This window comes from Myxococcus sp. RHSTA-1-4 (assembly GCF_020037125.1).
Classification (GTDB): Bacteria; Myxococcota; Myxococcia; order Myxococcales; family Myxococcaceae; genus Myxococcus.
This window is the reverse complement of the sequence record NZ_JAIQDG010000021.1, coordinates 1-200,799: the sequence shown is the minus strand read 5'-3', so window position 1 is coordinate 200,799 and position 200,799 is coordinate 1. Positions and strand designations below refer to the sequence as shown.

Sequence of the window (200,799 nt, the reverse complement as noted above, 5' to 3'; positions counted from 1 at the left end):
TGACGGCCCGCCTGCTCCTGACGGATGCCCATCAACCAGCCGGCTTGCTCGCCCATCAGCAGACGTGCGCGTCAACAGCGTGAAGCCCGCGCCTACTTCTTCTTGCGGTTCTTCTTCTTGTTTTCCTTCTCCCGCTTGCGGCGCTCCTTGATGGCGTCGCGGTCCTCGGCCTTCGCGCCGGCGGAAGGAGGCGCGTAGCCCATGAGTCGGGCCTTGGCCATGGCGGCCTGGCCCATGGGCGGGGTGTAGCCGGGAGCCACCTGGGGCATCTGCATGGGCATGCCCATGCCGGGCATCCCGCCGCCCATCATCTTCTCCATCATCTTCGCGTCGCCGCCGAACATGCTGGAGAGGTCCATGTTCTTCATCTGCGACAGCTGACCGAGCTGCTTGAAGCCGGGGATGCGGCCCAGCAGGCCCGGATTCTGGCCGATGGTGCCCATCACCTGCTGCATCATCCCGAACTTCTGCAGGAGCTCGCGGACGTCCTCCACCTTGCGGCCGCTGCCCTTGGCGATGCGCTGGATGCGGCTGTTGTTGATGAGGTCCGGCCGCAGGCGCTCCTTCGCCGTCATCGAGTCGTACATCGCCTCGATCTTCGTGAGCTCCTTCTCGTCCGGGTTGAGGTGCTCGGTGAGGTCGCCGAAGAGGGGGAACTTCTCCAGCAGGTCCTTGAGCGGGCCCATCTTCCGGACCATGCGGATCTGCTCGACGAAGTCCTTCATCGAGAACTGGCCGGACAGGAGCTTCTTCGCATCCTCCTCGGCCTTCTTCTCGTCGACGACCTTCTCGAAGTCCTTCATCAGGCCGACGATGTCGCCGAACCCGAGGATGCGGCCCGCGAGGCCGTCCGGGCGGAACTCCTCCAGCTTGTCCATCGACTCGCCCATGCCGAGGAACTTGATGGGCTTGCCGGTGACTTCCTTGATGGACAGCGCCGCGCCGCCGCGGGCGTCACCGTCCAGCTTGGTGAGGATGAAGCCGTCCAGGCCCAGGCGCCGGTCGAACTCGGCGGCGGTGCGCACCGCGTCCTGACCAATCATCGCGTCGCACACCAGGAGGATGGTGTCCGGGTGGACGTTGGACTTGATGGACTCCAGCTCCGTCATCAGCGCCTCGTCGATGGCGAGGCGGCCGGCGGTGTCGATGAGCACCACGTCGCACTTCTGCTCACGGGCGGCGGCGTAGCCGCGCTTCGCCAGCTCGGGAGGCTGGAGGCCGGGCTCGTGGTAGACGGGGACCTTGAGGCGCTCGCCGAGCACCTTGAGCTGGTCCACGGCGGCGGGGCGGTAGATGTCCGCGGCGACGAGCAGCGGCTTGCGCCCCTCCTTGAGGAGCCGGTTGGCGAGCTTGCCGGTGGTCGTCGTCTTACCGGAACCCTGGAGGCCCACCATCATGATGCCGGACAGCTGGCCCTTGGGCTTGAGCGCGAGGCTGGTGTCCACCGGTCCCATGAGGGACTCCAGCTCGTCGTGGCAGATCTTGATGAAGTGGTCCATGGGGCTGACCTTGCGCTTCTGGCCAGCCTTGTCGGTGAGGGTCGTCTGCACGACCTCGCCGACGGCCTTCTCGCGGACGCGGGCAACGAACTTCTTCACCACGTCGAAGGCCACGTCGGCCTCGAGGAGGGACACACGGATGTCGCGGAGCGACTCGTCGACCAGCTCCGGGGTGAGCTCGCTCTTGCCGGCGAGGCGGTTCTTGGCGGAACGGAAGCCCTTGGTGACGGTCTCGAGCATGGGGGGCGCTTTATAACAGGGGAGAGCGGGATGCGACGGTGGAGCGCATCCAGGCCGTCGAAGAGTGGAGAGAAGGGCCCCGACAGCCCCGCCGCGAGGGGAGGCCTGGGCCGGAGGGCCTGAAAACATCAACACTCCTGGGGGGTTGGCGCATCCCTCGGGGGAGGGCGACTCAACCCTGGAATGAGCCGTGGCCACCCCGGGTACTGGGAGGCCCCGGGCGGGAGCCGGGCCTGGCCGCAAGCCCTCCGGGCGCGGAGAGGGGCAGGCCCGTGCTCGGGACCTTTGCCGGGAGCGGGACAGGCCCTATAGGGTGTCGGGCCCAGCGGCACGAGTGGCGGAACTGGCAGACGCAGCGGACTTAAAATCCGCTGGCCCGCAAGGGCCGTCCGGGTTCGATCCCCGGCTCGTGCACTTCCTCCCGGCCAGCGACCTGGGCGAGTCCGGCGGACTCCGAGCGCACGCTCGAGCTCGAAGAAACTCCGCACTGCCCCTGGGGCCGTAGCGGCAGGGCCCACAGCTTCCGAGCGCCGGTGCCGTCCTCGGCGATGAAGAAGACATCCGAGCCGGCGCGAACGAACCTTCTCGGGCTCGAGGAGCCGGCTCCCGGCACCAGCTCGTCGAGCGGCACCGTGCCCTCGGCGGTGCCGTTGCTCACCCACGGCTCACGGCCACGCTGCGAGGCCTCGGCGCTGAAGAACAGGTTGCCCTGGGTGACCATCAGCCCCTCGGGAGCCGCGCTGGCCGCCCCCGGCTCGAGGTCCACGACGAGGCGGGTCCCCACGTCCGTGCCATCACTCACCCACAGCTCGCGCCCGTGCGTGCCATCGTCCGCGGCGAAGAAGAGGCGGGCCCCCATGACGGTGAGGCCACTCGGGAACGAACCCGCCTCGCCGGCCCGGAGGTCCTTCACCCGCTGCGTCCCCTCCGGCGTGCCGTCGCTGCGCCACAGCTCCGCATCCGTGCCCGCGTCCCCCGTGGTGGCGCTGAAGTACAGCCGTCCACCCATGGCCACCAGTCCGCGGACCTCCGAGAACTCGCTCACCGGCTTCGGGGCGCCTCCGTCCGTCACCATCAGGTGGACCTTCGCGTCGTGCACGTGCCCCATGACGAAGAACAGGCGCGGGCCCGCCGCGGTCAGCGACTCCAGGATGCCGCCCTCGCTCGGGACACGGGCCAGCTCGACGGCGCCCGGGCCGCCTCCCTCGCTGCGCATCAGCACCGTGGAGAGCCCCTGGAAGTGCGCGAGGAAATAAAGCGCGCCATCACCCCCTCGCGTCATGCGGTCGGGGGACGTTCCCTCGGGGCCCGGGTCGAGGTCCTGTACCAGGACGGTGCCCTCGGGCGTCCCATCACTGCGCCACAGCTCGCGGCCGTGCTCCGGGTCGCTCGCGGCGAAGTAGAGCAGGCCGTTGTACTCGAACAACGACTGGGGCTCCGAACCCGTGGCTCCGGGCCAGAGGTCCTTCACCCGCCGGGTGCCACCCGCGCTGCCGTCGCTCACCCACAGCTCGCGCCCGTGCTCCGAATCCTCGGCGGCGAAGAAGACCTTGTCCCCCACCCGGGTGGGCTCCGAGGGCATCCGCCCGGTCGGCCCGGGAGCGAAGTCCCGCACGAGGCAGGCCCCCGGCCCTCGGGTGCCGCTGCTCGTCCACACGCCGGGCCCCGCCGCGCCAGCCTCCGCGACGAAGAAGAGGGCGCGCTCGCCGCCCACCATCTCCGGCACGCCCCTGTCCCCTTCTTTTGGAGCAGGCCCCATCGGGAGGGCGGTGCGCCCGCAGGGGGCCCAGGGCAGGGTGTCATCGGGAGGCGGCGGGCCTCCTCCTGGCGGGGGCTTGCCGCCCTGGGATGTCGAGCAGCCGGAAAGCAGCGCGAGCACCAGGGAGAGCTGACGCCAGCACCTCATGAGAGCCTCCTGCGCGGGGACCCTCGTCTATCCGCGCGGAGGTGCGATGTCTGTCTCCCCCGGGAGCAGTCGCGCCTCTGGAACATGACGCTTCCCCAGACCCGGGGTCGATTGGCGCGCGAGCGCTCCCACGTAGGTTCCGCCCTCCACCCGCCAGGAGCTGACTCGGAGGCCGCCATGTCGTGGAGACCCGTCTTTGCCCCGCCGAGGGGGCTCGCGGCCTGGCTCGTCGGATTCGCGGTGCTGGCCTTGCCAGCCCGGGCCCAGGGCCCCGCGCAGGTAGGGCAGTGGTCGAGCGTCATGTCCTGGCCCATCACCGCCACCCACACGCATCTGCAACCTGATGGCAAGGTGATGTTCTTCGGGGAGTTCGACGAGGGGAACCTGCCTCCACGGCGCTGGGACCCCGTCACCAACGCCGTCACCGCGTTGCCGCACCCGGGTTACAACATCTTCTGCGCCGGCCACTCGTACCTCGCGGACGGCAAGCTGCTCGTCACCGGTGGGCACGTGAGGAGCAACGTCGGACTCAACGACGCGAGCCTCTTCGACCCGTTCACGTCCTCGTGGAGCCGCCTGCCGGACATGAATGCCGGGCGCTGGTACCCCACCAACACCACGCTCTCCAACGGGGACGTGATGGTGCTCTCCGGCGACATGAACGGCAGCGGCGACGTCAACACGCTCCCGCAGCGCTTCCTGGCCGGCAGCCGGACCTGGCGGAACATGACCACGGCCCGTCTGGCGCTGCCGCTCTATCCGAAGATGTTCCTCGCCCCCAGTGGCCGGCTCTTCTACGCCGGGCCGTCGCGGGGAAGCCGCTGGCTGCGCACGGCGAGCACCGGCACCTGGAGCTCGGGGCCTTCCAGCAACTTCGGCACCCGGAGCTACGGGCCCGCCGTCTACCTGGATGCCCGGGTGTACGTCATCGGTGGAGGGGACCCGCCGACAGCCACCACCGAGGTCATCGACCTCAACGTGGATGCACCGAGCTGGCGATACGTGTCCTCGATGACCATCCGCCGGCGCCAGCACAACGCGACCCTGCTCCCCGACGGCACGGTGCTCGTCACGGGGGGCAGCTCGGGCAGCGGCTTCGACAACTCGGGCTCCCCGGTCTTCCATGCCGAGGTGTACGACCCCGCCGCCAACCGGTGGACCCGGCTCGCGAGCAACACCGTGTACCGGGGATACCACGCCACCGCGCTGCTGCTCCCGGACGGACGTGTCCTGAGCGCGGGAGGCCGCAACAGGCGCTCCGCGGAGGTCTTCTCGCCGCCCTACCTCTTCAAGGGGGCGCGACCGGCCGTCAGCTCGGCTCCGGACACGGTGATGCCCGGGACGACCTTCACCGTCACGACGCCGGATGCCGCACGAATCACGAAGGTGACGCTCATCGCGCTCGGCTCGGTGACGCACACGTTCGATGAGAACCAGCGGCTCCTCACCTTGAAGTTCACCCCCGGCACCGACTCGCTCACCGTCACCGCGCCGTCCTTCAACAGCCGGGCGCCGCCGGGCTACTACCACCTCTTCCTCGTGAACGACGCGGGAGTCCCCTCGGTGGGGCGGAGGGTGAGGGTGCTGCGGAGGCCGACCACCGCGGCCGGTGCCCTCCAGGATGAGGAGGAGTAGTCCGTTGGCTTCCGAATCCCAGAGCAATACACGGCCTGCTGCTGGCACGTGCGGCCAGGGCTGGGGCACTGTCATGCCCATGACCGGTCCGCGACCCAAGACCTGTGCGGCCTGCGGGCGCGCCATTGCCGCCCACGAGGTGTACTACCGCTTCAAGCTCGTCCTCGAAGGCGAGCAGGACGTGCTCGACATACCTGGAGGCGGAGAGGGAGACGACCTCGCCTCGCTCGTCCGGCGGCTGGAGGAGGGCCCCGAAGACCCGCGCGAGCTGGAGGAGCAGGTGCACTGGGAGCGCACCGGGGTGGTGTGTGCGGGATGCCGCTCGGTGGTGGTGCGGACGCTTGCCCCCGCGCCGGTGACCGCCGGGCCGCATTGAGGGCCATGGCGCGCGGAGGAGGGGACCTCAACCCAGGTGCGCCCCCGCGCTCAGCGCCTCCCGTGTCCGCTCACGCAGTCTCACCATCTCCGGCCAGCCCGCGCCCTCGGGCACCATCGGCTCGCCGATGACGACCGTGATGCGCCCGGGCCGCAGCAGGTGCATCCCCGTCGGCCAGATGCGTCGAGTCCCCTCGATGTGCACCGGTACCAGGGGCCTTCGTGCCTCCACCGCCGCCTTGAAGGCCCCCAGCTTCAACGGCAGCATCCCCGGCCCCCGGGCCCGTGCGCCTTCGGGGAAGACGAGCAGCGAGGTCCCCTCCTGGAGCAGCCGTGACGCCCGCTTCGCGGCCTCGGCCGCTGGCCCCGCGTGGAAGCGGTCCACGAGCAGGTGCCCCGACTGTCTCATCGCCCTTCCCACCACCGGCCAGCTTCCCGCCTCCCGCTGTGCCACCGCCCGGAAGTCCACCGGCAGCACCGCGAGCAGAACGACCGAGTCCAGGTAGCTCACGTGCCTCGCCACCAGCACCCACGGCCCCTCGCCCCGCAGGTGCTCCTCGCCCTCCACTCGAACCGGACAGCCCGCCGCCCTCAGCAGCCAGCGCGAGCCCCTCCGCACCCGCCGGTCCGTTCTCGGCCCCGCCGGCGTCGCCCACAGCGCCACCTCCAGGAGCGGCGCCGCCAGCGACACCAGCGCCGTGAAGTACCCCGTGTACGCCGCCGCGCCCAACGTGCCCAGCAGCCGTCCCGCCCGTGCCTTCAAGGTGCTCACCGCGAGGCGCGCGTACTGCGTCCACACCCCGCGCCGGCCCCGGGACAGCGCGCCTTCCTCCCAGGCTTCTCGCGTGGCGCCCCGGCGGAGCTTGCCGCTCGACGTCTTGCGCACCGCCCCCGGCGGCGCCAGCTCCACCTCGTCCGGCGGCAGCTCCAGCACCTCCGCCACCCGCCGCACGATGGCGGCTCGCAGCCGCTCACGTGCCTCGCGCGAGCGCTCCCGCGTCTCCGCCACCACCACCAGCCGCTCCGTCCCCCCCCTCGGGTCCGGCTGCCCGAAGGCCACCACGCACCCCTTGCGCACGCCGTCCACCTCTCCCACCAGCTCCTCGATTTCAGACGGGTACAGGTTGCGGCCCGCCTTGATGATGAGCTCCTTGCTCCGTCCCGTCACGTACAGCTCCCCATCCGCCAGGTAGCCCAGGTCCCCCGAGTCCATCCACCCGTCGTGCAGCACCCGCCGCGTCGCCATCGCATTGCGGTAGTACCCTGGTGTCACCGACGGCCCGCGGAACTCGATGTGGCCTCGAATCCGCTCACCCACCGGGTGGCCGCTCTCGTCGACGATTCGCACCGTGTAGCCGGGCAGGGGGCTCCCGCATGAGACGAAGCGCAGCGCCCTCGTGACTTCCGCCGGGGTGGGGCGCGCCTCTCCCTCCCGCTCGAAGGGCCCACGTTCAATCGCGTCGACGCGCGGCGGCCGGCCCGGTGGAGGGAAGGTGAGCGCCACCGCCACCTCGGCCAGCCCGTACGCGGGGAAGAGCGCCCCCGCCTTCAGCCCGTATGAAGAGAAGCGCCGCGTGAAGCGCTCCAGCGTCTCCGGGCTCACCGCCTCCGAGCCGTTCAGCGCCACCCGCCAGGCGCTCAGGTCCAGCCCCGAAAGCTCCTCGTCACGCACCTTCTTCACACACAGGTCGAAGGCGAAGTTCGGTGCCGCCGAGAGCGTCCCCCGGTGCGCGTGCAGCGCGTGCAGCCAGCGCACCGGGCGCGTGAGGAAGGCCAGCGGCGAGAGGAACGTGACTGGCACTCCATACGTCAACGGCATCAGCCACGAGCCGATGAGCCCCATGTCGTGGTACAGCGGCAGCCAGCTCACCGCCACGTCCTCGGGGCCCACCCGCATTGCCCGGCCGATGGCCCGGATGTTGGCCAGCAGGTTGCCGTGCGTGAGCAGCACCCCCTTCGGCGCCCCCGTGCTGCCCGAGGTGTACTGGAGGAGCGCCCCGTCCGCCGCCTCCACGTGCACCGCCGGCGCGCTCGCGTCCGTCCACTGGAGCTCCCCGGACGTCAGCGTGCGCCGCAGCGAGGGCGCGCGGGCCTTCAGCATCGCGCCCACCCTGCGCGCCTCGTCGAAGGTGACGAGCACCCGCGGGCTCGCGTTGCGCAGAATCCCCACCTGCCGTCCCACGTACTCCTCCAGCCTGTCCAGCCGGAAGGGTGGGTAGAGGGGCGTCGGAAGGCCTCCCGCCAGCAGCGCGCCGAAGAAGCACGAGAAGAAGTCCGCCTCCGTGCGCAGCATGAGGGCCACCGGCTCGCCGCGCTCCACGCCCGCGTCCACCAGCGCCGCCGCCACTCCCGAGGCCCTCGCCCACAGCGTGCCGTATGTCAGCGGGTGCTCCGTGCCGTCCTCCTGGCGCAGGAAGAGGTGGGTGCGCTCGGGGTGGGCCTCCGCGTGCCAGCGCAGCACGTCCGTCAGGAGCCTCGCGGTGCCGGGGGCCGCCCTCGCGGGAGGCAGTGTGGCTCGCGGGACGGGGAGCGCCTCCGCGACGGCCGGGTGTGCCTCGGAGATGAGCCGGGCCAGCTCTCGTGCGCACGTGGCCCGGGCCACTGCTTCGTCCGGCAGCGTGACGCCGAACGCCTGCTGCAGCCTCAGCAGCAGCTCCACCCGCTCCAGGCTGCCGAGTCCGAGCTCCGTGTCCAGGGGGGCCTCCGCGCTCAGGTCCTCCACCGCGCGCGGCTGGCCGAGCTCGGACAAGAGACCTCCCAAGACGTCGAGCACCCCGTGCTCAACGGCCTGCCATGCACCGGGAGGGCCCTGCGCGGCCATGGCTACACCCCCTCTCCATGGAGTTGAGGCGCGCCGCGCGCGTGGCACCCCGCTGCCTTTCGAGCGCCCCCGCATCAGCCCGGCCCAACGGGCATCGGCCGGGGCCGTGCCTGCTCCTCCCAGGGCAGCCGAGCTTGCGCGCGTCGAGCACCTCCAACCGGTTGTTGGCGGGTGTACGGCATCCCTGACCCGGGGAATGGCACCAGGGGTGTCCACCGAAGCGTGAGTGCCCCACCCGGACAGGTCAGTCCATTGGCTGGGGAGAGAAAGTTCCAGAAGGGACTCTGTTGCGTCGATAACGAGAGCGCCGCTCCGGACGGTGCGCCCCCTCGCGATGACTATGTTCCCCGTGCTGAATCGGAACGGAGTCGCTCAGGAGGGCCAAGAGACGATGCCCAGGTCCACCGGTAATGCCCAGGTTGGAGGCACGCCGTGACGGCCGTCGTCATCATTGGCGCTGGCTCCTATGGAGTCGTCTACAAGGAGTACCTCGAGGCGGACGGCCGCTGGGACGTGCGGGCCTTCCTCGACGATGACCCCGCGATGCAGGGCACGACGGTCGCCGGTCTGCCCGTGCTGGGGACGACCGCGGAGCTCCCCCACCTCCGCGAGCGCGGCATCGAGGGGGCTTTCGCCCCCATCGGAAACAACTCCGTGCGGGTGCAGCTCCTCGCGCGAGTACGCGCCGCGGGAATGCGGACCCCCAACTTCGTGCACGCGTCCGTCATCACGGCCTCGACGCCGCAACCGGACTCGGGGGTCTACATCCTGGCGGGGACGGTCATCATGCCCCTCGTCCAGATTGGCGAGTTCGTCATGATCAGCATGGGCGTCAAGATTGCCCACCACACCACCCTGGAGCGGGGTGTCTTCCTGTCCACGGGAGTGAATGTCGGCGCCGGCATCCACGTGGGGGAGCGCGCCTTCCTGGGCATTGGCAGCACGGTGGTGACCAAGGTCCGCTCGGTGGGCGCGGACTCGTTGATTGGCGCCGGAGCGGTGGTCCTCAAGGACGTCCCCGCGGGAATCACGGTCGTGGGTGTGCCGGCGCGGCCGCTCCAACGCGGCGCCGCGAAGCCTCCGCAAGACGTCGAATGACTCCCAGGGAGGCCACCCGCCGCTCGTGCTGCCCCGGAGGGCAGGGGGCTGTTGCCTGGACGGGGCGTCGTATTGCCTGCCAGACATCGGGACACTCCCGCGATTGCTCATGCGCGCCCCGCCCGGATGATGCGTGACCGGGGGAGCCTCGGGGGAGGCTCACGACATCTCGGAGAACTTCAATGAGGCGCGTCCTGCTATGGGTCGGGATGCTGTGCATGAGCGCATGCGCGTGGGGACCCGGCATGCACATGGACGAGGACGCGTTCCGGGAACGGTACGCGGGGAGGGCGGACGCAGGCGCCGATGACGCGTATGAGATTGTCCCCATCACCGCCGAGCTGCTGGGCAGGCAGCTCGAGGCGCGCCGCAAGGCCCCGCCCGCGCGGGTGGAGGACCCGCTGGCGAAGGCCGCGGAGGACTACGAGTACCGGGTGGCTCCCTACGACGTGCTGAACGTCATCGTGTATGACCACCCCGAGCTCACGATTCCAGCGGGCGAGTTCCGCTCCCCCGAGGCCAGCGGCCACCCGGTGGCGGCCGACGGGACGATGTTCTTCCCCCATGCCGGAATCATCCACGTCGCCGGCAAGACGTTGCCGGAGATTCGCGAGCTGCTGACGCGGCGGCTGACCGCCGTCATCGAGCAGCCGCAGCTCGACGTGCGCGTGGCGGGCTTCCGGGGGCAGCGGGTCCAGGTCACCGGGGAGGTTGCTTCTCCCACCACCGTCCCCATCACCGACGTGCCCCTGCGGGTGCAGGACGCCATCAGCCAGGCGAAGGGCTTCACCCAGGAGGCGGACCTGCGCGCCCTCGTGCTCACCCGGGATGGCAAGACCTACACCCTCGACCTGCAGGCACTCTACGAGGAGGGCGACACCCGCCAGAACTGGCTCCTCCAGGATGGGGACGTCCTCCATGTCCCCGACCGGAGCCGGAACAAGGTCTTCGTCCTCGGCGAGGTTCGCAGGCCCTCCTCGCGCGTCATGGTGAAGGGCCGCATGTCGCTCGCGGAGGCGATTGGCGACAGCGAGGGCTTCGACCCCGTGACGTCGAACCCCTCCAAGGTCTACGTCATCCGCGGCAGCTTCGACCGGCCTTCCATCTACAAGCTCGATGCCGGCTCGCCGGACGCTCTCCTGCTCGCCACGCAGTTCCAACTTCAACCACGTGACGTGGTGTTCGTCTCGGCGCACGACTTGACGCGCTGGAACCGCATCATCAGTCAAATCGAGCCAACAGTCCGGCTGCTCTGGGAGGCGGTGCGGATCGGCGACGACACCATCATCTTCCGGTCTCAATGAGGAGCCACTCCAACCGAGACAGGGCCACCGCCCGCTCCAGCAAGGGTGCGACACCGGACGACGAGCTCGACCTCGGAGCCCACCTGGGCATCCTGCTCGAGCACCGCTGGCCGATTGCCGCGACCCTCGTCATCTCGCTGCTGGTGGGGGCCACCTACATGGCCGTCGCCACGCCCATCTACCGCGCCAACGCCGTCCTCCAGATAGAGCAGGAGGGCGGCGGAGTGGACGGGCTCGAGGAGCTGTTCGGGGACCTCTCCGGGCAGGTCTCCACGGAGATGGAGGTCCTCAGCTCGCGGGAGCTGCTGGGCCGGGTGGTCGACGAGCTGCGGCTGGATGTGTCCGCCAAGCCGCTGCGCTTCCCATTCATGGGCGCGATGCTCGCCCTCGCCCACCAGGGGCCGGGCCTCGCCGAGCCCCCGTGGGCCTACCTGGGTGAGTACGCCTGGGGCGGAGAGCGCATCCGCGTGGACAAGCTCGTCGTGCCCGGGGAACTGGAGGACGTTCCGCTCACGCTGGTGGCGGGGGAGGCGGGCGCGTACACGCTGCTCGGCCCGGACTCCACCCCGCTGCTCAGCGGGCGCGTGGGCACACCCGCCACGACGCCGCCGGGCTCGCCCCAGCGGGTGGAGCTCCAGGTCTCCGAGCTCCAGGCCCGCCCGGGAACACGGTTCCAGGTGAGGCGGCGCTCCCGTCTCCAGGTGGTGGAGTCGCTCCAGCGCTCACTGCGCCTGAGCGAGAAGGGCGTCAGCACCGGCGTGCTCATCGCGGTGCTCGAGGGGCCGGACCCGGAGGGCATCTCCGCCACGCTCCAGGCCATCGTGAAGCACTATGTCCACCAGAACGTCCAGCGCAGGAACGAGGAGGCCGAGCGGGCCCTGGCGTTCCTCGACAGCCAGCTTCCCGGCCTGCGCCAGGAGCTGGAGCGCGCGGAGGCGGCCCTCAGCGCCCACCGCGCGGGGAAGGGGACGGTCGACCTCGACCTGGAGACCAAGGCCCTCCTGGACCGCGGCATCGAAATCGATGCGTCCCTCTCGCAGCTCGAGCTCCAGCGCACCGAGCTTCAGCAGCGCTTCACCGGCAGGCATCCGATGATGCGGACCGCGAACCGGAAGCTGGCGCGGCTGAGGGCCGAGCGCGACGCCCTCAACGCCCGTCTCAAGGCCCTGCCGGCCGTGGACGTCGAGGCGGCCAGGCTCCAGCGGGACGTGGAGGTCGCCAACGCGCTGTACCGCCAGCTCAACAACAAGGCCCAGGAGTACCGGGTGCTGAAGTCGAGCACCGTCGGCACCGCGCGCATCCTCGATGAGGCCGTGGTGACGCGTGAGCCCGTGCGCCCCTCCCAGGCGGGGGTCCTCACGGTCAGCATCGTGATGGGGCTGACGCTGGGTGTCGCGCTCGCCTTCACCCGGCAGGCGCTCCAGCGGGGAGTGTCGGACCCCGCCGCGCTCGAGGCGCGGCTCGGGCTCCCCGTCTATGCCTCCATTCCCCTCATGAAGAGTCCCTCGCTCCGGGCCCGCGGCATGCACACCGTCGTGGCCAGGACGCACCCTCGCGACGTGGTCGTCGAGAGCCTCCGCGGACTGCGGACCAGCCTCCAGTTCGCGATGAAGGACGCGCCCAACAACGTGGTCGCCATCACCGGGCCGAGCCCGGGTGTCGGCAAGTCCTTCATCGCCGTCAACCTCGCCTGGGTGCTGGCGGATTCCGGCAAGCGCATCCTGCTCGTGGACGCCAACCTGCGCGGGGGCTGGCTCCACCGCTGCTTCGGTGTCGCGCGCTCCCAGGGCCTCTCCGAGCTCATCAGCGGCACGGCCGGGGTGGACGAGGTGATTCAGCCGGTCCACGAGCGGCGCCTGTCCTTCCTGTCCACGGGCGAGCTGCCCCCCAATCCCGCCGAGCTGCTGCTGAGCGACAGGTTCGCGGCGCTCGTGGCGTGGATGTCGGCCGAGTACGACCTGGTCCTCATCGACACGCCGCCCATCCTGGCGGTGACCGACGCGGCGCTCGTGGGCAGGCACGCGGGAGTCAGCCTGATGGTGGTGCGCGCGGGCGCCCACCCGATGCGGGAGGTGGTCGCGGCCGTCAAGCGGCTGGAGCTGAACGGCGTCCAGGCCCGGGGCGTCATCTTCAACGGCGTGCCGCGCTCGCCGAGGGGACGCGCCGTGAGCGGCATCTACCAGTACGAGTACCCGGCGGCGGGCTGAGCAGGGGCGGGAGGATGCCGTGAGCGGGTTCCGATGCGCAGCGCTGGGCTTCATCGTCGCGCTTTACGTGCTCGCGGGCCGCTGGGGGTTCTACCGGCTGGGCTCCCGGTATGCCTACCAGGACCCGCTCCTGGAGCTGCGTCTGTGGGTCGTCATGGGAGGGCTCCTGCTCGCCACCGTGGGGGCGGCCCATGCCGCCCACCGCACGGCGAGGCAGGGAGAGGCGCGGCCCGACGTCCGGCTCATGGCGGCGCTGCTGATGTTCTTCGGGTACCTGGGCACCGCCGCCATCTGGGCACCCGACGCGCAGCGCGCCGTCTGGAAGCTCTACGAGGTCATCCTGGCCGCCGTGATGACCCTGGGCGTCGGGCTCGCCGCGCTCCGCCTGCCGGCGGACCGCGTGCTGAGCGCGTTCTGGTCCATCGTCGTCGCCGCCACGGGGCTGCTGGCGCTGGTCGGCGTGCGCCAGTTCCTGGGAGGAGGCGGCGGCGCGCGGCTGGCGGTGATGGGGGGCGGGCCGAACGTCTTCGCCCGGCTCATGGGGATGTTCGCGCTCGGCGCCCTGTATTTCTGGCGGCGGGGGGGACGCACGTGGCTCTGGGTTCCGATGGCGGCCACCGGCATCCTCCTCGCGGTCCTCACCGGCTCGCGCGGTGGAGCCCTCTCCATCATCGCGGCCTTCCTCGTCTTCCTCGCCGTGGGACGCATCCCGCTGCGCCGGCTCGTCCTCCTGTCGCTGCTCGCCACGGTCGCCAGCGTGGCCGTCGTCTCGTTCACGCCCCTGGGGAAGGCCCTGAGCCACTCCATGGAGGAGCGGTTCCTCAAGCTGACCCTGAAGTACAACGGGAGCGGCTCGGCGGAGAGCGGGGTGTACCTGTCGGGGCGTGAGATTCTGTACGCCCGGGCCATCTCGCTCGGGAGCACCGCCCCGGTGATGGGGGCCGGGCTCGCGGCCTTCCCCGCGCTCGGGCTGGGCCTCTATCCCCACAACCTCTTCCTCGAGGTGTTCTGCGAGAGCGGCCTGCTGGGGCTCATGTTCCTCGGCGCGGTCCTGCTCGCCTGGCTCCGCGCGGCACTCCGGCATCGCCGCGGCCTGGACGCGGCGACGGTCGGCGCGGTGGTGCTGGTGCTGGTGGGAAGCCAGGCCAGCGGCGACCTCTACGACGCCCGCTCCCTCTTCCTGTTGATGGTGCTGTCCGCGTTCTGCACCACGGCCGCGGAGACGGCGCCGGCGCGTTTCCATCCAGAGGCCCGTGCCACTTCCGAAGGAGCGACCTGAAATGAAGATCATCTACCTCCACCAGTACTTCACCACGCCCGCGATGCAGGGCGGGACGCGGTCCTACGAGCTCGCCCGCCGCCTGGTCCGCATGGGCCACGAGGTGCACATGGTGACCTCGGACCGCCATCCCGATGGAGCCGCGCGGGGCTGGCGCGAAACGGACGAGAGCGGCATCCACGTGCACTGGCTGCCGGTGCCCTACTCCCAGAAGATGAGCTACCCGGACCGGATGCGTGCCTTCGGCAGCTTCGCCGTCAACGCCTCGCATCGGGCCGCGCAGCTCGGAGGCGACGTCGTCTTCGCCACGAGCACACCGCTGACCATCGCGGTGCCCGGCATCGTCGCCTCGCGCTGGAGGAACCGGCCCATGGTCTTCGAGGTGAGGGACCTCTGGCCCGCCATCCCCATCGCCGTGGGTGCCCTCAAGAGCCGCCCGGCCATCCTCGCCGCCCAGGCGCTGGAGCGGGCCGCGTACGCGGGCGCGGCGCACATCGTCGCGCTCTCGCCGGGGATGAAGGCCGGGGTGGAGGCGGCGGGCGTGGCCCCGGACAAAATCACCGTCATCCCCAACCTCTGCGACCCGGAGCGCTTCCTGGTCCCCGCGTCGGAGGGCGAGGCGTTCCGGCGGAAGTACCCGTGGCTCCAGGACCGGCCCATGGTGCTGTACGCGGGCACCCTGGGCCGGGTGAATGGCGTGGACTACCTCGTCCGGCTCGCGGCGGACATGCTGGCGAGAGACGCGGAGGTGCGCTTCGTCATCGTGGGGCGGGGAAACGAGGAGCCCGCCCTGCACGCGCTGGCGGAGCGGCTCGGGGTGAAGGACCGCAACCTCTTCTTCCTGCCCCCGGTGGTGAAGGCGGAGGTGCCCGCCGTGCTCTCCGCGGCCACCATCGCCACGTCCCTCTTCACCGACGTGCCGGGCATGGAGGACAACTCCGCCAACAAGGTCTTCGACGCGCTCGCCGCCAGCCGGCCGCTCGCGCTCAACTACGGGGGCTGGCAGGCGGAGTTGCTCGAGCAGGAGCGGTTCGGCCTGTACCTGCCTCCCAAGGACATTTCCGCCGCGGGGGCCCTGCTGGCGAGCCGGGTGCGTGACTCCCGGTGGCTCGCGGAGGCCGGCAGCCGGGCGGGACGGCTCGGCAGGGAGCGCTTCTCCGCGGACGCCGCGGCGCTCCGGCTCGCCGAGGTGCTCCAGCGCACGGTGGGCAGGGCATGACGCGGCGCCGGTCGGCGGGGAGGAACTTCGCGTGGACGCTCTCGGCGGGGCTCGTCTACGCGCTCGCCCAGTGGGGCGTGCTGGTCCTGCTCGCGCGGCTCGGCACGGTGGAGCGGGTCGGCGAGTTCGCGCTCGGGCTCGCCATCACCGCTCCGGTGATGCTCATGGCGCGGATGCAGTTGCGCTCGCTCCAGGCCACCGATGCGCGGGGCGCGTATGGCTTCGAGCACTACCTCGGGCTGATGGGGCTCAACGTGCTCGGAGGCGTGCTGCTGTGCGGCGGCATCGCCCTGGTGGGGGGATACTCCGCGAGCGCAGGCGTCGTCATCGCGCTGCTGGCGGTGGCCAAGGGCTTCGAGTGCCTCAGCGACGTGTTCTACGGCGCGCTTCAGCGGGCGGAGCGGATGGTCTTCATCGCCCGTTCCATCATCGCCAAGAGCGTGCTCTCCGTGGTGCTCGTGGCGCTCGCGCTCTGGACCACGGGCAGCTCGGTGGTGGCGGCGGCCGCGCTGGGGCTCTCCTGGGCGCTGGTGCTCTTCGTGCTCGACGTGCCCACCTACCGCCGTGAGTTCGGAGGCGCGAATCCCTGGCTCCAGCTGTGGCGGGCGCCCTGGCGTGAGCAGGGCACCCGCATGTGGAGCCTCTTGGGGCTCGCCTACGCGCTTGGCATCACCGCGCTGCTGGGCTCGTTGCGCCCCAACGTCCCCCGCTACCTGCTGGAGGCGCATGCCGGCCAGGCGGAGCTGGGCGTGTACGCCGCGCTCGCGTACTTCTCGGCGCTGGGCGGCCGGGTGGTCCATGCGCTCGGGCAGGTGCTGAGCCCCCGGCTGGGGCGCTATCACGCGGCGGGAGACCAGCGCCGCTATGGCCGCGCGCTCCTGGGCTTCGCGGGTGGAGCGGCGCTGGTGGGCCTCTGCGCCATCACCTGCGCGGTGCTGCTTGGACGCCAGGTGCTGACGCTCTTCTATGGGGCTCCGTACGCGCGCAACCTCGGCCTGTTCGTCTGGCTCATGGTGGCCGCCTCGCTGGAGTACGTCGGCGTGAGCCTCCAGTTCGCGCTCACGGCGGCGCGGGAGCTGAAGGCGCAGGTCGCGATGCTCGTCCTGTCCGTCGCGGTGGTGGCGCTGGGGAGCCTCTGGTGGGTGCCCTCCGCGGGCCCCGTGGGGGCGGCGTGGGCGCTGGCACTGGGCTGGCTCGCCGAGCTGAGCTGCAGCGGCTGGCTCGCCCTGCGTGCGTGGCGGCGCCTGGGGCGCAAGGAGGCGAGCCCGGCGCCCGGCGGTCCGGGGACGCAGGTGACACCTGGCGCGGATACGGTCGCCTGAGCCCCCCGGCGGGGGAGCCCCGGTGCCCGGGTCGCGACAGCGAGCACTGCTCATGGGCAGGTGGTGGGGACGCACGGTGGTACCCACGTTCGCGTGTGAAAGAGAATCGGAAGCGGGGGCGGGCGGATGCGACGACAGGCTGGGACGGCGCTCTTCTTCAAGAAATGCATCGACCGGCTGGCCGCGGCCGCGGGACTCCTCTGCTTCGCCCCGGTGATGGCCGCGACGGCACTGGCCGTCCGCGTCTCCATGGGCCGCCCGGTGCTCTTCCGCCAGCAGCGCCCGGGACGTGGGGGCAGGACGTTCCAGCTCGTGAAGTTCCGCACCATGCTCGACGCCCGGGGCGCGGACGGCCGTCCACTTCCGGACGCGCAGCGCCTCACGCGGCTCGGACGGTTCCTGCGCTCGGCCAGCCTGGACGAGCTTCCACAGCTCTGGAACGTGCTGCGCGGCGACATGAGCCTGGTGGGCCCGCGCCCGCTCCTGGTCGAGTACCTGCCGCGCTACTCCGCCGAGCAGGCGCGGCGCCACGAAGTGCTTCCGGGCATCACCGGCTGGGCGCAGGTGAACGGACGCAACGCGCTGGACTGGGAAGAGCGCTTCCGGCTCGACGTCTGGTACGTGGACCACTGGAGCCTGTGGCTCGACGCGAGGATTCTCGCGTTGACCTTCCTGCGCGTCGTGCAGCGCCAGGGCATCGCCCCGGAGGGGCGCATGACGATGTACCCCTTCCTGGGCAACAGTGAAGGGCCTCGGGCTCAGCGGGCCTGATGCACGGCCTTCACCACCTCCACCACCCGGGCCAGGTCGTCCGGAGTGAGGTTGGAGCCGGACGGCAGGCACAGGCCGTGCTGGAACAGCTCCTCCGCCACGTGGCCGCCCCGCCGCTCGAAGGTGGAGAACACCGGCTGCTGGTGCATGGGCTTCCACACCGGCCGCGCCTCGATGTCCTCCCGCTCCAGCGCGAGCCGCACCGCCTCGCGGTCCGCGCCGAAGCGCACCGGGTCGATGGTCAGCGTCGTCAGCCAGCGCGTGTGCCGCCCCCAGGGGGCCTCGGGCATGAAGGTGATGCCCGGCACGTCGGCGAGCTCGCGGACGTAACAGGCATGATTCCAGCGCCGCGCGGCGACACGCTCCTCCAGCACCCGGAGCTGCGCGCGGCCGATGGCCGCCAGCACGTTGCTGAGCCGGTAGTTGTAGCCCACCTCGGAGTGCTGGTAGTGCGGCGCGGCGTCGCGCGCCTGGGTGGCGAGCTTGAGCGCGTGGCGGATGAGCGCCTCGTCGGGTGACACCAGCATCCCTCCACCCGACGTGGTGATGATCTTGTTCCCGTTGAAGGAGTAGATGCCGGCGCGGCCCAGCGTGCCCGGGACACGCCCCTTGTACGTGCTGCCCAGGGCCTCCGCCGCGTCCTCGATGACCGGCACGCCGTGGCGGTCGCAGGCCGCGAGGATGGGGTCCAGGTCGGCGCTCTGTCCGTAGAGGTGGACCACGACCACCGCGCGAGGCAGCTTTCCGGAGCGGGCGCGGGCCTCCAGCTCCTCTTCCAGCAGGGCGGGGTCCATGTTCCAGGAGGCGCGCTCGCTGTCGATGAAGACGGGGGACGCCCCCAGGTAGCGGATGGGATTCACCGAGGCGGAGAAGGTGAGGGTGCTCACCAGCACGTCGTCTCCCGGGCCCACGCCGGCCAGCTGGAGCGCGAGGTGGAGCGCGGCCGTGCCGGAGCTCAGCGCGAGCGCGTGCGGCGCTCCGACGCAGCGGGCGAATTCCTCCTGGAAGGCGTCGACGTGGGGGCCCAGCGGGGCAATCCAGTTGCTCGCGAACGCCTCGTCCACGTAGCCACGCTCGAGTCCTCCCAGGTGCGGCGAGGACAGGTGGATGCGCTGGGGCATGGGCTTCACTCCTGGAAAGGGGCCGGGCGGCCGCGTCTCGGTCTGCCCGGAGCCTGCGCACCGCGGCCCTTCCGTGCCCTGGGCCGGAGAGGCGGGGAATCTGTCTGCTTCCGTGGCGCCGCTCATCCGGAGAGCGCGGTGAGCACCCTGGAGGCCACCGCATCCCACGAGCGCGCGACCGCCGCCGCGTGGATGCGCCGCTCCATGGCGGCGCGCCCGGCCTCGTCGAGGCGGGCGGCCTCGTCCAGCACCGCGGTGAGGCGGTCCACGCTCAAGGGGCTCACGGGCCAGCCCGCGCCCGTCTCGCGCACGTAGGCGTGGAGGTCGGGCGGCCCTCCCGCGATGACGGGACGGAGGAAGGACCGGGCGAGCTGCGCCGTGCCGCTCTCGTGGCGGATGTGTTCCTCGTAGAGGTTGAGCACCGCGTCCGCGGCCCCGAAGTACCGGGGGTGCTCGCCCAGGGGGACGAAGCCCGGGAACATCCGGACGCGCTGCTGGACGCCGGCCTGCTCGCAGAGCGTCTGGAGCTGCCGGAACGAGACGTCACCCTCCGGGCCGGCGACGAGCAACTCCCACTCCGGGCTTCGCGCCAGGGCCCCGAGGACCAGGCGGAAGCACTTGTCGGCCCGCAGGGTGCCAAAGGCGAGCAGCGCCTTGCGCCGCGTGCCGATACCCAGCGCGGCGCGGGCCTCCGCCCGGTCCAGGCGCGGCACCTTCTCGGGATGGGGTGCCCCATAGGGAATCACCTCGACCTTGTGGGTGTAGCGCCGCTCGGGGTCGACGTTCTCGAACAGGTTCTCCCGCATCCCGGGCGCGTGGACGAAGGCCCGGTCCATGCTGCGCAGGATGTGCCTCGCGAAGGGGCGCGCGAGGAGCTTGTAGGCGGCGGCGACGGGCGACGCGTGCCTCAAGTTGAAGTTCGTGTCGTGGAAGATGCACGCCTGCCGATGGGTGCGGCGCGCTTGCGCGACGTACGCCGCCAGCGAGAGGTACTCGAAGCCCTCGAACAGGAGCGGTGGCCCGCCCAGGTGGTGGTGCACGCGCCGCAATTCGTTGAGCAGGTGGACCTGGTGCGTGAGGCGGCCCGTTCCCCAGACGACATCTCCCAGGGGCCCCAGGCGCTCACGGTATGCCGAGCGTGATTCGACGGCCGTGTCCTTTCCGACCGCGTGCGAGACGATGGGGGCGGGATAGCTCCCGCGCCCCCTCAGCCCGAGGACGTGGACGTCCACGCCGAGCCGTCCGAGCGCCTCGCCCAGCCCGGTGAGATAGGACTGCTGGTGCCCCGAGAGCTGGAAGGCGGCCGGGCTGAAGATGAGCATGCGATTCGGCGGCATGTGGGAGGCCCTCGCGCCACGCATCTCCGCATGGCGTCCGGACTTCATAGGGACTTCCTGGTGCCAGCAAGCGCCCCACGGGGCAGGACCGGGTCCTGTGCAGGCCAGTCCGTGACGAAAGGCGGGGGAAACGAAAACGCGAATCGCCGGGCGACGCGGTGAAGCGCCGCCCGGCGACCCGGGAACAACCGATTGTGAATGCTGCCTACGGCGTGGCGAGCCCGGACAGGATTCGCGCGTTGAGCGCGCCGTTCGCGTAGAACATGATGTTGTTGCCGACGCGATGCGCCTCCAGCCGGCGCTGCAGGTTGGCGTCGTAGCGGCCGAGCTTCATCAGGCCGTCGTTGAACCAGCCATTGCCGGTGCCCGAGCCGTCGACGTAGGTGGCGTACCGCGTGGCCGAGGGCCAGATGACGGAGTTGAGCGTCGCGGTGAACTTGCGGATGTCGTCGTCCGTCCACTCCATGCCGGCGTCATGCGCCTCGACGATGTAGGCAAGCATGCCATTCGCGTGAGCCACGTCCTGGCCGGGGCGGGCGGTGGAGCCCCACACGTCGCTCCAGTAGTAGGTCGGCGTGGAGACGAAGCCCGGGCGCAGCTGCTGGCGCAGGGACGACGTGGAGTTCGGCAGGTCACGGTTGATGTTGTTGAAAACAGTCAGGTAGGTGGCCTTGCGCGTGGCGTCCGTGGTCATGCGCGACAGGTCCATCGCGATGTAGGCCCAGTGCGAGGCCATGTGCGTGCGGTTGCGGTAGATGAAGGAGTTCGCCCCGCGCCGGTGCCACTTCTCGAAGATGTTCTTCTCCGAGAAGGCCAGCAGCCGGTCGTACTGCGCGCGGTAGGTGGCATTACCATACAGCGTGGGCGTCTCGCGGATGACGCGCAGCATGCGCGTCACGTAGCGCCAGCAATAGCTCTCGAACAGGGGAACTTCCTTCCCCAGGGTGTCGGAGCGCTGCGAGGCCCAGCCCAGGTACGAGTCCTTGAACTGGCTCTGGGGCAGCGACGACGACAGCTTCGCGTTGCGGACCATGTTGTTGACGTAGAGGAGCGCACGGTCCAGGTACTGCGTCTTGCCCGTGGCCCGGTACATCGCGGTGTTCGCGTCGATGCCATAGGCCAGGTTGTAGAACTGCCAGCTGTCCAGCGAGTTGCTCCGGGGCAGGTAGTCCGCGTTGTGCTCGGTGTTCCAGCGCCCGAGGAACAGCGACTCCCAGGCCGCCACGGTGCGGAGCGGAGTGGTCGCCGCGGCCGTCGCGGTCGGCGAGTCGGAGGAGGGCGCCGGGGCCGGCTGCGCGGCAACCGGCTCGGAGCCGTCCGCGGCGGGCGCGTCGGCGTCCGCATCGGGAACCGCGGCAATCAGCTCGGGGGCGGTGGGCGCATCGCCCCCCTCGTCGGGGGCAGCGGCAACCGGCTCGGAGTCGTCCACGGCGGGCGCTTCAGCCCCCTCGTCGGGGGCGGCGGCAACCGGCTCGGAGTCGTTCGCGGCGGGCACATCAGCGCCCATGTCGGGGGCCGCGGCGACCTGCTCGCCGTCGGGGGTCACGACCTGACCGGAGTCAGGGTCCACCATTTCGGCGTTGGGGTCGCAGGCCATTCCAAACAGAACGGCGAGGGCCAGGATTGAGGACATGGCAAGGCCACGGGTGCTTCGACGACGGAAGTCCAACATCAATTGTGTCCTTGGGGGAGTAGGCCTCCGCTCGCGCGGATGACTACTCTGCAATGGGAACGCCGGAATGCGTTCGTTGGCGACTGGAACGTGTGCAGACAAACCAAATTCCGACGAAGGCTCGTACCGCGAGGCATGGGCCGCCCGCTCGGAGGTGGTGCGAGCCGATGACGAAGACGCAGTTGCGGGCCATGCTGGTCCCCGACGCGGGTGCGTCGGCACGGTCCGCGGACTACTTCCGCTCTCCGCACCACCTGCGCGCCGAGGGCGTCACGCACTCCCTCGTCATCGACGGAGGCGAGGGCAGGTCGTTGCTGCTCCCACTCATCGTACGGCCCATCGAGGGGACGCCCCACCGCGACGCGGTCTCTCCGTATGGGTATCCAGGCGGGTTGGTGAACGGACTGAGCGAGGTGCCCAAGGAGTCGGTGGACTGGCGGGCCACCGGGCTTGTCTGCATCTTCGTGAGAGACCGCGTCTCCGGGCCGCGCTGCTTCGGGGGGGCAACCGAGCGCAACGAAGTGTTCTTCATCGACCCTCGCCTGCCCGTCGAGTTCCGGGAGATGCACCGGCGGCACGTGAAGCGCAACGTCCGGGACGGCTTCGTCACCCACCGTGAGCCTGCCCGCGAGGCGGCGAGCGAGGTGCGAGAGGGGTTCAAGCAGGCGTACCGGCAGACCATGGTCCGCGACCGGGCGAGCGCGCGGTACTTCTTCTCGGATGCATACTTCGAGGAGCTGTTCGCTTCACCCGTCGCATGGCTCCTGACGACGCGGGCTCCGGACGGGCAGGTCGCCGCCGCGGCGGTCTGTGTCAGCAGCGACGGGGTGCTGCACTACTACCTCGGGGGGACGGCGGACGCGTACCGGGCCCGCTCGCCGTCCAAGAACCTCTTCGTCGCCATGGCCGAGCTCTGTTCGGAACTCGGCTTGCCGCTCCACCTGGGGGGAGGCATCCAGCCGGGCGACGGCCTCGAGGAGTTCAAGCGGGGCCTGGCGAACTCGAGCTCCCGGCTCCGCACCCACGAAATCGTCTGCGAGCCGGAGCTGTACGCCCACCTGGTGGGAGGCCGCGCGGAGGGGGGGTACTTCCCGGCCTACCGCTTCCCGGGGCCCGGGGCCTTCGACGGGGCGTAGGTCGGGATGAGGGTGAGAAGGGTGTTCGTCACGCCGGGCGTGTCGCCGGTCCGCGCCGCCCGCCACAGCCGCCGGAGCCGGGCGTGGAAGTCCGCGGGAGGCGCGGGGCTGCGCGCCACCTTGATGCGGTTGCGGACCTGCTGGGTGCGCTCCTCCTCCTCGCTCAGCAGCGTCTCCTCGAGCTTCTCGCCCGGGCGCAGCCCCGTGTAGACGATGGGGATGTCCTTGCCCGGCACCAGGCCCGCCAGGGTGATGGTGTTGGCGGCGAGCTCGGAGATGCGCACGGGGTTCCCCATGTCGAGGATGCACAGGTCTCCATAGCCTCCCAGCCCCGCGAGCACCACGAGCCCGACGGCCTCGGGAATGGTCATGAAGTAACGGGTGCAGTCCGGATGCGTCACGGTGACGGGCCCGCCGCGCTGAATCTGCCGCTTGAAGAGGGGCACCACGCTGCCCGCGGAGCCGAGCACGTTGCCGAAGCGGACGGCGGTGAACGCGGTGCGCGAGCGGGCCGCGAGGTCGCGGACGACCATCTCCGCGAGCCGCTTGGAGGCCCCCATGATGGACGTGGGGTGGACCGCCTTGTCGGTGGAGATGAGCACGAAGCGCTCCACGCCACAGGCGTCCGCCATGCGCGCGACGTTGCGGGTTCCGAAGACGTTGTTCTTGATGGCCTCCTCGGGCGAGTCCTCCATCAGGGGCACGTGCTTGTGCGCGGCCGCGTGGAAGACGTACTGCGGCGCATGCTCCGCGCCGATGCGCATCATCCGGGGCTGGTCCCGGATGTCCGCCACCAGGGCCGTCACCGGAAGCCGTGGGTAGCGCTCCTGGAGCTCGCGCACGAGCAGGTAGAGCTCGTTCTCGTTGATGTCGAGCAGCACGAGCGAGGCGGGCGCGTGCTCGGCGACCTGACGCGCGATTTCGCTGCCGATGGAGCCCGCGCCTCCGGTGACGAGGATGCGGCGGCCGGTGACGAGCCGGTGGACCTCCTCGCGGTCGAACGCGACGGCGTCCCGGGGCAGCAGGTGCTCCGGGCTGAGGTCATGCAGCATCGCGGAGGTAATCTTCTTGTCGAGATAGACGAATGAGGCGGGGAGGATCTTGAACCCGACGTCCAGGTCCCTGCACAGGTTCAGGATGTGCTGGATGCGCTCGGGGGCCAGGGTGGGAATGGCGATGAGCACCTGGCTCACGCGGTGCTTCTTCACCAGCTCCGGTAGCGAGTCGATGGGGCCGAACACCCGCCTGCCATTGAGGCGGGTGCCGTGCTTGGCGGGGTCGTCGTCCACCAGCCCGATGACGTGCCAGGGGCTGCCGGGGGTGCGCCGGAGGTCTCGCAGCAGCAGGTCTCCGGCGCCGCCCGCGCCGACGATGATGGCGCGCCGGGTGCCCCTCCGGCGCGCGCGCTGCCGGTCGAGGTACCACTGCCGCGCCATCCGCGGTGCGAACCGGTGCCCCCCCATCAGCGCCGTGGAGACGAAGAACTCGATGCCCACCACCGAGAGCGGCAGGCGCTCGAGGGTGAGGGAGGACCGGAGCACCTCGAAGGCAATGGTGGCGAGCGCATTGGCGAGGATGAGCCGTCCCGCCTCGCTGAGGCCCGGGCTGCGGAAGGACCAGCGGTGCAGCTTGAACCAGACCAGGGTCCCCAGGCGCAGCGCGAGCAGCAGGGGCAGCCCATGCAGGAACGCCATCTGCCACCGCGCGGGCATCCGCCCGTCGAAGCGCAGCAGCACCGCGAAGAAGAGTGCACCGCCCGTGATGACCGCGTCGAGCAGGAGCACGAGAAGCGGGCGCAGACGTGGCGAGCGGCGTGGACCGCCGGCCAGTCGCGCCGGAGAATGTCCGGCTACGGCAAGAGTGCCTTCCCGCGTCCCTTGCGCCATTCTCCCCTTCCCCTCCTCTGCTTCTCAATCGATGAGGGTGGCGTGCGAGGGCGCCTGCTCCAAGTTGCCCCGGAGCGCCTGAGCTTCCAATGCGAGTCATTGCACGGAAGCAGACGTGGGAACCTCCCCCGGTCCCGGTCCAGACTGGGAATGCGGCCTGCCCGTTGCCTGCGCGCCTCCTCCGTCCAGGCCGTGGGCCCTCCTCCCGGCTGACAGATTCCTGCCTTGCTGGCCAGTCGCACCGGGGTGCTCTAGCAACCCTATTGCAGGGGGGAGCCGGGCTCGCCAGCACCGGCCGTGGCTCGTGGAAAGGTCGGGATGGTCATGTCCAATCCTCACGTGCGTGATGCCTCGGAGGCGGTTTTCTCGGTACTCACGGAAGCTGAGCTCGCGAAGCGCCGGAGCGAGGAGGGGGTGCGCGTCATCCAGCACGGTGGGCACTTCTGGGAGGAGGCGGGGGCGCCCGGGTTCTTCCAGCCCGTGCACCTTCTGGCGCGGCTGAGGCCGGACGAGGCAACCCGCCCCACGCCGCTGAGCTGGGGCTACCGGGCGGCGCTGACGCCGGAGAGCGCGGGGGCGGCGAATGGCAGCGTCCCCATCGAACGGCTGAAGGACCTCGCGAGCTATGACGTCAGCAGCCTCTCCGCGAACCGGAGGAACAAGCTCCGGAAGTGCCAGCGGCTCGTGAGGGTCGTGCAGCTCACCGGCCCCGAGCTTCTGCTGGAGCAGGGGCATGAGATTGCCGTCGAGGCGCTCTCTCGGACCCGTCACCGGAAGCCGCCCTCGCGTGAGGACTACGTGGCGGAGGTGAAGCGGTACTTCCAGGGCAACCACTGGTGCGTGCTCGCGGGCCTGGTGGACGGCAGGCTCGGGGGATTCCTCACGGGCTACGCGGTGGATGGCATCGCGTACGGGAGCAGTGCGTACTACGCCACCTGGGCGCTACCGACCAACATCTCCACGGGGCTGGTCTTCGAGTTCGCGCAACTCTGCCGCAGGAGTGGGAAGGTCCAGATGCTCGTGGGCGGCCTTCACTCCCGCGAGGTGCCCCAGCTGAGCCAGTTCAAGGACGACCTGGGGTTCGTCGTGGACCCCATTCCCATCCGGTGGGACATGAACGTGCTCGCGCAGGCGTTCATCCGCTGGCGCCGTCCCCACGCGTACTACCGGCTGACGGGCACGGCTTGAGGTCATCCCACCGCCACGCGGCTCCGGACTGTCGGCGTGCGGGCAGCGGGCCGGTCCCCACGGGGAGGTAAGCCGCGGGCGGGGCCGTGACTAGCCTCCACGGCACGGGGGCGGGGAGTCCCTGGGAGGGGAAGGCACATGCGTCGTGTACGCGAGGTCGTCGCCATGGCCGTGGGCATGGCGGTGCTTCTGGCGGTGTCACCCGCCGCGCAAGCTGGCGGTGGAGGAGCGCCCCAGAGCCGCCGGGTCCGGTGCGGCGACACCATCACCCGGAACACCCGGCTCACCCACGACCTCGCATGTCCGGGCACGAACGGCCCCGCGCTCCGCATCACCCGCGCGGGCGTCGTCCTCGACCTGGGCGGTCACACCGTGCGCCGGTCCGGCCCGGATACGGGCGGGTCCGAGGGCATCGTGGTCGAGGCCGACAGCACGGTGAGGAACGGCACCATCCGGGGGTTCTCCTGGGGGTACATCGTCGACTCCGGCCAGGACGTGCGGCTGTCCCGGCTCACCTTCATCGACAACTGGGCCGCCGTCTACAACCGCTACGGCAGCTTCACGAACATCCACGTGACGGACTGCCGGCTGCTCCGCAACCGCGTGGGGCTGGGCAGTGAGCAGGATGCGGGCAACGGAACCTTCAAGGTGAAGTCGTCGCTCTTCTCCGGCAACGGGCTCGCTTTCTCCGCGAACTTCCACTCCGTCGATGTGGACCGCTCGACCTTCAGCTCCAACGAGCTCGTGTTCTGGTGCCCCGACGGCAGCGTCACCTTCAGGTCGAGCCTGCTCTTCCGGAACCAGGTCGTGGGCTGGGTTCCACTCGGGGAGTTCGGCTACGGCACCTGTTACGAGGCGAGGTTCTTCAACACGGTCATCGCGGGCAACGGCGCCCTCGCCCCCGCCGTGGAGCCGGCCTGGGAGCCATTCGACCTCGTGCTGCGTGACTCCTATGTCGCCGGCAACGACACGGGCCTGGAGGCCCGGGCCAGGACGCTCGACGTCAGGGGCAACACCTGGTGGGAGAACGGGAGCGGATTGACGGTGGCCGAGCCGCCGGAGCTCCTGCAGCCCTCGGTCACCGGCACGGTCAGCGGCAATCGCTTCCTCCGCAACCGGGGTGACGGGCTCCGCGTGACGTTCCCCGGCACCCTCACGGTGTCCGGCAACGTGGCCATCGGCAACACGGGCTGGGGCATCCACGCGCCGGGCGTCATCGACGGGGGCGGCAACGTCGCGCGAGGCAACGGGGCGGGCGACTGCTTCGGTGTCGTCTGCGCCTCCACGGGTGTGCGCCCCGGTGCCCCGGACCTCGCCGTCGAGCCCGACACCGGGGCCGTCCCGTTCATCCCCGCGGGGACGTGGAACCCGGCGGAGAGGAGTGGCCTCGAAGACGCCCGGTGAGTCCGGCTCCCTGAAGGGCCGGGCAACTGCTTCTCCGTGGGGGACTCCGACGGGCGGAAGCCCGCAGGAGTCCCGCCGCTTCACGCGCCCTGGAGAGGGCCCCGGAACCCGCTCGGCTCCGCGCGCACCGTGGTGTTGCCCGCGAGCATCCCCCGCGTGAAGAAGGGGTTCTCGAAGAACACGTACGGGTGGACCAGCTCGGGGCGGCTGGCGGCCTCCAGCCTCGCGGAGAGCGCGGGCGGCAGCGTGAAGTCGAGCGCGCGCAGGTTGTCCTCGAGCTGCTCCAGCCGGCTCGCGCCGATGACGGTGGAGACCACGCCCGGACGCGTCGCCACCCAGTTGAGCGCCACCTGCGCGGGCGAGCGCTCCACCTCCTTCGCCACCGCGACCAGCTCCTGGACGATGGCCCAGGGACGCTCTTGCAGGAACTTGTCCGCCACGGGGTTGCCGCTGGCCAGGAGCGCATGGGCGCGCCCTTCTCCCTTCGGCTTCGTGCCCTCGCGGGTGTACCTGCCCGTGAGGAGCCCACCGGCCAGCGGGCTCCACGGGGTGATGGCGGCGCCCAGCGCGAGCGCGGCGGGGATGTGCTCGCGCTCGATGTTGCGCTCGGCGAGCGAGTACTCCAGCTGCAGCGCCGCCACCCTCTCCCAGCCGTTCCGCTCCGCCAGCGTCTGGGCGCGGGCGAAGTACCACGCCGGCACGTCGGACAGGCCGATGTACCGGACCTTGCCCTCGCGCACGAGGCCGGTCAGCGTCTGCATCACCTCCTCCACGGGCGTCAGGCCGTCCCAGACGTGGAGCCAGTACACGTCCACGTAGTCCGTCTTCAGGCGGCGCAGCGAGCCCTCGAGCGCGCGGAGGATGTTCTTGCGCCCGTTTCCACCCGCGTTGGGGTCTCCGGGCGAGGTGTTCACGGAGAACTTGGTGGCGAGGACCGCCCGCTCCCTCCCGCCGTGCTTCGCGAAGAAGTCGCCGATGATGCGCTCACTGGAGCCGGAGGTGTAGCCGTCCGCCGTGTCGATGAAGTTGCCGCCCGCCTCCAGGTAGCGCGCCAGGATGCGGTGGGAGTCCTCCTCGGTATTCCCCCAGCCCCAGTCGGGGCCGAAGGTCATGGTGCCCAGCGCCAGCGGGCTCACCCGCAGGCCCGTCTGGCCGAGCAGGTGGTACTTCGTCAGGGAGTCGATGCGCTGCGTCGTCATGTGTGGGCCCTCTCCAGCCGTACCGGCGGGCACCGAGCGCCCGTCGCGTTGCTACGGATAGGGGAGGGCTCCCACGCGCGCAGCCCGGTTCTTGCGCCTGTTTGAAGGCGGAGCGCCGCGCGCCAGCGGAAGCGTTAGGCTGTGGAGACAATGACCTACCAACGCAATCCCGTGAAGGCGCCCCGGGTCTCCGGCATGGCGCTCAAGGCCTTCGTCAACGCACTGGAGAGCGGAGTCGGCTCCGTGATGCTGGAGAAGCTGGTGCGCGACAGCGGCATCGAGCACTGGCGCGAGCTGCCCGCGGGGGATGCGCCTCCCGTCCAGCTCCCGTTTCCGCATGGCGCCCCCGCCGCGGAGCCCCAGTCTCCCGTCGAGCAGGCCGCGCGTGCCATCGCCGCGGCGCCCCAGCCCGGGGAGCGTGCGACGGTCGCCGCCTATGTGCGCGCCTACCGTGAGGGCGGGGTGGAGCCACTCTCGGTGGTGCGGCGCATCCACGAGGCCATCGAGCGGATTGACAGTGGGAAGGACCGCCTGGGCCTCTTCGTCGCCCGCAATCCGGACGAGGTGCTCCGGGCCGCGGAGGCGGCGGGAGAGCGCCTGCGCGCGGGCCGGCCCCTGAGCGTGCTCGACGGCGTCCCCGTCGTGCTGAAGGACGAGGTCGACCTGGCCGGCTTCCCCACGACGCTGGGGACGAAGTTCCGCAAGGAGGTGGCCGTCGCGGACTCGACGGTGGCCGCGCGCCTCAAGGCCGCCGGCGCCATCATCCTCGGCAAGGCCAACATGAACGAGATTGGCATCAACCCCATCGGGTTGAACCCGCACCACGGCGCCGCGCGCAACCCGTGGAACCGGGCCCACATCACCGGCGGCAGCTCCAGCGCGTCCGGCGCCGCCGTGGCCGTGGGGCTGTGCCCCTTGAGCATCGGCGCGGATGGCGGAGGCTCCATCCGCATCCCCGCCGCGCTGTGCGGCATCGTCGGCCTCAAGGCCACATGGGGCCGCATCCCCGAGACGGGCGTGCCGCCGCTGTGCTGGAACGTGGCCCACGTCGGGCCCATGGGCCTCACCGTCGACGACGTCGCCGCGATGTATGCGCTGCTGGCCGGGCCGGATGGCCACGACGTCGTCGCCCAGACGCAGCCGGCGCACCACCTGTCCGGCTACGAGAACGCGGACCTGTCCGGCGTGCGGCTCGGCATCTGCTGGCCCTACTTCGAGGATGCCGACGCCGACGTGGTGGCGCGCTGCAAGGACGCCGTGAAGGCGCTCACCGGCGCGGGGGCCACGGTGGTGGAGGTCCCCGCGCCCGACCTCAACACCATTCTATGGACGCATAGCTGCATCATCCTGAGCGAGATGGCGGAGGCGATGCTGGCGCACGTGAAGTCGCGCCCCTCGGACTTCGGCTTCGACTCACGCACCAACCTCGCCATCGGCCGGCACTTCCGGGCCACCGACCTGGTGCACGCGCTGCGGCACCGGCACCGGCTGACGCGCGAGCTGCTGGCGCTCATGGCGGACGTGGACGTCCTCGTCACGCCGACGACAGCCTCCACGGCCCCGGTGATTCCCGAGGAGACGCTGCCCCACGGAGAGTCGAACCTGCCCGTGGTGGACGCGCTGATGCGCTTCGTGCGCCTGGCCAACCTGACGGGCTTCCCCGCGCTGTCGGTGCCGGCCGGCTTCGACCGCGCGGGCCTGCCCGTGGGCGTCCAGCTCACGGGGCGTCCCTACGAGGAGCACCTGCTGTTGCGCCTGGGCCGCGTGGTGGAGCGGGCCACGGAGACGCGCCCGCCGCCCATCCACGTGAGCGTGCTGCGGTGATGCGGCCTCAGGACGCCGAGTCCTTCACGCGCGAGCGAAGCACCGCCGCCAGCACCTCCGCGGTCTCCGGAGGCAGGCGCGGAAGGTGGGTGTAGAGCGTCTCCTCGACCTGCGCGAGGGCCTCGGGCGGAGCCCCGGCCTCGCGCAGGCCCGCGAGCACGGTGTAGGCCGCCACGCCGAGCGGCCCGACGAAGCCTCGCGACTCCTCCCAGAACTCCTCGAAGCAGGGCGGCGCCTCCCCGGAGGCGACGCGGACCAGCCGCTTCAGGCAGGTGTCCCACCACGCCCGGTGGGCCTCCAGCGACTCCTGGCTGGAGAACGGGCCCTGGCGCACCTCCACCCGTGTGCCGCCCTCGGCGGGCCGCAGGGCAATGGAGGCGCGGGTCTCCTCGCGCCCGAGGCTCCCACCCTCCCACGCCATCTCCAGCTCCAGCCCTTCGCCCGGAGTCACCTGGACGATGCGGCCGAGCTGCGCGAAAGGGGTGCCCTCCGCGTCGAGCATGTCCACCCGGAAGGGCTCGCCGGACGCCACGTCGCCTGCGGCCCCGATACGGTGGCCTCCCCGCGGTGCCCCGTACCAGCGCCGCAGCCGGAAGGGGTCTCCGAAGGCCGTGAACACCTCCTCCGGCTCCCGCGCCAGCCACACGTCCATCACCAGCTCGCTCATGCCGCCGCTCCCGCCCGGGTCCGGGCCTCGAAGCGCGGGACGCCCGCCGTCAGGTGCCCCGGCACACGGTACTGCTCGACCACCAGGCTGATGCGCGCCTCCGAGAGCCCGGAGGCGCCCGTCTCCACCGCCGCCACCTCGTGCACGAGGTCGCCCCGGAACGTCACCAGCGAGCGGGGCATGGGCGCCAGCGCGGCGACCGGGTTGCCACGGTGATACAGCCGCAGCTCGCCGCCCGAGAGCCGCTCCGGCACCTGCACGTACAGGACGCTCACCGCGACCGGGCAGCCAATGCCCGCCCCGTAGTACTCCAGGCTGCGGTCGATGTGGGCCCCCACCCCGCGTCCCCGCTGGACCAGGAGCGGGTTGAGCAGGAAGGCATTGCACTCCGGCAGCAGCGCGGCCTGGAGGAAGGGCGCGAAGGCGGGGAAGAGCGCCTCCACGTCGGAGGTGGCCTCCCGCCGGAAGGTGATGGAGAAGCCGTAGGTGCCCGAGAATTGCCCCGACAGGTTGGTGTCGCTGAGCAGGGGGGAGTCGAGGATGGACTTCCGGATGCTCTCGACCGCGGTGGGCGGCAGGGCCTCGGGCGTCCGGTGCACGAAGGTCTGGAGGCGGAAGGCCCCACTCCAGGGAGGCTGGAAGCGCATGTGAGGAGTCTAGCCCAGCCCGGCGCCGGGCTGGCGCACGCGGGAGCCCGGCGAGCGGAAGGAACCCGTGTCTGCCTGCCGCTGGTGCGGACCCCGGGGGCCTGCTCATCTCTACGGGAAGGCGGGGGCCGCGCGTCGGGGTGGGCGCCGAGGGAAGAGGGGCGTCACGGGGGAACCATGGACGTAGCTGGCGACGTTCAGAGCATCTTGCGCTCTCCCGAGCGCCTGGCGGCCCTACGCCTCACGGCCCTCATGGATACAGAGGTCGAGGAGGAGTTCGACCGCCTCACCCGGCTGGCGTGCCGCTTCCTTCATACCCCCATGTGCCTGGTGGGCCTGCTGGATGAGCGGCGTCACTTCTGCAAGAGCTGCATCGGCCTGCCGGAGCCCTGGCTGAGCCGGCGCGAGATTCCGCTCACGCATTCGATCTGCAAGTACGTCATGAGGGGCAACGGGCCCCTCGTCGTCCCGGACACCCGCCAGGCCCCCCTGCTGCGTGACTGCCTCGGCGTGACGGAGCTGGGCGCGGTGGCCTACATGGGTATTCCGCTCGTCAGCGACGGCCAGGTCCTCGGGGCCTTGTGCGTCGTCGACACCGTCCCACGCCAGTGGACGAGCGAGGAGGTGGGCATCCTCCAGGACCTCGCGGCCTCGGTGATGACGGAGGTGGCGCTGAGGACCTCGCGCGCGCTCGAGCGGGCCGCCCAGGCGGAGCTCCTGAATGTGCGGGAGGGCGTCCGCGCGCGGGACGAGTTCATCTCCATCGCCGCGCACGAGCTGCGCACCCCCCTGACGCCGCTCAAGCTGCAACTGGAGACGCTCCGCCGCAGCGTGGTGGCCGCCTGCCTCGGGGACGCCCGGGTGATGCGCCACCTGGAGCGGGCAGGGGCCCAGGTGGAGCGGCTGAGCCAGCTGGTGGAGCGCCTGCTGGACGTGTCGCGCGTCGCGACGGGGCGGCTGGGGCTGGTGCTGGAGGACGTGGACCTGTCCCGCCTGGCGGCCGAGGTGACGGACCGCTTCCGCGAGGAGGCCGAGGAGGCGGGGTGCCCCCTGGTGGTACACACCCCGGGCCCGGTGCGAGGGGCGTGGGACCAGCTTCGCATCGAGCAGGTGCTGTCCAGCCTCCTGTCGAACGCCATCAAGTACGGTGCGGGCCACCCCATCGACGTGAGCGTGGAGGGACACGGGGAGCTGGCACGCCTGTGCGTGCGGGACGAGGGCATCGGCCTCGCGCGCGAGGACGCGAGCCGCATCTTCGAGCGATTCGAGCGGGCGGTCTCTCCCACTCACTACAGGGGAATGGGGCTCGGGCTGTACGTCGCGAAGCAGATTGTCGAGGCCCATGGAGGGACCATCGTCGTGCGGAGCCAGCCGGGGAAGGGCTCGACCTTCACCGTGGTCCTCCCCACACACCAGCTGGACACCTCCGTCTCGTCAGCGCTGGAGGAGCGCGCTGGAGCCACCACGCGTCAGTGACAGCAGCTCCCCGGTGGAGTGGAGCACGGTCCACGCTCCCTCCTTGGCGGGCTCCAGCGATGCGGACGCGCGCCCGCCCACGATGAGCGGGATGTGGGGCGCCGTGTGGTGCACCAGCTCCAGCGCGTCCTTCGCGGCCGGGACGTTGTCGGGCAGGGTGACCGACAGCCCGGCGAAGACGGGCTGCTCGCGGGCGACGAACATGGCCAGGTCCCTGGCGGGGGTGTCCGCGCCCAGGAAGCGCACGCGCCAGCCGTCGAGCGCCAGGACCTGGGAGACGAGCCGGGCGCCGAGCACGTGGCGCTCGCCGGGCGCGCAGGCGACGATGGCCCGTGGGCCCCCCTGGTGCCACGCCAGGCCCGGCAGGGTTTGGGACATCAGCTCGCGCAGCAGCTCCGTGGCGGCGTGCTCCTCCGCCACGGACGCGCGGCCCCTGCACCAGCGCTCACCCACCGCCTCCATGACGGGGCGGGCCAGCGCGTCCACGAGGAACGGGGCCCCGCCGTGCTCCATGTAGCGGTGCACCGCGTCGAGGACCATCCCGCTGTTGCCGACGAGCAGCGCGTCCGCGATGGCATCGGGAGGAGGAAGCCACGGGGGAGTCACGACACCTACCTCCTGGAGACGAGGGCACCAGGAAAACCTTCGTACCGGCGGCCCCCGCTGCAAAGCGGGCCTCCCTCCAGCGGACAGCGGGCGGGTGCCGGGCGGCCCGGGCCCCTGTCACCCGCGGGCCCGCTCGCGCGCGGCGTGGGGCGTTCATCCATTATTCCCGCGAGAACATTCGGCTTGTGATGGGGCGGGACTTGCTGGAGCCTTGGCGCGATGCAGCCATCTCTCCAGGTCATGGCCTCGCTCGTCGTCCTCCTGGTGGCCGGAGGATGCAAGCGTGAGCCCGATGCGGGCGCGGCGCGGAAGGCCGCGCTGCCCGAGGTTGCTCCCAACGCGCTTCGCGCCCCCGAGGCCTTCGCGGCCATCGAGAATCCGGCGGAGCGCTCGAAGGCGCTCTTCCTCGAGGCCAGCCGCGTGTTCCTCCACCCGCGCTGCGCGAACTGCCACCCCAGCGGGGACGTGCCCCTCCAGGGAATGGACGGGCTGGCGCACGACCCTCCCGTGGCGCGGGGACCCGGGGACCGGGGCGCCGCCGGAATGGAGTGCACGAGCTGCCACCAGGAGCGGAACCTGGAGCACGCGCGCGTGCCCGGGGCGCCGGACTGGCACCTCGCGCCCATCGAGATGGCCTGGGTGGGCAAGAGCCCGCGCCACATCTGCGAGCAGCTCAAGGACCCGAAGCGGAACGGAGGCAAGACGTTGGCGCAGATTGTCGAGCACAACGCCCATGACGCGCTGGTGGGTTGGGGATGGGCTCCGGGCAGCGGGCGCGAGCCGGCTCCGGGGACCCAGGAGCAGTTCGGCGCCATCGTCGCCGCCTGGGTGGAGACGGGCGCCGCGTGCCCGGGCGAGGAGGCCCGGCCATGAACATCCGCGTGCGCGTCAACGGCGTGGAGAAGGAGCTGGAGGTCGACCCGGAGATGCCGCTGCTCTGGGCGCTGCGTGACGTGCTCGGCCTCACCGGCACGAAGTACGGCTGCGGCCAGGCGCTGTGCGGCGCGTGCACCGTCCACCTGGATGGGCAGGCGGTCCGCGCGTGCGTGACGCCGGTGCGCCGCGCGGAGGGGCGCTCGGTCACCACCATCGAGGGGTTGTCTCCGGATGGCAGCCACCCCTTGCAGAAGGCCTGGGTGGACCTGGGCGTCCCGCAGTGCGGCTTCTGCCAGGCGGGGCAGCTCATGACCGCGGCGGCGCTGCTGGCGAAGAAGCCCCAGCCGACGGACGCGGACATCGACCAGTCGCTGGCCGGCAACCTGTGCCGGTGCGGGACGTACACGCGCATCCGCGCGGCCGTGAAGAAGGCAGCGGGACTGTCCGAGGAATAGCGAGAACGCCATGACCGAGCGGCTCCAGAAAATCACCCGGCGCTCCTTCCTCGAGGGGCTGAACCTCGCGGTGGGCGGGCTCACCCTGGGCCTCTTCTCCGCCGAGGCGCTCGCGGCCGAGCCCTCCGGACGCACGGGGAAGAAGCCGAAGACGGGCTCCGAGGCCCAGGAGCGGAGCGCGCCCGGGCTGAACCCGAACGCCTTCGTGCACGTGGCCCCCGACGGCACCGTCACCATCGTCTGCCACCGCTCGGAGATGGGGCAGGGCATCCGCAGCTCGCTTCCGGTGCTCATCGCCGACGAGCTGGGCGCGGACATGGCCCGCGTGAGAATCGTCCAGGCCGACGGCGACAGGAAGTACGGCGACCAGAACACCGACGGCTCCAACAGCGTCCGCGGCATCTACGAGGACATGCGCCGCGCCGGTGCCACCGCGCGCACCATGCTGGTGGCCGCCGCCGCGCGGCGCTGGAAGGTGAAGCCCGAGGACTGCGAGGCCAGGGACCACGCCGTGTTCCACCGCGGCAGCCAGCGCACGCTGGGCTTCGGCGAGCTGGCGGGCGAGGCGGCGAAGCTGGCCGTCCCCAAGCCCGCGGACGTCCGGCTCCGGCCGAAGGAGGAGCTGCGCCGCGTCGGGAAGGACCTGCCGCTGCTGGACGGCCCGGCCTACGTCAATGGCTCCGCGCTCTTCGGCGCCGACATCCGGCTTCCGGGCATGCTCGTCGCGATGATTGCCCGCCCCGCCGTCGTCGGCGGCCGGGTGGCGCGGTACGACGCCACGCGCGCCCTCGCCGTGCCGGGCGTCAAGCGCGTCATCGAGCTGCCGGCGCCCAGGGCCCCGTACACCTTCCAGAGCTGGGGCGGCATCGCCGTGCTGGCGGAGAACACCTGGGCGGCGATGAAGGGCCGCGCGGCGCTGGACATCACCTGGGAGGACGGGCCGAACGCCGCGTACGACTCGCGCCAGTACCGCGAGACGCTGGGCGCGTCGGTGCGCGCGCCGGGCACGGCCGTGAGGAACGTGGGTGACGTGGACGCCGCGCTCGCGAAGGCCGCGCGCGTCATCGAGGCCGAGTACTACGTCCCCCACCTGCCGCACGTACCCATGGAGCCGCTCGCCGCGCTGGCCCGGGTGGAGGGCGGCGCGTGCGAAATCTGGGCGCCGACGCAGCACCCCCAGGCGGCGCGCTCGGTGGCCGCGGGCGTGCTCCAGCTCCCCGAGGACAAGGTCCAGGTGCACGTCACCTTCCTCGGCGGCGGCTTCGGGCGGAAGTCGAAGGCGGACTTCATCGCGGAGGTGGTGTGGCTCGCGCGCGAGGCGGGCGTCCCGGTCCGCGTGCAGTGGACGCGCGAGGACGACGTCCGGAACGACTACTACCACTCCGTCAGCACCCAGCGGCTCAGCGCCGGGCTGGACGAGGCGGGCAAGGTCGTCGCGTGGCGGCACCGCACGGCGTTTCCGCCCATCGGCTCCACCTTCGCCCCCGCCAACCGGCCGGCCCCGAGGGACCTCCAGCAGGGCGTGACGGACCTGGCGCTCGCCATCCCCAACGTCCGCGCCGAGGCCTGCGAGGCCAACGCCCACGTCCGCATTGGCTGGCTGCGGTCCGTCTACAACATCTTCCACGCCTTCGCGGTCAACTCGTTCGTGGACGAGCTGGCCCAGGCCCGGGCCGTGGACCCGCGCGACATGCTCCTGGAGGTGCTGGGGCCGCCGCGCGTGGTGTCGCTCGAGGAGCTGGGCGTCCCGAAGCTGGAGAACTACGGCCGCTCCCTGGACGAGCACCCCATCGACACCGGGCGCATGCGGCGTGTCATCGAGCGCGTCACCGCGCTGTCGCGCTGGGACGACCGGAAGAAGGACGGGCGGGCGCTGGGGCTCGCCGCGCACCGGAGCTTCCTCAGCTACGTGGCCGTCGTCGCGTCGGTGGTGAAGGACCTGGAGGGGAAGCTGCGCGTGGACGAGGCGTGGATCGTCGTGGACGCCGGCACGGTCATCAACACGGACCGCGTCCGGTCCCAGATGGAGGGCTCCATCATCTTCGGGATGAGCCTCGCGCTGTACGGTGAAATCTCGATGAAGGGCGGCGCCGTGGAGCAGTCCAACTTCCGCGACTTCAAGCTGGTGCGCATCGGCGAGGCGCCGCGGAAGCTCCACGTCGACATCATCGAGAGCGACGGCCGCCCGGGCGGCATCGGCGAGCCCGGGGTTCCGCCCGTCGCGCCGGCCATCGCCAACGCCGTCTTCGCGCTCACCGGCACCCGCGTCCGGGAGTTGCCCATCGCCCGGACCTTCCCGTCGCTCCAGGTCTGACCCCCGGGGCCTTCCCCGGGGCCCTCAGTGAACCGTGGCCTCGGAGGGCCGCCACGCCAGCGGCAGCTCCACCGTGAAGGTCGCGCCGTGGCCCCGCTGGCTCTCCGCGCGGATGGTGCCCTGGTGCGCCTCCACGATGCGCCGGGTGATGAACAGGCCCAGGCCCAGCCCTCCGTAGTTGCGGGTGGAGACGGCGCGGCCGAACTTCTCGAAGATGCGGGTGAGGTCCTGCGGGGCGATGCCGATGCCCTCGTCGCGCACGGTGAGGCGGGCCGTGTCGCTCAGGCGCTCCACCTGGAGCACCACGGGGCGGCCCGGGCCGTACTTGATGGCGTTGGACAGCAGGGCGCGGACCACCTGCTCCAGCCGGTGCCGGTCCCACCAGCCCGACACGGGCCCGGGGAGCTGGAGGACGATGTCACATGCGGCCTGGGCGGCCTGGGCCCTGAACTGCTCCGCCGCCTCGCGGGCGACGGCGGACAGGTCCACCCGCTCGCGGTGGAGGGGCAGCGTCTCCCCGGTGAGCTGCGTCCCGTCCAGCAGGTCGTTGATGAGGGCGGTGAGCTTGCGAAGCTGCACCGACGCGCTCTCCGCCGTGCGCAGCACGCTCTGCCGCAACTGCTCCACGCGGACGTCGGCCCGGGCCTCGCGGGCGAGCGCCTGGAGCTTTATCTGCAAGGGGGTGAGCGGCGTCTTCAGCTCATGGGAGGCGACGGTGAGGAACTCGTCGCGCAGCCGCACGGCCTCCTGGAGCCGGGCCTCGGTCTCCTTGAGCCGTGTCACGTCCTGGAGGGCGAGCACGACGGTGGCCGGGTGGCCGTGCATGGCCGGGAGCAGCTCCGAGTTGGTGAGGAGCGCGTACCTTCCGCCGGTGTCGGTCTGCCACACGATGGGGGCCTGGTGCAGGCGCTCTCCCCGCGCGGCGCGCACCCCGGGAATCTGGTCCTTGGGAAGGGGGGCCCCTGTTTCATCGAAGAGGCGGTACGCGTCGGTGTAGCCCTCCGAGGGAATGTTCAGGGGGATGTGGCCCCCGGCCAGCCGGTAGGTGGCCTGGTTCGCGAAGAGGACGCGTCCGGTGCCGGGCTCCATGAACACGAACGGGACGGGGAGGAGGTTGAGCACCGACTCCAGCCACTGCTGCTGGTTGGCGAGGTGCGCGGCCAGTTCCTCCACCTTCTGACGGGCCTGGACCTGAGCGGTCACGTCCATGACGAAGGAGAGGACGGAGTCCACCCTCCCGGCGGCGTCGCGCAGCGGCAGGAAGGCCATGTTGAAGACGCGCTTCTCCGGCAGCCTCTTGCCGTGGGGGCCCAGCGGGGCGGACTGCTCCGTCTTGAAGAGGGGTCTGCCGGATGCGTAGACCTGGCGCATCAACTGGGAGTAGCGCTCAACGTCCCGATCTCCCTTCGCGCCTTCCACCAGGGAGTGGCCGGTGAGGTCCACGCCGGCCGCGAGCTGCTGGTAGAGCGGATTGGCCAGTGTGTAGACCTGCTCCGGGCCGCTCAGGAGCGCGATGGAGGCCGGGATGTTCATCAACACGTCGTAGAGGCGCGCACGCTGGGCTTCCACCTCGGCCTCGGCCCGCTTGCGGTCGGTGATGTCATGGACGAGGGCGACGAAGCCCTTCACGTTGCCCCGAGCGTCCCGCGTGGGGACGTACGTGGACTGGACATGCAACCGCCGCCCGTCCCGGAGCCGCATCGCGCTCTCGTAGTTGACGGTTTCTCCCGAGAGCGCCTTGCGCATCCAGTCCCTCAGGTGGGCGTACCCCAGCTCCCCCGCCAGCCCGCGCACCCGCTGGCCCACCATCTTCTCCGGGTCCAGGCCGAACCACGTCTCGAAGGCCCGGTTGCAGAAGACGTAGCGCTCGTGCTGGTCGATATAGGCGACCAGGGCCGGGAGCGCGTCGGTGATGGCGCGGAGCTGGTGCTCCCGCATCCGGATGACCTCGCGGCTCAGCTCCAGCGCTTCCTTCGCATGCACCTGTTCCGTCACGTCCCGCTGTGTCCCCCACACGCGGACCAGCCGGTCCCGCTCCACCACGCCCATGAGGTTTGCCAGGCGTACGCGCTCCGTCCCGTCGGGACCTGGCTGGCGGCTCTCCATGCCCTCCAGGCGGTAGCCGTCGCGGATGAAGGACCGGGCCGCCTCGTCGGTGGAGGCCTCCCCATGCGTGAGCAGCGCCACCATCCTCCGCAGCGGAGTGCCCAGCAGCTCCGGCGCGGCCGCGAAGCCCGTCATGCGCGCCATGACGTCATTGGCCTCGGCGATGCGGCCGCGGCCCAGGATGGCCCGGACCTGCTCGTCCTCCGGCAGGTGCGTGTCGACGGGTGGCTCCATCTCCAGCCGGCAGATGCCCTCCGTGCTCTGGGCCACGAAGGTGCGGTAGCGCTCCTCGCTGGCCTGGAGTGCCCGCGTCGTGTGCCGCAGCCCGTCCTCGGCGCGCTTGCGCTCGGTGATGTCCTCGGCGGTGGAGATCCACTCGCGGACGGCGCCTCCGTCGTCGAACACCGGGACGCTCCGGACGACGACGTCCCGGTAGGAGCCGTCGTGGGACCTGAGGCGCAGCTCGCAGTTGTAGGGGTCTCGCGTCTCCAGGGACGCCGTCCACTCCGTCACGAAGCGAGCCCGGTCGCTCGGATGGATGGCATCGAGCCAGCCCAGCCCCAGATGGGCTCCGTGCGACTGCCCCGTGAAGGCCAGCCAGCGCGGAGCCGGGTCCACCAGCTCTCCCCGGTTGTTGGTGGTCCACACGGTCTGCGCCATGGATTCCACCAGTGAGCGGTAGCGCTGCTCGCTCATCTGGAGCGCCCGCTGCGCCCGCCGCCGCGCCGTCGCCTCCTCCACCATGACGCCAATGCCCCGCATGACACCGCCACCGTCCCGGACGGGGTAGTAGCTCACCTGGAACTGGCGCTCGGTGCTGGGAGCCCCTGGCGTGGTGCCGGTGACGTCCAGGTCGAGCACGGGCTGCCCGGTCTCCAGGACCTGTCGGTAGTGGGGTTCGAGCAGGGGCCACAGCTCGGGGACGACGTCCCGCACCTTGCGCCCCAGGTGGGCCTCCCGGGGCAGGCCATTGATGGCGGCGAGGGCTTCATTGATGTGGATGTACCGGAGGTCCAGGTCCACGAAGGCCAGGCCCACCGGAGCGCAGGCCACCATGGTCTCCAGGAACCACCGCGACTGCTCGGCGGTGACTCCCTCGATGGCCTCCCTGTCCGTCACGCCTGCGCTGTGTCCCAACACGCACGCCCCTCCAAGGATGTGCTCACCCTGGAAGGGCACGCAGGGCGGCGGTGCGCGTCCGGCACGGCCGTCCGTGGGGCACCGCCTCTGACGGTGCACATCCCGGCCGCCCGCCGGGAGCCAGGATGCGCGGGAGCCGGCGCCCGCTCCTTCATCCCCCAGGACTCACTTCCCAGCTTCCCGAGGTGTCGCGGGCGGCGGCGGCGCCAGCCCCGTCACCCGGGCCAGCGGAGACTCGCCGCTCAGCCCGCTCTGAAGCTCGGGGGCATGGGCGCGGGCAGGCTGGCATCCGGAGGCCCGGATCAGCGCACGCCCCGCTCGGCGAGCCACGTGCCGATGCGCTCCAGCATGCCGGCCGAGGAGGGGCCGTCCTTCATGGCCGCCGCCTTCGCTTCCCGGGCCAGCCGCACGGCCCGCTCGCGGTCCTGGCCCGAGTCCCACAGCGCGCGCGCCAGCAGGAAGAGCGTGTCGGTGCGCTGGCCCGGCATCGAGCGGGCGCGCTCCCAGCCGGCCAGCGCCCGCTCCAGGGGCGCGAGCGCCTCCGCGGGACGGCCCGCCTTGAGGTAGGTGGCGCCCAGGTCGTTGAGCGTGGCGGTCCACAGCCGCCGGGTGTCGTCCTGCTGCATGAGCACGATGTCGGCGGCGCGCTGGACGTACCGCACCGACTCCTCGAAGCGCTGCTGCTGGTTCAGCGCACGGCTGATGAACCGCAGCGGCATCACCAGTCCCTCCTCATGCGCGCCGAGCCGCTTCTCCCGGATGGCCACGGACATGTTGAAGTGCGCCTGGGCCTCGTCCCACTTCTTCTGCCGGAAGAACATGAGCCCCAGGTTGCTGTGGATGATGGCGGCGCCCATGCTCTCCGGCCCGTCCGACTTCCGGGCGACCTCCAGCGCGCGCTCGTAGACGGGCAGGGCCTCGTCCAACCGCTGCTGGACGAGGAGCGACGAAGCCACGTCATTGAGCGCGTCGTACACGCGGGGATGGTCGGGCCCCAGCGTCCGCTCGAAGACCGCCAGCGCGTCGCGCGACACGGCCTCCGCCTGGGTGAATTCGCCCTGGTCTCGGAGCACGGGCGCCAGCGCGAGCCGCACCCGCGCCACCTCCGGGTGCTCCGGCCCCAGGGCCTGCCGCGTCAGCTCCACCGCGCGCTCCACGTGTGAGCGCGCCTCCACCCATTCGCCCTGGTCCAACCGGGTGGCGCCCAGCTCCTGGTACACGTCCGCCGCCTCCAGGCTGTCCGGCCCGAAGGCGTGCTCCACCAGGGCCAGCGCCTGTTGCTGCTGGGCCAGGGCCTCGGCGTAGTGGGCCTGCTTGCGGAGCAGCGTGCCCGCATACGTCAGGAGGTTGACGCGCAGCAGCTCATTTCCACCGCCGAGCCGGTCGATGGCGGCGGCGGCGCGGTTCCTCCAGCGCGCGGCCTGCTCGTACTCGTCCAGGCCCACGGTGCACACACGCACCAGCAGCGTCCAGGCCCGCGCGGCCACCGCGTCCTGGCGCGTGGCCTCCGCCGCGTCCAGCGCCTCGAAGAGCGCCGCCTCCGCGCCCTTCCAGTCCCCGGCCCCCTCGCGCAGCTCGCCGAGGAGCAGGAAGGCCTCCGCGCCCTCGCGGCGGTCTCCCGCCTCGCGCGCCGCCTTCGCCACCGGCTCCACCCGTGCCACGCCTTCCTTGTAGCGCCCGGTGTTCTTCAGCGCGCGGCCCTGCGCCAGCGTCTCGCGGAGCACGTTCCGCCGCTCGAGGGCCGCCGGGTCCTCCGGCGCGGGAGCCCCTCCGGGCGCCAGGGCTTCCGAGCAGCCCGACAGCGGCGGCAGCGCCTTCACGGCGCGGTGCGCCTCGTCCACCATGCGCGCGTCCGCCTCGGAGAGCAGCCGGGACAGCGCTGACACGTCCGCGAGCCGGCCGTCGAGGCAGCGCATGCGCCACGCCAGCACCTCCTCGGACTGGCCGCCCCGCACGCGCGTGGCCTCGCACGCGGTGGTGCGCGTCGTCGCCCACGCGGCGGTGTACGCGTCCAGCTCGCGCCTCACGCGCTGCCATGCCGCGCCCGCGTAGGGACGGCCGGTGGCGCGGAAGGCGGACTCCACGGCCTGCTGCCGCTCCGGGCCCCAGATGGGGGCGAGCTCCGCCGTCGCGTCACAGGCCTGGGCGCGGCGCGTGTGCACCGTGTGGGTGAGGCCCACCGCGGCGGCCAGCAACGTCAGGCCCCCCGCCACCGAGAGCCCCCGGCGCCAGCGCGCGGCCGGGTCTCGCTGGAGCTCGGCCAGCAGGGCGTCCATCGACGGGTAGCGCTCCTCGGGGCGCACGGCCAGCCCGCGCAGCAGCACACGCCGCAGCCAGGGCGGCACGCGCGTGCCGGCGGGAGGAGGGCGCACCCGCCCCGCGCGCACCTCGGCGGTGAGCGTGGACAGCGAGGTGCCCTCGAAGGGGCGCTCGCCGTAGAGCGCCTCGTGGAGCGTGACGCAGAAGGCGAACTGGTCTCCCCCCGGGCCCGCGCGCACGCCGTCACAGAGCTGCTCCGGGGCCATGTAGGCCGGCGTGCCGCCCATGACCGACCGGGTCATCGTCTCCGCGGAGGCGGCTCGGACCGCGAGCGGAGGCAGGGGGCTTTCTCCGGCGGGGGCTCCCAGGTGCGCGAGGCCGAAGTCGGTGACGCGCACGCGGCCGTCGCGGCCCACCAGCAGGTTCTCCGGCTTGAAGTCGCCGTGCACCACGCCCGCGGCGTGCGCCGCCGCGAGCCCCCGGCCCGCGTCCAGGAAGAGGGCCAGCACCTGCCGCATCGGGCGCGGCGAGGCCTTCAGCCACTCGCCCAGGGTCTGCGCCTCCACCCGCTCCATGGCCAGGAAGACCTGCTGGCCGAAGGTGCCCACGTCATAGACGGACACCACGTGCGGGTGCGAGACACGGGCCATGGCCTGGGCCTCGCGCAGGAGGTGGGCGCGGCCCCGCTCCAGTCCGCCCAGTGCCTCCACGCGCAGCAGCTTGAGGGCCACGCGCCGGTCCAGCTCCGGGTCATACGCGCTGTAGACGACGCCCATGCCGCCCACGCCCAGCAGCTCCAGGATGAGGTAGCGCCCCACCGCGGTGCCCTTCTCCAGCGGCGCATCCGTCGCGCGGTCTCCGCGCTCGGGCGAGGACTCCCGCTCCCGCTCCGAGCCGGGCTCCTCCGGGTTCTGGGCGCGCAGGCCCCGGGCCACCAACTGGCGGCACCCGGCGCAGGTGTCGAGGTGGGCGTCCACCTCCGCGGTCTGCTCGGGCGACAGCTCGCCCAGCAGCAGCTTCATGAAGAGGGGCTCGTCGATGCAGCGCATGAGGTGCGCACCCTCCCTGGGGCGTCATGCGAGGGCCGTACGGTACCGGGGGGAGGAAGCGGGCAGACGATAGCACCGGCGTGTCGGCGCGACACGTCGGGCCCCCCGCGACACGTCGGTCCATGTGGCGCCGGGGCTGGCCCCAGAGGGGAGCCTCATGGGCATGTCGCTTGCTCCGAGGGCAGGCATTCCCAACCCACCGGAGGCACCATGGCGACCGAGGCGAAGGACCCCACGCGGCTGAAGCAGCTCCTGGAAGACGGCATCCGCGCCTATCTGGCCGGCAGCGACGAGATTGGCGTCTCGGCGGCCCTCGCCGTCGGCGACGCCCGCGCCTCGTATACGTCGGGGCTCGCGGACCGGGAGGCGAAGCGTCCGGTGAAGGACGACACGCTGTTCATCATCGCCTCCGTCCAGAAGACCTTCACCAACACGCTGGCCGCCGCGCGCATCGTCGAGGGGAAGATGTCGCTGGACGACCAGATCACCCGCTTCCTGCCCGAGGAGGTCCGCGAGGAGGGGAGCGTCATCCGGCAGGTCACCCCCGCCAACCTGGGCACGATGACGGCCGCCATGCCCGCGCCCAACGTGCCGGGCCAGCCCGCCCACGCGCTGTACATGGGCCAGCCCCCCACGCCGCAGCTCCTGGACTTCTGGAAGCGCTTCAACCCCGAGCGCCACATCGGCACGAGCTATCTCTATGCGAACGTGAGCGAGGTGACGCAGGGCTTCACCACCGTCGGCGCCGCGGGCCGCCCCTACCCGGAGATGTTCGCCCAGGACATCCAGGGGCCGCTCGGAATGGAGGACACGGTGGTGGACGTGAGCGGCCTCCCACCGGAGCGCATCGCCCAGGGCTATACCGCCGCGGGCAAGCGCATTCCCTTCCGGGGCGTGGGCTTCAACTCCACCGCCGCCGACATGCTGCGCTTCCTGGAGGGCAACCTCTTCCGCGTGCCGAGCATGCCGCTGCTGACGTACCGGGCCATGCAGCTGGCCCATGAGCCGCGCTTCCAGATTTCCCCCGGGCACTTCATCGGCATGGCCTGGTACACCACCGAGGTGGGGCAGGGCGCGCGAGTGGTGAGCAAGGCCGGCGGCAACGGGGGCTTCGCCGCGTGGATTGGCTTCATCCCCGAGCGCGCCGCCGCGGTGGTGCTGCTCACCAACGGGCACCCCGCTTCTTCGAAGGGCGGGCCGCTCCCCGCCACCGGCAGGAACATCCTGCTGAAGGCCGCCGGCATCGACCCCGCCTCCATCATCCCGCGCGAGGACGCGGACGGCGGCCTCCAGCCGGACAACCCGGAGGTGTAGCCCCCACTCACGCCGCCGCGTCGAGCAGCACCTTTCCCTCCGCTCCCACCCGCAGCATCACCTGGGCGGGTGGGGTGCTGGCATGGGCCGCCAGCCATTGGGCAAGGGGGGCCACCACGTGCTGCTCCACCGCGCGCTTGAGGGGGCGGGCCCCGTAGCGCGCGTCGAAGCCTGTGCGCGCCAGGTGCTCCACCACGTCGTCGCCGAAGGACACCTTCACGGCGCGGCGGGTGAGGCCCTCGCGGGACAGGGCCGCCTCCAGCGTGCGGCGGGCGAGCGCCCGGATGACCTCCGGCGTGAGGGCGCGGTAGGGCACCACCTGGTCCAGCCGGTTCAGCAGCTCCGGCCGGAAGAAGGCGGTGGCGGCGCCCAGGTAGTGCGCCTCCAAATCCCGCACGCTTCCGCCGCCGAAGCCCAGCGAGCGGCCCGCGCTGTCCGCGCCCAGGTTGCTGGTGAGCAGCACCACGGTGTTGCGGAAGCTGACGGTACGGCCGGTGCCGTCCGTGAGGCGTCCCTCGCCCAGGACCTGGAGGAGCAGGTCATGCACGCCCGCGTCCGCCTTCTCCACCTCGTCCAGCAGCACCACGCCGAAGGGCTGCTCGCGCACGCGCCGGGCGAGGCCGCCCTGCTGGCCGCCCACCTCGCCCACCAGCCGCGCGGCGCTGCCCGGGGCCGCGTACTCCGCCATGTCGAAGCGGGCCAGCCGGGCCGTGTCGCCGAAGAGGTACTCCGCCAGCGCGAGCGCGGACTCCGTCTTGCCCACGCCGGTGGGGCCCAGCAGCAGGAAGGCGCCCAGCGGGCGGGCCGGGTCCGCCAGCCCCGTCTTCAGGGTGACGATGAGGTTGCGCAGGAGCAGCGTGGCCTCGTCCTGGCCGACGATGCGCTCGCGGAAGCGCCGCAGCAGCGCCTCCGGGTCCAGGCGCACGGAGGGGTCCACCAGCTCGCGCGGGTAGCCGGTGCGCGTGCAGAAGGCCCGCGTCACGCCACCCGCGTCCACCTCGCCGCTGGCGGAGGGCTGGGCGCTGGCCGCGCGCAGCAGGGCCACCGCGCCGCCCGGGGGAGGGCCCTCGCCGAAGCGCTCCGTCAGCTCGGCGGCGCGGTCCAGGGAGTCCGGCGTGAAGCGCACCTTGCGCGCGCGGGCCACCCGCTGCGAGGCCTGCTGCACGGCGGCGCGAGCGGCCACCGGCGCGAGCGGCGGCACCGCCATATGCCGCAGGGCCTGCAGGAAGGCCCCATGCGTGCGCTCCGCGCGGGCCACGTCCTCCGGGGTGGCCTCCAGCACCAGCGCCACCTCGCCACTCTCCAGCGAGGGCAGCAGGTGGCGGGCCACGTCCAGGCCCGTGTCGCCTCCGCCCAGCGAGAGCAACTCCGACAGGCTGTCCAGGTGCAGCACCGCGCGGCGTACGCGCAGGTCCGCCACCATCCGCTGCACGCGCTCCTGCCACTGCCCCAGGTAGCGCATGCCGGCCATGATGCGGCCACCGGACGTGCTGTACACCTCCAGGCCCTTCAGCGGGCTTCCGGGCGCGGCCACCTCCGCGCGCTGCACCAGCTCGTGCACCAGCGCCGTCTTGCCCACCGAGGGTGGGCCCACCAGCAGCACGCTGGCGCGGGTGCTGGAGGTGACGGCCTCGGCCAGCCGGGACACCTCCGCGTCGCGCTCCCAGGCCCGCTCCAGCAGCCCGGCGCGCGCCTCCTCGTTGAGGCAGCGGCTCGCCTCCGCGAGACCGGGAGGCGGGGGCGGGCGCCGCTCCTTTCGAGGTTCATCCATGGCGGCGCGGGCGCGCGGCGACTGCCGGGCCCGTGCCGGCACGGAGAGCGTCTCCACCGACTCCTCGCCCACGTAGGCCAGCGACCGCAGCTGCTCCAGGGGCGTCATGTACAGCTCGTGGCGGACCAGCTCCTCCACGAAGGGCTCCAGGTCCGCCGGGTCGTGCAGCGTGTCCTGCACGCCCACCCGAGGCACCCAGACTCGCACCGGCCCCTTCGCTGCCTCACCCTTGCGAGCGGCCCGCTTCCTTCCGCCACGCTCGCCATGCGTCAGCACCGTGAGGCGCAGCGGCACGGGCAGCAGCCGCCCGTGCTGGACGGCGCGCACGGTGAGGAGCATACGCCGCTGGCGCAGGTCCTCCCAGTGCGTCTCCTCTTCCCAGAGCTCACCGCGCGCGAGGAGGCGGCCCAGCACCTGCACGAGGTCCAGCCGCGCGGCATTCACGTCCGCGGCGAACGAGGCCAGGTGCGGGTGCGTGAGCACATGGGCCGCCACGCCCACGCCCGGATAGCGGCGCACGAAGAGATGGAAGTTCTTGTCCATGTCAGCCCTCCTCCCGGGCCGCGTGCCGCAGCACGCGTCCCGCCCACGCGAGCGCCTCCGACGGCGGGCGCCGGCTCGCCAGGTGCACCAGCCCGCTCTCGCGGCCCTCCGTCACCACGCGGCCGGGCCCCTGTGCCGGCGCAGTCCCCGCCCGACGCGCCTCGCGCTCCTCCGCCCGCACCGCGTCCCGGGCAGCCACCGCCCGCGAGACGTCGTCCAGCAGGCCCGAGTCTCCCGTCAGCAGCTCCACGCGCACCGGAGCCGGACGCACGATGTCTCCGCGCAGGGTCTCCACCAACGCGTAGCCCTCCAGCGGGGCGAGCACCTCCGCCAGTCCGAAGGCCGTCAGGCTGACCACAATGCGCCGCACCCGCACGCCTGCCGGACGCTCCTCGAAACCGGGCCCCACCCATGCGACGCGGCCATCCGGCTCCACCCGCTCCTCGAATACCGCAGTGCGGCCCAGGTCATGGGGCAGCGCGCGCGCCACCGCGTCCAGCGCGGAGGCCGGCGCGTCGCCGAGCCCTTCAATCAGCACCGCCCGGACGTCGGGGCCGCGCTCCCGGCACGCGAGCTGGTGCGCCAGCCACTCCACCTCATCGCGCAGGGCCATTACCCGCGGCCGGCAGCGTCGCAGCCGCTCTTCTCGCGACACCGGCAGGGGCACGGAAGAGTAGCTGGGTTTGGCCCTCAGGCCACCGCGGCCGACGTTCCGGCTCCAGTCGTATCCGCGAGCAACCTCCTTGGGCACCGACGCTTCCGTCTCCAGGAAGTCCCGCTCCGCCAGCTCATTCTCGCGGATGTCCACCGCCTCCGCGGACAGGCGCTCCAGCCGCTCCACCAATTCCACGGCCTCCGGATGCACGTCTCCGGAGTGGGGCCTCGCCGCCTCCCGGGCCGACAGCGCGTCCAGCCGTGCCACCGTCTCCTCCAGCACACGGGACACGTCCGCCAGCGTCCAGCCCGTGGGGTCCGGCTCCGGCGCCCAGGCCGTCTCCCGCATCATCAGCTCCACGGACAGGCCCATGTCGTCGCCCCGGCGGAACAGCTCCACGCGGGCCAGGTCCTCGGCGCCGCGCCGCACCAGGTGGTGGGCCAGCGGCACCGTGAGGCGCCGCTCCAGGGCGCGCTTGAGGGGGCGCGCGCCGTAGCGCGGGTCGTAGGCCTGCTCCACCAGCAGGTCCAGCAGCGGCGACTCCACCTCCACCAGCACGTTGCCCCGGCGGATGCCCCGGCGTGACAGCAGCGACTCCAGCGCGTGCTCCACCACCACCCGCAGCGCGGCGGGCGTCAGGGGGCGGAAGGGCACCACGCGGTCCAGCCGGTTGAAGAACTCCGGGCGGAAGAAGGCACGCACCGCGGAGAGGTAGTGCGCCTCCGCGCTGTCGGCGGTGCGGTGGAAGCCGGTGCGGGCGGCGGCCTCGCGCACGCCCAGGTTGGAGGTCAGCACCACCACGGCCTGCCGCGCGTCCACCGTGCGGCAGGCGCCGTCCGTCAGCCGCCCCTCGCCGAGGAACTGGAGGAGGGCGTCGAAGATGCGCGGGTGGGCCTTCTCCACCTCGTCGAAGAGCACCACGCAGAAGGGCTGGGTGCGCAGCGCGGTGGTCAGCTCTCCGTCCGGCGCGCCCGGCTGGCCGAGCAGCCGGGTGATGCTGGCGGCGGAGACGAACTCGGACATGTCGAAGCGCACCAGCCGCCCCTCGCTGCCGAAGAGGGTGCGCGCGAGCGCCTTGGCCGTCTCCGTCTTGCCCACGCCGGTGGGGCCCACGAAGAGGTACGTGGCCAGCGGCTTGTCGGGCGGCTGCAGCGAGCGCTGGAGCGTGAGGATGGCGTCCACCACCGCGGACACCGCCTCCGGCTGGCCCGCCACCTGCGCGGCCATTTCGCGCTCCAGCGTGTCGCGCGTCTTCGGGGGCGCGCTGCCCAGTACGAAGTCAGGCAGGCCCGTCTGCTCACGCATGGCGGAGGTGACGTCCTCCTCCGTGAAGCGGCGCACGTTGCCGTCCTCCGTGCCGGGCCGCGCCACCACCCGGCGCAGCAGCCGGACGGCCTTGCCGGGGAAGGCCTCGTGCGCCACGAAGCGCTGCTGCAAATCGAGCAGCGTCTCCAGCGCCAGCGGGGACAGCCGCACCGCGCCGCGGTCGCTCGCGGCCTCCAGCTCGCGCAGCGTGCCCAGCAGCGCGGGCAGCGTGGCGCGCGCGTCCAGCGCGGGTACGTGCACCACGCGGAAGAGCGAGGCGAAGGTGGGGGCCTCCTCACGCACGCGCTCGAAGCGCTCCGGCGTGGACTCGGCCAGCACCGTCAGCTCGCCTCGCGCCAGGTGCGGCTCGATGTACTGCGCCACGTTGGTGCGCTCGCTGCGCGTGCGGCCCGCGTAGACGAGCGAGGCCAGGTCGTCCACGTAGAGGAGGTCTCCCACCTCCGTCAGCTCCTGCACCACGCCCCGCGCGCGGGCCTCCCACTGGCCCACGTACATCATGCCCGCGATGAACTGGTTGCCGTCCACGCGCCACACGTCGCGGCGGGTGCCGGCGGCGTCCTGCCGGGCGGTGAGGCGGCGGACCACCTCGTGGACCAGGGCCGTCTTGCCGGAACCCGGCGGGCCCACCAGCACCAGCGCCGCGCCCTCGCGCCCCTCCAGCGCATCCACCACCTCGCGCACCAGGGCCTCACGGCCGAAGCAGCGCTCCAGCGCGTCGTCCCGTGCGCCGTGGCTCAGGTTGCGCGCCACCGCGCGCAGCTCCACCAGGGACAGGCGGCGGCGGTTGCGGCGGGCCTCGCGCTGCTCGGGCGTCTCCGGGGGCTGCGCCTCCTCCTTCTTCTCGGCCGTCTTGCGGCGGCGCGGCGGGGTGGGGGGCTTGGGCGGAGTCCGCGGGAGGATGGTGGGCGCATAGGCATCCACCTCCAGCACCTCCAGCCGCTCGCGCCCCTGAGCCCAGCCGGTCCACTCCTTGTCCAGCGATTCGATGTCGCGCTCCATGCACCACGCGGCCAGCCGGCGCCCGAGCGCCTGGGGCAGCGCGTCCGGGTGGCCCAGCGCGAAGCGGGCCTCGGGCAGCCGGGTGGGCGTCACCACCCAGAAGTCGTCGCGGGGCCACTTCTCCAGGAGCACGGCCATGCGGCCCTCGAGGACCACGCGCCTGCCCTTCTCCCTGTCCCTGGCCTCCGTGCTCACCTTGACGTGGCGCAGGGCCACATGGGGGGGCCACTGGTACGCCGCCACGGACGAGGCGGACTCCTTCTCGAAGCGCTCCATGACGGCGAGCGCCAGCTCGTCGCGCAGCGCGGAGAAGCTGGGGCCCACCTTGTGGAGCGCGGGCCAGAAGGCGGGCACCCACGCCTCCACGAGACGTCCGCCGAGCGGGGAAACGACGATGGGAAGCTTGAGGTCCATGGCGTCAGTCCTCCTCCCGCGAGCCGAAGACGCGCCACTGCACCCAGGCCTCCAGCAGCGATTCGAGGTGCGGGCCCTCCGGTCCGTAGCGCTGCTTCGCGCCGGTGCGCAGGTCTTCCAGCGACCCGCCCCCCGTGCCGTTCGCGACGGGGCGGATGCGGCGCACCTCGTTCTTCGGCAGCGTCCTCTCCAGGTCGGCCATTGGCGGCAGCGAGTGCAGGGGATGGGGGGACGGCTCGAAGCGGGCGCGCACCAGCGCGGCCTGGCTGCCCTCGACGAAGCGGTGCACGCCGTGCTCGCCCGCCAGCAGCAGGGGGAGGGTGGCTCCGGTGAGCTGCAGGGCGTACCCGGCGGGCGCGGAGCGCACCTCGTCCAGGGGCGTCTTCTTCTCCCAGGCCCAGAAGAGCGGCGTGTCCTTGCGCTGCGGCCTGGGCTTCTCGCCCTGCTTGGGTTCCTCGGGCCTCAACAGTGCACGCTGGAAGGCCAGCGAGTTCGCCTCGGCCCAGGACTCATAGGCCTTCGCCAGGGTGCACAGGTGCGGCCACGCGCCGCGCCCGGGGACGAGGATGAGGGTGGCGCCACGGGAGGTGGGGAAGAGGCTGGCGTAGAGCCGCTCGCGCAGGGGGAGGAAGGTCCGCCGCAGCCCGGACACCTCACGGGCCAGCGACTCGGCCTGGCCCACCGAGCGGGACAGGTGCGCCTCGAAGAGGAGGTCCTCGATGGCCTCCGCCTGCTGGGCGACGTCGCGGAACGCCTTCTCCAGCTCGCGCGCCTCGGACGACTTGCGCGAGGACTCCTCGGCCAGCGCCCGTTCCTCCCAGTACGCAGGCTGCCGGGAGGCCTTGTCGAAGACGGCCAGCTCGCGCCGCAGCTCCACCATGGGGTTGGCGCGGCTCCAGCGCTGCACCTCGGCGCGCAGGCTGGCCGCGTCCTCCAGCACCTTCTCGATGGCCTGACGCCCCACGCCCTCGGCGGCGCCGCCCACCGCCTCCGCGCGCAGCGAGAGTCCCTCGCCGCCAGCGTCCACGTGCAGGTGTACCGGCCCGCCCTGCGGGTGCGCGGCGAGCCATGCCGCCACCGGCACCACCAGCTCCCGCTCCAGCGTTCGCTTGAGGGGGCGGGCGCCATACCGCGGGTCGAAGCCGCGGGCCGCGAGCCAGTCCAGCGCGGCCGGGGAGACCTCCAGCCGGGCATCGTGGAGCGACAGGCCGGGACGGCGGCACACGGCCTCCACCTCGCGCACCACGAGTCGGCGCAGCAGGTCCGCGGAGAGCGGGGAGAAGACGACGACGTCATCCAGCCGGTTGAACATCTCCGGGCGGAAGAAGCGCTGCACCTCGGTGAGGTAGTGGGCGCGCAGCACGGCGGCGTCCGGTATGCCCCCGGACGAGTCGAAGCCCACGCGGGCGCGCCAGGTGTCCGCGCCCAGGTTGCTGGTGAGGACGAGGACGGCGTTGCGGAAGTCGGTGAAGCGGCCGGCCGCGTCGGTGAGGCGTCCCTCGCCCAGCACGCCCAGCAGTGCGTCGTGCACGGCGGGGTGGGCCTTCTCCACCTCGTCCAGCAGCACCACGCAGAAGGGCTGGCGGCGCACCGCCGCGGAGAGGTGCCCGGGTGTCTCGCCGTCGCCGATGAGGCGCAGCAGCGCGTCCGGGCCGGCGTACTCGCCCATGTCCAGGCGCACCATGCGCTCCTTCGCGCCGAAGAGCAGCTCCGCCAGGGCCTTGGACAGCTCCGTCTTGCCCACGCCGGTGGGGCCCACGAAGAGGAGGACGCCCAGCGGGCGGCGCGTGTCGGCCAGTCCCGCCTTGAGCACGGACACCACTGCGGCGGCGCGCTCCACCGCCGCTTCCTGTCCCAGCACCCGCGCGGAGAGGAAGGTGCGCACCTGGCCCACTTCCATCGGGACGTCGTCGCGCAGGAGCGACTCGGGGATGCCGGACTCGGACGCGAACTGGCGGATGGCGTCCAGGCGGGCCACGCGTGGCTGCGCGGCATGCGTGCACGCGGCCAGCAGGCGGCGGAGGAAGGTCACCGCGTTGCCCACCTGCGCGCCGTAGGGCAGGAAGCGCCGGCAGAGGAAGCGCACCTCCTCGAGTGCTTCCGGGAGGACCTCCATGGGCCGGGGCCCCGCGTCGTCGGAGGCCACTCGCGCGAGGATTCGGGCGAGCGCATCCTGCGTGGGCTCCTCCACGCGCACCACGGAGAAGAGGCGGGCGAAGCTGGCGTTGCGGCGCTCCACCACGGCCCAGTCCTCGGGCGTGGCCTCGGCCACCACGGACACCTCGCGGGTGGCGAGCAGCGGGAGCAGGAGCTGCGCCACGTTCTGGTCGCTGTGGGCGCTCTTGCCCGCGTCCAGCAATTCCAGCGCATGGCCCAGCGAGAGGAGGGCCTGGGACTCGGCGGCCTCACGGAAGCAGCGTAGCACCTGCTGCTGCCAGTCGCCCCAGCCGCCCTCGCCCGCGATGAGGCGGCTGCCATCCAGGAAGAAGAAGGGGCGGGCGCGCTCGGACGCGGCGGCGCCCTTGGAGCGCAGGGCCTGGGCGAGCGCGTGGAGCACCGCCGTCTTGCCCACGCCGGATGGGCCCACCAGCACCACGGCCTCCGCGTCCTTCGCGGCCAGGCGGGCGCGCAGCAGCGTCACCAGTGCGTCCTGCTCGTAGGCGGGGTCGAGCTGCTCTTCCTGCGCGAGCTTGTGCCAGGGCACCGCGATGCGGTCCAGCGTGGGCGTGGGTGGCGGCTTCTCGGGCTTCGCGCTGGCGTCGCGGCGGGAGCGGCGGCGGCGCGGCTCCCACGAGTCCAGGTCCAGCGCGTCCTCGTCATCGTCGTCCGGGCCGGCGTCGCCCTTCTCCGCGGGCGCATCCGGTGGCCGCGGGGGCGGGCGGATGTCCAGGCGGATCTGCCGCGGCGTCAGGGCCGAGAGGGGCGGGGGCGTGACCTGGACTTCCAGCTCCAGCAGCGACTCGGGGCCGTCGGGGCGCAGCGCGAGCCTTCGCGCGTCGGAGAGGTCTTCCAGTTGCTCGCTGAGACGCTCCGATGCGTTCTCGGGAAGTGACTTGCCCTGGAACCACAGGTGCGTGCCGAGCCGCGGCGCGTGGAGCCCGATGAAGGACTGGTGCGTGGGGGCGACGACGGTGGTGAGGTGCAGCGCTGAGACGGTGTTCTCCTCCGCGCCCCAGACGGGAATGCCGGGGACTTCCACCGGTTGGAGTGTGCCGCCCTGGGCGGCGATGAACTCGGGCACGCGGCGGGGATGGACGCGGTTGAGCTGGTCATCCAGCGCGAGCGTCAGCTCCTCGGTGGCCTTCTCCAGGGTGTCCGCGTGAACCGCGAGGCGGGGCAGGGCCAGGGGCGTGAGCGTCACCCGGCCGCTGGCATGTCGCTGCACCCAGCATTGGAAACGGAAGTTCATGGAGAGGGCTCACGCTAGCACGGTGCCGCGCAGTGACGCGGCGGGGGCACGGGAGCTGACGAGGGGCGCGTCCTCGCGAGAAGCACTCGCGTTTCCGTGGGACGCGTTCATGCGTCCTTCGCGTGGGTCCTTCCTCCGTGCGGACCGGTGGGCCTCCCCTGGCCCGGTGACTGCAAGGGGAGGGCCCGGATTTTTCCGGAGGAATCCCCATGGAAGTCACCGCGCTGAAGGTCGAGAACCCGGCTTCCGAGCTGAGTGCCGAGGCGGATACGTCCCCGAAGCCCACCGCTGACACCACCACGGCTGAGAGCACCGCGAAGGCCATCCACCTCAGGCTGGTGAACGAGTCCAACGGAGGGAATCAGCAGATCGTCCTCTTCCAGAAGAACGTCGCGACGGGCTTCGATGAGCTGGCCGTCGCCTGGCGCGTCATCCAGAACCTGTCACCCGGCTGGTCGAACTCCTTCACCTACTCGTCCCAGGTCCAGGTCCAGGTGACGGACTCCTGGGGCAACACGAGTCAGCCGCTCGACCTCGCGAATGGGCAGATGGCGGAGGTGGTCATGGGTTCGTGCGGCACGGAGCTTCGGCTGTCCTCCCGGTCCGCCGCCAACACGGAGGAGATCCAGATCGGCAACTACCTGCAGCAGGGGGCCATCCATGTCACGGTCCTGCGGGATGGGCTTCCCGCGGCTCGCAAGACGGACATCGCCCCGGGTCAGAAGGCGGTCTTCAGCTTCCGGCCCTCCATCTTCATCGGCGTGGTCTCCCAGGTCGAGGCGGGACAGGTCGTCGACTCGGCCATCATGACCGACGTCAACACGGAGATCTCGCTCCTGGGCATCCAGAGCGCGGACATCGTCATGTCAGGGGGTGGGGCGGGTCCGTCGGCGCGTCCGTTCACCTTCGCGCTTCAGAACGTCGTGCTGGCATAGCGCCGCAACAATCGAATGCGACTCGAGAGGGACTACTACCTCTCGCACCACGTTCGAGCCCGAAGCCCCGGCGGAGGAGTGCCGCAGGCGGCTGGAGGTGCTGTCACCTCCGCCGCCCGCGCCCCTCACGGAGTGAACTTCCAGGGCACCGTCACCGCCGGCTGGAAGCAGTGGATGTGCGCGGTGACGCCGTACGCCAGCTCCTGGATGACACCGGCCCCGTAGCCACGGGCCTGGCACCACCGGCTCACCTCCAGCTTGGAGTCCGCGGAGGTGAAGTTCCCCGCGTTGGACGCGGGCCCGAGCTGGTCCTTGGGGACATCCTGGATGAGCCCCGAGTTGAAGCAGCCCACCCACGGCCGGGTCGTCACCTCGAAGAGCTGGCCCGTCGTCCAGCCCAGGCTGTTGCACCAGCGGTGCACGGCCGCGCCGCAGTCCAGGCTCTGCGCGACGCGGTCGTCCCTGCACCCTTCGTGCTTGCGCGCCAGCTCCTCGAAGGTGACAGCGAGGCTCTGGTGCTGGATGGGCGCGCACGCCACGCTCACGTCCGTGGTCGTTGCGGCGGCCGGAACTCCCAGGAGCGAGATGGGCGGCCGGTTGCCAATGAGCTGCTGAATCGTCTCGTACACGTTGGTGCTGTTGGCCAGCGCGTCATGCGCCCCACGCTGCGCGCAGACCCGGTGCATGGAGGATGCGCAGGCCTGCGTGCCCAGGGCCGCGTAGCCATTGCAGCCCGGGTGCTGCTGGCTCATCCCGAACTGGCCACCCGACGGAGTCACCTGGATGGCCTCGTCCTTACAGTCCGCGCCGTACGTCGACATGCACACGCTGCGATTGGAGCGCGCGTGCGAGAAGAGGCGGACCTCGTCGATGGCGCCGCGGAACGAGCCTTCCCCCGTGGCGGGGCACGTCTGCGTGTTCATCGTCACGCCCGCGCCGATGGACAGCGTTCCCGTGCCCAGCCGGAAGGAGCCGGTGACGACGGGCAGGGCACGCCCCGTGGACACGCCGTTGATGTACTCGTTGAACTGCCCGGTGACGCCGTCCCACGTATAGGCGATGTGGCTCCACTGACCCACGGGCAGGGCGGGGCTCCGCCCCAGGCGCACCCGCTGGCCGTTGAGCTGGAAGGACATCTGCACCGTGTTGTCCGCCTCGTAGATGAGGTCCAGGCCGTTCACCTTCTGCAGGAGGTACCGGTAGGGATTCCCCGTGCAGCCCTGGTTGATGTTCGCGTCAGGGCGGATGGCGAGCTGCACGGTGAAGCCGCGCACAGAGGCCCCGACGCCGGGCACCGTGCTGTTGGCGTCCGTGAGGTTCACCGTGACGGCGCCTCCACCGGGAACGAGCAGGGCCTTGCCCTTGCCCTGCGGCTCCCAGACCGAGCCCGAGGCCGGCACCGTCACCGCGTTGCCCGGGGAGATCTGCGCCGTGCCCGTGAGCGTGCCCGTGTAGAAGCAGCCGGACAGGTCCGGCGTGCGGGTCAGGTCGTACGCCCCCGCTCGCGTCACCATTTCGTTCATGGGCAGGAAGAGCAGGTGAAAGGGATTCATCAGGTCCCCGACGTCCACCTCGCTGTAGTCCGCCGTGTTGCTGCCGAAGAGCGCGAGCACGTCGTGCGTCTTGGTGACGGGCAGGTAGCGCGTCTCATTGCTGGAGCCCGGCGGGAAGTTCTGCGAGGGCGCGCGCTCCTGCTCCAGGTTCCACATGGGCCCCGAGTAGAAGAGGTGCGCGATGTCGCTGCGGTCCGTGTTGATGGCCCCGTCGATGTGGTACGCGGTCCAGTTCGTGTCCGCGCCGATCAGGCTCACCGCCTCGCGGCGCGCGCCGTCGGTGAAGACGACGGCGGTGTAGACGACGTTGCGCCCCTCGTGGTCCACCCAGGCATAGGCGCCACGCACGAGCGCGCCCGAGGTGGTGGTGCCGAAGGCCTCACCCGTGGCGGCCTTCAGCGGCTGCCACGAGAGCGGGTAGCGCTTCACGCCCGCGTTCGTGTCGTTGGACATCATCGACAGGGGCCGAGGGTTGCTCCAGCCCGACGCCGCGCACGGCGTGGGGTTGTACGAGTACATCAGGTGGTCGATGGTGCCGTTGTTCGCCGGGCCGCCCTGGAAGATGAGGAGCCGGCCGTCGGAGGTCATCGTCGGCTCGATGCCCCGGATGACCGCGCCGCTGGTGGTGGTCAGCGTCTCCAGGTTGCCGGTGGTGAAGGACGAGACGTCCGCCTGGGCCGTGAAGGGCAGCGACACGCGGATGTCCACGGGGCGGCGGCGGAACACGTTGTCGCCGTTGAACATCCGCGAGTCGAAGAGGTACGGCTGGTAGATGGCGAGCCCGTTGGCGAGCGAGTAGGGCTGCGCCGGATTGGTGAAGCAGAAGGCCAGCGCATTCTCCCCGTTCCTCACGTCCACGGTGCGCCCGGGCGAGAAGGCATTCGCGAAGTCGGGCCGGCCCTGGGCGTCATACGTCATCGCCTCGGGCCGGAAGACGCGCGCAATCCACGTCGTGGTCGTGGTCGCGTGGTCCTCCCGGATGTTGCCCACGAAGATGCGCCCATCAATCGTCGACGAGTGGCCATTCGCTCCGAAGGGCGTGCGGATGCGGCTGTTCACCAGGGACGGGCGCCCCGCCGCGGCGGCTGCCGGAGAGGGGAGGGCGAGGACGAGCAGCGGAACGGCGAGCAGGAACAGCGGGGGTCGGAGGCTTCGGGTCACAATGGCTCCCTTCGTGAAAATCCGATTATGCACGTATTCCCAGGCCCAGCCCGGGGCCTCCGTTGACAACGCTTCCCGTGGCGGGCATCGTGCCTTCACTCATGACCGTCTCGCCCACCACCGCTTGTTGCTGCTGTGACGCATCCGCGGTGGGCGCCTGTCCGCCAGTGGCCTGAGAGCCCTGGTCGAGCCGGTCCGAAAAAGCCCACTGCCCGCGAGGGAGTGGGCTTTCGAGTTTCAGGACCCGAACCCGGCCCATCCCATCGCGACCCCCGTTTCACCGCATGAGGTCACGTATGGAAGTTCGCTCCTGGGTTCCCGTGCTCCTGCTGTCACTCGCCGCCTGCTCCAAGCCGGGTGGTGGCGACGCGTCCGCGAACAGCTCCGCCGTCACCCTGCTCAACGTCTCCTACGACCCCACGCGCGAGCTGTTCTCGGACGTCAACGCCGCCTTCTCGAAGCACTGGGAGGCGAAGCGCGGCCAGAAGGTCACCATCAAGCAGTCGCACGGCGGCTCCGGCAAGCAGGCGCGGGCCGTCATCGACGGGCTGGATGCGGACGTCGTCACGCTGGCGCTCGCGTACGACGTGGACATGCTCCACGACAAGGCCCAGCTCATCCCGGCCGACTGGCACACACGGCTGCCGGACAACAGCGCGCCGTACACGTCCACCATCGTCTTCGTGGTGCGCAAGGGCAACCCCAAGGGCATCAAGGACTGGGAGGACCTGGTGAAGGAGGGCGTCACCGTCATCACCCCCAACCCGAAGACGTCCGGCGGCGCGCGGTGGAACTACCTGGCCGCATGGGGGTACGCGCTCCGCAAGCCGGGCGGCAGCGAGGCCACTGCCCAGGCCTTCGTGGAGCAGCTCTTCCGCAACGTCCCCGTGCTGGACTCCGGCGCGCGCGGCTCCACCACCACCTTCGCCGAGCGCGGCCTCGGTGACGTGCTCATCGCCTGGGAGAACGAGGCCTTCCTGCTCACGCAGGAGGTGGGCAAGGACAGGTTCGAAATCGTCGTCCCGTCGGTGAGCATCCTCGCCGAGCCCCCCGTCACCGTCGTCGACAAGAACGTGGACAAGCGGGGCACCCGCGCCGCTGCGGAGGCCTATCTCCAGTTCCTCTATTCCGACGAGGGACAGGAGCTGGCGGCGAAGCACCACTACCGGCCCCGCTCCCAGGCCGTGGCCGCGAAGCACGCCTCGCGCTTCCCCAGCGTGAGCCTCTTCACCATCACCGACGTCTTCGGCGGCTGGAAGAAGGCCCAGGCCGCGCACTTCGATGAAGGGGGCGTCTTCGACCGCATCTACGTCCCCCGTGCCCGCTGAGGGAGCGCCGTCATGGCCGTGTCCTCCCGACGCCGCGTGCTGCCGGGCTTCCGGCTGTCCCTGGGCTTCGCCTGGTTCTACCTGGGGCTCATCGTCCTCCTCCCGCTCTCCGGGCTCTTTCTCCGCACCTTCACCCTGACGTGGGCGCAGTTCTGGGAGACGGTGACGGCGCCGCGCGCGCTCGCGGCGTACCAGCTCACCTTCGGCGCCTCGTTCGCCGCGGCGCTGGTCAACGTCGTCTTCGGGCTGCTGGTGGCCTGGGTGCTGGTGCGCTACCGCTTCCCCGGACGTGACCTGGTGGAGGCGCTGGTGGACCTGCCCTTCGCGCTGCCCACGGCGGTGGCGGGGCTGACACTGACGACGCTGTTCTCCGCCAATGGCTGGTACGGCCGGTACCTGGAGGCGCTGGGCCTCGAGGTGGCCTACACGTCCGTGGGCGTGGCCGTGGCGCTGACCTTCATCGGGCTGCCCTTCGTCGTGCGCACCGTGCAGCCCGTGCTGGAGGACATCGACGCGGACGTGGAGGAGGCCGCGGCGACGCTCGGCGCCACGCCGTGGCAGACGTTCACGCGCGTCCTCTTCCCCAGCATCCTTCCGGCGCTGCTCAGCGGCTTCACCCTGGCCTTCGCGCGGGCCCTGGGGGAGTACGGCTCCGTCGTCTTCATCTCCGGCAACATGCCGCTGCGCACCGAAATCGTCCCGCTGCTCATCATCACCCGGCTGGAGCAGTACGACTACGCGGGCGCCACCGCCATCGCCGTCGTCATGCTGGCGGCGTCCTTCTCGCTGCTGCTGGCCGTCAACCTGCTCCACCGCTGGAGCCACCGCCGGCTGGAAGCCCGGCCCGGACACTGAGGCGCCATGCACCCGTCCACCCTCGTCCTGCGCCGCCGCACGCGGACGCTCAGCGGGCCGGCGGTCATCCGCTGGGCGCTCATTGGCGCGGCCCTGCTCTTCCTGGCCGTGTTCCTCCTCGTCCCGTTGGTGGCGGTCTTCACGTTTGCCTTCCAGAAGGGCTGGGCCGCCTACGTCGCGGCCATCAGCGCCCCAGAGGCGCTGTCGGCCATGCGCCTGACGCTGACGGCGGCGGTCATCGCCGTGCCCCTCAACCTCGTGTTCGGGCTGGCCGCGGCGTGGCTCATCGCCCGGTTCCGGTTCCCGGGGCGCTCGCTGCTCATCACCCTCATCGACCTGCCCTTCAGCGTGTCCCCCGTCATCGCGGGGCTCATCTTCGTGCTGCTCTTCGGACGGCAGGGGTGGCTGGGGCCGTGGCTGGCGGAGCACGACCTGCAGGTCATCTTCGCCGTGCCTGGCATCGTGCTGGCCACCGTCTTCGTGACGTTCCCCTTCGTCGCGCGCGAGGTGCTGCCGGTGATGCAGGCCCAGGGCAGCGACGAGGAGGAGGCGGCCCTGACGCTGGGCGCGAGCGGGTGGCGGACGTTCTGGCGCGTCACCCTGCCCAAGGTGAAGTGGGGCGTGCTCTACGGCGTCATCCTCTGCAACGCACGGGCGATGGGCGAGTTCGGCGCCGTGTCCGTCGTCTCGGGCCACGTGCGCGGCATCACCACGACGCTGCCGCTGCACGCGGAGATTCTCTACAACGAGTACGACTTCGTCGGCGCGTTCGCCGTGGCCTCGCTGCTGACGTTGCTCGCGCTCGTCACGCTGGTGGTCAAGAAATACGTGGAGTGGAGGAGCGTGGCGCCATGAGCATCATCGTCGAGCAGGTCACCCGGCGCTTCACCGCGGGCGGGACTCCGGCCGTGTCGGAGGTGTCGTTCCAGGCGCCCCGGGGGGCCATCACCTCGCTGCTGGGCCCGTCCGGGGCGGGCAAGTCCACCCTGCTGCGTCTCATCGCGGGGCTGGAGGTGCCGGACGCGGGGCGCATCCTCATCGACGGCGTGGACTGCACGTCCATGCCCGTGCAGCAGCGAGGCGTGGGCGTCGTCTTCCAGAGCTATGCCCTGTTCCGGCATATGACGGTGCGGGAGAACATCGCCTTCGGGCTGGACGTGCGGGGCCGCCCCCGCGCGGAGACGGATGCCCGGGTGGACGAGATGCTGCGCCTGGTGCAGTTGGAAGCCCTGGGCGGCCGCTACCCCGGGCAGCTCTCCGGTGGGCAGCGGCAGCGCGTGGCCTTTGCCCGCGCGCTGGCCATCCGGCCCCGGGTGCTGCTGCTGGACGAGCCCTTCGGCGCGCTCGACACGCGGGTGCGCGAGGAGCTGCGGGAGTGGCTCCACTCGCTCCACGAGCAGACGGGGCTCACCACGCTGCTGGTGACGCATGACCAGCAGGAGGCGCTGGAAATCTCCCAGCACGTCGTCGTCATGAGCGAGGGCCGGGTGGCGCAGGCAGGCTCGCCGGAGGACATCTACAACCGGCCCGCGTCGCCGTTCGTCGCCTCCTTCATCGGTGGTGCCAGCGTGGTGCGCGGCCGAGTCCAGGCGGGGAGGGTGGCCATGGGCTCGCTCACGGTGGATGTCGCGGCGGCGGCCCGGGAAGGGGAGACGGTGCAGGCCTTCGTGCGCCCCCATGACATCAAGCTGGCGAAGTCTCCCGGCGGGCTGGTGAACGGGCATCCCCCCACTGGGAGGGTGGAGCGGCTCAAGCCCGTGGGCGGCTACGTGAAGGTGCTGCTGCGCCTGCCCACCGGGGATGAGGTCACGGTGGAGGTGCCACGCTCGGAGTTCGACACGCTCGGCGTGGCCGAGGGGGACTCGGTGCGCGCGGACGTGCGGTCCGCCACCGTCTTCGTCGGGGACTACGCCATCTGAGGTGCCACGGTCGTCTACATGGATGACGTGGAGCTGATTCGTCTCCAGGCGGGCTACAGCACCAGCCGCCATGACAGTCCGGCGAGCGTGGTGTAGCCCACCACCGCTCGCTGGATGCGTCCTTCCGGCGACAGGAAGAACACGGTGGGGAAGGTGTCCACGCGGAAGGCACTCTGGACGCCGTCGTCCCCGAGCAGCACCGGGTAGTCCACCTCGTGCTTCGTGACGAAGCGCCGCACGGCCTCCTCGTCGTCGTAGGCCACCGCCACGGACACCACGTGCGCGGAGCCGCCCGCGAGGCTCCGGAGCTGGGAGATGTTGGACGACTCCATCCCGCACACGCCGCACCACGGCGCCCAGAAGGCCAGCACCACGGGCTTGCCGCGCAGGGACTCCAGGCTCACCGTCTCACCGGACAGCGTGCGCAGCGTGAAGTCCGGCGCGGGCGTGCCGGCCCCCGGCAGGCGCCGCGCCTGCCACGCCGCCACGGCCGCGACCACCACCGCCAGCACCACCAGGTCCACGCCCCAGCGCACCCACCAGCGGCGGCGAGCGTGCTCCCACGCGGCCCTCATCCGTCCCAGCGCTCCGGCACCGCCCTGCATTCCAGTCCTCTCCGGAGGCCAGCGAACCCGGCCTCACCTCGACACCGGGGACGACCGCCCCAGAGGGCGGCCGTCCCTGGCTCACCACGTCACGTCACGACAGGGCCGGCTCGGCCTCGAAGTCCCAGGCCGCGGCGTTCCGGACGCTCTCTCCGGCCAGCCGCTGGGCGCGCCCCACCGCCTTGGTGACGGCGTTCCCCGCCCGGTCCAGTGCCTTGTCCACCGCCGCGACCAGGCTGGTGTCCTTCGACTCCAGCGTCAGCTCCTTCCCGTGCTCCAGGCGCAGCGTCACCTTGCAGGCCTTGTCCACGCCGCCGCGCGGGCCGTTGGTGTCCTCCAAGCGCAGCACCACTTCCTTCACGCGGTCCGACAGTCGGTCCAGCGCGAAGCGCACGCGGCGCTCGCAGTGGGTGCGAAGGGTCTCGGTGAGGGGGATGTGACGGGCTCGGATTTCGATACGCATCCAGGACGCTCCTTCTGGCCCCCCATTGGGCCTATCTCCTTTCTGTCCATGCGGAGCGTCTGTCGCAAATAGGAAAAGCCCCCGGGGCGCTTCGGAAAAACCGAAGGCTCACGGGGGCCGGGTGGGACGAAGGGGGAGGGTGCCCCACTTCGGAGCCGCGACTACGGAGGGGTGGTGGTGGCCGTGGCGGCGGGCTTCTGGGACGTCTTGCCCGGCGTGGCCGGCTTGGGGGCGTCCTTCGGCGCTTCCGGGGCGGCGGGGGCCGCGGGGGCCGCGGCGGTCGCCGTGTCGGCCTCGGGGGCCGGCTTCTTCTTCTCCGGCAGCGCGAGGACGGGCTTCTCCGGCACCGGGCGGGCGCCGATGCGCACCTGCTGCTCCACCATGCGGGACCAGAGCGACGCCTTGGGGCCCACCAGGGCGTTGTCCGCCAGCACCAGCGTCCGCACGTCCTGCGCGCGGCGGTACAGGCGCGGCGCCACGTCCGGCTGCTGCGGGTCCGAGTCGCTCACCTGCACCTGCTCCTGCACGCTGATGCCCTTCTCTTCGAAGGTGAGGGTGGACGTCAGCTCGAACTTGCGGCGCAGCCCGTTGGGCAGCTCGAAGGTCAGCTCGCGCGACAGCGGGAACCACGCGGCGCCCAGGCACGCGCGGGCCTTGTCGGACACGGACTCGGTGAAGAAGCGGTTGCGGCGCAGCGGCATGATGCGCGCGTGCCGGCGGCACACCTCCTCGCCTTCCGTGATGCAGGCGTCACCCTCGGCCACCAGCACCTGGGTGTCCTGCACCGTCTCCAGCCGCAGCTTCGCGTTCTTCGCCATGGCGCGCAGCGAGCCCAGCGCGTCCACGCGGAAGCCCTGCTCCGTCGTCTCCACCAGCGCCACCGGGCCCAGGGCCTCGCCGTTGGTGAAGCGCCGCGTCATCACCCACACCAGCCGCTTCCCGGCCGTGAGCGTCTCCAGCACCAGGTCCTCCTCGGCCAGCTTCTCCGGGGGCGGCAGGGGCAGCGCATCGGGGCCGGGCTCCACGCACTCGTCGGCGGCGGGGTCCTGGGACCAGACCGGCGCGCCCGTGCAGTCCACCGCCGGCCGCGGGGCGGCGCCGGTGTCCTTGTCGTAGCCGTGCAGGAGCAGGGCGAACCACGTGTCGGGCGTGGGGAAGGAGCGCGCGTTGTCGCCCGCCTCGGCGAAGCACATCGCCGGCTTGGGCACGCTGGCGCAACCGGCCAGCAGGGACAGCGCCACGGCGGAGACCTGGAGCGTTCGTTTCATGGGTTCTCTCAGGCGTTGGTGAACTGGAGGTCCCAGTCGCCATCCGCGGTCAGGGCCACGTGCAGCTTCGGGGGCACCGCGCCGCCCACCAGGTGCTGCAACAGCTCGCGGGAGAGCACCGGCATCAGCGAGCCCTGGAGGATCTGCTCCATGTTGCGCGCTCCCATCTCCGACTCGGTGCACCGGCGCGCCAGCTCGTCCAGCAGGTCCGGCGCCAGCGTCGTCTCCACGTTGTGCGCGGCCTTGAGCCGCCCCACGAGCTTCTCCAGCTTCATCTCGGCAATCTGCCGCATCACGTCGCGCTGCACCGGGCCGAAGGGCACAATCGTCATGCGCGCCAGCAGCGCCGGCTTGAAGTGCTGGCTGAGCACGGGGCGGATGGCCGCCACCACCTGCTCCGCGCCAGGCTGCGCGCCGTCCTCGTACATCCGCATCACCAGGTCCGAGCCCAGGTTGCTGGTGAGGATGATGACGGTGTTCTTGAAGTCCACCTGCCGGCCCTCGCCGTCCGTCAGCGAGCCCTTGTCGAAGACCTGGTAGAAGAGGTTCATCACCTCCAGGTCGGCCTTCTCGCACTCGTCCAGCAGCACCACCGAGTAGGGCCGCTGCCGCACCGCCTCCGTCAAGAGGCCGCCCTCGCCGTAGCCCACGTAGCCGGGCGGCGAGCCGATGAGCCGGCTCACCGTGTGCTTCTCCTGGAACTCGCTCATGTTGAGCGTGGTCATGAAGCGCTCGCCGCCGTAGAGCGTGTCCGCGAGCGCCAGCGCCGTCTCCGTCTTGCCCACGCCGCTGGGCCCCACGAAGAGCATCACGCCAATGGGGGTCTCCGGGTTGCGGATGCCCGCCTGGGAGATGCGGATGATTTCGGCCACCTTCTTGAGGCCGGACTCCTGGCCGCGCACGCGGGTCCGCAGCTTGTCCTCCAGGCTCAGCACGGAGGCCAGCATGTCGCTGCGCATCTTCCCGACGGGCACGCCCGTCCAGCCCGCCACCACCCGCGCGACGATGTCCGCGTCCACGTCCGCGTGCACCAGCGGCACCTCGCCGCGCACCTCGGCCAGCTTCTTCGTCGCCTCGTCCACCGCCGCCTTCAGCGCCGCGGTGTCCGCGTCCGGCTTCGCCTCGCGCAGCGCCTTGCGCGCCTCCATCAGCGCCGCCACCGCCGTGCGCTCCGTCTCCCAGCGCGCGTGCAGCGTGGCCCGCTCGTCCTGCGTGGCGCGCAGCTTCTCCTCGGCCGCGGCCAGGGCCTCCTCTTCCTCCTTGCCGCCCGTGCCCTCCGCCAGGTCGCGCTTGCGCGCGTCGCGCTCGCGCTCCAGCGCGGCAATCTCCTGGTCCAGCGCCACCAGCTCCTCGGGACGCGTGGACAATTCAATCTTCACGCGGGCCGCGGACGTGTCGAGCAGGTCCACCGCCTTGTCCGGGAGCTGCCGGCCGGAGATGTAGCGGCTGGACAGGCGCACCGCCGCGGACACGGCCTCGTCGCGGATGGTGACGCCGTGCGCCGCCTCGTAGGTGGGCCGCAGGCCGCGCAGCATCAGCTCCGCGTCCTCCACGCTCGGCTCCTCCACCTTCACCGGCTGGAAGCGCCGCTCCAGCGCCGCGTCCTTCTCGAAGTACTTCTTGTACTCGGCCCACGTCGTGGCCGCGAGGGTGCGCAGCTCGCCGCGCGCCAGCGCCGGCTTGAGCAGGTTGGACGCGTCCGTGCCGCCCTGCGAGCCGCCCGCGCCGATGATGGTGTGCGCCTCGTCGATGAACAGGATGATGGGCGTGGGTGACGCCTTCACCTCGGCGATGACGGCCTTGAGCCGGTTCTCGAACTCGCCGCGCACGCCCGCGCCCGCCTGGAGCAGGCCCAAATCCAGGCCCAGCAGCTCCACGTTCTTCAGCGCGTCCGGCACCTCGCCCCGGACAATCGCCCAGGCCAGGCCCTCCACGAGCGCCGTCTTGCCCACGCCCGGCTCGCCCACCAGGATGGGGTTGTTCTTCCGGCGGCGGGAGAGGATGTCCACCATCTGCCGGATTTCACGGTGCCGGCCGAAGATGGGGTCGATCTTCCCCTCGCGCACGCGGCCCGTGAAGGACGTGGCGAAGCGCTTGAGCGCCTCGTCTCCGCGCCCCCCCGGAGCCCCGGCCGCGCCCCCCGCGGAACCGCCGCTCGCCGCGGCGTCGGCGGAGGCCACCTCCACGTTCTCCGGAGAGGGCCGCAGCACCACCTCCAGCGAGGACATGAGCTCGTCCCGGCTGATGGCGTCCAGCTCCGGGAACAGCTCCGCGGTGTAGCGCGAGCGCCGGCTGACGAACTGGGCGAACAGCAGGCCCGAGCGCAGCCGCGTGGCGCCCTGCTCCACGGAGGCCAGGAGCCACGCCTCCTCGAACCACTGGAAGAGCGTCTCGGAGAAGACGGGCCGCCCCGCGTTGCCGGCGCGCAGCCCCTGCAGGGCCCGCTCCATGCTGGACAGCAGGTGACGGCGGTCCACCCCGAACTGCTGGAGGATGCGCGCGACGTCGGAGTCCTCGGCCTCCAGCATCTGCGCGAGCAGGTGCTCCGGGACGATTTCGTAGAACCGTCCCGCGCTCGCCCGGGCCACCGCGGCCTCGAGCAGACGGGTAGAGGTGGGCGTCAGACGACGGACCAACGCTTTCGGATCGACGCGAATGGGAGCCCCCAGAAAAGAACAGCGATGGTGGACGGTATACCGGGCAGCCCGAGCGCCGTAAATCCCCGGCCCTCAGGCATGCCCGCTCGGGATTTCATCTCGCCACGGGAACGCTGAGCTGCGTCTGCTGGCTGTTGCCCAGCCACGTGTCCCGGCCCAACTTGCTCGGTTCCTTCTTCGAGAGGCGGAACTGCTGTTGCACCCCCTCGGTGAGGCCGAGCTCCAAATCGTACTCCAGCGGGTCCTTCACGAAGAGGGCCACCACCTCGCGGACGAGGGGGAGCAAATCCCCCTCCGGCATCAGCCGCCTGTAGGCGCGCGGCGGCAGGGGGGCGACATGGATTTGAATCTTCCCCGTCCTGTCGAAGGCCTTGCCGCCCAGCAGCATGTTGCGCCCGAGCTGGTGGTTGGCCCGCCCGAGCTGCACCCGCGCGTCGATGTCCACCCACCGGCCCACGAACTGGCGCACCGACACCCGCGCCCCCTCCAGGTCGTCTCCCAGCACGTCCTGGAGGGCCACCTCGAGCTGCTCCGCCGTGCGGAAGCGTCCGGCCAGCAGCGGGGCGATGCGCAGCAGCCGCCAGGTCGGCAGCCTGCTCTCCAGTGGCTTCTCGTAGGTGTCGAAGCCGCCCAGCGCCAGCAGCCGCCTGGACCACTGGTCCTTGAAGGACGTGTCCGTCTCGCTGGTGACGCGGTACTTCGACTCGATGCGGTACAGCAGCGACAGCAGCCGGTGGTGGAAGAGGTCCAGGAACTCGCGCCGCACCGGGTGGTCCGGGTCCTCCTGCGCGACTTCCTCCGCGAGGTAGTGGGGGAGGGGGCTCACCGCGCCCGTCAGCCCGAGGAAGCTCGTCACCACCTCGAAGAGCGGCCGCCGCGAGTACGGGTCCTCCGCCCGCACCGGCACCCGGTGCAGCGCCACCGAATTCACATCCCCGGAAGGGAAGCCCAGCGACGGGTCGTGCCGGAAGCGGATCATCTCCTCGTTGACGGGGCCGGCCCCGCCCACGCGCACCGCCTGGGCCGTCAGCCGCTCCAGGAAGGCCACCAGCGGGAAGAAGCCCGCCCGTGGCGCCGCCTCGGCCAGCTCCCGGGCCGCTTCTACAAGAGCGTCTGCGTTCCGTTCCTCGGAAGCCACGTGTACTCCGTCTGCGAGGGGTGGAGGCGGATGCTCAGCTCGTTGAAGGAGTTGATGGTGACGTGGGACGCGAGCAGCTCCTCCAGGATGCAGCCGAAGAGGAACGAGTCACCCACGCCCATGAAGTTCTCCTCGTCCAGGTCCACGCGTGTCTTGTGGCCCCGCAGCGGCGCGCCCTCCAGGAAGCGCGTCACCGGCTTCGTCTCCACCTGGCGGATGGCGTTGATGCGCAGGCGGCTGGCGCGCGCCGCCAGGTTGTCCGTGAGGGAGTGGAAGTTGTAGAGGTCCATCAGCCGCCGCAGCGCCGCCGCGTCCGCCAGCGAGTGCTGGTTGATGGCCAGGTGCGACAGGAGGCGCCAGTGCAGCTCCGAGCCCAGCGGCGGGCGCGCCGGCCGGCTCACCGGGGAGATGTTCTTGAACTTCGCCTGCGTGGGGCTGGCCGCGGTGGAGGCCGTCAAGTCACCCACTTGAAGGCGCGAGGGCAGCGAGCGGTTGGTGCACGTCAGGTCGATGGACAGCGCCTCCTCCGAGCCCAGCACCGGCGCCACGTCCCGCGGCGTCTCCAGGGTGATGTACGTGTCGATGCAGTCATCCAGCGGTGAGTGCACCCGGCGCAGCCGGTAGAAGGACTGCTCCGCGGTGCCTCCGGCGGTGTGGCTGAACTCGAAGAAGGGCCGGTACAGGCGCCGCTCGTTGCGGCCGGCCTGCAGGCCCGTCACCGTGTCCACCGAGTACACCTCGGCGTGGTTGGGCGGCAGGTCCGACGCGCGCAAGAGGTGCTCCCTGTCCAGCGCGTGGTGGAGGACGGGGTCCGCCGGCACGCTGAAGAGGTTGACCACCGGCGCGCAGTGCAGCCGGAACATCTCCCGGTGGATGCGCGCGTCCAGGGGCGGCGGCCGCTCCAGGTGGAAGGCGATTTCGAACCGGTCTTCCTTCAGGGACGCCGCGGCGTCCAGCCCGCGCACCTCGAAGAACAGGAACTTCTCCGGCAGCGTCAGGTACTCCTGGAGCTGGCGGTAGCCCTCGCTGGCGCGCGGCCAGGGCAGCAGCTTGAAGTCCCGGTCGAAGCCCACCGGGTGGAGGGAGTTCGCCGGCAGCCGGATGCCGTCGCCTTCCGAGGACGCGCCGCGCACGCGCACCTGGCGGCAGTAGCGCATGAGCCACAGCAGCACCACGGACGCGGCGGACAGCTCGCCGTGGATGAACAGGCGCAGGCCCTGCGGGCGGAACACCTCCGCGCGGCCCTGCTCCGTCGTCTGGAAGAACAGCCGCAGCACCGGGGCCGTAATCGACGCGCGGTCCAGCAGCGCGTCCGTGAGCTGCAGCGGCAGCAGGTCCACGTCCGTCGTGGTGCGGAAGACGCAGGAGGTGCCGTCGATGGGATGCGAGGCGACCTCCGCCCCGGCCGGCACGCGCGAGCGGCCGCGCAGCGCGCGCAGGTGCGGGGAGAACTCGATGATGGTGGAGGCGGGCAGGGGCCGCAGGTAGTGCGGCAGCAGCAGCTCCGTCAGGCCGTGCACCAGCTCCGGCACGTCGTCGTCCACGCGCTCGCGGATGCGCGCCGTGAGGAAGGCGAAGCCCTCCAGGAGCCGCTCCACGTCCGGGTCCGCGCCGCGCTCCACCAGCAGGCCCGCGACGGAGGGGTTGGCCAGCCCGAAGGCGCGGCCCATCTCCCGCAGGTACGACAGCTCGCTCAGGTAGTACTTGCTGAACATCCTCGCCCTTTGCCTCTCACCGCGTGGCTCACCAGAGGTCCACTCGCCCGCCCGGATGCACCTGCGTGTGGAAGCGCACCATGCCCCGCCTGTCCCGGGTGGCCAGCTGGGCGGTGATGTCGAAGCGCAGCGCCGTGGGGTCGGCCGGGTCCTCGGCGTACTGCACCACCACGTTCTTCAGCCGCGGCTCGAAGTCCTGGATGGCCGTGCGGATGGACTGCGTCATCCGCGGAATGGCCGACGGGTACGAGTGGACGATGTCGTTCAGGTCCAGGATGCCGTACGTCGGAGCCGCCACGGATTCACCCCTGCGCGTGTTGAGCAGGTTGCGCAGGTGCTCGGCGATGGACTCCACCACGTCGCCCGGAGGCGCGAGCGTGCCGTTGCCTTCGGCGATGCGGGACAACAAGCCTCGGGAGCCCATGGGTGTCTTCTGTCTTCAGCGGGAAGGCCCACCTCCAGCCGCCCGCGTCCACGACTGCGCGGGCGGCCGGTGGGTGGAGCGCATGACTCAGCGCTGGGTGTCCCAGGTGTCCTCGTGCGTCACGCCACCGTTGGTGATGGTCCAGTTGATGGTGTGGAACACGAAGGTGATCTCCTCCATCGGCGGGAGGTTGGTGCTCGCCGGCACGAAGGAGTCCGGGACGTACTGCTTGATGCTGTTGACCCGGGCCTTCTTGATGGACGTCGTGTAGAACTGCTCGGTGGTGCCGTCGCCCGTCGGGTTCGGACGGAAGAACTTGAAGGTCGCCTCGATGACCTGGTTCTCGCAGAGGGCCTTCATCAGCAGCGGCGACGACTTGTCGATGCGCTTGCGGATGGTGATGCCCTCGTACTGGCGGCGGCCCGTCGCCAGGCCGGAGCCGGCCTCACGCGCGGTGAAGACCTTCTGGTCGTAGTAGACGCACTCGATGGAGTCGGCGCGGCCCAGGCTCGTCTGGGTGCTGTCGCCCTTGATGTCCGTGCCGTTCGCCTTCAGGTACAGGTGTACTGACTCAGCCATGCTTCAACCTCTTCGCAATGCGCCTTCGCGCGGGGTGGGTCCGGGCTCACGGTGAGCCCGGGTGATGGAGCCCTTACAAACTACCTGATCTGACCGACAGAGAGTGAACCGGGCTCACTCCTTGTCCAACTTGCCCACCAGGGACAAGGTGAACGACGCGCCCATGTACTTGAAGTGCGGGCGCACCTGCAGGCTGCAACGGTACCAGCCGGGCTGACCGTCCACGTCCTCCACCACCACGCGCGCGGCACGGAGCGGCCGGCGCGAGCGCACCGCGGGCGCCGGGTCGTCCATGTCCGAGATGTACTGGCTGAGCCAGTGGTTCAGCTCGCGCTCGAGGTCCGACTTCTCCTTCCAGCTGCCAATCTGCTCGCGCTGCAGCACCTTGATGTAGTGCGCCAGGCGGGTCATGATGAACATGTACGGCAGCTGCGTACCCAGGCGGTAGTTGGTCTCCGCGGCCTTGCCCTCGGGCGTGTTGCCGAAGAACTTGGGCTTCTGGGCGGAGTTGGCGCTGAAGAACGCGGCGTTGTCCGAGTCCTTGCGGAAGACGAGGCCGATGAAGCCCTCCTCGGCCAGCTCGTACTCACGGCGCTCGGTGAGCATGACCTCGGTGGGAATCTTGGTCTGGATCTCCCCCATGGCCTCGTACTGGTGCAGGGGCAGGTTCTCCACGGCGCCGCCGGACTGGGGACCGATGATGTTCGGGCTCCAGCGGAACTTGGCGAAGGAGTCCGCCACGCGGCTCGTCATGGCGACGGAGGCGTAGCCCCAGAGGTAGCGGTCATGGTGGCCGACGACGTCCTCGGTGAAGTTGAAGGCCTTCACGGGGACGGTCTTCTCACCGTAGGGCAGGCGCAGCAGGAAGCGCGGCATGGCCAGGCCCACGTAGCGCGCGTCCTCGCTCTCGCGGAACGAGTGCCACCGGGCGTACTGCGGGCCCTCGAAGAGGGACTTGAGGTCCTTGAGGTCCGGCAGCTTGAGGAAGCTCTGCTCACCGAACACCTCGGGAGAGGCGTTGGCGATGAAGGGCGCGTGGGCCATGGCGGCGACGGACGCGCACTTGCGCAGCAGGTCCATGTCCTGCGGGCCGACGTTGAAGTCGTAGTTGCCGCAGATGACGCCGTAGGGCTTGCCGCCGAAGACGCCGTACTCGTTGGAGTACACCAGCTTGTACAGGCCGCTCTTGACGACCTCGGGCGCGTCCTCGAAGTCCTTCTGCAGGTCCTCCTTGGAGACGTTGAGCATCTCCACGCGGGTGTTCTCGCGGAAGTCCACGCGGTCCACGAGGAACTTCAGCGAGCGCCACGAGGACTCCAGCTTCTGGAACTCGGAGGCGTGGAGGATTTCGTTGACCTGGGCGGACAGGCGCTTGTCGATTTCGGCGATCATCGCGTCGACGAGCGCCTTGTCCACGCGCTCCTCGGAGCGGTTGGGCGACAGCATCTCCGTGATGAAGGCCTGCACGCCGCGCTTGGCGACGTCATAGCCCTCGTCCTTGGGCTTGAGCTTCGCCTCGGAGAGAATCTCGTCGAGCAGGGACAGCGAGGCGTCGGCGGCGACGCCCGTGGACTTCTGGGTCTGGGTCTCGTTGGCCATGGTGTGTCAAATCCCCCGGAAGGAAAGGGCTACTTGGTCTCGTCCTTGAGGCCCAGCTCCTTGATGAGCGCCTTGCGGCCCTCCTCGTCGGCCAGCAGCGCCTGAAGCTTCTTGCGGAACGCGGGCAGGTTGCCCAGGGGGCCCTTGAGGGCGTTGAGCGCGCTGCGCAGCTCGAGCAGCTTCTTCAGCTCGGGCACCTGGTTGACGACGCTCTCCGGGGAGAAGTCGTTCAGGTTCTTGAACTGGAGCGTGACGTTCATGGTCGCGCCCGGGTCGGCGGACAGCTTGTCCGCGGCGGTGAGGGTGACCTTCAGGTTCTGCTGGGCCATCACCTCGTTGAAGTTGCCCTTGTCCACGTTGATGGGCGCGCGCTGCTCCAGCGGGCGGTCATCGGCCTGGCCCGTGAAGTCCCCCATCATCAGGACCTTCAGCGGCAGCTCCACCTGCTCCTGGGCATTGCCGGTGGCCGGCTTGTAGACGATGTTGACGCGCTCGGTAGGGGCGACAGAACTCTCTTTGCTCATCTGCGGCTTTCTCCTTGGTTGCTACGTTTTGAAGCGCGGGCGTCGCATAGGGGGGAGCTTCGCCGCGGTACAACGGGGGTTACGTACCGACGCGCAGCGCGGCGGAAGAATCCAGCCGCGCGAGACGACGATACCGGTTTCGCACTTTGACTGCCAACCGCCCCCCCTCCTTTTCCTCGGGGGTGCGGGTGGACAACCACCCTTCGAGGCACGCGGCCGCGAGCGCGGGCTCCCACGTGTCGAGCGAATGGGCAGACACCTCTTCGTCGAGCACGTCATAGACGGCACGCGCGAGCGGGAGTTGTCCCGCATTGGCACACAGCCGCGCCAAAGCCAGTCGTGAGAGGAATCGGGCGCGGCCGGTGGTGGCGGCGGCGACGGCGCCCTGCAACCGGGTGACGGCTTCGTGGACGCGGCCTTCCGCGAGCAGCGCGCGCGCCTCGTCCTCCAGGGCAGCGCCGCTTCCGGTGGTGGACACCTCGGGCGTGAGCTCGAGCGGCGGCAGGGACAGCGCCATGGGCGCCGCGCCTGGAGCGGAGGGCGCGGCGGTGCCCGGGGCGCTCGCGGTGAGCACCTCCGCGCGCAGCCAGGCCCGGGTGGCCTCGTCGGTGAGGGGCGTGCCGTTGGCGGCGAGCAGCTCCTCCACGCCGGGCATGCGGCGCAACTGATTGCCCAGTTCCTGCACCAGCGCGGCGCGGGCGGAGGCGTGCGAGTCCCCCAGGCCCTTCATCGCGGCGGCGCTGAAGCGGTGCAGGCCGAGCGCGAAACGGTGCTGGCCCAGCGCGGACTCGGACTCGTCCAGCAGGTCCGCCCAGCGCTGGTTCGTCTCCAGCGTCTCCAGCTTGGTGCGCAGCGCGTCCGGCAGCGGCTGCAGCGGGGTGCGGCCGTTGGCACCGGCGGCCGGAGGCCGGGACAGGTGCAGCCACAGCCCCAGGCGCAGCAACCGGTAGGGGAGCGGGTCCACGTCGCTCGCCTGGCGCAGCGCTCCGGCGGCGCCCAGCAGCGCGGTGCCCACGGTGCGCAGGAAGTCCGTGACGGCCTCCGCGCTGGACAGGTCCGGCGCCGAGGGAAGCGCGGGCAGGGGTGGCACCACGACGGGCGCCGCGGCCTGGGCGGGCGCGGCCGGGACGACCTGGGCGACGCGCATGGCCTGCGCGGCCCTCACGGGCGTGGCCTGCGCGGACGCGGGGGGCGCCCCGGCGCCCCGGGCCTGCGCGGCCTGTGCTCCGGGAGCGCTCGGGCTCTGCGCGGAAGCGGCCCGCGCGGCCTGGCCCCGTGCGCCGGACGCGGGTGCGTCAGCGGTGCCCGTGGCCTGGCCATGTGCGCCGGACGCGGGCGCGTCAGCGGTGCCCGTGGCCTGGCCCCGTGCGCCGGACGCGGGCGAGTCCGCTGTGCTCGTGGCCGAGGTGGGCTCGTGGGGCCCGCTCCCGGCGGCAGCGCCTTCCGGTGCCACTGCGTCCGGCTCGGGGGCGGGAGCGGGCTCGGGGAGCCCCGCGCGCAGGCGGGCGATGGCGTCCTGGAGCGGGCCGAAGGCGGGGGCCGCGTCCGCGAAGCGCTCGCGGGACAGCTGCGACAGCCGCTTCACCGCGAGGGCCAGTGCCTCCAGGGACTCGGCGCTGACGGAGGCCTGCTCCACCGAGGGGAGCATCTTCCCCAGCCGCTCCACGAACCAGCCCACGGCGTTGGCCCGGCCCCGCAGCCGCTTCAGCTCCGGGAAGAGGTCCGGCCAGTACCGCTCCGTCACCTCGGCGATGAGGGCGGCCCCGGTGGCCGCGCCGTCCACGCCCCGCGTGGCGTAGAGGCCATAGGCCATGTACGACGCCAGCCAGAGGTCCTTGGTGGTGCTCTTGAGCAGCTCGCCCGCGCCCTGGACGACGTCGTCCCAGCGCACGCCCGCGCTCGCGGGGGACTCCAGCTTGGCCACCTCGGTGGTGATGGCCTCGTAGGCGGGCTCGTGCTTCGCCTGCATGCCGGCCGGGGCGGCGCCGGGCACGGGCTCGGACCAGGGACGGGCACGTTCTCGGAGCTCTTCGAGGGTGGACGGCATAAGGCGGCAGGAAGGGTCAGGGAGCCAGCGCGCGCAGGAGCTGCTCGAGGGTGGTGGAGGGAGCGTCGATGACCTGTCGCGCGGCGGCCTTGAGGCCCTTGCGCGCGTTGTCGATGGCGGCGGGCCGGTCCGTGCGCAGCGGCCACACCTGGGCGCCCGGACGGCCGGGCTGGGCCAGGGCGAGGAAGGCGGCCGGGGTGGGCGCGCCCAGGCTGAGCAGCAGCCGGGGCTTGTCCCCCTCGGACCAGAAGAACGCGGGCGGCTGGTGGGGCCAGCGCAGCAGGCGCGCGGACAGCTCCAGCCACGCCACCGGGCCCACGCGCGAGTCCAGCGGGCAGTCCAGCGCCACGCCCGCCAGCGACTGCTCGCGGCCGCGCTCCCCCACGCACGCGGTGAGGAAGGTGTGCAGCGCGTAGTAGCGGCCGCCGTCCGGCGTGCCCTCCACCACCGGGCCCAGCAGGTCCTGGGTGCGGTAGTCCGCCAGCGCGGCGTCGCGCAGCCGCTGCGCCACGCTGAAGTCACCCGGGCCGGGCAGGGGAAGCACCGCGGCGCGCTCCAGCAGCTGTGGCACCTCCAGCTCCGCCGCGGAGCGCGCCAGCACGCCCGCCGCGCGCAGGAAGGGCTGGAAGGCCTCCGGCGTCAGCGCGTAGCGCGGCGCGGTGGCCGCCGAGGCCACCTCGGTGAAGACGGCCAGCGGGAAGGCCCGCCCCACGCTGTCATGGCTGGGCGTCATCAGCCCCACCAGCGCCTGCTTCTGTCCCGGGGCGGTGAAGACGAAGCTCACCGGCTCCGCGGGCAGGTCCACCCGGGCCCGCCTCGCGCGCTCCACCCCTTCCTCCATCCAGCCATAGAGCTGGCGGGCGAGGGGCGTGGCGGCGTTGAGCCGGATGAACTCGGCCTGACGGGGCGTCTTGCCCAGCAGGCCGATGCGCTGCGACTGCACCGTCATGTCACCGGACTCCGTCCGCCGCCACGGCCTGCGGGGCACAGCCGCGCCCCTTGCGGGAGATGCCCAGGGGCGGCTGCAGCCCCGGGTCCCGGAAGATGGCCAGCAGCTTCGAGGTGTTGCCCGACAGCCCGAAGAACGGGTTGGCGGTGCGCTCGGGCCGGAAGTCGATGGAGACCAGGGCCCCGTTCATCTCCTCGATTTCCCACGTCGCAGTGAAGTAGCGGCCGTCCGCGCTGGGCTCGATGCGCTTGACGCGCTCCAGCAGGCGGAACAGGCCCCACTCGCCCTCGGCCTCCAGCGCCGTCTCGGTGGAGCCATCCGCGCTCTGCACGAGGATGCGCGCGCCGAGCTTGCCGGCCTGGCCGGGCCAGATCATCGGCTTCCACACCGTGTCCGGGCCGTTGCGGTACGTCTCGTCCGTGCCGTCCAGCGTGAAGGTGATGGAGGAGATCTGCGACGCCGCGCCGTCCGCGGAGACGCCCGGGCGCAGGCGCACCTGGAAGCGCACCAGCGGGTCCACCGTGTCGCCACCCGGGAAGAGGGTGGTGGCCAGCGCGCCCTGCTTCTCCAGGAAGGTGAGCAGCTCCGGCCGGTACATGGCGCCACCCGACGAGGTGAACTCCCACTTGCGGCCCGTGGCCACCACGTCCTCCAAGAGCTGCTCCTTCACGAACTTGCGCACCATGCCGCCCTCGGGGCGCAGGAACTCGGCCACCTCGGGCAGCGGCGCGTCCTTCTGCGACGTCCGGTCGAACGGGTAGAGGCCCTTGAACGCCTGCTGGTACGGCTCCACCACCTGCTCGCACCACAGCTTGCTCTTGCCGTCGGCCACGCCCTCGAACACCACCGAGCGCATCTCCTGGAAGGGCGGCAAGAGCAGCCGCTCGAAGATGGCGACGTTGTCCGCCTGCTTGCGCACCATCAGGTCCACGTTGGTGCGGGTGGACTCGATCTTGTCCAGCAGCAGGCCCGACTCGGCGGGCTTGTCCTTCACCGCCAGCAGGGTGGTCTGCACCATGGAGAGCTGGTCCTCGTAGGACGTCAGCGCCGACAGCTCCTCCTGCCCGTCCTCCGTCTTGAACTTCTCCGTGGTGAAGCGGATGAGCGAGGCGAACTCCCGCGCCACGTCCCGCGCCGTCACCTCCTCCGCGCCGGAAGGCGAGCTCGGGTCCAGCATCTCGCGCTTGGGCTCCACGGCCTTCTCCGGGTCGGAGCCGAAGAACTTCTGGATGGGCTTGGGCAGCTTGCTGGCCACGGTCTCCGCCGCCTGCGCCTCGCGCCGCTCCAGTTGCAGGTTGTGGGCGAGCGCCTGGAAGAGGCGGCCGTAGGGCTTGGGCTTGCCGCGCGTCAGGTTGGTCAGCAGGCTCTCCATCTGCGTGAGGTTCTCCGGCGCCTGCACGCGGATGGACAGGAGGAAGTCCCGCCACTCCTGGATGTAGGCCTCGAAGTAGCGCGTGCGCAGCTCGCGGCGGGACTCCACCGCGTCCACCTTCTCGTCACGGTCCAGCACCCAGGACTGCTGGTCCTGGAAGGCCAGCTCCATGCGCTGGCGGATGATCTGCTCGTAGGCGTTGCGCGTGAAGGCGCCCCGCACGCGCAGGGGGGCGCTCATCTCCGGCACCGCGCCCACCAGCTGCTCCAGCGTCACGTCCGGGAACTCGTTGCTCACGTTGGCCACCAGTTGCGCCAGCTCCAGGCGCACCAGCGGCACGTTGTTGAGCGAGCGCCGCGCCGCGAGGATGACGCCCTTCTCGCGCGGGAAGGCGATGCGCTGCGCCCGCGCGGGCTTCTGCTCCTCCGGCAGCATCTGCTCGTTGGCGAGCATGCGCAGGTACGTGGACGCGTGGTTCTCCACCGCCCGCTCGTCCACCGCGTCGCCGCGCACCCGCTTCCAGTGGTTGACGATCTGCTGCACGAGCCACTTCTGCTGCGTCTCGTCCAGCTCCGGCTCGCGGGGGTCTCTCGGCGTCGTCACCAGCAGGTACAGCTTCAGGTCGTCGAAGTACTGGCGGTACGCGTCGAAGTGCTTGCTGTAGTCGGACTCGTTGCGCACCTCGAGCAGGTCCGGGTTCTTCCCGAAGGCGTCCAGCCGCTGCTGGATGAGCTCGAACTGCTTGCCCAGCAGCACCCGGCGCAGGGCGGCGTTGTAGAACTGGCGCGCCTGCGGCAGCAGCTTGTCGCCCTGGTACAGGCCGAAGCGCATGTACAGCGGCGCGCCGTCCTCCTCGTACTCGGTCAGCTCCTGGAGCCGGTTGCGCAGCGGAATCAGGTCCTCCACGCGGCGGATGTCGTCACGCGGGTCCAGATTCACGTCGGTGATGGCCTTGGTGACGGCCTCCGCCATGGCGCGGTTCTGGAAGAAGGAGAGGGTGGGCAGGGACAGCAGCAGCGCGGTGGCCACCATGGCGGCGCCCGCCAGTATCATCCGCTGCCGGCGCACCCTCGCTTCCTCGAGCGAGCTGCGCACCGCCATCTGCTGGTCCTGGAACATCACCTTGGTGAAGACGTCCCAGAGGAAGTAGCTGCGCCCTTCCGTGGCCCCTTCCGTCTGCGCCCGGCCGTTGGTGCTGCCGAACAGCTCCGCCGCGGACGGGGACACCTTGTCCACCGCGCGAACGTCCTGGGTGCCGCTGTTGAAGTACAGGCCGCGGAAGACGGGCGTGTCCTGGAACACGTTCTCCAGGAAGAGCGGCTGCAGGAACTCGGAGAGGTTCTTCCGGAGCGCGTCGAAGCGCTGCGGGAAGCCGTAGATGTTCTCGCGCGTCTCCAGCCGGCGCTCCTGGCCCAGCCGGCGCAGCGAGCGCTGCTCCAGCACGGAGAGCATCTCGTCGAAGCGCTCGCGGAACAGGTCCGTGCTGGCCTCGCGCTGCTGCTCCACCGGCACCGTGAAGCCCCATATCTGCCCGCGCTCCACGCGCGACAAATCCGAGAACATCTCCACGAAGCCTGGCAGCAGGTCGCACTTGGTGATCATCACGTAGACCGGCACCAGCATCTTCAGCCGGGTGGTGATTTCATCCAGGCGCTCGCGGATGGTCTGCCCCATCTCACCCACGGCCTGCGGGTCCGCGTTCATCAGCTCGCTGACGCTGATGGCCACGATGAGGCCGTTGATGGGACGGGAGGGGCGGTGCTTCGCCACCGTGTCGAGGAAGGCCAGCCACTCGGGGCGGTCCTCCTCGGCGCTGGTGTAGCGGCCCGCCGTGTCGAGGATGACGGCCTCGTTGGTGAGCCACCAGTCGCAGTTGCGGGTGCCGCCCACGCCGCGCACGCCGCCGCGCGCGGACAGGTAGGGGAACTTCAGCCCGGAGTTGCGCAGCGCCGTGCTCTTGCCCGCGCCCGGGGGACCGACGATGAGGTACCAGGGCAGCACCGCCAGCGCGTCCTTGCCGCCGCGCGCCAGCTTGGAGGTCTTCAGCGCCTCCACCGCCTTGGTGAACTCGGCCTGCATGGCCTTGATCTCGGGCTGCAGGTCCGGCCGCACGGTGGCGGCCTGCTCCTCCGCCTGCGTCGCCAGCGCGCCCTCCAGCTTCTTCGAGGCGGCGCGGGCGCGGATGCGCTTGACCAGCCACACCACGCCCATGGCCAGCAGGCCCGCCAGCACGCCGAAGAGGGCCGCCTGTTGGGGCGTGAAGCCCATGAAGCTCATCAGGGCGAAGGTGGGCGCGCCAATGCCCAAGAGCGGCAGCAGGTACGCCATCATGGCGTGCCTCCCGTGGAGGCCGTGCTTCCGGCCGGGCTGTTGGCCGAGCTGGCCGTGTTCTTGGCGGCGTGGACTTCGATGCGGCTCTGAAGCTCGCCCACCGTGTCATTGAGGAAGAACTGCAGCACCCCGTAGAAGAGCACCGCCACCCCGAGCGCCGCCGCGGAGATGCCCAGCACGGAGGCCTTCTTGCGCTTGGACAGCAGCGACTCGGTGGGGCGCTCGCCATGCGGCGACAGCACGTCGAAGTCGAAGGGGCGCGCGCGCTCCAGGTCCTTCTGCACCGTGTCGATGAGCGTCATCAGCTCCAGCTCGCCGCCGCGGATGCGGTAGCGGCCCTGGAAGCCGAAGAGCATGCACAGGTAGTAGACCTGGAGCACCTCGGCGCGGTGCGGGTCCTTGCGCACGGAGTTGAGCCGGTTGAAGAAGCCGTCACCCGCGACGTTCTCGTTGAAGTAGAAGAGCTGCAACGGGTTGGAGCTCCAGAACTGCCGGTACTCCTCCGGCCGTCCGAGGACCACCTCGTCGATGAGCGCCACCAGCGCGTACGCCATGTCCTGGGCGTCCTGGTGGCTGAAGCCCAGCACCGCGGCGCGCCGCAGCATCTCGTCCACCACGCCGCGCAGGCGGTGGTGCAGCGTCTCGGGCGGGGGAATGGCCGCTGCTTCCGAGCCGCGCAATTGAATGGCGGCGTCGAAGCAGTCCTTCGTGGCTTCCGTGACTCGATCCATGGGCAGGTCAGGGCGTCAGCGGTTGGCGGTGGGGACCGCGAGCAGCTCCACGGTCGTACGGCTGGCATCGAACGGCAGCGGCAGGTAGAGCGCGAGGTTCCTGTCCCTCATCACGTTCTTCCAGTAGCTGTCGTTCAGGCTGAGGCTGAAATAGACGGTGCCCGGCTGCACCGGCACCTCGGGCGGCGGGCGGTACGTGACGGCCAGCGGCACGCCGGGCGCGGCGGCCTGCAGGAGCGCGCGGATATCGTCCCCCGCGGCCAGCTTGGACAGCTTGGGGAGCTGCTCCGCCACCGTCTTCTCCGGCAGCTCGCTGCGCACGGCCAGCAGGAACTGGCCGCAGCGCTCCAGCCGCTCGTCCTCCAGCTGCCCGCGGAACATGCCGTCCCTTCCCACCGACAGGTCCACCCTCAGGCACTGCTCCAGCGCCACCGAGCGCATCAGCTCGGCGATGCGGCGGAACAGCTCCTCGAAGGTGGCGCGCAGGTTGGTGAACTGGAAGGGCGGCAGCGTGGACGGGTCCGCGTTCGCGGAGAAGGTGCACAGCTGCCCCGCCGTCTGTGACAGCGTGAGGTACACGTCCCGGGGGCGCAGGTTGCCCGCGTCCAGCGCGTGCTGGAGGTAGGGGATGGTGCCGTTGAGCGCGTTGAGCTCCAGGAAGAGCGTCACGTCGCCCGCGGTGAACTCCAGCGCGGACGCGTCCCGGTGCCGGCGGCGCGAGGAGAGCTGGCGCTGCTTGGACACCATCAGCCGCAACAGCGTGCGCAGCTCGCTCATGATGAACGGCGACGCGTCGATGCGCAGGCACGGGGGGATGTACGACTCGACGAGCGTCAGGCTCCCCGACTTGTCGCGGGTCAGCTCGCACAGCTTGATGGCCTCGAAGTCGTCGCGCGACTCGGTGCCGAACAGCAGCCGCACGTTGCGCTGGCCGAAGGCCACCTGGGAGATGGAGGTGGACGCCGTCAAATCACTGATGGGGCGCGCGGCGGGCGTGTAGCGGGGGCTGCCGCCCAGCCGCTCCCCGCTGCCGTAGCTCTCCACGCCGCTGCGCTCGCGCGGCACCCCCAGGTACACGTCCAGCGTGCGCTGGGCGGGCGGGAAGTAGCCCTCGGCGGGGCGCGCGGGCGGGGCCTCGGCGTCCCCGGACTCGAAGGACACGGGCAGCCCGTCCGGCAGCACGCCCATGAAGCGCGTGAGCTGCACCTGGCCGGCGCGCAGCGCCTCCATGTCCACCTCCAGGGACACCACGCCCCAGGGGTACGGCTCCAGCGCCGCCAGGCGCACGTCCAGGAGCTGCTCGTGGTAGAGGTCCTGCTGCTGGAGGTGGTGGGGGCTCATGAACATGCCCTCCGACCACACGACTCGCTGCACGGACTTCATGCGCCTCTCCGCGGCGACTCGCTGTCGCCCACTTGGGGTTGGGACTCCGGCGCCTGCGTGACGGGCCGGAGCATCAAGTCGATCTGGTAGCCCTGCAGCCGGTAGCGGAACACCTCGTCACCCGGCCTGGGCTCCCCCTGGTCTCCGGCGGGGCGCTCCACGCAGCGTGACTCCTCCACCGGCGGCAGCACCGCCACCGTGCGCCACGAGTAGCCCAGTGGCTGCCGGAAGTGCCCCATGGCCAGCACGAAGCGCGCCTTCGGATCACGCTGCACCCAGCGCTTCACCTGCCGGCCCGGCGGCACCACCACCTCCGCCACCTGCAGCAGGTCCTCCTTGAGGAGCTCCTCGGGCTTGCCCCACAAATCCTTGAAGCTCGCGCGCTCCAGCCGGACGCTGTCCTTGAGCTGGACGATCTGCACCACCGTGGGCAGGGAGCGCCCGCGAGAGTCGGGGTTGAGCTGCTCCGACGCGTCCACCACCACCTGGAAGGGCGGGGGCGTCTCACAGGCGTGAGGCACGCGCTTCGCGCAGCCGGCACTCCCGCCCAGGACCAGCGCGAGCGCGGCGACCACACCCCACCGAAGACCCCGGACGGCCTGCCCCCCCGTCACGGCGCCAGTGTGTCTTTGCGCCAACATCCACATTCCTTGGAAAGAGCGCCCGTAACGCCGAGCGGTTACGTGCGAGGCGTAAACTGCCAGACAGGACGGACCGGTTTCAAGCCACCCCCCCCCCATGGGCCGGCCTGGCGGGTCCTAGTTTTCGGAAATCTTCGAGCCCTTGATGACGACGTCACCACTGGCGTTGACCTCGATCTTCGCGCCCTTGATGACGACGTCTCCGTTCTTCTTCACCTGAAGGGTGGCGGAGCCGACCTTCAGGGTGAACTGCTCCTGCGCGACGAGGGAGATTTCCTTCGCGGACAGGGTGTAGGCGTCCTTGGCGGCATGGTTGACCTTGCCACCGACGCTGACGAGCATGTCCTTGTCCACCTTGAGGGTGCGGGACTTGCCAATCTCCTCCGAGAGGTCACCGCCGACCTGGAGGGTGCGCGCGCCCTTGACCGTCTCCGACTTCTTGGCGCCCACCACCTCCACCTTCGCCCCGCCGACCTGCTCCGACTTGAGCCCGCCGACGAGCTCGTTGAAGGCGGCGCCCACGGTGAGGGCGAGCGCGCCGCCGACGTTGACCATCTTCCCCAGGGCCACGGTCTCCGCGGAGGCCATGGCCACGGTGAGGCTCTGGTTGCCGCTGACGCTGATGGACTGGTCTCCCGCCACGGCCTCGGTGTGGTTGCCGGCCACGGTGGTGGAGCGGTTGCCGGTGACGGCCAGCGTCTGGTTGCCCTGGACGGTGCTGTCGTCGTTCTTCTTCACCTCGAGGGCCTGGTTGCCCTCGATGATGCGCGAGCGGTCCTTCTTCACGAGGAGCGTCTCGTTGCCGCGGACCTCCTGCGTCTTGTCGTTCTCGACGACGATGTTGAAGTCCCTCTGCGCGTGCAGATAGACGAGCTCGGAGCCGGCGGCGTCCTCGAAGCGCAGCTCGTTGGAGCCGTCACCGCCGGGGCTGGAGCTGGAGCGCAGGGTGCTCTGCGTCTTGTTGCCGGGCAGGTCGATGGGCGGCGGGTTCTGCCCGTTGTAGACGCTGCCGGTGACGAGGGGCCGGTCCGGGTCTCCCTCGAGGAACTCCACCACGACTTCATGGCCGATGCGCGGCAGGTACAGCGCGCCCCAGCCCGGGCCCGCCCAGGCCTGGCTGACGCGAATCCAGCAGGAGCTCTTGTCGTTCTGCTTGCCCTCGCGGTCCCAGTGGAACTGGACCTTGATGCGGCCGTGCTCGTCGGTATGGATTTCCTCGCCCGCGGGGCCCACCACCATGGCCGTCTGGGCGCCGGGAATCACCGGGCGGGGCGTCACCCGGGGAGGGCGGAAGGGCACCTCGGCCGGCTGGCAGAGGAACTCGTTGCGGTAGCCCTCGCGGCTTCGCAGCGAGCCCTGCTCGATGCTCAGCGCTTCCGACTGGTGGCCCACGTGCCGCACCGAGATGGGCAGGTACTTGCGGTTGAGGGCGTCGTCGGGGTGCTCGGCCAGCTCGAAGGTCTGGCCCACGCAGACGCGGCGGCTGTAGCTGGCGCCCGTCACCGTCTCCGTGCGGGCGCGCAGCTCCTCCAGGCGCACCTTCGAGAGATTGCGGCCGGTGCCCGACTCCTCGTAGCGGCCGGGGTAGTCGTAGATCTCCAGCGCCGTCTCGCCGCCCTCCGCCTCCGAGCTGGTGCCCAGGTCCTGCGAGGGGCGCAGGAAGTTGTAGTCGCGCAGCGCGACGGCGCCGGGCTGCACCTCCGTGCGCGCCACCAGCTCGTGCACGTACTCCTGCGCGGCAATCATGCCGCTGCGCTCGCGGAAGACGAGCTTCGCCTCGCCCTGCATGGCGGGGTTGGCGGAGGCGCCGTCACCCAGCACCATCGTGTGGGCGTCCTCGCCGTGCTCGAAGAAGTAGAAGATGCCTTCCTCCTCGAGGAGACGGGAGATGAAGTCCAGGTCGGACTCGCGGTACTGCACGCAGTAGTCGCGCGTGGGGTAGGAGCCGTTGAGGGCGAGCCGGTGCTCCACCTTCGCCTCGTCCAGCACCTTGTGGACGATTTGCGGGACGGTCATCTCCTGGAAGATGCGGCTCTTGCGGCGGTGGCGCAGCGTCCACAGCAGGGGCACCACGGTGGCGCGGTAGCGGCGGCGCTCCGGGCCGCTTCCTTCATCCCAGCGCGACATGCGCGACACGATTCCGGTGAAGAACCGCGCGGTGCCGTCGCCGAGCATGATGGTGAGACGGGCGTCCTTGCCCAGCAAGGACTTCTCGTCCACCTCCACGTCGGGCCGGGCGGCCAGGGCCACCTCCACCGTGTAGGGCTGGGACAACGTCTCCTCGGCCTCGAAGCCGAGCACCGCCAGCTCACCGGAGGTGAAGGGACCTGCCTGGAACTCGAACTCGGCCTGATTGGCGAGCAGGGCTGCGTTCGCGATCATCTTGAGTCCCCCGGCGCAAGGCCCCGCTTGGAAGGCGGGGTCCGTGAGTGGTGCAACAGCATGCCATGAATTGGCCTACCAGGGAGCCCTGACACGAAATTTTCATCGGGACTGAGAAGCATCCGGGCCATTTCGTGGGGGGCCTGACGGAAAGAGTCATGCTTCGGTGTAGAGTGGAAAAGGGGGGCCAGCTTGAAACCGCTGGCGACTCCGGGGTACCCAGACGGCTTCCACCCGGGAGAACCATGAAGAGAAGAGAGCTCCTGCACCGCGGGTTCGCGCTGGCACTGGCGCTGACGTCCTCGGCCGCCGTCGCGCAGAGCGCCTTCCCCAGCTTCGAGCTGGAGCGGCTGGAATTGAATCCCGGCGCGGAGGGCTCGCTGCTGGTGGGCATGGGCGAGCTGCTGCCGGTGGGCGACATGCGCTTCTCCGTGGTGGCGCACTACGCACACAACCCGCTGATGCTGGAGATGGACGGACAGTCCCTGAGCATCGTGGGGAGCCGCGCCACCGCGCATGTCGCCGCGGCCTACGCGCCGCTGGACTGGCTGCAGGTGGGCCTGCAGGTCCCGGCGCTGTACCAGGCAACGGGCACGGAGGTGGAGGCGGAGGGCTACCTGCGGCCGTCGTCCTTCGGGCTGGGGACGCCCGTGGTGTCGGTGCGGGCGGGGCTGCTCACGCAGGATGACCAGGGGGGGGTGGACCTGGCGGTGGAGCTGGGAGTGGGCATGCCCCTGGGGAACGCGTCCGCGCTGGCGAGCGACCCCGACCAGTGGCGCCTGGCGCCGAAGGTGATGGTAGGACGGCACTTCGGGTTCCTGCGCGCTGGCGTGGAGCTGGGCTTCCTGCAGCGGCCCACCCAGGCCCTGACGCCCCGGGTGGATCCGGATGACCAGATTGGCAACGAGCTGCGCCTGGGCGCGGCGCTCGCGACGACGGGCCGGCGGCTGCGCTGGGAGCTGAACGTCCGGGGCATGGTGCCGCTGACGAGCCAGCCGGGCGCGGCGGAGCTGCTGCCCGGGGTGCGCTACCTGGTGAACCCCACCTTCGAGATGTTCGCGATGGCGGGCGTGGGCGTGGGCTCGGCGCCGGGGACGCCGCTGTTCCGGGTGATGGCGGGTGGGGCCTTCGGTGACGCGACGCCGCGGCGCGGGCCGGGGGAGTCCTCGGTCAACTGCGAGCCCGGACTCCCGCACACGATTGAAGAGTGCCCCGACATGGACGAGGACCACGACGGCGTGCGCAACTCCGTGGACCGCTGTCCCTCCGAGCCGGGCGACATCGCGCGCAGCGGCTGCACGGCCAAGGACACGGACAGCGACGGCCTGGAGGACATGCTGGATGCCTGTCCGTTCGAGCCGGGCCTGGCGGCCAACCAGGGCTGCCCGCTGCGGGACGCGGACAAGGACGAGACGCCGGACGAGACCGACAGCTGCCCGAATGACGCGGGGCCCGCGGACAACCGCGGCTGCCCGGTGCGCGACGCGGACAAGGACGGCATCGACAACGACAAGGACGCGTGCCCGAACGAGGCCGGCCCGGTCGAGCGCAACGGCTGCCCGGAGTCCGACGCGGACAAGGACGGCGTGCCCAACCGCATCGACAGCTGCGCGAACGAGCCGGGTGACCCGAAGAACCAGGGCTGCCCCGGTCACGTGCAGCCGCTGGTGGAGATCCGGCCCGGCCGGCTGGTGCTGCTGGGCAAGGTCTTCTTCGAGCCCTCGCAGGCGCGGCTCCTGTCGCGCTCCCACGAGCTGCTGGACTGGGTGGCGCGCGTCATCAAGGAGCACCCGGAGATGCCGCTCATCGTGGTGGGCGCGCACACGGACGACCGCGGCTTCCCGGATGCGAACCGCCGCATGACGCAGGCGCGCGCCGAGGCGGTGCGCCAGTACCTCATCAGCAAGGGCGTTCCCGCCGAGCGCCTGCAGGCGCAGGGCTACGGGCAGGACCGCCCCATCGACACCAATGCGACCTCCATCGGCCGTGAGAACAACCGCCGCGTGGAGTTCATCATCGTGGACTCGCAGAGCGACAAGGCGGAGTCCCCCCGGTGAGGCCAGGAAAGAGACGACCTATGAGAACGTCGCTGCCCCATGCGTGGGTGCTGGGTACGTTGTTGCTGGCCGCCACCGCCGCGGCCGAGCCGGATGCCTTCGGTCTCGGAAGCGGGAGGGATGGCGCGCTGACCGTCACGGCTCCGGGCGTGAAGGTCAACGCCGCGGCGCGCGTGACGTCCGCCCTGGGGGCGGGAGCCACGGCCATCCCCGTGTCGTCCACCGCCGGTTTCGGCAACGGTGACCTGGTCCTGGTGCTCCAGGCCACCGGGACGGGCACCGCCGACACGGCGGGCGCCGGGCGCTGGGAGCTGGCCCGGGTGGCCACCGTGAGCAGCCGGACGCTGAATCTCACGCGGCCCCTGGTGGAGTTCTTCGACGCCCCGGGCACCCAGGTGCTTCGCGTCCCCGAGTACACCGACGTCACCATTGCTCGCGGCGGAAGCCTGGCCGCGGAGCCGTGGAATGGAGAGACGGGGGGCGTGGTGGCCTTCCTGGCCACGGGCATCGTGAAGAACCAGGGGCTCATCGACGCGCGCGGCGCGGGCTTCCGTGGCGGTGCGTATGTCCGGGACTGGACCAACGCCGCGGGGTGCGGCGCGCTGAGCCTGGAGGGCGCGGGTGGGGCGCAGCGCGGTGAGAGCGTGGCGCCTCCGACGACCGCCCTTCCGCTGCTGACGGGCCGTGGCAATGACGCCAATGGTGGCGGTGGTGGGGTGTGCCGGCAGTCGGGTGGCGGCGGTGGCGGGCATGGTGGCCAGGGAGGGCAGGGCGGCAGGACGGCGACGGATGATGGCGCGCGCGACGTGGGCGGCCTGGGAGGCGCCGTGGCGGGGCAGTCCCTGCTGGAGCGGCTCACCTTCGGCGGTGGTGGCGGCGCCGGACATGGGCTGGCGGACCCGCCGGGGCCGGATGGGGGCCGCGGTGGCGGCATCATCTTCGTGCGCGCGTCCCGGCTCGTCGGGAGCGGCCGCCTGGAGGCCTCGGGTGAGGCGGGCGGCAGCTCCGTGAATGATGGCGCGGGTGGCGGTGGCGCCGGTGGCAGTATCTCCCTGCGCGTCGCGGAGGCGGCCTCGTGCGCGGAGCTGCTGGCGCAGGGTGGCCGGGGTGGAGACAGCACCGGGCGGGCGCTCCGGGCGCCCGGCGGTGGTGGCGGTGGCGGGCGTGTCCTCTTCCAGGCCGAGGCGGGCTCGAGCTGTGCCGCGCGGGTGGAGCCGGGACGTGCGGGAGTGGCGGTGGATGGCGGTTCGAATGGGGCCTCGCCCACGGCGGTGGACGACGCGCGCTTCCAGGGCGTGGTGGAGCTGCTCGAGGGCGGCTTCCGCGCTCCTCCCGCGCCGGTGTTGCTCGTGCCCGTCGAGGGCGCGGTGCTGCCCGCCGCGCAGCCGCTGTTCTCCGGCACGGCGCGGTCCGGGGACGAGGTCATCGTCTTCGTGGATGGCGACGCGCTGGGCCGGACGCGCGCGGACGCCACCGGCGCGTGGGCCTTCGTACCCGAGGCCCGGCTCGCGGAGACGCCGCACCGGGTCTCCGTTGCGGCGGTGGCCGCCGGGGCCCAGGGCCCGCGCACCGCGGAGCGCATGTTCTCCGTGGACGTGACGCCCCCCGAGACGTCGATTGTCAGGGCCCCGGGACTGGCGGCCTCTGGAGAGGCCACGCTCGAGTTCGGCGCCACCGAGCCGGGCGTCGCGTACCAGTGCAGCCTGGACCGGGGGCCCTTCAATCCCTGCCGGTCTCCCTACCGGATGTCGGGGCTGGCCGACGGCAGGCACTCGCTGCGGGTCCGCGCCAGCGATAGCGCGGGGAACGTCGACCTGACTCCCGCGGTCATGGACTTCGACCCGACCGCGATGCCTGGCGTGCCCACCATCACCTCTCCGGCCGCGAACGCATACCTGTCGGACAACACGCCGACTTTCACCGGCACGGTCAGCGGCAATACCACCGCGTTGAGCATCCTCATCGATGGCAGCGAGGTGGATAGCGTGAACCCGTCTGGCACCTCGTGGACGTACACGGCCTCGACCCTGTCCGAGGGGACCCATTCCATCCGTGTCACGGCCTCCAATGGGGAGGGCAGCGCGTCGAGCCTCTTGCGCTTCTTCACGGTGGACACCTTTGTGCCGGCGGTTCCCGCCGTGGGCAGCCCGACCACGGGCCAGGTCCTGGCCACGGCCCGGCCGACTCTGCGAGGGACCGTTACCCTCACGGATGCCGACGTGGGACTCCAGGTGTTGGTGACCATCGACGGCATGCCCGAGGCACAGGCCCAGGTGAGCGACACGGGAAGCGGCACGGCTGACTGGACCTACACGCCCGACTCCCCTCTGAACCAGGGCACGCGCACCGTGACGGTCCGCTCCAGGGACCGAGCCGGGAACGTGAGCGCCGCGTCGGCGGCGCGCTCCTTCTCCGTGGACTCCGTCGCGCCCTCGGCGCCGACGCTGGCGACGCCCGCCAACGGGGCGCTGCTGACCACTGTGCGCCCCACCTACACGGGGACGGCGGAAGTGGGGGGAACGGTCGAGGTGTACGTGGATGACCAGTTGTTGCAGGGGACGGCCACGGCAGCCGCCGGCGGCTCCTGGACCCTGACGCAGCCGGCCGACCTGGGGCAGGGCCTCCATTGGTTCCGGGCGCTGGTGAAGGACGCCGCAGGCAACTCCAGCGGCTTCTCGGTGACGCGGACCTTCACCGTGGACAGCGTCGCGCCGTCGGCGCCCGTGGTGCTGGCTCCCGCCAACAACGATGCCCTCAATACCGACGTGGTGACGGTGCGTGGCACCGCGGAGGCGGGCACCATCGTCTCCATCAGCCTGGATACCCAGCACCAGGGAGAGGCGGTCGTCAACGCCGCGGGGAGCTGGAGCTTCGTGATTCCGCAGTCCGTCTCCGAGAACACCCATGCGCTCGTGGCGCAGGTACGCGACGCCGCCGGCAACTCCAGCGCGAACACCACGGTCAACTTCTCCGTGGACCTCACGCCGCCCGAGACCACCATCACCGGGTCGCCCACCAACCCGAGCAGCGACACGACGCCCACCTTCACGTTCACCTCGGTGGGGGGAAACCGGTTCGAGTGCAGCCTGGATGGGGCGGACTACTCTTCGTGCCCCGCCTCGCATACGCCCACGGTCGGAGCGGGGCCGCATACCCTGCTCGTACGCGCCCTGGACGCCGCGGACAACGCGGACCCCACGCCCGCCGTCCACTCGTGGCGGGTGGATACCGGCATCCCTCCGGTGCCGGTCATCAGCACTCCCGGGAATGCGTCCTTCGTGAGCACGGCGACGCCGCTCATCACCGGAACGGGAGAGGTCGGAGCGACCATCATCGTGCGGGTCGACGGCACTCCCCACGCGACGATGCCGCTGGTGGACTCCGCCGGCCGCTGGCAGTTGCAGTTGACGGCCACGCTGGCCGACGGCTCCCACAACGTCCGGGCGAGAGCCCGGGACGCAGCGGGAAATGAGAGCGTGGACTCCGATCCCGCCAACTCCTTCACCGTCGATACGTCGATACCCAACGCAACCATCGTCTCCGGGCCCACGGCCCAGACCAACCAGCTCCAGGCCACCTTCGACCTGAATGCCTCGGAGAGCCCCGTCGACTTCGAGTGCAGCCTGGACGGGGCAGCCTTCGAGGCCTGTAACGACCCCCACGTCATCACCGTGAGCGAGGGGGCCCACGTGCTGCGCGCCCGGGCGAAGGACCGCGCGGGGAACACGGACGCCACCCCAGCGGAGCACCGCTGGAGCGTGGACCAGTCCCCCGTCAGCACGTTCATCGAGTCCGGGCCGCCCTCCATCACCAACACCTCCACCGCCGCGTTCCAGTTCGCCTCCAACAAGTCCGGGGTGACGTTCCGCTGCCGGCTCGACAGCGGCAGCGAGGCCGTGTGCCCGGCGAGCCACTCGGTGACTGTCGCCGACGGCTCCCACCGACTGGAGGTGGTGGCGGTGGATGGGGCGGGCAACCGGGATGCCACCCCCGCCGTTTCCATCTGGGTGGTGGATACGGTCATTCCCGTGGCTCCGGTCATCACCGTGCCCGCGACGAATGGGACGAGGTCGATCACCAGCACCCCGACGATTCAGGGCACCGCCGAGGCGAACGCCACCATCACCGTCATGCTGGGGGTGGTGGCGCAGCCCGCGACGTCCGCGGACGGCAGTGGGAACTGGTCATTCACCTTCGCCCCGCTCGCGGACGGCGCCTACTCGGTGACGGCCACGGCGCGGGACGCCGCCGGAAACGTGGGCCCGGCGAGCAGCGCGCGGTCCTTCATCGTGGATACGGACTCTCCGGAGACGACCATCGTGAGCGGCCCGGCGGCGCTGACCCGGGAAACCAGCGCGACGTTCGAGTTCTCCTCCAATGACCCCGCCGCGGTGTTCGACGTCCGGCTCGATGGTGAGATGAGCTTCCGGAGGGTGACCAGCCCCTATACGTTCACCGTGGGGCAGGGGCAGCACTCGCTCACGGTTCGCGCCGCGGATGAGTCGGGCAACGTGGACCCCACTCCCGAGACCTACCCCTGGTTCGTGGACAGCATCGCGCCGGTCATCCAGTTCACCAGCACGCCCGTCAGGTTCCCGGGGGGGCGCACCAACAGCCAGACGGCGACCTTCGGCTTCGGCTCGAACGAGTCGGCGGTCACCTTCGAGTGCAGCCTGGACAATGCCGTGTTCGCCTCGTGCTCCAACCCGGCCACGTTCCCTGTCGTGGATGGCGAGCACACCCTGGTGGCCCGCGGCACCGATACGACGGGCAACGTCTCCGCGAACATCTCCTTCACCTGGACGGTCGATTCGAACCTGCCGGGGACGACGCTCGTCAGCACGCCCGGAAGTCTCACCAACTCCCCCAGCGCGACGTTCCGCTTCAGCACCAACAAGGACAACGTCACCTTCGAGTGCGACCTGGACGGCCGGGGCTTCTCGCGGTGCGGAACCGTGGTGGACGCGGTGAACCGCATCAGCGAGGCCCAGTTCTCGGGCCTCACCCATGGCGAGCACACCTTCCAGGTGCAGTCGGTGGACAACCTGGGCAACGCCGGCAGCCCGACGGAGCTGTTCCGCTGGACGGTGGACCTGCGGCCCCCCGAGACCACCCTGAGCAGCAAGCCGGACCCGCTCGTGTCCACGCCCCAGGTGTCATTCCAGGCGCAGACCGAGCCGGGAGCCTCGCTCTTCTGCAGCTTCGACAACGTGGACTACACGGCGTGTCCCGACCCGTTCCAGTACACGCTCCAGGACGGCGCCTACACGCTCTATGTGCGCGCCACGGACGCGGCCCTCAACGATGACCCCTCGCCCGCGGTGGCCCAGTGGACCATCGACACCCTCGCTCCCGCCGTGCCGGTGCTGGTGGAGCCCTCTGAAGGGCGGAGGATGAACGTGGCGCGGCCGACCTTCAGCGGGACGGCCGAGCCGGGCACCCGGGTGGTGCTCTTCGTGGACGGGACGGAGGTGCAGACGGTGGACGTGGACGCGGCGGGGAATTGGAGCCTCACGCCCGCGCTGGACCTGGGGAACGACGAGCACGAGGCGCACCTGCTGGGCGTGGATGCCGCGATGAACACCAGCACCGCCAGCGAGGCGCGGCGGTTCTCGGTGGACACGCTGGAGCCGCAGACGCGCGTGGACGAGAAGCCGGACGTGCGCATCCGCGTGCCACGCGCCTCGTTCCGCTTCTCGTCGAACGAGCCCGACGCCCAGTTCGAGTGCAGCCTCAACGGCGAGGACTACCTGCCGTGCTCCGCCACCCTCGTCTATGAGGAGCTGCTCGAGGGCACGTACACGCTCAAGGTCCGGGCGGTGGACGCCGCCCTGAACCGGGACTCCTCGCCCGAGCTCATCTCGTGGCGCGTCTACCTGGGCTCCGACGTCCGGACGAAGGGTGGCGGCCTGAGTTGCTCCAGCGGGGGAGGGGAGGCAAGCCCCATTCTGGCCCTGGTGGGGCTGGGCGGGCTTGCCCTGCTGGCGAGCCGGCGCCGTCGTCGCTGCTGAGCCATGAGGGCCCTGCCGGAGCGGAGTGATGTCGCTCCGCCAGCCGTTCAGGGAATGCGTGCTTGCGTCGGGAGGGGACTTCGGCTACTTGTCCCCTCCGCCGCACCCGACATGCGCGATTAGCTCAGCTGGATAGAGCGTTGGCCTCCGGAGCCAAAGGCCAGAGGTTCGAATCCTCTATCGCGCGTAGATAAGGGCCCGGAGTCAGGAGCTTGTTCCTCCTGACTCCGGGCCTTTGTTTTTCGCCCGGCCTGCCCGCCCCGCCTCCAGCCCACCGAGCCCCGGGTCGGGTATCCCGTCTGCCCTGCCGCCCGGTACCTGCCAGGTCGTCTCCAGGTGCGCTTGTCTGCCGAGCGGGGGTTCGCTATGCGGTGACGCTTCTTTCCGTGGCCCACTCGCGGGCGGGGATTGGAGCGGCATGAAGCGTCATCTTGGTGTCTATGTGTTGAGCCTGCTGGCGTTGTCTGGCGCGCTCGGCTGCGCTGGTGAATACGAGGAGCCCGCGGGCAACAAGGTTCCCGTGACCTTCGCCGCGCCCCGGGTGCCCCGGGACGTGGTGTTGAGCGCGGGGGATTCGCAGGTGACGGTGACCTGGACGGCTCCCGAGTTCAACGGCGGCCGGCGCATCCTCAACTACGCCGTACGCATGCTGCAGGGTGGAGCGGTGGTCAGGACGGAGACGCTCCGCGAGACGGCCGTCACCTTCCAGGGCCTGACGAATGGCGAGGAGTACGCATTCACCGTGGCCGCCATCAATGAAGTGGGAGAGGGCGTGCAGTCCGAGCCCTCGGCCACGAGGCCGCGCGTCATCCCCGGGGCGCCGCGCGAGGTCAGCGTGACGCCCGGCGACCGGCAGGTGACGGTGACCTGGGCGGCGCCGGAGGACACGGGCATGCCCATCACCGGCTATGTCGCCCAGGCCCTGCTGGGCGAGGAGGTGGTGGCGGCACAGACCGTGACCGAAACCACCGCCACGTTCACGGGGCTGACGAATGGGACCCGCTACATGGTCCGGGTGACCGCGAACAACACGGTCATCTCGGGGCCGTTCTCGGCGCCGGTGGCCGTCACTCCTCGCACGATACCGGGCGCGCCTCCCGTCACCGTTTTCAACGGCGATGGCCAGATTCGTGTGCTGTGGAAGATTGAAGACGACGGAGGCAGCCCGGTCGACAAGGTGCGCATCATGCTGTACTCCGGGGATGTCGAGAAGGGGCCGTTCGACGTCAACGTCGGGGTCCTGAATGGATTCACCGCGCAAGGGCTGACGAACGGCCAGACCTACTTCTTCACCGTCGCGGCCAGGAACGTCGTCGGGCACGGTCCGGTCACGCGCGTCTCGGGAGTCCCCCAGGTCCTGCCCAGCGTGCCCCTGGACCTGGAACTCATCCCGGGTGACGGTCAGATTGTCGTCAGGTGGAAGCCGCCAGCGAACTCCGACACCATTCCCGTTGCGAACTACCGGCTGTACATCGGTTCCTCCGTACCCGAATTGGAGCCGTATCGCATCATCGAGACTCCGGAAACGAGCTTCACGGTGACGGGGCTGACCAATGGCCGGCAGTATGTCTTCAGCCTGACTTCCAGGTGCGAGGGCTGCGACTACGGAGAGTCTACGCAGGGAAGCGCGTACGCACTCGCCGCTCCGTGAGCGCGTCCTCCTGAAGTGACAAAGGGCCGGATGCCACCAGGCTCCGGCCCTTTTCATTTCCAGAGGAGCGTGCCGCTCACGCCTCCGCGTGCTCGGGAGGCCGCGGCGGCAGGTGGAAGCGCACCGTCCGCACGCGCCGGGGTGACGACTCCAGCACCTCCAGCACCAGGCCGTCCTCGGCCTGGAGCTTCCGCCCCGGCTCCGGAATGGCACCACCGGCCAGGGCGATGCACAGGCCCGCCACCGTCGAGTAGTCCTGGTACTCGTCCAGGTCCAGCCCCAGCTCGCGGTTGACGTCGCGCAGGGCCGCGGAGGCCTGCACCACCGCGGTGGTGGGGCCCTCGCGCTTCACGAACTCCTCCGGCGTCTCGGACTCGCTGAGGATGTCTCCGACGAGCTCCTCCACCAGGTCCTCCACCGTCACCAGCCCCACCACGCCGCCGCGCTCGTCCACCACCACCGCGAGTTGCATCCGCCGCCGCTGCAGCTCCTTCATCGCGTCGATGGCCCGCATGGACTCCACCAGGAAGAAGGGCGGGCGCATCACGTCCTCGAGGACGATGAGGTTGCCCTCCCACGCCACGCCGAGCAGGTCCTTGGCGATGACGTAGCCGACGATGTTGTCCAGCGTCTCCTCGTACACCGGCATGCGCGAGTGGCCGTGCTCCAGCAGCACCTGGCGGATCTCCTCCGCGCCCGAGTGCCGCCGCAGGGCGACGATGTGCTCGCGCGGCACCATCAGCTCGCCCAGCGTCAGCTCGCTCATGTCGAAGGCCCGCGAGGCAATCTCCCCCGCGCGCGGGTCCAGCGTGCCCTGCTTCGCCGCCTCCTCCACCAGCTGCTGCAGCTCCTCCGCCGACAGCCGCCCCTCGCTGAAGTTCGTCCTGTCTCCGAACAGCCGCAGCACCACGTTGGAGCTGGCCGTGAGGAACCACACCACCGGCCGCATCAGCCAGGACAGCCCGTGCAGGGGCCGGCCGATGAACAGCGCGTAGCGCTCGCCAGCGCGCAGGGCGAGCGACTTGGGCACCAGCTCCCCCAGCACCAGCGACAGGTACGAGACGAACGCCACCACCGCCGCGAAGGCGATGCTCTCCGCCTGCTGCTCGGGAACGCCCAGGCCGGCCAGCACGCCGCCCAGCCGGGTGGAGATGCTCGCGCCGCCGAAGGCCGCCGCCGTGGCGCCGATGACGGTGATGCCAATCTGCACCGTGGCGAGGAAGCGCTCCGGGTCTCCCCTCAGCTTCTCCACCGCCTTCGCCGAGTGGCTGCCCTCGTCGATCAGCTCCCGCAGCCGCGTCCGGCGCAGGGAGAGCACCGCCAGTTCCGCCCCGGCGAAGACGCCGTTGGCCAGGACCAGCAGCAGGATGATGACGAGTTCGGTGACGATGATGGCCCTCCTCTCAGGGGCCCTCTACCCTAACCGCTGCCGTCCGGCCGCTCACTCCCCAAGTGACTGCAAGAGGAGCGACAGTTGGGCCCGGCTGGCACCCTTGGGCAGGTAGTAATGCGGCCCGGACAAGAGCGCGTTGCCCACGTCCTGCGCCGCCGCCGAGGTGAGGAACACGATGCGGGGATGGCGGCCGCGTGGCAGCTTCTCCACCACCTCCAGCCCGCTCATGCCCGGCATGTTGAGGTCCAGGAGCATGATGCCGTAGCGGTCGCCCCGCTTCAGCGTGTCCAGCGCCTCCTGTCCATCCGCGGCCTCGGTCGTCTCGTAGCCAAGGTCCTCCAGACTGAGCCGGAGAAACTCCCTCCAGTCCGCGTCGTCGTCCACGACCAGGACCCTTCGTTCGCCGCCGTCCGTTGCCTGTCTCGCCAATCAGTCTCCCCCGACAGGAGATGAACGCCGCCGGAGTCCTTCCTCATTCGCGGCAGGCGGTAGAACGGCGCCCGCCGGGACAGCGGACGGGCGGGCGCTAGAACAGCGCGATGCCGATCTGCGCGACCAGGTACTGCAATGCCGGGCGCACGTTGTGGCCCGCCGTGCGGGGCTGCTCGGGTACCGACGAGCGGCACCAGGACGGCTCGCCCTGCAGCCGGCCGGCCGAGTGGCGGAACATCCGGAAGCGGCCCAGCTCCGTGGAACTGCCCGCGTTGTAGATGCGCAGCGGCCGCCCTCCGGCCCCTTCCAGCACGCGCTCACGGGGCACGTGGCGGTGGCCGTGCAGCACCAGGTCGCACCGTCCCTGGAGGCGTGTCAGCCACTCCGCCCCCAGCGGCAGCTCCGCCGCGTGGGGCCAGCCCAGCAGCGTGGCCAGCCGCTCCGGGAAGCTCTCCTCGGGCAGCGGCAGCACGTGGTGGTGCACCAGCACCGCGGCCAGGGCACCGCGAGGCGCGGCCTCCAGCGCCGCGTCCACCGCGTCCAGCTCCGCGTGGGACAGCGCCCCGTGGCTGGCGAAGTAGTTGCGGTTGTGGGCGCCCGTGGAGTCCACGCACACCAGGAAGAGTCCTGGAGTCTCCACCGTGCGCACCTTGTTTCCCTCCATCCACGCACAGCCGGCATCGTCGCCGGGCCGGTCATGGTTGCCGGGGATGAAGGTGAGCCGCCCGGTGTCCAGCAGGGGCGCGAAGATGTCGCGGAAGCGGTGGTACTCCCCATGTCCGCCCTGGTGCGTCAGGTCCCCCGTCACCACCACATGGTCCACGGCCTCGGCCTGGAGCGCCTCCACCAGCGCGCGGGCCGAGGCGTCGCTCTGGGGGCTCAGGTCCAGGTGCAGGTCCGACAGGTGTGCCAGCGTCCGGATGGGCATGCCCATGGAGATAGGCATTCCTCGCGTCCGCATCAGGGCCGTCCGGTGAATGTGGCGCAAGACGTGTGAAACAGGGCTGCGTCAGCTCGCGAGGTCACCCGCGAACAGTTCGTCGCCCGCGTCCGGCGCGGAGGCCGTGACGCGCAGCGGCACCAGCCGGGTGCCCGGCGCCACGCGCAGCTTCGTGCCGCGCCAGTTCACGGTGCGGAAGAAGAGGCCGTGCCACCACGCGGCGAAGAGCAGCGCGTCCTTGACCAGCACGCCCGGCACCGCGTCCCAGGGCACGGACTCCGGGCGCAGCGCGCGGAAGGCGGCCAGGTCCACCGCCACCTTGCCCAGCACAATCAAGCTGGCCACGGTGCCCGTCGCCGGGGAGGGGAGAAGCAGCGCGCCGAGGAGGGCCAGCGGCACCGGGTTGAGCAGGGCCTGCGCCAGGTACGTGGACGGCGACACCGCCGTGCGGTGGATGACACTCCAGCGCAGGTAGCGCTGGAAGAAGGCGCTGACGCTCTTGCGCAGCGACACGTTGAATACCGGCGTGCGCGCCACCACCACCCGCCGGCCCAGCTTGCGCGTCACCCATTGTCCGATGACGTAGTCCTCCGCCAGCACGTTGCGCACGGAGTAGAAGCCCCCCAGCGCGTCCACGTCCTCGCGCCGCAGTGCCATGGACTTGCCCACCACGATGTCCTGGCCGGCGAAGCGCTTGGCGGCAATCATCCCCGCCGCGGCGCTCGCGGCCAGGTAGAGGTTGTCCAGCAGCGAGCCGAACGTCCGCTCTCCGATGCCCGCCACCGGGTGCGTCACGCACCCGACGGAGGGGTCCGCGAAGCCCGCGGCGATTTCCTCCAGGTAGCCCGGCGCCACGCGCGTGTTGCTGTCGCTGATGACGAGGATGTCGAAGCGCGCCCGGTCCGCCAGGGTGATGAGCTGGTTCACCTTTGGATTCAGCCCCGGCTCGCCCACCTGGAACTCCAGGCGCATGACGTGCGGCCAGCGGGCCACCGCCGCCCGCGCCACCGCGAAGGCGGCGTCCCGCGTGTCCTTCACGCCCAGCACCACCTCGTACTCACCCGCGTAGTCCAGCCGGGCGAATTGCTCCAGGTTGGCCTCCAGGTCGTCATCCACGCCGCACAGCGGCTTGAGGATGGAGATGCCGGGCCGGCGGGCGCCGGCGGGGAAGGGCCGGGGCGGCTCGCTCCGGTGGCGGAGCACGAGGACGTACTGGATGACGAGGGCGGTGAGACCGAAGAGGGCGGCGAGCAGCAAGAGGCCGGAGGCGAGCAGCATTCGCGGGCAGTCCCCAGGTGGGCGCGCGGTCATCGCGCGACCCGGGTGCCACGCTAGAGGTGCCTTGAGACAGGCCCGCGAAGCGCTCGCGGCGCCCGGGCCAATTCTCGGTGACGGCCCGGTGAAGCAGCGCCCGGCTACTCGGGGAGGTTGCGGCTGCGCGGGTGGCGGATGTCCTTGCCGCGCACCATGTAGACCACCATCTCCGCCACGTTCATCGCGTGGTCGCCGATGCGCTCCAGGTGCTTGGCGATGAACATCAGCGCGGTGGCCCGGCGGATGTTCTTCGAGTCCTCCATCATGTACGCGAGGAGCTCGTTGAAGATCTTCAGGAAGAGGGCATCCAGCAGGTCATCCCCCTGGAGCACCTCCTCCGCCTTGGCCACGTCGCCGGAGACGAAGGAGTCCAGCGCCTTCTTCACCTGCTGCTGCGCCAGCTCCGCCAGCCGGGGCGTGTCGATGTACGGGGCCAGCGGGGGGACCTGGTTGAGGTCCATGGAGCGCTCGGCGATGTTGACGGCCAGGTCGCCGATGCGCTCCAGGTCGGTGACGATCTTCAGCGCGGTGGTGATGAGGCGCAAGTCACTGGCGGCCGGCTGGCGCAGCGCGAGGATGCGCCGGCACAGCTCGTCAATCTCCACCTCCAGGCGGTTGACGTCCTTGTCCGCCGCGACGACCTTCTCCGCGAGCGGGCTGTCGCGCTCGGTGAGGGCCTTCACGCTCTGCGCGATGAGGTTCTCCACCTTCGCCCCCATCGCCAGGAGCTTCTCGCGCAAGTCCCGCAGGTCCTGCTCGAAGGCCTTGTCCGTATGCGTCGCCGGCATCTTCCGTGTCCCTTCGTCCGCTCGTCCGCTCACCCGAACTTCCCGGTGACGTAGTCCTCGGTGCGCTTCTCACGCGGGTTGGTGAAGATCTGCTCCGTGGGCCCGCATTCCACCAGCTCGCCCATGTAGAAGAAAGCCGTCCGGTCCGACACGCGGGCAGCCTGCTGCATGTTGTGGGTGACGATGGCGATGGTGTACTGCGCCTTCAGCTCGTGGATGAGCTCCTCGATTTTCGCGGTGGCGATGGGGTCCAGCGCGCTCGCCGGCTCGTCCATCAGCAGCACCTCGGGCTCCACGGCCATGGCGCGGGCGATGCACAGGCGCTGCTGCTGGCCGCCGGACAGGCCCAGCGCGCTCTCGTTGAGGCGGTCCTTCACCTCGTCCCAGAGGGCGGCGCCGCGCAGGGACTTCTCCACCCGGTTGGCCAGCTCCGCCTTGTCCTTCATCCCCCCCACGCGCAGGCCGTAGGCCACGTTCTCGAAGATGCTCTTGGGGAAGGGGTTGGACTTCTGGAACACCATGCCCACGCGGCGGCGCAGGTCCACCACGTCCACGCTGCGGTCGTGGATGTCCATGGAGTCCAGCAGGATGTGGCCGGTGTGGTGGGTGCCCGGAATGAGGTCGTTCATCCGGTTGAGCGAGCGCAGGAAGGTGGACTTCCCGCAGCCGGAGGGGCCGATGAGGGCCGTCACCTGACGGTCGAGGATGGCCAGGGAAATCCTGCTGATGGCCGTCTTGGTGCCGTAGCGGAGGGTCAGCTCCCGCGCCTCCATCTTCGCGCGCGGTGGGGAGTGCTGGAGGGTCATGGAAGGCGTACCGTCAGTGGGCGCCGGCGGCCTTGCGGCGCGTGCGCGTCCGGATGATGACCGCGACGAGGTTGAGGGCGAAGGTGAGCAGCAGCAGCACCAGCACCGTCGCATACAACAGCGGGCGGGTGGCCTCCACGTCCGGGGACTGGGTGGCCAGCACGTACGTGTGGTAGCCCAGGTGCATGAACTGGGAGTTGAGCCGGCTCGGCAGGTCCGGGAGGAAGTAGGCGGCCCCGGTGAAGAGGATGGGGGCCACCTCGCCCGCGCCGCGGGAGATGGCCAGCACGGTCCCGGTGAGGATGCCCGGCAGCGCGCCCGGCAGCACCACCCGCGCCAGCGTCTGGGACTGGGTGGCGCCCAGCGCGAGGCTGGCGGTGCGGTGGTCCAGCGGCACCGCGCGCAGGGCCTCCTCCGTGGAGACGATGACCACGGGCAGCGTCAGCACCGCCAGCGTGAGCGAGGCCCAGAGGATGCCCGGCTGGGCCCAGTACATCTCCTCGTGGCCGAGCATCCGGTCCATGCCCCGGCCGACGAAGAGGATGAAGAAGCCCAGGCCGAAGAGGCCGAAGACGATGGAGGGCACGCCCGCCAGGTTCACCACCGCCACGCGTACCCAGCGCGCGAGCCGGGAGCCCGGCGGGGCGTACTCGTGCAGGTAGACGGCCGTCAGCACCCCCACCGGCATCACCGCCAGCGTCATCAGCAGGGTGAGCGCCGCGGTGCCGACGATGGCGGGGAAGATGCCGCCGCCCATCATCCCGTCGGAGGGCGGCTGGGTGAGGAACTCCCAGGTGACGTGGCCGGCGCCGTTGGCGACGACGTCCAGGAGGATGAGGGCCAGCATGGCCACCATGATGAAGGCGGCCAGCCCGGTGAGCGTGGTGAGGGCCAGCCCCACCGCGCGGCGCGAGGTGTACGTCACGAGGCGCTCCCGGTCAGCCGCTTGATGACCCGCTTCGTCCAGGCCGAGGCCAGCATGTTGAGGACGAAGGTGAAGAGGAAGAGCTGCACGCCGATGAAGAAGAGGATGGAGTAGTGCGTGCTGCCCACCACGACCTCCCCCATCTCCGCGGCGATGGTGGCCGACAGCGAGCGCACCGAGTCGCCGAGGTTGGCGGAGACGATGGCCGCGTTCCCGGAGGCCATGAGGATGATCATCGTCTCGCCGATGGCGCGGCCGAAGCCCAGCACGCACGCGGCGAGGATGCCGGGGGCGGCGGCGGGGAGCACCACCTTCCAGGCCGTCTCCCACGGGGTGGCGCCCAGCGCGAGGGACGCCTCGCGGTAGCTGCGCGGCACCGCGGTGAGCGAGTCCTCGGCCACCGTGAAGATGACGGGGACGATGGCCAGCGCCAGCCCCAGGCCGGCCACCACCGCGTTGAGGCGGGTGTGCAGGCCGAAGGCGTCCTGGAGCACGGTGGCCATCACCATCAGCGCGAAGAAGCCCAGCACCACGGAGGGGATGCCGGCCAGCAGCTCGATGACGGGCTTGAGCAGCTCGCGCAGCCGGCGCGGCGCGAACTCCGCGGCGTACAGCGCGCCGAAGACGCCCACCGGCACGGCCACCAGCATGGAGACGGCGGTGGTCTTCAGCGTCCCGATGAACAGCGGAATCATGCTGACCTTGGGGACGTTGGAGACCGGCTGCCAGACGAAGGCGGGCGGGCGGCCCTGGCGGACCACCTGCGGCAGGAACATCTTGGAGAGGCTGGCCTCGTGGCGGGCCTCGGCCTCCGTGAAGAGCGCCAGCGCCTCCTTGGCCACGAAGACGAGGATGAGCACCAGAGCGGCGATGCCGGTGAAGGCCATCAGCGTGATGAAGCCCGCGATGGCCTTCTCCCGGAGCTGCCGCCGCCGCGCTTCCGGAGAAAGGCGCGGCACTGGAATGGTTTCCGCGAGACCCTGCTGCATGACCGCCTGTCTATCCATGGTGGGCCGGTGCCTCGCGTGACAATCGTGTGACGGAAGGACTACTTCACGGGGAAGTAGCCGACCTTGGTGACGACGGCCTGGCCCTCGGGGGACAGGGCGTAGTCGATGAAGGCCTTGACCTCGCCCGCCGGCTTGTTGCGCAGGTAGAAGTAGAGGTTGCGCGACAGGGGGTACTTGCCGGACTTGATGTTGTCGGCGGTGGGGGCGATCTCCTCGTTGCCCTGCTTGACCTTCAGCTCCTTGATGCCCTTGGCATAGGCGGAGCCGCCGTAGCCGATGCCGTGCTTCTCCTTGGCGACGGCGTTCACCACCGCGGCGGTGCCGGGCAGTGTCTGGGCGGAGGCGACGTAGTCCTCACCGTTGAGCACGTTGTCCTTCACGAAGACGTAGGTGCCGGAGGAGTTCTCGCGGGAGTAGACGACGATGGGCGCGTCCGGGCCGCCGACTTCCTTCCAGTTGGTGATGTCACCCAGGTAGATGCCGCGGAGCTGCTCCACGGAGAGGGCGTTCACCGGGTTGCCCTCGTTGACGTAGAAGGTGACGCCGTCCTTCGCCACCGGAATCTCCTCGGCGGCGGTGTTGTATTTCGCACGGAGCTTGTCGCTCTCCGCCTTCTTGATGTCCCGGCTGGACATGGCGATGTCCGTGGTGCCGTTCTGCAGCGCGGCCAGACCGGTGCCGGAGCCGCCACCGGTGACCTGCACCTTGGCGCCGGCGTTCTTCTTCATGAACTCCTCGGCCCAGCGCTGCCCGAGGATGACCATGGTGTCCGAGCCCTTGACGGTGACGGTGCCGGCCTGGGCGGCCACCGGAAGGGCCACCAGCAGCACCGCGACGAGCGACTTGAGGAAGGTCTTCATGAGTGGGGCTTCTCCGAGGTGGAGGGTGTGTGGCTGAAAGTAGGTCGCGCTTCTATTGAGCGTCTGTGACCATGTCGCGGCTTCCCCGTGACATCCGCGTAACGAAGTCACTCCGTGGCCGGACTCATGATGCGGTAGCCCACACCGCGCACCGTCTCGAGCAGCGCGCGGGCGGGGCCCAGCTTGTCGCGCAGGCGCATGACGTGGGTGTCGATGGTGCGCGTCTCCAGCGAGGAGGACAGCCCCCAGACCTCCTCGAGGAGCTGCTCGCGCGTCTGCACGCGCCCCAGCCTGGACATCAGGTGCTCGAGCAGGCGGAACTCGAGGGCCGTCAGCGCCACCTCCTTGTCCTCGACGTAGAAGCGGTGGGCGGACACATCCAGCTTGAGCGGGCCCAGCGCCAGCGGCGCGGCGCGGCCCTGGGGCGGGCCGCTGCGGCGGAGGATGGCCTTGAGGCGCAGCACCAGCTCCCTCACGCTGAAGGGCTTCACGACATAGTCGTCCGCGCCCACCTCGAAGCCGCGGATGCGGTCCGACTCCTCGCCCTTGGCGGTGAGCATGACGATGAGCACGCCGCGCGACTGCGCGCTCGCCCGCAGGTGGCGGCACACGTCGATGCCCGACATGTCCGGCAGCATCAGGTCCAGGAGGACGAGCTCCGGGGGGCGCTCGCGCGCCGCGGCCAGGGCCGCCTCTCCCGTGAAGGCCAGGTGGGTGGTGAAGCCAGCGCCCCGCAGGTTGAAGTCAATGAGCTCGGCGAGGTCGCGCTCGTCGTCGACGATGAGGACATGGGACATGGCGGGCCCGCACTCTGCGCGCCCGGGTTTTCACCCGGGTGACGCGTGTGAAACAACTTGGTGAGGTCCAGGGGGCAACGCGGCGGGCGGGAGGGCCGTGGGATGAGGCGTGAAGGTGCTCGCAGGTCCGTGTAGATCTCCCGACACGCACCCATGGAGCCCCCACAGCCACCCCCATCGCCCCCTCCCGTTCCCTCGCTGGCCCCCACGCCGGGAGAGCTGGCGCACGCGCAGCGGCGTGGAGGCCGCTCCGCGCTGCTCGGCCTCGGCCTCGTGGGGCTGGTCGCGCTGGTGAGCCCGGTGCTCGGCTACATCGAGGACGTGCGCAACGCGCGGGAGGAATTGCTGGCCCACCTGTCGAGCACGGCCCGGGTGCAGGCGGACGCCCTGAGCGTCCACCTCGGGGTGCTGGAGGCGGAGCTGGCCCGCGTGTCGGGACACCCCGCGCTCTTCCCGGAGGACGGCACCTCCGTGGCGGAGCAGGCGCTGCTCGACAGCGCCTTCTACCACTCGTCGCTCTTCTCCGAGGGGGTGGCGCTGCTCGGCCCCGATGGCGAGCGGCTGTGGAGCAATCCGCGCGACATGTCCCTGGGGGACTCGCCCCTGACGAGCCGGCCCTGGTTCCGCCGCATGATGGAGAAGCATGCGCCGGAGATTGACTTGCTGGAGCGCGAAGGCGGGCCGCTGGTCGTCGCGGTCCCCATGATGACGGGAGGCCGGCTGCGCGGGGTGCTGGTGGGGGAGGTGAGGGCGGGGGCCCTGCCCACGCGGACCACCGCCGGCACGACGCAGCTCCTGATGGACGCGCGCGGCCGGTTCCTGCTGCCGGCGTCCCAGGGGGGCACGCCGGAGACCCTGGAGCGGCTGCGGGAGCTCGCGCAGAGGCCGGGGCCGCTGTCGCTCTCCGGCACGCAGGTGCTGGGCGCGGTCGCCTGGGTGGGGGACAGCGGGCTGCGGCTGCTGGTGCTGGAGGCGGAGACCGCCACGGCGGACCTGCGCTCGCGGTTCCTCCGGCAGCTCGCCTTTCAAATCCTCCTGCTCAGCAGCACCCTGGTGGTGCTCGTCCTCCTGCTGCGCCACTCGTACCGCTCGCTGCTCGCGGCGGAGGAGCGGCTGCGCCGGCAGGAGACGATGGCGGCCCTGGGCACGGCCGCGGCGCTCATCGCCCACGAGGTGAAGAACGCCCTCAACGGCATCCAGGCGGCCCTCTCCGTGCTGCGCCACACGGCCGCGGGAAGCGAGCTGCCCGTCAAGGCGCTGCGCTCGCAGGTGGAGCGCCTGGGGCACCTGGCGCGCTCGCTGCTCTCCTTCGGCTCCCCCCGGGCCGCCCTTCGCCGTCCCTGCGAGGTGCGGCTGCTCGTGCAGGACGCGTTGCAGGCGGTGAGCCTGCTGCCCGAGTCCGAGGCCGTGGAGCTTCGCACGTCCCTGGAGGAGGGGCTCATGGTGCAGGGTGACGCGGCGCTGCTGGTGTCCGCCATCGACAACCTGGTGCGCAACGCGGTGGAGGCCGGCGCGGTGGCGCGCGACACGGGGCTGCGGCCCACGCCCTGGGTGTCCGTCACATTGACGCGGGAGGCCGACGAGGCCGTGCTGGTGGTCGAGGACAACGCGGGTGGCGTGGACCCCACGCTGGAGCCGCGGTTGTGGGAGCCCTTCGCCACGGGAAGGGCCAAGGGCATCGGACTGGGGTTGCCCATGGCCCGTGCCTCCGTGGAAGCTCACGGGGGCAGCCTGACCTATCTCCGTCGTCCGCAGGGGAGCCGCTTCACGTTGCGGCTGCCGCTGGAGCGAATCCCATGAGTACGCATCTGCTGCTGGTGGACGACGACCGCACCTTCGCCGCGCTGGCCGCGTCGGTGCTGCGCCAGGAGGGCTTCCGGGTGACGATGGCCCACTCGCTCCACGACGCGCGCGCGGCGCTCGCCCGCGAGGCGCCGGACGTAGTGGTGCTGGACCGCCGCCTGCCGGACGGAGACGGCATCGACTTCCTCCCCGAGCTGCGCACCCAGTTCCCGGACACCGCGGTGCTGCTGGTGACGGCGCACGGGGACATCGCCAGCGCGGTGGAGGCCATCAAGGCGGGCGCGCGCGACTACCTCTCCAAGCCGGTGGAGCTGGATGACCTGGTGCTGCGCGCGCGACGGGCCGCCGCGGACCTGCAGCTCCACGAGCGGCTGCGGCAGGCGGAGAGCGAGCTGGGCGGGCGGCACCGGCTCTTGCGTCCCCGTGCCCCGGCGATGGCCGCCGCGCTCCAGATGCTGGAGCGCATCGCGACCGCGCCGCGCAGCACGGTGCTGCTGCTGGGAGAGACGGGCGTGGGCAAGGAGGTGCTCGCGCGTCACCTGCATGCCAAGCAGGCGGGGCAGGGGCCCTTCGTCCACGTCAACTGCGCCGCGCTGCCGGCGACCATGGTGGAGAGCGAGCTGTTCGGGCACGAGCGCGGGGCCTTCACCGACGCGCGCGTGGCCCGGCGCGGCCTGGTGGAGGTGGCGAACGGGGGCGTGCTCTTCCTGGACGAGGTGGGCGAGCTGCCGCTGGGCCTCCAGGCGAAGCTGCTCACCTTCCTGGACCAGGGCGCCTTCCGCCGGCTGGGAGGCACCGCCGAGCTGCACAGCACCGCGCGCGTGGTGGCGGCCACCAACCGCGACCTCACCCGCGAGGTGGCGGAAGGGCGCTTCCGCGAGGACCTCTACTTCCGCCTGAGCGTCTTCCGCGTGGACATTCCCCCCCTGCGCGAGCGCCGCGAGGACGTGCTGCCGCTGGCGGAGTCCCTGGTGGCCGAGCTGTGCGCGGAGCTGGGGCGCCGGCCCGTGGGCTTCACCCCCGCCGCCCGCAAGCGGCTGGAGCACTACCCCTTCCCGGGCAACGTGCGCGAGCTGCGCAACGTGCTGGAGCGCGCGCTGGTGCTCGAGCCCGGGCCCGCCCTGGAGTTGCAGGCGCTCGAGCCGCGCGGAGGCACCGGGCCGGCCTCACCGGACCCGGACGCGTTCATGGTGCCGGGCCCGCCCCGCCCCCTGGAGGAGGTGGAGCGCCTCTACGCCCGTCACGTCCTCGCCCGGCTGGAGGGCCGGAGGATGGAGGCCGCGAAGGCGCTCGGCCTCTCGTACCCCACGTTCCTCCGCCGCCTGGGCGAGGAGTAGGCGGGCATTCAAGATTCTTTCAGCGCGGGCAGGGGCGGACTTCAAAAGGCTTTCATTCCACCCCGTCCGTCACAGCCTCCATCCCCCCTCCCCAGAGGGAGACGCGCCGCGGCACGCATGTTGCTCACCCCCGGGGCTCAGCGTGCGCCAGGTCATGGCGCCCTCTCGTGGAGGTGTGATGGAGAAGGTGAAGAATCCTGGGAAGGCGATGACTCCGTGGCAGGTGCTCGCCACGGACCTGCCTTCATCCCTGGTGGTCTTTCTGGTGGCACTGCCCCTGTGCATGGGCATCGCGCTGGCGTCGGGCGCGCCCATCATCTCCGGGCTGATTGCCGGCGTGGTGGGTGGCGTGGTGGTGGGCCTGTTCGGTGGCGCGCCGCTGCAGGTGAGCGGGCCGGCGGCCGGGCTGGCGGTGATGGTGTTCGGCTTCATCCAGCAGTTCGGGCTGGCCACGACATGCGCGGCGGTGGCGGCGGCCGGGCTCCTGCAGATGCTCTTCGGTGGGCTCAAGGTGGCGCGCGCGGCGCTGGCCATCTCTCCCGCCGTCATCCACGGCATGCTGGCGGGCATCGGCATCCTCATCGTCCTGGGCCAGCTCCACATCGTGCTGGGGGGCGCTCCCCAGTCCAGCGCGTGGCAGAACCTGCGTGAGCTGCCGGGGCAGGTCGCGGACCTCCATGGTCCGGCGACCCTGCTGGGCCTGCTGACCATCGGCCTGCTGGTGGTGTGGCAGGTGATTCCGGTGAAGCGCCTGAAGGCGGTGCCGGGGCCGCTGGTGGCCGTGCTGGGCGCCACGGTGGTGGCGACGCTGTGGGGCGCGGACGTGGCGCGGGTGAACCTGCCGGAGAACGTCTTCAGCAGCTTCCAGTTCCCGTCCCTGCCGGAGGGCAACTGGGGGCCGTTCGCGGCGGCGGTCATCTCACTGGCGCTGGTGGCCAGCGCCGAGTCGCTCCTGTGCGCGGTGGCCACGGACAAGATGCACACGGGGCCGCGGGCCAACCTGGACCGCGAGCTGTTCGCGCAGGGCATGGCGAACACGGTCTCCGGTCTCGCCGGCGGGCTGCCCATCACCGGCGTCATCGTGCGCAGCGCGGCGAACACCGCGGCCGGCGCGAAGACGCGGGTGTCGGCCATCCTCCACGGCGTCTGGCTGCTGCTCTTCGTCACGCTGCTGGGCTCCGTCGCGGGCCTGGTGCCCCTGACGGTGCTGGCGGGCCTGCTGGTCGTCGTCGGCGTGAAGCTGGTGAACGTGCACCACATCCGCGAGCTGCACCGCCGCGGCGAGCTGGCCGTCTACCTCGTCACGGTGGGAGGTGTCGTCGGCATCAACCTGCTGGCGGGCATCGGCCTGGGCCTGCTGGTGGCGATGCTGAGGCTGCTGTGGCACCTGGGCAGCGTCCACGTGGACGTGCGCCAGAAGGGCGAGGCGTACCAGGTCCACGTGTCGGGCGCGCTCACCTTCGTGGGCGTCCCCAAGCTGTCCGCGGCGCTGGCGCAGGTGCCCGCCGGCGCGAAGGTGGACGTGGACCTCGCGCTGGAGACGCTGGACCACTCCGGCCACGAGGCGCTGGAGAGCTGGGCCGACACCCACCGCAAGACGGGTGGAACGGTGTGGATGGAGTCGCTCGAGGACATCTGGACCCGCAGTGGCACGCGGAAGCCTTCCGGCTCCGCGCTGGCGGCGCAGGTCTCTTCCAACAATCTCGTTTCCGGAGGTGCGCAGTGAGGAAGCTCATCCGTGGTCTGCTGGACTTTCAGCTCAACGCCCGTCCGGGCTACCGCGACGTGTTCGCGAAGCTGGCCAATGGGCAGTCTCCCGACTGCCTCTTCGTCGGCTGCGCCGACAGCCGCGTGGTGCCCAACCTGCTGGTGTCGACGGACCCGGGCGACCTGTTCGTGGTCCGCAACGTGGGCAACATGGTGCCGCCCTCGGACGCGGACGGCCACTCCACGGGAGACCAGTCGGAGCCCGCGGCCCTGGAGTTCTCTCTGCACCACCTGTCGGTGGAGGACATCGTCGTCTGCGGCCACTCGAGCTGCGGCGCGATGAAGGCCGTGCTGGCCGGAGGCGTGGGGCCGGAGACGCCCAACCTCTCCCACTGGCTCGCGCACGGCCAGGCCGCCCTGCGCACCCTGCGCGCCGGCAGCCCCGTGGGTGAGGGGCTGCCCGAGTACGACCGGCTCTCGCAAATCAACGTCCTGCAGCAGCTCGAGCACATCAAGACGTACCCGATGGTGAAGGAGCGGCTGGAGGCGGGCACGGTTCGCCTGCACGCGTGGTGGTTCGACATCGGTCACGCCCAGGTCCACGCGTGGCGTCCGGCGCTGGGCCGCTTCGTGCCCATGGATGAGCTGGTGGGGGAGGCGCTGCTGAGGGAGCTGGGCGGGGGCGCGCACGCCCACAACGAGGAGCCTCTCCAGGGCGGCGCCGCGAGGACGCTGCGGCTGTCCGCGGCCAGCGGGCGCTGACCGGAGGAAGCGGGCAGGCAAGGGGGCGGCGCCGGAAGGGCGCCGTCCTCTTGTTGGAAAAAGGGCCAGGGAGAGGAAGGATGGCATCGGCGCTTCGATGACTCCCTTCCTCTTCACGCTGGCCGTCCTGTGCATCTCCCTGGGGGCGGGGCTGCTGGGCTCGTTGCTGGGCATCGGCGGCGGCCTCATCCTCATTCCCGTGCTCACGCTGTGGTTGAAGGTGGACATCCGCTACGCGGTGGGGGCGTCCATCATCTCCGTCATCGCCACCTCCAGCGGAGCGGCGGCGGCGTACGTGCGGGACAGGATGGCCAACATGCGGGTGGCCATGTTCCTGGAGCTGGCCACCACCGCGGGGGCGCTCAGCGGAGCATTCCTGTCCGGCCTGGTGGGCGGGCGCGGGGTGTACTTCGTCTTCGGCGCCGTCATGGCGTACTCGGCGCTGGCCATGCTGCGGCGGATGGGGGCGCGCGAGGAGGCGCCGGTGCCGGCGGACGCGCTGGCGGACCGGTTGGGGCTGCACGGCAGTTATTGGGACGAGGCCTCCGGGCGCGAGGTGCGCTACCGCGTCACCCGGCCGGTGGCGGGGCTCGGGCTCATGTACGTGGCGGGCACGGTGAGCGGGCTGCTGGGCATCGGCTCGGGGGCGCTGAAGGTGCCGGCCATGGACCTGGCCATGCGGCTGCCGCTGAAGGTGTCCACCGCCACCAGCAACTTCATGATTGGCGTGACGGCGGCGGCCAGCGCGGGCGTGTACTTCGCGCGGGGGCAGATAGACCCCTTCATCGCCGGCCCGGTGTGCGTGGGCGTCACGCTGGGCGCGTGGCTGGGCTCGCGCCACCTGATGGCGCGGGTGAACAGCACCTGGCTGCGCGGCCTCTTCGTGGCCGTGCTGCTGTGGGTGGCCTGGGAGATGCTGCACAAGGGATGGGTGTCATGAGCGGGGAGCGGGAGCCGGAGGCCGGGCCACGGAAGGAGGCCGCCGCGGCGGCGGTGCACGAGGACGCGGAGGCGGTGCCGCTCGTCCCGGAGCTGCTCATCAGCGACCTGTTGCGCTACGGCGTGGTGGCCAGCCTGTCCCTGGTGACGCTGGGCACGCTGATAACGTACCTGCGCCACCCGGACTACCTCGTCTCGTCGGAGGCGCTGCAGCGGCTCACCGCGCCGCACCCGGTGCCACACGGCCTGAGGGACGTGCTCACCGGTGCGCTGGCCGCGCGCGGGCAGTCCTTCGTCATGGTGGGGCTGCTGGTGATGATGGCGGTGCCGGTGCTGCGGGTGGCCCTGTCGCTGCTCATCTTCCGGCAGCAGCGGGACACCCTCTACGTGGCCATCACCACCGCGGTGCTGGGGCTGCTCTGCCTGTCCTTCCTCCTGGGCGCGGCGGAGGGCTGACGCCGGGCGCGCTTTTCAGCACCTGTCACCGGGGCGGCGGATGGGGCGGCCCGGGCTGCCCCACCACGTGAGCGTGAAGCCGCCATCCGCCAGGGGCTTCAGCGCCAGGGCCGTGCCTTTGCGCAGCTTGTCGGGCAGCTCCTCGCCCTGCAGCGCGAGCAGGGCGGCGCGCTCCAGGGAGGGGTTGTGGCCCACCAGCGCATGGCCCGGGCCCAGCTGACGGGCCAGCTTGAGGATGCGCTTGTGCGCGCCCCTTCCCGGCACCAGCGCCGGGTGGACCTCCACGCTGGACAGGCCGAAGGCCTCGGCCATCAGCTCCGCGGTCTGCACCGCGCGCACCAGCGGGCTGGTGACGATGCCCGTCAGCGGAGTGAGGCGCGCCAGCCTGCGCGCATGGTGCCGGAAGGCGGCGCGGCCCTCGGAGGTGAGGGCGCGGGCCTCGTCACCCAGGACGTGCGAGTCCTCGGCCACGGCATGGCGGACGAGCAGCAGCGGCAGTTCGCGGGGGGACATGGTGGCGGCGATGAATCACCGCCCGGGGCCGCGCGCAAGCAACGCCATGGCGACAACGCGACGCGTTCATCGAGTCCCGGACAACGCTACCCGTCCAGGTCGTTCATCGAGTCCAGCGGCAGCTGGGAGGCGTCCGCCACGGAGCCCTCCAGGTCCGCGGGAAGGCTTCCGGTGTCAATGCTTCCGGTGTCGGTGTCCACGTCCGGAGGCGGCCGGCCGCCGTCGAGCGGGGCGGCGAGGCTGTTGCGGGAGGCGGCGCCGGGCGGCGGGCGCAGCACGGGCCCCACCGGCGGGGGCAGGCCGGAGTGGCGGCGCGCGGCCTCCAGCAGCGCGGTGTGGTGGCGGTAGCGCGCCTCCACCAGCTTGTGGATGAGCAGGGGGCCACCGGGCACGCGGCGCGCGGTGAGCGCCTGGGTGGCCTTGCGCACCGGGTAGCGCACCCGGCGGATCTGCACCCGCCAGCCCTTGGGCGTGAAGGTGAAGACGCCGTAGGCGGGGCGCAAATCGCCGTCGCGGGGAATGCCGGCGCTGGCCACGTCGGCGATGAGCATGCGGCCCACGCGGCGGCGGTAGGGGAAGTGCAGGTGCCCGAAGGCGCACGCCGCCGCGTCCAGGTGGTTGAAGTAGCGGCGCACCGCCACGTCATCCAGCGTGGGGTCCAGCGACTCCTCGAGGTTGCGCGGGTTGGCGTGGCAGACGAAGAGGTCCTGCCCCTTGCGCGGCGTGTAGCGCACGGAGAAGGGCAGGGCGCCCAGCTTCGTCAGCAGCTCGCCGCCGAGCTGGTCTCTCGTCCACCGCAACAGCTCCGTCTTCCAGTGGTCCCGCTCCCGGTAGGCCCCACCCAGGTAGTTGCCCGCGAGGTAGCAGTCGGTGTTGCCCATCAGCACCGAGTCGCAGCGGTCGAAGAGCAGGTCCACCGTCTCGCGCGGGTGGGCGCCGCGCAGCGCCAGGTCTCCCGCGGCGACGATGTAGTCGGGCGCCACGGAACGCGCGATGTCCTCGAGGACGGCCTCGCAGGCAGGAAGATTGCCGTGGATGTCCGCGAGGATGGCGACCCGCATGGTCGGCCCATCCTATCCCGTCGCCGCCCTCGCCGCAGTGGCCTGGGGCAGAAAAATGGTGAAGGTGCTGCCCACGTTGGGCTGGCTCTCCACCTTGACCTCACCGTCCATGGCCTGGAGCAGGTGCTTGACGATGGACAGGCCCAGCCCGGTGCCGCCCATGTCGCGGCTGCGCCCCTTGTCCACCCGGTAGAAGCGCTCGAAGATCCGGGAAAGGTGCTTGGGCTCGATTCCCAGCCCGGTGTCCTTGACGCGCACCACGCACCGTCCGTCCTCGTACGCTCCGTAAACGTCCACCCGCCCACCGGCCGGCGTGTACTTCACCGCGTTGTCCAGCAGGTTGAGGAGCACCTGCTCCACGGCGCGTGTGTCCCCCTGGGCCCGAAGGTCCGGTGGAACGTGCAGTGAAACGACCTGGCCCTTGCCCTCCGCCTTGGGACGCACCGTGTCGGCGGCCCGGGCCGCGGCCACCGCCAGGGGGACCTCGGTGAACGCCAGGCGCACCTCGCGAGACTCCAGGCGGGACAGCTCCAGCAGGTCCTCCACCAGCTCGGACAGGCGCTCGGACTGGCGGTGGATGATGTCCACCATCTTCGGCGCCATGACGGGGTCGTTCAGGGCGCCGCCCTGGAGCGTCTCCGCGTAGCCGCGGATGGCGGTGATGGGGGTCCGCAGCTCGTGGGAGACGTTGGCCACGAAGTCCTTGCGCACCTTCTCCAGCCGCCTCAGCTCGGTGACGTCGTGGAAGACGGCGGCGCTGCCGGGCAAATCCCTGCCCAGCGGCGTCACCCGGATGGCGAGCGTGCGGGGAAACAGGCCCTCCAGCGTCAGCTCCAGCCGCGTGGAGGCGCCCTCGCGGCAGGCGCGCATGACGGCGTCATTGAGGACGTCGTCGCGGATGAGGGCCAGGGGGCGCTGGCCGATGATGCCGGCGGCGGCCGGCTGGAGCATCTCCCGGAGCGCGGTGTTGTGGCGCACCACGGTGCCCTCCGCGTCCGTCACCCAGATGCCCTCGGCCATGCCGTCCAGCACGGCGGAGAGGGTGCTCGCCTCCTGGGAGAGGACGGCGTTGCGCTCGGAGAGGCGGGAGTGGAGCGTGTCGATGGCCCCCTCGAGGCTGGCCACCTCCTCCAGCCGCTCCGGGTCCGGCGCGGGAGTGCCCAGCCCCCCCTCGGCGCGGCCGCGCGTATGGCGGGCCAGCGTGTCGAGCTGACGCTGCAAGGCACCACGGCTGACGCCCAGGGCCATGAGGGAGCCGGCGAGGGTGACGAGCGCCGCGGCCAGCGCGCCGCCGGGCGTGTCCAGCACGGCGACGAGCACCGCCACCACGGCGGCCGGCATCAGCAGGGGGAGCAGGGTCGAGCGCAGCGTCATGGGGCGGCCCTACTGCTGCGGACTGAGCTTGTAGCCCACGCCGCGCACCGTCTCGATGATGTCCCCGGCGGGGCCCAGCTTCTCGCGCAGCCGCTTGATGTGCGTGTCCACGGTGCGGGTGTGGATCTCCGCCTGGATGCCCCAGACGTCGGACAGGAGGACCTCACGCGTCTGCACGCGGTCGCTGCGCTCCAGCAGCGTGCGCAGCAGGCGGAACTCCAGGGCGGTGAGCACCACCTCCTCGCCCTTCACGCGCACCTGGTGGCGCGACGTGTCCAGGGAGATGTCCCCGGCGGACAGCACCGCCGCCGGCCCCTCTTCCGCGTCGGAGCGGCGCAGCACCGCCTTGACGCGCAGCAGGAGCTCGCGGACGGAGAAGGGCTTCACCACGTAGTCGTCCGCGCCCAGCTCCAGGCCCTGGACGCGGTCCGACTCCTGGCCCTTGGCGCTGACGATGATGACGGCCGTCTTGCGCAGCTCCGGGTCCTGCTTGAGCATGCGCAGCACCTCGCCACCCGCGATGTCCGGCAGCATCAGGTCCAGCAGCACCAGGTCCGGCGGCTGCGCCCGGGCCTTGGCCAGGCCTCCGGCGCCGGTGTTCGCCGTCTCCGTTTCGAAGCCCGCGGCCCGGAGGTTGTACTCGACGAGCCCGGCGAGGTCCTGCTCGTCCTCGATGATCAGGATGCGCGACATGGGGTCCTCTCGGTTTCCAGCCAATCTTCTTGGAGGTATTCGCGGGGCCCGCGCGCCCCCCAGTGCTGCCCGTGCATCAAATCGACCCCATCAAAGCGTTATTCGGAGGATCCACGAAGGGCTCATCGCCGCGGGTGACGGCGGCGTGACATCTTCGTGGCGACGTTGGACCCGCGGCGTGTTGACGCTGGAGGGCTCGCCCTCTATGTTGCCCGCCCCTTTGACTGGAAGTTGCGTAAATGCTCGTAAAGATTGAACAAATCAAGGAGACCGGGCTGCAGCTCAACGAGCCCATCGGTCTCGGCCTGCTCGGTGACGTGCTGGGCGGAGCGGCGTCCGGTGAGGACACCGGGTTCCGGGCCACGAAGCCGTCCACCCTGAAGGCGTCGCTGCGCAAGGTGAGCGGCGGGGTGCTGCTGGAGGGCCAGTTCACCGCGCACCTGGCCAGCGAGTGCAAGCGCTGCCTGGGCAACGTGGAGCTGAACCTGCCGGTGTCCTTCACCCTCAACCTGGTGCCGGAGTCGCTCGCCAAGGGGGAGGACTTCCAGGACGACGACGAGGGCTCCATGGAGAAGAAGGAGCGCGTCCAGGGAGAGTCCGGCGGCTCGTTCAGCATGGAGGACGCGGACGAGGAGGTCTTCGACGGGAAGACCATCGACCTGGACCCCATCGTGCGCGAGCAGCTCCTGCTGGCGCTGCCGATGAGCGCGGTCTGCCGCGAGGACTGCCAGGGCCTGTGCCCGCAGTGCGGCATCAACCGCAACGAGGCGAAGTGCAACTGCGAGCTGAAGCCCGTGGATCCGCGGCTGGCGCCGCTGAAGAACATCAAGCTCAGCAACTAGCCCGGGGCTTCAGACCGGCCGCGCGGAAGGCGGGCGGCCGGAAACGACGAGGGCCGCGACCTCCGGAAAGGGAGGCGCGGCCCTTGTGGTGCTACCGGTGCTGACGAGGCGTCAGGCCTCGGCCTGGGGCAGCACCTCGCGGCCCTTGTAGTGACCGCAAGCGGTGCAGGCGCGGTGAGGCATCACCGGCTCCTTGCAGTTGGGGCACTTGGTCACCTGCACGGCGCTGCGCAGGTTGTTGTTGCCCGCGCGGCGGCGGTCGCGACGCATCTTGGAAGTACGCTTCTTGGGGACACCCACGGCTCACCTCTATATCGACGCCGACCCGCGGCTTTGAAGCCGGCCCGGACCGGTTGAGTCCAATGTCTCAAGCGCTGTGCCGGGGTCCCCGGCGTCCTGCGCAACACTCTCTGAACCACACCGGGCCGGAGCGGTCGCACGAAGGCTCCCGTACTCCATGTCCGGCTTCGGAAGGCGGCGGACCCTAGCGGCTCGGCGCCCCCGAGTCAATGCACCTGCGCGGCACCTGGGAGATCTCCCCGTGCCCCGACCTCCAACCTCCCACCCACGGCCCTCCTACCTCCGCCCGGCGCCGGGTGACAACGCCCGGGAGGGGGGCCTCATTTCTCCTGCTTCTGGCAGATGTGCGCTCTCCTGGACGGACCTGACGCCGGCCAGGGCAGCCAGCCGTTGCCCGCCCGGGGGCTTCCTGGTGTGCTGCGCGGCCGCCGTGCCACCCCCTTTCGGGGCGGCCGGCCCCCCTTTATGGAGCGCCATCACACACGATGAGGCTGGTGCTGGATGCGATGGGAGGCGATCACGCCCCCGCGGCCCCGGTGGAGGGCGCGCTGCTCTTCGCCCGGGCGAACCCCGACCATCAGGTGCTGCTGGTGGGTGACCGGGAGCGGGTGGCCCCTCTGTTGGGGCGCGGCCGGCCGCCGTCCAACCTCCACGTCCACCACGCCTCGGAGGTGGTGGAGATGGACGACCACGCCTCCTCGGCCTTCCGCCGCAAGCGGGACTCCTCCCTGCGGGTGGGCTTCGAGCTGGTGCGGGATGGGAAGGCGGACGCGCTGGTCTCCGCGGGCAACTCCGGGGCCGTCATGGCGGGTGGGCTGCTGACGCTGGGGCGGCTGCCGGGGGTGGAGCGGCCGGCCATCGCCGCGCTCTTCCCCGCCCTCAAGGGAGGGGGCCGCTGTCTGCTACTGGACGCTGGGGCCAACGTGGACTGCCGCCCCTCGCACCTGGCCCAGTTCGCCGTCATGGGTGAGGCGTACGTGCGTGCCCGCCTGGGCGTGGCCCGGCCCCGGGTGGGGGTGCTCTCCAATGGAGAGGAGGCCTCGAAGGGCACGCCCCTCACCCGCGAGGCGAGCGAGCTGCTGCGCCGCTCGGACCTGGACTTCGTGGGCTACGTGGAGGGCAAGGACCTCTTCTCCGGCGACGTGCAGGTGGTCGTCACCGACGGCTTCACGGGCAACATCGTCCTCAAGACGTCCGAGGGCGTGGGCATGGGCGTCATCGGCCTGCTGCGGCAGGCGATTGAAAAGCGCGGCGGACTGCCGGAGAAGCTGGGAGCGATGCTGCTCCAGCCCGCGCTGGCGGGACTGCGCCGGGTGGTGGACTACGCGGAGTACGGCGGCGCCCCCCTGCTGGGCATCCAGGGTGTCGGCATCGTGGCGCATGGCCGCTCCACCCCTCGGGCCCTCTACAACGCGCTGGGCGCCGCCCTGGCCACGGCGCAGGGCGGCTTCCAGGAAGAGCTGACGCGTTGCATTGAGCGAGCAAGTGTCTGGCTCCCTACCCACCAGAAGGGAAAAAAGGCGACAGACGAGGTCGTTTCCGATTAGAGAGGCGGCCCCAGGCGTTGGGTTCCGACGGACGAATCTCCCTCTGGAGAACCCTCGTGGCATGTACGCAGATCATCGGAACCGGCGCCTACGCCCCCTCCCGGGTCATCACCAACCAGGAGCTGGAGCATCGCGTCGAGACATCGGATGCCTGGATTCGCGAGCGCACCGGCATCCAGGAGCGGCGGCAGGCGGCGCCGGAAGAAGTCACCAGCGACATGGCCGTCCAGGCCGCGCGGCGCGCGCTGGACATGGCGGGCGTGGCCCCTGAAGAACTGGAGCTCATCGTCGTGGGGACGATTACGCCGGACATGCCCATGCCTTCGTGCGCGGCCTTCGTGCAGGCGAAGCTGGGCGCGCGGCGGGCCTTCGCCTTCGACGTGGGCGCGGCGTGCGCCGGCTCGCTCTACGCCATGAGCGTGGCGGACCAGTTCGTGCGCTCCGGGCGGGTGCGGCGGGCGCTCGTCATCGGCGCGGAGATGCTCAGCCGGGTGGTGGACTGGGAGGACCGCAACACCTGCGTCCTCTTCGGTGACGGGGCGGGGGCCATGGTGCTGTCGCCGTCGCCCACGCCGGACGACGGGCGGGGCATCCTCTCCACGCACCTGCACACGGACGGGACGCTGGCGGAGCTGCTCACCATCCCCGGCGGCGGCTCGCGCACGCCCATGACGGAGGAGGCGGTGCGCTCGAAGCTGAACACGCTGCACATGAACGGGCGCGAGGTCTTCCGGGTCGCGGTGCGCTCGCTGGTGGAGGCCACCCAGGAGGCGCTGGCCGCCCACGGGCTGACGCCGGGGCAGGTGGACCACGTCATCGCCCACCAGGCCAACGCCCGCATCCTGGAGGCCGCGCTGGAGCGGCTGGAGATTCCCCGAGACAAGTGCTGGCTGAACCTGCACAAGTACGGCAACACGTCGTCGGCGTCGCTGCCCATGACGCTGGACGAGGCGCACCGCGCCGGAAGGCTGAAGCGCGGAGACGTCATCGCGATGATGGCCATCGGCGCGGGCATGACGTGGGGCAGCGCGGTGGTGCGCTGGTAGGGCAACAGGACTCAAGGATTCAGGAGGCGGAGACCGCACATGGCGAAGGTCGCGTTCGTGTTCCCCGGGCAGGGCAGTCAGGCCGTGGGGATGGGCAAGGACCTCTACGAGAAGTTCCCCGAGGCCCGGGCCGTCTTCGAGGCCGTGGACGAGGCGCTGGGGGAGAAGCTCTCCACCCTCTGCTTCGAGGGGCCGGAGGATGCGCTGAAGCTGACGGCCAACACCCAGCCGGCCATCCTCACCGTGTCGGCGGCGGCGCATGCCGTCTTCTCGAAGCGCGGGCCGGCGCCGGTCTTCGTGGCCGGGCACTCGCTGGGTGAGTACTCCGCGCTGGTGGCCGCGGGCGCCATGGACGTCCGCGACGCGGCCCGGGCGGTGCGGGCGCGCGGCACCTTCATGCAGGAGGCGGTGCCCGCGGGTGTGGGCGCCATGGCCGCGGTGCTGGGCCTGGCCCCCGAGAAGGTGAAGGCCGCCTGTGACGCGGCGGCCGAGGGGCAGGTGGTGGCCCCCGCCAACTACAACTCGCCGGAGCAGACGGTCATCGCCGGCCACGCCGAGGCGGTGGAGCGCGCCGGGGTGAAGTGCAAGGAGGCCGGGGCCAAGAAGGTCATGCCCCTGGCGGTGTCCGCCCCCTTCCACTGCGGGCTGATGGACCCGGTGAAGCCGCGGCTGGCGGAAGTGTTGAGTCGTGTGCAGATCCACGCGCCCCAGGTGCCGGTGGTGACGAACGTGGAGGCTCGCCCCAACGCGGACGCCTCGCGCGTGGTACCGCTGCTCCTGGAGCAGGTCAGCTCGCCGGTGCGCTGGATTGAATGCGTGGAAGCGCTGAAGGCCGGGGGCGTCACCCGCGTGGTGGAGCTGGGGCCGGGCAAGGTGCTGTGCGGCATGATGAAGCGCATCACCAAGGACATCGAGACGTTCAACGTGGAGGACGCCGCGAGCCTGGAGAAGGTCCTCGCGGCGCTGGGGTGAGCGGCATGAGCGGCTTCAAGGACAAGGTGGTGCTGGTGACCGGTGGCTCGCGCGGCATTGGCCGGGCGTGCGCGCTGGCGTTCGCGAAGGCGGGCGCGTCCACCGTGGTCATCAGCTACGCGGGCAACGAGGCTGCGGCCCAGGAGACGGTGGGCCTGCTCCAGGCGGCCGGCGCGAAGGCGGAGGCGGTGAAGTTCGACGTGGCGGACACCGCCGCGTGCGCCAGTGCCATCGACGGCATCGTCAAGACGCATGGCCGGCTGGACGTGCTGGTCAACAACGCCGGCGTGGCCGTGGACGGCCTGGTCATGCGGGTGAAGGACGAGGACTGGGACAAGCAGCTCGACACCAACCTGAAGGGCGCCTTCGCCCTCATCCGCGCGGCCAGCCGGCCGATGATGAAGCAGCGGGGCGGGGCCATCATCAACATCAGCTCCGTGGTGGGGGAGATGGGCAACGGCGGACAGGCGGCCTATTCGGCCTCCAAGGCGGGGCTCATCGGCCTGACCAAGTCCGTGGCCCGGGAGCTGGCCAGCCGGAACATCCGGGTCAACGTCGTGTCGCCCGGCTTCATCGGGACGGACATGACCTCCCACCTCAATGACGAGCTGCGCCAGAAGATGCTGGAGGGCATCCCCCTGGGCCGGCTCGGCAACCCGGAGGAGGTGGCGGGGGCCGTCGTCTTCCTGGCCAGTGACGCGGCGTCCTACATCACCGGGGAGTCCCTGAAGGTCAACGGCGGCATGTACATGTAACCCAAGGTTGGATTGCCGCCGGGCGTGGGATATACCGCGCCCGCTTTCGAATAGGACCCGGGAAGCCTCCGGGTCCCAATCTGGTTTCTGGAGGGTTCCGCACTTATGTCGACGTCAGCCATTGAGAACAAGGTCAAGTCCATCATCGCCGACCAGCTCGGGGTGGGAGAGGACGAGATCAAGCCCGAGTCCTCCTTCATCGAGGACCTTGGCGCGGACAGCCTCGACATCGTGGAGCTCGTGATGGCGATGGAGGAGGAGTTCGAGGTCGAGATTCCCGACGAGGAGGCCGAGAACATCAAGACCGTCGGCGACGCCATCAACTACATCAACACCCACAAGAAGTAGGCAGCACCAGGGCGTGCCGGGGTGCGGGGAGACGCCGCGTGAAACGTGGCGTCCCCGGTGTGCCTCAAGGCGCCAGCGGAGAGGATCGTGTCGAACCGTCGAGTCGTCGTCACCGGTACCGGGCTCATCTCGGCACTGGGCACTGGAACCGAGAAGAACTGGCAGGCGATGCTCGCCGGCAAGTCGGGTATTGCCCTGGTCTCGCGCTTCGACCCGGGGAAGATCGACGCGCGCATCGCTGGCGAGGTGAAGGACTTCGTGCCGGAGCAGTTCATCGACAAGCGCGAAGTGCGCCGGATGGACCTTTACGCCCAGTACGCCCTGGCCGCCGCGGAGATGGCGGTCAAGGAGTCGGGGCTGCCCATCGGCCCGGAGGTGCCTCACGGCTACGCGCCGGAGAAGGTGGGTGTCATCGTCGGCTCGGGTATCGGCGGTATCTCCTCGCTCGAGGAGCAGCACCGCAAGGGCCTGGAGAAGGGGTTCGACCGGCTGTCGCCCTTCTTCATCATCCAGATGATCGTCAACATGGCGCCCGGCCTCATCTCCATGCGGTACAACTGCAAGGGCCCCAACTGGGCCCCTGTGTCCGCCTGTGCCACCAGCGCCCACGCCATTGGCGAGGCTTATAAGTCCATCAAGCTGGGCGAAACGGACGCGGCCATCGCCGGCGGCGCCGAGGCGGCCATCACCCCGCTGGGGCTGGGTGGCTTCTCGGTGATGAAGGCGCTGTCCACGCGCAACGACGACCCGGCCGGCGCCAGCCGTCCCTTCGACAAGGACCGTGACGGCTTCGTCATGGGCGAGGGCGCGGGCATGCTGGTGCTGGAGGAGATGGAGGCCGCGAAGAAGCGCGGCGCTCCGATTCTCGCGGAGCTGGTGGGCTACGGCGCCAACTCGGACGCGTACCACGTCACCCAGCCGGCCCCGGAGGGCGAGGGCGCGGCGCGCTGCATGCGGCTGGCGCTCCAGTCCGCGGGGATGAAGCCGGAGGAGGTGGGCTACATCAACGCCCACGGCACCTCCACCCCGTTCAACGACGCGAACGAGACCAAGGCCATCAAGGCGGTGTTCGGCGACCACGCGCGCAAGCTGGCGGTGTCGTCCACCAAGTCCATGACGGGCCACATGCTCGGCGCGGCCGGTGGCGCGGAGGCCGTGGTGAGCGCGCTGGTGCTGTCGCGCAACATGCTGCCGCCCACCATCAACCAGCAGACGCCGGACCCGGACTGTGACCTGGACTACGTGCCGAACGTGGCGCGCGAGGCCCGGGTGAACGCGGTGATGAGCAACTCGTTCGGCTTCGGCGGCACCAACGCGGTGCTGCTGTTCAAGCGGTTCTAGGCCCAGGGGCCTGGCCGCTCCATCTGAGGAGACCCGCGTGAAGATCATCCTTGCGTCCGACCACGCGGGCCTGGAGCTTCGCCAGGAACTGGTGGCCGCGCTGAAGGAGCGTGGCGTGGCCCATGAAGACGTGGGCCCCGTCACGCGCGACTCGGTGGACTATCCGGACTTCGCCTCGCGGGTGTCCCGCGCGGTGGCGTCCGGGGAGTACACACTGGGCGTGCTGGTGTGTGGCACCGGCATTGGCATGAGCATCGTCGCCAACAAGCACCGGGGCGTGCGCGCGGCCCTGTGCACCACCGAGTTCGAGGCCCGTATGGCCCGCGCTCACAACGACGCCAACGTGCTGTGCCTGGGCCAGCGCGTGGTGGGGGCCGGCGTGGGCCGCGCCATCCTCGAGGCGTTCCTCAGCACCCCCTTCGAGGGCGGCCGCCATGAGCGGCGCGTCCAGAAGATCCGCGAGGCCGAGTCCCAGGGCTAGCGGCCCCGCCGTACCCGTTTTGTCGCGAGGGAGTCAGCCATGGAGAACACCCGCACGCTGTCCGACGTGGACCCCGAGATTGCCCGGGCCATCCACGAGGAGACGCAGCGCCAGGAGGAGGGGCTGGAGCTCATCGCCTCCGAGAACTTCGTCTCTCCGGCGGTGATGGAGGCGGTGGGCTCGGTGCTCACCAACAAGTACGCGGAGGGCTACCCCGGCAAGCGCTACTACGGTGGCTGCGAGGTGGTGGACGTCGCGGAGAACCTCGCCATCCAGCGCGCGAAGGAGCTCTTCGGCGCGGACGCGGCCAACGTGCAGCCGCACTCCGGCAGCCAGGCCAACATGGGCGCCTTCATGGCGCTGATGAAGCCGGGCGACACCATGCTGTCGCTGGACTTGAACTCCGGCGGCCACCTCACGCACGGCGCGGCCTTCAACTTCTCCGGCAAGCTCTACAAGGTCGTCCACTACGGCCTGACGCGCGACACGGAGACCATCGACTTCGCCCAGGTGGAGGCGCTGGCCAAGGAGCACAAGCCCAAGGTCATCGTCGTGGGCGCCAGCGCGTACCCGCGCACGCTCGACTTCGCGAAGTTCCGTGAGATTGCCGACGCGGTGGGCGCGGCGATGCTGGTGGACATGGCGCACATCGCCGGCCTGGTGGCCGCGGGCGTGCACCCGTCCCCGGTGCCCTACGCGGAAGTCGTCACCACCACCACGCACAAGACGCTGCGCGGCCCGCGTGGCGGCATGGTGCTGTGCCGCGAGGCGTTCGCGAAGAGCATCAACAGCCAGATCTTCCCCGGCATCCAGGGCGGCCCGCTGATGCACGTCATCGCCGGCAAGGCGGTGGCCTTCAAGGAGGCGCTGTCGCCGGAGTTCAAGGCGTACCAGCGGCAGATTGTCGCCAACGCGCAGGCGCTGGCGGAGGCGCTGAAGGGCGCGGGCCTGCGGCTGTGCTCGGGCGGCACGGACAACCACCTGATGCTGGTGGACCTGCGGCCCAAGAAGCTCACCGGCAAGGTGGCCGAGGAGGTGCTCGGCAAGGCCGGCATCACCGTGAACAAGAACATGATTCCGTTCGACCCGGAGAAGCCGATGGTGACGTCCGGCGTCCGGGTGGGCACGCCGGCGATGACGACGCGCGGCATGCGCGAGGCGGAGATGGCGGTGGTGGGGCGGCTCATCGGCGAGGCGCTGGACGCGGCGCAGGACGACGCGGCCCTGGCCCGCATCAAGGGCAAGGTGAAGGAGCTGTCGCAGGGCTTCCCGCTGTACGCCTCGCGGCTGAAGTAGCCGTCACGGAGCGCCTTTCTCCGCCTCTTCATGCGCTGCCCCTTCTGCCAGGACGCCGAGAACAAGGTCATCGACTCGCGCGAGTCACACGAGGGCTCCGTCATCCGGCGGCGCCGCGAGTGCCTGGCCTGCAAGCGGCGCTTCACCACGTATGAGCGGGTGGAGGAGCTCTACCCGCTCATCGTGAAGAAGGACGGGCGGCGCGAGGCGTTCGACCGCGAGAAGATTGTCAGCGGCCTGAAGAAGGCGTGCGAGAAGCGGCCCGTCTCCGCGGACCAGATTGAAGAGACGGTGGTGGCGATTGAGCGGCGGCTGCAGGGGATGGGCGAGAAGGAAGTGCCCTCGTCCGTCATCGGCGAGGAGGTCATGCGCCGCCTGCAGCAGCTCGACGAGGTGGCGTATGTTCGCTTCGCCTCGGTGTACAGGAGCTTCCGCGACATCTCGGAGTTCATGCACGAGCTGAAGGATTTGCTGGAAGCCGAGGAGCGGGAGCGCAGGGCGAAGCCTCCGGCTTCGCCGGGCAAGGACGGCTGAGAGGGAACATGCGGCTGCTGACGCGGGCACGGTTGGAGGCAACGAGGGCGCCCCGGGCGAAGCGGGCGGCGGACTTCGACCGCGCCGTGGCCGAGTTCTTCATGCGGATTGCCCTGGAGGAGGCCGCCAAGGGCCTGGGCCGCACCAGCCCGAACCCGGTGGTGGGCGCGGTGCTGGTGAAGGGCGGGCGCATCATCGCCCGGGGCTACCACAAGAAGGCGGGCACGGCGCACGCCGAGGTGGTGGCGCTGGAGGCGGCGGGCTCGAAGGCGAAGGGCGCGGACCTCTACACGACGCTGGAGCCGTGCGACCACTACGGGCGCACGCCGCCGTGCAGCCTCGCGGTGCTGGAGGCCGGGGTTCGCCGGGTCATCTGCGCGTCGTCGGACCCCAACCCGCAGGTGAGTGGCAAGGGCGTGGCGCGGCTGCGGCGCGCCGGGGTGCAGGTGCTCACCGGCGTCCTCCAGGAGGAGGCGGACACGCTCAACCGGCCCTTCTTCAAGGTGATGAGCACCGGCCTGCCGTGGGTGACGCTGAAGGCGGCGGCGACGCTGGACGGGAAGCTGGCCACGGCCACCGGGGACTCGCGCTGGGTGACGGGCGAGCCGGCGCGCGCGTGGGTGCACCGGCTGCGCGACGCGGTGGACGTCATCCTCGTGGGCGCCAACACGGTGCGCATGGACGACCCGAAGCTCACCACCCGGCTGCCGGGCGGCGGGGGCAAGGACCCGCTGCGCGTCGTGGTGGACAGCCACCTGCGCCTGTCCCCGGGCTACACCGTCTTCACGCAGCGCAGCCCCGCGCGGACGGTGGTGGCCACGCTGGAGGACCCGGAGGGCCGCAAGGCACGGCGCTTCCTCGCCCAGGGCGTGGAGGTGTGGCAGGTGCGGCAGAAGAATGGCCGGGTGGACCTGAAGGCCCTGCTGCGCCGCATCGCCAAGGGCGGCCTCAACCACGTGCTGGTGGAGGGTGGGGCGGAGATGTACGGCTCCTTCCTGCGCGAGCACCTGGCGGACGCGCTGGCGCTGTTCCTCGCGCCCAAGCTGATTGGCAGCCCCGGCCTGTCCTGGGCCGGTGATTTGGGCGTGAAGGAGATGGCCCAGGCCCTGGCCGTGAAGGACCTCACCTTCGAGCGGCACGGAGAGGACGTGCTGCTGCAGGCGCTGCTGTAGGTCCGTTATAAGGCGGACCATGTTCACTGGCCTCATTCAGGACCTGGGCAGGGTGGAGCGCGTCATCCCCGGCGGGATGACCGACCTCTGGATTCGCACGTCGCTCGGGGCGGAGAAGTTCGACCTGGGCGAGTCCATCGCCGTGGACGGCGCGTGCCTCACCGTGGTGGAGCGCGCCGGGGACACCTTCAAGGTGCAAGCCGCCCCGGAGACGCTCCGGCGCACCACCCTGGGCGCCGTGCGGCCGGGCGACCGCGTCAACCTGGAGCGCGCCCTCGCCCTGGGCGACCGGCTGGGCGGGCACCTGGTCTCCGGCCATGTGGACGCCGTCAGCGAAGTGCTGGAGACGTTCCCCGAGGGCGGCTCGTGGGTGATGGTCTTCCGGCTGCCGGAGGAGCTGGCCCCCTTCTTCATCGAGAAGGGCTCGGTGGCCATCGACGGCATCAGCCTCACCGTCAACGCCGTGGAGGCGGACCGGTTCCGCGTCCAGCTCATCCCCGAGACGCAGGAGCGCACCACCCTGCGGGGCAAGGCGGTGGGGGCCCGGGTCAACCTGGAGGCGGACCAGATTGGAAAGTACGTAGCCCGGCTGTTCGCGCTCCAGCGGGGGCAGGGGGCACCCGGGGGTGGCGGGCTGACGGCGGCGGCCGTCCGGGCGGCGGGCTTCGGGACACCGTAGTCCGCGACGCCGGGGCGCGGGTGGTGTAGGAAGCGCGGCATGCCTCGCTACATCGACGGTGACTTCCTTCCCCCCAAGGGGCGCTTCGCCATCTGCGTGGCCCGCTTCAACGGCTTCATCACCGAGGAGCTGGCCAAGGGGGCCGTGGACACGCTGGTGCGCCATGGTGTCGCGGACGCGGACATCGACGTGTACCGCTGCCCCGGCACCTATGAGCTGCCCGGCCTCACCCGGCGCGTGACGGAGTCCCGCCAGTACGTGGGTGTCATCACCCTGGGCGCCGTCATCCGCGGCGGCACGCCCCACTTCGACTACGTCGCCGGCGAGTGCGCCAAGGGCATCGGCTCGGTGGCCTTCAACGCGGCGGCGGGTACCCCGGCCACGGCCGTCACCTTCGGCGTGCTGACGTGCGATACGGTGGAGCAGGCCATCGACCGGGCGGGCGTGAAGGCGGGCAACAAGGGGGCCGAGGCCACCCTGGCCTGCATCGAGATGGTCAATCTGTACGCGAAGATGGCGGCGATGGAAGGAAGGAAGGGGTAGTCCATGGGCGCTCGGAGAACGGGACGCGAGCGGGCGCTGCAGGCGCTCTATCAACTGGAGATGGCGACCGTGTCGGTGGCCGAGGCACTGGAGTCCGCCTGGAGTGCCGCCGAGGAGCCCCGGAGGGACCCGGACGCGGTGAAGTTCGCCCGCGAGCTGGTGGAGGGCGTGCAGGCGCACCGGGAGGAAATCGACCAGCTCATCGAGCGGCACAGCCACAACTGGCGGCTGGACCGCATGTCCCGCATCGACCGGAACGTGCTGCGCCTGGGCATCTTCGAGCTGAAGTACCGCCCGGACATCCCCCGGAAGGTCACCATCAACGAGGCGGTGGAGCTGGGGAAGAACTTCGGGACGGAGGAGTCCAGCGCCTTCGTCAACGGCCTGCTGGACCGGGTGGCCGTGGCGCTCAACAAGCCCTGAGACGACTCCCCGACGCACCAGCGAGGGACGTGCCGTGAGCCAGACGACGACGCACGACATCGGGATGGAGGGGCTGGACTCGCTCGGCGGGGTGGATGCCCTCTGCCTCTTCGTGGCCGAGGACGACCGCCCCCTGCCGTCCTCCGCGGGCTACGTGGACTGGCGCCTGTGCGGCGCGCTGTCGCGGGTGCTGAAGAACGGCTTCTTCACCGGCGCCAAGGACGACTGGCTGCTCCTGCCCTCGGACGGGAAGCTGTCGGTGCCCCGCATCTTCGTGGTGGGGCTGGGCTCGCGGAAGGCCCTGAACGCGGGCGCGCTGAGCGAGGCACTGGCCAACGCGGGCCGGGTGCTGTCCCGGGCGAAGGTGGACGCGGTGGCGCTAGAAATACCTGGAGGCGCCGGGACGGAGGACCCGGCGCGGGCGGACGCCTTCCAGAAGGGCTTCCTCCCGGCGTTCAAGGGCGGACGGGTGGCCGTCCTCGCGGACAAGGGGCTCGTCCGGCTCCTGCCAGGGCGCAAGGGGTGACGCTCAGCGGCCGGGCGGGCGTTCTGTTAGCATGGTCCGTCCGGGGCGAGCGCACATGCGTGTCAAGGTGTTGATTGTCGAGGACTCCAAGGCGTCGCGCGAGTACATCGCCGCGACGGTGGAGGCCGTGGAGGGTATCGAAGCGGTGGTGACCTCGAGCGGCTTCGAGGCGCTGAAGCTGCTGCCCCGCCACCGGTTCGAGCTCATCATCACCGACATCAACATGCCCGACATCAACGGGCTGGAGCTCATCAACTTCGTCAAGAAGAACCCCAACTACCGGGACGTGCCGCTGTTCATCATCACCACCGAGGGCCGTGAGCAGGACCGCGACCGCGGCCTCGCGCTGGGCGCGGCGGAGTACCTGGTCAAACCCTTCGTGCCCGGCAGCCTGGAAGGGCTGCTGCGCCGGTACCTGAAGCTGCCGTGAGTCCCGGGAGCAAGGCCCTGGCCGAGTTCGTGGCCGAGGCGACCGAAATCCTCGACGCCCTGGGCAAGGACCTGCTCGTCCTGGACGAGCGGCGCGGCCAGGAGGCGGACCCGGAGCTGGTCAACGGCATCTTCCGCGCGGCGCACTCGCTCAAGGGGTTGTCCGGGCTGTTCGGCCAGGAGCGCCTCTCCCGGCTGGCGCATGGGACGGAGGACCTGCTGGACCGGCTGCGGCTGGGCAGGCTGCGGCTGGACGACACGGCGCTGGACTCGCTGATTGAAGTGCTGGACGCCTTCCAGGCGCTGCTGGCCGAGGCGGCCCGGGGCGCGGAGTCCGAGTCGCTCACCCGGCGCGTGGAGGACATGACGGCGCGGCTGGCGCGGCTGGGCTCGCCCTCGGTGTCGGCCGAAGAGGACCCGCTGGACCGGCTGGAGCTGGATCCGCAGGTGCGCTCCGTCTTCACCGAGTACGAGGAGCACCGGCTCCGGGAGAACGTGCGGCGCGGCGTGTCGCTGTGGCGCGTGCGCGCCGCGTTCGACCTGTCGGACTTCGACAAGGGCCTGGCGGACCTCAACGCGCGCCTCAAGCCCCTGGGCGAGGTCATCAGCACGCTGCCCTCCGCGCGGCCCGGTGGGGCGCACGGCATCGCCTTCGACCTCATCTTCGGCGCGCAGGCGTCCGGCGAGCAGCTCGAGGCCGGGCTGAAGGGCACGCCCGCGGAGCTGTCCCCGCTGGTGGTGCACCCGGCCACCCACGCCGCGGCCCAGGCGCTGGTCCGCGCCGCGGAGCCCGCGACGGTCCGCGCGTCGATGGGCCGGGTGGAGGCCCCCGAGGCTGCGCCCTCGGCTCCGGCGAAGCGGGGCGGGAAGAAGAAGGGCGCGCGCGCCGCCTCCCGGGGGGACGCGGCCCAGGCCCAGCAGCCGCTGCTGCCCGCGCCGGGGGAGACTGGGGCTTCCCACGGGGCGGATTCCACCAGCGCCGCCCCGGCCCCACATGACGCGCTGGTGCCGGTGGCCCTCCCCGAAATCCACCCGGTCGCGGACGGGGAGCATGTCGCTCCCGGAATCCTCCCGGTGGCGTACCTGCCGGTGGGGGGCGCGGCGCAGCGGGTCCGGGCCGTCATCTCTGATCCTCCAGCGGGCCCTGGCGCTCCTCCCACGGGCGTGGCACCGGGGCGTCCGGAAGGGGACACCTCGCTGCGCTCGCTGACGCAGACGGTGCGCGTGGACATCGGCCGGCTGGACGGCCTCATCAACATGGTGGGCGAGTTGCTGCTCATCAAGGCCAACCTCCAGCGGCTGGCGGAGTCCGCGCGGCAGGACGGGACGGTGGCGCTGTCCAAGCTGTTCGGACAGGAGCTGGCGCGCGAGACGCGGGGCCTGGAGCGCAAGCTGGAGGCGCTCCAGGAGGGGCTGCTGGAAGCGCGCATGGTGCCGGTGGGCCAGGTGTTCGACAAGCTGGCCCGGCTGGTGCGCCGCATCACCCGCGAGGCGGGCAAGGAAATCGAGTTCGTCATCGGCGGCGGCGAGGTGGAGCTGGACAAGCTCATCGTCGAGGAGCTGAGCGACCCGCTGATGCACCTCATCCGCAACGCCATCGACCATGGCGTGGAGTCGCCGGACGCGCGGCTGGCGGCGGGCAAGCCCCGGCGCGCGGTGGTGGCGCTGCGCGCGGAGCAGAAGGGCAACCACGTCCTCATCGAGGTGAGCGACGACGGAGCCGGCATCGATGAGCAACGCGTGCGCGAGGTGGCCCTCACCCGCGGCCTCATCACCTTCGCCCAGGCGCAGGAGATGAGCCGGCGCGAGATGCTCAACCTCATCTTCCTGCCCGGCTTCTCCACCGCGCGCAGCGTGTCCGAGCTGTCGGGCCGTGGAGTCGGGCTGGACGTGGTGAAGAACAACCTGGGCAACCTGTCCGGCATCATCGACGTGTGGAGCGAGCGCGGGAAGGGCACCGCCTTCAACCTCACGCTGCCCGTCACCCTGGCCATCATCCGCGCGCTGGTGGTGGGCGTGAGCGGCCGCACCTACGCGGTGCCGCTCAACAGCGTGCTGGAAATCCTCTCCGTGCAGCCCAAGGACATCCGCACCGTGGAGCGGCGCGAGGTGCTGGATTTGCGCGGGCAGACGCTGCCCTTCATGCGGCTGGCGCGGATGTTCGCCCTGCCGGAGCGGCCGGTGAGCCGCTACTTCGTGGTGGTGGTGGGGCTGGCGCAGGAGCGGCTGGGCATCGCCGTGGACGAGCTGCACGGCCAGCAGGACATCGTCACCAAGCCCCTGGGAGGCCGGTTGCAGTCCGTGCGGGGCATCTCCGGCGCCACGGACCTGGGCAACCGGCGCACCGTGCTGGTGCTGGACGTGGCGGCCCTCCTGGAGGAGGGCATGGCCCTGGAGCGGCGGAGGGCCTGAGCCGCGCCGCGTCCGGTGCTATCCTTGGCCACCGTGTCCAGGTTCGCTGAGCTGCTCGACGACTTCTTCTACCGCCCGGACGAGGACGTCGCCGGCCTGCAGGACTTCGCCGCCGGCAGCGACGGCACGCAGGCGTCCGCGCCGGAGGAGGTGCCCGAGGAGTACCTCGCCTTCCGTCTGGAGGGGGAGTGCTACGCGGTGCCCATCCGCGTCGTGCGCGAGATTTCCAAGGTGCCCCCGCTGACGGAGATTCCCCGGGCGGAAGGCCAGCTGCTGGGGGTGATGAACCTGCGCGGCGAGCTGCTGCCCGTCTACGACATCAAGGTCCGGCTGCGGCTGGCGGAGCGGCCCCCCGTGGTGGCCGGCCCCGAGGCACCTCCGCCTCCGCGCGACGCGCGCATCCTCGTCCTGCGCACGGAGTCCGGCCCGGCCGGGGTGTGGGTGGACAACGTCATGGGCGTGGTGAAGCTGAAGCCCTCCATGCTGGAGGTGGCGCCACCGGGCTTGCGCACGAGCGACCGGGACTGTGTGGTGGGCATCGGCCGGCGCGGGCCCACGCTGTACATCCTCCTCGACTCGGAACAGGCGCTCGCGTCATGAAGGACTCCGTCAACCTCCTGGCGCGCCGGCCGCGCGCGGTGCTGGACGCCCCCACCCAGGAGGCGGACACGCTGGTGCAGCTCTGCGCCTTCTTCGTGGGCAGGGAGGAGTACGTGCTGGACATCATGCGCGTGGAGGAAATCCTCCCGCCCCAGCGCGTCACGCCCATTCCCCATGCGCCGTCCTTCGTGGAGGGCGTGCTGCACCTGCGTGGCGTCATCCTGCCGGTGGTGGACCTGCGGCGCCGGTTGCAGGGGGAGGCGACTCCGGAGACGCCGAAGACGCGGCTGCTGGTGTGCCGGCTGGGGACACGGCGCGTGGCGGTACGGGTGGACCGGGTGGCGGAGGTGCTGCGGGTACGCCGAGGAGACATCAAGCCCGCGCCCGCGCTGGTGGTGGCGGGGCGCTCGCCCTACGTGGTGGGCGTGTGCGGGCCGCCGGACCGGCTGCGGCTGCTCCTGGACCTCAAGGCGCTCCTGCGCGCCGAGCTGGAGCGCGAGTCGTCACGCAAGCCGGAGTGAGCACGAAAGGGGTGCACGGGTGGAAGAGTCGCAGACGGAGAAGCACCGCCGCATCCTCGGCATCCTCTTCATCGTGGCGAGCGCGCTGACGCTGATTGGCGCCATGGTGGTGTTCGTGGGCATGGGCGTGGTGGCCCAGAACATGCCGAATCGCCATGATGAAGAGGCCGCGCGGCAGTTCTTCCTCGTGACGATGGGCATCACCGGCTTCCTGTTCCTGCTGTCGCTGCCGTGCCTCATCACCGGCATCGGCCTGCTCAAGCGCCAGCGCTGGGCGAAGACGTGGGCGCTGGTCGTGGGCATCCTCTCCCTCCCCAGCTTCCCGCTGGGGACGGTGCTCGGCATCTACGCCATCTGGTTCTACACGCAGCCGGGTGCCAACCAGGTCTTCGAATGAACCCCCTGCCCGAGTTCCCGGAGGAGGAGGCGCGCTATCGGGCGCTCCAGGAGCTGGACCCGCGGACGGCGGGGGCCCTGGAGGTGCTCGTCGCCGGCCTGCACGATGAGAGCTGGCGCGTGCGGCACGTGGCGGCGGAGGCCCTGAAGCGGCTGCCGTCCTCCCGAGATGTCGCCGAGCGTCTCATCTGTGTCCTGGGCGAGCGGGGCGAGACGGGCGCGCGCAACGCGGCGGCGGAGGCGCTGGCGGGCCTGGGCGGCGCCGCGCTGGGGCCGCTGGTGCGGCTGCTGTCGCACCCGGACCCGGACCAGCGGAAGTTCGCGGCGGACATCCTCGGGCAGCTCGGGCAGCGCGCCGCGGAGCCGGCGCTCGTCCTCGCGCTGGAGGACACGGACCTCAACGTGCGGGTGGCCGTGTCGGAGGCGCTGGGCCGGGTGGGCGGTGACAGGTCGGCCCGGGCCCTGGAGGAGCTGCTGGCGGACCCGGAGCCGCTGTTGAGGCTGTCCGCCCTGGAGGGCCTGGCGCTGCTGCGCCGCCCGCCACCGCTTCCGGTGGTGATGACCCTGCTGGAGGACTCGCGGCTGCAGCGCAGCGCCTTCCGGGTGCTGGGGCTCGTCCCGCAGGTGGTGGCCACGGAGCGCATCTGCCAGGGGCTGGCGTCTTCGGTGCGCTCGGTGCGCGAGGCCGCGCTGGGCGCGCTGGGCACGCAGACGTCGCTGGTGGAGCCGGTGCGGCGCGTGGAAATCGAGGCGGTGGTGCGGGCGGCGCTGCGGCGGCTGCCGGACGCGGCGGAGCGGCTGGCCCAGGCGCTGGAGTCCGAGGACGTGACGGTGCGCGCGGGCGCGCTGGTGGCGGTGGCGGCGCTGGGCGAGGCGTCGCTCGCGGTGCCGGTGGCGGAGGCGGCACGGGAGGACCGGCTGCTGCGCGAGGTGTTGAACACGCTGGGCCGGCTGGGGCCGGAGGGTGGGCAAGCGCTGCTCGCCAGCATGGCGGACCTGTCCCTGCCGGCGCGCTCGGCCGCCGTCGAGGCGCTGGGGGACCTGGTGGACCCCGGCTCGGTGACGGCGCTGTGCGCGCTGCTGGAGTGGGCCGAGGAGGACCTGCGGGCGCTGGTGGTGCGGGCGCTGGGGCGCACGCGGTCGCCGGAGGCGGTGCTCCCGCTGGTGGACCTGCTGGTGGACCGGACGCTGACGGGCGCCGCGACGCGCGCGCTGGGCGTGCTCGCGGTGAGCTGCCGGGCGGCGGTGCTGGAGGCGCTGGAGGACGCGGTGACGCGCCGGGCGACCCCCGCGGCGGTGGCGGCGCTGGCCCGGGTGGGCGGCGCGCCCGCGCTGCCGGTGCTGCGGCTGCTGGCGCGCGACGCGGAGGCCCCCTGGCGCGCGGCGGCGGTGGAGGCCGCGGGTGAGGTGGACGGGCTGGCGGGCCGGGAGCTGTCCCGCGCGGCGCTGGCGGACGAGGCGGCGCCGGTGCGCGTGGCCGGGGTGCGGGCCATGGGGCGGATGGGCGGCGCGGAGGCGGGGGCGCTCTTGCGGCCCGCGCTGCATGACGAGGACCCCAGCGTGCGCCGCGCCGCCGTGGAGGCGGTGGGCGAGTGCGGGGCGGTGGAGCGAGCGGCGGACCTGGAGGAGTTGGTGCGGCACCCGGACGGCGCGCTGGCGGCGGCGGCGGTGCGCGCGCTGGCGCGGCTGGGCGTGGCGGGGCCGCGTGTGCTGCGCGAGGCGGCGGGCCACCCGGACGCGGAGGTGGTGAAGGCGGCGCTGTCCGCGGGCGCGGTATCCGCGGACGGGGTGGCGCTGGCGCTGACGCTGCTGGGCCACCCGCGCTGGGACGTGCGCGCGGCGGCGGCCCGGGTGCTGGGAGATTCGGGCGGGCCGGAGTGCCTGGACGCCGCCCGCCGGGCGATGGAGGCGGAATCGGACGCCCTGGCCCGGCAGACCCTGTCCGACGCGGTGGAGCGCCTGTCCAGGCGCTGAAGGAGAGACCGCGTGCCTCGCTTCGACGACAGCCGGCCGGAGATGACGGTGGAGGAGTTCCGCCTCCTGAGGGACCACGTCTACTCCCACTGCGGCATCCTGGTTCACGAGGACATGAAGTTCGTCATGGAGCGCCGGTTGTGGCCGCGGCTGGAGGCGCTCGGCCTTCCGGACTTCGGCGCGTACCACCGCTACCTGCGCTACGACGTGCAGCGGCACGCGGAGCTGGAAGCGGCCGTCGAGTCGCTCACCACGCACGAGACGTACTTCTTCCGCGAGCCCTCGCAGCTCAAGGCCTTCTGCGAGGAGCTGGTGCCGCTGCTGGAGAAGCGCAACGCGCGCACGCGGCGGCTGCGGCTGTGGTCGGCGGGGTGCTCGTCCGGGGAGGAGGCCTACACGCTGGCCATGCTCCTCAAGGACAGCCGCCGCTTCGACGACTGGGACGTGGAGGTGTACGGCACGGACATCTCGCGGCGCGTGCTGGCCGTGGCGCGGCGCGCGGAGTACGGGCCGTCCGCGCTGCGCGCCACGTCCGCGGACCTGCTGGAGCGCTTCTTCGTGCCCGCGGGCAACAACCGCGTGCGGGTGCGCGACGAGGTGCGGACCTGGGTGTCCTTCGGCCACCACAACCTGCTGGACGAGACGGGGAGCCAGCTCGTGCCGCGCATGGACGTGGTGTTCTGCCGCAATGTGATGATCTACTTCGACCAGGCGGCGCGCCGCCGGGTGCTGCGAATCGTCCGGGACAGGCTGGTGCCCGGGGGCTACCTGCTGCTGGGCCATTCGGAGAACCTGTTGAACCTGGGCGCGGACTTCGAGCTGGTGCACCTGCGCGGGGATCTGGTGTACCGCCGGCCGGAGCTGCCGGGCCCGGCGGGAGGGGAGAGCCGATGAGCGCGCAGGACTCCATCTCCGTGCTGGTCATCGACGACTCGGCGCACAACCGCCACACCCTCAGCACGCTGCTGGAGTCGGCTCCGGACGTGCGGGTGCTGGACCGCGCGGCCGACGGCGAGGAGGGGCTGAAGAAGGTCCTGGAGCTGAAGCCGGACGTGGTGACGCTGGATTTGGAGATGCCGAAGCTGGGGGGCTACACCTTCCTCCGGCTGCTGATGCGCACGTCACCCACGCCCGTCATCGTCATCTCCAGCTACGCGCACAAGTCGGACGTCTTCAAGGCGCTGGAGCTGGGGGCGTTCGACTTCATCGCCAAGCCGCCGCGCGGCACGCGGGAGGCGCTGGAGGGGCTGCGCGGCGAGCTGCTGGAGAAGGTGCGGGCGGCGCGGCACGTGCGCCCGGGTCAGCGGCACGCGGCGCCGGGCGCGCGGGCCATGGCGGTGGCGGGCGAATTGCCGCTGGTGGTGGCGGTGGGCGCGTCCACGGGTGGCCCTCCGGCGGTGCAGCGGCTGCTGGAGGGGCTGGCCGCGGAGCCGACGCCGTGCGTGCTGGTGAGCCAGCACATGCCCTCGCAGTTCACCCGCGCCTTCGCGGAGCGGCTGGACCGGATTGGCCCCTTCACGGTGACGGAGGCGTGTGACGGGGACGTGGTGGAGCCGGGGCACGTCTACATCGCCCCGGGCGGGCGGCACATGGTGGTGTCGGAGCGGGGCACGCGGCTGGAGCTGCACACCCCGCCGCCCACGCCGCTGGACAAGTACGCACCGAGCGTGGACCGGCTCTTCACCAGCGTGGCGCAGGTGCTGGGGCCCCGGGCGCTGGCGGTGGTGCTGACGGGCATGGGCGCGGATGGCGCGGAAGGGGCGAGGGAGGTGCAACGCGCGGGCGGCGAGGTCTGGGCCGAGTCCGAAGAGACGGCGGTGGTGTTCGGCATGCCGGGGGAGGCCATCGCCACCGGCGCGGTGAAGCGGGTGCTGAAGCTGGGGGACATCGGCCCCGCGCTGGCGGCCCTGGCCCGCCGGAAGCGGTAGCGGCGGGCCCCGGCTCCGGCGCTCTGTCCGGAAGTCCCACCCTCCGAGTGTCATCCGGTAACCGTGTTGCCACACCGGACGTGCCGCTGCCGGACAGGACGGGCGGTGCTTCCCTCCGTGGCCGAATGGGCCGGATGGTAGTCTTCTGTGCCATGACGCAGCAGATCCGAGCCCTGGTGGTGGACGACTCGCAGGCGATGCGGCGCAGCATCATGTACGCCCTGCAGCGCATCAGCGGCGTGGTCTGCACCGAGGCCCAGGACGGGGCGGACGGGCTGAAGAAGCTCACGGAGGGCCGGTTCGACCTGGTGCTCACGGACATCAACATGCCGCTGATGGACGGGCTGAAGCTCATCAGCCACATCCGCAAGGCGACGGACCACCGGACCGTGCCCATAGTCGTCATCACCACGGAGAGCGCGGCGGCGGACCGCGAGCGGGCCCTGAAGCTGGGCGCGAGCGCCTACCTGGTGAAGCCCGTGCAGGCCCGGGTGGTGATGGACACGGTGAAGGGCCTGCTGAAGCTGGACTGAGGGCCCCGGCCCGCCGTCGAGCGCCCGGGTGTTGTCCGAGGAGCGGCGGGCGCGGGTCCGGTCCGTCGGCTCCTGGACGGCGCCCGTGTCTTTCGCTCGCGGCTCCCGGGCGTGGCGGTTATCCGAGCCGCCGGAGGAGGAGACCTCATGAAACTGGGATTCATCGGACTGGGGAACATGGGCCTGCCCATGGCGAAGAACCTGCTCGCGGCGGGGCATGAGCTGACGGTGTGGAACCGGACGCAGGCCAAGGCCGCGCCCCTGCGCGACAAGGGCGCGCGTGTGGCGGGCACTCCCGCGGAGGCGGCGAGGGGCGCGGAGGCCGTCTTCACCATGCTCTCCGACGACCACGCCGTGGAGGAGGCGGTGTTCGGGAGCGAGGGCCTGCACTCGGGGCTGGGGAAGGGCGCCGTCCACGTCTCGTCGAGCACCATCTCCGTGGCCCTCTCCGAGCGCCTGACGGAGGCGCACGCGAGCGCGGGGCAGGGCTATGTCTCCGCGCCGGTGTTCGGCCGTCCGGATGCGGCCGAGGCGAAGCAACTCTGGGTGGTGGCGGCGGGGGCGAAGGCGGAGGTGGAGCGCTGCCGGCCACTGCTGGAGGCCCTGGGGCGCGGGCTCACCGTGCTGGGTGAGCGGGCCTCCGCCGCCAACGTGGTGAAGCTGTCGGGCAACTTCCTCATCGCGTCGATGATGGAGGCGCTCGGCGAGGCCTTCGCCCTGACGCGCAAGTCCGGCGTCGAGCCGAAGGTGTTCCTGGAGGTCTTCCAGTCCGTCTTCGCGCGCTCGCCCATCTTCGAGCGGTATGCGCAGCTCATCGCCGCCGAGAAGTACTCGCCCGCGGGCTTCACGATGCGGCTGGGCCTCAAGGACGTGGGGCTGGCGCTGGACGCCGGGCGCGCGGCCGAGGTGCCCATGCCCCTGGCCAGCCTCCTGCGGGACAGCTTCCTCAGCGGCGTCGCGCAGGGCCACGGAGACCTGGACTGGTCCGCGCTCGGAGCGCTCGTGGCGGAGCGCGCGGGACTGAAGCGCGGCTCCTCCTGAGGCCCGGGCCCCCGCTCGATGTAAGCCCGGGGACGTCCAAGCGCGCGAGACATGAATCGATGTCTTGCGCGCCGGAGACCCCGTCGTGTTCTCCTGAACCGGGGGCTCGACGCGCGAGCCTCGGGGGAGGGGAGCGATGCTGACGGAGAACCGACTCAAGAAGGCCATCAACGACGGGAAGCTGGCGCTGGGGATTGTGAGCTCGCTGCCCCTGCCCGTCATGGTGGAGATGGTGGGGTACGCGGGCTATGACTTCGTCATCCTCGACCAGTTCCGCGTGGGCGTGGGCCCGGAGGCGCTGGAGAACCTCATCCGCGCCGCCGAGTGCGCCGGCATCACCCCGCTGGTCCGCGTGCCCTCGTCCGCGCCCGACGCCATCCTCCGCGCCCTGGACGCCGGAGCCCAGGGCCTCCTGGTGCCGCGCGTGCGCAGCCGCGAGGAGGCCCAGGCCGTGGTGCGCGCCGCGCGCTTCCACCCGCATGGCACCCGGAGCCTCGCCCACGGCCGCCTCACCGGCTTCGGCCGCATGCCGCTGCCGGAGTTCGCGGCGCGCGCCAACCGCCAGCTCCTGGTGGGCATCTGCCTCGAGGACCGGGAAGCGGTGGACGCCGCCGACGCCATCGTCACCGTCGAGGGGCTCGACCTGGTGATGGAGGACGCCCTCGGCCTGTCCCAGTCCTACCGAGTCCCGGGGAAGGTGGACCATCCGGAGGTGCAGGCGGCCATTCGCGAGGTGGCCTCGGCCTGCCAGCGCAACGGGGTCTGGTACTGCGCCACGCCCCGCCTGCCGGGGGAGGCGGAGCGGTGGCTGCGGGAAGGCGCCGCCGCGCTGCTCTTGGGCGACGACCGCGGCGTGGCCTTCCGCGCGCTCCAGGCGCACCTGGGAAACGTGCGCCTGGAGCTCACCAACGAGTGAAACGGTCTACTTCCGGCCGTCCGTCTCCACGGCGGGGATGGGGAAGCGCTCGTGCGGCGCGAAGCTGGGGTCCAGCTCGCGGGGGAGCGTGTCCAGCCGGTTGTAGCGGCGCAGGTCGATCCACCGGTGGCCGCCCTCGAACAGCAGCGAGTACCGCTTCTGCTTGAGCAGCTCGTCCAGGGCGTTCTCCGCGGTGATGTCGGTGCGGGCCGCGAGCCGGCCGGAGCGGGTGCGGATGTAGTTGATGTCATCCGCCGCCGCGCCGATGTTGCCCAGGCCGATGTTGGCCTCCGCCCTCAGGAGGATGAGCTCCTCGTTGCGGATGATGGGCACCTGCGAGTCGCCCTTCGGGTACAGGGTGAACTCGAGGTCCGTGGTCAGCTTCCCATCCGCCGCGCTGACGGCCTCCTCCATCTTCTGGGTCTTCCGCGTCACCCGCGCGTCCAGCGAGCCGTTCGCCCGCCGGTCCGCGTCCGTCTCGATGGACGGGTGCGCGAAGACGCCGCCGCTGGAGAGGAGGTTCTCCAGCTCTCCCGAGCCCGTGGAGAAGGTGTGGTACACGCCCCGGCTCAGCGACGTCAGGGCCGTGGTATGCGCGGCATCGTCGTCGGGGCCCTCGCCATCGCCCAGCGGCGCGGTGGCGTCGATGAACGACTCGCTCAGGGCGGTCAGTGCCCCCTGGTAGTCCGCCTGGTACACGGCCACCCGCGCCCGGATGGCGCGGTTGAACCGCAGGAACGTGGTGCGCGGGTTGTCGAAGTCATCGTCCCGGCTGCGTTCATCGGGGCCCATGAATCCGGTGCTCAGGCTGAACGGGAAGGTGCTCCCTCCGGCCCGCAGGTGGTTCGCGCCCTCGTCGAGCAACCGGCTGATGTGGGCGAACACCGCCTCCTTGCTCTCGATGGGAGCGAGCTCGCTGCCCAGCGGACGGTCCACGTCGATGGGCACGCCGTTCGTGTCACGCGTGTTGATGACGACCAGGAAGTCCAGCGCCTGCATCGTCTTCGCGAAGCCGCGGATGGCCTCCTTGTCCGCGTCGTCCACGCCCGGAACGATGTCCAGCGCGGCCAGCAGCGTGTTGGCGTTGCGGATGTTGGCGTAGGGAGACGACCAGAAGTTGCCGCCGAACGCGAGGGCCCCCGGGTCGAGCTGGGGACCGAGCAGCTCCTGCACGGTGCGGGGCTCCGCGCCGTCAAAGACGTACGCCTCGCGGCCGATGACGCCCAGCTCGGCCACGTAGCCGTTCCGGGCCGCCACGCCGACGCGGTGCCCCAGCAACAGGCCCGTCGAGGCGCTGTACACGCCCGACGGCGTGGGGCTGTTCCGGAAGTCGTCCAGGCTCGGGTTGTCCAGGTCGGGAACATCCAGGTCCCCGCACCCGCCCAGTCCCACCACGGCGCAGAGCGCCACCATTGCCTTCTTCGTACGATGGATGTTCATGGATTAGAACCCGACGTCGAGCGACGTCCAGAAGCTGCGGCTGGGGGGGAAGGGGGCCACGTCGATGTTGCGGGCAATGGCCTGGTTGCCGAAGTTGCTCACCTCCGGGTCCAACCCCGAGTAGCCCGTGAAGGTCAGCAGGTTGCGCCCGCTCAGGCTCAGCCGCGCCGACTGCACCTTCGGAATCGCGGACACCCAGTTCTTGGGCAGGTTGTAGGAGAGCGTCACCTCGCGCAGCTTCAGGAACGAGGCATCCTCCACGTACACGCCCGCGTTCAGGCGGCGGTCGATTTGGCGCTGGCGGCCGGCCGTCTCGTAGTCCGGCGACGTGCCCGCGGCGTCGTAGAGGAACCGGGTGAGGTTGATGACGTCACTGCCCTGCTGCCAGTGCCACAGGAAGGACAGGCTGAGGTCCTGGTACTTGAGGGTGTTGGCGAAGCCCATGACGAAGTCCGGCTCGGTGTCGCCGATCTTCTTCACGATGAAGTTGCCGTTCTCGTCCCGCCCCACGTTGCCGACAATCTGCGTCGCCGAGGACCCCTCCTCGATGCGGAAGGCGCCCAGGCCCGTGCCGAAGCCACCCGAGAAGAACCCGGGCACCGGCAGGTCCGTCACCTTGCTGCGGTTGAGCGCGAAGGTGGCCGAGCTCGTCCACTCGAACGCGCCCCGGAACGGCGTCACCTGCACCATGGCCTCGATGCCGCGGTTGCGCAGCGAGCCGCCGTTGAAGATCTGCGTGGTGAAGCCGGTGGAAGGCGGCAGGTTGCGCCGCAGGAGCAGGTCGTTGATGGTGCGCTGGTACAGCGTCAGCTCCGCCACGAGGTCGCCGCCGAGGAGCAGCGCGTCGACACCGGCCTCGAATTCCCGCTGCCGCTCGGGCCGGATGTTCGGGTCACCCGAGATACCGGTGCCCACCAGACCCGGGGCGCCCTGGATGTTGCCGGTGGCGTTCATGCCGTTGAACTTCATGCCGTACAGCGGCTGGTTGCCCGTCTCGCCGTAGGCCACGCGCACCTTGAACTCGTTCACGATGGGGTGGAACGAGGGGAGCCGGTAGGCGGACGCCAGCTTCGGGTAGAAGAACAGCTTGTTGTGGTCGCCGTTGGCGCTGCTCTGCTCGCCGCGGATGGCGCCGACCACCGTCAGCCGCTCGTCCAGCAGGAGGAGCTCCTCCTGGAGGTAGTAGCCGCGGTCGCGCACGAGCTGGCGGTCCTGCCGCACGCCAATCACCGTGCCGGAGTCCAGGTTCTGCATGCCGGCGTTGAGGTAGCGGCTGGTGACGTACACCGAGTCGATGTTTCGCTCCTCGAGCTGGACACCGCCGGAGGTGGTGGCCACCACGCTGCGCGACGCGGGCTTGTACGAGTGCACCAGGTTGAGGCCGCCGTTCAGGTTGCGCACCTGGCTGGTGCCGAACAGCGAGCGGCCCGGCAGGTCCTCCTGCAGCTCGAAGTTGACCTCGGGCGGGAAGAACAGCTTGTTCTCCTGCTGGAAGCGGTCCACGCCGGCGTTGGCGAGGATGCGCAGGTGGTGCGCGTCCGTCTTCCACAGGTGGACCGTCGCATCACCCGAACCGATGAAGCGCCACACATCCTCGTCGTTCTTCACGAGCGCGGCGGTCTGCAGCGGGTTCGTCTGGTTCACGTCGATGAACGGATTGCGCGGGTACACGCCCTGCGCGTCCGGCTGGAGGTTGAGGAACTCCGGCGCGGACGGCAGCGCCATGTAGGCGGTGATGCTCTGGTTGTCGTTGTTCGTCAGGCCGCGCTGACCCAGGGTGTGGATGAGGTTGGTCGCGACGTTGACCTCGACGGTGTCGCCCACCGTCTGGCCCAGGTTGAGCCGGAACGACTGCTTCTCATAGCCGGTGTTGGCCATGATGCCTTCGTCGTTCTTCACCATGGCCGAGGCGAAGTACTTCGTGTTGCCGGTCGCGCCGCTCACGCTCGCCAGCGTCTCCGAGGACAGGTCGCGGCGGCCCGAGAGCGCCTCCTCGTGGTCGTAGGTGCGGCCGGGCACGTAGTACTGGGCCGCGTCCTCACCGTACGTCTCGATGACCTCTTCCACCGTCTCGAAGCGGCGCTGGCCAATCTTGTTGGCCAGCGAGTAGAAGCCGAGCCGCTGGGTGATGTCGACCTTCGGCTCGCCCGCCCGTCCGCGCTTGGTGTTGATGATGACCACGCCGTTGGCGGCCTTGGAGCCGTAGATGGCGGCGGCGGATGCGCCCTTGAGGACCTCGATGCTCTCGATGTCGTTGGGGTTGATGTCCGCGATGCGGTTGACCTGGTTGTCCTGGGTGGGCGACGGGTTGGAGCCGCTCACCGAGTCCGTCACCGTGTACACGCCGGACGCAATCGCCACGTCGCTGACGAGCACGCCGTCGATGACGTACAGCGGCGCCGTGGAGCCGTTGATGGTGGACACGCCGCGCAGGCGCATCTGGATGCCGCCGCCCGGGGCGCCGGAGTTGGCCTGGATGTTGGCGCCCGCCACCTTGCCCTGCAGCGCCTGGTCCATGGTCTGCGCGGAGGCGCGGTTGAGCTCCTCGGCGTTCACCGAGGCCACCGAGTTGGCCAGGTTCTTACGGGCCACCTCGCTGGCGCGGCCCACCACCACCATCTCCTCGGAGAAGATGTTGTCGAGCTGGACGTTCAGGTTGTTCTGCGCGGCACCGACGCGAATCTCCCGCTCGCCGTAGTCCTGGCTGGAGAAGAGCAGCGTCACCGAACCCGGCGGCACGTTGGGCAGCGAGAAGGTGCCGTCCAGCTCCGTCTCCACGCCCTGGGTGGTGCCCTTGATGATGACACGCACCAGGGGCAGCCCCTCGTCCGTCAGGCGGTCGGCTACGCGTCCCTTGATGGTGCGCCCCATCACCGGAGCCGCGGCCGGCTGGGCCGCCGGAGCAGCCGCGGCCGGCTGGGCCGCCGGAGCAGCAGCCTCGGGCTGGGCCGCCGGCGCCGCGGGAGCCTGCGCCGCGGGAGCCTGGGTTTCGGGAGCCGGCGCGGCGCTACTCGCGTCCTGCGCCAGGGTTTCCAACGAGAAGAGTGCAATTACGCACCCCGGAATCAACGCCCTTCTCAGCGTCATTCGGTCCTCACTCCGCTGCGATTGAACGGCCCCCCCATGCAGGATGCCGTGGGTTGGAATCGTCCCTGGCTCAACGCTTCCGAGTCAACGGCATATCTGGTTTCCAAAACTTGCTCGCGAATACAGAGAGACGGGAATTGTCCGCCCCGGCGCAAGACAGGCGGGCATGTATCAACGGGCGTGTCTCGCGTGACCCGGATTGACACACGCCGTCGTGAGTGCCGCGCCGCGTTGCATCCCGCGCGCGCGGAAGTGGCAACCTGCCGCCCGTTGCGGGCGACAATCCAGGCCATTCCCGTCCGAAGCCGAGGAGCATCGCGCATGCAAGTCCGTCTCGCCCGTCCGTTGTGTCTCTGGAGTCTCGCGCTGGTGTTGAGCGCGTGTGGTGCCGAAGTCGCGGGGCCGGCCGTGGAGACGCCGCCTGCTTCCGTGGAGCAGCCCGCGCTCGCGGGGCCGTGCGCGGGCAACACGTCCTTCCAGGTGGGCGCGGGCCTCCATGACATCACCGGCCCCGCGGCGGAGCTGGGGATGATGGGCTACGCGATGGTGGGCCAGAAGACCGCGGGCATCCACCAGCGGCTGCGCTCGCGCGCGTTCGTCATCGCCTCGCCCTGTAACGGCCGGCGCGTGGCCTTCGTGAGCGCGGACCTGGGCCTCGTCTCCCAGGGCGTCAAGCAGCAGGTGGTGGAGCGGCTGAAGGCCACGTACGGCACGCTGTACTCGGACGAGAACGTGGTGCTGAGCGCCACGCACACGCACAGCGGGCCGGGGGGCTTCTCGCACTACGCGCTCTACAACCTGACCATCCTCGGCTTCGACAAGCAGAACTTCGACGCCATCGTCGACGGCATCTACCAGTCCATCGTCCGCGCCCACGGCAACCTCACGGCGGGCTCCATCCGGCTGGCCACGGGAGATCTGCTCAACGCCAGCATCAACCGCTCGCCGGAGGCGTATCTGCGCAACCCCGCCACGGAGCGGGCGCAGTCCGCCTACGACACGGACAAGCGGATGACGCTGCTGCGCCTGCAGGACGGCACCGGACGGGAGGTGGGCCTCATCAACTGGTTCGCCGTCCACGCCACGTCCATGGGCAATGACAACCTGCTCATCAGCGGCGACAACAAGGGCTACGCGTCCTACCTCTTCGAGAAGCTCAAGGGCACGAACTACACCGCCGCGAAGACCTTCGTCGCCGCCTTCGCGCAGAGCAACGAGGGTGACGTGACGCCCAACATCCACGGCGGAACGAACGGAGGCGGGGCCAACGACTTCGAGAGCACCGAGCTGTCCGGCCGCAAGCAGTACGACCTGGCCCGCGTGCTGTATGACGGCGCGGCGCAACCCCTGACAGGCGCCGTGGACTACCGGCACACCTACGTGAAGCTGGACGAGGCGCAGGTGGCCCCGGCGTATGCGGATGGTGTCGCCCGCACCACCTGCGAGGCGGGCATCGGCCAGTCCATGCTGGCCGGCGCCGAGGACGGCCCGGGCTTCGGCTACGAGGGCGCCTCCTGCGAGGCCATCAACGACGTGTGGGACGCCATCACCTGCGCGGCCATGAGCACGCCGTGCCAGGGGGAGAAGCCCGTCGTCCTGGAGATGGGCACCATGCAGCCCTACCCGTGGACGCCCGAGGTGCTGCCGCTCCAGGTGGTGACGATTGGCAACCTGGCGCTGGTGGCGGTGCCCTTCGAGATGACCACCATGGCGGGCCGCCGGCTGCGCAACACGGTGCAGGCGCAGCTCGCGCCGCTGGGGGTGGACCACGTCGTCATCGCGGGCCTCTCCAACGCGTATGCCGGCTATATGGTCACCCGGGAGGAGTACGCGAAGCAGGACTACGAGGCGGCCTCCACCCACTTCGGACCGTGGCAGCTCGCGGCGGTGCAACAGGAGGCGGCGAAGCTGGCCTCGGCGCTGCGCGACGGCGCCTCCGTGCCGGCGGGCCCCACGCCCCGGGACTTGCGCAACGAGCAGACGACGGTGCAGACGGGCGTGGTGTTCGACGACAAGCTGCTGTGGGTGGACTTCGGCTCGGTCGTCACCAACGCGAACGCCTCCTACGCGCGGGGCGCGACGGTGAGCGTGAAGTTCTGGGGAGGCCACCCGAAGAACAACCTGCGGCGCCAGGGCAGCTTCCTCCAGGTGCAGCGCAAGTCGGGGACGTCGTGGGTGACGGTGGCCAACGACTGGGACTGGGAGACGAAGTACCGGTGGGAGCGCAACAACTGCGTGCCCACGTTCGCGTGCTCGCACGTCACGGTGGAGTGGAAGATTCCGGCGGACGCCACGCCGGGCACGTACCGCATCCGCCATGACGGCGACTGGAAGTCCGGCTGGGACGGGCTCATCCGCCCGTACACGGGCTATTCGCGCGAGTTCACCGTCAACTGACGGCCTCCCGCGGCACCAGGAGGGCCCCCTCCCGCGAGGTCCGCCGCCCGCCGGGTGACGGGGCGGCCTCGCCGGGGAGGGGTGGGTGACACAAGTCCCCGTCACCAGGGGTTTTCCCAGGTCAGCCGGGGCTTTCCAGGCCCGCCCGCCACGTCAGGGGGCCCCCTCCGTCCGGCGGACGCGTCGGGAGGCCCCCATGACGCGGAAAGACGTGTTGCCCCGGGGCCCGGCCCTCCCATAAGAGACCGACGAACATGGCGATGAACGAGCGTTACGAGCCGCAGGCGATTGAAGGCAAGTGGCAGACCCGCTGGGACGAGGCGGGCATCTTCCGGGCGGGCAAGCGCCCGGGCGCACCCAAGAAGTACGTCCTCGAGATGCTGCCGTACCCCAGCGGGAAGATGCACATGGGGCACGTGCGCAACTACCTCATCGGGGACGTCTACTCGCGCTACTTCCTGATGCGCGGCTTCGACGTGCTGCACCCCATGGGCTGGGACGCCTTCGGCCTGCCGGCGGAGAACGCGGCCATCAAGGACGGCGTGCACCCGGCGGTGCGCACCGAGGAGAACATCGCCTCCTTCAAGAAGGAGATCAAAAGCCTCGGGTACGCGTACGACTGGGACCGCGAGGTCAACACCAGCAAGCCCGAGTACTACCGCTGGAACCAGTGGTTCTTCATCCAGATGCTGGAGCGCGGGCTCGTCTACCGCCGCTTCAGCAAGGTGAACTGGTGCACCGGCTGCCACACCGTCATCGCCAACGAGCAGGTGAAGGACGGTGTCTGCGAGCGCTGCGACTCGCCCGTGGTGGACAGGGAGATGCCCGAGTGGGCGTTCCGCATCACCCGCTACTCGCAGGACCTGCTGGACGCGCTGGACACGCTCAAGGAGTGGCCGGACCGCATCACCTCCATGCAGCGGAACTGGATTGGCCGCTCGGACGGCGCCGAGGCCGACTTCCGGGTGCAGGGGCATGACGCCTCGCTGCGCGTCTTCACCACCCGCATCGACACCATCTTCGGCTGCACCTACGTGGTGCTCGCGCCGGACCACAAGCTGGTGGCGAAGGTGACGACCCCGGAGCGCCGCGCGGACGTGGAGGCCTTCGCGAAGCGCATGGCCGCCCAGTCCAAGACGGAGCGCCTGGGCGAGGACGCGGAGAAGGAGGGGGTCTTCACCGGCGCGTACGCGGTGAACCCCTTCACCGGCCAGCCCGTGCCCATCTGGATCGCCAACTTCGTGGTGAGCGACTACGGCACCGGCGCGGTGATGAGCGTGCCCGCCCATGACGAGCGGGACTTCGCCTTCGCCCGCAAGTACGGCCTGCCCGTCAAGGTCGTCATCCAGCCGGCCACCGGCGACAAGCTCCCCGAGGGCGGCAAGCTGGAGGCGGCCTATACCGAGTACGGCGTGCTGGTGGACTCGGGTGAGTACACGGGCCAGACGTCCGAGGCGGCGCGCATGGCCATGGCCGCGAAGCTGGAGAAGGACGGCCAGGGCCGCGCCACGGTGACGTACCGCCAGAAGGACTGGGGCTTCAGCCGCCAGCGCTACTGGGGCACGCCCATCCCCATCGTCTACTGCGAGAAGTGCGACCCCGAGCGCCACGGCATCCCCGTGCCGGTGGACCAGCTCCCCGTGCGCCTGCCGGAAATCGACACCCAGGCGGTGCTCACCGGCAAGGGCGAGCCGCCGCTGGCCAAGGTGCCCGAGTGGGTGAACACCACCTGCCCGAAGTGCGGCGGCCCCGCCCGGCGCGAGGCGGAGACGATGGACACCTTCGTCGACTCCTGCTGGTACTTCGCGCGCTACCTGTCGCCGCGCTACGACGCCGCGCCGTTCGACCCGAAGGAGGCCCAGCGCTTCCTGCCCGTGGACATCTACGTGGGCGGACCCGAGCACGCGGTGATGCACCTGCTGTACTTCCGCTTCTGGACCCGCGTGATGAAGCTGCTGGGCCTCAGCCCGGTGGACGAGCCCGTCACGCGCCTGATTACCCAGGGCATCGTCAACGGCCCGGACGGCCGGAAGATGTCCAAGCGCTGGGGCAACGTGGTGGCGCCCGCCTCCATCGTCCAGAAGTACGGCGCGGACACCGCGCGCACCTACGTGCTCTTCGCCGGTCCGCCGGAGCGTGACTTCGACTGGTCCGACGACCAGGTGGAGGGCGTCTTCCGCTTCCTCAAGCGCGTGTGGACGCTGGCGGCCACGCACCACGCGGCGGTGGCCGGCGTCACCCACGACGGCGCCTACGAGGGCAAGGCGCTGGAGACGCGCCGCGCCGCGCACAAGTGCCTCAAGCGGGTGGGGGAGGCGATTGAGCGCCTGTCCTTCAACACCGCCATCGCCGGCATCATGGAGTGCGTGAATGCCCTCTACGCGGTGGGCACGCCGGAGACGCCCGCGGAGAAGGCGGCCATGGCCGAGGCCGTCCGCATGCTCGCGGTGGTGCTCACCCCGTTCGCGCCGCACATCGCGGACGAGGTGGCGGAGGCGTACGGCTCCAAGGCGCTCACCGTGGCCCAGCCGTGGCCGGACTTCGACCCGGCGCTGGTGGTGGACGACGTCATCCCCTACGCCGTGCAGGTGAACGGCAAGCTGCGCGCGGAGATTCGCGTGGCGGCGGACGCGGGGGAGGCGGACGTGCGCGCGGCGGCGGAGGCGGACGAGAAGGTGCAGGCCGCCATCACCGGCAAGACGGTGCGCAAGTTCGTCTTCGTCCCCAAGCGGCTGGTGAACTTCGTCGTCGGCTGAGCGGGGGCCCGGGTGCCGGTCGAGGTCCTTGTCATGTGTGGTGCGTGCGGGCGGCCCCAGCCGGCGGGCGGCCCGCGCTGCATCGCGTGTGGGGCCCCGCTACCGGACGCGCCGCTCCCCGCGCCGCCGGGTGCCAATGCGCCCTTCCTCAGCGCGGACCTGGGCGGTGGGCGCGCCCTCTCCTGCGAGGGGGAGCGCCTCTCCTACCGGGGCGGCACCGCCGAGACGCCGCAGGTGGTGGACCTGGGCAGCCTGCGCGGCGTGGAACTGCGGACGCGCTTCTTCCGCGAGGCGCTGGCCCTGGGGGCCTTCGCCCTGCTGGGCTTCGTGGCCCGCGCTCCCGCGCTGAAGGCCGTGGCCTTCGGAGTGGCCGCGTTGGGCGTGCTCCTGGCGGTACTGTGCCGCTCCCATGCGCTGGTGCTGGAGACGTCCGCGGCGGGCCGGGTGCGCTGGCCGCTGGGCCTGGCGCGCCGGGGCTCGGAGCGGGACGCGCGCCTGCTCGCCGCCTGGGACACGCTGGCCGGCGTGGTGCGCGCGCGGGGCGTGCCCGTGCGTGTCGTGGGCGCGCGGCCTCCCGTCCGTCGTGACGCCCCCCGCGCTTGACGGGCAGGCGTGGCCGGGTAGGGTGCCGCGCATGTCGCGTCCCTTCGCGCCCGTGTTCCGGCGCTTCCGGTCGGGTGTGGTGGTGGGAGTGTCGGCGGCCTGCGTCGTCTCGGGCGCGGGGTGTGGCTACCGCTTCACGCCCCGGGGTTCGGGCCTTCCAGAGGGGGTGAGCACCCTCTGCGCACCGCTCTTCACCAATGAGACGCCGGAGCCCACGCTGGAGGCGCTCTTCACGCGCTTCGCGCGCCAGGAGCTGACGCGGGTGGGCAGCCTCTCCGACGGCACCGCGTGCGACGCGCGCGTGGAAGGCTCGGTGCTGTCGGTGTGGAACCAGCCCACCATCGTGGGCAACTACTTCCGCGTCTACGCCTCGGCCCGGCTGCGGCTGGTCAAGGACGGACAGGTCCTCAAGGACACGCAGGTAAGCGGGGCGGAGGACTACCTGCTGGGAAGCGGGGACGTCCTGGAGGCGGAGACCCACCGGCAGGCCGCGCTGGATCGCCTGGCGGAGGCGCTCATGCGCGACGGGGTGCATCGGCTGACGAGCGCCTGGTGAGGAGACCGAAGCCTCCTCCCGGCAGCCTGCTCAGCTCGGTTTGAAACGGGGCCACCGGAAGCGGCCCCGAATACGGCGCTCAGGCCCGGGCGGCCTTCGAGGCGGCCTTGGCGAGGCGGGAGATGCGGCGGGAGGCGGTGCGCTTGTGCAGGACGCCCTTGGAGGCGGCCTTGTTCAGCGCCTTGGAGGCCGCCTTGAGCGCGTCCGTCGGGTTCCCACCCTTGGTGGCGAGCGCCTCGCGGGCGGACTTCACGGCGGTCTTCACCTCGCCGCGAACGGTGACGTTGCGCGCGCGACGCTTGAGGGACTGACGGTGACGCTTCTCTGCGGACTTGGTGTTGGCCAAGAGAAATCTCCAGCTAAAGGCAGGCTAAAAGAGGCGCCGTCCTTACTGCGACGCCTCGCGGGCGTCAAGGCAGGCGTGGGGAGAATCATCCAGCGGAGGTCGTGTATTCCCACACCAGCCCGGCGGGGTCCTGGAAGGTGAGCCGCCCCTCGCGGGCCTCGCGGACGCTGCCGGGGTGGGCCTCCTCCAGCACGGCCCGGAGCCGCTCCACGGCCCGGAGGGAGGGGGCTTCCAGGATCAGACCGGCGGAGCCCGGACCGGGGGAGGGTGCCCCCCCGCCCTGGAAGACGACGCGCAGGGCGCCGTCCCCGTAGGCGGCCTCGTCCGGGCCGGAGCGCTCGGAGGTCCACCCCAGCCGGGGCGCCACCCCCTCCCAGAAGGCGCGCTGGGCGGCCAGGTCCGCCACCCGGAAGCGCAGGCCCGCCACGGGGGCACGGGGCTGCCGGGCGGGCGGGGGCAGGGACTTCTCCTTCACCTTCGCGGCCTGCCAGTGGCGCTCCATGTGCTCCAGGGTGGCCTCGCCGAAGGGCACGCCCTCGGCGCGGAGCTGGGACTCGATGTGCTGGAAGCGGGTGGTGAAGCGGCGGATGGCCATCCGCAGCGCGTCCTCGGCGGGCGCCTTGATGAAGCGCGCCAGGTTGGCCAGGGAGAAGAGGACGTCCCCCAGCTCGTGCTCGATGGCGTCCCTGTCCCCGGAGGCGATGGCCTCGTCCAGCTCGTCCAGCTCCTCGGCCAGCTTGCCGCGCACGCCGGCCAGGTCCGGCCAGTCGAAGCCGATGCGGCTGGCCTTCTCCGTGAGGCGCTCGGCGCGCATCAGCGCGGGCGCGGCGACGGGCACCCCGTCCAGCACGGAGCCCTCGCGGCCCGTCTTCCGCTTCTTCTCCTCGGCCTTCAGCTTCGCCCAGTTGGCCAGCACCTGCTCGGCGCCATCCACGCCGCGCAGCTCGCCGAAGACGTGCGGGTGGCGGCTGACGAGCTTGTCGCCAATGGCCTTCGCGACGTCGGCCATCGTGAACTCGCCCAGCTCCGTGGCGAGCTGGGCGTGGAAGACAATCTGGAAGAGCAGGTCACCCAGCTCCTCGCAGAAGGTCCGCCAGGAGCCGCCGTAGCCCACCCGGTCCATCTCCTCCAGGACCTCGAAGGCCTCTTCGAGGAGGAAGGGGCGCAGCGAGCGCAGGTCCTGCTCCCGGTCCCATGGGCAGCCGCTCTCCGAGCGCAGCCGCCGCATGATGTCCACCAGCCGCTCCAGCTCCGCCCCCGGGGTCCGTGTCGTGTCCACCATTCGCGTCCCTGTAACACGCACGCACGTCCTCCCGGGAACGGATGAAAGACGGCGGGAGGGCGGGGGAGGTGGCGTTCGCTTTCGTGGTTCGCCTCGGGTCGCCTATCATCCGCGGCCTGGATGATCCGTCCCCCGTTCCTCGCCTTCGTCCTCTGCGGCCTCGCGCTCCTGTCCTCGGGGGCGGCGTCCGCGCAGACGGGAGCGCCCTCCCGCTCCGGCGGGTACGTGGATCCCCGCTACATCGAGCCCGACCTCAAGGACGAGTCCTTCGACCCACAGGACCAGCCCATCGAGGACATTCCCGACGAGGCGGAGGAGCCCCCTCCCGCGGAGGAGGATGAGGAGCCCACCTCCCGGAAGTCCGCGCGCGGCGCGAAGGGGGCGGAGGCCGTACCCGCGGGCGCGAAGACGCCCACCGCTCCCGCCCCGGCGCCCGAGGTGCCCGCCTTCCAGCCGCGCCCCGTCCTGAGCCCGGTGCTGGCGCCGCGCCGGACGGACGCGGAGGTGCTGGAGGTGTGGGGGCGGTGGCGGCAGGCCCGGGCGACGAATGACGCCACGGCCGCGCAGGCCGCGCAGGCGGAACTGGTGAAGCTGCGTGCCGAGCTGCTGGCCACCGACCTGGAGCCGCTCAGCGTGGGCTTCCTGCGCGAGGCCGCCGTGCGGCGCCGGGCGGGAGACGCGCCAGGCGCGGTGCGGCTGGCGGAGCTGGCGGTGGAGCTGTCACCGGGGCTGCCCTACGCGCGCTTCTCGCTCGCGGAGGCGTACGCGCTGGCGGAGCCGGGCAACGTGTCCCGGTACCTGGGCCAGGTGCGCGCGGCCTTCGTGACGCTGGTGAAGGACCCGCGCTACCGCCGGCCGATGCTGGCGGACCTGGGCGCGCTGGCGCTGCTGGCGTGGGCGGCCACCGCCGCGGTGCTGGTGGGGCTGCTGTTCGTGCGCCGGGTGCGCTACGCGCTGCATGACTTCCACCACCTGCTGCCGCGCGTGGTGGCGCGGTGGCAGTCCGCGCTGCTGGGCCTCCTGCTGCTGGGCCTGCCGGTGGCGCTGGGGCTGGGGGTGGTGCCGGTGCTGCTGGTGATGCTGGGCGCGGTGGCCCTCTACCTCACCCGCGCGGAGCGGACGGTGGCGGCGGTGCTGGTGGCCGGTGTGGGCCTGGCGCCGCTGGCGGCCGGCCAGCTCGCGCGGGTGACGGCCTTCGCGGGCACGCCCGCCGAGGACGTCTACCTCCTGGAGCGCGGCGGCCTGTCCGCGGAAGCCTCCATGGCGCGGGTCCTCGAGCGGCTGGAGTCCCGCGCGGCCACCTTCGCGGAGCTGACCGCGCTGGCGCACTATGAGTCGCGCCGGGGGCTGCTGGAGGAGGCGCGCACGCACTTCAAGGCGGCCTCGGCGCTGCGCAGCGGGGACGCGGGGCTGTTGACGCGCTTCGGCAACACACTGGTGGGCCTGGGGGACGTGGACGGGGCGGCGCAGCTCTACGCGCAGGCCTCCCAGGCGAACCCGGCCCTTGCGGCCCCGCACTACAACCTGGCCCAGGTGTACCGCCGCCGGGCCAAGACGCTGCCGGACTCGGAGGTGGGCAGGGAGCTGGACCGCGCCGCCACCGCCATTGCCTCCGCGCAGGCGCTGGACGGCACGCTGCTGGCCCGCGAGGCGCCCCCGGAGGACCGGCTGCTGCTGAACCTCCTGCTGCTGGCCCCGTCACTGCCGGAGTCCGACTGGCTGCCGCTGGCGGATGGCACGGAGGCGGGGCTCCAGGTGGAGGCGGAGCTGGGGCGGTGGCTGCTGCCCGGAGTGCCGCCGGGGCCGGTGGCCTGGGCGTTTCCCTCGGGGCTGGCGGTGCTGCTGGGCCTGTGGGGCCTGGCCGCGGGGCGCCTCAAGGCCGCGAAGCCCTGCGAGCGCTGCGGCCGCGCGGTGTGCGTGCGGTGCGACCCGGAGCTGGGCGTGGGCAGCAAGCAGTGCGGCCAGTGCGTGAATGTCTTCTCCCGCAGGGGGCTGGTGCCGCAGCAGCTCCGCGCGCGCAAGCAGGGGCAGGTGGACCGCTACCAGTCCTGGGCGGGCCGGCTGTCGTACGCGGTGGGCGCGCTGCTGTCCGGCGCGGGGCACGTCGCCTCCGGGGTGCCGGTGCGAGGCGCCCTCTACGCCTTCTTCTTCCTCTTCGCGCTGGGCGCGGTGCTGCTCCACCGGGGGCTGGTGCGCGCGCCGTATGGCGACGTGCCGCTGTACCTCAAGCTGGTGCCGGCGGTGCTGCTCCTCGTCTGTGTCCACCTGCTGTCGCTGCGCGGCCTGCGCCGGCTGCGGCGGGGGGAGTGAGAAACCATGTCCCTCCAGGGAACGCTGAAGGACTTCGGCATCGGCGACATCCTGCAGCTCATCGGGCAGCAGCAGAAGACGGGCACGCTGCACCTGCACGACAAGGAGCAGGAGGTCCGCGTCGGCTTCAAGGACGGCCACATCATCAAGGTCGAGAGCCTCACGCGGAAGCGCAAGGACCTCATCGGCGCCATGCTGGTGCGCTCGGAGCTCATCACCGAGGCGCAGCTCGAGGGGGCGCTGGAGACGCAGCGGCGCACCCTCAAGCGGCTGGGCGACGTGCTCGTCTCCAGCCATGCCCTCACCGCCGAGCGCTTCCAGTCGATGATGCAGCTCCAGGCGACGGAGACGCTCTACCGCCTCTTCACCTGGAAGGCCGGCACCTACGAGTTCATCCAGGAGCCCGTGGAGCCGGACGCGGAGGCCATCCGCCCCCTGCGCGCCGAGACGGTGCTCATGGAGGGCTTCCGGATGGTGGACGAGTGGCCCGTCATCCGGAAGAAGATCCACCGCGACGACCTGGGCTTCGAGCGGCTCAAGGCGCTGCCACAGCCCCGGGGCGACGAGGAGGGTGGGGAGCTGGGTGTCATCGGCCCCTCCGAGCGGCGCGTCTACGAGGAGATCGCCCCCGGCAGGGATTTGCGCAAGCTGGTGGACGTCTGCTGCCTGGGCGAGTTCGAGACCTGCAAGGCCCTCTTCAACCTGGTGAAGGGGGAGTATGTCCGCGCCATCCACCCGGAAGGCACGCGGGCCCCCGCGCCGGGGGACCAGCGCCTGCTCGCCCGGGTGGCGGGCACGGTGGGACGCGTGGTGGCCACCATGGTGGTGCTGGCGGCGCTGGCCCTGGTGGTGTCCCGGGGCGCCTGGGCCCACCCGGGAGGTACGCCGGGCACCTCTTTCGCGGACCCGGCCGCCCAACGTCATGTTTCGCGGGCCCAGCGCGTCCGTATCGAAGCCGCCCTGGAAGTATTCCGGTTGGAACGGGGTGAGCTTCCGGAGCGCCTGGATTCTTTGGTGCAGGCTGGATTGTTGAGTCCGGAGGAATTGAGATACCCGTGGCGGGAGGAGTACTACTACCGGCGGCTGGCCGCTCGGCGGTTCATCCTCTTGCCACCCTTGCGCTAGCCCGGAACCAAAGTCGTCTTTCGCGCTAAACGGGCCGGCGTTACGTTGAGGTCAGCAGGCCTGACCCGAGGAACGAACCGCATTGCGAAATCCCGCCACGTTGGAAGCGCCCGAAGTCCTCACCACCTCCGCCTCTGCCAAGGTGGACGTTCGTGACAACGCGACCGCCCTGGCCCTTTGCGGCAACCAGAACGAGAACCTCAAGCTGATGGAGCGGCGCCTCGGCGTCCGCGTCGGTCAGCGGGGGACCGAGTTCCACCTGTCGGGCCCCTCGGACGCCGTGGCCTTCTCGGTGCGCCTCCTGGAGAACCTGGAGGAGATGATCCGCGCCGGCCGCCCCGTCTACCGCGAGGACGTGGAGCAGGGCATCAAGGTGCTCGGCCGCGGAGCGGAGTCCCTCCAGGAGGTCATGCTCGGCCCCGTGCTGAAGAGCTCGGGCAACCGGCAGATCTCCCCCAAGAGCATCAACCAGAAGCGCTACGTCGACTCCATCCGCTCCCACGACATCGTCTTCGGCATCGGCCCCGCGGGTACGGGCAAGACGTACCTGGCCATGGCCATGGCGGTGGCCTTCCTCCAGGAGCGGAAGGTCAAGCGCATCATCCTCGCGCGTCCCGCGGTGGAGGCCGGCGAGAAGCTGGGCTTCCTCCCTGGAGACCTGCAGGAGAAGGTGAACCCCTACCTGCGCCCGCTGTACGACGCGCTCCACGACATGATGGCGGCCGAGCGCGCCGCGCACCTGCTGGAGCAGGGCGTGGTGGAGGTGGCCCCGCTGGCCTTCATGCGCGGCCGCACCCTCAATGACGCCTTCGTCATCCTCGACGAGGCGCAGAACACCACCGTGGAGCAGATGAAGATGTTCCTGACGCGCCTGGGCTACAACAGCAAGGCCGTCATCACCGGTGACGTGACGCAGGTGGACCTGCCCACGGGCAAGATGTCCGGCCTGAATCACGCGCGCTCGGTGCTCCGGAACGTCGAGGGCATCCACTTCGCGGAGTTCGCCGAGGTCGACGTCGTCCGCCACCCGCTCGTGCAGGAGGTCATCCGCGCGTACGACAGGGCCGAGCTCGCCCGGCTCGAGGCCCAGATGGCGGCACGGGAGGCGCCGCCCACGCCGGCTCCGGCCACCGCCGCGCCCACCGCGTCCGACCCCGTGCGCGGCGAGTGACAGGCTCACTGCCCACGTACGCCCACCCGCGCACACCCTGGCGGGCGGGCGTATGCTTTCCCACCCTCGTGAATTTTCCCGGGCGTTGCGTCCTTGATGGATCCGCGACGCCTTATCTAGGGTGAGGACCCCCATGGCCGAACCGGAATCGCCCCCCACCGGGCCCAGTCCACTGGACGCGCTCGCCGAACGCCTCGGCCTGGGCAATGGCGTCTGGGGGCGGCGCGCCATCCAGGTCTTCCTGCTGCTCGCGGTGGCGGTGGGGGCCGGCTTCGTCATCTCGCCGGGCCTCTACAGCCAGCAGATTCCCGCCCTCACGGAGGAGAACGTCGGCAAGCCCTTCCGGGCCAGCTCGCCGGCGGGCTTCAAGGCGGCGCGCGACTACGAAATCGTCCACCGGGCCATGACGCAGCAGCGGCGCCAGGACGCCCGCGCCGCCGTGCGCCCCGTGTATGACTTGAACCCCGCCGTGGTGGGCACCCTGCGCCGCACGGTGAGCAGGGCCTTCGCCACCATGCGCGTGCGCCTGGAGGAGCTGGCCGAGGCTCAGTCCGGCGCCGAGCCGGAGGAGGGCACCCGCCGCAAACGCCCGGCGGCGCAGTCCCCGGAAGAGCTGGAGCGCGAGCGCCGCGCCCGCGAGGCGATGCAGGCGGAGCTCCAGGAGCTGCTCTTCGGCCAGCGCGAGTCGGGGCTGGAGCTGGAGGACTTCCAGGCGTTGTACGCCAACCGCTTCTCGGAGGAGGCGGAGGCCGCGACGCTGCTCCTGGTGGAGCGGGCCTACCGCACGGAGCGCGGGGCGGTGTACGTGGCGGGCTCGCGGGAGGAGCTGGCGCGCGAGGCTCCGCAGGGCATCACCGTCCGGGACGTGGTGAACAAGGGCGAGGAGACGCTGCCGGGCTCCGCGCCGCAGGTGGTGGACCTGCGCGAGGCGCACCAGGAACTGGACCGCTTCGCCTCCATCCCCGGCAACCTGCTGCCGGACGCGCCGGGCATGCAGCGCCGCGCCGTGCTGCGGCTGGCCAAGCGGCTGGTCCGGGCCAACCTCACCATCAACATCGCGGAGACGGACGCCCGGCGCACCCAGGCGGCCCAGGCGGTGAAGGACGCCGTCATCTCCATCAAGAAGGGCCAGCGCGTCATCGGCGACGGAGAGCTGGTCAACGAGACGCACCTGGTGATGCTGCGCGGCATGCGCGCGGAGACGGACCGGCTGGACCTCGTGCAGCTCCAGGTGGGCGGCACCGGGCTGGTGGCGCTGCTGGTGGTGGCCTCGTACCTCTTCTGCCGCGCGGCCTTCCGGCGCTTCCGCCCCACGCGCAAGGACGGCGTGCTGCTGGGCCTGCTGCTGGTGGGCCTGCTGGGCCTGTTGCAGGTCTGGGTGTCCATCGCGGACGCGGTGCAGGACCGGTACACCGCGCTGCCCATTGAAGCCTTCTATTACGCCTTCCCCGTGGCGGCCGGCGCCATGCTGGTGCGCTTCATCCTCACCCAGGAGCTGGCGCTCTTCTTCGCGATGGTGTTCGCCTGCCTCGCGGGGGTGATGCTGGGCAACTCGCTGGCTTTCGGCATCTACACGCTGGTGGGCTCGCTGGTGGCGGCGGACCTCATCGTCAAGGCCAAGGACCGCGTGGGCATCTTCCGGGCGGGCCTCCTGACGGGCGGGGTCAACCTCGTCGCCGTCGTGTTCCTCTTCCTGGTGGAGGGCAAGGGGCTGGCGGGCGACACCCTCATCACCGCGCTGTGCGCCTTCGCGGGCTCCACGCTGGCGGTGCCGGTGATGGTGATGGCGCTGACGCCGCTCATCGAGTCCACCTTCGGCTACGCGTCGGACATCAAGCTGCTGGAGCTGGCCAACCTCAACCACCCGGCGCTCAAGGAGCTCATCGTCCAGGCGCCCGGCACCTACCACCACTCCATCATCATCGGCTCGCTGGTGGAGAACGCGGCGGAGGCCATTGGCGCCAACCCGCTCCTGGCGCGCTCGTGCGCGTACTACCACGACATCGGAAAGGGCCGGAACCCGCTCTACTTCGGGGAGAACCAGAAGGGGGAGAACCGGCACGACGCGCTCGCCCCGGCGATGAGCGCCGTCATCATCAAGCGTCACGTGACGGAGGGCCTGGAGATGGCGCGCCAGTACCGGCTGCCCAAGCTGGTGGCGGACGCCATTCCGCAGCACCACGGCACGCGCACGGTGGGCTACTTCTACCACAAGGCCCTGAAGGAGCAGGAAGGCAAGGAGGGCGCGCCTCCCATCGATGAGAGCATCTACCGCTACCCGGGCCCCAAGCCGCAGTTCCGGGAGGCGGCGCTGGTGATGATCGCCGACGCGGTGGAGGCCTCCACGCGCTCCATGTCGGACCCCACCACGCCCAAGCTGCAGGCGCAGGTGCAGAAGATCATCAACCTCATCTTCTCCGAGGGTCAGCTCGACGAGTGTGATTTGACGTTGAAGGACCTGAACCTCATCGCGCAGTCCTTCCTGCACACGCTGGAGGGCATCTACCACACGCGTCCGGTGTACCCGGCGGGCGCGGTGGGCGGGGGCAAGGCGCCGCCCCTGGTGGTGGCCGGTGGCACCCGGGTGGCGGAAGGCAAGGACAAGCCGCGCTCGGCGGGAGCGTCATGAGCGCGGCGCGAGGAGTGACGGCGTGAGACTTCGCAAGGGAAAGCTCATCCCCCGCGACGACGGAAAGCGCATCGAGGAGTTCGTGGGCGCGGCCACCACGGGCACGGAGTCCACGTCCGTGGCGCACATGCTGGCGCCGCCGGGCTGGTCCGAGCCCGCGCAGCGCCCCGAGTTCGACGAGGCGGTCATCGTCCTCAAGGGCGAGCTGACGGTGGTGGTGGAGGGGCGCCGCGAGCGCATCGCCGCGGGCGAGGTGGGGCTGGTGCCGCGCGGCAAGCGGGTGGTGTACCGCAACGACGGCCAGGGCGCGTGTGACTACTGGTCCGTGTGCGCGCCGGCGTTCCGCCCGGAGCTGGCGCACATGGAGGCGCCACAGCCGCGCGAGGCGGAGTACCACGTCACCGTGCAGGTGGCGCACGGCCAGGGCAGGGAGTACTCGCGGCTCCTGTCGGGGTGGGCGAGGGACTACCTGAAGCAGCTCGGGTTGTCCGGCTGTGAGCTGTCGCTGTCGCTGGTGGACGACCGGGCCATCCGCCGCCTCAACCGCACCTGGCGCAAGAAGGACAAGGCCACGGACGTGCTCAGCTTCCCCGCGGGGGAGCTGCCCCGGGGCACGCCGGGGCCGCGCCCGCTGGGGGACGTGGTCATCTCCCTGGACACGGCGAAGCGGCAGGCGAAGGAGTACGGCCGCTCGCTGGAGTCGGAGATGGCGCGCTACCTGGCGCACGGCCTGCTGCACCTGCTGGGGCACGACCACGAGCGCCCCCGCGACGCGAAGCGGATGGCGGCCCTGGAGGAGCAGCTGCTGGGCGAGCGCGGCATGGTGGCGGACTCGCTCCAGGTGGACGCCCGGGCCCGCCGGGCCCGCAGCCTGATGTAGGCCCTCCCCCGCTTCCTCGCCGGTCAATCCGGCATCCTCCGCGTTGAAGCGGGCGGCGCGCATGATAGGTAGGCCGCCTCCCGCGTGTTGGACGGACTCCATGCCCCGCCTGTCACTCATCACCTCCTGCCTGCTCGGCCTGCTGCTGCTGGCGGCTCCGGCCTCCGCGCGTACGGTCTCCGTGCCGCCCTGGGGGCGAGGCGAGAGCCGGGGCGAGGACCTGTCCATCTGGCTGGTGACGTTCAGCCCGGGGGACGACGTACCCTCCTGGTGGGGGCATGGCTCACTGGTGGTGGAGGACAAGCGGCTGCAGCAGTCGCGCCTCTACAACTACGGGATGTTCTCCTTCGACGAGGCGATGCTGGCCCGCTTCGCCATGGGCCGCCTGGAGTTCTGGGTGGGCCACTCGCCCGTTGGCGCCACCTTCCGCTTCTACGAGTCCGAGGACCGCGACGTCCGCATCCAGGAGCTGAACCTCACCCCCGAGCAGCGGGTGGACGTGGCGAAGCGGCTGGCGGACAACGTGCTGCCGGAGAACCGCGAGTACCTGTACCACCATTACAACGACAACTGCGTCACCCGGCTGCGCGACATGATCGACGTGGCCTCGGGTGGGCAGCTCCGGGAGGCGGACCGGGCTCCGGGGCGGATGACGCTGCGCGAGCACACCCGGCGCTACACGGCCGTCAACGCGCCCATGAGCGTGCTGCTCGACTTCATGATGAACGATGAAATCGATCGTCCCATCACGAAGTGGGAGGAGGCCTTCCTCCCGGACGAGCTGGAGGCCCAGGTGGCCTCGCTCCAGGTGAAGGGCGCGGACGGGCAGCCCCGGTCGCTGGTGGCGAAGGGCTGGAGCTACTACGAGTCGCCCACGCGGCGGCGCCCGCCGGCGGCGCCTCCGGCATGGGGGCCCTGGGTTCTGGCGCTCGGGGTGGCGCTGGGCGGCCTGGCGGTGGGGCTGGCCGCGTGGGAGCGCCGGCGCGGCAGCCGGCTGCCGCGGGTGCTGCTCGGGCTGGAGAACTTCGTGCTGGGCCTGGTGCTCGGCGTTCCGGGCACGGCGCTGTTCGTCATGTGGCTGGTGACGGACCACACGGTGACGTACCGCAATGAGAATCTCTTCCTGGCAAACCCGCTGACGCTGCTGGCGGTGCCCTTCGGCGTGGCGCTGATGTTCGGTGGCAGGAAGGCCCGCGCGCGGCTGTTCAAGGTGTGGAGCACGCTGGCCGTGCTGGGCGTGCTGGGCGTCGTGCTCAAGGTGCTGCCGCCGTTCGACCAGGACAACTGGCGCCTCATCGCGCTCATCCTGCCCATCTCCCTGGGCATGGCGGGCGCCTTCGGCCTGGACCGGGTGCTCGCGCGCCTGGGCGGCTCGGCCCGCGCGTCAGCCGGGCGGGGGGATGCCGTCCCTTCGCTGAAGACGCCCTGACCCTTCTTTCTTCAACCCCTTTACCGAGCGCGGCGCACGGACTGCGCCGCCCGACGAGGACGACACCATGGCGAACGATTCGATGGAGAAGATTGACAGCCTCAGAGAGCGCGTGCTCGCGCTCCGGGGGCATCTTTGACCTGGACCGCAAGCGGTCCCGCATCGCGCTGATTGAAAGAGACTCCACGCTCCCCAACTTCTGGGACGACAACACCAAGGCCCAGGCCCTGCTGAAGGAGAAGTCCACGCTGGAGTCCAGCGTGGGCTCCTACGACAAGGTGATGCGCGGCCTGGACGATGCGCAGACCCTCCTGGAACTGGCGGCCGAGGCCAACGACGAGGCCACCGCGAAGGAGGCGGAGGGCTCGCTGGAGGCGCTGGAGGGCGACGTCGCGAAGCTGGAGCTGGCGCGCATGTTGTCCGGCGAGCAGGACCGCAGCAGCTGCTTCATGGACATCAACGCCGGCGCCGGCGGCACGGACTCCATGGACTGGGCGGCCATGCTGCTGCGCATGTACACGCGCTACTGCGAGGCCAAGGGCTGGAAGGTGGAGATCAACGACGAGGTGCCGGGCGAGGAGGCGGGCTTCAAGAACGTCTCGCTCCGCATCGAGGGTGACTTCGCCTACGGCTACCTCAAGGCGGAGGTGGGCGTGCACCGGCTGGTGCGCATCTCCCCCTTCGACGCCAACGCGCGCCGGCAGACGGCCTTCGCGTCCGTGGACGTGTATCCGGAGGTGGACGACACCATCCAGATCGACATCCCGGAGAAGGACATCGAGCTGAAGTTCATCCGCGGCGGCGGCGCGGGCGGCCAGAAGGTGAACAAGACGTCGTCCACCGCGCAGCTGCGCCACCTGCCCACCGGCATCATCATCACCTGCCAGACGGAGCGCTCGCAGTCGGCCAACAAGGACATGGCCTTCAAGATTCTGCGCGGCCGCCTGTACGAGCTGGAGATGAAGAAGCGCGAGGCCGCGCGCGACGCCGCCGAGGCGCAGAAGAAGGACATCTCCTTCGGCTCGCAGATCCGCTCCTACGTGCTCGCCCCGTACCGCATGGTGAAGGACCTGCGCACCGGCGTGGAGACGGGCAACGTGGACGCGGTGCTGGATGGGGATTTGGACGAGTTCATCACCGCGCAGCTCCTCGGGGTGAAGAACCCCAACCGCGGCGCGGGCGCGGACTGAGCGGGTGACGGAGTCGGCCCGGGGGCAGTGTTCCATGCCGGACCGCTCGAAGGGCACCTCCGTTCCGGGTTGAACATCCAGGGCGCCCGGGGTGGGGCGGCTCGCGATTGAGGTCGCGAGCGGCCCCGGGCTTCCATAGAGCTGAGGGCTCTATGGGAGCCGATCCATGTCGATGTTGACGGCGCTCCTGGTGGGCTTCGGCGCCGCGGCCGTGGCGCCCGCGCTCCACCGGTTCGCCGGCAGGTGGACGGGCGCCCTGCTGACGCTCGTCCCGGCCGCGCTCTTCGCCTCCTTCGTGATCCGGGTCGCCCCCCTCGTCGACGGCCACGTGGCCACCGAGCGGTACGCCTGGGCCCCACGGTTGATGCTCCACCTGTCGCTGCGGGCGGACGGCCTGGCGCTGCTGATGGCCCTCCTCATCACCGGCATCGGCGCGCTGGTGGCGCTGTACGCCAACCGCTACCTCGAGGGCCACCCGCACCTGGGCCGGTTCTACCTCTTCTTCTTCGGCTTCATGTCCTCCATGCTCGGGCTGGTCCTGTCGGACAACCTGCTCGCGCTCTTCATCTTCTGGGAGCTGACCAGCCTCACCTCCTACCTGCTGATTGGCTTCGACCACACCCGCGACACCTCGCGGGCCGCGGCGCTCCAGGGCCTGCTGGTCACGGTGGGCGGGGGGCAGGCCCTGCTCGTCGGGGTGGTGATGATGGGCTCGGCGGTGGGCACCCTCGAGCTCTCCCAGCTCCCGGGCCACGCCCTCCAGACGCACCCCCTCTACCCGTGGATGCTGCTGCTCGTCCTGGTGGGGGCGTTCACCAAGTCCGCGCAGTTCCCGTTCCACTTCTGGCTCCCCGGCGCCATGGCCGCGCCCACGCCGGTGAGCGCGTACCTGCACTCGGCCACGATGGTGAAGGCGGGCGTCTTCCTGCTGGCGCGCCTCACCCCGGCGCTGGGCGCAACGCCCCTGTGGGAGTCCGCGGTGACGTGGGTGGGGGGCGCCACCATGGTGGTGGGGGCCTTCCTGGCGCTGGGCCAGCGCGACCTCAAGCTCATCCTCGCCCATGCCACCGTCTGTGTCCTCGGCACGCTGACCTTCCTCATCGGCCTGGGGACGGCGCTGGCGCTGCACGCGATGGTCGTCTTCCTGCTGGCGCACGCGCTCTACAAGGGCGCGCTCTTCCTCGCCGCCGGTGCCATCGACCACGCCACGGGCACGCGCGACCTCGTGCTGCTCGGAGGGCTGCGCCGCGCCATGCCGCTCACCACGGCGGCGGTCCTCCTCGCCGCCGCCTCCATGGCGGGCCTGGTGCCGGCCCTTGGCTTCATCGGGAAGGAGCTCGTCTATGAAGGGGCCCTCGCGGCGCCACGCGCGCCGGGGCTCGCCACGGGGGCCACCCTGCTCGCGTTCATTCCCCTGGTGGCCGTCGCGGCGATGCTCGCGGTGCGGCCCTTCTTCGGCGCCACCCGCGAGCTGCCCCACGCGCCGCACGAGGGCCCCCCGGGCATGTGGCTGGGCCCCCTCGTGCTCTCCGTGCTCGGCCTCGTGCTCGGCCTGTTTCCCTCGGCGGTGGACGGCCTGCTGGCCCGGGCCTCCGCGGTGATGGCCCCCGCCGCCCCGCCGCCTCCACCGCTGAAGCCGTGGCATGGCCTCAACGCCGCGCTGGGGCTGAGCGTGGCCAGCCTGGCGGGCGGCGCGGCGGTGTACTTCGCGCGAGACGGGCTGCGCGGGCGCATCTCCCGCCTCCGGCTGGAGCGGTGGGGGCCAGGGCGGGGCTACGAGCTGGCGCTGGCGGGAATGCTCCGGTTCGCCCGCTTCCAGACGCGCCTGCTCCAGAGCGGCTACCTGCGCCGCTACCTGCGCATGTCGGTCGTCGCGGTGGGGGGGCTCACGGCGTATGCCCTGCTCACCCGGGCGCGCGTCTGGCCGGAGCTCCGGGGGGGCGACCTGGAGCCGTACGAGGCGGCCGTCGGCGTCTTGATGGTGCTCGCCGCGGTGACGGCCGCGCGCACCCGCTCGCGGCTGGCCTCGGTGTCCGCCATGGGGGTGGTGGGCTTCGGGGTCGCCCTCGTCTTCCTCTTCTTCGGCGCGCCGGACCTGGCGCTCACCCAGTCCATCGTGGAGGCGCTCACCGTGGTGGTGTTCCTCCTGGCGCTCTTCCACCTCCCCGCGTACGAGGAGCTGTCCAGCAGACCCGCGCGGCTGAGGGACGTCGGCGTCTCCCTGGCCTTCGGGGCGGTGATGGCGACCCTGCTCCTGGTGACGGTGCAGAACCCCGAGTTTCCGCCCATCTCGGGCTACTTCCTCCAGAACAGCGTGCCCGGGGGCCACGGGCGCAACGTGGTGAACGTCATCCTGGTGGACTTCCGGGCGCTCGACACGCTGGGGGAAATCACCGTCCTGGCCATCGCCGCGCTCGGCGTGTCCGCGCTGCTCAAGGCCGGGCGCCAGAAGGGAACGGCGAGATGACCTCGCTCATCTTCAACTCGGTCGTCAGGGCGCTCCAGCCGCTGCTGCTGTTCTTCTCCGTCTTCCTCCTGCTGAGCGGGCACCACGCCCCCGGGGGCGGCTTCACGGGGGGCATGGTGGCGGCCTCCGCCTTCGTGCTGTACGGCATGGCCACCGACACGGCGGCCGCGCGGCGCGCGCTGCGGGTGCCGCTGCCCGTGCTGATGGGCGTCGGGCTGCTCCTGGCACTCGCGAGCGGGCTGGTGTCCGTGGTGAGCGGCGAGCCCTTCCTCACCAGCGTGTGGCTGAAGTTCGGGGCCGGCGTGCTCGGGGAGGTGGAGCTGGGCACGCCGCTGCTGTTCGACCTGGGTGTCTACCTGGTGGTGATGGGGGTGACCCTCACCTTCGTGGCTTCGCTGGCGGAGGAGTGACTCTGGAGACCCTGCTCGCCCTGGTCATTGGTGCGCTGTATGCGGCCGGGCTCTACATGATGCTCCGGCGCAGCGTCGTCAAGCTCGTCATCGGGCTGGCGCTGCTCGCCCATGCCTCGAACCTGCTCGTCTTCACCGGCGTCGGGCTGACGCGGGGCCGGGCTCCGCTCGTCCCGGAGGAGGCCACCGTCCCCGCTCCCGGCGTGGCGGACCCGCTCGCGCAGGCGCTGGTGCTCACGGCCATCGTCATCAGCTTCGGCCTGCTGGTGTTCACGGTGGTGCTGCTCTACCGCGCGCACCAGGCGGTGGGCTCCCCGGACCTCGACGCGATGAGGAGCACCGAGGAATGAGCCTGCTCCTCGTCGCGCCCATCGTGATTCCGCTGGCCACCGCGGCGCTCGGCCTGGTGGTGCGCGGGCCTCGGGCCCACCTGGGCCTCTCGCTGGTGGGGGGCGCCGCGCTCCTCGCCTCCACCCTGGCGCTGCTGGGGCAGGTGCTGCGCGGCGGCACCCGGGCCACCCAGCTCGGCACCTGGCCCGCCCCCTTCGGAATCACCCTCGTGGCGGACCTGCTGGCGGCCGTCATGCTCGCCGTCTCCTCGCTCATCGGCCTGGTCATCCTCGTCTACTCGGTGGAGACGATTGACGCCGAGCGGAGGGCCCACGGCTACTACCCGCTGCTGCACGTGCTGCTGATGGGCGTGTGCGGGGCGTTCCTGGCGGGAGACCTGTTCAACCTCTACGTCTGGTTCGAGGTGATGCTCATCGCCTCCTTCGTGCTGCTGTCGCTCGGGGGGGAGCGGGCGCAGCTCGAGGGCTCCGTGAAGTACGTCACCCTCAACCTGCTGGCCTCGCTGATGTTCCTGTCCGCGGTGGGGCTGCTGTACGGCCTGGCCGGCACGCTGAACATGGCCGACCTCGCCGTGAAGCTGCGCGAGGCTCCGCGCCCGGGGCTGCTGCTCGCTCCGGGCATGCTGCTGCTCGGCGCCTTCGGCATCAAGGCCGCGGCCTTCCCGGTGTTCTCCTGGCTGCCCCCGGCCTACCACACGCCGCCCATCGCGGTGTCCGCGCTCTTCTCGGGGCTGCTCACGAAGGTGGGCGTCTACGCGCTGCTGCGCGCCTTCACGCTGCTCTTCGTGCAGGACGTGGGCTTCACGCATGGGCTGCTGGCGTGGGTGGCCGGGCTGACCATGCTCACGGGCGTGCTGGGCGCCGCGGCGCAGATGGAGTTCCGGCGCCTGCTCGCCTTCCACATCATCAGCCAGATTGGCTACATGCTGATGGGCCTCGCGCTGCTGTCGGCGGGGGGGCTGGCGGGCGCGGTCCTCTACGTGGTGCACAACATCCTGGCGAAGACCAACCTGTTCCTGGTCTCAGGCATGGCGGCGCGAGTCTCGGGTACGTACGACCTGAAGGCGCTGGGCGGGCTGTACCGCTCGCGGCCGCTGCTGTCCGTCCTCTTCCTGGTGCCCGCCTTCGCGCTGGCGGGGATGCCGCCGCTGTCCGGGTTCTTCGCGAAGCTGACCCTCGTGCGCGCGGGGCTGGAGCAGGAGCGGTACGTCCTCGTGGGCACCGCCGTGACGGTGAGCCTGCTCACGCTGTTCTCCATGACCAAGGTCTGGTCCGAGGCCTTCTGGAAGGAGCCCCCGGAGCAGCCCGCGCCCTCCGGGCGGCTGCCGCTGTCGCTGGTCGTCCCTTCCGCCACGCTGGCCCTGCTCACGTGCCTGCTGGGCCTGTTCGCCGACGAGGCCCTGGCGGTGGGCACGCGGCTGGCGGAGGAGCTGCTCTCGCACCAGGCCTACGTCGCCGCCGTGATGGGAGCCCGCCCATGACGATGCTGGTGTGGAACCTCGTCCTGGCGGGCACGTGGATGGCGATGACGGAGCTGTCCGGGACCAACCTGCTCATCGGCTTCGTGGTCGGCTACTTCGTGCTCTGGATTTCGCCCGGCGCGGCCCACCGGACCCGGTACTTCCACCGGGTGGGCCAGGGCTTCCGCTTCGCGGGGTTCTTCCTGAAGGAGCTGGCCGTCGCCACCGCGCGCATCACCTACGACGTGCTCACCCCCACGCCGTACATGAAGCCCGCGGTCATCGGCATCCCGCTCGACGTGGAGACGGACGCGGAGATTGCCATGCTCGCCATCGTCGTCACCCTCACGCCGGGCTCACTGGCCCTGGACGTGTCGAGCGACCGGAAGACGCTCTATGTCCACACGATGTACGTGTCCGACCCGGAGACCGTCCGCCGTGACATCAAGCGCGGCTTCGAGCGGCGCATCCTGGAGTTGCTGCGATGAACGACCTGTCGCCCGCCCTGCGGGGCGTCCTGCTGGCAACGCTGACGCTGCTGTCGCTCGCCATGCTCCTCGGCTTCTGGCGGCTGGTCCGCGGCCCCAGCGCGCCGGACCGGGTGGTGGCCCTGGACCTCATCGCCGGCGTCACGGTGGGGATGATTGCCGTCTACACCGCGCTCACCGGAGAGCGGCACCTCTTGCGCGTGGCCATGGGGCTGGCGCTCATCTCCTTCCTGGGGACGGTGGGCGTGGCCAGATACCTGGTGAAGAAGGAGCCCCGGTGATGCTGCGCGGGTTCGCCGTCTGCTGGATGGTCGCGGGCGCGGCCTTCATGGCCATCGCCGCGCTGGGAATCGTGCGCATGCCGGACCTCTTCACGCGGATGCAGGCCGCCACGAAGACGGGGACGGCCGGCGCGGGCTGCATCCTCCTGGGCACCGCGCTGTTCTTCGCGGAGGCGCAGGTGGCGGCCAAGGCCGCGCTGGTGATTGCCTTCCTCTTCCTCACCGCCCCCGTCGCGGCCCACATGCTGGCGCGCGCCGGCTACCTGGTGGGCATTCCCCTCGCGCCCCAGACGCACCCGGACGAGCTGAAGGACCGCTTTGGACGGGGGACCACGGTTCCAGGCGGCACGCCCAGCGCGAAGGGCGAGCCTCCGGCGGAGGAGCGCTGAGGCGGCAAGGGCGTCACTGCACCGTGGCACCGGGAACGACGAGGACGTCATAGCGGGAGCGGCGCATGCAGGACTCGGCGACGGAGCCCAGCAGCGCATGCCCCATTCCCGTGTCGCGGTGCTTTCCCACCACCAGCAGCTCCACGTCCTGCCTGCACGCCGTCCGGTGGAGGGCCAGCCGTGGGGCCTCGCGCGTCAGCACGTACCCCAGGGGCACCGCGGCGCCCCGGTAGGGCGCCAGGAAGGCGAGCATCGCCCGCTCCGCCTCGGCATGTTGCTGCTGGTAGTAGCGCAGGAGCTGCTCCGCGGACGCGTTCGTCATGTGCAGCGTCAGCGCGTAGCCCGTGTCATAGGCATGGAGCACGTCCAGCCTCCCGCCGCCCGGCACCGTCAGCCGGAGCGCCAGCTCCAGCGCGGCCCGTGACGCCTCCGAGAAGTCGGTGCCCACGAGGACGCGCTGGTAGCGCTGCCTCGCCGCGAGCTCCGCCACCAGGATGGGCACCCCACCGTGGCGGGCGAGCTTCTCCGGGAACGAGCCGAACAGCCGGGAGCGCAGGGTGCGGGGCTCGCGCGCAATCACCACCAGCTCCGGCCCGTACCGCTCCATCGTGGCCAGGGCGTCTTCGTCCGGTTCGCCTTCGAGGAAGGAGAGCTGGCCTCCCACGGCGCGGGCGCGCGTTTCCAGCAGGGAGTCCAGCGCCTCGGTGGAGCTCGCGCCGCCGCGCGCGTCCCGGGCGCGGTGCCCACGCCTCAGCACGGCGACCCGGGCCTCCGGCGCCAGGGGGAGGAGGGCGGCGCGCTCCAGCACGCGGCGCCTGGGTTTGCCGGGCTCCACCACGAGCACGCCGCGCAGTCCCGCGCCCGCGGTGGGATTCACGGATGGATGCGGCGCCTGGTGAGGCTCTCGCGGGTTCATCGTCACTCCTCGAAGGCGCATGCGCGGAGGCGGAGACTCCGGAGCGAAGCCCTTCTCGCCAACCATCCGCACGAAGGCGAGGGGGTTCAACGCCGCACGATGGAACCCGGACGGCTCCGGTGGGAGCGCGCCGAGGCCCACCGGGGAACTTGGAGGGAGCCCGGGGGCCCCGGGCTGGTGGGGGCACGGGCGGACGAGGCGCTCCCGGCTCGGGTTCCCCCCCTCGGGTGAGGGGAGGCAGGGGGACCGGGGCTTCGTCAGGGCGAGCGCTTCCACCCCGGCTTCATCCAGAGGGGCTCGCAGGTCGGGGGCTTGCCTCGCAGTCCTCGCATGCAGAAGAAGCCCTCGCCACAGACTCCAGGCACCGCCAGGGTGGGAGGGAAGGATGTCGACCCCGCACTCGGGGCAGGAAGGGCCGGACTGGCAGTCGGGGCCGTACGTCACGGCGCAGATTGAAACGCCATCCTCGTCGCGCACACAGCGCTGACCTTGAGGGCAGCCTCGCGCCTCACAGGTGGGCAGGCATGCGGGTTCAGGTGTCACATCCTCGCATGTGAATCCCTCGGGCAGCTCTGGGGGCATCCAGCCGGCATGTCCGTGCGCACCACCCCTCACCCACGCAGAGCAGGTTCGGCCCGCAGGCGTCGTCCTTGGCGGTCGGAACGTGATAGCTCCGCTCTCCGGCCAGTCGCTCTCCCAGGGGGATGCAGACGCGTACCATCGGCACCCCACCTCGCGAGGCCAGGTTGCGGCACTGCTGTCCCTCCGGGCATTCGCGGTCTGTCATGCGCTCGCTGTCCGTGCAGTAGGCCGTCCTGGCGCGCATGTCTTCCAGGCCCCTCGTGTGACAACAGCGGCGGTAGGACTGCAGGCGCATCCTTGCTTCGAACTCCAGTACCGGGCTGACGCGTGTGTCCGATGGCCCGGGTGCCCAGCGCTCCGGGTGCATGACGCCGAGCACCAGCATGACGAGCGGCACGGCCAGGAGCAGGGCTGCGACCACTCCCGTGACTTCGCGTCGCTTCATTCGCCGCCGTCCTCGGCTTGGAGCGCGTCGGCGCAGGCTCCGTGATGGTTCCCGCTTCGCCGCGGGTGTCAGCTTTGCCAACGAGGCACGCTCAAGGGAACCGGCCCACCACCGTCACGAAGGGCATGGGCCGCAGTGCATCGGGAGGGCAGCGGGCGGGGCCGGGGCGCACCTCCGCGCCTGAGCAGGCGGTGAGACTGGCGGCGGCGCTGGCCGCCAGCAGAGGGCGTTGCAGGCGGGTGGAGCAGGACAGGCGGGGCTCGGTCGTGGACATGGCTTCTTCCGGCCACGGCGACATGAGACGCGAGAAGGCGGAGGCCACCGTGGGGGCAGGTCCCCGCCCAGGGGACGGTCTCCGTGGACTTCGAGGAGCGGCGCGAAGGGGTGACACTGAAGGTGCGGATTCCCCACGAATGGGGGGGGGCGCGTGGGTGCTCGTGCCGGGGGCGCTGGGGCCCCACCGGTGGACCCCGAGGACTTCGAGCGCGCCACGAGGCTCCATCATGCGTCGGACTCCCAGGACGGTTTCAGGACGTTTCCGCACCTGCCGGCGGGCACGTACACGCTCTTCCTCGTGCGCTACCGGCGGGCAGACGGCGACGACATCACGTTCCACCGAGAGGTGTTCCAGCTCCCAGCCACAGGCGAGGTGACACGCGAGGTGGTCCCCCGCTGGCAACCCCTTGCCAGCAGCGGGTAGCGGGAGGCCCGGCCCACGGGTGCCCCCGCCACCGGGAACCTTTTTCCCGGCCCCGCTGTCCGAGGGGCGGCGGGGCAGGGGACGGGGTAGGCTGAAGGGGCGGTGGCACCTCCCTCATGGAGGGGCTGTCGCGGGAGGACACCGGTGTCGTCGGGCGGCGTGCTCGAAATCGGACAGGAAGGGCCTGCCGTCGCGGAGACGCCCGAGTCACGGGGCGACGCGGCGCTGCTGGGCCGGCTGCGCCGGGGTGACCCGGACGCCTTCGAGCTGCTGGTGCGCACGCACCAGGACCGGCTCTACGACTTCTGCGTGCGCATGGTGGGGGACCGGGAGGAAGCCCACGACCTGGTGCAGGAAATCTTCGTCAGCGTCCACCAGAACGTGCGCCGCTTCCGCGAGGACGCGAAGCTGTCCACCTGGCTGTTCCGAATCACCAAGAATCACTGCATCAACCGGCTGAAGTACCTCAAGCGCCGGGGCCGGGGGCGCTCCGAGGAGTACGACGAGGCCACCGCCCTCTTCACGGAAGGCGGGGGCACGGTGCCCGGCCCGGACGCGGCGCTGGAGTCCGCCCGTGAGCGCGCCCGCGTACAGTGGGCCATCTCACAGTTGGACCCGGACGCGCGCATGCTGGTGGCCCTGCGCGACATCGAGGGCCTCAGTTATGAGGAAATCATCGACATCACCGAGCTGCCCGAGGGGACGGTGAAGAGCCGGCTCCACCGGGCACGCGAAAAGCTGGCGGACCTCCTGGGGCGGCTTGAGTCATGAGCAGCATTCATCGCAGACTCCTGGACGTGGAACCGCGGATGAACCACCGCGAGGCGAGGGCCCTGTTCCTCGCGCTCGCCGACGACGAGCTGCCCGCCCCCAAGGCGCAGGCGGTGCGCACCCACCTGGACGGCTGCGCCGACTGCCGCAAGGGGTGGGAGGGCTACGCGCGCACCGTGCAGCGCCTCAAGGGCGTGGAGCGGGAGAAGGCCCCGCCCGCGCTGGCGTCGCAGGTGATGAACCGCGTGCGCCGCCAGCGCCGCTTCGGCCTGCGCGGCCTGCACACCACCCACATGCACTACCGCGTGCCGGTGGAAATCCTCATCCCCCTGCTCCTGGGGGTGGCGGTGGCCGCCTTCCTCTTCATGGCCGCCCCCTGAACGTCCCCCGCTGTGTTGCGTTGCGTCCCGGGGGAGGCTTGGCTACGGTGCCGCGCCTTTGGAAGGGCGCGCCATGGCTGAAGAACAGAACAACGACACGGGTTCGAAGGAGCAGGAAATCTACGACCAGCGGCTGGAGAAGGCCGCGAAATGGCGTGAGGCCGGCTTCAACCCGTACGGCAATGGCTACCGGCCGCGGCACCAGGCGGCGGAGATCCACGCGAAGCACGGCAGCCAGTCCACCGAGGAGCTGGACGCCTCGCCCACGGTCTACGACGTGGCCGGCCGAATCGTCGCCATGCGCTCGTTCGGCAAGGCCGCCTTCATCAAGCTGAGGGACCGGTCGGGCGAAGTCCAGGTCCACATGAAGAAGGACGCCCTGGGCGACAGCTACGAGGTCTTCAAGCTGTGTGATTTGGGTGACTTCCTCGCCGCCACCGGCCCGGTGTTCCGCTCCAAGACGGGCGAGCTGACCCTGTCCGCCACCAAGTTCACCCCGCTGACCAAGTCCCTGCGGCCCCTGCCGGAGAAGTGGCACGGCCTGACGGACGTGGAGATCCGCTACCGCCAGCGCTACCTGGACCTGGTCTCCAACCCGGACGTGAAGGCCACGTTCCTCAAGCGCAACAAGCTCATCCGCTTCATCCGCGACTTCCTCGACACGAGGGACTTCGTCGAGGTGGAGACGCCGATGATGCACCCGCTCGTCTCGGGCGCGGCGGCGCGGCCCTTCACCACGCACCACAACGCGCTCGACATCGACCTGTACATGCGCATCGCCCCGGAGCTGTATCTCAAGCGCCTGGTGGTGGGCGGCCTGGAGCGCGTCTACGAGGTCAACCGCAACTTCCGCAACGAGGGCATCAGCACCCGCCACAACCCCGAGTTCACCATGCTGGAGTTCTATCAGGCGTACGCCACGTACGAGGACCTGATGGACCTCACCGAGGAGATGATCTCCGGCGCGGCCCGGGCCGTCACCGGCGACACGAAGGTGAAGTACGGCGAGCACGTGCTGGACTTCGGCAAGGGCTGGAAGCGCATCTCCATGACGGAGGCCATCCGCGAGGCGGTGGGCGGCGAGCTGTCCGACAAGGACATGGCGGACGCGGACAAGCTCCGCCACACGCTCCTGAAGACCACCCACTCGGAGGCCGAGCGGCGGGCCGTGGACACCATGAACCACGGCGAGCTGGTGGGCGCGCTCTTCGAGCACCACGTCGAGCACACCCTCATCCATCCCACCTTCATCACCCATTTCCCCACGGCCGTCTCCCCGCTCGCGCGCCGCAATGACGCGAACCCGGAAGTCACCGACCGGTTCGAGCTGTACGTGGCGGGGCGGGAAATCGCCAACGCCTTCTCGGAGCTCAACGACCCGCTGGACCAGAAGGGCCGCTTCCTCGCCCAGCTCGAGGCGAAGCAGCGCGGCCAGCAGGAGACGATGGACTACGACGAGGACTACATCCGCGCACTGGAGCACGGCATGCCGCCGACGGCGGGCGAGGGCATCGGGATTGATCGGCTCGCCATGCTGTTCACGGATTCACAGAGCATCCGCGACGTCATCCTGTTCCCCCTCCTCAAGCCACTGGCGAAGTAGCCAGGAGGCCTCGTGCACTCCGCCGAACGGCAGACCGTCCATCGCTGGACCTTCATCTGGACCGGGGCCCTGGTGTCCCTGGTGGGCTTCATCCTGCTCGGGATGGCCATCACCCACTCGGACGCCTGGGCGGAGGTGGGCTCCGCCCTGGGGCTGACCCTCGTCGGGTGGGGCGGGGTGCTCCAGGTCCTCAACGGCGCGCTCCTGACGCCCGCCGTCCCGGTCGGGGGCGCCGAGCAGCTCCACACGGGCTACCTGCTCGGCGGGATGCTCGTCTGGCTGGCGGGCTGGGGGCTCATCGCCTCCGGCCTCCGCCGCGCGCCCGCGCCGGCGGAGGGGCCCAGCCCGGCCGCCGGCGCCTCGCTGTACCCGCGCCTGGCGCGCTACCGGGACTTCTACTGGAGCACGCTGGCGGCGTACGGCGGCGGCATCCTCCTGGCGGAGCTGGCCCTCGTCCTCCTGCAGACGGTGCTGTCCAGCGGCGTGCCCTCCACGGAGCTGGGCGCGCCCGCCTCGGGGAACGCGGGAGGCGGCCTGTCGCTGCCGCCCACCCTGGCCTTCGCCCTCTCCCTCCTCGCGGCGGGGACGGTGGCCTTCGTCTCCGGCTTCATCGGAGCGTCGCGCGCGCAGCGGCTGTCGCTGCCCGAGGCCACCATCGGTGTCCTCTACCTGGGCCTGCCCGTCCCCATCGTCCTCACGCTGATGGAGCGGGTGCCGTCGCTGCAGCTCGCGCTGGGCTACCGGCTGCGCGAGGTGACGTACGTGGCGGGCCTGCTGGGCCGCCCCGAGCTGGCGTACTGGCTCGTCTTCACCGCGCTGGTGCTGGCGCTGGTGCTGGGCATCAACACCGGCTTCATCGCCGCCGGCAGCGGCCGGGTGGACCTGAAGCTGGGCTTCGAGCTGTTCGTCGCGCGGCGGCACGTGATGGTGTTCCGCCCGTCGCTGCTGCTGGGCACGCTGGCGGTGCTGATGTTCGGCATCATCCCGCCGCTGCTCATCTACTTCGTCATCCGCTCCGCCGAGGCGGCCGTGGAGCGCACCCGCATCCGCGCGCTGGGCCTGAAGGACCCGCTGGCCGCGGCCTCGGACCTCAACCGGCTGAAGCTGCGCGAGCAGTCGCCCACCATGATGATGACCGCCCTGTCCGTGGGCGGCGTGGGCGTGGGCGTCATGGCGCTCATCATCGTCCTGTCGGTGATGAGCGGCTTCGAGGCGGACCTCCAGAAGAAGATTCTCGGCACCAACGCGCACGCGGTGGTGTCCAAGTACGCGGGCGAGCTGCCCGAGTACCCCAAGGTCATGGAGTCCATCCGCCGGGTGCCCGGCGTGGTGGGCCAGACGCCCTTCATCATCAACCAGGTGATGATTGCCTCCGAGGGCAACGTCGACGGCGTCATCATCAAGGGCATCGACCCGGCCACGGTGGGCACCGTGACGGACCTGCCCTCGTACATCCTCGGCGGCAACACGCTGGAGATCCTCCACACGCCGGAGAAGATCCTCGACCGGGGCCTGCCCGGCGACGAGCCCGAGGCCCCCGCGGGAGGCAGCGGGCAGGAGGGCGTGGAGGAGGACGACATCATCCGCCGCTCCGGGAAGCCGGCGAAGCCGCCGGTGCTGCCGGGCATCGTCATTGGCCGGGAGCTGGCGGCGTCGCTGCGCGTGGTGGTGGGGGACCGGGTGAACGTGGTGTCCCCGCTGGGCACGGAGCTGGGCCCGACCGGACCGATTCCGAAGAGCCGCGCCTTCCGGGTGGCCGCCGTCTTCTACTCGGGGATGTACGAGTACGACTCCAAGTTCGTCTACATCCTCCTCAAGGAGGCGCAGAACTTCTTCGAGGTGGAGGGCGCCACCGGCATCGAGCTGAAGGTCGCGGACATCGACGACGCGCGCCGCATCGCCGGGCAGGTGGTGAAGGTGCTGGGCGGCTACCCCTACCGGGCGCGCGACTGGGGGGAGATGAACAAGAACCTCTTCTCCGCGCTGCGCCTGGAGAAGCTGGTGATGGGCATCATCCTGTCCATCATCATCGTCGTGGCCGCCGGCCTCATCGTCGCCACCGTCATCATGCTGGTGCTGGAGAAGCGCAAGGAGATCTCCGTCCTCAAGGCGCTCGGCGTCCCGGACGGCGGCATCGTGAAGATATTCCTCGCGGAGGGCCTGCAGATTGGCGTCGCGGGCGGCCTCCTCGGCCTCTTCTCGGGCCTGTCCTGGTGCTATTTCATCGAGAAGGTGGGCATCAAGCTGGACCCGGAGGTCTATTACATCCCCGCGCTGCCGGTGCGCGTCGAGTTCGTGCAGACCGCGCTCGCCGTCGTCATCGCGGTGCTCGTCACCTACCTCGCCTCCATCTACCCGGCCCTCAAGGCCAGCAGCGTGGAGCCGGTGGAAGGCCTCAAGGCGGAGTAGCCATGGCGCTGTTGTCCATCCGCAACGTCTTCAAGAGCTACTTCCTGCACGGCAAGCGCATCGACGTGCTGCGTGGCGTGTCGCTGGACATCGAGCGGGGAGAGCTCGTCTCCCTGGTCGGTGCCTCCGGCGCCGGGAAGAGCACCTTCCTCCACGTGCTGGGCACGCTCGATGCCCCGGCCGCCGGCGAGGTCCTCTTCGAGGGCCGCTCCGTCTTCTCCATGAATGACGCGGAGATCGCCGAGTTCCGCAACCGCACCATCGGCTTCGTCTTCCAGAGCCACTACCTGCTGCCGGAGTTCACCGCGCTGGAGAACGTGGCCATGCCCGCCCTCATCCAGCGGCGGGAGCGCGCCGGGGCCTATGCCTACGCGCGCGAGCTGCTGGAGCGGGTGGGGCTGGGCCAGCGCGTGGACCACCGCCCCGGCGAGCTGTCCGGAGGCGAGGCCCAGCGCGTGGCCCTGGCCCGCGCCCTGGTGCTCAAGCCCGCCGTCCTGCTCGCCGACGAGCCGACCGGCAACCTGGACCCGGCCACCGGCGAGGGCATCCACCAGCTCCTGAGGGAGGTCAACCGCGAGCTGGGCATCACCGCCGTGGTGGTCACCCACAACGAGACGCTTGCCCGCTCGATGCCCCGCCGGCTGAGGTTGGCCGGGGGTGGGGTGTCGGAGGCGTGATGACCCGATTCTTTTGGATTGAGGGACTCGCGCCCCTTCCCGTACATTGCCCCGCCTTTTCCTGGCCGGTCTCCCCTTGAGGCTCCCCGTTCTGTCGCGCAAGTCACTGCTCCCGCTGCTGGCGGTCGCCCTGTTCTCCCTCGTGCCCGGTCCCGTCCGGGCCCAGGTGGACGGAGGTGTGTCCGCTCCCGCGCCCGTTCCGGCGGTGACCTCTCCCTCCACCCCGGCCGGCGACGCCGACGCGGGCACCGCCCCGGCCCCCGAGGCCGAGCGTCCCGGCGACGCTCCCGTCTCCGAGGGTGACGACGAGGACCGGGTGGTGGAAATCCGCGTGGAGGGCAACCGCCGCGTGGAGGCCGAGGCCATCCGCCGCGCCCTGCGCACCAAGGTGGGCGAGTCGCTCGTCCCGGGCCGCACCTCGCAGGACCTCCGGGCGGTGTGGGCCCTGGGGTACTTCCAGAACGTGGAGCTGCTGGTGCAGCGGCTGCCCCGCGGCGTGGCCTACGTCGTTCGCGTGGAGGAGCGGCCCGTCGTCCGCGTCGTCCAGCTCCGCGGCAACGAGGAGCTGAGCCAGGACGACCTGAAGGAGGAAATCGACGTCAAGCCCGCCACCATCCTGGACATGGAGCTCGTGCGCTCCAGCGTGCGGAAGATCCAGGCGAAGTACGTGGAGAAGGGCTACTTCCTGGCCGAGGTCACCCACGAGCTGAAGCCCTCGCAGGAGGGCGGCAGCGTGGACGTCATCTTCGTCATCAACGAGCGCGCGAAGGTGATGGTGAAGCAGATCACCTTCATCGGCGCGGAGAAGGTCTCCCCCGACGAGCTGAAGGCGACGATGATCACCCGCGAGGGTGGCTTCTTCTCCTTCTTCACCGGCGAGGGCACCTACCGCTCGGAGGCCTTCGAGCGCGACCTGCAGGTCATCCAGTTCGCCTACTACGACCGGGGCTTCATCAACGTCCGCGTGGACAAGCCCACCGTCCAGCTCTCCGCGGACAAGCGCTTCATCTACATCACCCTCCGCGTCGTCGAGGGCGAGGCCTACGACATCGGGAAGATCGACTTCTCCGGTGACATCCTGTCGGACGTGTCCAAGGAGACGATGCAGTCGCTGATGAAGTCGCGCTCGGGCGCGCGCTTCAACCGCACCCAGCTGTCGCAGGACATCCTCTCCGTCTCGGACGTCTACTACGACCGCGGCTACGCCTACGCCAACATCAACCCCATCACCACGGTCAACGCGGACAACAAGACGGTGGACCTGACCTTCGACGTGCAGAAGGGCCCCCAGGTCACCATCGAGCGCATCGACGTCACCGGCAACAGCAAGACGCGTGACAAGGTCATCCGCCGCGAGCTGCGCGTGTACGAGGGCGAGCTGTACAGCGGCACCGGCGTGCGCCGCAGCCGCGAGCGCGTCACCGCCCTGGGCTTCTTCGAGACGGTGGAAATCACCCAGCGCCCCGGCAGCCAGGACGACACCATCGTCCTCCAGGTGGAGGTGAAGGAGAAGGCCACCGGTACCTTCCAGGTGGGCCTGGGCTTCTCCAACGTGGAGAACTTCATCTTCACGGCGCAGATCTCCCAGAACAACTTCCTGGGCTGGGGGCAGAGCGTCTCCGCGTCCGCCCAGATTTCGGGCCTGCGCTCGCTGGTGCAGCTCTCGTTCTATGACCCGTACTTCCTGGACACGAAGTACCTGCTGTCCGCGGAGTTCTTCCGGGTGCAGGCGGACTACGAGGGCTTCATCCGCAACTCCACCGGTGGCAGCGTCTCCATCGGCTACCAGTTCATCGACGACCTGCTGGGCACCGTCGGCTACTCGCGCGAGTGGGTGGACGTGGAGGCGGGGCAGAACCTGGGCGCGGTGCTCCTGGCCAACCAGTTCCTGTCGGGCGTCACCAGCGCCGCCCGCCTGTCGCTGCAGTTCGACCGCCGCGACAACCGCCTCTTCCCGTCGCGCGGCTTCATCCACTACGGCTCGCTGGAGACGGCCCCCGGCTTCCTGGGCGGCACCTTCCTCTTCAACCGGTATACGGCCTACTCGCGCCTGTACTTCCCCATGCCGCTGGGCTTCGTCTTCAAGACGAACGCCACCATCGGCTACATCCAGCAGCTGGACCAGGACAAGCCGCTGCCCATCTCCGAGCTCTACTACGTGGGCGGCATCAACAGCGTCCGCGGGTACTACCTGCGCAGCATCAGCCCGTCGGTGAAGGTGCCCCGCTCCGGCAACCCGGACGCCACCGTCACGGACTTCCTGGTGGGCGGCAACAAGCAGCTCGTCTTCAACTTCGAGCTGGAGTTCCCCATCTTCGAGAAGGCCGGCCTGCGCGGCGTGCTCTTCTACGACGCGGGCAACGCCTACGCGACCACCGAGCGCTTCTTCCAGGACAAGCAGGACGACCTGCCGCTCGGCCTCTTCCACGCCGCGGGCTTCGGCTTCCGCTGGTTCTCTCCCATCGGCCCCCTGCGCTTCGAGTGGGGCATCCCGCTCACCAGGCGTCCGGAAGACGACCGCATCCTGTTCGAGTTCACCATCGGCAACTTCTTCTGATAAGCCCTTGCACCGCCGTCCCGGTTCCGCCCCCGGCGGGGGGATTTTGAACAAGCCGGGGAGCCTGACGTCGGAGCCTGTAACCTTCCCGAGGAGCTGTTGAACATGTCGCTTCGCACCACCATCGCGGCCGTGGCCGCAGTCCTTTCGCTCGCCCTGCCGGTGGCCGCTTCCGCCGCGGATATGAAGGTCGCCTACGTGGACCTTCAGCGAGTCCTGCTGGAGGTGGATGACGGCAAGGCCGCCAAGGCCCGCCTCCAGAAGTGGCTCGACGACCGCCAGAAGGAAATCGACAAGGAGCAGGACGCGCTGCGCAAGGAGAAGGAGACGCTGGACAAGCAGGCCAGCGCGATGAGCCCGGACACCAAGGCCCAGAAGGAAGGCGAGCTCCAGCGCAAGGTGATGCAGCTCGCGCAGAAGTGGGAGAAGAGCCGGGCCGAGGCCGCCAACAAGGAGCGGCAGGAGATGGAGCCCATCATCGGGAAGATCGACCAGGTCATCGCCAGCATCGCGGAGCGGGACGACCTCGCCTTCGTGCTGGAGAAGCGTGACTCGGGCATCGTCTTCGCCCGCTCGCAGTACGACATCTCCAACGAGGTCATTCGCGCGTACAACGCCGCGAAGAAGCCGGCGGCGCCGAAGGACGCGCCGACCAAGAAGTAGCCTACTCCCCGTGCAGACCCCCTCTTCCCCCCGCCGGCTCGGGGAGCTCGCAGCCCACGTGGGTGGCGAGCTCCTCGGCGACCCCGGCCAGCTCATCCACGGACTCAACGGGCTCGAGGAAGCGGGCCCCGGGGACGTGTCGTTCTACGGAAACCCGCGCTACCGCCGGCAGTTCGAGGCGACCCGCGCCTCCGCCGTCCTCGTGGGCGCGGGCACGGATGCGCCGCCTCGCGACGGGGTGGCGCTGGTGCGCGTGCCCAACCCGCACCTGGCCTACGCGAAGCTGCTGAGCCTGTTCCACCCGGCCTCCCGTCCCGCCGCGGGCGTGAGGCCCGGGGCCTGGGTGCACCCGGAGGCCACCGTCCACCCGGAGGCCACGCTGCTGCCCGGCGCCTCGGTGGACCGGGGCGCCCGGGTGGGCGCACGCACGGTGCTGTACCCCGGCGCCTACGTGGGCGAAGACGCCCAGGTGGGCGACGACTGCATCCTGTACCCCAACGTCACGGTGCGGGAGCGCTGCATCCTCGGCGCGCGCGTCATCCTCCATGCCTCGAGCGTGGTGGGGGCGGACGGCTTCGGCTTCGCCTTCAACCCGGAGGGCGAGGCGGGGCCGGAGCACTACAAGATTCCCCAGGTGGGCATCGTCCGCATCGAGGACGACGTCGAGGTGGGGGCCTGCACCTGCATCGACCGCGCGACGGTGGGCGAGACGGTGGTGGGCCGCGGCACGAAGCTCGACAACCTGGTGCAGATTGCCCACAACGTGAAGGTGGGCCCGCTGTCGCTCATCTGCGCCCAGGCCGGCGTGTCCGGCTCGGCGGAGATTGGCACCGGCGTGGTGCTGGCCGGACAGGTGGGCGTGGTGGGCCACATCCGCGTGGGGGACCTGGCCAAGGTGGGCGCCCAGTCCGGCGTGGCGCATGACGTGGAGGACGGGCAGGTGGTGAGTGGAAGCCCGGCCGTGCCTCACAAGGAGTGGCTGCGGGCCAGTGCCGCGGCAGGGCAGATGGCCGACCTGCTCAAGGAAGTGCGCGCCCTGCGGCGCAGGGTGGAGACGCTCGAGAAGGAGAGGGGTGAGTGATGGACATCGGAGAGATCCAGAATCTGCTGCCGCACCGCTACCCGTTCCTCCTGGTGGACCGGGTGGTGGAAATCGTTCCGGGGCAGAAGCTGACGGCCTACAAGAACGTCACCGTCAACGAGCCCTTCTTCAACGGCCACTTCCCCGGCCAGCCGGTGATGCCGGGAGTGCTCATCCTGGAGGCGCTGGCGCAGGCCATGGCCATCCTCGCCTACAAGAGCGAGGGCATGGACCCGAACCGGAAGCTCACCTACCTGATGGGCGTGGACGGGGCGCGTTTCCGCAAGCCCGTGCTGCCCGGCGACCGCCTGCACCTCGCCATCGAGGTGGTGCGTCACAAGGGTTCCGTGTGGAAGACGAAGGGCACGGCGTCGGTCGATGGAGTGAGGGTCGCCGAGGGTGAGTTCCTGGCGACCGTCGTGGACAAGAACGCCAAGGTGGAAGAGACCGCGGCTCCCTGACCGCGTTCTCCGAGTGTAGAGGAAAAACATGGCTCAGGTTCATCCCACCGCGGTGGTCCATCCCGGCGCCCGCTTGCACGAGACGGTCGAGGTCGGCCCCTATTCGGTCATTGGCCCGCAGGTGACGATTGGCGCGGGCTCGCGGGTGGGGCCCCACGTCGTCATCGAAGGGCGCACGACGCTGGGCGCGCGCAACCACATCTTCCAGTTCGCGTCCGTGGGCGCGGACCCGCAGGACCTCAAGTACGCCGGCGAGGACACGGAGCTCGTCCTCGGCGACGACAACCTGGTCCGCGAGTTCGTCTCCCTGCACAAGGGCACCGCGGGCGGCGGCGGCGCGACGCGCATCGGCAGTGGCAACCTCTTCATGGCCAACAGCCACGTGGCGCACGACTGCATCGTGGGCAACGGCTGCCGCATCGGCAACGGCTCCGCGCTGGCGGGGCACGTGACGATGGAGGACCACGTCATCATCAGCGGCCTGGCGGCGGTGCATCAGTTCACCCGGCTGGGCAAGCACGCCTTCATCTCCGGCGGCTCCATGGTGACCATGGACATCCCTCCCTACGCCACGGCGCAGGGGGACCGCGCGGAGCTGGTGGGGCTGAACACGGTGGGCCTGGAGCGCAGCGGCTACTCCAAGGAGCAGATGGAGCGCATCAAGGAGGCCCACCGCATCCTGTTCCGCTCCAAGCTGGGCCTGCAGGACGCGCTGGCGCGGCTGCGCACGGAGCTGGGCGGCAACCCCGAGGTCGACCACCTCATCGACTTCATCATGCAGAGCAAGCGCGGGCTGACGCGCTAGGCGCCGGGTCATGGAAGGAGCGTCGCCGGTGGAGCGCATCGGCCTCATCGCGGGCAACGGCCGGCTGCCCTTCCTCTTCGCGCGCGCGGCGCGTGCGCGGGGGCTGGAGGTGGTGGCGGTGGCGCACCGGGGGGAGACGGACCCGGCGCTGGCCTCCGAGGTGGCCCTGCTCACCTGGGTGCGGGTGGGGCAGGTGGACCGCATCCAGAAGGCCTTCCGCGAGGCCGGGGTGAAGCAGGCGGCCATGGCGGGCGGCATCGGCCGGGTGCGGGCGCTGGCGGAGGCCCGGCCTGATTTGGGCGCGGTGCGCATCATCTCCAAGCTGCGCAGCTTCCGGGACGACTCGCTCCTGCGCGCGGTGGCCGCGGACTTCGAGGCGCGCGGCGTCACCATCATCGCCCCCACGGACTTCCTCGGCGAGGTGCTGTGTCCCGAGGGGCACCTGGCGGGGCCGAAGCTCCACCCGGCGCAGGAGAAGGACGTGGCGCTGGGCCGCGAGGTGGCGGTGCTGCTGGGCCAGGCGGACGTGGGCCAGACGGTGGTGGTGCACAACGGCCACGTGCTGGCGCTGGAGGCGGTGGAGGGCACGGATGAGACCATCCGCCGCGGTGGGAAGCTGGGCGGCAAGGGCGCCGTGGTGGTGAAGCGCTGCAAGCCGCAGCAGGACCTGCGCTTCGACCTGCCGGCGGTGGGCCCCCGCACGCTGGACGTGATGGGCGAGGTGGGCGCGAAGGTGCTGGCGCTCGAGGTGGGGCGCACGGTGCTGCTGGACGCGCCCGCGCTCTTCGCCGGGGCCGAGTCGGCCGGCATCACCATCGTCGGCGTGCCCTGAAGCTGGCGGGGGTGGGCTCGCCTCCCTGGCTGCTTCAAAGCTGCGCCCGGGAGTGGGTGAATACCGTCGCGGCTCCAACGTCCCCCGTCGCGACTGTTTCCCTGGCGGGAGCCTCGTCCTAGCCTGCCCTGGACGAATTCAACGCCGGAGGCCGACGCCACACCATGACTGCCCGCCTGCTGTTGCTCTGTGCCGTGTTGAGCCTGCCACTGCCCGCGCTGGCGGACGCCATCCGGGTGTCATTGGAGGGCCGGGCGGCGCTGGGAGAGGCGCTGCCGGCGCTGCTCGTCCACATCGAGGAGCCCATCGCCGGCTTCGAGGTGAAGCTGAAGCGCAGCGACGGCAAGGCGGTGGAGGTGAAGGGCGGCGGCAAGCCGGGCCTCACCCGCCGAATCGAACTGGAGCAGCCGGAGGGCCGCTTCCATTACGAGGGCGAGCTGGTGGTGCGCTTCCCGGACGCCGAGTCCGGCAGCATGCCGCTGTCCTTCGACACGGAGCTGTACGGCGCGCTGAAGCTGGAGGTGCGCCCGGAGGACGTGGACGTCGCGGGGCGGCGGCTGCGCTTCACGCTGAACCGGCCGGCGGGGCGGGCGGAGCTGACGGTGTTGATGGACACCGGGAAGAAGGCCTTCGAGGGCGAGGTGCCCTTCAAGGGTGAGCCCGCGGGCACGCCGCTGGAGCTGAAGTGGCCGGCGGCCGAGGGGCGGGTGCTGAAGATTTCGGTCCGCGCCTTTGATACCGCGGACTTCTACACCGGGGTGGACTTGTTCCCCTGGCAGGTGGACATCCCACACGAGGAGGTGAACTTCGCCTCGGGTAGCGCGGACGTGCCGGCGGGGGAGCGGGGCAAGCTGGACAAGAGCCATGCGCTCATCGCGGAGGCGCTGGCGAAGTACGGGCGCTTCGCGGCGCTGCGGCTGTACGTGCTGGGCCACACGGACACCGTGGGCAAGACGCCGGACAACCGTGAGCTGTCGCTGAAGCGGGCGCGCAGCCTGGCGGCGTACTTCCGGAAGAAGGGACTCAAGGTGCCCGTCTTCTACGAGGGCTTTGGCGAGGAGTCGCTCGCGGTGGCGACTCCGGACGAGACGGCGGAGGCGGGCAACCGCCGCGCCGAGTACATCATCGCCGTGGAGGACCCGGTGCTCCAGCACGCGCCGTTCCCCCCGCGGTGGCGGAAGCTGTGACGGTGCTCGACCTGGGGAGGCGAAGCATGAGCCGATTCCACCGGATGGCCTGGATGTCCCTCGGGCTGGGTGTGCTGGGAGGCGCGGGCTGCGCGCATCAGCCGCGCGTGGCGGAGCAACGGGTGGAGGAGGTGGAGAAGTGCCAGTTGGTGCGCTCGGTGTTGCAGGAGCCGGAGCCGGCGCGCCTGGTGAAGGAGCTGGCCTCGGACGGCCGCGAGGAGCCCGCGCCGGTGGTCGTCTACGTGCGCCGGCCGGAGCAGGCCATGCTGGAGCGCTTCTTCGCGGACGACGCGCCGCTGTGTGGGGATGCCACGTTCAAGGTGGTGCAGGAGAACGTGCTCGACGCGGTGGTGGTGTACCTGCAGGAGGTCCAGGACGGCTACGCGTATGACGCGCACCGCGCGGGGCCGCAGGAGCTCTCCATGGAGGGCAAGCCGCAGGGGATTGTGAAGCGCCAGGGCTACTCCTGGGTGGTGAGCCCGGAGCCTATCTGAGCAGTTCCTTGCCGCCGTCCGCGATGAACTGCACGGCGATGGCGGCGAGGATGAGTCCCATGACTCGCTCCACAATCGCGACGCCGGACTGGCGCAGCACGCGCTGAATCATCCCCGAGGCGCGGAGGATGAAGTAGCTGGCCAGGAACGTGAGGACGATGGCGGCCAGCACGGGGATGGCGAAGGTCAGCGTCTTGCCCTTGGCCATCAGCACCATGGCGGTGGCGATGGCGCCGGGGCCGGACAGCAGCGGAATGGCCAGCGGGACGATGGCCACGTCCTCCTTCACCACGCCCTCCTGCTCCTCGGTGGGGGTGGTGCGCGTCTCGGACGGGCGGGCGCGGAGCATGTCCAGCGCGGTGATGAGCAGGAGGATGCCGCCGGCCACGCGGAAGGCGCCCAGGGACACGCCGAACACCTTGAAGATGACGCCGCCGAAGAGGGCGAAGAACAGCATCATCCCGCACGCCACCAGGCAGGCGCGCATCGCCGTGCGGCGCATCTTCTCCTGCGAGTCCCCGGCCGTCATCGCCAGGAACAGCGGCACCACGCCGATGGGGTCCACGACGAAGAAGACCGCCGAAAGCGAGACGAGGAAGTGCGTCAGGTACGCCGTCATGACAGGCCTCTTCCGGCTACACCGTGAGGCGCAGCTTCCACACCATGGTGAGGGCCTCGGCGAAGATCTTCTTGCTCATCTTCGAGTGCCCCACGCGCCGGTCCTCGAAGACGATGGGCACCTCGCGCACGGTGAAGCCCTTCTTCAGCGTGCGGTAGGTCAGCTCGATCTGGAACGCGTACCCGGTGCTCTTCACCGAATCCAGGTCGATGGACTCCAGCACCCGGCGGTGGAAGCACTTGAAGCCGCCGGTGAGGTCGCGGATGCCCACGCCCAGAATCGTACGGGCGTAGAGGCTGCCGCCGCGGCTGATGACCTGCCGGCCGACGCCCCAGTTCACCGTGCCGCCGCCGGTGACGTAGCGCGAGCCCAGCACCAGGTCCGCGCCCGCCTGGGCCGCGTCCAGCATTCCCGGGAGGTAGCGCGGGTCATGGCTGAAGTCCGCGTCCATCTCCAGGATGTACGTGTAGCCCTCGGCCAGCGCCCAGCGGAAGGCGGCGAGGTACGCGCGGCCCAGGCCCTCCTTCTTCTCGCGGTGCAGCACCCGCACGCGCGGCTCCTTCGCGGCGAGCCCGTCCGCGAGCTGCCCCGTGCCGTCGGGCGAGTTGTCATCGACGACGAGGATGTCCACGCGCGGGTCGGCCTTCAGCACCGCCTGGACGATGGCCTCGATGTTCTCTCGCTCGTTGTAGGTGGGGATGCAGACCAGGGCAGGATTCATGACCCGGCCGGACATACCCTAAACGGGGCGCGGGGGCAGCAGCTCCAGTACGGCTTCCGCGGCCCGGGTGGCGGCCCCCGTCTCCCCCAGGCGGCCGCGCATCTCCGCCAGCCCTCGCAGCATCTCCTCGCGGGGGGCCCCCGGCGTCCACACCCGGCGGACCTCCTCGGCGATGCGCTCGGGCGTCATCTCCCCCTGGAGCAGCTCCGGCACCACGCGCCGGCCCGCCAGCAGGTTGACCAGCGAGACGAAGGCCACCTTCAGCATCAGCCGTCCCACCCAGTAGGTGATGAGGGACACCCGGTAGACGACCACCAGCGGGCGCTGCATCAGCCCCGCTTCCAGTACGGCGGTACCGGACGCCACCACCGCCGCGTCGCTGGCGCCCACCACCTCCGGAGCGCGTCCCTCCACGAGGATGGGCGACAGGCCGCTGCCCTCGAAGCGGGAGACGATTTCCTCGCGGGGGATGGTGGGGGCCACGGGGACGACGACCTGGAGCCCGGGCCGCTCGGTGGAGAGCCGCTTCGCCGCGTCCACCAGGGTGGGCAGCAGGCGGCGGATTTCACTCATCCGGCTGCCGGGCAGCAGCGCGAGCGTGGGGGCGTCGGTGTTCAGTCCCAGACGCTGGCGGAAGTCGGTGGGGCTGGCGGGGGCGGGGACCTGCTCCACCACGGGGCTGCCCACGTAGCGGGCGTTCACCCCGGCGTCCCGGTAGAATTCCTCCTCGAAGGGGAGGATGCAGAGCATCCGGTCCACCAGCCGCTTGATGGTGCGCACCCGGCCACGGCGCCAGGCCCAGATCATGGGCGACACGTAGTAGGCGACCGGCACTCCCAGCGCCTTGAGCTTCTCCGCCAGTCGCAGGTTGAAGTCCGGGATGTCCACCAGGATGGCGACGTCCGGGCGGCGCTCGGCGGCGGCGTTGGCCAATCCCTTCAGAATCTGGAGGATTCGGGGGATGCGGGGGAGCACCTCGGTGATGCCCATGACGGACACCTCGCGGGCGTCATAGAGCAGCTCCACCCCCCGGGCGGCCAGGCGCGAGCCGCCCATGCCGAAGAAGGTGAGGTCCGGACGGCGGGCCTGGAGGGCTGCGACGAGCTCGGCGGCATGGCTGTCACCGGAGGCCTCGCCGGCCACGACGAGGATGCGGGGCGGGGGCGTCATGAGGGGGCACGCATCGTACCTGATGCGGGAGCGGATGAAGGTGTAGAGTGAGGCACCCTTGAAGACGCTTCTGCTCGCCGAGAGCCATCCCCCCACGCTGGAGCACCTGACGGGCCTGCTCTCCCAGGCCGGGTACACCGTGCGCGCGGTGAATGACGCGGTGACGGCGATGGAGCACTTCGCGGCGGACAACCCGGCGGTGGTGGTGCTGGCGGTGGACCTGCCCCGGGTGGACGGCGCGCACGTGGTGCACCTCATCCGGGGCCACAGCCAGGGCGGGCGCGTGCCGATTGTCGCCATCGACAAGGGCCACCTGGGCCGGGCGCGCGGGGTGGCGTCGGTGCTGGACCTCAAGGTGAACGCGTACGTGGCGGACCCGCTCAAGCCGGGGGAGCTGGTGCCCCGGCTGGAGACGCTGCTGCGCGCGGCGCAGGCCGTGCCGCCCGCCGGGCTGGCGGCCACGCTGGCCCGGTCCGCGGTGAACTCGGGCGAGCTGAGGGGCTACCCCCTGCCGGGCCTGCTGCACTCGCTCTACCGGCTGCGCCGCGACGGCGTGCTGGTGGTGGCGCACCGGGACTTGAGCCGGCGCGTGTACTTCCTGCGCGGCGGGGCGGTGAGCTACGACTCCTCGTCGAAGGCGGACTCGCTGCCCCGCTACCTGCTGGACCGCAAGGTGCTGACCTCCGCGCAGGCGGAGCGGGTGGTGGAGGCGCTCGGCTCCGGGCTGCGCATCGGCGCGGCGCTGGCGGACGCGGGCGTGGAGGCGGCCGGTGAAGAGCTGTTGCAGCTGCTACGCGACTACACCCGGGACAGGCTGGAGCGGGTGCTGGGCATGCGCGAGGGGCGCTATGCCTTCTACGCGGGGGACGAGTTCACCGCGGAGGTGGCCTCGGTGGAGGTGCCGCCCCTGGCCCCGGTGCTGGCGGGCGCGCGGCGGTGCTTCCCGCTGAAGGTGATGGCGGCCTCGCTGCGGGGCAACCTGGGCGAGTACCCGGTGCGCTCGGCGGAGTTCGGCCGCGACCTCCAGGCGATGGCGCTGGACACGGATGACCTGAAGATCGCCATGCAGGTGAACGGCCGCATCGTCCTCAGGGACCTGCTGGCGCACGGGCGTGGGGAACTGGGCACGGCGGTGTCGCTGCTGTGGTTCCTCAAGCTGACGGGCGGGGTGACGTTCTCCCCGACGCCGGTGGCCACGGGGACGGACGTGCTGTCCACCGCGGTGCTGCCGGACCGGATTGCCCCGCGCAAGCGCAAGGCGCTCCCGGTGGAGACAGCGGCCTCGCTGCGCGAGGAGGCGGTCCGCATCATCACCCGCAGCTACTTCGGCAGCCTCGGCCTGGACATCACCGCGGACACGGAAGCGGTGGAACGCGCGTACCACGAGACGGCGATGCGCTTCCATCCGGACACCTATGCCGAGTTCGACATCTCCGACCTGAGGGACTTGCTCGAGTCGGTGCAGGAGAAGCTGTCGGCCTCGTACCGGGTGCTGAGCGTGGAGGAGAAGCGCAAGGCGTACCTCCAGTACCTCTTCAGCCGCCTGGACGTGGGGCGGAACACCACGGTGGTGGTGGACGCGGAGATTGCGCTGCGGCGGGGCGAGGCCGCGATGAAGCGCCGCGACTTCCCCACGGCGATGCGCGCGTTCGAGGAGGCGGTGACGTTCAACCCGAACGAGCCGGAGTACTACGCGTTCCTCGCATGGGCCACGTACATGGCGGCCCCGGGGGCGCTGATGGTGAGGGCGCAGAGGGCGCAGAAGGTCTTGAAGAAGGCGCTGTCGCTGGGGCCGTACGTGGAGCGGCTGCACATCATCGCGGCCATCATCGACACGGACCTGGGAGACGCGCCGCTGGCGCGGAAGAAGCTGCTGAAGGTGCTGGAGTACAACCCGTACTCCCAGCTCGCCAAGGCGGCGCTGCGCAAGGTGGGACGGTAGATGAGGCAGGTGCTGTTCCGGCTGTTGCGCTATGCGCGCCCGCACTGGGGCGTGCTCGCGGTGGCCTTCGTGGGCATGGGCGTGGTGGGGCTGGCCACCGGCGCGTACGCGTACCTGACGGGGCCGGCGCTGCGCTTCCTGCTGTCGGGAGGACAGGAGGGCTTCGCGAGCGCGCAGCGGGTGCCGTGGCTGGCGGACCTGCCGCGCGAGGCGGCGCTGTGGGGCTTCCCGCTGGTGATGGTGGTGGTGGGCGCGGCGAAGGGCCTGGGGTACCTGACGCAGTTCTATTTCATGGGGCTGTTCGCGCAGCGGGTGGTGAAGGACGTGCGGCGTGAGCTGTTCCTGCGCCTCACCGCGCTGTCGCCCACGCAGCTCGCGTGCGAGCGGACGGGCGATTTGCTCAGCCGCTTCTCCTCGGACGTGAACGCGGTGCACGACGCGGCCATGTACACGGTGGGCGCGTACCTGCGGGACAGCGTGCAGGTCGTCATCCTGGCGGGGGTGGTGCTCTCCCTCAGTCCGTTGCTGGGCGCGGTGATGTTGCTGGTGATTCCGCTGGCGGCGCTGCCGGCCTCGGGGCTGATGCGCAAGGTGCTGAAGCGCACGCGCGAGGGGCAGACGCAGCTCGGCAACCTGGCGGGGCAGCTCCACGAGGGGCTGGGGGGCCTGCGGACCATCCAGGCCTTCAACGGGCAGGAGGCGGAGCTGGCCCGCTTCGCGGCCCATGCGCGGGCGCACGAGAAGGCGGTGGTGAGCGCGGCGTGGGCGCGGGGCGCGGTGCCGGGCTTGATGGAGGTGCTGGCGGCGGCGGCGCTGGCGGGCGCGCTGGCCTTCGCGGCGAGCGTGCGGCTGATGGAGCCGGAGGCGCTGCTGTCGCTGCTGACGGCGGTCATCCTGGTGTACCAGCCGGTGAAGGAGCTGGGCCGGGTGACGCAGTTCGCGGTGCAGGCGGGCGCGGCGGGTGAGCGTCTCTTCGCGCTGCTGGACTTGAAGCACCCGGTGGAGGACGCGCCGGACGCGGTGCCGGCGCCGCCGCTGTCCCGGAGCATCGTGCTGGAGAACGTGCGCTTCTCCTATGGCGAGCGCCGGGCGCTGGACGGCCTGACGGTGGAGCTGAAGGCGGGACAGGTGACGGCGCTGGTGGGAGGCAGCGGCGGGGGCAAGAGCACGGTGACGTCGCTGCTGCTGCGCTTCGAGCGGCCCCAGAAGGGGCAGCTCCTGCTGGATGGGGTGGACGCGGACCGGTACACGGCGGCGAGCGTGCGCGAGCAGTTCGCGCTGGTGACACAGGAGCCGCTGCTGTTCCAGGGCACGGTGCTGGACAACCTGCGCTATTCGCGGCCGGACGCCACGCGGGAAGAGGTGGAGGCGGCGGCGAAGGTGGCGCACGCGGACGGCTTCATCCGCGCGATGCCGGAGGGCTACGACACGCTCATCGGCGAGCGGGGCGTGACGCTGAGCGGCGGCCAGCGGCAGCGGCTGTGCATCGCCCGCGCGGTGCTGGCCCGGGCACGGGTGCTGGTGCTGGACGAGGCGACGAGCAGCCTGGACCCGGAGAGCGAGCGCGAGGTGCAGGCGGCGCTGGCGGCGGTGCTGCCGGGGCGCACGGCGTTGGTGATTGCGCACCGGCTGTCCACGGTGGTGAACGCGGACGTGCTCCACGTGATGGAGGCGGGTCGGGTGGTGGAGAGCGGCACGCATGCGGAGCTGCTCCAGAAGGGCGGCCGCTACGAGGCGCTGTGGAAGATGCAGACCGAGGGCCCCACCGAGCGGGGCGCGGCGTGAGCCCGAGCCGCCATTGAATTGCGAATGGCGGGGCGGGCCCGGCAGGGTACGGTGGAGTCCGAGGCCAGGGTTGCCCCGCGCGGCGAGGTGCCGGCGGGATGCGCGCACCGGGCTTCATTGAATGAGGCAGGGAATGAGCCGGGTGCGGACGGTATTGGCCAAGACACTCCAGGCGGTGCTGGGCATGGGCCTGCTGCTCTTCGGGGTGGCGGGCGTCTTCGCCCTGCCGGCCTCCTGCGCCCGCTATCCGGTGGTGCCGCCGAAGGCCGGGGCGCCCACGTGGGTGCGTGGCGCGTACCACGTGCACACCACGCGCTCGGACGGGGAGGGCACGCCTCGGGAGGTGGCTCGCGCGGCGAAGGCGGCGGGCCTGGACTTCGTGGTGCTCACCGACCACAACGACTTCACGCCGCCCGCGCCGGCCTGGGTGGAGGGCGTGCTGCTGGTGCCGGGAGTGGAGATCTCCACGTCCGCGGGGCACCTGGCCGCGTTCGGCATGGAGCGGCCGCTGGAGGGCATGCGCCAGTGGATGCCGCCGGCGGACGCGGTGAAGGCGGTGGCGGCGGCGGGGGGCACGTCGGTGCTCGCGCACCCGGTGCAGGAGCGCAACCCCTGGACGGACGACGCGAGCGCCCGTGAGGTGCCGGGCTTCGAGCTGTACTCGGCGGACACCTTCTTCCGTCAGGCGGCGAGCCGTCCGGTGAGCCGGCTGTTGCCCACGGTGGGGGCGTACCTGGGCAACCCGGGGCACGGGGTGATGCTGATGGTGTCTCCGGAGCCCGGGCCGGCCGAGCGCTTCATGGAACTGTCGCGCGAGCGGCCCCGGGTGGCGCTCTGCGCGCATGACGCCCACGGGCTGCCCTCCTACCAGGCGGTGTTCGAGTCCATGGCCATGTACCTGCCGCCGGAGCTGGTGCCGTCGCCGCTTCCCCAGGACGCGGGCGAGGCGGCGGCCCGCGTCGCTCGGGCGTTGGGAAGCGGACGCGCGGTGTGCGCCTTCCGGGCGCTGGGCGAGCCGGCGGGCTTCGCGCTGGAGGGGGTGGAGCCGGAGCGCCGTGAGGCTCGCGTCGGAGACGTGCTGCGGGTCCATGTGCCTGGGAGTCCGGAGGAGGGCTCGGTGCGGGTGGAGGTGTGGGGGGACGGGCGTCTGCTTCCGGACGGGAGGTCCGTGGAGCTGACGGGGGCGGGGGTGGTGCAGGTGGAGGTGTGGGCCCGTGGGCCGGGGCGCTTCCTCGGGACGGAGTGGCGGCCCTGGATTGTGCCGGGCCCCGTGCGTGTGCTGCCCCGCGGGCCGGGCATCTGATAGAGGGCGCGGGAGCCGTCCATGCGCCTCCTGTACATCCTCGCCAGTTATGTGCTCTTCGCGCTCCTGTTCCCGGTGCTGTCCCTGCACCGGAAGACGCGCCATGGGCTGAAGGAGCGGCTGGGCTTCTACGGCCCTGGGAGCCTGCCCGCGCGCGGCGACGGCCCTGTGCTCTGGCTCCACGGCGCGAGCGCGGGAGACCTGCTGGCGCTGTCGCCGATGTTCGCTCCGCTGCGGGCGCGCTTCCCGGGGTGTCAGCTCATCCTGTCGACGATGACGGACAGCGGCTACGCGATGGCGAAGGGCCGGCTGGCGAAGGACATCGACGGGGTGGTGTACGTGCCCTACGACCTCTGGGGTGCGACGCGCCGGGCGGTGCGGGCCATCCGCCCGGACGTGCTGGTGCTGGAGTACACGGAGCTCTGGCCCAACCTCATCCACGCGGCGAAGCGGGGTGGGGCGCGCGTGGTGATGACGAACGGGCGGTTCTCCCCGGCGAACCTGGGGAAGTACCGCTGGCTCTTCAAGCTCATCGGCAACCCGCTGAAGGAGCTGGACCTGCTGCTGATGCGGACGGAAGAGGAGGCCGGGCGGGCAAGGAGCCTGGGCGCGCGGCCGGAGTGGGTGCAGGTCACCGGCAACACGAAGTTCGACTCCCTGGTGGGCGGTCCCTCGCGCGAGGACGAGACACTGCGCGCCGCGCTGGGCCTGGAGCCGGGAGCACGCGTCTGGATTGCCGGGAGCACGCACGAGGGCGAGGAGGAGGTGCTGCTGGGCGTGTACCGGCGGCTGCTGGAGCGGTGGCCGGACCTGCGGCTGGTGATTGCGCCCAGGTACGTGGACCGGGCTGCGCGCATCGTGACGCTGGCGCGCGAGGCGGGGCTGAGCGTGGGACTGCGCTCGAAGGGCAATCCAGAGCGGGGGCAGGTGGTGGTGCTGGACACGATTGGCGAGCTGTCGAGGGCCTACCGGCTGGCGGCGGTGGTGTTCGTGGGGGGCTCGTTCACGAAGCGGGGCGGGCAGAACATCCTGGAGCCGGCGGGGCAGGGGAAGCCGGTGCTCTACGGGCCGCACATGGACAACTTCCGGGACAGCGTGGAGCTGCTGACGGGGCAGGGCGGGCTCCAGGCTTCGGACGGCGAGGCCCTGCATTCGGCGCTCGTGGAGCTGCTCGCGGACCCGGAGCGGCTCGCGGGGCTGGGCGAGCAGGCCCAGGCGACGGTGCGGCGCATCTCCGGGGCCAGTGAGAGGAACGTGGAAGCGATGACGACGCTTTTTCCCCACGGGAGGCCGGACCCGCGATGACGCTCATCATCCATCCGCACTTCCACAAGCGGTACACGGGGGTGACGCGCCACGTGGAGTCGGTGGTGCCCGCGCTCGTGCGGGACACGGGCTCGGAGACGCGGGTCATCGGCTCGGGGCTGAGTGAGGGGCTGCCGAGAATCACCTGGCCCGAGCTGCTTCGCCGCGCCCGCACGGAGCCGGTGGTGTGGCACGCGCACCGGAACAACGAGCTTTTGGCGGGCATGGTGCTGAAGCTGCTGGGCCGAGACGTGCGGCTCGTCTTCACGAGGCACACGTCCATGGCGCCGAGCGGCTTCACGCGCTTCATCGCCCGAGGGGCGGACGCGCTCGTGTCGCTGACGAAGCAGGTGGCGGAGGTCATCGCGCTGCCCTCGACGGTCATCTCGCACGGCATCGACCTGACACGGTTCCACCCGCCCGAGGACCGGGACGAGGCGTGGCGCCGGCTCGGTCAGGGCGGGCGCTTCGGTGTGGGCGTCATCGGGCGCATCCGGAAGGAGAAGGGACAGGGCGATTTCCTGGAGGCCGTGCGCCCGCTGCTGCCCGAGCACCCCGAGTGGCACGCGGTGCTGGTGGGACTGGCGAAGGGCGCGGACCTGGACTGGGTGAACGGGCTGCGGGCGGGCATGGAGGACCGGGTGTCGCTGGCGGGCGAGCAGTCGGTCATCGAGCCCTGGTACCAGGGGCTGACGGTGCTGGTGCACCCGTCCTACGCGGAGGGCTACTCGCTGGTGCACGTGGAGGCGATGGCGTCGGGCTGCTGCGTGGTGGCGTCGAGGTTGCCGTACCTGGACACGCTCATCGAGCATGGGCGCACGGGCTTCTTCTTCGAGCCCGGGGACGTGAAGGCGCTGCGCGAGCTGCTGGCGATGTTGATGCGGGAGCCGGAGCGGGCGCGCGAGGTGGGGCGCAACGCGGCCGAGGAGGCGCGGCGCCGGTGTGGTGTGGAGCACGAGGCGCGGGCGCTGGGAGACCTGTACCGCGCGCTCGTGGGGCGGTGAGCGGATGCGCATCCTCCACCTGCTGGCGAGCCCCTTCTTCAGCGGCCCCGCGGAGAACGTGGCGCTGCTGGCGCTGGCGCAGCGGGAAGCCGGGCATGAGGTGACGGTGGCCGTGGACCGGCGGCGCAAGGACGTGCCGGCGGAGGAGCCCGCGGTGCCGCGCTTCCGGGAATTGGGGTTGCTGGACGAGGGCGGCCTGGAGCTATCGGTGAAGTCGCCCCCGTGGAAGATGTGGACGGACCTGCGCCGGCTGCGAGCGCGGGAGGTGGACGTGGTGCACTCGCACTTCAGCCACGACCACCTGCTGGCGCGGTGGGGCCGGCCCCGAGGCGCGGTGCTGGTCCGCTCGCTCCATGCGCCCCGCTCGCTGAGGGCCTCCCTGCCGGCGGCGGACGCGTACACGGTGCCGGCGAGCAGTCTGGTGCCCCGCCTTCGAGAGCAGGGGAGGACCGTCGAGGTCCTGCCGGCACTGGTGGACCCCCGGTTCCACCCCGCCGCGGACCGTCAGGCGCTGCGCGGGGAGCTGGGGCTCACGGGGGCGCCATTGCTGGGCATGGTCTCCACCTTCCAGCCCTCGCGGAGGCACTCGGTGGGAGTGGAGGCCTTTGCCCTGTACCGGAAGCAGCGGCCGGAGGCGCGCCTCGTCCTCGTGGGAGATGGGGCGTTGCTGGAGGCAACGCGGCGGCAGGTGGCGGAGCGTGGCCTGGAGGAGGCCGTCACCTTCGCGGGCTACCAGCAGGGAGACGCCTTCGTGCGCTGGCTCCAGGCGCTGGACGAGGTGTGGTTGCTGGGGCTGGGGAACGACTGGAGCGCGAGGGCGGCGGCGCAGGCGCGGGCGTGTGGCGTGAGGGTGGTGGCGGTGGAGGAGGGCGCGCTGCCGGACCTTGCGGATGCGCGAGTGGCGTCGCCGACGCCGGAGGCGGTGGTGTCCGCCGCGCTATCCGGGCAGCGTGCGCCGGTGGCACACCCGACAAATGCGCGAATCGCGGGTGACATGCTCACCCTCTACGAGCGCGCGAGGCGCTCCCGGTGAGCCCGTCCTCTCCCGAAGCCCCCACGGCCATCGAGAGGGTCTTCTACCCCTCGGAGCCCGAGCCCTGGGGCCGCCGCGTGCTCCTATCACCGCTGACGGCGGTGTCATGGACCTATGGCGCGGCGGTGCGCCTGCGAGGCGCTCTCTACGATTCGGGCCTGCTGCGTGCCGAGCGCGCGGAGGGCCTGCGCGTCATCTCCGTGGGCAACCTCAACGTGGGTGGTACGGGGAAGACGCCGGCGGTGCTCCATCTCGCGGAACTGCTGGTGCGAGAGGGGCGCAAGGTGGGCATCCTCACGCGAGGCTACGGTCGCGCCTCGCGTGAGCCGCTGACCTTCATTGGCTCGGAGCCGCTGCCCTCGGTGGAGGACGCGGGCGACGAGCCGTTGCTGCTCGCACGCCGGTGCCCCCAGGTCCGCCTCTTCGTGGGAGCGGACCGTGTGGCCGGGGCATACCGGGCACGAGATGAGTTTGGTGTGGACACGGTGCTGCTCGACGATGGCTTCCAGCACCGGAGGCTCGCGCGCGACCAGGACATCGTCGTGGTGGACGAAGCGGTGGGGCTGGGCAATGGCCACATGCTCCCGCGGGGGCCGCTGCGCGAGCCGCGCTCATCACTGCGCCGCGCCACGCTGTTCTGGGTTCGCGTGGCCCCGGCTCCATCCGGAGCGGCGCGAGCGCCCCAAGCCCCCGCGCTCGCGGGCTCACCGGCTGCCATGCCCGAGTCCCCCCATGCGCACATGCACTCTCGGGCTCCCGAAGTCATGGACATGTCGGGGGCCGTGGAAGGAACGTTCCTTCCACCGGAGCCCTCCGTCCCCCGCGTGCGCACGCGCTACCGCCCCACGGGGTGGGTGGACCCGTCCGGCCAGTTTCTCCCGGTGGACGCGCTGGCGGGTCAGCCCGTCCTCGCGCTCGCGGGGCTTGCCCGGCCGGGGGGCTTCCTGAGGACCTTGCAGTCCCTCGGCACAGAGGTCCGCGACGCGGCCCTCTTCCCGGACCACCACCGCTTCACGGCGGAGGAACTCCGGGACGTGGAGGCCCGAGCGGCCCGCCAGGGCGCACGGGTGGTGACGACGGAGAAGGACGCGGTGCGCCTGCCCCCCGGCTTCGCGGCGTGGGTGGTGCGGCTGGGGGTGGAGGTCCTGGAGGGCGAATCCCACCTGCGGCGGGCGCTCGGGCTGGCGGACGTATCGCGCGACTTGTGAGGCGCGGGTGCCTGTGGGACAAACCGCCGCCATGGCCGCAGTCTCGCCCGCTCGCTCGTTGCCTTCGCCCTCGCGCCTTCCGCTCGCCTTCGCGCGCCGCCGGGTGCTGCTGGTGGGGGACCTGGTCGCCGACCACTACATCTACGGACAGACGGACCGGGTGAGCCGCGAGGCGCCGGTGCTCATCGTCCGCTACGAGTCCGCCGAGGTGAAGCTGGGCGGCGGTGCCAATGTGGCGGCCAACGTCCGGGCGCTCTCCGGGCAGGTGACGGCGGTGGGCGCGCTGGGCGCGGACGAGATGGGAGCGGCGCTGCGCCGGCTGTTCGCGGACGCCGGCATCCGCCTGCACGCGGTGAGCGGCCGCGGCATCGAGACGGAGACGAAGACGCGCATCCTCGCGGGCGGGGTGAGCACCACGCGCCAGCAGATGCTCCGGTTGGACAGGGGCCAGCGTGGCGTGCTGCCTCCGCGCATGCGCAAGGCGCTGGCGAAGCACGTGGAGGAGGCGGCGCGCGACGCGGACGCGGTGGTGGTGTCCGACTACGGCGCGGGCGTGCTGGGGGAAGAGGTGCGCGAAGTCCTCCGGCGGCTGGCGGCGGATGGCCTGACGGTGTGCGTGGACAGCCGCTATGCGCTGTCCTCCTTCGTGGGCCTGACGGTGTGCAAGCCCAATGAGCCGGAGCTGGAGGCACTCGCCGGGCGGCCGGTGCGCTCGGAGGAGGACCTGCTGGAGGCGGGGCGGACGGCGGTGCGCAGGCTGGGATGCCGCGCGCTGCTGGTGACGCGGGGCCGGCACGGCATGTCGCTCTTCGACGCGGAGGGTGGGGTGGACCACATCCCCGTGCATGGCGCGAAGGCGGCGGTGGACGTGACGGGCGCGGGAGACACGGTGATTGCCACCTTCTCGCTGGCGCTGGCGGCGGGAGCCTCGTTCGGCGAGGCGGCGCGGCTGGCGAACGTGGCCGGCTCGCTGGTGGTGCAGAAACCGGGCACCGCGACGGTGTCGCGGGACGAGCTGCTCGAAGAGCTGCGGAGCGCACGATGAACACCCTGGACAAGCTCCAGCCGCTCGCGAAGGTGGCGGAGGAGCGCGAACGCTGGCGCGCCGAGGGGCGCACGGTGGCGCTGGCCAACGGCGTCTTCGACCTGCTGCACGTGGGGCACGTGCGCTACCTGGAGGGCGCGCGGGCGCTGGCGGACGTGCTGGTGGTGGCGGTGAACTCGGACGCGTCCACGCGGGCCTACAAGGGGCCCGGGCGCCCGTACATCCCCGAGAACGAGCGGGCCGAGCTCGTCGCCGCGCTCGCCTGCACCGACCGGGTCATCGTCTTCGACGAGCCCAACGTGCGCGGCATCATCCGCGCGCTCAAGCCGGACGTGCACGTGAAGGGCACGGACTACACGCCGGACAGCATCCCCGAGGCCGACGAGGTACGTGCCTACGGCGGGCGCACGGCGGTGTCCGGCGACCCGAAGGACCACAGCACCACGGACCTCGCCCGGCGCCTCGGCCGCGAGGGCACGAAGTAGCCCGTGCCCCCCCTGGATGCGGTGCTGAGAGACGTGCTGGGCTGCCCCCGCTGCAAGGGCCCGCTCACGGTGCACGAGGAGGAGACCCGCACCGAGGTCCGCTGCGCGCGTTGCCACTGCGCGTGGCCCGTGGAGGACGGAATCCCGCGGCTCATTCCCGAGCGGGAAGTGCGGCTGCGAAGGTCCTGACCTCCTCGGACGCCCGCGCGTCCAGCCCCTCGCCGCCCGCGCCATCCACGAGCGAGGTGAGGTCCACCATGCGGTGGGGCGCGTAGGCGTGGCCCCAGCGCTCCATGTCCATGCGAAGGAAGAAGGCCAGGGTGGGGGCGCCCACGGCCACCGACAGGTGCATGGGGCCGGTGTTGTTGCACACGGTGAGGCCGGCGGCGCGCATGAGCGCGGCCAGTTCGTCCAGGTTGGTCGCGGGAGCGAGCCGGGCCCCGGGCGCGGCGTCCACCACGGAGCGGGCGAGCTCCTCCTCGCCCGGGCCCCAGGTGACGATGGGGACACGCCCCAATTCCAGCAGCGTGCGGGCGGCTGCGGCGAAGGCCTGGGGCGGAATCCGCCGGGGCCCCAGCCGGCCGCCAGGGTTGATGACCGCGAACGCCGTGCCGGTGCCCGCCTCGAGATAGGCGCGGATGGCGGGGCCCACGGCCGGCTCCCGGAAGGACAGCCCGCGTGCCACCGCGCCACCCGTGAGGGGCGTGAGCAGGTGCGTGCGCTGCACGGCCTCGTTCCGGGTGTCCGTCCGGGCCGGCACCGGCAGCGAGTGGAGGTGGGACACCGGCCACACGGCCGGGCCGAGCACCACCGCATGGGGACCGGCCATCCGGGACACGAGCGCGCTCGTCACGGAGGGGGACTCCCAGTTGGCGCAGTCCACCACCACGTCGTAGCGCGCGCGGCGGAGGGCGCGGATGCCGGGCGCCAGCGGCCCCATCCAGAGCCGGCGCCGGTCGAAAGCGATGACCGCGTCCGCGTCCGGATGGCCCGCCAGCACGCGCGCCACCTTGGCGTGCACGAGCACATGCACCTCGGGGGCGGGGTGGACGTGGGCCTTGAGGGTGCGCATCAGGGGGGTGGTGAGGAGCGCCTCGCCCACTCGGTTGTCGGGCCGCACGAGCAGCACCTTCCGGGGGACGGGCAGGGAACTCCCAGGACGGCGACGACGGCCGGGGCGCCAGAAGAGGGCGGACGCCACGAGCGCCAGCGCCAGCTTCGCCCACAACTCGAGCCGCTTGTGCCAGGACATCTCGCGGCGGACCCTACACAGAATCAGATGCGGTGCAAGCACGCGGCTTGACCTGAGGGCGGAAAGCCCCTAGCAACCGCCCAATGCTGAAGAGCATGACCGGGTTTGGAGCGGGCCGCGCGCGCGTGGGGGACGAAGAGGTCTCCGTCGAGCTGCGCTCGCTCAACCACAAGTTTTGCGAGGTGAAGGCACGCCTGCCCCGCGAGCTCGCGTCACTGGAGCCCGTGGTGACGAAGCAGGTGAAGGACCGGCTGGCCCGTGGCTCGGTGGAGCTGCTGGTGAAGCGGCAGGCCTCCACCGCCTCCGGGACGGTGCCCACGGTGGACATGGGCCTGGCGCGAGAGTACGTGCGCGCCTTCCGTGAGCTGGCCAAGGAGCTGGGCCTGCCGGGCGACGTGGCCTGGTCACAGGTGGCCAACCAGCCCGGGGTCGTCCGCCTGGAGGAGAAGGGCGTCGACCTGGAGTCCGCCACCCCGGCGCTGCAGGCCGCGCTCGAACAGGCCCTCACTGCGCTGGAGAAGATGCGCCTCGTCGAGGGCGAGGCCATCCACGCGGACCTCGACGCCCGGCTGAAGCTGCTGGAGGGCTGGAGCCGCGAGGTGGCGCAGCTCGCGCCGCGCGCCGTGCAGGAATACCAGCAGCGGCTCACGGACCGTATCGCCGAGCTCGCGCGCGGAGTGGCGGTGGACCCGCAGCGGCTCGCGCAGGAGGTGGCCCTCTTCGCCGAGCGCACGGACATCGCCGAGGAGGTCACCCGCCTGGCGAGCCACCTCGAGCAGTTCCGAGCCCTCATGGCCAGCAGCGAGCCTGCCGGCCGCCGAATGGATTTCCTCGTGCAGGAGATGCACCGCGAGGTGAACACGACCGGCTCCAAGAGCCAGCACGCGGAGATCTCCGCGCGCGTGGTCTCGATGAAGGCCGAGGTCGAGCGCATCCGCGAACAGGTACAGAACGTCGAATGAACGCGCCCAACGTGCTCCAGCCTGGTTTGTTGCTCGTCCTCTCCGCCCCTTCCGGGGCGGGAAAGACCACCCTTGCCCACCGGCTCCTCAAGGACACGCCGGATGCGGTCTTCTCCATCAGCGTCACCACCCGGCGGCCCCGCGGGAAGGAGCGCGAGGGGGTGGACTACCACTTCGTGGACGTCGCCACCTTCCAGCAGAAGATTGAACGGGGCGAGTTCGTCGAGTGGGCCGAGGTCCACAGCCACTTCTACGGCAGCCTCCAATCCGTGGTGGACGAGGCCCGCGCCCGGAAGAGCGTGGCCATCTTCGACATCGACGTGCAGGGCGGGCAGGCGATCAAGCGCAAGCACCCTGATGCGGTGACCATCTTCGTGCTCCCTCCCTCCATGGAGGAGCTGGAGCGGCGCCTCCGGGATCGTCAGACGGACTCGGACGAGACCATCCGCCGCCGGATGCTGGCCGCTCGCTCGGAGATGGAGCGGGGAATCGCGTCGTACGACTACATCGTCGTGAACGACGACTTCGAGCGCGCCTACAGCGAGCTCCGCTCGGTGGTGGTGGCCGAGCGCTGCCGGCGCGGTCGGGTGGACGTCTCGAAGCTGGGGCTGGGCGTCGAGAGCTGAAATCCCGCGGGAATGGTCCGGCGGGGGAGGGTGGTTTCCCCCATCACCCGGACGGCGCGAGTGACGAGAAGCAAACTTCTTGCGCCGCCAGGTCAGTTGGAGGATAAGCCGCCTCACCTCACGGCGACACGCGGGCGTCACCTGGTTGACACTTCGCGGAAGGCTTCTTAGATGGTCGTCAAAGAGGTGATGCAAAACCGGCGGGCGTGGTGGTGGATGGAGTGGGCAGCCGCCTCATGAGGAGGTGGAGCCGGGGGTTGGGTTGGACGGAAGAAAGAGTCGATCGAAGCGGTTGACTCAAGACGCGGTGGTGGTAGAAGCCGCGCCCCTCGCACCGAAGCCCGCGCACTGGCGCGGAAGGAACTTCAGAGGCGAGGCAGCAGCAAACGAAATTCAGAATACGGCGGTCAACACAGCAGGTTGACAGAAGACGCGGTGGTGGTAGAAGCCGCGACCCCGACGAAGGGAAAGCCCGGGAAGAAGTTGAACGGGCGACTCGGTCGGGAAAGTCAACGAAG

Annotated in this window: 160 protein-coding genes, 2 tRNA genes and 1 pseudogene; 104 read left to right on the top strand and 59 right to left on the bottom strand. The window is 71.0% G+C overall.

Annotated features, from left to right (window positions below; all coding sequences use genetic code 11):
* Positions 1-92: 92 nt before the first annotated feature.
* The gene (ffh, locus tag K8638_RS27170; protein WP_223757542.1) at positions 93-1,739 is read right to left on the bottom strand and encodes a signal recognition particle protein; all 1,647 of its coding nucleotides are present in this window, start codon (positions 1,737-1,739) and stop codon (positions 93-95) included.
* Positions 1,740-2,067: 328 nt separating this feature from the next.
* Between ffh and K8638_RS27165 the strand changes: the two genes are divergently transcribed.
* Positions 2,068-2,153, top strand: a tRNA-Leu gene (locus tag K8638_RS27165).
* 361 nt (positions 2,154-2,514) lie between these two features.
* Here the strand turns inward: K8638_RS27165 and K8638_RS45310 are convergent.
* Positions 2,515-3,321, bottom strand: a pseudogene (locus tag K8638_RS45310) (ELWxxDGT repeat protein); the annotation flags it as partial.
* A 501-nt stretch (positions 3,322-3,822) separates the two neighbouring features.
* Here K8638_RS45310 and K8638_RS27155 point away from each other — a divergent pair.
* Together K8638_RS27155 and K8638_RS27150 are read left to right on the top strand one after the other, a co-directional pair.
* Positions 3,823-5,280, top strand: coding sequence for a galactose oxidase-like domain-containing protein (locus K8638_RS27155; RefSeq protein ID WP_223757541.1), 1,458 nt, complete (start codon positions 3,823-3,825; stop codon positions 5,278-5,280).
* 79 nt (positions 5,281-5,359) lie between these two features.
* Positions 5,360-5,656, top strand: a complete 297-nt coding sequence (locus K8638_RS27150; protein WP_223757540.1) for a hypothetical protein — start codon at positions 5,360-5,362, stop codon at positions 5,654-5,656.
* Between the two features lie 27 nt (positions 5,657-5,683).
* Here the strand turns inward: K8638_RS27150 and K8638_RS44955 are convergent, their stop codons facing one another.
* Complete coding sequence (locus tag K8638_RS44955; RefSeq protein WP_305071196.1) at positions 5,684-8,404, bottom strand: AMP-binding protein; 2,721 nt, start codon at positions 8,402-8,404, stop codon at positions 5,684-5,686.
* Between the two features lie 504 nt (positions 8,405-8,908).
* On the opposite strand from K8638_RS44955, the gene K8638_RS27135 reads away from it, so the two are divergent.
* From K8638_RS27135 to K8638_RS27105, 7 genes are all read left to right on the top strand, one after another.
* Positions 8,909-9,574 (top strand): acetyltransferase, encoded by a 666-nt coding sequence (locus tag K8638_RS27135; protein WP_223757539.1) that lies wholly within the window; start codon positions 8,909-8,911, stop codon positions 9,572-9,574.
* Positions 9,575-9,756: 182 nt separating this feature from the next.
* Positions 9,757-10,878 (top strand): polysaccharide export protein, encoded by a 1,122-nt coding sequence (locus K8638_RS27130; RefSeq protein ID WP_223757538.1) that lies wholly within the window; start codon positions 9,757-9,759, stop codon positions 10,876-10,878.
* Entirely contained in the window at positions 10,875-13,085 is a 2,211-nt protein-coding gene (locus K8638_RS27125) for a polysaccharide biosynthesis tyrosine autokinase (RefSeq protein WP_223757537.1), read from the top strand. The genes K8638_RS27130 and K8638_RS27125 overlap by 4 nt, the downstream gene beginning before the upstream one ends.
* Positions 13,086-13,104: 19 nt before the next feature.
* Complete coding sequence (locus K8638_RS27120; RefSeq protein ID WP_223757536.1) at positions 13,105-14,364, top strand: O-antigen ligase family protein; 1,260 nt, start codon at positions 13,105-13,107, stop codon at positions 14,362-14,364.
* Between the two features lies 1 nt (position 14,365).
* Entirely contained in the window at positions 14,366-15,583 is a 1,218-nt protein-coding gene (locus K8638_RS27115) for a glycosyltransferase family 4 protein (RefSeq protein ID WP_223757535.1), read from the top strand.
* Entirely contained in the window at positions 15,580-16,905 is a 1,326-nt protein-coding gene (locus tag K8638_RS27110) for a lipopolysaccharide biosynthesis protein (protein WP_223757534.1), read from the top strand. The genes K8638_RS27115 and K8638_RS27110 overlap by 4 nt, the downstream gene beginning before the upstream one ends.
* 126 nt (positions 16,906-17,031) lie before the next feature.
* Positions 17,032-17,676, top strand: a complete 645-nt coding sequence (locus tag K8638_RS27105) for a sugar transferase (RefSeq protein WP_223757533.1) — start codon at positions 17,032-17,034, stop codon at positions 17,674-17,676.
* Here the strand turns inward: K8638_RS27105 and K8638_RS27100 are convergent.
* From K8638_RS27100 to K8638_RS27090, 3 genes are all read right to left on the bottom strand, one after another.
* A complete protein-coding gene (locus K8638_RS27100; protein WP_223757532.1) occupies positions 17,664-18,797 on the bottom strand; it encodes a DegT/DnrJ/EryC1/StrS aminotransferase family protein in 1,134 nt (377 codons plus the stop codon). The genes K8638_RS27105 and K8638_RS27100 overlap by 13 nt on opposite strands.
* A 122-nt stretch (positions 18,798-18,919) precedes the next feature.
* Positions 18,920-20,134 (bottom strand): glycosyltransferase, encoded by a 1,215-nt coding sequence (locus tag K8638_RS27095; RefSeq protein ID WP_223757531.1) that lies wholly within the window; start codon positions 20,132-20,134, stop codon positions 18,920-18,922.
* 205 nt (positions 20,135-20,339) lie between these two features.
* Positions 20,340-21,767: a hypothetical protein gene (locus tag K8638_RS27090; RefSeq protein WP_223757530.1), complete on the bottom strand. Its 1,428-nt coding sequence runs from the start codon at positions 21,765-21,767 to the stop codon at positions 20,340-20,342.
* Positions 21,768-21,973: 206 nt separating this feature from the next.
* On the opposite strand from K8638_RS27090, the gene K8638_RS27085 reads away from it, so the two are divergent.
* Positions 21,974-22,942, top strand: a complete 969-nt coding sequence (locus tag K8638_RS27085; protein ID WP_223757529.1) for a GNAT family N-acetyltransferase — start codon at positions 21,974-21,976, stop codon at positions 22,940-22,942.
* On the opposite strand, the gene K8638_RS27080 is transcribed toward K8638_RS27085, so the two are convergent.
* A complete protein-coding gene (locus tag K8638_RS27080) occupies positions 22,903-24,726 on the bottom strand; it encodes a nucleoside-diphosphate sugar epimerase/dehydratase (protein ID WP_223757528.1) in 1,824 nt (607 codons plus the stop codon). The genes K8638_RS27085 and K8638_RS27080 overlap by 40 nt on opposite strands.
* Positions 24,727-25,152: 426 nt before the next feature.
* On the opposite strand from K8638_RS27080, the gene K8638_RS27075 reads away from it, so the two are divergent.
* Both K8638_RS27075 and K8638_RS27070 read left to right on the top strand, forming a co-directional pair.
* The gene (locus tag K8638_RS27075; RefSeq protein WP_223757527.1) at positions 25,153-26,016 is read left to right on the top strand and encodes a hypothetical protein; all 864 of its coding nucleotides are present in this window, start codon (positions 25,153-25,155) and stop codon (positions 26,014-26,016) included.
* Between the two features lie 138 nt (positions 26,017-26,154).
* The gene (locus tag K8638_RS27070) at positions 26,155-27,420 is read left to right on the top strand and encodes a right-handed parallel beta-helix repeat-containing protein (protein WP_223757526.1); all 1,266 of its coding nucleotides are present in this window, start codon (positions 26,155-26,157) and stop codon (positions 27,418-27,420) included.
* 80 nt (positions 27,421-27,500) lie between these two features.
* On the opposite strand, the gene K8638_RS27065 is transcribed toward K8638_RS27070, so the two are convergent.
* A complete protein-coding gene (locus K8638_RS27065; protein ID WP_223757525.1) occupies positions 27,501-28,619 on the bottom strand; it encodes an aldo/keto reductase in 1,119 nt (372 codons plus the stop codon).
* Between the two features lie 150 nt (positions 28,620-28,769).
* On the opposite strand from K8638_RS27065, the gene K8638_RS27060 reads away from it, so the two are divergent.
* A complete protein-coding gene (locus K8638_RS27060; protein ID WP_223757524.1) occupies positions 28,770-30,443 on the top strand; it encodes an amidase in 1,674 nt (557 codons plus the stop codon).
* 7 nt (positions 30,444-30,450) lie between these two features.
* Here K8638_RS27060 and K8638_RS27055 read toward each other — a convergent pair whose 3' ends face one another.
* Together K8638_RS27055 and K8638_RS27050 are read right to left on the bottom strand one after the other, a co-directional pair.
* Positions 30,451-31,110 carry an SRPBCC domain-containing protein gene (locus K8638_RS27055; protein WP_223757523.1) on the bottom strand — a complete coding sequence of 220 codons (660 nt, stop codon included), beginning with the start codon at positions 31,108-31,110 and terminating at the stop codon, positions 30,451-30,453.
* Positions 31,107-31,757, bottom strand: coding sequence for a 2OG-Fe(II) oxygenase (locus K8638_RS27050; protein WP_305071195.1), 651 nt, complete (start codon positions 31,755-31,757; stop codon positions 31,107-31,109). The genes K8638_RS27055 and K8638_RS27050 overlap by 4 nt, the downstream gene beginning before the upstream one ends.
* 252 nt (positions 31,758-32,009) lie before the next feature.
* On the opposite strand from K8638_RS27050, the gene K8638_RS27045 reads away from it, so the two are divergent.
* Positions 32,010-33,233: a GAF domain-containing sensor histidine kinase gene (locus K8638_RS27045; RefSeq protein WP_223757522.1), complete on the top strand. Its 1,224-nt coding sequence runs from the start codon at positions 32,010-32,012 to the stop codon at positions 33,231-33,233.
* Here K8638_RS27045 and K8638_RS27040 read toward each other — a convergent pair.
* The gene (locus K8638_RS27040) at positions 33,192-33,839 is read right to left on the bottom strand and encodes a cobalamin-dependent protein (RefSeq protein ID WP_223757521.1); all 648 of its coding nucleotides are present in this window, start codon (positions 33,837-33,839) and stop codon (positions 33,192-33,194) included. The genes K8638_RS27045 and K8638_RS27040 overlap by 42 nt on opposite strands.
* Before the next feature lie 219 nt (positions 33,840-34,058).
* Here K8638_RS27040 and K8638_RS27035 point away from each other — a divergent pair, with 219 nt between their 5' ends.
* From K8638_RS27035 to K8638_RS27025, 3 genes are read left to right on the top strand one after another with little or no spacing between them, the layout of a single operon-like run.
* A complete protein-coding gene (locus K8638_RS27035) occupies positions 34,059-34,712 on the top strand; it encodes an Isoquinoline 1-oxidoreductase subunit (RefSeq protein WP_223757520.1) in 654 nt (217 codons plus the stop codon).
* Positions 34,709-35,170 (top strand): (2Fe-2S)-binding protein, encoded by a 462-nt coding sequence (locus K8638_RS27030; RefSeq protein ID WP_223757519.1) that lies wholly within the window; start codon positions 34,709-34,711, stop codon positions 35,168-35,170. The genes K8638_RS27035 and K8638_RS27030 overlap by 4 nt, the downstream gene beginning before the upstream one ends.
* Positions 35,171-35,180: 10 nt before the next feature.
* Positions 35,181-37,484: a molybdopterin cofactor-binding domain-containing protein gene (locus K8638_RS27025; RefSeq protein WP_223757518.1), complete on the top strand. Its 2,304-nt coding sequence runs from the start codon at positions 35,181-35,183 to the stop codon at positions 37,482-37,484.
* Positions 37,485-37,508: 24 nt separating this feature from the next.
* Here the strand turns inward: K8638_RS27025 and K8638_RS27020 are convergent, their stop codons facing one another.
* Both K8638_RS27020 and K8638_RS27015 read right to left on the bottom strand, forming a co-directional pair.
* On the bottom strand, positions 37,509-40,730 hold the full coding sequence (locus K8638_RS27020; RefSeq protein ID WP_223757517.1) for a PAS domain-containing protein: 3,222 nt from the start codon (positions 40,728-40,730) through the stop codon (positions 37,509-37,511).
* A gap of 302 nt (positions 40,731-41,032) precedes the next feature.
* Complete coding sequence (locus tag K8638_RS27015; protein WP_223757516.1) at positions 41,033-44,038, bottom strand: tetratricopeptide repeat protein; 3,006 nt, start codon at positions 44,036-44,038, stop codon at positions 41,033-41,035.
* Positions 44,039-44,248: 210 nt separating this feature from the next.
* Here K8638_RS27015 and K8638_RS27010 point away from each other — a divergent pair, with 210 nt between their 5' ends.
* Positions 44,249-45,352 (top strand): serine hydrolase, encoded by a 1,104-nt coding sequence (locus K8638_RS27010; protein ID WP_223757515.1) that lies wholly within the window; start codon positions 44,249-44,251, stop codon positions 45,350-45,352.
* Between the two features lie 7 nt (positions 45,353-45,359).
* Here K8638_RS27010 and K8638_RS27005 read toward each other — a convergent pair whose 3' ends face one another.
* Genes K8638_RS27005 through K8638_RS26995 form a run of 3 tightly spaced genes read right to left on the bottom strand, consistent with a single transcriptional unit; the run spans position 45,360 to position 54,469 of the window.
* A complete protein-coding gene (locus K8638_RS27005) occupies positions 45,360-47,666 on the bottom strand; it encodes an AAA family ATPase (RefSeq protein WP_223757514.1) in 2,307 nt (768 codons plus the stop codon).
* Between the two features lies 1 nt (position 47,667).
* On the bottom strand, positions 47,668-51,060 hold the full coding sequence (locus K8638_RS44950) for an AAA family ATPase (protein ID WP_305071194.1): 3,393 nt from the start codon (positions 51,058-51,060) through the stop codon (positions 47,668-47,670).
* A gap of 4 nt (positions 51,061-51,064) precedes the next feature.
* A complete protein-coding gene (locus K8638_RS26995) occupies positions 51,065-54,469 on the bottom strand; it encodes an AAA family ATPase (protein ID WP_223757513.1) in 3,405 nt (1,134 codons plus the stop codon).
* A 209-nt stretch (positions 54,470-54,678) separates the two neighbouring features.
* Here K8638_RS26995 and K8638_RS26990 point away from each other — a divergent pair, with 209 nt between their 5' ends.
* Positions 54,679-55,404: a hypothetical protein gene (locus tag K8638_RS26990; RefSeq protein ID WP_223757512.1), complete on the top strand. Its 726-nt coding sequence runs from the start codon at positions 54,679-54,681 to the stop codon at positions 55,402-55,404.
* Between the two features lie 125 nt (positions 55,405-55,529).
* Here K8638_RS26990 and K8638_RS26985 read toward each other — a convergent pair whose 3' ends face one another.
* On the bottom strand, positions 55,530-58,118 hold the full coding sequence (locus K8638_RS26985) for a LamG domain-containing protein (protein ID WP_223757511.1): 2,589 nt from the start codon (positions 58,116-58,118) through the stop codon (positions 55,530-55,532).
* Positions 58,119-58,414: 296 nt separating this feature from the next.
* Between K8638_RS26985 and K8638_RS26980 the strand changes: the two genes are divergently transcribed.
* The 4 genes from K8638_RS26980 to K8638_RS26965 are packed head-to-tail and all read left to right on the top strand — an operon-like array spanning position 58,415 to position 62,220.
* Positions 58,415-59,446 (top strand): sulfate ABC transporter substrate-binding protein, encoded by a 1,032-nt coding sequence (locus tag K8638_RS26980; protein WP_223757510.1) that lies wholly within the window; start codon positions 58,415-58,417, stop codon positions 59,444-59,446.
* Positions 59,447-59,458: 12 nt separating this feature from the next.
* Positions 59,459-60,301 (top strand): sulfate ABC transporter permease subunit CysT, encoded by an 843-nt coding sequence (gene cysT, locus K8638_RS26975; RefSeq protein WP_223757509.1) that lies wholly within the window; start codon positions 59,459-59,461, stop codon positions 60,299-60,301.
* Positions 60,302-60,307: 6 nt separating this feature from the next.
* Positions 60,308-61,156 (top strand): sulfate ABC transporter permease subunit CysW, encoded by an 849-nt coding sequence (cysW, locus tag K8638_RS26970; RefSeq protein ID WP_223757508.1) that lies wholly within the window; start codon positions 60,308-60,310, stop codon positions 61,154-61,156.
* Positions 61,153-62,220, top strand: a complete 1,068-nt coding sequence (locus K8638_RS26965; RefSeq protein WP_223757507.1) for a sulfate/molybdate ABC transporter ATP-binding protein — start codon at positions 61,153-61,155, stop codon at positions 62,218-62,220. Before cysW ends, K8638_RS26965 begins: the two co-directional genes overlap by 4 nt.
* A 53-nt stretch (positions 62,221-62,273) precedes the next feature.
* Here K8638_RS26965 and K8638_RS26960 read toward each other — a convergent pair whose 3' ends face one another.
* The 17 genes from K8638_RS26960 to K8638_RS26880 all read right to left on the bottom strand — a co-directional run bounded on the left by K8638_RS26960 (position 62,274) and on the right by K8638_RS26880 (position 85,028).
* Positions 62,274-62,795, bottom strand: a complete 522-nt coding sequence (locus K8638_RS26960) for a peroxiredoxin family protein (RefSeq protein ID WP_370644118.1) — start codon at positions 62,793-62,795, stop codon at positions 62,274-62,276.
* A 124-nt stretch (positions 62,796-62,919) separates the two neighbouring features.
* The gene (locus tag K8638_RS26955; RefSeq protein ID WP_223757505.1) at positions 62,920-63,288 is read right to left on the bottom strand and encodes an HPF/RaiA family ribosome-associated protein; all 369 of its coding nucleotides are present in this window, start codon (positions 63,286-63,288) and stop codon (positions 62,920-62,922) included.
* Positions 63,289-63,449: 161 nt separating this feature from the next.
* Positions 63,450-64,556, bottom strand: a complete 1,107-nt coding sequence (locus K8638_RS26950; RefSeq protein WP_223757504.1) for a hypothetical protein — start codon at positions 64,554-64,556, stop codon at positions 63,450-63,452.
* Between the two features lie 8 nt (positions 64,557-64,564).
* Positions 64,565-67,225 (bottom strand): type VI secretion system ATPase TssH, encoded by a 2,661-nt coding sequence (gene tssH, locus K8638_RS26945; RefSeq protein WP_223757547.1) that lies wholly within the window; start codon positions 67,223-67,225, stop codon positions 64,565-64,567.
* A gap of 82 nt (positions 67,226-67,307) precedes the next feature.
* Positions 67,308-68,351: a type VI secretion system baseplate subunit TssG gene (gene tssG / locus K8638_RS26940; protein ID WP_223757503.1), complete on the bottom strand. Its 1,044-nt coding sequence runs from the start codon at positions 68,349-68,351 to the stop codon at positions 67,308-67,310.
* Complete coding sequence (tssF, locus tag K8638_RS26935; RefSeq protein ID WP_223757502.1) at positions 68,315-70,066, bottom strand: type VI secretion system baseplate subunit TssF; 1,752 nt, start codon at positions 70,064-70,066, stop codon at positions 68,315-68,317. Before tssF ends, tssG begins: the two co-directional genes overlap by 37 nt.
* 28 nt (positions 70,067-70,094) lie before the next feature.
* Positions 70,095-70,490, bottom strand: a complete 396-nt coding sequence (tssE, locus tag K8638_RS26930) for a type VI secretion system baseplate subunit TssE (protein ID WP_223757501.1) — start codon at positions 70,488-70,490, stop codon at positions 70,095-70,097.
* An 87-nt stretch (positions 70,491-70,577) separates the two neighbouring features.
* Positions 70,578-71,069, bottom strand: a complete 492-nt coding sequence (gene tssD / locus K8638_RS26925; protein WP_223757500.1) for a type VI secretion system tube protein TssD — start codon at positions 71,067-71,069, stop codon at positions 70,578-70,580.
* Between the two features lie 114 nt (positions 71,070-71,183).
* Positions 71,184-72,668 (bottom strand): type VI secretion system contractile sheath large subunit, encoded by a 1,485-nt coding sequence (tssC, locus tag K8638_RS26920; RefSeq protein WP_223757499.1) that lies wholly within the window; start codon positions 72,666-72,668, stop codon positions 71,184-71,186.
* Between the two features lie 29 nt (positions 72,669-72,697).
* Positions 72,698-73,192 (bottom strand): type VI secretion system contractile sheath small subunit, encoded by a 495-nt coding sequence (gene tssB / locus K8638_RS26915; protein WP_223757498.1) that lies wholly within the window; start codon positions 73,190-73,192, stop codon positions 72,698-72,700.
* Between the two features lie 79 nt (positions 73,193-73,271).
* Positions 73,272-75,185, bottom strand: coding sequence for a type VI secretion system protein TssA (gene tssA, locus K8638_RS26910; RefSeq protein ID WP_370644117.1), 1,914 nt, complete (start codon positions 75,183-75,185; stop codon positions 73,272-73,274).
* A gap of 70 nt (positions 75,186-75,255) precedes the next feature.
* A complete protein-coding gene (gene tagF / locus K8638_RS26905; RefSeq protein ID WP_223757496.1) occupies positions 75,256-76,188 on the bottom strand; it encodes a type VI secretion system-associated protein TagF in 933 nt (310 codons plus the stop codon).
* A 1-nt stretch (position 76,189) separates the two neighbouring features.
* Positions 76,190-79,891, bottom strand: coding sequence for a type VI secretion system membrane subunit TssM (tssM, locus tag K8638_RS26900; RefSeq protein WP_223757495.1), 3,702 nt, complete (start codon positions 79,889-79,891; stop codon positions 76,190-76,192).
* Positions 79,888-80,622, bottom strand: a complete 735-nt coding sequence (locus K8638_RS26895; RefSeq protein WP_223757494.1) for a DotU family type IV/VI secretion system protein — start codon at positions 80,620-80,622, stop codon at positions 79,888-79,890. The genes tssM and K8638_RS26895 overlap by 4 nt, the downstream gene beginning before the upstream one ends.
* 15 nt (positions 80,623-80,637) lie before the next feature.
* Positions 80,638-82,005, bottom strand: coding sequence for a type VI secretion system baseplate subunit TssK (gene tssK / locus K8638_RS26890; RefSeq protein WP_223757493.1), 1,368 nt, complete (start codon positions 82,003-82,005; stop codon positions 80,638-80,640).
* Complete coding sequence (tssJ, locus tag K8638_RS26885) at positions 82,002-82,580, bottom strand: type VI secretion system lipoprotein TssJ (protein ID WP_223757492.1); 579 nt, start codon at positions 82,578-82,580, stop codon at positions 82,002-82,004. The genes tssK and tssJ overlap by 4 nt, the downstream gene beginning before the upstream one ends.
* Positions 82,581-82,763: 183 nt before the next feature.
* Positions 82,764-85,028 (bottom strand): type VI secretion system Vgr family protein, encoded by a 2,265-nt coding sequence (locus K8638_RS26880; RefSeq protein ID WP_223757491.1) that lies wholly within the window; start codon positions 85,026-85,028, stop codon positions 82,764-82,766.
* A 245-nt stretch (positions 85,029-85,273) separates the two neighbouring features.
* On the opposite strand from K8638_RS26880, the gene K8638_RS26875 reads away from it, so the two are divergent.
* The 4 genes from K8638_RS26875 to K8638_RS26860 all read left to right on the top strand — a co-directional run bounded on the left by K8638_RS26875 (position 85,274) and on the right by K8638_RS26860 (position 94,747).
* Positions 85,274-87,085 (top strand): OmpA family protein, encoded by a 1,812-nt coding sequence (locus tag K8638_RS26875; RefSeq protein WP_223757490.1) that lies wholly within the window; start codon positions 85,274-85,276, stop codon positions 87,083-87,085.
* Positions 87,086-87,105: 20 nt separating this feature from the next.
* A complete protein-coding gene (locus K8638_RS26870; RefSeq protein WP_223757489.1) occupies positions 87,106-93,096 on the top strand; it encodes an Ig-like domain-containing protein in 5,991 nt (1,996 codons plus the stop codon).
* A gap of 113 nt (positions 93,097-93,209) precedes the next feature.
* A tRNA-Arg gene (locus K8638_RS26865) sits at positions 93,210-93,283 on the top strand.
* A gap of 231 nt (positions 93,284-93,514) precedes the next feature.
* Positions 93,515-94,747 (top strand): fibronectin type III domain-containing protein, encoded by a 1,233-nt coding sequence (locus tag K8638_RS26860; RefSeq protein WP_223757488.1) that lies wholly within the window; start codon positions 93,515-93,517, stop codon positions 94,745-94,747.
* A gap of 76 nt (positions 94,748-94,823) precedes the next feature.
* Here the strand turns inward: K8638_RS26860 and K8638_RS26855 are convergent, their stop codons facing one another.
* The 10 genes from K8638_RS26855 to K8638_RS26810 form a co-directional block, all read right to left on the bottom strand.
* Positions 94,824-96,110, bottom strand: coding sequence for a hemolysin family protein (locus K8638_RS26855; protein WP_223757546.1), 1,287 nt, complete (start codon positions 96,108-96,110; stop codon positions 94,824-94,826).
* 78 nt (positions 96,111-96,188) lie between these two features.
* The gene (locus tag K8638_RS26850) at positions 96,189-96,524 is read right to left on the bottom strand and encodes a response regulator (RefSeq protein ID WP_223757487.1); all 336 of its coding nucleotides are present in this window, start codon (positions 96,522-96,524) and stop codon (positions 96,189-96,191) included.
* A 142-nt stretch (positions 96,525-96,666) separates the two neighbouring features.
* Positions 96,667-97,506 carry a metallophosphoesterase gene (locus K8638_RS26845; RefSeq protein ID WP_223757486.1) on the bottom strand — a complete coding sequence of 280 codons (840 nt, stop codon included), beginning with the start codon at positions 97,504-97,506 and terminating at the stop codon, positions 96,667-96,669.
* 75 nt (positions 97,507-97,581) lie between these two features.
* Complete coding sequence (locus K8638_RS26840; protein ID WP_223757485.1) at positions 97,582-98,790, bottom strand: glycosyltransferase; 1,209 nt, start codon at positions 98,788-98,790, stop codon at positions 97,582-97,584.
* 137 nt (positions 98,791-98,927) lie between these two features.
* Entirely contained in the window at positions 98,928-99,614 is a 687-nt protein-coding gene (gene phoU / locus K8638_RS26835) for a phosphate signaling complex protein PhoU (protein WP_223757484.1), read from the bottom strand.
* A gap of 29 nt (positions 99,615-99,643) precedes the next feature.
* Entirely contained in the window at positions 99,644-100,387 is a 744-nt protein-coding gene (pstB, locus tag K8638_RS26830) for a phosphate ABC transporter ATP-binding protein PstB (protein WP_223757545.1), read from the bottom strand.
* 46 nt (positions 100,388-100,433) lie between these two features.
* Entirely contained in the window at positions 100,434-101,345 is a 912-nt protein-coding gene (pstA, locus tag K8638_RS26825; RefSeq protein ID WP_223757483.1) for a phosphate ABC transporter permease PstA, read from the bottom strand.
* Positions 101,342-102,352 carry a phosphate ABC transporter permease subunit PstC gene (gene pstC / locus K8638_RS26820; RefSeq protein WP_370644116.1) on the bottom strand — a complete coding sequence of 337 codons (1,011 nt, stop codon included), beginning with the start codon at positions 102,350-102,352 and terminating at the stop codon, positions 101,342-101,344. The genes pstA and pstC overlap by 4 nt, the downstream gene beginning before the upstream one ends.
* 41 nt (positions 102,353-102,393) lie before the next feature.
* A complete protein-coding gene (locus tag K8638_RS26815) occupies positions 102,394-103,215 on the bottom strand; it encodes a phosphate ABC transporter substrate-binding protein (protein ID WP_223757481.1) in 822 nt (273 codons plus the stop codon).
* 107 nt (positions 103,216-103,322) lie between these two features.
* Positions 103,323-104,012, bottom strand: a complete 690-nt coding sequence (locus K8638_RS26810) for a response regulator (RefSeq protein WP_223757480.1) — start codon at positions 104,010-104,012, stop codon at positions 103,323-103,325.
* Between the two features lie 153 nt (positions 104,013-104,165).
* Here K8638_RS26810 and K8638_RS26805 point away from each other — a divergent pair, with 153 nt between their 5' ends.
* From K8638_RS26805 to K8638_RS26780, 6 genes are all read left to right on the top strand, one after another.
* Positions 104,166-105,812 (top strand): sensor histidine kinase, encoded by a 1,647-nt coding sequence (locus K8638_RS26805; protein WP_223757479.1) that lies wholly within the window; start codon positions 104,166-104,168, stop codon positions 105,810-105,812.
* Complete coding sequence (locus K8638_RS26800) at positions 105,809-107,152, top strand: sigma-54 dependent transcriptional regulator (protein ID WP_223757478.1); 1,344 nt, start codon at positions 105,809-105,811, stop codon at positions 107,150-107,152. Before K8638_RS26805 ends, K8638_RS26800 begins: the two co-directional genes overlap by 4 nt.
* Positions 107,153-107,330: 178 nt before the next feature.
* A complete protein-coding gene (locus tag K8638_RS26795; RefSeq protein ID WP_223757477.1) occupies positions 107,331-108,878 on the top strand; it encodes a SulP family inorganic anion transporter in 1,548 nt (515 codons plus the stop codon).
* Entirely contained in the window at positions 108,875-109,621 is a 747-nt protein-coding gene (locus K8638_RS26790; protein ID WP_223757476.1) for a carbonic anhydrase, read from the top strand. The genes K8638_RS26795 and K8638_RS26790 overlap by 4 nt, the downstream gene beginning before the upstream one ends.
* Positions 109,622-109,718: 97 nt before the next feature.
* Complete coding sequence (locus K8638_RS26785) at positions 109,719-110,561, top strand: sulfite exporter TauE/SafE family protein (protein ID WP_223757475.1); 843 nt, start codon at positions 109,719-109,721, stop codon at positions 110,559-110,561.
* Positions 110,558-111,016, top strand: a complete 459-nt coding sequence (locus tag K8638_RS26780; protein WP_223757474.1) for a DUF1634 domain-containing protein — start codon at positions 110,558-110,560, stop codon at positions 111,014-111,016. Before K8638_RS26785 ends, K8638_RS26780 begins: the two co-directional genes overlap by 4 nt.
* A 15-nt stretch (positions 111,017-111,031) precedes the next feature.
* Here K8638_RS26780 and K8638_RS26775 read toward each other — a convergent pair whose 3' ends face one another.
* From K8638_RS26775 to K8638_RS26760, 4 genes are all read right to left on the bottom strand, one after another.
* On the bottom strand, positions 111,032-111,529 hold the full coding sequence (locus tag K8638_RS26775) for a histidine phosphatase family protein (protein WP_223757473.1): 498 nt from the start codon (positions 111,527-111,529) through the stop codon (positions 111,032-111,034).
* A gap of 86 nt (positions 111,530-111,615) precedes the next feature.
* The gene (locus tag K8638_RS26770; protein ID WP_223757472.1) at positions 111,616-112,590 is read right to left on the bottom strand and encodes a metallophosphoesterase; all 975 of its coding nucleotides are present in this window, start codon (positions 112,588-112,590) and stop codon (positions 111,616-111,618) included.
* A 12-nt stretch (positions 112,591-112,602) separates the two neighbouring features.
* Positions 112,603-113,964: a cell wall metabolism sensor histidine kinase WalK gene (locus K8638_RS26765; protein WP_223757471.1), complete on the bottom strand. Its 1,362-nt coding sequence runs from the start codon at positions 113,962-113,964 to the stop codon at positions 112,603-112,605.
* Positions 113,965-113,973: 9 nt separating this feature from the next.
* Positions 113,974-114,657: a response regulator gene (locus K8638_RS26760; RefSeq protein WP_223757470.1), complete on the bottom strand. Its 684-nt coding sequence runs from the start codon at positions 114,655-114,657 to the stop codon at positions 113,974-113,976.
* 239 nt (positions 114,658-114,896) lie between these two features.
* Between K8638_RS26760 and K8638_RS26755 the strand changes: the two genes are divergently transcribed.
* Positions 114,897-115,499 (top strand): DUF177 domain-containing protein, encoded by a 603-nt coding sequence (locus tag K8638_RS26755; protein ID WP_223757469.1) that lies wholly within the window; start codon positions 114,897-114,899, stop codon positions 115,497-115,499.
* Positions 115,500-115,610: 111 nt separating this feature from the next.
* Here the strand turns inward: K8638_RS26755 and rpmF are convergent, their stop codons facing one another.
* The gene (gene rpmF / locus K8638_RS26750) at positions 115,611-115,799 is read right to left on the bottom strand and encodes a 50S ribosomal protein L32 (RefSeq protein WP_223757468.1); all 189 of its coding nucleotides are present in this window, start codon (positions 115,797-115,799) and stop codon (positions 115,611-115,613) included.
* 485 nt (positions 115,800-116,284) lie between these two features.
* Here rpmF and plsX point away from each other — a divergent pair, with 485 nt between their 5' ends.
* The 25 genes from plsX to K8638_RS26625 all read left to right on the top strand — a co-directional run bounded on the left by plsX (position 116,285) and on the right by K8638_RS26625 (position 138,212).
* The gene (gene plsX / locus K8638_RS26745) at positions 116,285-117,346 is read left to right on the top strand and encodes a phosphate acyltransferase PlsX (protein ID WP_223757467.1); all 1,062 of its coding nucleotides are present in this window, start codon (positions 116,285-116,287) and stop codon (positions 117,344-117,346) included.
* A gap of 56 nt (positions 117,347-117,402) precedes the next feature.
* Positions 117,403-118,392 (top strand): beta-ketoacyl-ACP synthase III, encoded by a 990-nt coding sequence (locus tag K8638_RS26740; RefSeq protein WP_223757466.1) that lies wholly within the window; start codon positions 117,403-117,405, stop codon positions 118,390-118,392.
* A gap of 39 nt (positions 118,393-118,431) precedes the next feature.
* A complete protein-coding gene (gene fabD / locus K8638_RS26735) occupies positions 118,432-119,364 on the top strand; it encodes an ACP S-malonyltransferase (RefSeq protein WP_223757465.1) in 933 nt (310 codons plus the stop codon).
* A gap of 5 nt (positions 119,365-119,369) precedes the next feature.
* Complete coding sequence (gene fabG, locus K8638_RS26730; protein ID WP_223757464.1) at positions 119,370-120,119, top strand: 3-oxoacyl-[acyl-carrier-protein] reductase; 750 nt, start codon at positions 119,370-119,372, stop codon at positions 120,117-120,119.
* Between the two features lie 105 nt (positions 120,120-120,224).
* Positions 120,225-120,467, top strand: coding sequence for an acyl carrier protein (gene acpP / locus K8638_RS26725; RefSeq protein WP_223757463.1), 243 nt, complete (start codon positions 120,225-120,227; stop codon positions 120,465-120,467).
* An 87-nt stretch (positions 120,468-120,554) separates the two neighbouring features.
* Positions 120,555-121,808: a beta-ketoacyl-ACP synthase II gene (gene fabF / locus K8638_RS26720; protein ID WP_223757462.1), complete on the top strand. Its 1,254-nt coding sequence runs from the start codon at positions 120,555-120,557 to the stop codon at positions 121,806-121,808.
* 37 nt (positions 121,809-121,845) lie between these two features.
* Positions 121,846-122,289, top strand: coding sequence for a ribose 5-phosphate isomerase B (gene rpiB, locus K8638_RS26715; RefSeq protein WP_223757461.1), 444 nt, complete (start codon positions 121,846-121,848; stop codon positions 122,287-122,289).
* 39 nt (positions 122,290-122,328) lie between these two features.
* The gene (gene glyA, locus K8638_RS26710) at positions 122,329-123,585 is read left to right on the top strand and encodes a serine hydroxymethyltransferase (RefSeq protein ID WP_223757460.1); all 1,257 of its coding nucleotides are present in this window, start codon (positions 122,329-122,331) and stop codon (positions 123,583-123,585) included.
* A gap of 30 nt (positions 123,586-123,615) precedes the next feature.
* The gene (nrdR, locus tag K8638_RS26705; RefSeq protein ID WP_223757459.1) at positions 123,616-124,119 is read left to right on the top strand and encodes a transcriptional regulator NrdR; all 504 of its coding nucleotides are present in this window, start codon (positions 123,616-123,618) and stop codon (positions 124,117-124,119) included.
* A gap of 8 nt (positions 124,120-124,127) precedes the next feature.
* Positions 124,128-125,291 carry a bifunctional diaminohydroxyphosphoribosylaminopyrimidine deaminase/5-amino-6-(5-phosphoribosylamino)uracil reductase RibD gene (gene ribD / locus K8638_RS26700; RefSeq protein WP_223757458.1) on the top strand — a complete coding sequence of 388 codons (1,164 nt, stop codon included), beginning with the start codon at positions 124,128-124,130 and terminating at the stop codon, positions 125,289-125,291.
* Positions 125,292-125,310: 19 nt separating this feature from the next.
* Positions 125,311-125,970 carry a riboflavin synthase gene (locus K8638_RS26695; RefSeq protein ID WP_223757457.1) on the top strand — a complete coding sequence of 220 codons (660 nt, stop codon included), beginning with the start codon at positions 125,311-125,313 and terminating at the stop codon, positions 125,968-125,970.
* 39 nt (positions 125,971-126,009) lie between these two features.
* On the top strand, positions 126,010-126,513 hold the full coding sequence (gene ribH, locus K8638_RS26690; protein ID WP_223757456.1) for a 6,7-dimethyl-8-ribityllumazine synthase: 504 nt from the start codon (positions 126,010-126,012) through the stop codon (positions 126,511-126,513).
* 3 nt (positions 126,514-126,516) lie between these two features.
* Positions 126,517-126,936, top strand: a complete 420-nt coding sequence (gene nusB, locus K8638_RS26685) for a transcription antitermination factor NusB (RefSeq protein ID WP_223757455.1) — start codon at positions 126,517-126,519, stop codon at positions 126,934-126,936.
* 34 nt (positions 126,937-126,970) lie between these two features.
* On the top strand, positions 126,971-127,462 hold the full coding sequence (locus tag K8638_RS26680; RefSeq protein WP_223757454.1) for a M17 family peptidase N-terminal domain-containing protein: 492 nt from the start codon (positions 126,971-126,973) through the stop codon (positions 127,460-127,462).
* 55 nt (positions 127,463-127,517) lie between these two features.
* Entirely contained in the window at positions 127,518-127,892 is a 375-nt protein-coding gene (locus K8638_RS26675) for a response regulator (protein WP_223757453.1), read from the top strand.
* Positions 127,889-130,303, top strand: coding sequence for a chemotaxis protein CheA (locus K8638_RS26670; protein WP_223757452.1), 2,415 nt, complete (start codon positions 127,889-127,891; stop codon positions 130,301-130,303). Before K8638_RS26675 ends, K8638_RS26670 begins: the two co-directional genes overlap by 4 nt.
* 33 nt (positions 130,304-130,336) lie before the next feature.
* The gene (locus tag K8638_RS26665; RefSeq protein ID WP_223757451.1) at positions 130,337-130,903 is read left to right on the top strand and encodes a chemotaxis protein CheW; all 567 of its coding nucleotides are present in this window, start codon (positions 130,337-130,339) and stop codon (positions 130,901-130,903) included.
* A complete protein-coding gene (locus K8638_RS26660) occupies positions 130,900-131,424 on the top strand; it encodes a chemotaxis protein CheW (protein ID WP_223757450.1) in 525 nt (174 codons plus the stop codon). Before K8638_RS26665 ends, K8638_RS26660 begins: the two co-directional genes overlap by 4 nt.
* A 19-nt stretch (positions 131,425-131,443) precedes the next feature.
* On the top strand, positions 131,444-131,821 hold the full coding sequence (locus K8638_RS26655; protein WP_223757449.1) for a hypothetical protein: 378 nt from the start codon (positions 131,444-131,446) through the stop codon (positions 131,819-131,821).
* Positions 131,818-133,794 (top strand): HEAT repeat domain-containing protein, encoded by a 1,977-nt coding sequence (locus tag K8638_RS26650; protein ID WP_223757448.1) that lies wholly within the window; start codon positions 131,818-131,820, stop codon positions 133,792-133,794. Before K8638_RS26655 ends, K8638_RS26650 begins: the two co-directional genes overlap by 4 nt.
* Positions 133,795-133,806: 12 nt before the next feature.
* Positions 133,807-134,688 (top strand): protein-glutamate O-methyltransferase CheR, encoded by an 882-nt coding sequence (locus tag K8638_RS26645; protein ID WP_223757447.1) that lies wholly within the window; start codon positions 133,807-133,809, stop codon positions 134,686-134,688.
* The gene (locus tag K8638_RS26640) at positions 134,685-135,722 is read left to right on the top strand and encodes a chemotaxis response regulator protein-glutamate methylesterase (protein WP_223757446.1); all 1,038 of its coding nucleotides are present in this window, start codon (positions 134,685-134,687) and stop codon (positions 135,720-135,722) included. The genes K8638_RS26645 and K8638_RS26640 overlap by 4 nt, the downstream gene beginning before the upstream one ends.
* A 152-nt stretch (positions 135,723-135,874) precedes the next feature.
* Entirely contained in the window at positions 135,875-136,255 is a 381-nt protein-coding gene (locus tag K8638_RS26635) for a response regulator (RefSeq protein ID WP_223757445.1), read from the top strand.
* A 147-nt stretch (positions 136,256-136,402) separates the two neighbouring features.
* The gene (locus K8638_RS26630) at positions 136,403-137,296 is read left to right on the top strand and encodes an NAD(P)-dependent oxidoreductase (protein WP_223757444.1); all 894 of its coding nucleotides are present in this window, start codon (positions 136,403-136,405) and stop codon (positions 137,294-137,296) included.
* A gap of 136 nt (positions 137,297-137,432) precedes the next feature.
* Positions 137,433-138,212, top strand: a complete 780-nt coding sequence (locus K8638_RS26625; RefSeq protein WP_223757443.1) for an HpcH/HpaI aldolase/citrate lyase family protein — start codon at positions 137,433-137,435, stop codon at positions 138,210-138,212.
* 6 nt (positions 138,213-138,218) lie between these two features.
* Here K8638_RS26625 and K8638_RS26620 read toward each other — a convergent pair whose 3' ends face one another.
* Positions 138,219-139,652, bottom strand: a complete 1,434-nt coding sequence (locus K8638_RS26620) for a RagB/SusD family nutrient uptake outer membrane protein (protein ID WP_223757442.1) — start codon at positions 139,650-139,652, stop codon at positions 138,219-138,221.
* 3 nt (positions 139,653-139,655) lie between these two features.
* Positions 139,656-142,526 (bottom strand): SusC/RagA family TonB-linked outer membrane protein, encoded by a 2,871-nt coding sequence (locus K8638_RS26615; RefSeq protein WP_370644120.1) that lies wholly within the window; start codon positions 142,524-142,526, stop codon positions 139,656-139,658.
* 534 nt (positions 142,527-143,060) lie between these two features.
* Here K8638_RS26615 and K8638_RS26610 point away from each other — a divergent pair.
* The 4 genes from K8638_RS26610 to lptE all read left to right on the top strand — a co-directional run bounded on the left by K8638_RS26610 (position 143,061) and on the right by lptE (position 149,051).
* Positions 143,061-145,136 (top strand): neutral/alkaline non-lysosomal ceramidase N-terminal domain-containing protein, encoded by a 2,076-nt coding sequence (locus K8638_RS26610; RefSeq protein WP_223757440.1) that lies wholly within the window; start codon positions 143,061-143,063, stop codon positions 145,134-145,136.
* 254 nt (positions 145,137-145,390) lie between these two features.
* Positions 145,391-147,892, top strand: a complete 2,502-nt coding sequence (leuS, locus tag K8638_RS26605) for a leucine--tRNA ligase (protein ID WP_223757439.1) — start codon at positions 145,391-145,393, stop codon at positions 147,890-147,892.
* 33 nt (positions 147,893-147,925) lie between these two features.
* Positions 147,926-148,495, top strand: coding sequence for a hypothetical protein (locus tag K8638_RS26600; protein ID WP_223757438.1), 570 nt, complete (start codon positions 147,926-147,928; stop codon positions 148,493-148,495).
* 31 nt (positions 148,496-148,526) lie between these two features.
* On the top strand, positions 148,527-149,051 hold the full coding sequence (gene lptE, locus K8638_RS26595; RefSeq protein ID WP_223757437.1) for an LPS assembly lipoprotein LptE: 525 nt from the start codon (positions 148,527-148,529) through the stop codon (positions 149,049-149,051).
* Between the two features lie 79 nt (positions 149,052-149,130).
* On the opposite strand, the gene rpsT is transcribed toward lptE, so the two are convergent.
* Together rpsT and mazG are read right to left on the bottom strand one after the other, a co-directional pair.
* Positions 149,131-149,397, bottom strand: coding sequence for a 30S ribosomal protein S20 (rpsT, locus tag K8638_RS26590; protein WP_223757436.1), 267 nt, complete (start codon positions 149,395-149,397; stop codon positions 149,131-149,133).
* 85 nt (positions 149,398-149,482) lie between these two features.
* A complete protein-coding gene (gene mazG / locus K8638_RS26585; RefSeq protein ID WP_223757435.1) occupies positions 149,483-150,679 on the bottom strand; it encodes a nucleoside triphosphate pyrophosphohydrolase in 1,197 nt (398 codons plus the stop codon).
* Between the two features lie 120 nt (positions 150,680-150,799).
* Here mazG and K8638_RS26580 point away from each other — a divergent pair, with 120 nt between their 5' ends.
* The 14 genes from K8638_RS26580 (at position 150,800) to mnhG (ending at position 167,258) form a co-directional block, all read left to right on the top strand.
* The gene (locus K8638_RS26580) at positions 150,800-152,989 is read left to right on the top strand and encodes a hypothetical protein (protein WP_223757434.1); all 2,190 of its coding nucleotides are present in this window, start codon (positions 150,800-150,802) and stop codon (positions 152,987-152,989) included.
* A 6-nt stretch (positions 152,990-152,995) separates the two neighbouring features.
* Positions 152,996-154,114: a DUF4388 domain-containing protein gene (locus tag K8638_RS26575; RefSeq protein ID WP_223757433.1), complete on the top strand. Its 1,119-nt coding sequence runs from the start codon at positions 152,996-152,998 to the stop codon at positions 154,112-154,114.
* Positions 154,115-154,196: 82 nt separating this feature from the next.
* Entirely contained in the window at positions 154,197-155,285 is a 1,089-nt protein-coding gene (locus K8638_RS26570; RefSeq protein WP_223757432.1) for a PhoH family protein, read from the top strand.
* Between the two features lie 133 nt (positions 155,286-155,418).
* A complete protein-coding gene (locus K8638_RS26565) occupies positions 155,419-157,914 on the top strand; it encodes an HD family phosphohydrolase (RefSeq protein WP_223757431.1) in 2,496 nt (831 codons plus the stop codon).
* A 22-nt stretch (positions 157,915-157,936) separates the two neighbouring features.
* Entirely contained in the window at positions 157,937-158,794 is an 858-nt protein-coding gene (ybeY, locus tag K8638_RS26560; protein WP_223757430.1) for an rRNA maturation RNase YbeY, read from the top strand.
* A gap of 100 nt (positions 158,795-158,894) precedes the next feature.
* Positions 158,895-160,223: a DUF4105 domain-containing protein gene (locus K8638_RS26555; protein WP_223757429.1), complete on the top strand. Its 1,329-nt coding sequence runs from the start codon at positions 158,895-158,897 to the stop codon at positions 160,221-160,223.
* A gap of 67 nt (positions 160,224-160,290) precedes the next feature.
* Positions 160,291-161,413, top strand: a protein-coding gene (gene prfB, locus K8638_RS26550; protein WP_223757428.1) for a peptide chain release factor 2 whose coding sequence is annotated in 2 segments (ribosomal slippage) — positions 160,291-160,359 and positions 160,361-161,413 — 1,122 coding nt in all. Because the reading frame shifts where the segments join, the coding sequence is not laid out codon by codon here.
* Positions 161,414-161,579: 166 nt separating this feature from the next.
* Positions 161,580-163,880, top strand: coding sequence for a putative monovalent cation/H+ antiporter subunit A (locus K8638_RS26545; protein WP_223757427.1), 2,301 nt, complete (start codon positions 161,580-161,582; stop codon positions 163,878-163,880).
* Positions 163,877-164,290, top strand: a complete 414-nt coding sequence (locus K8638_RS26540; protein ID WP_223757426.1) for a Na+/H+ antiporter subunit B — start codon at positions 163,877-163,879, stop codon at positions 164,288-164,290. Before K8638_RS26545 ends, K8638_RS26540 begins: the two co-directional genes overlap by 4 nt.
* A complete protein-coding gene (locus K8638_RS26535) occupies positions 164,287-164,640 on the top strand; it encodes a Na+/H+ antiporter subunit C (RefSeq protein WP_223757425.1) in 354 nt (117 codons plus the stop codon). The genes K8638_RS26540 and K8638_RS26535 overlap by 4 nt, the downstream gene beginning before the upstream one ends.
* Positions 164,637-166,121 (top strand): proton-conducting transporter membrane subunit, encoded by a 1,485-nt coding sequence (locus K8638_RS26530; protein ID WP_223757424.1) that lies wholly within the window; start codon positions 164,637-164,639, stop codon positions 166,119-166,121. Before K8638_RS26535 ends, K8638_RS26530 begins: the two co-directional genes overlap by 4 nt.
* Positions 166,118-166,588, top strand: coding sequence for a Na+/H+ antiporter subunit E (locus tag K8638_RS26525; protein WP_223757423.1), 471 nt, complete (start codon positions 166,118-166,120; stop codon positions 166,586-166,588). Before K8638_RS26530 ends, K8638_RS26525 begins: the two co-directional genes overlap by 4 nt.
* A complete protein-coding gene (locus tag K8638_RS26520; protein ID WP_223757422.1) occupies positions 166,585-166,869 on the top strand; it encodes a monovalent cation/H+ antiporter complex subunit F in 285 nt (94 codons plus the stop codon). The genes K8638_RS26525 and K8638_RS26520 overlap by 4 nt, the downstream gene beginning before the upstream one ends.
* The gene (mnhG, locus tag K8638_RS26515; RefSeq protein ID WP_223757421.1) at positions 166,869-167,258 is read left to right on the top strand and encodes a monovalent cation/H(+) antiporter subunit G; all 390 of its coding nucleotides are present in this window, start codon (positions 166,869-166,871) and stop codon (positions 167,256-167,258) included. The genes K8638_RS26520 and mnhG overlap by 1 nt, the downstream gene beginning before the upstream one ends.
* A gap of 13 nt (positions 167,259-167,271) precedes the next feature.
* Here the strand turns inward: mnhG and K8638_RS26510 are convergent, their stop codons facing one another.
* Both K8638_RS26510 and K8638_RS26505 read right to left on the bottom strand, forming a co-directional pair.
* A complete protein-coding gene (locus tag K8638_RS26510; protein WP_223757420.1) occupies positions 167,272-168,195 on the bottom strand; it encodes a universal stress protein in 924 nt (307 codons plus the stop codon).
* A gap of 1,097 nt (positions 168,196-169,292) precedes the next feature.
* Positions 169,293-169,475 carry a hypothetical protein gene (locus K8638_RS26505; protein ID WP_223757419.1) on the bottom strand — a complete coding sequence of 61 codons (183 nt, stop codon included), beginning with the start codon at positions 169,473-169,475 and terminating at the stop codon, positions 169,293-169,295.
* Positions 169,476-169,664: 189 nt separating this feature from the next.
* Here K8638_RS26505 and K8638_RS26500 point away from each other — a divergent pair, with 189 nt between their 5' ends.
* The 14 genes from K8638_RS26500 to K8638_RS26435 all read left to right on the top strand — a co-directional run bounded on the left by K8638_RS26500 (position 169,665) and on the right by K8638_RS26435 (position 183,821).
* The gene (locus K8638_RS26500) at positions 169,665-169,901 is read left to right on the top strand and encodes a hypothetical protein (protein ID WP_223757418.1); all 237 of its coding nucleotides are present in this window, start codon (positions 169,665-169,667) and stop codon (positions 169,899-169,901) included.
* A 144-nt stretch (positions 169,902-170,045) separates the two neighbouring features.
* The gene (locus K8638_RS26495; RefSeq protein WP_223757417.1) at positions 170,046-170,672 is read left to right on the top strand and encodes a sigma-70 family RNA polymerase sigma factor; all 627 of its coding nucleotides are present in this window, start codon (positions 170,046-170,048) and stop codon (positions 170,670-170,672) included.
* Positions 170,669-171,052 carry an anti-sigma factor gene (locus tag K8638_RS26490; protein WP_223757416.1) on the top strand — a complete coding sequence of 128 codons (384 nt, stop codon included), beginning with the start codon at positions 170,669-170,671 and terminating at the stop codon, positions 171,050-171,052. The genes K8638_RS26495 and K8638_RS26490 overlap by 4 nt, the downstream gene beginning before the upstream one ends.
* A 73-nt stretch (positions 171,053-171,125) precedes the next feature.
* Positions 171,126-172,655 carry a lysine--tRNA ligase gene (gene lysS, locus K8638_RS26485; RefSeq protein ID WP_223757415.1) on the top strand — a complete coding sequence of 510 codons (1,530 nt, stop codon included), beginning with the start codon at positions 171,126-171,128 and terminating at the stop codon, positions 172,653-172,655.
* Between the two features lie 12 nt (positions 172,656-172,667).
* On the top strand, positions 172,668-175,064 hold the full coding sequence (locus K8638_RS26480; protein WP_223757414.1) for an ABC transporter permease: 2,397 nt from the start codon (positions 172,668-172,670) through the stop codon (positions 175,062-175,064).
* A 2-nt stretch (positions 175,065-175,066) separates the two neighbouring features.
* Positions 175,067-175,741 (top strand): ABC transporter ATP-binding protein, encoded by a 675-nt coding sequence (locus K8638_RS26475; RefSeq protein ID WP_223757413.1) that lies wholly within the window; start codon positions 175,067-175,069, stop codon positions 175,739-175,741.
* A gap of 76 nt (positions 175,742-175,817) precedes the next feature.
* Positions 175,818-178,298, top strand: a complete 2,481-nt coding sequence (bamA, locus tag K8638_RS26470) for an outer membrane protein assembly factor BamA (RefSeq protein WP_223757412.1) — start codon at positions 175,818-175,820, stop codon at positions 178,296-178,298.
* Positions 178,299-178,403: 105 nt separating this feature from the next.
* Entirely contained in the window at positions 178,404-178,961 is a 558-nt protein-coding gene (locus K8638_RS26465; RefSeq protein WP_223757411.1) for an OmpH family outer membrane protein, read from the top strand.
* Between the two features lie 10 nt (positions 178,962-178,971).
* Positions 178,972-180,042 (top strand): UDP-3-O-(3-hydroxymyristoyl)glucosamine N-acyltransferase, encoded by a 1,071-nt coding sequence (gene lpxD / locus K8638_RS26460; RefSeq protein WP_223757410.1) that lies wholly within the window; start codon positions 178,972-178,974, stop codon positions 180,040-180,042.
* The gene (gene fabZ, locus K8638_RS26455; protein WP_223757544.1) at positions 180,042-180,503 is read left to right on the top strand and encodes a 3-hydroxyacyl-ACP dehydratase FabZ; all 462 of its coding nucleotides are present in this window, start codon (positions 180,042-180,044) and stop codon (positions 180,501-180,503) included. The genes lpxD and fabZ overlap by 1 nt, the downstream gene beginning before the upstream one ends.
* Before the next feature lie 28 nt (positions 180,504-180,531).
* Positions 180,532-181,308 carry an acyl-ACP--UDP-N-acetylglucosamine O-acyltransferase gene (lpxA, locus tag K8638_RS26450; RefSeq protein WP_223757409.1) on the top strand — a complete coding sequence of 259 codons (777 nt, stop codon included), beginning with the start codon at positions 180,532-180,534 and terminating at the stop codon, positions 181,306-181,308.
* Between the two features lie 28 nt (positions 181,309-181,336).
* Positions 181,337-182,140, top strand: a complete 804-nt coding sequence (locus K8638_RS26445; protein ID WP_223757543.1) for a UDP-2,3-diacylglucosamine diphosphatase LpxI domain-containing protein — start codon at positions 181,337-181,339, stop codon at positions 182,138-182,140.
* A gap of 164 nt (positions 182,141-182,304) precedes the next feature.
* Positions 182,305-183,327 (top strand): OmpA family protein, encoded by a 1,023-nt coding sequence (locus K8638_RS26440; RefSeq protein ID WP_223757408.1) that lies wholly within the window; start codon positions 182,305-182,307, stop codon positions 183,325-183,327.
* A gap of 26 nt (positions 183,328-183,353) precedes the next feature.
* Positions 183,354-183,821, top strand: coding sequence for a hypothetical protein (locus K8638_RS26435; protein ID WP_223757407.1), 468 nt, complete (start codon positions 183,354-183,356; stop codon positions 183,819-183,821).
* Here K8638_RS26435 and K8638_RS26430 read toward each other — a convergent pair.
* Genes K8638_RS26430 through lpxB form a run of 3 tightly spaced genes read right to left on the bottom strand, consistent with a single transcriptional unit; the run spans position 183,814 to position 186,331 of the window.
* Positions 183,814-184,440, bottom strand: a complete 627-nt coding sequence (locus tag K8638_RS26430) for a MarC family protein (protein ID WP_223757406.1) — start codon at positions 184,438-184,440, stop codon at positions 183,814-183,816. The two genes, K8638_RS26435 and K8638_RS26430, sit on opposite strands and share 8 nt — an antisense overlap.
* 16 nt (positions 184,441-184,456) lie before the next feature.
* Complete coding sequence (locus tag K8638_RS26425; RefSeq protein WP_223757405.1) at positions 184,457-185,161, bottom strand: polyprenol monophosphomannose synthase; 705 nt, start codon at positions 185,159-185,161, stop codon at positions 184,457-184,459.
* Between the two features lie 18 nt (positions 185,162-185,179).
* On the bottom strand, positions 185,180-186,331 hold the full coding sequence (gene lpxB / locus K8638_RS26420; protein WP_223757404.1) for a lipid-A-disaccharide synthase: 1,152 nt from the start codon (positions 186,329-186,331) through the stop codon (positions 185,180-185,182).
* Positions 186,332-186,389: 58 nt separating this feature from the next.
* Between lpxB and K8638_RS26415 the strand changes: the two genes are divergently transcribed.
* The 10 genes from K8638_RS26415 to K8638_RS45305 all read left to right on the top strand — a co-directional run bounded on the left by K8638_RS26415 (position 186,390) and on the right by K8638_RS45305 (position 197,630).
* A complete protein-coding gene (locus tag K8638_RS26415) occupies positions 186,390-188,273 on the top strand; it encodes a DUF4388 domain-containing protein (RefSeq protein WP_223757403.1) in 1,884 nt (627 codons plus the stop codon).
* The gene (locus K8638_RS26410; protein WP_223757402.1) at positions 188,274-190,058 is read left to right on the top strand and encodes an ABC transporter ATP-binding protein; all 1,785 of its coding nucleotides are present in this window, start codon (positions 188,274-188,276) and stop codon (positions 190,056-190,058) included.
* A 133-nt stretch (positions 190,059-190,191) separates the two neighbouring features.
* Complete coding sequence (locus K8638_RS26405) at positions 190,192-191,361, top strand: PHP domain-containing protein (RefSeq protein WP_223757401.1); 1,170 nt, start codon at positions 190,192-190,194, stop codon at positions 191,359-191,361.
* Positions 191,362-191,382: 21 nt separating this feature from the next.
* Complete coding sequence (locus K8638_RS26400) at positions 191,383-192,666, top strand: 3-deoxy-D-manno-octulosonic acid transferase (protein ID WP_223757400.1); 1,284 nt, start codon at positions 191,383-191,385, stop codon at positions 192,664-192,666.
* The gene (locus K8638_RS26395; RefSeq protein ID WP_223757399.1) at positions 192,663-193,670 is read left to right on the top strand and encodes a glycosyltransferase family 4 protein; all 1,008 of its coding nucleotides are present in this window, start codon (positions 192,663-192,665) and stop codon (positions 193,668-193,670) included. The genes K8638_RS26400 and K8638_RS26395 overlap by 4 nt, the downstream gene beginning before the upstream one ends.
* A 4-nt stretch (positions 193,671-193,674) precedes the next feature.
* On the top strand, positions 193,675-194,703 hold the full coding sequence (locus K8638_RS26390; protein ID WP_223757398.1) for a glycosyltransferase: 1,029 nt from the start codon (positions 193,675-193,677) through the stop codon (positions 194,701-194,703).
* Positions 194,700-195,911 carry a tetraacyldisaccharide 4'-kinase gene (gene lpxK, locus K8638_RS26385; RefSeq protein ID WP_223757397.1) on the top strand — a complete coding sequence of 404 codons (1,212 nt, stop codon included), beginning with the start codon at positions 194,700-194,702 and terminating at the stop codon, positions 195,909-195,911. Before K8638_RS26390 ends, lpxK begins: the two co-directional genes overlap by 4 nt.
* A gap of 31 nt (positions 195,912-195,942) precedes the next feature.
* On the top strand, positions 195,943-196,956 hold the full coding sequence (locus K8638_RS26380) for a bifunctional heptose 7-phosphate kinase/heptose 1-phosphate adenyltransferase (RefSeq protein WP_223757396.1): 1,014 nt from the start codon (positions 195,943-195,945) through the stop codon (positions 196,954-196,956).
* Positions 196,953-197,441: an adenylyltransferase/cytidyltransferase family protein gene (locus K8638_RS26375; protein ID WP_223757395.1), complete on the top strand. Its 489-nt coding sequence runs from the start codon at positions 196,953-196,955 to the stop codon at positions 197,439-197,441. Before K8638_RS26380 ends, K8638_RS26375 begins: the two co-directional genes overlap by 4 nt.
* 3 nt (positions 197,442-197,444) lie before the next feature.
* Entirely contained in the window at positions 197,445-197,630 is a 186-nt protein-coding gene (locus K8638_RS45305; RefSeq protein WP_370644114.1) for a Trm112 family protein, read from the top strand.
* Here K8638_RS45305 and K8638_RS26370 read toward each other — a convergent pair.
* Positions 197,593-198,693, bottom strand: a complete 1,101-nt coding sequence (locus K8638_RS26370; protein WP_223757394.1) for a glycosyltransferase family 9 protein — start codon at positions 198,691-198,693, stop codon at positions 197,593-197,595. The genes K8638_RS45305 and K8638_RS26370 overlap by 38 nt on opposite strands.
* 83 nt (positions 198,694-198,776) lie before the next feature.
* Between K8638_RS26370 and K8638_RS26365 the strand changes: the two genes are divergently transcribed.
* On the top strand, positions 198,777-199,655 hold the full coding sequence (locus K8638_RS26365; protein WP_223757393.1) for a YicC/YloC family endoribonuclease: 879 nt from the start codon (positions 198,777-198,779) through the stop codon (positions 199,653-199,655).
* Complete coding sequence (gmk, locus tag K8638_RS26360; RefSeq protein WP_223757392.1) at positions 199,652-200,281, top strand: guanylate kinase; 630 nt, start codon at positions 199,652-199,654, stop codon at positions 200,279-200,281. Before K8638_RS26365 ends, gmk begins: the two co-directional genes overlap by 4 nt.
* Positions 200,282-200,799: the final 518 nt, after the last annotated feature.

What these genes read in the sequence shown, in the direction of transcription:
- ffh (WP_223757542.1), bottom strand. Translation starts at nt 1,739, where the DNA reads ATGCTCGAGACCGTCACCAAGGGCTTCCGTTCCGCCAAGAACCGCCTC.
- K8638_RS27155 (WP_223757541.1), top strand. Translation starts at nt 3,823, where the DNA reads ATGTCGTGGAGACCCGTCTTTGCCCCGCCGAGGGGGCTCGCGGCCTGG.
- K8638_RS27150 (WP_223757540.1), top strand. Translation starts at nt 5,360, where the DNA reads ATGACCGGTCCGCGACCCAAGACCTGTGCGGCCTGCGGGCGCGCCATT.
- K8638_RS27130 (WP_223757538.1), top strand. Translation starts at nt 9,757, where the DNA reads ATGAGGCGCGTCCTGCTATGGGTCGGGATGCTGTGCATGAGCGCATGC.
- K8638_RS27125 (WP_223757537.1), top strand. Translation starts at nt 10,875, where the DNA reads ATGAGGAGCCACTCCAACCGAGACAGGGCCACCGCCCGCTCCAGCAAG.
- K8638_RS27115 (WP_223757535.1), top strand. Translation starts at nt 14,366, where the DNA reads ATGAAGATCATCTACCTCCACCAGTACTTCACCACGCCCGCGATGCAG.
- K8638_RS27110 (WP_223757534.1), top strand. Translation starts at nt 15,580, where the DNA reads ATGACGCGGCGCCGGTCGGCGGGGAGGAACTTCGCGTGGACGCTCTCG.
- K8638_RS27105 (WP_223757533.1), top strand. Translation starts at nt 17,032, where the DNA reads ATGCGACGACAGGCTGGGACGGCGCTCTTCTTCAAGAAATGCATCGAC.
- K8638_RS27100 (WP_223757532.1), bottom strand. Translation starts at nt 18,797, where the DNA reads ATGCCCCAGCGCATCCACCTGTCCTCGCCGCACCTGGGAGGACTCGAG.
- K8638_RS27095 (WP_223757531.1), bottom strand. Translation starts at nt 20,134, where the DNA reads ATGCCGCCGAATCGCATGCTCATCTTCAGCCCGGCCGCCTTCCAGCTC.
- K8638_RS27090 (WP_223757530.1), bottom strand. Translation starts at nt 21,767, where the DNA reads ATGTCCTCAATCCTGGCCCTCGCCGTTCTGTTTGGAATGGCCTGCGAC.
- K8638_RS27085 (WP_223757529.1), top strand. Translation starts at nt 21,974, where the DNA reads ATGACGAAGACGCAGTTGCGGGCCATGCTGGTCCCCGACGCGGGTGCG.
- K8638_RS27075 (WP_223757527.1), top strand. Translation starts at nt 25,153, where the DNA reads ATGTCCAATCCTCACGTGCGTGATGCCTCGGAGGCGGTTTTCTCGGTA.
- K8638_RS27070 (WP_223757526.1), top strand. Translation starts at nt 26,155, where the DNA reads ATGCGTCGTGTACGCGAGGTCGTCGCCATGGCCGTGGGCATGGCGGTG.
- K8638_RS27065 (WP_223757525.1), bottom strand. Translation starts at nt 28,619, where the DNA reads ATGACGACGCAGCGCATCGACTCCCTGACGAAGTACCACCTGCTCGGC.
- K8638_RS27060 (WP_223757524.1), top strand. Translation starts at nt 28,770, where the DNA reads ATGACCTACCAACGCAATCCCGTGAAGGCGCCCCGGGTCTCCGGCATG.
- K8638_RS27055 (WP_223757523.1), bottom strand. Translation starts at nt 31,110, where the DNA reads ATGAGCGAGCTGGTGATGGACGTGTGGCTGGCGCGGGAGCCGGAGGAG.
- K8638_RS27050 (WP_305071195.1), bottom strand. Translation starts at nt 31,757, where the DNA reads ATGCGCTTCCAGCCTCCCTGGAGTGGGGCCTTCCGCCTCCAGACCTTC.
- K8638_RS27045 (WP_223757522.1), top strand. Translation starts at nt 32,010, where the DNA reads ATGGATACAGAGGTCGAGGAGGAGTTCGACCGCCTCACCCGGCTGGCG.
- K8638_RS27035 (WP_223757520.1), top strand. Translation starts at nt 34,059, where the DNA reads ATGCAGCCATCTCTCCAGGTCATGGCCTCGCTCGTCGTCCTCCTGGTG.
- K8638_RS27030 (WP_223757519.1), top strand. Translation starts at nt 34,709, where the DNA reads ATGAACATCCGCGTGCGCGTCAACGGCGTGGAGAAGGAGCTGGAGGTC.
- K8638_RS27025 (WP_223757518.1), top strand. Translation starts at nt 35,181, where the DNA reads ATGACCGAGCGGCTCCAGAAAATCACCCGGCGCTCCTTCCTCGAGGGG.
- K8638_RS27015 (WP_223757516.1), bottom strand. Translation starts at nt 44,038, where the DNA reads ATGCGCTGCATCGACGAGCCCCTCTTCATGAAGCTGCTGCTGGGCGAG.
- K8638_RS27010 (WP_223757515.1), top strand. Translation starts at nt 44,249, where the DNA reads ATGGCGACCGAGGCGAAGGACCCCACGCGGCTGAAGCAGCTCCTGGAA.
- K8638_RS27005 (WP_223757514.1), bottom strand. Translation starts at nt 47,666, where the DNA reads ATGGACAAGAACTTCCATCTCTTCGTGCGCCGCTATCCGGGCGTGGGC.
- K8638_RS44950 (WP_305071194.1), bottom strand. Translation starts at nt 51,060, where the DNA reads ATGGACCTCAAGCTTCCCATCGTCGTTTCCCCGCTCGGCGGACGTCTC.
- K8638_RS26995 (WP_223757513.1), bottom strand. Translation starts at nt 54,469, where the DNA reads ATGAACTTCCGTTTCCAATGCTGGGTGCAGCGACATGCCAGCGGCCGG.
- K8638_RS26990 (WP_223757512.1), top strand. Translation starts at nt 54,679, where the DNA reads ATGGAAGTCACCGCGCTGAAGGTCGAGAACCCGGCTTCCGAGCTGAGT.
- K8638_RS26980 (WP_223757510.1), top strand. Translation starts at nt 58,415, where the DNA reads ATGGAAGTTCGCTCCTGGGTTCCCGTGCTCCTGCTGTCACTCGCCGCC.
- cysT (WP_223757509.1), top strand. Translation starts at nt 59,459, where the DNA reads ATGGCCGTGTCCTCCCGACGCCGCGTGCTGCCGGGCTTCCGGCTGTCC.
- cysW (WP_223757508.1), top strand. Translation starts at nt 60,308, where the DNA reads ATGCACCCGTCCACCCTCGTCCTGCGCCGCCGCACGCGGACGCTCAGC.
- K8638_RS26965 (WP_223757507.1), top strand. Translation starts at nt 61,153, where the DNA reads ATGAGCATCATCGTCGAGCAGGTCACCCGGCGCTTCACCGCGGGCGGG.
- K8638_RS26960 (WP_370644118.1), bottom strand. Translation starts at nt 62,795, where the DNA reads ATGAGGGCCGCGTGGGAGCACGCTCGCCGCCGCTGGTGGGTGCGCTGG.
- K8638_RS26955 (WP_223757505.1), bottom strand. Translation starts at nt 63,288, where the DNA reads ATGCGTATCGAAATCCGAGCCCGTCACATCCCCCTCACCGAGACCCTT.
- K8638_RS26950 (WP_223757504.1), bottom strand. Translation starts at nt 64,556, where the DNA reads ATGAAACGAACGCTCCAGGTCTCCGCCGTGGCGCTGTCCCTGCTGGCC.
- tssF (WP_223757502.1), bottom strand. Translation starts at nt 70,066, where the DNA reads ATGTTCAGCAAGTACTACCTGAGCGAGCTGTCGTACCTGCGGGAGATG.
- tssE (WP_223757501.1), bottom strand. Translation starts at nt 70,490, where the DNA reads ATGGGCTCCCGAGGCTTGTTGTCCCGCATCGCCGAAGGCAACGGCACG.
- tssD (WP_223757500.1), bottom strand. Translation starts at nt 71,069, where the DNA reads ATGGCTGAGTCAGTACACCTGTACCTGAAGGCGAACGGCACGGACATC.
- tssC (WP_223757499.1), bottom strand. Translation starts at nt 72,668, where the DNA reads ATGGCCAACGAGACCCAGACCCAGAAGTCCACGGGCGTCGCCGCCGAC.
- tssB (WP_223757498.1), bottom strand. Translation starts at nt 73,192, where the DNA reads ATGAGCAAAGAGAGTTCTGTCGCCCCTACCGAGCGCGTCAACATCGTC.
- tagF (WP_223757496.1), bottom strand. Translation starts at nt 76,188, where the DNA reads ATGACGGTGCAGTCGCAGCGCATCGGCCTGCTGGGCAAGACGCCCCGT.
- tssM (WP_223757495.1), bottom strand. Translation starts at nt 79,891, where the DNA reads ATGATGGCGTACCTGCTGCCGCTCTTGGGCATTGGCGCGCCCACCTTC.
- K8638_RS26895 (WP_223757494.1), bottom strand. Translation starts at nt 80,622, where the DNA reads ATGGATCGAGTCACGGAAGCCACGAAGGACTGCTTCGACGCCGCCATT.
- tssK (WP_223757493.1), bottom strand. Translation starts at nt 82,005, where the DNA reads ATGAAGTCCGTGCAGCGAGTCGTGTGGTCGGAGGGCATGTTCATGAGC.
- K8638_RS26880 (WP_223757491.1), bottom strand. Translation starts at nt 85,028, where the DNA reads ATGATCGCGAACGCAGCCCTGCTCGCCAATCAGGCCGAGTTCGAGTTC.
- K8638_RS26875 (WP_223757490.1), top strand. Translation starts at nt 85,274, where the DNA reads ATGAAGAGAAGAGAGCTCCTGCACCGCGGGTTCGCGCTGGCACTGGCG.
- K8638_RS26870 (WP_223757489.1), top strand. Translation starts at nt 87,106, where the DNA reads ATGAGAACGTCGCTGCCCCATGCGTGGGTGCTGGGTACGTTGTTGCTG.
- K8638_RS26860 (WP_223757488.1), top strand. Translation starts at nt 93,515, where the DNA reads ATGAAGCGTCATCTTGGTGTCTATGTGTTGAGCCTGCTGGCGTTGTCT.
- K8638_RS26845 (WP_223757486.1), bottom strand. Translation starts at nt 97,506, where the DNA reads ATGGGCATGCCCATCCGGACGCTGGCACACCTGTCGGACCTGCACCTG.
- K8638_RS26840 (WP_223757485.1), bottom strand. Translation starts at nt 98,790, where the DNA reads ATGCTGCTCGCCTCCGGCCTCTTGCTGCTCGCCGCCCTCTTCGGTCTC.
- phoU (WP_223757484.1), bottom strand. Translation starts at nt 99,614, where the DNA reads ATGCCGGCGACGCATACGGACAAGGCCTTCGAGCAGGACCTGCGGGAC.
- pstB (WP_223757545.1), bottom strand. Translation starts at nt 100,387, where the DNA reads ATGGAGGCGCGGGAGCTGACCCTCCGCTACGGCACCAAGACGGCCATC.
- pstC (WP_370644116.1), bottom strand. Translation starts at nt 102,352, where the DNA reads ATGGATAGACAGGCGGTCATGCAGCAGGGTCTCGCGGAAACCATTCCA.
- K8638_RS26815 (WP_223757481.1), bottom strand. Translation starts at nt 103,215, where the DNA reads ATGAAGACCTTCCTCAAGTCGCTCGTCGCGGTGCTGCTGGTGGCCCTT.
- K8638_RS26810 (WP_223757480.1), bottom strand. Translation starts at nt 104,012, where the DNA reads ATGTCCCATGTCCTCATCGTCGACGACGAGCGCGACCTCGCCGAGCTC.
- K8638_RS26805 (WP_223757479.1), top strand. Translation starts at nt 104,166, where the DNA reads ATGGAGCCCCCACAGCCACCCCCATCGCCCCCTCCCGTTCCCTCGCTG.
- K8638_RS26800 (WP_223757478.1), top strand. Translation starts at nt 105,809, where the DNA reads ATGAGTACGCATCTGCTGCTGGTGGACGACGACCGCACCTTCGCCGCG.
- K8638_RS26795 (WP_223757477.1), top strand. Translation starts at nt 107,331, where the DNA reads ATGGAGAAGGTGAAGAATCCTGGGAAGGCGATGACTCCGTGGCAGGTG.
- K8638_RS26785 (WP_223757475.1), top strand. Translation starts at nt 109,719, where the DNA reads ATGACTCCCTTCCTCTTCACGCTGGCCGTCCTGTGCATCTCCCTGGGG.
- K8638_RS26780 (WP_223757474.1), top strand. Translation starts at nt 110,558, where the DNA reads ATGAGCGGGGAGCGGGAGCCGGAGGCCGGGCCACGGAAGGAGGCCGCC.
- K8638_RS26775 (WP_223757473.1), bottom strand. Translation starts at nt 111,529, where the DNA reads ATGTCCCCCCGCGAACTGCCGCTGCTGCTCGTCCGCCATGCCGTGGCC.
- K8638_RS26770 (WP_223757472.1), bottom strand. Translation starts at nt 112,590, where the DNA reads ATGCGGGTCGCCATCCTCGCGGACATCCACGGCAATCTTCCTGCCTGC.
- K8638_RS26765 (WP_223757471.1), bottom strand. Translation starts at nt 113,964, where the DNA reads ATGACGCTGCGCTCGACCCTGCTCCCCCTGCTGATGCCGGCCGCCGTG.
- K8638_RS26760 (WP_223757470.1), bottom strand. Translation starts at nt 114,657, where the DNA reads ATGTCGCGCATCCTGATCATCGAGGACGAGCAGGACCTCGCCGGGCTC.
- K8638_RS26755 (WP_223757469.1), top strand. Translation starts at nt 114,897, where the DNA reads ATGCTCGTAAAGATTGAACAAATCAAGGAGACCGGGCTGCAGCTCAAC.
- plsX (WP_223757467.1), top strand. Translation starts at nt 116,285, where the DNA reads ATGAGGCTGGTGCTGGATGCGATGGGAGGCGATCACGCCCCCGCGGCC.
- fabD (WP_223757465.1), top strand. Translation starts at nt 118,432, where the DNA reads ATGGCGAAGGTCGCGTTCGTGTTCCCCGGGCAGGGCAGTCAGGCCGTG.
- fabG (WP_223757464.1), top strand. Translation starts at nt 119,370, where the DNA reads ATGAGCGGCTTCAAGGACAAGGTGGTGCTGGTGACCGGTGGCTCGCGC.
- acpP (WP_223757463.1), top strand. Translation starts at nt 120,225, where the DNA reads ATGTCGACGTCAGCCATTGAGAACAAGGTCAAGTCCATCATCGCCGAC.
- glyA (WP_223757460.1), top strand. Translation starts at nt 122,329, where the DNA reads ATGGAGAACACCCGCACGCTGTCCGACGTGGACCCCGAGATTGCCCGG.
- nrdR (WP_223757459.1), top strand. Translation starts at nt 123,616, where the DNA reads ATGCGCTGCCCCTTCTGCCAGGACGCCGAGAACAAGGTCATCGACTCG.
- ribD (WP_223757458.1), top strand. Translation starts at nt 124,128, where the DNA reads ATGCGGCTGCTGACGCGGGCACGGTTGGAGGCAACGAGGGCGCCCCGG.
- K8638_RS26695 (WP_223757457.1), top strand. Translation starts at nt 125,311, where the DNA reads ATGTTCACTGGCCTCATTCAGGACCTGGGCAGGGTGGAGCGCGTCATC.
- ribH (WP_223757456.1), top strand. Translation starts at nt 126,010, where the DNA reads ATGCCTCGCTACATCGACGGTGACTTCCTTCCCCCCAAGGGGCGCTTC.
- nusB (WP_223757455.1), top strand. Translation starts at nt 126,517, where the DNA reads ATGGGCGCTCGGAGAACGGGACGCGAGCGGGCGCTGCAGGCGCTCTAT.
- K8638_RS26675 (WP_223757453.1), top strand. Translation starts at nt 127,518, where the DNA reads ATGCGTGTCAAGGTGTTGATTGTCGAGGACTCCAAGGCGTCGCGCGAG.
- K8638_RS26660 (WP_223757450.1), top strand. Translation starts at nt 130,900, where the DNA reads ATGAAGGACTCCGTCAACCTCCTGGCGCGCCGGCCGCGCGCGGTGCTG.
- K8638_RS26650 (WP_223757448.1), top strand. Translation starts at nt 131,818, where the DNA reads ATGAACCCCCTGCCCGAGTTCCCGGAGGAGGAGGCGCGCTATCGGGCG.
- K8638_RS26640 (WP_223757446.1), top strand. Translation starts at nt 134,685, where the DNA reads ATGAGCGCGCAGGACTCCATCTCCGTGCTGGTCATCGACGACTCGGCG.
- K8638_RS26635 (WP_223757445.1), top strand. Translation starts at nt 135,875, where the DNA reads ATGACGCAGCAGATCCGAGCCCTGGTGGTGGACGACTCGCAGGCGATG.
- K8638_RS26630 (WP_223757444.1), top strand. Translation starts at nt 136,403, where the DNA reads ATGAAACTGGGATTCATCGGACTGGGGAACATGGGCCTGCCCATGGCG.
- K8638_RS26625 (WP_223757443.1), top strand. Translation starts at nt 137,433, where the DNA reads ATGCTGACGGAGAACCGACTCAAGAAGGCCATCAACGACGGGAAGCTG.
- K8638_RS26620 (WP_223757442.1), bottom strand. Translation starts at nt 139,652, where the DNA reads ATGAACATCCATCGTACGAAGAAGGCAATGGTGGCGCTCTGCGCCGTG.
- K8638_RS26610 (WP_223757440.1), top strand. Translation starts at nt 143,061, where the DNA reads ATGCAAGTCCGTCTCGCCCGTCCGTTGTGTCTCTGGAGTCTCGCGCTG.
- leuS (WP_223757439.1), top strand. Translation starts at nt 145,391, where the DNA reads ATGGCGATGAACGAGCGTTACGAGCCGCAGGCGATTGAAGGCAAGTGG.
- K8638_RS26600 (WP_223757438.1), top strand. Translation starts at nt 147,926, where the DNA reads ATGTGTGGTGCGTGCGGGCGGCCCCAGCCGGCGGGCGGCCCGCGCTGC.
- lptE (WP_223757437.1), top strand. Translation starts at nt 148,527, where the DNA reads ATGTCGCGTCCCTTCGCGCCCGTGTTCCGGCGCTTCCGGTCGGGTGTG.
- mazG (WP_223757435.1), bottom strand. Translation starts at nt 150,679, where the DNA reads ATGGTGGACACGACACGGACCCCGGGGGCGGAGCTGGAGCGGCTGGTG.
- K8638_RS26580 (WP_223757434.1), top strand. Translation starts at nt 150,800, where the DNA reads ATGATCCGTCCCCCGTTCCTCGCCTTCGTCCTCTGCGGCCTCGCGCTC.
- K8638_RS26575 (WP_223757433.1), top strand. Translation starts at nt 152,996, where the DNA reads ATGTCCCTCCAGGGAACGCTGAAGGACTTCGGCATCGGCGACATCCTG.
- K8638_RS26565 (WP_223757431.1), top strand. Translation starts at nt 155,419, where the DNA reads ATGGCCGAACCGGAATCGCCCCCCACCGGGCCCAGTCCACTGGACGCG.
- K8638_RS26555 (WP_223757429.1), top strand. Translation starts at nt 158,895, where the DNA reads ATGCCCCGCCTGTCACTCATCACCTCCTGCCTGCTCGGCCTGCTGCTG.
- K8638_RS26545 (WP_223757427.1), top strand. Translation starts at nt 161,580, where the DNA reads ATGTCGATGTTGACGGCGCTCCTGGTGGGCTTCGGCGCCGCGGCCGTG.
- K8638_RS26540 (WP_223757426.1), top strand. Translation starts at nt 163,877, where the DNA reads ATGACCTCGCTCATCTTCAACTCGGTCGTCAGGGCGCTCCAGCCGCTG.
- K8638_RS26530 (WP_223757424.1), top strand. Translation starts at nt 164,637, where the DNA reads ATGAGCCTGCTCCTCGTCGCGCCCATCGTGATTCCGCTGGCCACCGCG.
- K8638_RS26525 (WP_223757423.1), top strand. Translation starts at nt 166,118, where the DNA reads ATGACGATGCTGGTGTGGAACCTCGTCCTGGCGGGCACGTGGATGGCG.
- K8638_RS26520 (WP_223757422.1), top strand. Translation starts at nt 166,585, where the DNA reads ATGAACGACCTGTCGCCCGCCCTGCGGGGCGTCCTGCTGGCAACGCTG.
- mnhG (WP_223757421.1), top strand. Translation starts at nt 166,869, where the DNA reads ATGCTGCGCGGGTTCGCCGTCTGCTGGATGGTCGCGGGCGCGGCCTTC.
- K8638_RS26510 (WP_223757420.1), bottom strand. Translation starts at nt 168,195, where the DNA reads ATGCGCCTTCGAGGAGTGACGATGAACCCGCGAGAGCCTCACCAGGCG.
- K8638_RS26505 (WP_223757419.1), bottom strand. Translation starts at nt 169,475, where the DNA reads ATGTCCACGACCGAGCCCCGCCTGTCCTGCTCCACCCGCCTGCAACGC.
- K8638_RS26490 (WP_223757416.1), top strand. Translation starts at nt 170,669, where the DNA reads ATGAGCAGCATTCATCGCAGACTCCTGGACGTGGAACCGCGGATGAAC.
- lysS (WP_223757415.1), top strand. Translation starts at nt 171,126, where the DNA reads ATGGCTGAAGAACAGAACAACGACACGGGTTCGAAGGAGCAGGAAATC.
- K8638_RS26475 (WP_223757413.1), top strand. Translation starts at nt 175,067, where the DNA reads ATGGCGCTGTTGTCCATCCGCAACGTCTTCAAGAGCTACTTCCTGCAC.
- K8638_RS26465 (WP_223757411.1), top strand. Translation starts at nt 178,404, where the DNA reads ATGTCGCTTCGCACCACCATCGCGGCCGTGGCCGCAGTCCTTTCGCTC.
- fabZ (WP_223757544.1), top strand. Translation starts at nt 180,042, where the DNA reads ATGGACATCGGAGAGATCCAGAATCTGCTGCCGCACCGCTACCCGTTC.
- lpxA (WP_223757409.1), top strand. Translation starts at nt 180,532, where the DNA reads ATGGCTCAGGTTCATCCCACCGCGGTGGTCCATCCCGGCGCCCGCTTG.
- K8638_RS26440 (WP_223757408.1), top strand. Translation starts at nt 182,305, where the DNA reads ATGACTGCCCGCCTGCTGTTGCTCTGTGCCGTGTTGAGCCTGCCACTG.
- K8638_RS26435 (WP_223757407.1), top strand. Translation starts at nt 183,354, where the DNA reads ATGAGCCGATTCCACCGGATGGCCTGGATGTCCCTCGGGCTGGGTGTG.
- K8638_RS26430 (WP_223757406.1), bottom strand. Translation starts at nt 184,440, where the DNA reads ATGACGGCGTACCTGACGCACTTCCTCGTCTCGCTTTCGGCGGTCTTC.
- K8638_RS26425 (WP_223757405.1), bottom strand. Translation starts at nt 185,161, where the DNA reads ATGAATCCTGCCCTGGTCTGCATCCCCACCTACAACGAGCGAGAGAAC.
- lpxB (WP_223757404.1), bottom strand. Translation starts at nt 186,331, where the DNA reads ATGACGCCCCCGCCCCGCATCCTCGTCGTGGCCGGCGAGGCCTCCGGT.
- K8638_RS26410 (WP_223757402.1), top strand. Translation starts at nt 188,274, where the DNA reads ATGAGGCAGGTGCTGTTCCGGCTGTTGCGCTATGCGCGCCCGCACTGG.
- K8638_RS26405 (WP_223757401.1), top strand. Translation starts at nt 190,192, where the DNA reads ATGAGCCGGGTGCGGACGGTATTGGCCAAGACACTCCAGGCGGTGCTG.
- K8638_RS26400 (WP_223757400.1), top strand. Translation starts at nt 191,383, where the DNA reads ATGCGCCTCCTGTACATCCTCGCCAGTTATGTGCTCTTCGCGCTCCTG.
- K8638_RS26395 (WP_223757399.1), top strand. Translation starts at nt 192,663, where the DNA reads ATGACGCTCATCATCCATCCGCACTTCCACAAGCGGTACACGGGGGTG.
- K8638_RS26390 (WP_223757398.1), top strand. Translation starts at nt 193,675, where the DNA reads ATGCGCATCCTCCACCTGCTGGCGAGCCCCTTCTTCAGCGGCCCCGCG.
- K8638_RS26380 (WP_223757396.1), top strand. Translation starts at nt 195,943, where the DNA reads ATGGCCGCAGTCTCGCCCGCTCGCTCGTTGCCTTCGCCCTCGCGCCTT.
- K8638_RS26375 (WP_223757395.1), top strand. Translation starts at nt 196,953, where the DNA reads ATGAACACCCTGGACAAGCTCCAGCCGCTCGCGAAGGTGGCGGAGGAG.
- K8638_RS26370 (WP_223757394.1), bottom strand. Translation starts at nt 198,693, where the DNA reads ATGTCCTGGCACAAGCGGCTCGAGTTGTGGGCGAAGCTGGCGCTGGCG.
- K8638_RS26365 (WP_223757393.1), top strand. Translation starts at nt 198,777, where the DNA reads ATGCTGAAGAGCATGACCGGGTTTGGAGCGGGCCGCGCGCGCGTGGGG.
- gmk (WP_223757392.1), top strand. Translation starts at nt 199,652, where the DNA reads ATGAACGCGCCCAACGTGCTCCAGCCTGGTTTGTTGCTCGTCCTCTCC.